Origin of the sequence: Streptomyces vinaceus (genome assembly GCF_008704935.1) — a bacterium.
GTDB classification, from domain to species: domain Bacteria; phylum Actinomycetota; class Actinomycetes; order Streptomycetales; family Streptomycetaceae; genus Streptomyces; species Streptomyces vinaceus.
Map to the genome: position 1 here is coordinate 3,390,001 of NZ_CP023692.1, position 224,949 is coordinate 3,614,949.

General features: G+C 71.9%; 209 protein-coding genes, 2 tRNA genes and 4 pseudogenes (1 of these 215 only partly in view). 92 read left to right on the top strand and 123 right to left on the bottom strand.

Annotated features, from left to right (window positions below; genetic code table 11):
- Positions 1-545 precede the first annotated feature (545 nt).
- Positions 546-1,544, top strand: coding sequence for a tryptophan--tRNA ligase (trpS, locus tag CP980_RS15050; RefSeq protein WP_150528370.1), 999 nt, complete (start codon positions 546-548; stop codon positions 1,542-1,544).
- 84 nt (positions 1,545-1,628) lie between these two features.
- Here trpS and proC read toward each other — a convergent pair whose 3' ends face one another.
- From proC to CP980_RS15075, 5 genes are all read right to left on the bottom strand, one after another.
- On the bottom strand, positions 1,629-2,438 hold the full coding sequence (proC, locus tag CP980_RS15055) for a pyrroline-5-carboxylate reductase (protein WP_053688690.1): 810 nt from the start codon (positions 2,436-2,438) through the stop codon (positions 1,629-1,631).
- A gap of 100 nt (positions 2,439-2,538) precedes the next feature.
- Positions 2,539-3,276, bottom strand: coding sequence for an ABC transporter permease (locus tag CP980_RS15060; protein WP_123513240.1), 738 nt, complete (start codon positions 3,274-3,276; stop codon positions 2,539-2,541).
- The gene (locus tag CP980_RS15065) at positions 3,273-4,100 is read right to left on the bottom strand and encodes an ABC transporter ATP-binding protein (RefSeq protein WP_150528371.1); all 828 of its coding nucleotides are present in this window, start codon (positions 4,098-4,100) and stop codon (positions 3,273-3,275) included. Before CP980_RS15065 ends, CP980_RS15060 begins: the two co-directional genes overlap by 4 nt.
- A gap of 75 nt (positions 4,101-4,175) precedes the next feature.
- Positions 4,176-4,694 carry a hypothetical protein gene (locus CP980_RS15070; protein ID WP_132758547.1) on the bottom strand — a complete coding sequence of 173 codons (519 nt, stop codon included), beginning with the start codon at positions 4,692-4,694 and terminating at the stop codon, positions 4,176-4,178.
- Positions 4,695-4,782: 88 nt separating this feature from the next.
- Positions 4,783-5,085 (bottom strand): SH3 domain-containing protein, encoded by a 303-nt coding sequence (locus tag CP980_RS15075; protein WP_132758545.1) that lies wholly within the window; start codon positions 5,083-5,085, stop codon positions 4,783-4,785.
- 109 nt (positions 5,086-5,194) lie between these two features.
- On the opposite strand from CP980_RS15075, the gene CP980_RS15080 reads away from it, so the two are divergent.
- Complete coding sequence (locus CP980_RS15080; protein WP_244328233.1) at positions 5,195-7,354, top strand: serine/threonine-protein kinase; 2,160 nt, start codon at positions 5,195-5,197, stop codon at positions 7,352-7,354.
- Between the two features lie 120 nt (positions 7,355-7,474).
- Here the strand turns inward: CP980_RS15080 and ilvD are convergent, their stop codons facing one another.
- The 4 genes from ilvD to CP980_RS15100 form a co-directional block, all read right to left on the bottom strand.
- On the bottom strand, positions 7,475-9,328 hold the full coding sequence (ilvD, locus tag CP980_RS15085) for a dihydroxy-acid dehydratase (protein ID WP_099890135.1): 1,854 nt from the start codon (positions 9,326-9,328) through the stop codon (positions 7,475-7,477).
- Positions 9,329-9,497: 169 nt separating this feature from the next.
- On the bottom strand, positions 9,498-10,115 hold the full coding sequence (locus tag CP980_RS15090; RefSeq protein ID WP_132758543.1) for a TetR/AcrR family transcriptional regulator: 618 nt from the start codon (positions 10,113-10,115) through the stop codon (positions 9,498-9,500).
- Complete coding sequence (locus tag CP980_RS15095) at positions 10,112-10,948, bottom strand: sugar phosphate isomerase/epimerase family protein (protein WP_099890137.1); 837 nt, start codon at positions 10,946-10,948, stop codon at positions 10,112-10,114. Before CP980_RS15095 ends, CP980_RS15090 begins: the two co-directional genes overlap by 4 nt.
- Positions 10,949-11,119: 171 nt before the next feature.
- Positions 11,120-12,049 (bottom strand): Ppx/GppA family phosphatase, encoded by a 930-nt coding sequence (locus CP980_RS15100; protein ID WP_132758526.1) that lies wholly within the window; start codon positions 12,047-12,049, stop codon positions 11,120-11,122.
- 63 nt (positions 12,050-12,112) lie between these two features.
- On the opposite strand from CP980_RS15100, the gene CP980_RS15105 reads away from it, so the two are divergent.
- Positions 12,113-12,964 carry a DUF3109 family protein gene (locus CP980_RS15105; protein ID WP_150528372.1) on the top strand — a complete coding sequence of 284 codons (852 nt, stop codon included), beginning with the start codon at positions 12,113-12,115 and terminating at the stop codon, positions 12,962-12,964.
- Positions 12,965-13,006: 42 nt separating this feature from the next.
- Here CP980_RS15105 and CP980_RS15110 read toward each other — a convergent pair whose 3' ends face one another.
- On the bottom strand, positions 13,007-14,836 hold the full coding sequence (locus tag CP980_RS15110) for a BACON domain-containing protein (protein WP_150528373.1): 1,830 nt from the start codon (positions 14,834-14,836) through the stop codon (positions 13,007-13,009).
- A 198-nt stretch (positions 14,837-15,034) separates the two neighbouring features.
- Here CP980_RS15110 and radA point away from each other — a divergent pair, with 198 nt between their 5' ends.
- Entirely contained in the window at positions 15,035-16,438 is a 1,404-nt protein-coding gene (gene radA / locus CP980_RS15115) for a DNA repair protein RadA (RefSeq protein WP_132758520.1), read from the top strand.
- A 153-nt stretch (positions 16,439-16,591) separates the two neighbouring features.
- Positions 16,592-17,716 (top strand): DNA integrity scanning diadenylate cyclase DisA, encoded by a 1,125-nt coding sequence (disA, locus tag CP980_RS15120; RefSeq protein WP_030158457.1) that lies wholly within the window; start codon positions 16,592-16,594, stop codon positions 17,714-17,716.
- A 64-nt stretch (positions 17,717-17,780) separates the two neighbouring features.
- On the opposite strand, the gene CP980_RS15125 is transcribed toward disA, so the two are convergent.
- Positions 17,781-18,569, bottom strand: a complete 789-nt coding sequence (locus tag CP980_RS15125; RefSeq protein ID WP_308439417.1) for a hypothetical protein — start codon at positions 18,567-18,569, stop codon at positions 17,781-17,783.
- Between the two features lie 169 nt (positions 18,570-18,738).
- Here CP980_RS15125 and CP980_RS15130 point away from each other — a divergent pair, with 169 nt between their 5' ends.
- From CP980_RS15130 to CP980_RS15160, 7 genes and pseudogenes are all read left to right on the top strand, one after another.
- Positions 18,739-19,353 (top strand): phosphatase PAP2 family protein, encoded by a 615-nt coding sequence (locus tag CP980_RS15130; RefSeq protein WP_132758516.1) that lies wholly within the window; start codon positions 18,739-18,741, stop codon positions 19,351-19,353.
- A 22-nt stretch (positions 19,354-19,375) separates the two neighbouring features.
- Positions 19,376-20,284: pseudogene (locus tag CP980_RS15135) on the top strand (HhH-GPD family protein); the annotation flags it as partial.
- Positions 20,285-20,581: 297 nt separating this feature from the next.
- Positions 20,582-21,154, top strand: coding sequence for a SigE family RNA polymerase sigma factor (locus CP980_RS15140; protein WP_048478496.1), 573 nt, complete (start codon positions 20,582-20,584; stop codon positions 21,152-21,154).
- Positions 21,155-21,192: 38 nt separating this feature from the next.
- Entirely contained in the window at positions 21,193-21,831 is a 639-nt protein-coding gene (locus CP980_RS15145) for a hypothetical protein (RefSeq protein WP_132758514.1), read from the top strand.
- A gap of 19 nt (positions 21,832-21,850) precedes the next feature.
- Complete coding sequence (gene cseB, locus CP980_RS15150; protein WP_150528375.1) at positions 21,851-22,564, top strand: two-component system response regulator CseB; 714 nt, start codon at positions 21,851-21,853, stop codon at positions 22,562-22,564.
- A complete protein-coding gene (gene cseC, locus CP980_RS15155) occupies positions 22,561-23,874 on the top strand; it encodes a two-component system sensor histidine kinase CseC (RefSeq protein ID WP_132758512.1) in 1,314 nt (437 codons plus the stop codon). The genes cseB and cseC overlap by 4 nt, the downstream gene beginning before the upstream one ends.
- 98 nt (positions 23,875-23,972) lie before the next feature.
- Entirely contained in the window at positions 23,973-25,148 is a 1,176-nt protein-coding gene (locus CP980_RS15160; protein ID WP_150528376.1) for a LamG-like jellyroll fold domain-containing protein, read from the top strand.
- Positions 25,149-25,152: 4 nt separating this feature from the next.
- Here the strand turns inward: CP980_RS15160 and CP980_RS15165 are convergent, their stop codons facing one another.
- Positions 25,153-25,803, bottom strand: a complete 651-nt coding sequence (locus CP980_RS15165; RefSeq protein ID WP_150528377.1) for a M23 family metallopeptidase — start codon at positions 25,801-25,803, stop codon at positions 25,153-25,155.
- 377 nt (positions 25,804-26,180) lie between these two features.
- Between CP980_RS15165 and CP980_RS35125 the strand changes: the two genes are divergently transcribed.
- Together CP980_RS35125 and CP980_RS15170 are read left to right on the top strand one after the other, a co-directional pair.
- Positions 26,181-26,414, top strand: a complete 234-nt coding sequence (locus CP980_RS35125) for a hypothetical protein (protein WP_167535836.1) — start codon at positions 26,181-26,183, stop codon at positions 26,412-26,414.
- Positions 26,402-27,514, top strand: a complete 1,113-nt coding sequence (locus CP980_RS15170; RefSeq protein WP_167535837.1) for an MFS transporter — start codon at positions 26,402-26,404, stop codon at positions 27,512-27,514. Before CP980_RS35125 ends, CP980_RS15170 begins: the two co-directional genes overlap by 13 nt.
- 83 nt (positions 27,515-27,597) lie before the next feature.
- On the opposite strand, the gene CP980_RS15175 is transcribed toward CP980_RS15170, so the two are convergent.
- The gene (locus tag CP980_RS15175) at positions 27,598-30,123 is read right to left on the bottom strand and encodes an ATP-dependent Clp protease ATP-binding subunit (RefSeq protein ID WP_030158472.1); all 2,526 of its coding nucleotides are present in this window, start codon (positions 30,121-30,123) and stop codon (positions 27,598-27,600) included.
- Between the two features lie 450 nt (positions 30,124-30,573).
- Between CP980_RS15175 and CP980_RS15185 the strand changes: the two genes are divergently transcribed.
- Positions 30,574-31,218 (top strand): SCO3374 family protein, encoded by a 645-nt coding sequence (locus CP980_RS15185; RefSeq protein WP_150528379.1) that lies wholly within the window; start codon positions 30,574-30,576, stop codon positions 31,216-31,218.
- Here the strand turns inward: CP980_RS15185 and CP980_RS15190 are convergent.
- From CP980_RS15190 to CP980_RS15215, 7 genes are all read right to left on the bottom strand, one after another.
- Positions 31,200-31,535: a histone-like nucleoid-structuring protein Lsr2 gene (locus tag CP980_RS15190; protein ID WP_048478489.1), complete on the bottom strand. Its 336-nt coding sequence runs from the start codon at positions 31,533-31,535 to the stop codon at positions 31,200-31,202. The two genes, CP980_RS15185 and CP980_RS15190, sit on opposite strands and share 19 nt — an antisense overlap.
- Before the next feature lie 165 nt (positions 31,536-31,700).
- Positions 31,701-32,231, bottom strand: a complete 531-nt coding sequence (locus CP980_RS15195) for an amino-acid N-acetyltransferase (protein ID WP_132758504.1) — start codon at positions 32,229-32,231, stop codon at positions 31,701-31,703.
- A 9-nt stretch (positions 32,232-32,240) separates the two neighbouring features.
- The gene (locus CP980_RS15200; RefSeq protein ID WP_132758502.1) at positions 32,241-32,744 is read right to left on the bottom strand and encodes a BlaI/MecI/CopY family transcriptional regulator; all 504 of its coding nucleotides are present in this window, start codon (positions 32,742-32,744) and stop codon (positions 32,241-32,243) included.
- Between the two features lie 153 nt (positions 32,745-32,897).
- On the bottom strand, positions 32,898-33,071 hold the full coding sequence (locus CP980_RS35130) for a hypothetical protein (protein WP_165937327.1): 174 nt from the start codon (positions 33,069-33,071) through the stop codon (positions 32,898-32,900).
- Positions 33,072-33,085: 14 nt separating this feature from the next.
- The gene (locus CP980_RS15205) at positions 33,086-33,748 is read right to left on the bottom strand and encodes a hypothetical protein (RefSeq protein WP_150530232.1); all 663 of its coding nucleotides are present in this window, start codon (positions 33,746-33,748) and stop codon (positions 33,086-33,088) included.
- A 95-nt stretch (positions 33,749-33,843) separates the two neighbouring features.
- The gene (locus CP980_RS15210; protein WP_132758500.1) at positions 33,844-34,029 is read right to left on the bottom strand and encodes a DUF397 domain-containing protein; all 186 of its coding nucleotides are present in this window, start codon (positions 34,027-34,029) and stop codon (positions 33,844-33,846) included.
- Positions 34,030-34,198: 169 nt separating this feature from the next.
- Entirely contained in the window at positions 34,199-35,320 is a 1,122-nt protein-coding gene (locus CP980_RS15215; RefSeq protein WP_150528380.1) for a threonine aldolase family protein, read from the bottom strand.
- Positions 35,321-35,417: 97 nt separating this feature from the next.
- Here CP980_RS15215 and CP980_RS15220 point away from each other — a divergent pair, with 97 nt between their 5' ends.
- The 6 genes from CP980_RS15220 to CP980_RS15245 all read left to right on the top strand — a co-directional run bounded on the left by CP980_RS15220 (position 35,418) and on the right by CP980_RS15245 (position 41,788).
- Complete coding sequence (locus tag CP980_RS15220; RefSeq protein WP_132758496.1) at positions 35,418-36,323, top strand: Rossmann-like and DUF2520 domain-containing protein; 906 nt, start codon at positions 35,418-35,420, stop codon at positions 36,321-36,323.
- A complete protein-coding gene (gene panC, locus CP980_RS15225; protein ID WP_189999089.1) occupies positions 36,320-37,321 on the top strand; it encodes a pantoate--beta-alanine ligase in 1,002 nt (333 codons plus the stop codon). Before CP980_RS15220 ends, panC begins: the two co-directional genes overlap by 4 nt.
- On the top strand, positions 37,318-39,057 hold the full coding sequence (locus CP980_RS15230) for an L-aspartate oxidase (protein ID WP_132758494.1): 1,740 nt from the start codon (positions 37,318-37,320) through the stop codon (positions 39,055-39,057). Before panC ends, CP980_RS15230 begins: the two co-directional genes overlap by 4 nt.
- Positions 39,058-39,095: 38 nt before the next feature.
- Entirely contained in the window at positions 39,096-40,052 is a 957-nt protein-coding gene (nadC, locus tag CP980_RS15235) for a carboxylating nicotinate-nucleotide diphosphorylase (RefSeq protein WP_189999096.1), read from the top strand.
- Positions 40,052-40,861 carry a type III pantothenate kinase gene (locus tag CP980_RS15240; RefSeq protein WP_099890160.1) on the top strand — a complete coding sequence of 270 codons (810 nt, stop codon included), beginning with the start codon at positions 40,052-40,054 and terminating at the stop codon, positions 40,859-40,861. Before nadC ends, CP980_RS15240 begins: the two co-directional genes overlap by 1 nt.
- A gap of 192 nt (positions 40,862-41,053) precedes the next feature.
- Positions 41,054-41,788 (top strand): GntR family transcriptional regulator, encoded by a 735-nt coding sequence (locus CP980_RS15245; RefSeq protein WP_150528381.1) that lies wholly within the window; start codon positions 41,054-41,056, stop codon positions 41,786-41,788.
- Between the two features lie 30 nt (positions 41,789-41,818).
- On the opposite strand, the gene CP980_RS15250 is transcribed toward CP980_RS15245, so the two are convergent.
- Positions 41,819-42,028 carry a hypothetical protein gene (locus CP980_RS15250; protein WP_150528382.1) on the bottom strand — a complete coding sequence of 70 codons (210 nt, stop codon included), beginning with the start codon at positions 42,026-42,028 and terminating at the stop codon, positions 41,819-41,821.
- A 108-nt stretch (positions 42,029-42,136) separates the two neighbouring features.
- Here CP980_RS15250 and CP980_RS15255 point away from each other — a divergent pair, with 108 nt between their 5' ends.
- Both CP980_RS15255 and CP980_RS15260 read left to right on the top strand, forming a co-directional pair.
- Entirely contained in the window at positions 42,137-43,258 is a 1,122-nt protein-coding gene (locus CP980_RS15255) for a DUF5937 family protein (protein WP_099890163.1), read from the top strand.
- A gap of 139 nt (positions 43,259-43,397) precedes the next feature.
- Positions 43,398-44,951 carry a M28 family metallopeptidase gene (locus tag CP980_RS15260; protein WP_150528383.1) on the top strand — a complete coding sequence of 518 codons (1,554 nt, stop codon included), beginning with the start codon at positions 43,398-43,400 and terminating at the stop codon, positions 44,949-44,951.
- Between the two features lie 61 nt (positions 44,952-45,012).
- Here CP980_RS15260 and CP980_RS15265 read toward each other — a convergent pair whose 3' ends face one another.
- The gene (locus CP980_RS15265; protein WP_150528384.1) at positions 45,013-46,008 is read right to left on the bottom strand and encodes an SAM-dependent methyltransferase; all 996 of its coding nucleotides are present in this window, start codon (positions 46,006-46,008) and stop codon (positions 45,013-45,015) included.
- 107 nt (positions 46,009-46,115) lie between these two features.
- On the opposite strand from CP980_RS15265, the gene CP980_RS15270 reads away from it, so the two are divergent.
- Both CP980_RS15270 and CP980_RS15275 read left to right on the top strand, forming a co-directional pair.
- Entirely contained in the window at positions 46,116-47,318 is a 1,203-nt protein-coding gene (locus tag CP980_RS15270) for a sensor histidine kinase (RefSeq protein WP_150528385.1), read from the top strand.
- Positions 47,319-47,335: 17 nt separating this feature from the next.
- A complete protein-coding gene (locus CP980_RS15275; RefSeq protein WP_132758482.1) occupies positions 47,336-48,004 on the top strand; it encodes a response regulator in 669 nt (222 codons plus the stop codon).
- A gap of 38 nt (positions 48,005-48,042) precedes the next feature.
- On the opposite strand, the gene CP980_RS15280 is transcribed toward CP980_RS15275, so the two are convergent.
- Positions 48,043-49,359, bottom strand: coding sequence for a PH domain-containing protein (locus CP980_RS15280; RefSeq protein ID WP_150530234.1), 1,317 nt, complete (start codon positions 49,357-49,359; stop codon positions 48,043-48,045).
- A 62-nt stretch (positions 49,360-49,421) separates the two neighbouring features.
- Positions 49,422-49,913, bottom strand: a complete 492-nt coding sequence (locus CP980_RS15290; protein WP_150528386.1) for a PH domain-containing protein — start codon at positions 49,911-49,913, stop codon at positions 49,422-49,424.
- Between the two features lie 31 nt (positions 49,914-49,944).
- On the opposite strand from CP980_RS15290, the gene CP980_RS15295 reads away from it, so the two are divergent.
- From CP980_RS15295 to CP980_RS15305, 3 genes are read left to right on the top strand one after another with little or no spacing between them, the layout of a single operon-like run.
- On the top strand, positions 49,945-51,087 hold the full coding sequence (locus tag CP980_RS15295; RefSeq protein ID WP_053691355.1) for an NADH-quinone oxidoreductase subunit D: 1,143 nt from the start codon (positions 49,945-49,947) through the stop codon (positions 51,085-51,087).
- Positions 51,088-51,141: 54 nt separating this feature from the next.
- A complete protein-coding gene (locus tag CP980_RS15300; RefSeq protein ID WP_132758476.1) occupies positions 51,142-51,987 on the top strand; it encodes an arylamine N-acetyltransferase family protein in 846 nt (281 codons plus the stop codon).
- A 54-nt stretch (positions 51,988-52,041) separates the two neighbouring features.
- Positions 52,042-52,257: a hypothetical protein gene (locus CP980_RS15305; RefSeq protein WP_150528387.1), complete on the top strand. Its 216-nt coding sequence runs from the start codon at positions 52,042-52,044 to the stop codon at positions 52,255-52,257.
- Between the two features lie 3 nt (positions 52,258-52,260).
- Here CP980_RS15305 and CP980_RS15310 read toward each other — a convergent pair whose 3' ends face one another.
- The 4 genes from CP980_RS15310 to CP980_RS15325 all read right to left on the bottom strand — a co-directional run bounded on the left by CP980_RS15310 (position 52,261) and on the right by CP980_RS15325 (position 55,878).
- Entirely contained in the window at positions 52,261-53,286 is a 1,026-nt protein-coding gene (locus CP980_RS15310) for a hypothetical protein (RefSeq protein WP_150528388.1), read from the bottom strand.
- 101 nt (positions 53,287-53,387) lie between these two features.
- Positions 53,388-54,380: an ABC transporter substrate-binding protein gene (locus CP980_RS15315; RefSeq protein WP_132758472.1), complete on the bottom strand. Its 993-nt coding sequence runs from the start codon at positions 54,378-54,380 to the stop codon at positions 53,388-53,390.
- A gap of 75 nt (positions 54,381-54,455) precedes the next feature.
- Positions 54,456-55,121, bottom strand: a complete 666-nt coding sequence (locus CP980_RS15320; RefSeq protein WP_132758470.1) for an ABC transporter permease — start codon at positions 55,119-55,121, stop codon at positions 54,456-54,458.
- Positions 55,122-55,125: 4 nt separating this feature from the next.
- A complete protein-coding gene (locus tag CP980_RS15325; RefSeq protein WP_132758468.1) occupies positions 55,126-55,878 on the bottom strand; it encodes an ABC transporter permease in 753 nt (250 codons plus the stop codon).
- Positions 55,879-56,031: 153 nt separating this feature from the next.
- Between CP980_RS15325 and CP980_RS15330 the strand changes: the two genes are divergently transcribed.
- Complete coding sequence (locus tag CP980_RS15330; protein ID WP_132758466.1) at positions 56,032-57,015, top strand: ABC transporter ATP-binding protein; 984 nt, start codon at positions 56,032-56,034, stop codon at positions 57,013-57,015.
- A 50-nt stretch (positions 57,016-57,065) separates the two neighbouring features.
- Here the strand turns inward: CP980_RS15330 and CP980_RS15335 are convergent, their stop codons facing one another.
- Positions 57,066-58,175, bottom strand: a complete 1,110-nt coding sequence (locus CP980_RS15335; protein ID WP_132758464.1) for an alpha/beta hydrolase — start codon at positions 58,173-58,175, stop codon at positions 57,066-57,068.
- 152 nt (positions 58,176-58,327) lie between these two features.
- Here CP980_RS15335 and CP980_RS15340 point away from each other — a divergent pair, with 152 nt between their 5' ends.
- From CP980_RS15340 to CP980_RS15365, 6 genes are all read left to right on the top strand, one after another.
- Positions 58,328-60,187: a phosphatidylglycerol lysyltransferase domain-containing protein gene (locus CP980_RS15340; RefSeq protein ID WP_132758462.1), complete on the top strand. Its 1,860-nt coding sequence runs from the start codon at positions 58,328-58,330 to the stop codon at positions 60,185-60,187.
- Between the two features lie 107 nt (positions 60,188-60,294).
- The gene (gene folP / locus CP980_RS15345) at positions 60,295-61,167 is read left to right on the top strand and encodes a dihydropteroate synthase (RefSeq protein ID WP_099890178.1); all 873 of its coding nucleotides are present in this window, start codon (positions 60,295-60,297) and stop codon (positions 61,165-61,167) included.
- A 22-nt stretch (positions 61,168-61,189) separates the two neighbouring features.
- The gene (locus tag CP980_RS15350; RefSeq protein ID WP_099890179.1) at positions 61,190-61,633 is read left to right on the top strand and encodes a nuclear transport factor 2 family protein; all 444 of its coding nucleotides are present in this window, start codon (positions 61,190-61,192) and stop codon (positions 61,631-61,633) included.
- Positions 61,634-61,762: 129 nt separating this feature from the next.
- Positions 61,763-62,122 carry a dihydroneopterin aldolase gene (gene folB, locus CP980_RS15355; RefSeq protein WP_030158540.1) on the top strand — a complete coding sequence of 120 codons (360 nt, stop codon included), beginning with the start codon at positions 61,763-61,765 and terminating at the stop codon, positions 62,120-62,122.
- Positions 62,119-62,727 carry a 2-amino-4-hydroxy-6-hydroxymethyldihydropteridine diphosphokinase gene (gene folK / locus CP980_RS15360; RefSeq protein ID WP_132758460.1) on the top strand — a complete coding sequence of 203 codons (609 nt, stop codon included), beginning with the start codon at positions 62,119-62,121 and terminating at the stop codon, positions 62,725-62,727. The genes folB and folK overlap by 4 nt, the downstream gene beginning before the upstream one ends.
- Positions 62,728-62,796: 69 nt before the next feature.
- The gene (locus CP980_RS15365) at positions 62,797-63,285 is read left to right on the top strand and encodes a DUF3180 domain-containing protein (RefSeq protein ID WP_150528389.1); all 489 of its coding nucleotides are present in this window, start codon (positions 62,797-62,799) and stop codon (positions 63,283-63,285) included.
- Between the two features lie 27 nt (positions 63,286-63,312).
- On the opposite strand, the gene CP980_RS15370 is transcribed toward CP980_RS15365, so the two are convergent.
- From CP980_RS15370 to dacB, 7 genes are all read right to left on the bottom strand, one after another.
- Positions 63,313-63,870 carry a hypothetical protein gene (locus tag CP980_RS15370; protein ID WP_229907382.1) on the bottom strand — a complete coding sequence of 186 codons (558 nt, stop codon included), beginning with the start codon at positions 63,868-63,870 and terminating at the stop codon, positions 63,313-63,315.
- Positions 63,871-64,186: 316 nt separating this feature from the next.
- Complete coding sequence (gene folE / locus CP980_RS15375) at positions 64,187-64,795, bottom strand: GTP cyclohydrolase I FolE (protein WP_099890182.1); 609 nt, start codon at positions 64,793-64,795, stop codon at positions 64,187-64,189.
- A 112-nt stretch (positions 64,796-64,907) separates the two neighbouring features.
- The gene (gene ftsH, locus CP980_RS15380; protein WP_132758456.1) at positions 64,908-66,929 is read right to left on the bottom strand and encodes an ATP-dependent zinc metalloprotease FtsH; all 2,022 of its coding nucleotides are present in this window, start codon (positions 66,927-66,929) and stop codon (positions 64,908-64,910) included.
- A gap of 208 nt (positions 66,930-67,137) precedes the next feature.
- A complete protein-coding gene (gene hpt, locus CP980_RS15385; protein WP_030158549.1) occupies positions 67,138-67,698 on the bottom strand; it encodes a hypoxanthine phosphoribosyltransferase in 561 nt (186 codons plus the stop codon).
- A gap of 65 nt (positions 67,699-67,763) precedes the next feature.
- Complete coding sequence (gene tilS / locus CP980_RS15390; protein ID WP_123513272.1) at positions 67,764-68,825, bottom strand: tRNA lysidine(34) synthetase TilS; 1,062 nt, start codon at positions 68,823-68,825, stop codon at positions 67,764-67,766.
- A 291-nt stretch (positions 68,826-69,116) separates the two neighbouring features.
- Positions 69,117-70,244 carry a zinc-dependent metalloprotease gene (locus tag CP980_RS15395; RefSeq protein WP_150528390.1) on the bottom strand — a complete coding sequence of 376 codons (1,128 nt, stop codon included), beginning with the start codon at positions 70,242-70,244 and terminating at the stop codon, positions 69,117-69,119.
- An 81-nt stretch (positions 70,245-70,325) separates the two neighbouring features.
- Entirely contained in the window at positions 70,326-71,774 is a 1,449-nt protein-coding gene (gene dacB / locus CP980_RS15400) for a D-alanyl-D-alanine carboxypeptidase/D-alanyl-D-alanine-endopeptidase (protein ID WP_483028303.1), read from the bottom strand.
- 163 nt (positions 71,775-71,937) lie between these two features.
- Between dacB and CP980_RS15405 the strand changes: the two genes are divergently transcribed.
- Together CP980_RS15405 and CP980_RS15410 are read left to right on the top strand one after the other, a co-directional pair.
- Positions 71,938-72,432, top strand: a complete 495-nt coding sequence (locus tag CP980_RS15405; protein ID WP_007264878.1) for an inorganic diphosphatase — start codon at positions 71,938-71,940, stop codon at positions 72,430-72,432.
- Between the two features lie 161 nt (positions 72,433-72,593).
- Positions 72,594-74,249, top strand: a complete 1,656-nt coding sequence (locus tag CP980_RS15410) for a threonine/serine exporter family protein (protein ID WP_132758451.1) — start codon at positions 72,594-72,596, stop codon at positions 74,247-74,249.
- A 149-nt stretch (positions 74,250-74,398) separates the two neighbouring features.
- On the opposite strand, the gene CP980_RS15415 is transcribed toward CP980_RS15410, so the two are convergent.
- The 6 genes and pseudogenes from CP980_RS15415 to CP980_RS15440 form a co-directional block, all read right to left on the bottom strand.
- Complete coding sequence (locus tag CP980_RS15415; protein WP_099890188.1) at positions 74,399-75,100, bottom strand: DedA family protein; 702 nt, start codon at positions 75,098-75,100, stop codon at positions 74,399-74,401.
- A gap of 155 nt (positions 75,101-75,255) precedes the next feature.
- Positions 75,256-76,014 carry a MerR family transcriptional regulator gene (locus CP980_RS15420; protein ID WP_150528392.1) on the bottom strand — a complete coding sequence of 253 codons (759 nt, stop codon included), beginning with the start codon at positions 76,012-76,014 and terminating at the stop codon, positions 75,256-75,258.
- 116 nt (positions 76,015-76,130) lie between these two features.
- Positions 76,131-76,643: a DinB family protein gene (locus CP980_RS15425; protein WP_132758446.1), complete on the bottom strand. Its 513-nt coding sequence runs from the start codon at positions 76,641-76,643 to the stop codon at positions 76,131-76,133.
- A 107-nt stretch (positions 76,644-76,750) separates the two neighbouring features.
- Positions 76,751-78,820: pseudogene (gene mrdA / locus CP980_RS15430) on the bottom strand (penicillin-binding protein 2); the annotation flags it as partial.
- A 56-nt stretch (positions 78,821-78,876) separates the two neighbouring features.
- Positions 78,877-80,334, bottom strand: coding sequence for an aldehyde dehydrogenase family protein (locus CP980_RS15435; protein ID WP_099890192.1), 1,458 nt, complete (start codon positions 80,332-80,334; stop codon positions 78,877-78,879).
- Between the two features lie 89 nt (positions 80,335-80,423).
- Positions 80,424-81,302 carry a helix-turn-helix domain-containing protein gene (locus CP980_RS15440; protein WP_180291048.1) on the bottom strand — a complete coding sequence of 293 codons (879 nt, stop codon included), beginning with the start codon at positions 81,300-81,302 and terminating at the stop codon, positions 80,424-80,426.
- Between the two features lie 367 nt (positions 81,303-81,669).
- On the opposite strand from CP980_RS15440, the gene CP980_RS35910 reads away from it, so the two are divergent.
- Positions 81,670-82,260 (top strand): ATP-binding protein, encoded by a 591-nt coding sequence (locus CP980_RS35910; RefSeq protein WP_373312991.1) that lies wholly within the window; start codon positions 81,670-81,672, stop codon positions 82,258-82,260.
- Between the two features lie 142 nt (positions 82,261-82,402).
- Here CP980_RS35910 and CP980_RS15455 read toward each other — a convergent pair whose 3' ends face one another.
- On the bottom strand, positions 82,403-82,639 hold the full coding sequence (locus CP980_RS15455; protein WP_030158576.1) for a DUF397 domain-containing protein: 237 nt from the start codon (positions 82,637-82,639) through the stop codon (positions 82,403-82,405).
- 291 nt (positions 82,640-82,930) lie between these two features.
- On the opposite strand from CP980_RS15455, the gene tatA reads away from it, so the two are divergent.
- Entirely contained in the window at positions 82,931-83,104 is a 174-nt protein-coding gene (tatA, locus tag CP980_RS15460) for a Sec-independent protein translocase subunit TatA (RefSeq protein ID WP_099890195.1), read from the top strand.
- A gap of 64 nt (positions 83,105-83,168) precedes the next feature.
- Here the strand turns inward: tatA and CP980_RS15465 are convergent, their stop codons facing one another.
- Complete coding sequence (locus CP980_RS15465) at positions 83,169-84,338, bottom strand: DUF2786 domain-containing protein (RefSeq protein ID WP_150528394.1); 1,170 nt, start codon at positions 84,336-84,338, stop codon at positions 83,169-83,171.
- A 609-nt stretch (positions 84,339-84,947) separates the two neighbouring features.
- On the opposite strand from CP980_RS15465, the gene CP980_RS15470 reads away from it, so the two are divergent.
- Positions 84,948-86,699: a bifunctional 3'-5' exonuclease/DNA polymerase gene (locus CP980_RS15470; RefSeq protein WP_150528395.1), complete on the top strand. Its 1,752-nt coding sequence runs from the start codon at positions 84,948-84,950 to the stop codon at positions 86,697-86,699.
- Between the two features lie 36 nt (positions 86,700-86,735).
- Here CP980_RS15470 and CP980_RS15475 read toward each other — a convergent pair whose 3' ends face one another.
- The gene (locus tag CP980_RS15475; RefSeq protein WP_150528396.1) at positions 86,736-87,197 is read right to left on the bottom strand and encodes a GNAT family N-acetyltransferase; all 462 of its coding nucleotides are present in this window, start codon (positions 87,195-87,197) and stop codon (positions 86,736-86,738) included.
- Positions 87,198-87,201: 4 nt separating this feature from the next.
- The gene (locus tag CP980_RS15480; protein ID WP_150528397.1) at positions 87,202-88,419 is read right to left on the bottom strand and encodes a serine hydrolase domain-containing protein; all 1,218 of its coding nucleotides are present in this window, start codon (positions 88,417-88,419) and stop codon (positions 87,202-87,204) included.
- A 268-nt stretch (positions 88,420-88,687) separates the two neighbouring features.
- On the opposite strand from CP980_RS15480, the gene CP980_RS15485 reads away from it, so the two are divergent.
- Both CP980_RS15485 and CP980_RS15490 read left to right on the top strand, forming a co-directional pair.
- Positions 88,688-89,125 carry a hypothetical protein gene (locus CP980_RS15485; protein WP_229907384.1) on the top strand — a complete coding sequence of 146 codons (438 nt, stop codon included), beginning with the start codon at positions 88,688-88,690 and terminating at the stop codon, positions 89,123-89,125.
- A gap of 8 nt (positions 89,126-89,133) precedes the next feature.
- Positions 89,134-89,364 (top strand): hypothetical protein, encoded by a 231-nt coding sequence (locus tag CP980_RS15490; protein WP_150528398.1) that lies wholly within the window; start codon positions 89,134-89,136, stop codon positions 89,362-89,364.
- Between the two features lie 70 nt (positions 89,365-89,434).
- Here the strand turns inward: CP980_RS15490 and CP980_RS15495 are convergent, their stop codons facing one another.
- The 6 genes from CP980_RS15495 to CP980_RS15520 all read right to left on the bottom strand — a co-directional run bounded on the left by CP980_RS15495 (position 89,435) and on the right by CP980_RS15520 (position 96,495).
- On the bottom strand, positions 89,435-90,418 hold the full coding sequence (locus CP980_RS15495; protein ID WP_150528399.1) for a hypothetical protein: 984 nt from the start codon (positions 90,416-90,418) through the stop codon (positions 89,435-89,437).
- A 956-nt stretch (positions 90,419-91,374) separates the two neighbouring features.
- A complete protein-coding gene (locus CP980_RS15500) occupies positions 91,375-92,175 on the bottom strand; it encodes an HNH endonuclease (protein ID WP_150528400.1) in 801 nt (266 codons plus the stop codon).
- A gap of 7 nt (positions 92,176-92,182) precedes the next feature.
- A complete protein-coding gene (locus CP980_RS15505) occupies positions 92,183-93,388 on the bottom strand; it encodes a restriction endonuclease (protein WP_229907385.1) in 1,206 nt (401 codons plus the stop codon).
- Between the two features lie 423 nt (positions 93,389-93,811).
- On the bottom strand, positions 93,812-94,801 hold the full coding sequence (locus CP980_RS15510; RefSeq protein WP_150528402.1) for a hypothetical protein: 990 nt from the start codon (positions 94,799-94,801) through the stop codon (positions 93,812-93,814).
- A gap of 255 nt (positions 94,802-95,056) precedes the next feature.
- Positions 95,057-95,710, bottom strand: a complete 654-nt coding sequence (locus tag CP980_RS15515) for a YdcF family protein (protein ID WP_150528403.1) — start codon at positions 95,708-95,710, stop codon at positions 95,057-95,059.
- Complete coding sequence (locus CP980_RS15520) at positions 95,707-96,495, bottom strand: GntR family transcriptional regulator (protein ID WP_150528404.1); 789 nt, start codon at positions 96,493-96,495, stop codon at positions 95,707-95,709. The genes CP980_RS15515 and CP980_RS15520 overlap by 4 nt, the downstream gene beginning before the upstream one ends.
- 461 nt (positions 96,496-96,956) lie before the next feature.
- Between CP980_RS15520 and CP980_RS15525 the strand changes: the two genes are divergently transcribed.
- The 14 genes from CP980_RS15525 (at position 96,957) to CP980_RS15590 (ending at position 107,540) form a co-directional block, all read left to right on the top strand.
- The gene (locus CP980_RS15525; protein WP_150528405.1) at positions 96,957-97,226 is read left to right on the top strand and encodes a DUF6284 family protein; all 270 of its coding nucleotides are present in this window, start codon (positions 96,957-96,959) and stop codon (positions 97,224-97,226) included.
- A complete protein-coding gene (locus tag CP980_RS15530; protein WP_150528406.1) occupies positions 97,223-97,498 on the top strand; it encodes a hypothetical protein in 276 nt (91 codons plus the stop codon). The genes CP980_RS15525 and CP980_RS15530 overlap by 4 nt, the downstream gene beginning before the upstream one ends.
- Positions 97,495-98,346: a DUF2637 domain-containing protein gene (locus CP980_RS15535; protein ID WP_150528407.1), complete on the top strand. Its 852-nt coding sequence runs from the start codon at positions 97,495-97,497 to the stop codon at positions 98,344-98,346. The genes CP980_RS15530 and CP980_RS15535 overlap by 4 nt, the downstream gene beginning before the upstream one ends.
- A complete protein-coding gene (locus CP980_RS15540; RefSeq protein WP_150528408.1) occupies positions 98,343-98,705 on the top strand; it encodes an RRQRL motif-containing zinc-binding protein in 363 nt (120 codons plus the stop codon). Before CP980_RS15535 ends, CP980_RS15540 begins: the two co-directional genes overlap by 4 nt.
- Positions 98,705-99,082: a DUF6251 family protein gene (locus CP980_RS15545; RefSeq protein ID WP_150528409.1), complete on the top strand. Its 378-nt coding sequence runs from the start codon at positions 98,705-98,707 to the stop codon at positions 99,080-99,082. Before CP980_RS15540 ends, CP980_RS15545 begins: the two co-directional genes overlap by 1 nt.
- A gap of 75 nt (positions 99,083-99,157) precedes the next feature.
- On the top strand, positions 99,158-99,388 hold the full coding sequence (locus CP980_RS15550) for a DUF6257 family protein (RefSeq protein ID WP_150528410.1): 231 nt from the start codon (positions 99,158-99,160) through the stop codon (positions 99,386-99,388).
- A 92-nt stretch (positions 99,389-99,480) separates the two neighbouring features.
- Positions 99,481-101,547: a cell division protein FtsK gene (locus CP980_RS15555; RefSeq protein ID WP_150528411.1), complete on the top strand. Its 2,067-nt coding sequence runs from the start codon at positions 99,481-99,483 to the stop codon at positions 101,545-101,547.
- A gap of 150 nt (positions 101,548-101,697) precedes the next feature.
- Positions 101,698-101,943: a hypothetical protein gene (locus CP980_RS15560; protein WP_150528412.1), complete on the top strand. Its 246-nt coding sequence runs from the start codon at positions 101,698-101,700 to the stop codon at positions 101,941-101,943.
- A gap of 161 nt (positions 101,944-102,104) precedes the next feature.
- Positions 102,105-102,293 carry a hypothetical protein gene (locus tag CP980_RS15565; RefSeq protein WP_150528413.1) on the top strand — a complete coding sequence of 63 codons (189 nt, stop codon included), beginning with the start codon at positions 102,105-102,107 and terminating at the stop codon, positions 102,291-102,293.
- Between the two features lie 86 nt (positions 102,294-102,379).
- Positions 102,380-103,063: a DNA cytosine methyltransferase gene (locus CP980_RS15570; RefSeq protein WP_150528414.1), complete on the top strand. Its 684-nt coding sequence runs from the start codon at positions 102,380-102,382 to the stop codon at positions 103,061-103,063.
- The gene (locus CP980_RS15575; protein WP_150528415.1) at positions 103,060-103,908 is read left to right on the top strand and encodes a bifunctional DNA primase/polymerase; all 849 of its coding nucleotides are present in this window, start codon (positions 103,060-103,062) and stop codon (positions 103,906-103,908) included. Before CP980_RS15570 ends, CP980_RS15575 begins: the two co-directional genes overlap by 4 nt.
- Positions 103,909-103,910: 2 nt before the next feature.
- A complete protein-coding gene (locus tag CP980_RS15580; protein WP_150528416.1) occupies positions 103,911-105,386 on the top strand; it encodes an ATP-binding protein in 1,476 nt (491 codons plus the stop codon).
- A gap of 500 nt (positions 105,387-105,886) precedes the next feature.
- Positions 105,887-106,087 (top strand): helix-turn-helix domain-containing protein, encoded by a 201-nt coding sequence (locus CP980_RS15585; protein ID WP_150528417.1) that lies wholly within the window; start codon positions 105,887-105,889, stop codon positions 106,085-106,087.
- Positions 106,088-106,154: 67 nt separating this feature from the next.
- Positions 106,155-107,540, top strand: a complete 1,386-nt coding sequence (locus CP980_RS15590) for a tyrosine-type recombinase/integrase (RefSeq protein ID WP_150528418.1) — start codon at positions 106,155-106,157, stop codon at positions 107,538-107,540.
- Between the two features lie 48 nt (positions 107,541-107,588).
- On the opposite strand, the gene CP980_RS15595 is transcribed toward CP980_RS15590, so the two are convergent.
- From CP980_RS15595 to bldG, 11 genes are all read right to left on the bottom strand, one after another.
- Positions 107,589-107,662 (bottom strand) — tRNA-Thr (locus tag CP980_RS15595).
- Between the two features lie 126 nt (positions 107,663-107,788).
- Entirely contained in the window at positions 107,789-109,354 is a 1,566-nt protein-coding gene (locus CP980_RS15600) for an alpha/beta hydrolase (protein ID WP_150528419.1), read from the bottom strand.
- A 182-nt stretch (positions 109,355-109,536) separates the two neighbouring features.
- Positions 109,537-110,748 carry a DNA polymerase III subunit delta' gene (locus CP980_RS15605; protein WP_099895461.1) on the bottom strand — a complete coding sequence of 404 codons (1,212 nt, stop codon included), beginning with the start codon at positions 110,746-110,748 and terminating at the stop codon, positions 109,537-109,539.
- 115 nt (positions 110,749-110,863) lie between these two features.
- Positions 110,864-114,100, bottom strand: a complete 3,237-nt coding sequence (gene tmk, locus CP980_RS15610; RefSeq protein ID WP_150528420.1) for a dTMP kinase — start codon at positions 114,098-114,100, stop codon at positions 110,864-110,866.
- Between the two features lie 133 nt (positions 114,101-114,233).
- A complete protein-coding gene (topA, locus tag CP980_RS15615) occupies positions 114,234-117,077 on the bottom strand; it encodes a type I DNA topoisomerase (protein ID WP_132758428.1) in 2,844 nt (947 codons plus the stop codon).
- Between the two features lie 361 nt (positions 117,078-117,438).
- On the bottom strand, positions 117,439-117,636 hold the full coding sequence (locus tag CP980_RS15620; RefSeq protein ID WP_132758427.1) for a hypothetical protein: 198 nt from the start codon (positions 117,634-117,636) through the stop codon (positions 117,439-117,441).
- A gap of 181 nt (positions 117,637-117,817) precedes the next feature.
- Complete coding sequence (locus CP980_RS15625) at positions 117,818-119,335, bottom strand: DUF7059 domain-containing protein (RefSeq protein ID WP_132758425.1); 1,518 nt, start codon at positions 119,333-119,335, stop codon at positions 117,818-117,820.
- A 157-nt stretch (positions 119,336-119,492) separates the two neighbouring features.
- The gene (locus tag CP980_RS15630) at positions 119,493-120,059 is read right to left on the bottom strand and encodes a small secreted protein (RefSeq protein WP_099890214.1); all 567 of its coding nucleotides are present in this window, start codon (positions 120,057-120,059) and stop codon (positions 119,493-119,495) included.
- 172 nt (positions 120,060-120,231) lie between these two features.
- On the bottom strand, positions 120,232-122,640 hold the full coding sequence (locus tag CP980_RS15635) for a sodium-translocating pyrophosphatase (protein WP_150528421.1): 2,409 nt from the start codon (positions 122,638-122,640) through the stop codon (positions 120,232-120,234).
- Between the two features lie 609 nt (positions 122,641-123,249).
- A complete protein-coding gene (locus CP980_RS15640) occupies positions 123,250-123,690 on the bottom strand; it encodes an ATP-binding protein (RefSeq protein ID WP_150528422.1) in 441 nt (146 codons plus the stop codon).
- A gap of 119 nt (positions 123,691-123,809) precedes the next feature.
- Positions 123,810-124,151, bottom strand: coding sequence for an anti-sigma factor antagonist BldG (gene bldG / locus CP980_RS15645; protein ID WP_030152678.1), 342 nt, complete (start codon positions 124,149-124,151; stop codon positions 123,810-123,812).
- An 81-nt stretch (positions 124,152-124,232) separates the two neighbouring features.
- On the opposite strand from bldG, the gene CP980_RS15650 reads away from it, so the two are divergent.
- Positions 124,233-126,686, top strand: coding sequence for a DEAD/DEAH box helicase (locus CP980_RS15650; protein ID WP_132758423.1), 2,454 nt, complete (start codon positions 124,233-124,235; stop codon positions 126,684-126,686).
- A gap of 165 nt (positions 126,687-126,851) precedes the next feature.
- Here the strand turns inward: CP980_RS15650 and CP980_RS15655 are convergent.
- The 7 genes and pseudogenes from CP980_RS15655 to ssd all read right to left on the bottom strand — a co-directional run.
- Positions 126,852-127,112 (bottom strand): annotated as a pseudogene (locus CP980_RS15655) (Rv3654c family TadE-like protein); the annotation flags it as partial.
- Positions 127,109-127,486, bottom strand: coding sequence for a TadE family type IV pilus minor pilin (locus CP980_RS15660; protein ID WP_150528423.1), 378 nt, complete (start codon positions 127,484-127,486; stop codon positions 127,109-127,111). The pseudogene CP980_RS15655 and the gene CP980_RS15660, both read right to left, overlap by 4 nt.
- Positions 127,473-127,670 carry a DUF4244 domain-containing protein gene (locus CP980_RS15665; RefSeq protein ID WP_150528424.1) on the bottom strand — a complete coding sequence of 66 codons (198 nt, stop codon included), beginning with the start codon at positions 127,668-127,670 and terminating at the stop codon, positions 127,473-127,475. The genes CP980_RS15660 and CP980_RS15665 overlap by 14 nt, the downstream gene beginning before the upstream one ends.
- A 107-nt stretch (positions 127,671-127,777) precedes the next feature.
- A complete protein-coding gene (locus CP980_RS15670; RefSeq protein ID WP_132758420.1) occupies positions 127,778-128,554 on the bottom strand; it encodes a type II secretion system F family protein in 777 nt (258 codons plus the stop codon).
- Positions 128,554-129,438: a type II secretion system F family protein gene (locus tag CP980_RS15675; RefSeq protein ID WP_167535838.1), complete on the bottom strand. Its 885-nt coding sequence runs from the start codon at positions 129,436-129,438 to the stop codon at positions 128,554-128,556. The genes CP980_RS15670 and CP980_RS15675 overlap by 1 nt, the downstream gene beginning before the upstream one ends.
- The gene (locus tag CP980_RS15680) at positions 129,435-130,583 is read right to left on the bottom strand and encodes a TadA family conjugal transfer-associated ATPase (RefSeq protein ID WP_150528425.1); all 1,149 of its coding nucleotides are present in this window, start codon (positions 130,581-130,583) and stop codon (positions 129,435-129,437) included. Before CP980_RS15680 ends, CP980_RS15675 begins: the two co-directional genes overlap by 4 nt.
- Positions 130,580-131,743 (bottom strand): septum site-determining protein Ssd, encoded by a 1,164-nt coding sequence (gene ssd / locus CP980_RS15685; RefSeq protein WP_229907386.1) that lies wholly within the window; start codon positions 131,741-131,743, stop codon positions 130,580-130,582. Before ssd ends, CP980_RS15680 begins: the two co-directional genes overlap by 4 nt.
- 553 nt (positions 131,744-132,296) lie before the next feature.
- Between ssd and CP980_RS15690 the strand changes: the two genes are divergently transcribed.
- Positions 132,297-133,130, top strand: coding sequence for an HAD family hydrolase (locus CP980_RS15690; RefSeq protein WP_229907393.1), 834 nt, complete (start codon positions 132,297-132,299; stop codon positions 133,128-133,130).
- 442 nt (positions 133,131-133,572) lie between these two features.
- Here CP980_RS15690 and CP980_RS15695 read toward each other — a convergent pair whose 3' ends face one another.
- Complete coding sequence (locus CP980_RS15695) at positions 133,573-134,394, bottom strand: Fic family protein (RefSeq protein WP_132758416.1); 822 nt, start codon at positions 134,392-134,394, stop codon at positions 133,573-133,575.
- 109 nt (positions 134,395-134,503) lie between these two features.
- On the opposite strand from CP980_RS15695, the gene CP980_RS15700 reads away from it, so the two are divergent.
- Positions 134,504-135,583 (top strand): ATP-binding protein, encoded by a 1,080-nt coding sequence (locus tag CP980_RS15700; protein ID WP_229907387.1) that lies wholly within the window; start codon positions 134,504-134,506, stop codon positions 135,581-135,583.
- Here CP980_RS15700 and CP980_RS15705 read toward each other — a convergent pair.
- On the bottom strand, positions 135,537-136,838 hold the full coding sequence (locus CP980_RS15705) for a polysaccharide deacetylase family protein (protein ID WP_150528427.1): 1,302 nt from the start codon (positions 136,836-136,838) through the stop codon (positions 135,537-135,539). The genes CP980_RS15700 and CP980_RS15705 overlap by 47 nt on opposite strands.
- Before the next feature lie 232 nt (positions 136,839-137,070).
- Here CP980_RS15705 and CP980_RS15710 point away from each other — a divergent pair, with 232 nt between their 5' ends.
- From CP980_RS15710 to CP980_RS15730, 5 genes are all read left to right on the top strand, one after another.
- Complete coding sequence (locus CP980_RS15710; RefSeq protein ID WP_150528428.1) at positions 137,071-139,467, top strand: SulP family inorganic anion transporter; 2,397 nt, start codon at positions 137,071-137,073, stop codon at positions 139,465-139,467.
- 212 nt (positions 139,468-139,679) lie between these two features.
- A complete protein-coding gene (gene acs, locus CP980_RS15715; RefSeq protein ID WP_189999091.1) occupies positions 139,680-141,677 on the top strand; it encodes an acetate--CoA ligase in 1,998 nt (665 codons plus the stop codon).
- 208 nt (positions 141,678-141,885) lie between these two features.
- Positions 141,886-143,319 carry a Na+/H+ antiporter NhaA gene (gene nhaA / locus CP980_RS15720; RefSeq protein WP_132758408.1) on the top strand — a complete coding sequence of 478 codons (1,434 nt, stop codon included), beginning with the start codon at positions 141,886-141,888 and terminating at the stop codon, positions 143,317-143,319.
- 101 nt (positions 143,320-143,420) lie between these two features.
- Entirely contained in the window at positions 143,421-143,879 is a 459-nt protein-coding gene (locus CP980_RS15725) for a phage holin family protein (RefSeq protein ID WP_099890244.1), read from the top strand.
- The gene (locus CP980_RS15730) at positions 143,876-144,835 is read left to right on the top strand and encodes an alpha/beta fold hydrolase (protein ID WP_099890246.1); all 960 of its coding nucleotides are present in this window, start codon (positions 143,876-143,878) and stop codon (positions 144,833-144,835) included. Before CP980_RS15725 ends, CP980_RS15730 begins: the two co-directional genes overlap by 4 nt.
- Before the next feature lie 329 nt (positions 144,836-145,164).
- On the opposite strand, the gene CP980_RS15735 is transcribed toward CP980_RS15730, so the two are convergent.
- From CP980_RS15735 to nth, 3 genes are all read right to left on the bottom strand, one after another.
- Positions 145,165-146,367, bottom strand: a complete 1,203-nt coding sequence (locus CP980_RS15735; protein ID WP_132758406.1) for a MarP family serine protease — start codon at positions 146,365-146,367, stop codon at positions 145,165-145,167.
- Positions 146,368-146,380: 13 nt separating this feature from the next.
- On the bottom strand, positions 146,381-147,199 hold the full coding sequence (locus CP980_RS15740; protein WP_132758404.1) for an NUDIX hydrolase: 819 nt from the start codon (positions 147,197-147,199) through the stop codon (positions 146,381-146,383).
- Positions 147,200-147,363: 164 nt separating this feature from the next.
- Positions 147,364-148,131, bottom strand: coding sequence for an endonuclease III (gene nth, locus CP980_RS15745; RefSeq protein ID WP_229907388.1), 768 nt, complete (start codon positions 148,129-148,131; stop codon positions 147,364-147,366).
- 357 nt (positions 148,132-148,488) lie between these two features.
- On the opposite strand from nth, the gene CP980_RS15750 reads away from it, so the two are divergent.
- On the top strand, positions 148,489-149,163 hold the full coding sequence (locus CP980_RS15750) for a Crp/Fnr family transcriptional regulator (RefSeq protein WP_003981529.1): 675 nt from the start codon (positions 148,489-148,491) through the stop codon (positions 149,161-149,163).
- A gap of 99 nt (positions 149,164-149,262) precedes the next feature.
- On the opposite strand, the gene CP980_RS15755 is transcribed toward CP980_RS15750, so the two are convergent.
- The 5 genes from CP980_RS15755 to sp36 form a co-directional block, all read right to left on the bottom strand.
- The gene (locus CP980_RS15755; RefSeq protein ID WP_099890252.1) at positions 149,263-149,553 is read right to left on the bottom strand and encodes a hypothetical protein; all 291 of its coding nucleotides are present in this window, start codon (positions 149,551-149,553) and stop codon (positions 149,263-149,265) included.
- Positions 149,550-150,395, bottom strand: coding sequence for an MBL fold metallo-hydrolase (locus tag CP980_RS15760; RefSeq protein ID WP_132758398.1), 846 nt, complete (start codon positions 150,393-150,395; stop codon positions 149,550-149,552). The genes CP980_RS15755 and CP980_RS15760 overlap by 4 nt, the downstream gene beginning before the upstream one ends.
- A complete protein-coding gene (locus CP980_RS15765) occupies positions 150,392-151,291 on the bottom strand; it encodes an NUDIX hydrolase (RefSeq protein WP_150528429.1) in 900 nt (299 codons plus the stop codon). Before CP980_RS15765 ends, CP980_RS15760 begins: the two co-directional genes overlap by 4 nt.
- Positions 151,292-151,547: 256 nt before the next feature.
- Positions 151,548-152,018: a RidA family protein gene (locus CP980_RS15770; RefSeq protein ID WP_123513323.1), complete on the bottom strand. Its 471-nt coding sequence runs from the start codon at positions 152,016-152,018 to the stop codon at positions 151,548-151,550.
- Positions 152,015-152,176, bottom strand: coding sequence for a Sp36 family protein (gene sp36, locus CP980_RS15775; RefSeq protein ID WP_150528430.1), 162 nt, complete (start codon positions 152,174-152,176; stop codon positions 152,015-152,017). Before sp36 ends, CP980_RS15770 begins: the two co-directional genes overlap by 4 nt.
- Positions 152,177-152,248: 72 nt before the next feature.
- On the opposite strand from sp36, the gene bagA reads away from it, so the two are divergent.
- Both bagA and bagB read left to right on the top strand, forming a co-directional pair.
- The gene (gene bagA / locus CP980_RS15780; protein ID WP_132758394.1) at positions 152,249-153,229 is read left to right on the top strand and encodes an ATPase BagA; all 981 of its coding nucleotides are present in this window, start codon (positions 152,249-152,251) and stop codon (positions 153,227-153,229) included.
- Between the two features lie 35 nt (positions 153,230-153,264).
- Positions 153,265-154,527 (top strand): ATPase BagB, encoded by a 1,263-nt coding sequence (gene bagB, locus CP980_RS15785; protein WP_229907394.1) that lies wholly within the window; start codon positions 153,265-153,267, stop codon positions 154,525-154,527.
- Between the two features lie 19 nt (positions 154,528-154,546).
- Here bagB and CP980_RS15790 read toward each other — a convergent pair whose 3' ends face one another.
- The gene (locus CP980_RS15790; protein ID WP_180291050.1) at positions 154,547-154,906 is read right to left on the bottom strand and encodes a WhiB family transcriptional regulator; all 360 of its coding nucleotides are present in this window, start codon (positions 154,904-154,906) and stop codon (positions 154,547-154,549) included.
- 397 nt (positions 154,907-155,303) lie between these two features.
- Here CP980_RS15790 and CP980_RS15800 point away from each other — a divergent pair, with 397 nt between their 5' ends.
- A complete protein-coding gene (locus CP980_RS15800; RefSeq protein ID WP_132758390.1) occupies positions 155,304-157,592 on the top strand; it encodes a transglycosylase domain-containing protein in 2,289 nt (762 codons plus the stop codon).
- A gap of 117 nt (positions 157,593-157,709) precedes the next feature.
- On the opposite strand, the gene CP980_RS15805 is transcribed toward CP980_RS15800, so the two are convergent.
- A complete protein-coding gene (locus tag CP980_RS15805; RefSeq protein ID WP_099890266.1) occupies positions 157,710-158,171 on the bottom strand; it encodes a GatB/YqeY domain-containing protein in 462 nt (153 codons plus the stop codon).
- A 67-nt stretch (positions 158,172-158,238) separates the two neighbouring features.
- Here CP980_RS15805 and CP980_RS15810 point away from each other — a divergent pair, with 67 nt between their 5' ends.
- On the top strand, positions 158,239-159,177 hold the full coding sequence (locus CP980_RS15810; RefSeq protein WP_132758388.1) for a metallophosphoesterase: 939 nt from the start codon (positions 158,239-158,241) through the stop codon (positions 159,175-159,177).
- Between the two features lie 102 nt (positions 159,178-159,279).
- Positions 159,280-159,353, top strand: a tRNA-Pro gene (locus tag CP980_RS15815).
- A 716-nt stretch (positions 159,354-160,069) separates the two neighbouring features.
- Here the strand turns inward: CP980_RS15815 and CP980_RS15820 are convergent.
- The 4 genes from CP980_RS15820 to CP980_RS35140 all read right to left on the bottom strand — a co-directional run bounded on the left by CP980_RS15820 (position 160,070) and on the right by CP980_RS35140 (position 162,480).
- A complete protein-coding gene (locus tag CP980_RS15820) occupies positions 160,070-160,645 on the bottom strand; it encodes a DUF5956 family protein (protein ID WP_150528431.1) in 576 nt (191 codons plus the stop codon).
- 32 nt (positions 160,646-160,677) lie between these two features.
- Positions 160,678-161,973: a cytosine deaminase gene (gene codA / locus CP980_RS15825; RefSeq protein WP_280116490.1), complete on the bottom strand. Its 1,296-nt coding sequence runs from the start codon at positions 161,971-161,973 to the stop codon at positions 160,678-160,680.
- A gap of 78 nt (positions 161,974-162,051) precedes the next feature.
- A complete protein-coding gene (locus CP980_RS35135) occupies positions 162,052-162,219 on the bottom strand; it encodes a hypothetical protein (protein WP_158734350.1) in 168 nt (55 codons plus the stop codon).
- Between the two features lie 93 nt (positions 162,220-162,312).
- Complete coding sequence (locus CP980_RS35140) at positions 162,313-162,480, bottom strand: hypothetical protein (RefSeq protein ID WP_167535839.1); 168 nt, start codon at positions 162,478-162,480, stop codon at positions 162,313-162,315.
- Positions 162,481-162,588: 108 nt separating this feature from the next.
- Here CP980_RS35140 and CP980_RS15830 point away from each other — a divergent pair, with 108 nt between their 5' ends.
- Both CP980_RS15830 and CP980_RS15835 read left to right on the top strand, forming a co-directional pair.
- Positions 162,589-164,382 (top strand): S9 family peptidase, encoded by a 1,794-nt coding sequence (locus CP980_RS15830; RefSeq protein WP_229907389.1) that lies wholly within the window; start codon positions 162,589-162,591, stop codon positions 164,380-164,382.
- A 67-nt stretch (positions 164,383-164,449) separates the two neighbouring features.
- Complete coding sequence (locus CP980_RS15835) at positions 164,450-165,289, top strand: SURF1 family protein (protein ID WP_132758376.1); 840 nt, start codon at positions 164,450-164,452, stop codon at positions 165,287-165,289.
- Here CP980_RS15835 and CP980_RS15840 read toward each other — a convergent pair.
- From CP980_RS15840 to CP980_RS15870, 7 genes are all read right to left on the bottom strand, one after another.
- The gene (locus tag CP980_RS15840) at positions 165,261-166,352 is read right to left on the bottom strand and encodes a hypothetical protein (protein ID WP_150528433.1); all 1,092 of its coding nucleotides are present in this window, start codon (positions 166,350-166,352) and stop codon (positions 165,261-165,263) included. The genes CP980_RS15835 and CP980_RS15840 overlap by 29 nt on opposite strands.
- Complete coding sequence (locus tag CP980_RS15845; protein WP_165937324.1) at positions 166,349-167,110, bottom strand: SigE family RNA polymerase sigma factor; 762 nt, start codon at positions 167,108-167,110, stop codon at positions 166,349-166,351. Before CP980_RS15845 ends, CP980_RS15840 begins: the two co-directional genes overlap by 4 nt.
- Positions 167,111-167,279: 169 nt before the next feature.
- Positions 167,280-168,356, bottom strand: coding sequence for an aspartate-semialdehyde dehydrogenase (locus CP980_RS15850; protein WP_132758372.1), 1,077 nt, complete (start codon positions 168,354-168,356; stop codon positions 167,280-167,282).
- Positions 168,353-169,627, bottom strand: coding sequence for an aspartate kinase (locus CP980_RS15855; protein ID WP_099890296.1), 1,275 nt, complete (start codon positions 169,625-169,627; stop codon positions 168,353-168,355). Before CP980_RS15855 ends, CP980_RS15850 begins: the two co-directional genes overlap by 4 nt.
- Before the next feature lie 154 nt (positions 169,628-169,781).
- Positions 169,782-170,438 carry a DUF5063 domain-containing protein gene (locus tag CP980_RS15860; protein ID WP_150528434.1) on the bottom strand — a complete coding sequence of 219 codons (657 nt, stop codon included), beginning with the start codon at positions 170,436-170,438 and terminating at the stop codon, positions 169,782-169,784.
- The gene (recR, locus tag CP980_RS15865; RefSeq protein WP_030152816.1) at positions 170,431-171,030 is read right to left on the bottom strand and encodes a recombination mediator RecR; all 600 of its coding nucleotides are present in this window, start codon (positions 171,028-171,030) and stop codon (positions 170,431-170,433) included. The genes CP980_RS15860 and recR overlap by 8 nt, the downstream gene beginning before the upstream one ends.
- A gap of 70 nt (positions 171,031-171,100) precedes the next feature.
- A complete protein-coding gene (locus tag CP980_RS15870) occupies positions 171,101-171,445 on the bottom strand; it encodes a YbaB/EbfC family nucleoid-associated protein (RefSeq protein ID WP_078621772.1) in 345 nt (114 codons plus the stop codon).
- Between the two features lie 268 nt (positions 171,446-171,713).
- On the opposite strand from CP980_RS15870, the gene CP980_RS15875 reads away from it, so the two are divergent.
- Positions 171,714-172,478: an SLATT domain-containing protein gene (locus tag CP980_RS15875; protein WP_132758370.1), complete on the top strand. Its 765-nt coding sequence runs from the start codon at positions 171,714-171,716 to the stop codon at positions 172,476-172,478.
- Between the two features lie 83 nt (positions 172,479-172,561).
- On the opposite strand, the gene CP980_RS15885 is transcribed toward CP980_RS15875, so the two are convergent.
- The 4 genes from CP980_RS15885 to CP980_RS15905 all read right to left on the bottom strand — a co-directional run bounded on the left by CP980_RS15885 (position 172,562) and on the right by CP980_RS15905 (position 178,123).
- A complete protein-coding gene (locus CP980_RS15885) occupies positions 172,562-173,212 on the bottom strand; it encodes a hypothetical protein (RefSeq protein WP_099890302.1) in 651 nt (216 codons plus the stop codon).
- Positions 173,213-173,365: 153 nt separating this feature from the next.
- The gene (locus CP980_RS15890; protein WP_150530238.1) at positions 173,366-175,825 is read right to left on the bottom strand and encodes a glycosyltransferase; all 2,460 of its coding nucleotides are present in this window, start codon (positions 175,823-175,825) and stop codon (positions 173,366-173,368) included.
- Positions 175,826-175,959: 134 nt separating this feature from the next.
- Positions 175,960-176,640 (bottom strand): GntR family transcriptional regulator, encoded by a 681-nt coding sequence (locus tag CP980_RS15900; protein ID WP_099890304.1) that lies wholly within the window; start codon positions 176,638-176,640, stop codon positions 175,960-175,962.
- A 100-nt stretch (positions 176,641-176,740) separates the two neighbouring features.
- Positions 176,741-178,123 carry an aspartate aminotransferase family protein gene (locus tag CP980_RS15905; RefSeq protein WP_132758368.1) on the bottom strand — a complete coding sequence of 461 codons (1,383 nt, stop codon included), beginning with the start codon at positions 178,121-178,123 and terminating at the stop codon, positions 176,741-176,743.
- 182 nt (positions 178,124-178,305) lie between these two features.
- Here CP980_RS15905 and CP980_RS15910 point away from each other — a divergent pair, with 182 nt between their 5' ends.
- Positions 178,306-179,028: a DJ-1/PfpI family protein gene (locus CP980_RS15910; RefSeq protein ID WP_229907390.1), complete on the top strand. Its 723-nt coding sequence runs from the start codon at positions 178,306-178,308 to the stop codon at positions 179,026-179,028.
- Positions 179,021-179,503, top strand: coding sequence for a MarR family winged helix-turn-helix transcriptional regulator (locus CP980_RS15915; RefSeq protein ID WP_132758367.1), 483 nt, complete (start codon positions 179,021-179,023; stop codon positions 179,501-179,503). Before CP980_RS15910 ends, CP980_RS15915 begins: the two co-directional genes overlap by 8 nt.
- Before the next feature lie 69 nt (positions 179,504-179,572).
- On the opposite strand, the gene CP980_RS15920 is transcribed toward CP980_RS15915, so the two are convergent.
- Positions 179,573-180,055, bottom strand: coding sequence for an HIT family protein (locus tag CP980_RS15920; protein ID WP_150528435.1), 483 nt, complete (start codon positions 180,053-180,055; stop codon positions 179,573-179,575).
- A 238-nt stretch (positions 180,056-180,293) separates the two neighbouring features.
- Between CP980_RS15920 and CP980_RS35565 the strand changes: the two genes are divergently transcribed.
- The 6 genes from CP980_RS35565 to CP980_RS15950 all read left to right on the top strand — a co-directional run bounded on the left by CP980_RS35565 (position 180,294) and on the right by CP980_RS15950 (position 186,645).
- Positions 180,294-181,307, top strand: a complete 1,014-nt coding sequence (locus CP980_RS35565; protein ID WP_150528436.1) for an alpha/beta hydrolase — start codon at positions 180,294-180,296, stop codon at positions 181,305-181,307.
- Positions 181,300-182,523 (top strand): acyltransferase family protein, encoded by a 1,224-nt coding sequence (locus tag CP980_RS15930; protein ID WP_150528437.1) that lies wholly within the window; start codon positions 181,300-181,302, stop codon positions 182,521-182,523. Before CP980_RS35565 ends, CP980_RS15930 begins: the two co-directional genes overlap by 8 nt.
- A complete protein-coding gene (locus CP980_RS15935) occupies positions 182,516-183,847 on the top strand; it encodes a sensor histidine kinase (protein ID WP_150528438.1) in 1,332 nt (443 codons plus the stop codon). The genes CP980_RS15930 and CP980_RS15935 overlap by 8 nt, the downstream gene beginning before the upstream one ends.
- Before the next feature lie 9 nt (positions 183,848-183,856).
- Positions 183,857-184,537 carry a response regulator gene (locus CP980_RS15940; RefSeq protein ID WP_150528439.1) on the top strand — a complete coding sequence of 227 codons (681 nt, stop codon included), beginning with the start codon at positions 183,857-183,859 and terminating at the stop codon, positions 184,535-184,537.
- A gap of 87 nt (positions 184,538-184,624) precedes the next feature.
- Entirely contained in the window at positions 184,625-185,989 is a 1,365-nt protein-coding gene (locus tag CP980_RS15945; RefSeq protein ID WP_132758357.1) for a sensor histidine kinase, read from the top strand.
- Positions 185,986-186,645, top strand: coding sequence for a response regulator (locus CP980_RS15950; RefSeq protein WP_132758355.1), 660 nt, complete (start codon positions 185,986-185,988; stop codon positions 186,643-186,645). Before CP980_RS15945 ends, CP980_RS15950 begins: the two co-directional genes overlap by 4 nt.
- 86 nt (positions 186,646-186,731) lie before the next feature.
- Here the strand turns inward: CP980_RS15950 and CP980_RS15955 are convergent, their stop codons facing one another.
- Together CP980_RS15955 and CP980_RS15960 are read right to left on the bottom strand one after the other, a co-directional pair.
- Entirely contained in the window at positions 186,732-187,091 is a 360-nt protein-coding gene (locus tag CP980_RS15955) for a hypothetical protein (RefSeq protein WP_132758354.1), read from the bottom strand.
- Complete coding sequence (locus tag CP980_RS15960; RefSeq protein ID WP_150528440.1) at positions 187,088-187,651, bottom strand: DUF6232 family protein; 564 nt, start codon at positions 187,649-187,651, stop codon at positions 187,088-187,090. The genes CP980_RS15955 and CP980_RS15960 overlap by 4 nt, the downstream gene beginning before the upstream one ends.
- A 230-nt stretch (positions 187,652-187,881) precedes the next feature.
- On the opposite strand from CP980_RS15960, the gene CP980_RS15965 reads away from it, so the two are divergent.
- A complete protein-coding gene (locus CP980_RS15965) occupies positions 187,882-189,078 on the top strand; it encodes a cytochrome P450 (RefSeq protein ID WP_150528441.1) in 1,197 nt (398 codons plus the stop codon).
- Positions 189,079-189,094: 16 nt separating this feature from the next.
- Here CP980_RS15965 and CP980_RS15970 read toward each other — a convergent pair whose 3' ends face one another.
- Positions 189,095-190,669, bottom strand: coding sequence for an ABC transporter permease (locus tag CP980_RS15970; protein WP_150528442.1), 1,575 nt, complete (start codon positions 190,667-190,669; stop codon positions 189,095-189,097).
- Positions 190,666-191,598 (bottom strand): ABC transporter ATP-binding protein, encoded by a 933-nt coding sequence (locus CP980_RS15975; RefSeq protein ID WP_150528443.1) that lies wholly within the window; start codon positions 191,596-191,598, stop codon positions 190,666-190,668. Before CP980_RS15975 ends, CP980_RS15970 begins: the two co-directional genes overlap by 4 nt.
- 75 nt (positions 191,599-191,673) lie before the next feature.
- On the opposite strand from CP980_RS15975, the gene CP980_RS15980 reads away from it, so the two are divergent.
- Complete coding sequence (locus tag CP980_RS15980; protein WP_099895471.1) at positions 191,674-192,177, top strand: GbsR/MarR family transcriptional regulator; 504 nt, start codon at positions 191,674-191,676, stop codon at positions 192,175-192,177.
- A gap of 90 nt (positions 192,178-192,267) precedes the next feature.
- Here the strand turns inward: CP980_RS15980 and CP980_RS15985 are convergent, their stop codons facing one another.
- Positions 192,268-193,077 carry a diacylglycerol kinase catalytic domain-containing protein gene (locus CP980_RS15985; protein ID WP_132758585.1) on the bottom strand — a complete coding sequence of 270 codons (810 nt, stop codon included), beginning with the start codon at positions 193,075-193,077 and terminating at the stop codon, positions 192,268-192,270.
- 184 nt (positions 193,078-193,261) lie between these two features.
- Here CP980_RS15985 and CP980_RS15990 point away from each other — a divergent pair, with 184 nt between their 5' ends.
- Positions 193,262-194,545 carry an adenylosuccinate synthase gene (locus CP980_RS15990; RefSeq protein ID WP_099890334.1) on the top strand — a complete coding sequence of 428 codons (1,284 nt, stop codon included), beginning with the start codon at positions 193,262-193,264 and terminating at the stop codon, positions 194,543-194,545.
- Positions 194,546-194,640: 95 nt separating this feature from the next.
- Here CP980_RS15990 and CP980_RS15995 read toward each other — a convergent pair whose 3' ends face one another.
- The 10 genes from CP980_RS15995 to CP980_RS16040 form a co-directional block, all read right to left on the bottom strand.
- A complete protein-coding gene (locus CP980_RS15995) occupies positions 194,641-195,525 on the bottom strand; it encodes an alpha/beta hydrolase family protein (RefSeq protein WP_150528444.1) in 885 nt (294 codons plus the stop codon).
- Between the two features lie 166 nt (positions 195,526-195,691).
- On the bottom strand, positions 195,692-196,939 hold the full coding sequence (gene kynU / locus CP980_RS16000) for a kynureninase (RefSeq protein ID WP_150528445.1): 1,248 nt from the start codon (positions 196,937-196,939) through the stop codon (positions 195,692-195,694).
- Positions 196,932-197,777, bottom strand: coding sequence for a tryptophan 2,3-dioxygenase family protein (locus CP980_RS16005; protein ID WP_099890339.1), 846 nt, complete (start codon positions 197,775-197,777; stop codon positions 196,932-196,934). The genes kynU and CP980_RS16005 overlap by 8 nt, the downstream gene beginning before the upstream one ends.
- Before the next feature lie 195 nt (positions 197,778-197,972).
- A complete protein-coding gene (locus CP980_RS16010) occupies positions 197,973-198,386 on the bottom strand; it encodes a DUF3151 domain-containing protein (RefSeq protein ID WP_099890341.1) in 414 nt (137 codons plus the stop codon).
- Between the two features lie 101 nt (positions 198,387-198,487).
- Positions 198,488-199,510 (bottom strand): class II fructose-bisphosphate aldolase, encoded by a 1,023-nt coding sequence (gene fbaA / locus CP980_RS16015; protein ID WP_030152875.1) that lies wholly within the window; start codon positions 199,508-199,510, stop codon positions 198,488-198,490.
- 287 nt (positions 199,511-199,797) lie between these two features.
- A complete protein-coding gene (gene pyrE / locus CP980_RS16020) occupies positions 199,798-200,337 on the bottom strand; it encodes an orotate phosphoribosyltransferase (protein ID WP_099890343.1) in 540 nt (179 codons plus the stop codon).
- Between the two features lie 21 nt (positions 200,338-200,358).
- The gene (locus tag CP980_RS16025; RefSeq protein WP_132758342.1) at positions 200,359-201,144 is read right to left on the bottom strand and encodes an aldose epimerase family protein; all 786 of its coding nucleotides are present in this window, start codon (positions 201,142-201,144) and stop codon (positions 200,359-200,361) included.
- Between the two features lie 21 nt (positions 201,145-201,165).
- Entirely contained in the window at positions 201,166-202,086 is a 921-nt protein-coding gene (locus CP980_RS16030) for an SRPBCC family protein (protein WP_150528446.1), read from the bottom strand.
- A 98-nt stretch (positions 202,087-202,184) separates the two neighbouring features.
- Positions 202,185-203,825 carry a polyamine aminopropyltransferase gene (locus CP980_RS16035; protein ID WP_150528447.1) on the bottom strand — a complete coding sequence of 547 codons (1,641 nt, stop codon included), beginning with the start codon at positions 203,823-203,825 and terminating at the stop codon, positions 202,185-202,187.
- A 139-nt stretch (positions 203,826-203,964) separates the two neighbouring features.
- A complete protein-coding gene (locus CP980_RS16040) occupies positions 203,965-204,507 on the bottom strand; it encodes a DUF2617 family protein (RefSeq protein ID WP_132758338.1) in 543 nt (180 codons plus the stop codon).
- A gap of 621 nt (positions 204,508-205,128) precedes the next feature.
- Here CP980_RS16040 and CP980_RS16050 point away from each other — a divergent pair.
- Together CP980_RS16050 and CP980_RS16055 are read left to right on the top strand one after the other, a co-directional pair.
- A complete protein-coding gene (locus CP980_RS16050; RefSeq protein ID WP_132758335.1) occupies positions 205,129-206,319 on the top strand; it encodes a pyridoxal phosphate-dependent aminotransferase in 1,191 nt (396 codons plus the stop codon).
- Positions 206,320-206,452: 133 nt separating this feature from the next.
- Positions 206,453-207,601, top strand: a complete 1,149-nt coding sequence (locus CP980_RS16055) for a hypothetical protein (protein ID WP_229907391.1) — start codon at positions 206,453-206,455, stop codon at positions 207,599-207,601.
- A gap of 10 nt (positions 207,602-207,611) precedes the next feature.
- Here the strand turns inward: CP980_RS16055 and CP980_RS16060 are convergent, their stop codons facing one another.
- The gene (locus tag CP980_RS16060; protein WP_132758333.1) at positions 207,612-208,157 is read right to left on the bottom strand and encodes a YbjN domain-containing protein; all 546 of its coding nucleotides are present in this window, start codon (positions 208,155-208,157) and stop codon (positions 207,612-207,614) included.
- 127 nt (positions 208,158-208,284) lie between these two features.
- Here CP980_RS16060 and CP980_RS16065 point away from each other — a divergent pair, with 127 nt between their 5' ends.
- On the top strand, positions 208,285-208,827 hold the full coding sequence (locus tag CP980_RS16065) for a hypothetical protein (RefSeq protein WP_150528448.1): 543 nt from the start codon (positions 208,285-208,287) through the stop codon (positions 208,825-208,827).
- Positions 208,828-208,873: 46 nt separating this feature from the next.
- Here CP980_RS16065 and clpB read toward each other — a convergent pair whose 3' ends face one another.
- Positions 208,874-211,459, bottom strand: a complete 2,586-nt coding sequence (gene clpB, locus CP980_RS16070) for an ATP-dependent chaperone ClpB (RefSeq protein ID WP_150528449.1) — start codon at positions 211,457-211,459, stop codon at positions 208,874-208,876.
- A 128-nt stretch (positions 211,460-211,587) separates the two neighbouring features.
- On the opposite strand from clpB, the gene CP980_RS16075 reads away from it, so the two are divergent.
- Entirely contained in the window at positions 211,588-212,001 is a 414-nt protein-coding gene (locus tag CP980_RS16075) for a pyridoxamine 5'-phosphate oxidase family protein (RefSeq protein ID WP_132758328.1), read from the top strand.
- 199 nt (positions 212,002-212,200) lie between these two features.
- On the opposite strand, the gene CP980_RS16080 is transcribed toward CP980_RS16075, so the two are convergent.
- Complete coding sequence (locus CP980_RS16080) at positions 212,201-212,515, bottom strand: Rieske (2Fe-2S) protein (protein ID WP_099890367.1); 315 nt, start codon at positions 212,513-212,515, stop codon at positions 212,201-212,203.
- 326 nt (positions 212,516-212,841) lie between these two features.
- Between CP980_RS16080 and CP980_RS16085 the strand changes: the two genes are divergently transcribed.
- On the top strand, positions 212,842-213,855 hold the full coding sequence (locus tag CP980_RS16085; RefSeq protein ID WP_099890372.1) for a helix-turn-helix transcriptional regulator: 1,014 nt from the start codon (positions 212,842-212,844) through the stop codon (positions 213,853-213,855).
- Between the two features lie 84 nt (positions 213,856-213,939).
- Here CP980_RS16085 and CP980_RS16090 read toward each other — a convergent pair whose 3' ends face one another.
- From CP980_RS16090 to dnaK, 4 genes are read right to left on the bottom strand one after another with little or no spacing between them, the layout of a single operon-like run.
- Positions 213,940-214,392: a heat shock protein transcriptional repressor HspR gene (locus CP980_RS16090; protein ID WP_099890374.1), complete on the bottom strand. Its 453-nt coding sequence runs from the start codon at positions 214,390-214,392 to the stop codon at positions 213,940-213,942.
- A 2-nt stretch (positions 214,393-214,394) separates the two neighbouring features.
- A complete protein-coding gene (dnaJ, locus tag CP980_RS16095; RefSeq protein ID WP_132758326.1) occupies positions 214,395-215,579 on the bottom strand; it encodes a molecular chaperone DnaJ in 1,185 nt (394 codons plus the stop codon).
- Positions 215,580-215,618: 39 nt separating this feature from the next.
- On the bottom strand, positions 215,619-216,290 hold the full coding sequence (gene grpE / locus CP980_RS16100; RefSeq protein ID WP_132758324.1) for a nucleotide exchange factor GrpE: 672 nt from the start codon (positions 216,288-216,290) through the stop codon (positions 215,619-215,621).
- Complete coding sequence (gene dnaK, locus CP980_RS16105; RefSeq protein WP_132758322.1) at positions 216,290-218,143, bottom strand: molecular chaperone DnaK; 1,854 nt, start codon at positions 218,141-218,143, stop codon at positions 216,290-216,292. The genes grpE and dnaK overlap by 1 nt, the downstream gene beginning before the upstream one ends.
- Positions 218,144-218,348: 205 nt before the next feature.
- Here dnaK and CP980_RS16110 point away from each other — a divergent pair, with 205 nt between their 5' ends.
- A complete protein-coding gene (locus CP980_RS16110; RefSeq protein ID WP_150528450.1) occupies positions 218,349-218,930 on the top strand; it encodes a sugar transferase in 582 nt (193 codons plus the stop codon).
- A 121-nt stretch (positions 218,931-219,051) separates the two neighbouring features.
- A pseudogene (locus tag CP980_RS16115) lies at positions 219,052-221,301 on the top strand ((Fe-S)-binding protein); the annotation flags it as partial.
- 732 nt (positions 221,302-222,033) lie between these two features.
- Here CP980_RS16115 and CP980_RS16120 read toward each other — a convergent pair.
- Positions 222,034-222,672 carry a hypothetical protein gene (locus CP980_RS16120; RefSeq protein ID WP_150528452.1) on the bottom strand — a complete coding sequence of 213 codons (639 nt, stop codon included), beginning with the start codon at positions 222,670-222,672 and terminating at the stop codon, positions 222,034-222,036.
- Positions 222,673-223,383: 711 nt separating this feature from the next.
- On the opposite strand from CP980_RS16120, the gene CP980_RS16125 reads away from it, so the two are divergent.
- On the top strand, positions 223,384-224,298 hold the full coding sequence (locus CP980_RS16125; protein ID WP_132758316.1) for a Yip1 family protein: 915 nt from the start codon (positions 223,384-223,386) through the stop codon (positions 224,296-224,298).
- Between the two features lie 87 nt (positions 224,299-224,385).
- On the opposite strand, the gene CP980_RS16130 is transcribed toward CP980_RS16125, so the two are convergent.
- Entirely contained in the window at positions 224,386-224,886 is a 501-nt protein-coding gene (locus CP980_RS16130; RefSeq protein ID WP_132758314.1) for a phosphoribosyltransferase, read from the bottom strand.
- Positions 224,883-224,949 carry the final stretch of a dCTP deaminase gene (gene dcd / locus CP980_RS16135; RefSeq protein WP_099890393.1) on the bottom strand. The gene runs 521 nt beyond the window's last position, so 67 of the gene's 588 nt are visible here — the last part of the coding sequence; the start codon falls outside the window, past its right edge — the gene reads right to left on this strand; it ends in the stop codon at positions 224,883-224,885. The genes CP980_RS16130 and dcd overlap by 4 nt, the downstream gene beginning before the upstream one ends.

Genomic DNA, 224,949 nt, shown 5'->3' on the forward strand with positions numbered 1-224,949 from the left:
TTTTCCCTTTCCGGCGATTCCGACTCTATCAGATCCTTTCGGGCCTGACTCCCAGTCAGCGGGTTTCGCTGCTCGGGCTGTTGGGCCCTTGCGGCGAGTGAGACAGTAGCGGATTCCTCGCCCCCGAACCTAATCGGCGACTGTGTTCATTGAACACGGATTCCTCATTCGCAAATACGCATGAAAACAAGACGACATAGTGCGTCGTTCGTTCGAATGTGTAGTGCGGGATGGCTGTCCGGGGACCGACCGGGGTCGGCGCTCACGTCGGACAACTCGAAGAACCTTACGGACGTAGGACATGCGTGTCAACCCCAGGACAGGGGCCACCCCGGAGCGCTAGCCTTGCCCCCATGACTACGCGTGCGCTCACGTCCAGCCTTCGCTGGTGGGCCGCCTGACGGCGGCCGACCCACACGCGAGCACGCACGCGCTCACGGCCGCCGCTTCCGGCGGCCGTTTCTGTTTCTCCCTCCCGGGAGTGGCTCGGTCGCCCGACGCGGCGGTTCCCCCACCGACACCAGCCACGAGCAGGGAGACAGGACATGACGAGGATCTTCAGCGGGATCAAGCCGACCGGGCACCTGACGCTGGGGAACTACCTGGGGGCCCTGCGGCAGTGGGTCGCGGCCGACCAGCGGCCGGACGAGGCGCTGTTCTGCGTCGTCGACCTCCACGCGCTGACCGTCGAGCACGATCCCGCGCGAGTGCGCCGGCTCAGCAGGCAGGTGGCGACGCTGTTCCTCGCGTCCGGGCTCGACCCGGAGAAGTGCACCCTGTTCCTGCAGAGCCACGTGGACGAGCACACCCGTCTGTCGTACGTCCTGGAATGCACCGCCACCGACGGTGAGATGCGCCGGATGATCCAGTACAAGGAGAAGTCCGCGCGGGCCCAGGCGTCCGGGGAGGGCGTGCGGCTGTCGCTCCTGACGTATCCCGTGCTGATGGCCGCCGACATCCTCGCGTACGGGACCGAGGAGGTCCCGGTGGGCGAGGACCAGCGGCAGCACGTGGAGCTGGCCCGGGATCTGGCGGTGCGGTTCAACCAGCGGTACGGGCACACGTTCACGGTGCCGAAGGTGACGCTGCCGAAGGTGGCCGCGCGGGTCATGGACCTTCAGGACCCCACGTCGAAGATGGGGAAGTCCGGCGGGGCGGGGCCCGGGGTGGTGTTCATGCTCGACGAGCCCGCGGTGATCCGTAAGAAGGTCATGCGGGCCGTGACCGACAGCGGGGACGGCGGGGTCGTCTACGACCGGGAGGCGCGGCCGGGGGTCGCGAACCTGCTGGACGTGCTGGGCGCCTGCACCGGCGGGGATCCGGCCGCGCTCGCGGAGCGGTACAGCGGGTACGGGGCGCTCAAGCGGGACGTGGCCGACGCCGTCGTGGAGCTGCTGCGCCCGGTGCAGGAGCGCCATGCCGAGCTGGCGGCCGACCCGGCGGCGGTGGAGAAGGTGCTGCGGGAGGGGGCCGGGCGGGCCCGGGAGCTGGCCCGGCCGGTCGTGGACCGGGCGTACCGGGCCATCGGGCTGCTGGAGCCCTGAGGAGACCCGGGGGCGTACGGGCCCTTCGCTCGCGCGGGGGCCCGTACCGCTCGTGCCGTGCCGTCCCGTTCCGTACGGGCTGCGTCAGCTGTTGCCTGAGGCGAGCTCGCGGCTGCGGTCGCGGGCCGCTTCGAGGGCCGCGATCAGGGCGGCCCGTACGCCGTGCCGTTCGAGCTCGACGATCGCGTTGATGGTGGTGCCGGCCGGGGAGGTGACGGCCTCGCGGAGCTTGACCGGGTGCTCACCGCTGTCGCGGAGCATCACGGCGGCGCCGATGGCGGCCTGCACGATGAGGTCGTGGGCCTGGGCGCGGGGCAGCCCGAGGAGGATGCCGGCGTCGGTCATCGCCTCGACGAGGAAGTAGAAGTAGGCGGGCCCGGAGCCGGAGAGGGCGGTGGCGGCGTCCTGCTGCGACTCGGGGACCCGCAGGGTCTTGCCGACACCGCCGAAGATCTCCTCGGTGTGGGCGAGGTGTGCGGCGGTGGCGTGGCTGCCGGCCGAGATGACGGACATGGCCTCGTCGACGAGGGCGGGGGTGTTCGTCATGACGCGGACGACGGGTGTGCCGGAGGCGAGCCGCTCCTCGAAGAAGGAGGTGGGGATGCCTGCGGCGCCGCTGATGACCAGGCGGTCGGCCGGGACGTGCGGGGCGAGCTCTTCGAGGAGCTTGCCCATGTCCTGCGGCTTGACGGTGAGGATCAGGGTGTCGGCGCGCTTGGCCGCCTCGGCGTTGGAGACGGCCTCGACGCCGTAGCGGGAGCGGAGCTCCTCGGCGCGTTCGGGGCGGCGGGCGGTGACGAGGAGTTTGGAGGCGGGCCAGCCGCCGCGGATCATTCCGCTGAGCAGAGCCTCGCCGATCTTGCCGGTACCGAGGACTGCGACTGTCTGGGTCATGCCCGATTCACCTCGCCGTACTTTCTTGCACGTGTGCTGGCTTCTGCCTCCTCATCCTTTCACTCGTGGGACGGACGGCGGCGGGCTGTCCGCAGTGCGGTCAGGGCGTACGGCGGCGGAGGGTGGCCGCGCCGAGGGCCAGGACGAGCAGCGCGCAGGCGGCGACGATCACGGCGTCGCGGACGAAGTCGGCGGTCATGTCGGTGTGGGTGAGGACCTGGGTCATGCCGTCGACGGCGTACGACATGGGCAGCACGTCCGAGATGCCTTCGAGGACGGGCTGCATGGTGTCGCGCGCCGCGAACAGGCCGCACAGCAGGAGCTGCGGGAAGATCACGGCCGGCATGAACTGGACGGCCTGGAACTCGGACGCGGCGAAGGCGGAGACGAACAGGCCGAGGGCGGTGCCGAGGAGCGCGTCGAGCAGGGCGACCAGCAGGAGCAGCCAGGGTGAGCCGACGACGTCGAGGCCGAGGAGCCAGAGGGCGAGGCCGGTCGCCAGGAGCGACTGGACGACGGCGACGGCTCCGAAGGCGAGGGCGTAGCCGGCGATGAGGTCGCCCTTGCCCAGCGGCATGGCGAGGAGGCGTTCGAGGGTGCCGGAGGTGCGCTCGCGCAGGGTGGCGATCGAGGTCACCAGGAACATGGTGATGAGCGGGAAGATCCCGAGCAGGGACGCGCCGATGCTGTCGAACGTGCGGGCGTTGCCGTCGAAGACGAAGCGCAGCAGCGTCAGCATCAGTACGGGGACGAGCAGCATCAGCGCGATGGAGCGCGGGTCGTGGCGCAGCTGGCGCAGGACGCGGGCCGCGGTGGCGGCGGTGCGGGCGGCGTTCATCGGGTGGCCTCGGCCTTCGCTTCGGTGTTGGCCTGGTCGACGAGGCGCAGGAAGCCCTCTTCGACGGTGGCGGAGTGCGTACGGCTGCGCAGGGCGTCGGGGGTGTCCTGGGCGAGGATGCGGCCCTCGCGCATGAGGAGCAGGTCGTGGCAGCGCTCGGCCTCGTCCATGACGTGGGAGGAGACGAGGATCGTGGCGCCGCGGGTGGCGGCGATGTCGTGGAAGAGGTTCCACAAGTCGCGGCGCAGGACGGGGTCGAGGCCGACGGTGGGCTCGTCGAGCACGAGGAGCTCGGGGGTGCCGAGGAGTGCGACGGCGAGGGAGACGCGGCTGCGCTGGCCGCCGGAGAGGTTGCCGGCGAGGGCGCCGGCCCGGCTGGTGAGGTCGACGTCGGCGATGGCGCGGGTGACGGCGTCGCGGCGGCGGTCGGCCGCGGCGCGGCCCGGTTCGAGGACGGCGGCGAAGTAGTCGAGGTTCTGGCGGACGGTGAGGTCGTCGTAGACCGAGGGGGCCTGGGTGACGTAGCCGATGCGGCTGCGGAGTTCGGGGTGGCCGGCGGGGCGGCCGAGGACGTCGAGGGTGCCGGTGACGTGGGCCTGGGTGCCGACGACGGAGCGCATGAGGGTGGATTTGCCGCAGCCGGAGGGGCCGAGGAGTCCGGTGATGCGGCCGCGGGGGACGTCGAAGGCGATGGAGTCGATGACGGTGCGGGGGTTGCGGCCGGTGCCGCGGCGGACGGTGAGCCCGTGGGCGTGGACGGCGGGCGCGGCGGGCACGGGGTGCGGGGTGGACTCCTCGGGCGGCGCCTGCGGGTTATTCATCATGTGATGAATAATGCTCCTGGCTGTGCCGGGGCGTCAACAGGAAGGCCCGGCTTCGGCTTCGGAGGGGGACGCGCGCTACTTCTTGCGCTTGGGGCGGCGCGCGGCCGGGTTGCCCGTACGGGCGCTGCGGCGGCGGGCGAACTCGGCGGTGGCGCGCTCGTACTCGGCGCGGCGGAGCTTCTCACCGGGGGCCTCGGCGAAGCAGCGCAGGAAGTACGCGATGAGGGAGCCGATGAAACCGATCGTCTTCAGGCCCTTGAGCGCGGCCTCGTCGGAGGACGGGGCGGGGCGGCGGCTGAAGGAGTCCCAGGTCTTGACGAAGGCGATGGCGCTGGCGATCGCGAAGAGGACGACGACGGAGATGCTGAGGAACGGGCCGACATTGCCGATCTCCAGGCCCTCGTAGGAGAGGCGGAGCAGCACGGCCGCGGCGACGGCGGTGACGATGGAGCCGGCGCCGACGGCGACGCGGCGCAGGGCGTAGCCGCCGTCGTGGTCCACCCAGGTGGTGCCGAAGAACCGGATCGGCTCGGGCTCGGGCCCGGCGGGGGCCGGCGCGGCGGGGGTCTGGTCTCGCTGGTCGTCGTCGCTCACAGCAGCGATTATCCCCCGCCGGGCCGCCCGGGCCCCGGCCGTCCCACATGGCAGACGGGCGGCCTCGGCGGCCTCGGCCGTGAGGGGCTCAGCCGCAGCGGGTGGCGACGTAGCCGTCGCTGCCCGTCTTCACGTACGCGTCGGAGACGAAGCGGCCGTTGCCGATGCAGTCCCAGATGTCCGACGTGCCGTACGGGCCCGAGACGGTCGTGCCGTCACACTGGCAGCGGATCCCGACGCTCGCGCCGTACGGCAGGACGTCGATGACCGAGTAGTTGGTGCCCGGGCCGCTGCGGACGTTCACGCGGTAGCCCGGAGCGACCGGGAACGTCGGGAATCCCGAGCCGTCGGCGAGGCTCTGGACTTGGCTGGAATCGTTCTCCACAGACATGTTGAAATCTCCCCCCATGGGTGTTGCGGTGCGCAACTCGCGCAGGGTAGCAGGACCCTTGGAGATTCGTACGGCCCATCGACTAGGCTCCGGCGGGGGTGGTTGAGCGGTGCATTCGCTGCGCGCGGGCTACGTGGGCTTTCCGGAGTACGCCGGGCAGTACCGGCTGGAATCGGTGCTCGGCTCCGGCGGAATGGGCGTCGTCCACCTGGCCACCTCCGGCTCGGGGCTGAAACTCGCCGTCAAGATCGTGCATGCCGAGCATGCGGTCGATCCGGAGTTCCGGGCCCGGTTCCGGCAGGAGGTCGCCGCCGCCCGGCGGGTGAGCGGGGCGTTCACCGCGCCCGTCGTGGACGCCGACCCGGATGCCGAACGGCCTTGGATGGCCACCTTGTTCATCGACGCCCCGACCCTGGCCGAGCGCGTACGGGAGCGGGTGCTGGACCCCGTCGAGCTGGCCAGGCTCGCCGCCGGGCTGGCCGAGGCCCTGCGGGACATCCACCGGGCGGGCGTGGTCCACCGGGACCTGAAGCCCAGCAACGTGCTGATGGCCCCGGACGGGGTGCGGGTCATCGACTTCGGCATCTCCCGGCCCGCCGACAGCGATCTGCGCACCGAGACGGGCAAGCTGATCGGGACGCCGCCGTACATGGCGCCGGAGCAGTTCCAGCGGCCGCGCGAGGTGGGGTCGGCGGCGGACGTGTTCGCGCTGGGTGCCGTACTCGTCCACGCGGCCACGGGGCACGGGCCGTTCGACTCCGACAGCCACTACCTGGTGGCGTACCAGGTCGTGCACGCCGAGCCGGATCTGAGCGGGCTGCCGGAGAAGCTCGTACCGCTGGTGGCGCGGTGCCTGGCGAAGGAGCCGGCGGACCGGCCCACCGCGGAGGAGCTGATCGGGCAGATGCGGGCCCTGGCGTACCCGACCGCCGAGGACACGCAGACGTTCGTCCCGCAGCCGCGGCCGCGCCCGGCGGACGGGCCCGGGGACGGGCCGGGGGGGGACCCCACGCACCGGCGGGAGCGGATCGCCGTCGAGCCCGGCGACGCCGCGGGCGAGGCCGGCGACGCCCGCCGGAGGCGGCGCAGGGCGCGGGTGACGGTGGCGGTGGCGGCCGGGGTGCTGCTGGCGGGCGGGTCGCTGGGCGGGTACCTGGGCTTCGGGGCGGACGGCTCCGGACTGCCGGGGCAGATCGCGGCGAAGGCGGACGCGGCCCCGGCGAAGCCGTTCGTACCGTGGGCGGCCACGCTGGGCGAGCCGGGGGCGGGCAACCGTACCGGCTCGTGCTCCTGGGGCGAGGCGGGGGCGCTGTACTGCGCGGGGCCGGGAGTGGCGGTGGCGCGGCTCGACCCGGAGAACGGGTCGGTGGTGTGGTCGGTGAAGGCGGCCGCCGCGGCGGCGCGGAGTTCGGCGGACGGTGCGCCGCTGCACGCGGGCGGCGTGGTGCTCGTGGCCGCGCCGGGCAGCGGGACGCCCCGGGCGCTGGATCCGGGTACGGGCGCCGAGCGCTGGCAGCGGAAGCTGCCGGAGGGCGCCCAGACGGTGGCGGCGGGCGGGCAGGTGCTGCTCGCGGCGCCGGACGGGAACGTGACCGCGCTCGACGCGGCGAGCGGGACCGTGCGGTGGTCGAAGCCGGTGGGCGGGGTGGGCTCGGTGTGGTGGGGCGCAGGCGCGGGCGCGTACGTCTCGACGCCGGACGGCGGGGGCGGGAACTCGCAGCTGGCGGAGGTGGATCCGGCGACCGGGGCGGTGCGCTGGCAGCTGCGGACGGCGGGGCGGCTGCGGCCGGTCGGGGCCGCGCGGGGTGCGGTGTACCTGCTGGACGGCGATGCGGAGGCCAAGACGGGGACGGTGGTGCGGGTGGACTCCGCGACGCGGTCCGTGTGGAAGGTGCGGCTGTCGGCTCCGCTGTACGACGCGCAGGCGGCGGTGGGCGCGGACGGCGTGGTGTACGCCGTGGGTGCCTCGGGCGGGCTGGTCGCGGTGGGCGCCGAGAGGGAGCAGTGGCGGCTGGAGACGGGTCTCGCCGTGGCCTCGCGGCCGGTGCCGGCGGACGGCCGGGTCCACGTGTCGGCGCCGGACGGGCGGCTGCTCGCGGTCGACGCCGGGAGCGGGCGCCTCGTGGGGCAGACGCGGCCGCGGATGGGCGGCGGCCGCGACGGCTTCGCGGCCGCCCTGCCGCCCCCGGTGGCCGCGGCCGGCCGCGTCTACGGAACGTCCCCGGACGGCGCGGTCTTCGCTGTGGCGGGGGACCCGGCGGCCTGGTAGCGCGGGGCCGGCCCCCGGGCGTCCGCCCCGCCGGCGGAACCGGGCGGGGCGGGCACCCGGGCCGCGTCCCCGCGGGGAAGCGGGGCCGCGGCCCGAGGTCGGCCCGAGGGCGGCCCGAGGTCAGACGCCCAGCTTGCTCACGTCGCGGACCGCGCCCTTGTCGGCGCTCGTCGCCATCGCCGCGTACGCGCGCAGCGCTGCCGAGACCTTGCGCTCGCGGTTCTTCGGGGCGTAGACGCCGCCGAGCGCCGCGTGGCGGGCGGCCAGCGTGGCCTCGTCCACCAGCAGTTCGATCGAGCGGTTCGGGATGTCGATCCGGATGCGGTCGCCGTCCTCGACGACGGCGATGTCGCCGCCCGAGGCCGCCTCCGGCGAGGCGTGGCCGATGGACAGGCCGGAGGTGCCGCCGGAGAAGCGGCCGTCCGTGACCAGCGCGCAGACCTTGCCGAGCCCGCGCCCCTTCAGGAACGAAGTCGGGTAGAGCATCTCCTGCATGCCGGGGCCGCCGCGCGGGCCCTCGTACCGGATGACGACGACGTCGCCCGCCTTGATCTCCTTGCGGAGGATCTTGTCGACCGCCTCGTCCTGCGATTCGCAGACGACCGCCGGGCCCTCGAAGGTCCAGATCGACTCGTCGACGCCCGCCGTCTTCACGACGCAGCCGTCCACCGCGATGTTGCCGCGCAGGACCGCCAGCCCGCCGTCCTTGGAGTACGCGTGCTGCACCGACCGGATGCAGCCGCCCTCCGCGTCCAGGTCGAGGGTGTCCCAGCGCTCGGACTGCGAGAAGGCGGTGGCGGAGCGCACGCAGCCGGGGGCCGCGTGCCACAGCTCCATGGCCGTCTCGGAGGCCGTGCCGCTGCGCGCGTCCCACTTCGCCAGCCAGTCCTCCAGGTTGTCCGAGTGGACCGTCGTGACGTCCTTGTTCAGGAGCCCGCCGCGGTGCAGCTCGCCGAGGATGGCGGGGATGCCGCCGGCCCGGTGGACGTCCTCCATGTAGTACGTGCCGCCGGGCGCCACGTTCGGCGCGACCTTGGCCAGGCACGGCACCCGCTTGGACACCTCGTCGATGTCGGTGAGGTCGTACTCCAGGCCCGCCTCCTGGGCGGCGGCGAGCAGGTGCAGGATCGTGTTGGTCGAGCCGCCCATGGCGATGTCGAGGGCCATGGCGTTCTCGAAGGCCTGGCGGGTCGCGATCGAGCGCGGCAGGACCGAGTGGTCGTCCTGCTCGTAGTACCGCTTGGTGATCTCGACGACCGTCCGGCCGGCGTCCTCGTACAGGGCGCGGCGGGCGGTGTGCGTGGCGAGGACCGAGCCGTTGCCGGGGAGCGCGAGCCCGATGGCCTCGGCGAGGCAGTTCATGGAGTTGGCGGTGAACATGCCGCTGCACGACCCACAGGTCGGACAGGCGTTCTCCTCGATGCGCAGGACGTCCTCGTCGGAGACGTTCTCGTTGGAGGCGTCGACCATGGCGTCGATCAGGTCCAGCTTGCGGACGGTGCCGTCGACGAGGACGGCCTGGCCGGCCTCCATCGGGCCGCCGGAGACGAACACGACGGGGATGTTGAGGCGCATGGCGGCCATCAGCATGCCGGGCGTGATCTTGTCGCAGTTGGAGATGCAGATCAGCGCGTCGGCGCAGTGCGCCTCGACCATGTACTCCACGCTGTCCGCGATCAGGTCGCGGGAGGGCAGGGAGTACAGCATGCCGCCGTGGCCCATGGCGATGCCGTCGTCGACGGCGATGGTGTTGAACTCGCGCGGGATCGCGCCGGCGGCGCGGATGGCGTCGGAGACGATCCGGCCGACGGGGGCCAGGTGGGTGTGGCCGGGGACGAACTCGGTGAAGGAGTTCGCGACCGCGATGATCGGCTTCCCGATGTCCGCGCTCGCTACGCCCGACGCACGCATAAGGGCGCGTGCGCCCGCCATGTTGCGGCCGTGGGTGACGGTGCGGGACCTCAGCTCGGGCATCGGGTTCACTCCCCATGAGTGCGGTGGCGTTCGCACGCCTGCCGCGACTGTGCATGACTGTGGATATGGCTCGGTTACGAGGCTACGCTCCCGGCCCGCGATGCGGACAACTTGTCCGCATGGCGGGACGAAGGGCTCATTCCTCGGTCATTGCTCGGTCATTCCTCGGTCATTCCTCGGTGAGATAACGCTGAAGGGTGGGCGCGACCAGGACGACGATGTCCTCCGGGTCCGCGGACGCGAGGGGCTCGACCTGGACCACGTACCGCAGGAGCGCGATGCCGATCATGTGGGAGGCGGCGAGCTCGGCGCGGAAGGTGGGGTCGGGGACGTCCAGGTCGGCCGCGACCCGCTCCAGGACCCGGCGCAGGACCAGCCGGCGCAGCACCGCCGCCGCGGCCTCGTGGGTGAGGGCGGAGCGGACGACGGCGAGCATGGGCGCACGGGTGACCGGGTTCTCCCAGATACCCAGGAAATAGCGGGCCAGCCGCTCCCCGATGCCCTCGGGGCCCTCCCCCACGATCGCGGGGACGACGAGGGCGGGCTCCATCGTGACCTCGATGGCGGCGGCGAAGAGGTCGTCCTTGCTGCCGAAGTAGTGGTGGACCAGGGCCGGGTCCACGCCGGCGACCTTCGCGATGCCGCGTACGGACGTCTTGTCGTACCCGCGCTCCGCGAACACCTCGCGGGCCGCGAGCCGGATGCGCTCCTGGGTGCCGGGACCCGCTTCGGCCTCGTCCTGGCGGGGCCGGCCGGGGCCGCGGCGCGGCTTGGCGGGTTCCGTCACGGGCGCGGGGTCCTGACCGGGGAGCCGGTGGGACGGGTCGCGAGGTGCAGGCGGGTGAAGGCCAGCGCCTCGGCGAGGTCGGCCTCCCGCTCCGCGGAGGACATCGCGCGGCGGGTGTTGACCTCGATGACGACGTGCCCGTCGAAGGAGACCCGGGCGAGCCGCTCCAGCAGCTCGGCGCACGGCTGCGTCCCCCGCCCCGGAACCAGGTGCTCGTCCTTCGCCGACCCGTTCCCGTCGGCGAGGTGTACGTGCGCGAGCCGGTCCCCCATGCGGTCGATCATGGCGGTGGCGTCGGTCCGCGCGGTCGCCGTGTGCGAGAGATCGACGGTGAAATGCCGGTAGTCGTCCTTGGTGACGTCCCACTCGGGGGCGTACGCGAGCATCTCGCGGTCCCGGTAGCGCCAGGGGTACATGTTCTCGACGGCGAACCGGACGTCGGTCTCGTCGGCCATCCGCCAGATCCCGGTGACGAAGTCCTTCGCGTACTGGCGCTGCCAGCGGAACGGCGGGTGCACGACGACGGTGGAGGCCCCCAGCCGCTCGGCGGCGGACTGCGCCCGCTGGAGCTTGGTCCAGGGGTCGGTGGACCACACGCGCTGCGTGATGAGCAGACACGGCGCGTGCACGGCGAGGATCGGCACCCCGTACTGGTCGGACAGCCGCCGCAGGGCGTCGACGTCCTGGCTGACCGGATCCGTCCAGACCATCACCTCGACGCCGTCGTAGCCGAGGCGCGCGGCGATCTCGAAAGCGGTCGCCGTCGACTCCGGGTAGACGGAGGCGGTGGAAAGGGCGACTTTCGCAGTCGGGATCCGAACGGGTTCTGCCACGGGGACAGGGTACGGGCCCCGGCCCCGAAGGACCGTGACGCCCACCACGCCGCCCCTCGCCCTTCGCTGACCGTATGAGTTCTGGCGGCCGTCAGTCTCGCCCCCGAGGGGCGGGTGGGCGGCCGCCGCCGGGCGGTGGAGGCCCTGCCCGGCCGCAGGCCCCGTACCGCGTCAGGTCGGCAGGTGGTCCAGGCGGCGGAGGATCACGCCTTCCCTCAGGGCCCAGGGGCAGATTTCGAGTTCGTCCACGCCGAAGAGGTCCATCGCGCCCTCCGCGACCAGTGCTCCCGCCAGGAGCTGCGAGGCGCGGCCCTCCGAGACGCCCGGCAGGGCGGAGCGCTGGGCCGTGGTCATCGCCGCCAGGCGCGGCACCCACTCCTCCAGCGACTTGCGGGTCAGGTCCCGCTGGACGTACAGGCCGTCCGCCGAGCGGGCCGCGCCCGCGATGCGGGCCAGCTGGCGGAACGTCTTCGACGTCGCCACCACGTGGTCCGGTGCTCCGAAGCGGCTGAACTCCCCGACCGTACGGGCGATCTGGGCCCGCGCGTGCCTGCGCAGGGCCCGTACGTCCGCCGCGTCCGGAGGATCGCCCGGCAGCCAGCCCTTGGTGAGGCGGCCGGCGCCCAGCGGCAGCGAGACCGCGGCGTCCGGGTCCTCGTCGATGCCGTACGCGATCTCCAGCGAGCCCCCGCCGATGTCGAGGACCAGCAGCTTGCCCGCGGACCAGCCGAACCAGCGCCGGGCGGCCAGGAACGTCAGCCGCGCCTCGTCCTCACCGCTCAGGATCGGCAGGTCGACGCCGGTCTCGGCCAGCACCCTGGCCAGGACCTCGTCCGCGTTCGTGGCCTCCCGCACGGCGCTGGTCGCGAAGGGGACGACGTCCTCGCAGCCCTTGTCCTCGGCGGCCTGCGCCGCCCCGCCGATCACCGAGACGAGGCGCTCTATGCCCTCCGGCGTGACCGCTCCGCGCTCGTCGAGCAGCTCCGCGAGCCGCAATTCCACCTTGTGCGAGTGCGCCGGCTGCGGGCGCGCGCCGGGGTGCGCGTCCACCACCAGCAGATGGATCGTGTTCGAACCCACATCGAGGACACCGAGTCTCATACGAGGAAACGCTACTGTGCGGCTGGAGTATGGGTGAGGTAAGGGGCCCTTAGGCTTGGGTTTGTGCCAAATACGAAGAAGGCCAACAAGTCCAACAAGCCCGATAAGGCGAAGAAGGCCAAGGCTTCCGCCCAGGCCTCCGTCGCCGCCCCACGCGACGACGAGAAGGGGCTCGACTTCCCCCGGGCCTGGGTGGAGTTCCCCGATCCCGCCGACGCCGAGCAGGTCTTCCGCTGCGACCTGACCTGGCTGACCTCCCGCTGGACGTGCATCTTCGGCAGCGGCTGCCAGGGCATCCAGGCCGGGCGGGCCTCCGACGGCTGCTGCACCCTCGGCGCGCACTTCTCGGACGAGGACGACGAGAAGCGGGTCGCCGAGCACGTGGCGCGGCTGACCCCCGAGCTGTGGCAGTTCCACGACGTCGGCAGCGAGACCGGCTGGACGCAGAACGACGACGACGGGGAGAAGCAGACCCGCCGCTGGGAGGGCGCCTGCATCTTCCTCAACCGGCCCGGTTTCCCCGCCGGGGCGGGCTGCTCGCTGCACATCCTGGCCCTCAGGGGCTGCCAGGAGCCGCTGGAGACCAAGCCCGACGTGTGCTGGCAGCTGCCGATCCGCCGGACGTACGAGTGGATCGACCGGCCCGACGACACCCGCGTGCTCCAGGTGTCGATCGGCGAGTACGACCGGCGCGGCTGGGGCCCGGGCGGGCACGACCTGCACTGGTGGTGCACGTCGGCGACGTCCGCGCACGGCGCCGGCGACCCGGTGTACGTGTCGTACCGCGCCGAGCTGACCGAGCTGATGGGCAAGGAGGGGTACGAGGCCCTCGTGAAGCTCTGCGAGGCGCGGCTGTCCTCGCTGCTGCCGATGGCTCCGCACCCCGCCGACCCGGCCGGCCCGGCCACCCCGTAGGCGAAGGGCCCACGAAGGGCCCACGGAGGGGTCGCGAAGGGGCTACGACGGCCCCGGCCCGCCAGGATCCGCCGGCGGGCCAACCGTTCCTCCTGGTTCTCCCGGTCCGGCTGACGCGCTCGCCGTCGGGGTCGGGGTCGGCGTGGGCGTCGGTGTGGGGGTCGGCTCCGGGGTGTCCGTCGGCTTCGGCGTGGGCGTCGGGCTCGGCGTCGGCGTGGGGTCCCCCGGCTCCGGCGGGGGCGTGGGCGCCGGGCGGCCGCGGCCGTGGATGGAGATCACGGCGCCGCCCGGCTCCACCCCGATCCGGGCGGACCAGGCGCCGACCGGCTGCGCCTCGGTGTCGATGGTGATCCACACGGTGACCGACTCCCCCGGCTCCAGCGTCCCCGCGCTCCGGCTCGCCCGCAGCCACGGAGCGTCCGACCACAGCTGCCAGTCCACCGGGGCCCCGCCGGAAGCGGTGAGCGTGAGCATGGTGGTGCCCCGGTGCGAGGAGGCGGCGACGGCGAGCCGCCCGGGGTTCCCCGGCCGGCCGTCGGGGGCGGCGGGCGCGCCGGTACTGATCACCTCGACGGACACGTCCGAGCCGTCCGGGTCGGCTGCGCCCCGGCCGAAGCCGGGCTCGCCCGTCGTGTGCGCGGTGTTGCCGGCGTTCTCGTACGCGCGCAGCGGGCGGCCGTCCTCCCGCAGGGCCGGGAGCTCGGACTCGCTCGCGGAGATCCGGGTGGATTCCGAACCGACGGGCTCACCGGTCTCCGGGGCGCCGCGGTACGCCGCCCACAGCGCGATCACCGGGGCCGCGACCACGGTGGCCACGACGGTCGTCGTCACGGCCCGGGCCCGCAGCCGGTCGCGGCGGGCCGCGCGGTCGCGGGGGTCCATCGGGAAGCCGGTGCGGTCGAAGCGCGGCCCGGGGCGGCGGCCGCGGCGGCCGCCGGAGCGGACCATGGCCGCGCGGACGGCGGTGCGCGGGGCGGGGACCAGCGGGAGGGCCGCGTCGATGCCGCCGGTGCCGGGCCAGGGGGCGGCGGCGTCGACGCGTTCGGCGACGCGGCGGCAGCGCGGGCAGTCGTCGACGTGGCGAACGAGCTCGGCGCGCAGGGTGGTGGACAGCAGCACCTGCCCGTCCCCGTCACCGGTGAGCCGGGACACGGAGGGGCAGCCGCCGGTCTCGACGACGGCGAGGGCGGCGCGGGTCCGCTCCACCTCGCAGGCGGCGCCGGCCAGCAGCTCCCGGGCGAGGGCGGGGGGCGTACCGAGGACGGCGGCGAGCTCGGGCACGCCGAGGCGGTGGCGGACGGCGAGTTCGAGGGCCTCGCGCTGCGCGGGGGTGGTCCCGGCGGCCTCGGGCCAGGCGAGGCGGGCCAGCTCGGTGCGCCGGTACGCGGTCACGTCCAGGGAGCCGGGGCCGGGGCCGGGGCCCGCTCCGGATCCGGTGGCGGTGGCGGAACGGTACTCCTGCGGCGCGCGTTCGGCATCCGTGCGCTCCGGCGCGCGCCGGGCGGAATGCGCTCCCTGCCGGCTCCGCCGGTGCTCGGCCAGCCTCCGCAGGCAGCCCCAGCGGGCGAGGGCGTACAGCCAGGCCCGCCGGTCGCCCTCGTCGGGACAGCGGCCGGGGTGGCGCTCGGCGACCGCGAGGACCTCGGCGAGCACGTCGGTGGCGGCGTCGTGGTCGCACAGGACCGACAGGCAATAGGTGAACAGGCCGTCCAGGTACGGCTCGTGCCGGAACGGGGGCGGCGGGGACGGCTGTTCCCCCCCGGAACCCCCGGGGGCCTCGGGAGGTTCAGGGGGGCCCGCGGGGGGCGTGCGCCCGTGCGCCCGGTGTGCGCCGGTGCGCGGGGCGGGGCTTTCCTGATTGCTGCTGTTCACCCTGGCGAAGGTAGGCGGCACGCCGCTGACGGCCGTGAAGCCTTCAGCTGTTTTAGCCCTTACGGGTGAACAGATCGAAGGTGTGCTGACTGCGGCCCTGACGCCGGGCACACGTACGCGGCTCCGGGCCACCGCTCCGGGACGGCTCCGGGACGCGGCCCGGTCCCGCTGTCACAGGCGCCGGATACGGTGGGCCGCATGGCTGCCCGTACATCTCGTTCATCCGCCAAGGACCGGCCGTCCTACCGCTGCTCCGAGTGCGGGTACACGACCGCGAAATGGCTCGGCCGGTGCCCCGAGTGCCAGGCCTGGGGCACCGTCGAGGAGATGGGCGGCGCGCCCGCCGTACGGACCACCGCCGCCGGCCGGGTCTCCGCGCCCGCGCTCCCCATCGCCCAGGTCGACGGCCGGACCGCGACCGCCCGCAGCACCGGCGTCGACGAACTGGACCGGGTCCTCGGCGGCGGGCTCGTGCCCGGCGCCGTCGTCCTGCTGGCCGGCGAACCGGGCGTCGGGAAGTCCACGCTGCTGCTCGACGTCGCGGCGAAGGCGGCCAGCGAGGCGCACCGCACCCTCTACGTCACGGGCGAGGAGTCGGCGAGCCAGGTGCGGCTGCGGGCCGACCGGATCAACGCGCTCAACGACCACCTCTTCCTCGCCGCCGAGACCGATCTGTCCGCCGTACTGGGCCACCTCGACGCCGTGAAGCCCTCGCTGCTGATCCTGGACTCCGTACAGACCGTCGCCTCCCCCGAGATCGACGGCGCGCCCGGCGGCATGGCCCAGGTCCGCGAGGTGGCCGGGGCGCTGATCCGCGCCTCCAAGGAGCGCGGGATGGCCACGCTGCTGGTCGGCCACGTGACGAAGGACGGGGCGATCGCCGGCCCCCGACTGCTGGAGCACCTCGTCGACGTCGTCCTCAGCTTCGAGGGCGACCGGCACGCGCGCCTGCGCCTCGTGCGCGGGGTGAAGAACCGGTACGGAGCCACCGACGAGGTCGGCTGCTTCGAACTGCACGACGAGGGGATCACCGGCCTCGCCGACCCGAGCGGGCTGTTCCTGACCCGGCGCGCGGAGGCCGTCCCCGGCACCTGCCTGACGGTGACCCTGGAGGGCAAGCGCCCGCTGGTCGCCGAAGTGCAGGCGCTGACCGTGGACTCGCAGATCCCCTCGCCCCGGCGGACCACCTCGGGCCTGGAGACCTCGCGCGTCTCGATGATGCTGGCGGTGCTGGAGCAGCGCGGCCGGATCACCGCGCTCGGCAAGCGCGACATCTACTCCGCCACCGTGGGCGGGGTGAAGCTGACCGAGCCGGCCGCCGACCTGGCCATCGCGCTCGCGCTGGCCTCGGCGGCGAGCGACGTCCCGCTGCCGAAGAACCTCGTGGCGATCGGCGAGGTCGGTCTCGCGGGAGAGGTGCGGCGGGTGACGGGCGTACAGCGGCGGCTCGCCGAGGCGCACCGGCTCGGCTTCACGCACGCGCTGGTGCCGGGCGATCCGGGGAAGGTGCCGGCCGGGATGAAGGTGATCGAGGTCGCGGACATGGGGGACGCCCTGCGGGTGCTGCCGCGCGGGCGTTCGCGGGCGGCGGCCAAGGAGTAGCCGCTGGTGGCGGGGGGTACGAGGGGGCCCGTCCGGGGTCCCTCGGGGGCGCACCTGGCCAAGCCACGGCGGGCGCGCAGCGCGCGCCGGTAGACTTTGTGCTGGTCCGCCCGGCCGTACGCAGGCGGCGCAACCCGCGACCGGAGGAGTGCAGTGGCAGCCAAGGACGGGGCAGCAGCACCCGGGAAGTCCGGCGCGAGCTCCAAGCACGACGCGCTGATGCGCGCCTCGCTGAGTGCGGTCGCCCCCGGTCAGCCCCTGCGCGACGGCCTGGAGCGGATCGTCCGCGGCAATACGGGCGGTCTGATCGTCCTGGGCATGGACAAGGCCGTCGAGGCGATGTGCACGGGCGGCTTCGTCCTGGACGTGGAGTTCACCGCGACCCGGCTGCGCGAGCTGTGCAAGCTCGACGGCGCGCTGATCCTCGACAAGGACCTGACCAAGATCCTGCGGGCCGGCGTCCAGCTGGTGCCGGACGCGTCGATCCCTACGGAGGAGACGGGCACGCGGCACCGGACCGCGGACCGGGTCTCCAAGCAGTGCGGGTTCCCCGTCGTCTCGGTCTCGCAGTCGATGCGGCTGATCGCGCTGTACGTGGACGGGGAGCGGCGGGTCCTGGAGGAGTCCGGGGCGATCCTGTCGCGGGCGAACCAGGCGCTGGCGACGCTGGAGCGGTACAAGCTCCGCCTGGACGAGGTCGCCGGGACGCTGTCCGCGCTGGAGATCGAGGACCTGGTCACGGTGCGCGACGTGACGGCGGTCGCGCAGCGGCTGGAAATGGTCCGCCGCATTGCCACGGAAATCGCTGAATACGTGGTCGAGCTGGGCACGGACGGACGACTCCTGTCACTCCAGCTGGACGAGCTGACGGTCGGGATCGAGCAGGAGCGGGAGCTGGTGATCCGGGACTACGTTCCGGAGCCCACCGCGAAGCGCTCGCGCACGGTCGAGGAAGCGCTGCCGGCGCTGGACGCGCTGACGCATCCGGAGCTGCTGGAGCTGGCGATCGTGGCGCGGGCGCTGGGGTACACGGGCTCGCCCGAGACGCTGGACTCGGCGGTGTCCCCGCGGGGTTACCGGCTGCTGGCGAAGGTGCCGCGGCTGCCGGGGGCCATCATCGAGCGGCTGGTCGAGCACTTCGGCGGCCTGCAGAAGCTGCTGGCCGCGTCGGTGGACGACCTCCAGGCCGTGGACGGCGTCGGCGAGGCCCGCGCCCGGAGCGTCCGCGAGGGCCTCTCCCGCCTCGCGGAGTCCTCGATCCTCGAACGGTACGTCTGATCCTTCCGACGCGGCCCTCGCACGGCTCGGCGACGCCCAGCCAAGGTCCGGGTCCGAGCCCGGCTCAGTCCTGCTTCAGGACGAACGAGGTCCGGGCGACCGGCATGCCCGGGGACTTGACCTCCACCACGTACGTGTCCGGGACCGCGGCCCCCGCCGGAGGCGTCTGGCACTGGTCGGGGGCGCTGAACTTCCGGTCCCATTCCAGCGATTGCTTCGTCTCGCCCTGCGCCGGGACCCGGAAGAACGCGTTGCCCGCGCCCGACGGGCAGTCCGCCGAGGACCAGACCGCCTTGCTCGTGCTCGCCTGAAGGATGGTCAGGACAGCCTGCTTCGGGCCGAGATCGACCTTGCAGGTCGTGCCGGAGACATTGCGCGCGACCAGTTCGAGGCGGGGCTTCTCGCTCGTCTCGTACTCGTTCTTCACGCTCTTGACCTCCCACTGCAGCCCGCCCGGGGCGCAGGTGGGCAAGGGCGAGTCCGCCGGGACCTGGGGTGCGCCGCCGCCCGTGGCGCCGCTTGCGCCGCTGCCGCCGGCGCCGGCGACACCGCCCGAAGCGGAACCGGTGCCCGGAGTGCCGCCCGGCTCACCGTTCTTGCCCGCGCCGCCGCCCGACTCCGCGCGTCCGCCCGGTGCCTGACTGATCGCCGGGCCCGTCCCCGCGGGTCCGGGGGTGATCGAGGTGACCGGCTTCGGCGCCTTGTCGCCGCCCTTGCCGTTCGTACTCGACCTGCCACCACCGGAGGTGACGGTCCATACGGCGAGCAGCGCGAGGAGCGCGACGACGGACGCCAGCACAGCCCTCCGTCGCCAGTAGATGGAGGAGGGGAGCGGCCCGACCGGATTGCGCATAGATCCCACGGACGGAACTTTACGAGAGTCCGCGGCCCGATCCGCGCCCCACATGCCGCGCAACCGGCTTGTTTTGCCGATGATCATCCTGCGGACCGACCTCTGACCGTCGAGAATCGGCCAAGAGCCCGACGCCGGAATTGATCGGCTTTGAGTACGGTCGGTGAGCATGGACTCCTCCGGCCTCTACCGCGCCATCACCGATTCCGCCCGTTCCGCGCCCGGCTGGGCGCAGTCGGCGTTCGAGGTCTGGACGGAGTACGGGCTCCTGCTCTTCGGTCTGCTCTTCATAGCCGTGTGGTGGCGGGCCCGCGGTCAGGCGGGCCCGCGGGCCGTCGCCCTCGCCGTCGCCGCGCCGCTCGCCACCGCCCTCGCGTACGTCGCCTCCGAGCTCGTGAAGTCCGCCGTGGACGAGGAACGGCCCTGTCGGGCGGTCGCCGGGGCCGCCGCCCCGCTCCTCGCCTGCCCGGCCCCGGGCGACTGGTCGTTCCCCAGCAACCACTCCGCCATCGCGGGCGCCGCCGCCGTCGCGCTGGCCCTCGCCGTACGCCGTCTCGCGCTCGCGGCCGTCCCGCTCGCCGTGCTGATGGCCTTCTCCCGGGTCTTCGTCGGCGTCCACTACCCGCACGACGTCCTGGCCGGCCTGCTGCTCGGCGGGGCGCTCGCCGCGCTCGCCGTCCCGGCCCTGACCGGGCCGATCAGTACGATGACCGCCGCCATGCGGGCGAGCGGGGGGCGCGCCGCTGTCTGGTTCACCGGCCCGGGCCCCGCGCGCCGGCCCTGAAACGTGCCAGGATGCCGTTGCCATGACTGCATCCACCAGCCCTTCCCCCCAGACGTCCTCCGACGCGTCCCACGCGCTGCACTCACCGGTCATCGCCTGGTTCGAGGAGCACGCCCGCGACCTTCCCTGGCGCCGCCCCGAGGCCGGCCCCTGGGGGGTCATGGTCAGCGAGTTCATGCTCCAGCAGACCCCCGTCAGCCGGGTCCTGCCGGTGTACGAGCAGTGGCTCGCCCGCTGGCCCCGCCCCGCCGACCTGGCCGCCGAGGCCCCCGGCGAGGCCGTGCGCGCCTGGGGGCGGCTCGGCTACCCGCGGCGGGCCCTGCGCCTGCACGGCGCGGCCGTCGCGATAACGGAGCGGCACGGGGGCGACGTACCGCGGGAGCACGCGCAGCTGCTCGCGCTGCCCGGCATCGGCGAGTACACGGCGGCGGCCGTGGCCTCCTTCGCGTACGGGCAGCGGCACGCCGTACTGGACACCAACGTGCGGCGGGTCTTCGCCCGCACCACGACGGGCGTCGAGTACCCGCCGAACGCCACCACGGCGGCCGAGCGGCGCCTGGCCCGGGCGCTGCTGCCCGAGGACGAGGAGACGGCGGCCCGCTGGGCGGCGGCCTCGATGGAGCTCGGCGCCCTGGTGTGCACCGCGAAGTCCCCGGACTGCGCCCGCTGCCCGGTGGCCGGGCTGTGCGCGTGGCGCCTGGCCGGGAAGCCGGCCCACGACGGGCCGCCGCGGCGCGGGCAGACGTACGCGGGGACCGACCGGCAGGTGCGCGGCAAGCTCCTCGCGGTGCTGCGCGACGCGGTCGGGCCGGTTCCGCAGGCCGTCCTCGACACGGTCTGGGACGAGCCGGTGCAGCGGGCCCGGGCACTGGACGGGCTGGTCTCCGACGGACTGGTCGAGCCGCTCGCGGCGGGGATGTACCGGCTGCCGCAGGGAACCCCCGTTCCTACCCCCGTGAGCACCGCCGAAACCGCCTCCGCAACGACGGCTTCGACCACCCCCACCAGCCCCGACGCGAGCACTCCGGCGAGTCCCGCCACAAGCTGAGCCCGAGATTCCGTTTATCTCGGCGAAACCCCAGCTCACGGCTCTGTTACACAACCTATGGGTGTCCGTGCGCCCACCGAAGGCTGGCTCGCACAGGGCCGTGACAACCCCTCCGTACCTTCGAATCCGTAAGGCGAGAGGCAACGGACGAGCGGTTGCACGGGACGGAGGCGGTCTGAGATGGCGCACGGCGAGGTACTCGGATTCGAGGAGTACGTACGCACTCGGCAGGACGCGCTCCTGCGCAGTGCCCGGCGCCTGGTTCCGGACCCCACCGACGCGCAGGACCTCCTCCAGACGGCCCTGGTGCGCACGTACGGCCGCTGGGACGGCATCGCCGACAAGTCCCTCGCCGACGCCTACATGCGCCGCGTCATGATCAACACCCGTACCGAGTGGTGGCGCGCCCGCAAACTCGAAGAGGTCCCCACCGAGCAGCTCCCGGACGCCTCCGTCGAGGACGGCTCCGACCAGCGCGCCGACCGCGCCCTGCTGATGGACATCCTCAAGGTGCTCGCGCCCAAGCAGCGCAGCGTGGTCGTGCTGCGGCACTGGGAGCAGATGAGCACCGAGGAGACCGCCGCCGCGCTCGGGATGTCTGCGGGTACTGTGAAGAGCACCCTGCACCGCGCACTGGCCCGCCTCCGGCAGGAACTGGAGAGCCGGGACCTGGACATGCGCGCGCTGGAGCGCGGTGACCACCGCGGTGACCACACCATCCGGTACGAGGGGCGTGAGCGGTGCGCGGCCTGAACGGCCAATGCCTGAGGGGCAGAAGTTCGCTGGTGCTGATGTCGGCGGGGACGGTCGTCCTCGTCGGCACCGTGCTGTTCGCGGCCGGTTGCAGCGCCGGCGGGACCGGTCTGCGCGACGGCGGGCCCGCACAGACCGACCCCGTGTCCAAGACCAGCTCGCCGACGGCCACCCCGCCCGACCACGCCCCGGCCACGACCGGCGCGTCGGGCAAGCCCTCCAAGAAGGTCGACCCGGTCGCGCTGCTCAAGGCGGACCCCAAGGTCAGCGCCGAGGTCAAGCGGGACCTCAAGCCCTGCACGGGCAAGGACTACCCGATCGACGTGAGCTACGGGAAGGTCACCGGGAACGCGGTCGTCGACATCGTCGTCAACGTGCTGTCCTGCGCCGACGCGCTGGGCCGGGGCTCGTACGTGTACCGGTCGGAGGGCGGGACGTACGAGAATGTCTTCTCGGACGAGCAGTCGCCCGTCTACGCCGAGATCGACCGGGGCGACCTGGTCGTCACCAGGCCGGTGTACTCCAAGAGCGACGCGCTCGCGTACCCGTCCGGCGAGGACGTGATCACGTACCGCTGGAACGGGGAGAAGTTCACCGAGCAGGACCGGGTCCACACCGACTACAGCAACATCGACGGCGGGGCCCAGCCCGCCCCCGCCGTCACCCAGAAGAACTAGCAGCGAGCGAGGCTCCCGCATGGCCGAGACCCATGTCCTGTTCGTGGAGGACGACGACGTCATCCGTGAGGCCACGACCCTGGCGCTAGAACGCGACGGGGTCGTGGTCACGGCCATGCCCGACGGCCTCTCCGGACTGGAGTCCTTCCGGGCCGACCGCCCGGACATCGCCCTGCTCGACGTGATGGTGCCCGGCATGGACGGCGTGAGCCTGTGCCGCCGGATCCGCGACGAGTCCACCGTCCCGGTGATCATGCTCTCGGCGCGCGCCGACTCGATCGACGTGGTCCTCGGCCTGGAGGCGGGCGCCGACGACTACGTCACCAAGCCCTTCGACGGCTCGGTCCTCGTCGCCCGCATCCGCGCGGTGCTGCGCCGCTTCGGCCACGCCGGAGGCCCGCAGAACGGCCGGCCCGGCGCGCACGACGAGGACGGCTCCGAGGAGCGCGGGGTGCTGGCCTTCGGCGACCTGGAGGTCGACACCGAGGGCATGGAGGTCCGCAAGGCCGGCGCCCCGGTGGCGCTGACGCCGACCGAGATGCGGCTGCTCCTGGAATTCTCCTCCGCGCCCGGCACCGTCCTCTCGCGCGACCGCCTGCTGGAGCGGGTCTGGGACTACGACTGGGGCGGTGACACCCGCGTCGTGGACGTCCACGTCCAGCGGCTGCGCACCAAGATCGGACAGGACCGCATCGAAACGGTCCGAGGATTCGGATACAAGCTGAAGGCATGAGGCGCTTCACCCTCCGTACGGGGATCCGCTGGAAGATCACGCTCGCCATCGCCGCCGTCGGCGCGCTCGTCGCCGTGGCACTGAGCCTGGTCGTGCACAGTGCTGCCCGCGTGTCGATGCTGGAGAGCGCGCGCGAGGCCCAGCTGGCGAACGTGAACGTCATCGCCCGCTTCGTCGAGGCCGGGCGCAAGCCGCTCCTCGGGGCGAAGGTCAACGACCCCGAACTGCCCGCCCCGCTGCGCGAGAAGGCGCGGTCGGGGCGGCGCGGTACGTACATCCAGGAGTCGAGGAAGAACGTGCCCGTGGTGTGGGCCGCGGTGCCGCTCGGGAACGGGCAGGTGCTGTCGCTGCACAGCGAGTTCACGGAGAGCGCCAACATGGTGCGCGACCTGGACCGGGCCCTGGTCGTCGGGTCGATCTCCGTCGTGGTCGCGGGCGCCGCGCTCGGTGTGCTCATCGGCGGGCAGATCTCGCGCCGGCTGCGCAAGGCCGCGGCCGCCGCGCAGCGGGTGGCGCACGGGGATCCCGACGTACGGGTGCGGGACGCGGTCGGGGGCGTCGTACGGGACGAGACCGACGACCTCGCGCGGGCCGTGGACGCCATGGCGGACGCCCTCCAGCAGCGGCTGGAGGCCGAGCGCCGGGTGACCGCCGATATCGCGCACGAGCTGCGCACCCCCGTGACGGGCCTGCTCACGGCGGCGGAGCTGCTGCCTCCGGGGCGGCCGGCGGAGCTGGTGCGCGACCGGGCGCAGGCGATGCGGGCGCTGGTCGAGGACGTGCTGGAGGTGGCCCGGCTGGACAGCGCGTCCGAGCGGGCGGAGCTTCAGGACGTGGCGCTGGGCGAGTTCGTGAGCCGGCGGGTGACCGCGCTGATGCCGGAGGCCTCGGTACGGGTGGTGGCGGACGAGATCGTCAGCACCGACCCGCGGCGGCTGGAGCGGATCCTGGGCAACCTGCTGGCCAATGCCTCGCGGTACGGGCAGCCGCCGGTCCAGGTCGACATCGAGGGCCGGGTCGTACGGGTCCGGGACCACGGTCCGGGCTTCCCCGAGGCGCTGCTGCGCGAGGGGCCGAGCCGGTTCCGCACCGGGTCCACGGACCGGGCGGGTGTCGGGCACGGGCTGGGGCTGACGATCGCGGAGGGGCAGGCGCGGGTGCTGGGCGCCCGGCTGACGTTCCGCAACGTGGCGGCTCCCGGCGGCGCGGACCGCGAGGGCGCGGCGGCGGGCGCGGTGGCGGTGCTGTGGCTGCCGGAGCAGGCGCCGACGGCGACCGGCAGCTTCCCGGTCGTCAAGCTGTCGCAGTAGGGGCGCCGGGGCGGTCCGCGGCCGGCTCGGCCGCCGCGGCGCGATCCGACCGGGACCGGGCCGTACCCGCGCGCGGACCGGTGTTTTAGCATCCCTGGATGACCGACGGTACGAATCCCCCCAGCAGCCCGCAGCCCCAGCCCACCCCGGGGAACGGGGGCTACGGGTTCCCGCCGGCCCCGCCGACCTCCGCGTCCGGCTACGGCTACCCGCCCGGCGCTCCGGCCCAGGACGGCGGCGGTGGCTTCGGCCCGGCTCCGCAGCAGTGGGCCCAGGGGCTCCCGGACATGGGCGCGCCGACGCCGCCGGGTGCTCCGGGCGGTCCCGGCTTCCCCGGCGCCCCGGGGCCGTTCGCCCCGCAGCCGGACCAGCCGGACTGGGAGGCCATGGCGGACCGTTCGGCGGCCGAGAGGCGCAAGAAGCGGCTGTGGACGATCGGCGGTGCGGTGACGGTACTGGCGCTGCTCGCCGGAGGCGGAACGTTCCTGCTGATGAGCGGGGACGACGGCGGCAAGAACGAGGCGGTGGACGACAAGGCGTCCCCGTCCGTGTCGGCCTCGCCCTCGCCCAGCGGGTCGAAGAGCAAGGCGCCCGTCGACAACACCCCGACCGTCAAGGACGACCCGACCCAGATCCGGGACCGCAGCGGAAAGGCCCCGCTGAAGATGGGCCCCGACGCCGGGGTCTTCCCGATCGACAAGCGCTTCGAGGTCCGTACGAAGGGCAACGAGAACTCGTACGCCGAGTCCGAGAAGCGCGTGGTGGACACGGCCAAGAGCTTCACCGTCTCGGCCCGCGTCTGGAACCGGGCGCCGAAGGGGCGCCAGATCGCCGTCAGCCAGGGCAACGAGAAGTCCTTCTCGTTCGAGCTGGGCCTGGACCAGGTGAACGGCAAGCCCGCCTGGGTCTTCCGCGTCCAGACCGGCGACCAGGGGGCCGAGGCGACCGCCGTGACCGTCAGCGGCGAGAGCCCGAAGATGGAGAAGACGTTCTCCACCGTGACCGGGACCTACGACGCCGAGCGCAAGCAGATCGCCCTCTACGTGAACGGGAAGAAGACCGGCGAGGCTCCCGTCCCGGGGGTCTTCCAGGCGCCGGGCCCGCTGGAGCTGGCCCGCTCCCGCCACGAGGACAAGTGGACCGCGCCGTGGAACGGGGCGATGGAGAGCGTGCAGACGTACGCCTCGGTGCTGTCGCCCGCCCAGATCGACACCCTCAGGCCGGGCCGGGTCGACGCGAAGTCGAAGCCGACCGGCTCCTGGCTCCTGTACTGACGCGTCAGACGGTGACGCCGGCGTTGCGCAGGAAGGAGACCGGGTTCACGGCCGAGCCGTAGTTCGGGGTGGTGCGGATCTCGAAGTGGAGGTGCGGGCCACTGGAGTTGCCGGTGTTGCCGGACAGCGCGATCTGCGAGCCCTTGGCGACCTTCTGGCCGATCCGGACCTGGATCTTCGAGAGGTGCGCGTACTGCGAGTACGTGTTGTTCGCGTGCTTGATCACGATGGCGTTGCCGTACGCCGGGCCGTCGCCGCCGCCGTTGGGGCCGGCCTTGACGATCGTGCCGGCGGAGGCGGCCTTGACCGGGGTGCCGACGGGGCAGGCGAAGTCCTGGCCCGAGTGCTTGTGGGACCACATGGTGCCGCCCTTGCCGAAGGTCGCGGAGAGCGTGTAGCGCGCGACCGGCTTCTGCCAGGCGACGACGGCCTTGGCGGCGGTGGCCTTGGCGGCGGCCGCGTTGGCGGCGGCGGCCACGGAGGCCTGGGCCTTGGCCTGGGCGGCGACCAGCGCGGCGGTGCCGGTCAGGGTGGTCTCCGGAGCCGTGTCGGCGAAGGCGGCGGTCGTCCCGGCCCCGAGAGCCAGCGCCGCACCGAGAGCGGTGGCGCCGACGGCGATACGGGTACGACGGGTGATGCTGCGCTTCGCGGACATAGGAGGACCTCCGGGCCGGGGACAAGGGACGCTTCGGGCAAGAAGCCACCCGGCACGCTGGTGAGCGGATGCCGGGCTTGCCCACCCTTGGTAACCCGTGCCCCGCGGTATCCCCAAACCTCCCGATTACTACCGGGGCTCGTAGGCCGTGGGCGTGTGACGCAACCGGTTGACCCCGCCCCGACTGGCCCGAAGCCCCGCCCCGACAGGGGCAAAACGGACATCACGCCTACGAGACGCCCTAGTAGGTCCGTTTTGCCCTGTGCGGCTTGTCACCGGCGCGGCACCTTCGCCGCCCCCCGAGGACCGAAACCCCCGCAACCGTCCGGACCCCGCGGCTACCCTTGCGCGCCGTGGATCATCGAAGAGGCACCCGTATGGAACCCGCCGCGGTCGCCCGGCCCGGCCGCGCGTTCGCACTGCTGCAGGCGGCCGGCTTCTGCGGGAGCATGGCCACCCGCTGCCTGGAGATCGCGGTCGCCTGGTGGGTCCTGGACCGGACGGGGGACGACGCGCTCCTCGGCCTGGTGCTCGGCGTGGGCGTCGCCGCCGACGTGTTCTCCGCGGAGCCCTGGGCTGGGTCGGCGATCGTCTCCCCGTGCGGCGCGTGATCGTCTGCTGCTTCGCCGGGTCGGCGGCCGTGAGCGGCCTCCTGGCGGGCCTGGCGTTCGCGGGCGTCCACCACCTGGCGCTGGTTCTGACCGGGGTGGCCCTGCTCGGCGTGGGCCTGGGGGTTCGCGAACCCCTGCTGACGTCCGCCGTCCGCGCGGTGGTGGACACGACCGCGGTCGCCGGCGCGGTGCGCGTGCGCAGCGCGATGGCCTCCCTGTCCTCCTTCTCCGGCCCCATCGTCGCGGGCGCCCTCGTCGGCCCCCTCGGCTACTCGGCCGTCCTGGCGCTGTCCTGCGCCGTCGTCACGGTGTGCGCCGCGCTGACGGCGGCGCTCCCGATGCCCGCGGCCCCCGCACGCCCCCGGGAGCGGGCCGCGGTGGGCGCGGCCTCCTGGGCGGCCGACGCCGCGGCCGGGTTCCGGGCCATCAGGGGTGTCGTGCCGGAGTGGCGGCTGGCCCTGCTGGCCATGGCGGTGGACTTCGCGCTGTTCCCCGTCTTCGCCGTGGTCGTGCCCGCACTCGTCTCCTCCCACCACCCGGGCCGGACCTGGGTCCTGAGCATCGTCGAATCGGCCTTCGCCGTCGGCATGATCCTGGGGAGCGCCCTCGTCGTCGGGTGGAGCAACCGCGCGGTGGGTCGGCGCCGCACCGTGCCGTACGGGTTCGCGGCCCTCGGCGCGGGCTTCGTCGGGACCGGCGCCGCCGTCGCCCTGACCGGCCCCGGCGCACCGCTCGTGTTCACCGCCGTGGCGTCCCTGCTGCTCATGGTCTCCGGGGCGGGGCTGTGCATGGTGACCGTGAACACCGGCACGGTACGGCTGCTGGCCACGCCCTCGGAATTCCGCAACAGGATGGTCGCCGCGGCGTCCTTCCTGTCGGGGATCGTGATGCCCCTGGGCTCCCTGGCCGGCGGTCTGATCTCCCGTACGTCGGGTGAATGGCTCGCGCTCACCGCCCTCGGCGGGGTCATCTGCCTGTGCGCCGGCATCGCCCGCGCGGACCGGTCGCTCACCCGGTTCCTGGCCATGCCCGACGAGGAGCTCGACGAGGCCTACCTCCGCGAGTTCCCGTCCGCCTTCGGCGGGGCGGCCGTGCGGTAGGCCTCCGCCGCGGCACGGCAAAGGGGCGGCCCCGGAACCGTGTGGTTCCGGGGCCGCCCCTCGTTACAGCCGACCCTTGCGGGTCACGCGCCCTTCGACAGGTCCGGGCCGGAGCCCGTGGCCTCGATCGGGGGGAGGTCGGGCAGGGCCGACTTCTCCTCGCCGCGGAAGGTGAACTTGGCGTCTTCGCCGTCGCCCTCCTTGCCCACGACCACGATGTGACCGGGACGCAGCTCGCCGAAGAGGATCTTCTCCGACAGGATGTCCTCGATCTCGCGCTGGATGGTGCGACGCAGCGGGCGGGCACCCAGGATCGGGTCGTAGCCCCGCTTGGCGAGCAGGAGCTTCGCGTCGCCGCTCAGCTCGATGCCCATGTCGCGGTCCTTCAGGCGCTCGTCGACCTTGGCGATCATCAGGTCGACGATCTGGATGATGTCTTCCTGCGAGAGCTGGTGGAAGACGACCGTGTCGTCGACACGGTTCAGGAACTCGGGCCGGAAGTGCTGCTTGAGCTCTTCGTTGACCTTCGCCTTCATCCGGTCGTAACCGGTCTTGACGTCGCCCACGGCGGCGAAGCCGAGGTTGAAGCCCTTCGAGATGTCCCGCGTACCCAGGTTGGTCGTCATGATGATGACCGTGTTCTTGAAGTCCACGACCCGGCCCTGGGAGTCGGTCAGGCGACCGTCCTCCAGGATCTGGAGAAGGGAATTGAAGATATCCGGGTGGGCCTTCTCGACCTCGTCGAAGAGGACGACGGAGAACGGCTTGCGGCGCACCTTCTCGGTGAGCTGGCCGCCCTCTTCGTAGCCCACGTAGCCGGGGGGCGAACCGAAGAGCCGCGAAACCGTGTGCTTCTCGCTGAACTCCGACATGTCGAGGGAGATCAGCGCGTCCTCGTCGCCGAAGAGGAATTCGGCGAGCGTCTTGGAGAGCTCGGTCTTACCGACACCGGACGGACCGGCGAAGATGAACGAGCCACCCGGGCGCTTCGGGTCCTTCAGACCCGCACGGGTACGGCGGATCGCCTGGGAGAGCGCCTTGATGGCGTCCTTCTGGCCGATGACCCGCTTGTGCAGCTCGTCTTCCATGCGGAGCAGTCGCGAGGACTCCTCCTCGGTGAGCTTGAAGACGGGAATGCCGGTCGCGGTCGCGAGGACCTCGGCGATGAGCTCGCCGTCGACCTCGGCGACGACGTCCATGTCGCCGGCCTTCCATTCCTTCTCGCGCTTGGCCTTCGCCGCCAGCAGCTGCTTCTCCTTGTCGCGGAGGGAAGCCGCCTTCTCGAAGTCCTGGGAGTCGATGGCCGACTCCTTGTCGCGGCGCACGCCCGCGATCTTCTCGTCGAACTCGCGGAGGTCCGGCGGCGCGGTCATCCGGCGGATGCGCATCCGGGAGCCGGCCTCGTCGATCAGGTCGATCGCCTTGTCCGGCAGGAAGCGGTCCGAGATGTACCGGTCGGCCAGCGTCGCCGCCTGGACCAGGGCCTCGTCCGTGATGGAGACGCGGTGGTGGGCCTCGTAGCGGTCGCGCAGACCCTTGAGGATCTCGATCGTGTGGGGGAGGGAAGGCTCCGCCACCTGGATCGGCTGGAAGCGGCGCTCAAGGGCCGCGTCCTTCTCAAGGTGCTTGCGGTACTCGTCCAGCGTCGTGGCACCGATGGTCTGGAGCTCACCACGGGCCAGCATGGGCTTGAGGATGCTGGCGGCGTCGATCGCGCCCTCGGCGGCGCCCGCACCCACGAGGGTGTGGAGCTCGTCGATGAACAGGATGATGTCGCCGCGGGTGCGGATCTCCTTGAGCACCTTCTTCAGGCGCTCCTCGAAGTCACCGCGGTAGCGGGAACCCGCGACCAGGGCGCCGAGGTCAAGCGTGTAGAGGTGCTTGTCCTTCAGCGTCTCGGGAACCTCGCCCTTGACGATCGCCTGGGCCAGGCCCTCGACGACGGCGGTCTTGCCGACGCCGGGCTCGCCGATGAGGACCGGGTTGTTCTTGGTACGGCGGGACAGGACCTGCATGACCCGCTCGATCTCCTTCTCGCGCCCGATGACCGGGTCGAGCTTGGATTCGCGGGCGGCCTGCGTGAGATTGCGGCCGAACTGGTCCAGGACGAGGGAGGTCGAGGGGGTGCCCTCGGCCGGGCCGCCGGCCGTGGCCGACTCCTTGCCTCCGCCGGAGTAGCCGGAGAGCAGCTGGATGACCTGCTGCCGGACTCGGTTGAGATCGGCGCCCAGCTTCACCAGGACCTGGGCGGCGACGCCCTCGCCCTCGCGAATGAGGCCGAGCAGGATGTGCTCGGTGCCGATGTAGTTGTGGCCGAGCTGGAGGGCCTCTCGGAGCGAAAGCTCCAGGACCTTCTTCGCCCGCGGGGTGAAGGGGATGTGGCCGGACGGGGCCTGCTGCCCCTGACCGATGATCTCCTCAACCTGCTGGCGAACAGCCTCGAGCGAAATCCCGAGGCTCTCCAGGGCCTTAGCGGCGACACCCTCACCCTCGTGGATCAAGCCCAGGAGGATGTGCTCGGTGCCGATGTAGTTGTGGTTGAGCATCCGGGCTTCTTCCTGAGCCAGGACGACAACCCGCCGCGCGCGGTCGGTGAACCTCTCGAACATCGTTTATCGCTCCTCAGAGCGGTCGGGCAGTTCGGGGTCGGTCCCCGCCCTGTCCTTCCGCATGCTAGTCCCGCGGGGCGGGACAGCTCATTCCAACTGCCGACATCCGTCCGCGATCACCCCCACGTCAGTGGGGAAAACCGGCTTCAACAGCCGACAACTGCTCCAACCCGATGGTGCGAGACGATGTTCCCGCAGGCCAGGCAGATACCCGTCACACGTGTACGCCGATGGCGAACGGAACCCGCCCAAATCAGCGTGTCGCCCCGATCCACTAGGAATGTCTTACCCGTAAGGACTGACACTCCATGCCGGTGGCACCGGTTCCCTCCGCTACGGGCGAACACGATTGCGTCCCGAATGTGGGACTCCACCTCGACGGATGTTTACGTTCCGCATTGAGACCGGCGCACTGCGTAACTCCGGTGGCGCTCCGGAGTTGCTCCGGTCATGGCCGTCACCGTTCCACCGCCCCGCGTCGCGCCCGAGGATCCACCCGCGGATCCGTACCTGGACGCGTACGCGTCCTGGTACGCGGAAGTGCTCGGCTGGCCGGTCGCGCAGGGGCCGCCGGCGGAGCTGGTCACCGGGGTGCGGTTCGACGTGCTGGAGGTGCCCGCCGACGCCGGGGAGCGGCTGCTGCGCCGGCCGCTCGGCACGGGTCCGGTGGCGCTCGCCGGGCGCAGGATGCGGTTCCTGGTGGCCGCGGGGAGCGCGGACGAGCTGGACGGGCTGCTGGACTGGCTGGAGTGGGGCGGGGTCGCCCTGGACCTCACCGCGCTGGGCGCCGGCGGCCGGATCTCGGCCCCGGTCCCGCCGGGACACCCCGGGGGAAGTCCCCGGGGAGCCGCCGTGTGGCTGCGGCCCCCCGAGCAGGGGTGTGAGGCACTGCTGCCTTCCCTGCCCGGTCCTGGGCAGGGCGCCGGTCCCCGGCACGGTGGTGCCGGGCCCGATCTCGTACGCCTGGTCGCCGCCGCCGCGACGGAATGCCACCGGGCGCACCTGTGGCGGCGTACACCCCCGCGGAGCGCCGTGGCCGGGCCCCGGGCGGGCCGGCCGGATCAGACCCTGGCGGGTCAGGCCCGGTTCTCGTAGGCCTCGCGGATCTCCTGCGGAACGCGCCCGCGGTCGTTGACGCTCATGCCCTGGGCCTTGGCCCACGCGCGGATCTCGGCGGTGTCCGGGTTTCCGGACGCCGCGGCCGTACGGGTCTTGGCGCGACCGCCCGAGGCACGGCCACCGGTGCGGCGGGCGCCCTTCACGTAGTCGGCGAGCGCGGAGCGCAGCTTCTCCGCGTTGGCGGTGGTGAGGTCGATCTCGTAGGTCTTGCCATCCAGAGCGAACGTCACGGTCTCGTCCGCCTCGCCACCGTCGAGGTCGTCGACAAGAAGGACCTGAACCTTCTGTGCCACCGGGATTTCCTTTCATCGAAAAGCAGTACGCGGAAAGGAAACCGCTTTTCCGTGGAAAACACAAACCCCCGGGGAGAGGTTCGAGACCGCAACGCGGCGGGAAACGTGCGCGATTCGGACATAGGCCACAGGTGCGCGGAGCACGGGAAAAGCCGCCGTGATCGTTCAGAGGTGCAGAAGCATCCGACTGTTGCCCAAGGTGTTCGGCTTCACTCGTTCGAGACCGAGGAACTCGGCGACACCCTCGTCATAGGAACGCAGGAGCTCCATGTAGACATCGGTCTCGACCGGGGTCTCCCCGATCTCGACGAAGCCGTGCTTCGCGAAGAAGTCCACTTCGAAGGTGAGGCAGAAAACCTTGGCGACACCGAGCGTGCGCGCGGTGTCCAACAACTGCCGCAGCAGCTGATGCCCGACTCCGGCGCCCTTCAAGTCGCGGTCGACCGCCAGAGTGCGGACTTCCGCCAGGTCTTCCCACATGACGTGGAGAGCGCCGCAGCCGACGACCTGCCCGTCCGGGTCGCGTTCCGCGACCCAGAACTCCTGGATGTCCTCGTAAAGGACGACCGGGGCTTTGTCGAGGAGGATCCGCTGCTGCACGTACTGGTCGAGGAGGCGTCGCAGAGCGGGAACATCGCCGGTGCGGGCACGGCGGATCGTCACTGTTTTTGCGTGTTCAGCGGAAAACTCACCCATGCCCGGACGCTATCGCCCGGGCTCGGCCCCGCGCTCGGCGGAGTCCTCTTCGGCGGGAGGGGGTTCGGCGGAAGGGGCCGCGGGCGGGGCGGCGGAAGGGGCGACAGGTGGCCGGCCCGCGGACTCGGCGGGCGGCTCGGCGGCCGTCCCGTCGTCGTACCCGACGATGCGGAAGGCGTCGCGCAAGGCGTCGCGCTGTTCGGCGGACATCATGCCGAAGAAGGCCACGAGGGCGGCGGCGGGGTTGTCGCTCGTCGACCAGGCTTCGTTCATCAGTGCGGCCGAGTAGGCGGCGCGGGTGGAGACCGCCGTATATCGATAGGCCCGGCCTTCGGCTTCCCGGCGGACCCAGCCCTTCTGATGGAGATTGTCCATAACCGTCATGACGGTGGTGTACGCGATGGACCGTTCCTGCTGGAGGTCTTCCAGAACTTCACGAACAGTGACCGGGCGGTTCCACTGCCACACCCGCGTCATGACCGCGTCTTCGAGTTCTCCCAAGGGGCGAGGCACAACAGCACGATAGTGTGGAATGTGCGGAATTGCCCGGCTATTCGGAGCGCAACTCGCCGCAAGAATGCGGGGGCGCAGCGTTACCGGGGAGGGCGCGCCGAACCGGCGCGCGGAACCGGCGCGCGCGGGGTCACGCGGGGAAGGCCGGGCGGACTAGTTGCCGGGCCGGGTCTGCTGAGCGGCCTCGGCGCGGGCGATCACGGCGTCGACGGCCGCGTCTTCCTTGGCCTTGTTGGCGCCGCCCTGGCTCTTCACGATCGTCACGACGAGCGCGATGAAGAAGCCGGCCATCACTACGGGGGGCACGAGCGCGGAAACGTAGTCCATGCCCCCAAGCGTAGCTACCCGGCGGCGAGCCCGGCCTCGGGGGGCGGGGTCGGCTTGCGGCGCGGCGGGAACACCTCGCCGGGGGTCGGGATGGGCCGCTCGGACGGGCGCTCGGGGCGCGGCGGCTCCTTGGGGGCCGGTGCGGGCCGGGCGGGCTCTTCCTTGCCGTCCTTGCCGCCCTTGCCGTCCTTGCCGCCCGCGTCGCCCCTCCCGTCCAGGGCGCCCCGGACGTCCCGGCGCTCCCTCGTGTCCTTGCCCCCGGACAGGGCCAGCAGCCGGGTCCGGGGCGGCGGGGCGGTGGAGAGCCGCCTGCGTACGGAGCGCTCGGCGATGCCCTGGCAGCGCTCCAGCACCGCCGCCGCGACCGGGTTGGCCCGCAGGGCGCGCAGCGCGGCCAGGTCGTCGGGGACGGGCTCGTACCCCGCCGCCAGGGCGTCCTGGAGCAGCTCCAGGTAGCCGGAGAGGCTGCCGGGCAGGGCCCCGCGGTAGCGGGCGAGGTCGGCGAGGAGGAACTCTCTGAGCCGCCCCGCCTCCTGGACCGCTTCGTCCACCGACTGCGCGAGGCGCAGACAGTCCTGGACCTCGGGGGTCGTCAGGGGGGCGGGGGCCGTGGAGGACTGGAGGGCGTGGGCGAGCGTTCGCCTGAGCACGTGCAGCTCGGCGGCGCTGAACGCCATGCCGCCGCGGGATCCGTAGGGCGTGGGCATGGGCCGAAGATACGCGCTAATCGGACAAAATCCCCTCAGCGGCATGATTTCGGGCGCGCCGATGGCTACCCGTCCGCCTTGACGGCGTCAAGGAAGTCGGCCCAGGCGGACTGGGTGGTGGCCAGAACCAGGTGCGCCGGGTCGGCCCGGTCGGCCACCCGGACCAGGTGGCCGGGGGCGGCGGAGACGTAGACGCAGGCGTCTCCTTCGCCGCAGTACGTGGACTTCTGCCAGGCGGGGTGAGCGGTCATGGTGTCTCCTCCGGGGGACGGCTCCGTTGCTTTCCCGTGGAGGGAAGGTAACCGGGAGGGGGCGCCGGACCGATGACTTCGGCGGAAATCGGTGCGTCGCCGTTGCAGGGGCGGGACCATTCGCGGATCTGCGGGGCGGGGCCGACGCCGGGGCGGGCCCCGCGTCCCGTCAGGGGTGGAGGCGGGCGGTGAAGGCCCCGACCGCCTCCTCCACGTCCTGCGGGGTCCACTCCAGGCCCGGGGCCGTGACCGTCAGCTCCGTCATCGAGACGCCCGGCGCCGCCGCCGGCGACCAGCGGTGGAAGAGGACCGTGCCGGTCTCCTCCGCCGTGCGGACCCCCGCCTCCGTCAGCCGGTCGGCCTCGTACGGCAGCCAGAGCTGGAACTGGTGCGTGTGCGGGGTCTGCGGGTTGATCCGGAACCACGGGACCGGCCCGTCGGCCAGCGCCCCGCCCAGCGCCGCGGCCACCCTGCGCGCCTGGGCCACGTACGAGGGCAGGCGCGGGAGCTCCCGGTCCAGCCCGGCCAGCGCGGACAGGGCCTGCGGGAACTGGCGGAAGACCTGGCCCCCGTACCGGTGGCGCCAGACCCGCGCCTCCGCGACCAGGGAGGAGGAGCCCGCCAGGGCGGCGCCGCTGAGCCCGCCGAGGGACTTGTAGAACGAGACGTACACGGAGTCCGCGAGCCCCGCGATCTCCTCCAGCGGCCTCCCGAAGTGCACCGTCGCCTCCCACAGCCGGGCCCCGTCGAAGTGGACCACCGCGTCCCGCTCGCGGGCCGCGCCGACGAGCGCCTCCAGCTCCTCCCAGGTGGGCAGGAGGAAGCCCGCCTCGCGCAGCGGGAGCTCCAGCATCAGCGTGCCGAAGGGCTCCGCCAGATCCGCGACCTCCTCCGCCGTGGGCTGGCGCGGGTCCTTCGTCGGGTGCACCGTGCGCAGGCCCGAGACCAGCGACAGCGCCCCGCCCTCCCACATCTCCGGATGGCTCATCGGGTGCAGGGCGACCACCGGGTTCCCGGTCCGCCCGGCCCAGCAGCGCAGCGCGATCTGCTGGGCCATCGTCCCGGACGGGAAGAACGCCGCGTCCTCGGTCCCCAGCAGCTGCGCCACCCTCTCTTCGAGCCGGGTCACCACCCCGTCGCCGTACACGTCGGCCGGCTCGTCGGGGTCCGGTGCGGCCAGCCCCGCCAGCAGCTCCCCGACCGTCGCCTCGCGCAGGCTGCGCGTGAGCGTCCGCCGCGCCGTACGCCCCGCCGCCACCAGCCGCTTCGTCAGATCCTCGTCACCCGTCATGCCCCGATCATCGCCGACCGGCCAACACGCCCAGGGGCTAGCATGGCGGCGTATCGTCCGGTACCCCCCGCGGACTGGAACGGAAGGCCTTCCCCGCGTGAATTCATCCCAGCAACCGCGCCCCGCCCGGCTCACCGTGGGCGTCGTCGGCGCAGGCCGGGTCGGCCCCGCGCTGGCCCGTGCGCTCCAGCAGACCGGGCACCGGCCGGTCGCCGTCTCCGGCGTCTCCGACGTCTCGCGCAGGCGCGCCGCGCGGATGCTGCCCGACGTGCCGCTCGTACCGCCCGCGCAGGTGCTGGAGCTGGCCGACCTGGTGCTGCTGACCGTGCCCGACGACGCGCTGCCGGCGCTCGTCGAGGGGCTCGCCGAGACCGGGGCGGTCCGGCCCGGGCAGCTCCTCGTCCACACCTCCGGGCGGTACGGGACCGCCGTCCTGGACCCGGCCCGGCGGGCGGGCGCGCTGCCGCTGGCCCTGCACCCCGCGATGACCTTCACCGGCACCGAGGTGGACGTGCAGCGCCTGGCCGGCTGCTCGTTCGGCGTGACGGCCCCCGAGGAGCTGCGGCTCGCGGCCGAGGCCCTGGTCATCGAGATGGGCGGGGAGCCCGAGTGGATCGCGGAGGAGAACCGTCCGCTCTACCACGCGGCCCTCGCCCTCGGCGCGAACCACCTGGTCACCCTGGTCGCCCAGTCCATGGAGCTGCTGGCCAAGGCCGGGGTCGAGCACCCCGATCGGATGCTCGGCCCGCTGCTCGGCGCCGCCCTCGACAACGCCCTGCGCTCGGGAGACGCCGCGCTGACCGGCCCGGTGGCCCGCGGGGACGCCGGCACGGTCGCCGCGCACGTGGCGGAGCTGCGCAGGCACGCGCCCGCCTCGGTCGCCGGGTACCTGGCCATGGCCCGGACGACGGCCGACCGGGCCCTCGCGCACGGCCTCCTCAAGCCCGAACTCGCCGAGGACCTCCTGGGCGTGCTCGCCGATCCCGAGGGTGGGGACCAGTGACCGAGCTGCTGCTGATCGACACCGCCGAGGAGCTGCACAAGCTCCCGCGCGCCGCCGAGGGCCCCCGGGCCGTCGTCATGACCATGGGCGCCCTCCACGAGGGCCACGCCACCCTCATCCGTTCGGCCCGCGAGCGGGCCGGGCGGACGGGCCAGGTCGTGGTCACCGTCTTCGTGAACCCGCTGCAGTTCGGGGCGAACGAGGACCTCGACCGCTACCCCCGCACCCTCGACGCCGACCTGGAGATCGCCCGCGCGGCAGGCGCCGACGCCGTGTTCGCCCCGGCCGTCGACGAGGTCTACCCCGGCGGCGACCCCCAGGTGCGGGTCAGCGCCGGCCCGATGGGCGAGCGCCTCGAAGGGGCCACCCGGCCCGGCCACTTCGACGGCATGCTGACGGTCGTCGCCAAGCTGCTCCACCTCACCCGCCCCGACCTGGCCCTCTTCGGCCAGAAGGACGCGCAGCAACTGGCCCTGATCCGGCGGATGGTGACCGACCTGAACTTCCCCGTCGAGGTGGTCGGCGTACCGACCGTCCGCGAGGAGGACGGGCTCGCGCTGTCCTCCCGCAACCGGTACCTGTCCCCCCAGGAGCGGCGCACCGCCCTGGCCCTGTCCCGCGCCCTGTTCGCCGGGCAGGACCGGCTCGCCGCGCAGGCCGCGCTGCGGGCCCGCGCCGAGGCCTCCCCCACCAGCGACGAGCGGGCCACCGCCCTGGCCCGGCTCGGCGAGATCCGCTGCGCCGCCGACGCGCACGCCGTGTCCGCCGCGGGCACCGGGCTGCCGGACGCCGTACGGGCCGCCGCCCGGCACGTCCTGGAGGAGGCGGGCCGGCACGATCCGCCGCTGGTGCTGGACTACCTGGCGCTGGTGGATCCGCAGGACTTCACCGACGTCCGCCCCGAATTCACCGGGCAGGCGGTCCTGGCCGTCGCCGCCAAGGTGGGGACGACCCGGCTGATCGACAACATCCCATTGGAGTTCGGAGCACACACGTGAGCACCCCAGGCACAGGCACAGGCACCGCCGGTACCGGCATACGGCTGCACGCCAACGCCCCCGGCTGGGCCCTCGACGCCGACGTCGTGGTCGTCGGCTCCGGCGTCGCCGGCCTGACCGCCGCACTGCGCTGCGCCGCCGCGGGCCGCCGTACGGTCGTGGTCACCAAGGCCCGCCTCGACGACGGCTCCACGCGCTGGGCCCAGGGCGGGATCGCCGCGGCCCTCGGCGAGGGCGACACCCCCGAGCAGCACCTGGACGACACGCTGGTCGCGGGCGCCGGGCTGTGCGACGAGGCCGCCGTACGGCTGCTGGTGACCGAGGGGCCGGACGCCGTGCGCAGGCTCATGGCCACCGGGGCCGTCTTCGACACCTCCGCCGAGACCGGCGAGATAGAGCTGACCCGCGAGGGCGGCCACCACCGCCGCCGGATCGCGCACGCGGGCGGCGACGCCACCGGCGCCGAGATCTCCCGCGCGCTGGTCGAAGCCGTCCAGCGAGCGGGCATCCGTACGGTCGAGAACGCGCTCGTGCTGGACCTGCTCCAGGACGCCGAGGGCCGTACGGCCGGGGTCACCCTGCACGTCATGGGCGAGGGACAGCACGACGGCGTCGGCGCCGTCCACGCCCCCGCCGTGATCCTCGCGACCGGAGGCATGGGCCAGGTCTTCTCGGCCACCACCAACCCGTCGGTGTCCACCGGCGACGGGGTCGCGCTCGCGCTGCGGGCCGGGGCCGAGGTCTCCGACCTGGAGTTCGTCCAGTTCCACCCGACCGTGCTCTTCCTCGGACCGGACGCCGAGGGCCAGCAGCCGCTGGTCTCGGAGGCGGTCCGCGGCGAGGGCGCGTACCTGGTCGACGCCGACGGCGTCCGCTTCATGCAGGGGCAGCACGAGCTGGCCGAGCTGGCCCCCCGCGACATCGTCGCCAAGGGCATCATGCGCCGCATGCAGGAGCAGGGCGCGCAGCACATGTACCTGGACGCCCGGCACTTCGGCGCACGGATGTGGGAGCAGCGCTTCCCCACCATCCTGGCCGCCTGCCGCTCCCACGGCATCGACCCGGTGACCGAGCCGATCCCGGTGGCGCCCGCCGCGCACTACGCCTCCGGCGGCGTACGCACCGACCTGCACGGCCGCACCACCGTCCCCGGCCTCTACGCCTGCGGCGAGGTGGCCTGCACCGGCGTGCACGGCGCGAACCGGCTCGCCTCCAACTCCCTGCTGGAGGGGCTCGTCTTCGCCGAGCGGATCGCCGCCGACATCGCCGGCGCAGCGCCCGCCGGCAGCGGCCCCGGCATCCCGGTCCCCGCGAGCGGCCCGCTCCAGCCCGCCGAGGCACGGTACGAGGTCCAGCGCATCATGACGGACGGGGCGGGCGTGCTGCGCTCCGCCGAGTCCCTGCGCGCGGCGGCCGCCGCCCTGGAGGACCTGTACGCGACGGCCCTCACGGCGCTGGAGACGGACGGCAAGACCGCCGTGCCCGGCGTCGAGACCTGGGAGGCCACGAACCTGCTGTGCGTGGCCCGCGTCCTGGTCGCCGCGGCCCTGCGCCGCGAGGAGACCCGCGGCTGCCACTGGCGCGAGGACCACCCCGACCGCGACGACGCCGCCTGGCGCCGCCACCTCGTCGTCCGGCTGTCCGCCACCGAGAGGCGGGCCCTGGTCGTCACCCCCACCGACTCCGCGGGCTTTCCGTCCGTACAGCACCCCCTGAGCCAGGAGCAGTCATCGTGAGCACCGAACAGCACGAGCACGACCACGAGCACGCGGAGCTGCCGCTCCTCGACCAGTCCGCGGGCGGCGGCTGCGGCGACGACTGCGCGTGCGGCGACGGCGAGGAGAGCGGCCTGGACCCGGCGCTCGCCCAGCTGCTCGCCGACGCGGGCCTGGACCCCGTCGAGGTCGAGGACATCGCCCACATGGCGATCTCCGAGGACCTGGACGGCGGGGTCGACGTGACCACCGTGGCCACCGTCCCCGAAGAGGCCGTCGCGTACGCCGACTTCACGGCGCGCGAGGCGGGCACGGTCGCCGGCCTGCGCGTGGCCGAGGCCGTCCTGTCGGTCGTCTGCGAGGACGAGTTCGAGGTCGAGCGGCACGTCGAGGACGGCGACCGGGTCAAGCCCGGCCAGGTGCTGCTGACGGTCAGGGCCCGTACCCGGGACCTGCTCACCGGCGAGCGCAGCGCGCTGAACCTGCTCTGCCTGATGTCGGGCATCGCGACGGCGACGCGGGGGTGGGCCGACGAGCTGGAGGGCACCAAGGCGAAGGTCCGCGACACCCGCAAGACGACGCCGGGCCTGCGCTCCCTGGAGAAGTACGCGGTGCGCTGCGGCGGCGGCGTCAACCACCGCATGTCCCTGTCGGACGCGGCGCTGGTCAAGGACAACCACGTGATCGCGGCGGGCGGTGTCGCGGAGGCCTTCCAGGCGGTGCGCGAGCAGTTCCCCGACCTGCCGATCGAGGTCGAGGTGGACACCCTGCACCAGGTCCGCGAGGCACTGGACGCGGGCGCGGACCTGATCCTGCTGGACAACTTCACGCCGATCGAGACCGAGGAGGCCGTGGCCCTGGTCGCCGGCCGCGCGGTGCTGGAGTCCTCGGGCCGGCTGACGCTGGCCAATGCCCGCGCGTACGCGGAGACGGGCGTGGACTACCTGGCGGTCGGCGGGCTGACGCACTCCTCCCCGATCCTGGACATCGGCCTGGACCTGCGCGAGGAGCGGTAATGCTGCTGACCATCGACGTCGGCAACACCCACACCGTCCTCGGCCTGTTCGACGGCGAGGAGATCGTCGAACACTGGCGCATCTCCACCGACCCGCGGCGCACGGCCGACGAGATGGCCGTCCTGATGCAGGGCCTGATGGGCATGCACCCGATGCTCGGCAGCGAGCTCGGCGACGGCATCCACGGCATCGCGATCTGCTCGACCGTCCCGTCGGTGCTGCACGAGCTGCGCGAGGTGACCCGCCGCTACTACGGCGACGTCCCCGCGGTGCTCGTCGAGCCCGGCATCAAGACGGGCGTGCCGATCCTGATGGACAACCCCAAGGAGGTCGGCGCGGACCGCATCATCAACGCGGTCGCCGCCGTCGAGCTCTACGGCGGCCCGGCGATCGTGGTCGACTTCGGTACGGCGACCACCTTCGACGCGGTCTCCGCGAAGGGCGAGTACGTGGGCGGCGTGATCGCCCCGGGCATCGAGATCTCGATGGAGGCCCTCGGCGTACGGGGCGCGCAGCTGCGCAAGATCGAGCTGGCGCGGCCGCGCAACGTCATCGGCAAGTCCACGGTCGAGGCCATGCAGTCGGGCGTGGTCTACGGGTTCGCCGGGCAGGTCGACGGGGTCGTCACCCGCATGGCCAAGGAGCTGGCCGGGCCGCACGGCGACCCGGGCGACGTCCGGGTGATCGCCACGGGCGGGCTGGCGCCGATGGTCCTCGGCGAGTCCTCGGTCATCGACGACCACGAGCCGTGGCTGACGCTGATCGGGCTGCGCCTGGTCTACGAGCGCAACGCGCCGAACTTCGACTGAGGGCGGTCCGGCCTCCGGCCCCTCCGCCCGCCCCCCGCCCGTCCGCCCGTCTGTGCGCCCGTCGTCGCCGTCGGCGGGCGGGCGTGCGGGCGGGGTGTGGTGCTCGTCTCACTCCCCGCCGTTCCGAAGACCCGGGTCCGACCTGATGAATTAGCTTGAGGTCAACTCCTCGACAGGCACAGGACGGCTCATATGGCCCGTGACACGGCGTACTTGAAGGTGGCCGACGCGCTGCGGGCGCGGATCGGGGCCGGGGAGTGGCCCGCCGGCGCCAAGCTGCCGTCGCGCTCCCGCTTCGCCGCGGAGTACGGGGTCGGGCAGAGCGTCACGCAGCGCGCACTGGAGTTGCTGATCATCGAGGGGCTCCTGGAGGGCCGCGCCGGCTCGGGCACCTACCGGAGCGCGCCGCGCGAGCGGCTGCGGACGGTCCGCTCCCGGCGGCGCCGGTCCGGGCCGGCCCGGACCGGCCTGACGTGGGAATCGCACTCCACGGCCCGTACTCCGGCGCCCGAGCGGATCGCGCGGCGGCTCGCCGTCGCGCCGGGCGACCCGTGCGTGCACACCACGTACGAGTTCGTGGCCGAGGGCAGGCCGGTGGAGATCTGCGAGTCCTGGGAGCCGATGGCGCTCACGGGCGGCACCCCGGTCGTGCTGCCGGAGGCCGGTCCGTTCAAGGGCGCCGGGGTCATCGAGCGGATGCGCTCGATCGGCGTGCTGGTCGCCTCGGCGCTGGAGGTCCCCCGCCCGGCGCGCGCCAACCGGGCGCAGGCAGGGCTGCTCGGCATCGGCGTCGGCGAGCTGATCACCGAGATCGAGCGGACGTACTACGCGGTGGACGGCCGGGCCGTGGAGACCGCCGACATCCTGGTCGCGGACCGGCGCTCGGAGATCGCGTACGAGATCGACTTCCACCCCGGGGACCGCTGACCGGCCCGCTCCGTCCCCCGCGCTACCGGGCTACCGGGCTCCGTGGGGGTGGGCCAGCCGGCGCAGCGCGGCCCGCCAGGGGTGGCGGGCCTCGCGGCCGTCGAGGACGGCCTGGAACTGGGCGTACGTACGGGCCGAGCGCAGGACGGCGACGTCGTCCCGGCCGGGCGGCGGGGGCATCGGCTCGCCCAGCCGGGACGCCCGCCAGGTGTCGATGAGGTACTGCTCGATCGCTGTCATGTCTCCACCCTGAACCCACTCGGCCCACCCCGCACGACGATTGACGCCCCTCGTCAATCGATCCGTGTCATGCCTGGTCACAGCCCCGGAACAGGTCAGAATGGAGCGATGAGCGTCACCATCGACATCGCCGGGCTCCCCGCGGGGCGCATCCGTTTCGCGCCCTCCCCGCTCTCCGAGCTCTGCATGGCGCTGCACGCCCTCTCGCAGCCCGCCCACCACCCGGGCCTGGCCTCCTGGACCACCGCCACCGCGGCCGCGCTCGACCCGTGCCTCGCGGACCGGCTGCTGGAGGCCGAGTTCATGTGGCGCAGCTCGTTCTCCGACATCTTCATGGCCTTCGCGGGCATCCCCGGCGGCAGCGGGCTGCCCGCCGCGACCCTGGCCGAGGAGCTCGACGTACTGGACCGCATGGACGACGAGCGGTTCGCGATGGCCGCGCTGGAGCACTGCTGGCTGGCGCTCTACAACGAGGGCGGCGGACCCTCCCCGCTGAAGGACCCGCTGGCCAGGGCCAAGGCACTGGAGACGGCCGCCGCGCGCGGTCCGCGCCAGCTGGAGTTCTCGCTGCGGCTGCTGGACGACACGGCCTCGGTGCGGGTGTGGCTGCGGCGGCTCCTGGAGGAGTGCGACGAGGCGTTCTTCGCGCAGACCTGGCGGCGGATCGAGCCGCAGCAGAGCGCGGACGCCCGGCACAAGACGGAGGTCCTGCGCCGCAAGGGGCTGGCGGCGACGCTGCACGAGGTGTCGAGCGCGCTGAGCGTCGACGCGGCCGCCACCACCATCACCGTCGACAAGATGGTGCACGGCTCCGCCACCGCGACGGACCCCGAGATAGGCCCCGGCCTGGTCTTCGTACCGACGAACTTCGGCTGGCCGCACCTGCTGGTGCTGCACGCGCCCGGCTGGGTGCCGGTGGTCCACTATCCGATCCGCTCCCCCGAACTGCCCGAGCCGGGCTCGGTGGAGCTGCTCCAGCGGCGGATGGAGGCGCTGGCGCATCCGATGCGGATGATGCTGTGCCGGAGCCTGGCGCGCGCCCCGTACACGACGAGCGAGCTCGCGACCGTGCACGGGATCACCGCGCCGGAGGTCTCGCGGCACCTGTCGGCGCTGAAGAAGGCGGGCCTGCTGCACACCTGGCGCCAAGGGCGTTACGTCCACCACCAGTTGGACCTGAAGGTCGTCGCCCGGATCGGCTCGGAGTTCATCGAGGGCATCCTGCGCTGACGGACCCGCGGAGGTCGTCACCCGGATTCGGCGAAACCTCTGGCGAGACCGGCCCCGCCGTCTATACCGTGCGTCCACCGCGCACCACCGACGCCCGACCACCCGTCTGTCTGCTCGTACTTGTCGTGGAAGGACCTTCATGCCCTCACGCCGTATAGCCGCAGCAACCGCCGCCCTGGCCGCCGCGGCCCTCGTCTCCCCGCTGGTGCTCGCCGGCCCCGCCGGTGCCACCGGCAGCCCGCAGAGCGATGCCGCGCGGGGTGACGCGCTGGCCCGGAAGCTGGTCAAGGACTCGACCGGCAAGGGCGCCAACAACCACCTGAAGGTCTTTCAGGCGATCGCCGACTACAACAAGGGCACGCGCGTGGCCGGTTCCAAGGGCCACGTGCAGTCCGCGCAGTACGTCGAGGCCGTGATGCGGGCGGCCGGCTACAAGGTCTCGAAGAACGAGTTCGACTTCGTGTACGTCGAGACGATCGCCGAGACGCTCAAGGTCAACGGTGCGGGCGGGCGCGACGTCCCGATCAAGCTGATGACGTACACGGCGAGCGGCCCGGAGGGCGGCGTGACCGCGCAGATCGCCCTCGCGCCGGTGGACGCGGACGGTACGAACGGCTGCGAGCCCGGCGACTTCGCCGCGGGCGCCTTCACCGGCAAGATCGCGCTGATCAAGCGGGGCGGCTGCACCTTCGCGGTCAAGCAGGCCAACGCGGCGGCGGCCGGGGCGGTCGGCGCGGTCATCTACAACAACACCGAGGGAGCCCTCAACGGCACCCTGGGCGCCGCGGACGCGGGCAAGGTACCGACCGGCGGCCTCTCGCAGGCCGAGGGCGAGAGGCTGGCCGCCGAGGCGAAGGCCGGTCCGGTCGAGGTCACCCTCGACATCCGCGAGTTCCGGGAGAACCGCAAGACGTACAACGTCATCGCGGAGACGCGCGGCGGCGACGAGAACAACACCGTCTTCCTCGGCGCGCACCTCGACTCGGTGGCGGCGGGCCCGGGCATCAACGACAACGGATCGGGCTCGGCCGGCATCCTGCAGGTCGCGCAGCGCCTCGCGAGCAGCCAGACCAAGATCAAGAACAAGGTCAAGTTCGCGTGGTGGTCGGCCGAGGAGTTCGGGCTGCTGGGTTCCGAGGCCTACGTCGGCGGGCTGACGGACGCGCAGAAGAAGCAGATCCGGCTGTACCTGAACTTCGACATGATCGCCTCGCCGAACGCGGCGTACTTCGTCTACGACGGTGACGACTCGGACAAGGTCGGCTCGGGCCCGGGTCCGGAGGGCTCGGCGCAGCTGGAGAAGGGCATCACCGACTTCCTCGACGCCCAGAAGATCCCGCACGAGGGGTCGGACTTCACGGGCCGCTCGGACTACGGCCCGTTCATCGAGGCCGGCATCCCCTCGGGCGGTACGGACACGGGCGCCGAGGGCATCAAGACGGCCGCGCAGGCGGCGAAGTTCGGGGGCCGGGCCGGGATCGCGTACGACGTGAACTACCACGGCAAGGGCGACGACATCACGAACATCGACCAGAAGGCCCTCGACATCAACGTGGACGTGATCGCGAACGCGGTCGGCCATTACGCCTACGACCTGGCCCCGCTGTCGAAGCCGGTCCCCCCGGCCCCGACCACGGGCGCCGGTACCGGCGGGGGCCTGCGCCCGGGCCACGACCACGAGCTCGCGCAGTAGCCGACGGCCGCGAGCCGAGGGCCGCGCCGCGCGGGATCCGCTCCCCGCGCGTCGCGGCCGGTCAGGCCGGCCAGGGGGCGACGCCCACCGGCTGGACCAGCCAGGCGAAGTCCCCCAGACCGCCGCGGGCGGTCAGTTCCGCCGCCTCGCCGGCCGAGGCCAGGGCGCGCACGTAGGCCGCGGGGTCGCTCGACGCCAGGGCCAGCGGGGGCCGGGCCCCCGAGACCCCGAGCAGGGCCAGCGCCTCGCGCTGCGCGAGCAGCGCCGCCCCCTCCCCCGCGCAGGCGTCCAGCGCCACATGGGCCGTCACGTCGCAGCTGCCGTCGGGCACCGGCGCCACCTCCCGGCCGGCCCGGAACCCGGTCAGGGTCCCGTACGGGGGCCGGGCCTCACGGGTGTGTGCGTAGTCCACCGCCACCGCCAGGCCCCGTGAGACCGAGCGCACGGCGGCCGCCCACGCCTCGTCCCGCCCCCGCCCGATCTCCGCCCGGCCGGGCCCCGGCCACCACCGCTCCAGCCAGGCCCGGTCCGCCGCCGACACGGCCGGCCCGCGGGTCTCCGTACCCTCCCGGTCGACCAGTACGTAGTGCCCGTCCTCCGCCACGTCCAGCGGTACGTTGTCCAGCCACTCGTTCGCGAACAGCAGCCCCCGCGCGTCCTGCGGCGGCCGCGCCACCCACCGGATCCGTCCGTCCAGATCCGCCGGCCGCTCCGCCCGCTCCACGGCCCACGCCCGCACCCGCCCCGCGACCTCCGCCGGCAGCGCGCCCAGCACCCCGGTCAGCAGCTCCCCCCGCCCGGCCCCGACGTCGACCAGGTCCAGCTCCGCCGGATGCCCCAGCTCCGCGTCCACCCACCGCAGCAGCCGGGCCACGGCCCCCGCGTACAGCGGCGAGGCGTGCACCGACGTGCGGAAGTGCCCGGCCGGCCCCGGCCCGCCCGGCCGTACGTAGAACCCGTCCGGCCCGTACAGCGCGGTCTCCATCGCCGTCCGCCACCGGACCGGAACGGCATCCGGAACCGGATCCGGAGCCCCGACTTCTCCCTCAGTCCTCATCCCCGAAAGATTAAGCTCGCCCTCCACCTTGGGGAGTACGCCCCCGTCGCCCGGATCGCACCTGTGGTTGACTCCAGCACCTATCTCCTTTGCCTACTCTGGGTTACGTGCAGCGCCTCTACGACTTCCTCCGCAGACACCCGACGGGCGTCGACAGCTTCTGGGCTGTCCTCCTGGTCGGGCTCGGGCTGCTGCAAGTCGCCGAAGACAGTTTCAACAGCACGGCCGCGCGCCTGATCGCCGTCCCCTCGGTGCTCGCGATGGGCGTCGTGGTGGCCCTGCGCCGCAAGTGGACGCAGCAGATGTTCTGGCTCGCCGTCGGCGTCGGCGTCTACAAGCTGGTCACCCACACCGAGTTGATCAACTCCGACCTCGCGATGCTGATCATCCTGTACACGGTGGCCGCCTCGGCCGAGATCCCGCGCTGGCCGTCCCGTACGGCCCTCGCCATCGGGCTGGCCGCCGCCCCGGCGTACGTGCTGGCCTTCCGCGCGGACCAGCTCGACACCTCCGAGAACATCCTGACGGCGGTCTTCGCCGTCGTCCCCTTCGCCCTCGCCTGGGTGCTCGGCGACTCCCTGCGCACCCGCCGGGCCTACTACGCCCAGCTCGTCGAGCGCAACCAGCGCCTGGAGAAGGAGCGCGAGGCGCAGGCCAAGGTGGCCGTCGCCGCCGAGCGCGCCCGCATCGCCCGCGAACTGCACGACGTCGTCGCGCACAACGTCTCGGTGATGGTGGTCCAGGCCGACGGCGCCGCGTACGTGATGGACGTGGCCCCGGAGCAGGCCAAGGAGGCCCTCCAGACCATCTCCGGCACCGGCCGCCAGGCCCTGGCGGAGATGCGCCGGCTGCTCGGCGTGCTGCGCACCGGGGAGCCCCAGGAGTCCGAGGACTACGTGCCCCAGCCCGACGTGGAGCAGATCGAGGTCCTCGTCGAGCAGGTCCGGGCGGCCGGGCTCACGGTGGACTTCGAGGTCGAGGGCGCCCCGCGCCGACTGCCCACGGGCGTCGAGCTCACCGCGTACCGGATCGTGCAGGAGGCGCTGACCAACACCCGCAAGCACGGCGGACCGGACGCCAAGGCGAGCGTCCGGCTGGTCTACTTCGACGACGGGCTCGGCCTGCTGGTCGAGGACGACGGCCGGGGGGCGGCCCACGAGCTGTACGAGGACGGCGGCGCCGACGGCGCCGGGCACGGGCTGATCGGCATGCGCGAGCGGATCGGCATGGTCGGCGGCACCCTGGACGCGGGCCCGCGTCCGGGCGGCGGCTTCCGGATCAGCGCACTTCTCCCGCTCAAGAAGAAATGACGAGGTCGAGGTAACTGATGTCCATCCGAGTGATGCTGGTCGACGACCAGGTGCTGCTGCGCACGGGCTTCCGCATGGTGCTCGCGGCCCAGCCGGACATGGAGGTCGTCGCCGAGGCCGGCGACGGCCTGGAGGCGCTGGAGGTGCTGCGGTCCACGAAGGTGGACGTGGTGCTGATGGACGTCCGGATGCCGAAGCTCGACGGGGTCGAGGCCACGCGCCGGATCTGCGAGCGCGACGAACACCCCGACGTGATCATCCTGACCACCTTCGACCTGGACGAGTACGCCTTCTCCGGGCTGAAGGCGGGCGCGAGCGGGTTCATGCTGAAGGACGTGCCGCCCGCGGAGCTGCTGGCCGCGATCCGCTCGGTGCACAGCGGTGACGCGGTGGTCGCCCCGTCCACGACCCGGCGCCTGCTGGACCGCTTCGCGCCGATGCTGCCCACGAGCACCCAGGAGCCGCAGAACAAGGAGATCGAGCGGCTGACCGAGCGCGAGCGCGAGGTCATGCTGCTGGTGGCCCAGGGCCTGTCGAACGGTGAGATCGCCGCCCGCCTGGTCCTCTCCGAGGCCACGGTCAAGACGCACGTGGGCCGCATCCTGACCAAGCTGAACCTGCGCGACCGCGTCCAGGTCGTCGTCCTCGCGTACGAGACGGGCCTGGTCCGCGCCGGCGGCGCGTAGCGGGGCTCCGGCTCACCCCGTCCCCGTCCCCGTCCCCGTCAGCCGGTCATCCAGCGGTCCGGGCGGGCGTCCGCGCGGGAGGTGCGGGAGCGGGCGGCCTGGGCGTCCAGCAGCTCGGCGGCCCCGGCCGCCGGGCGCAGCCGGGCCGTCACCGTGGCGTCGGCCCCGGTGTCCAGGTGGACGTCGGCGAGGCCGTGCACCCGCGCCCAGGGGCCCTGGGTGAGCCGGACGCTCTGCACCTTGGCGTGCGGGACGATCTCCGTACGGCGGCACAGCAGCCCCTTGCGGGCGGCGAACACGTCCGCGGAGACGGCCAGGGCGTAGCCCCGCCACCACACCGGTACCACCCACCGCGATCCGGCCTTCGGGGAGGGGCCGAAGGCGAGTGCGGCCAGGTCCGCGCCCGGCAGCACGCGGGCGACGACCGCCTGGGCGGCTTCCCGCGAGGCCACGGGGACCAGCACCCCGTTCTTCGAGCCGGCCACCGCCAGCTCCACGCGCACCCAGCCCCGGCGCCGCCACAGCAGCGGCTCCACGATCCGTACGGTCTGCACCCGCCCCGGGGGCACCGTCTCGTGGGCCCGGTCCAGCAGCCCGTGGTCGAGGCGCAGCCCGTCGGGGGACTCGGCGACCCGCCAGTCGAACTCGCCCAGGAAGCGGCCGACCGTGCCCGACCAGAGCCCGCCCAGCATCGGCAGCATGGTCGCGATCGTCGCCCAGTGGTTCCCGCTGAACCACCACACGGCCACGGGCACGCCGATCCCGGCGGCCAGCGCCCCCCAGGCAGGGAGCGTGAGCAAGAGCGACACCACCAGGTCCCGGGGGGCGACGCGCAGCAGCTCCCGCTGCGGCGCCTCACCGAGCGAGACGGCCTCTGCGGGCGCGAAACCGGCCGCCCGGGCCAGCAGCTCGGCGCGCAGCGCGACGGCCTCGCGCTCTTCGAGGAAGGCGAGCTCGTCCTTGTCCTCGGTGCCGATCACGTCGAGCCGCAGCTTGGCCACCCCGGCGACCCGGGCCAGCAGCGGGCGGGTCACGTCGATGGCCTGGATGCGGTCGAGGCGGATGTGCGCGGTACGCCGGAAGAGCAGCCCGCTGCGGATGCGCAGCTCGGTGTCGGTGACGGCGTAGTGGGTGAACCACCAGCTCAGGAACCCGTACACGCCGAAGACCACGACGAGGGCGGCGAGCACGAGGACGCGCAGGGTCACGGAGAGCCCGCTCGCCCACCGCTGGACCTGGTCGGCCTGCTGGACGGCCACACCGACGGTGGCGCCGATCGGCACCCAGGCCCGGCGCAGCGGCGTGAGCAGGTGCAGCCGGCGCTCTACGGCGGGCGCGGCGAGCGCGGCGGGCATGGCGGGGGCGGGGGTGGCGGGCAGGGCGGGGGTGGCGGCCGGTCCGGCGGCCGGTTCGGTGGTCACAGACCCGCCGACCTTGCCTCGCCGAGCTCCGTCAGCCGGTCCCGCAGCCGCTGCGCCTCGTCCGGGGCGAGCCCCGGAATCTTGGCGTCCGTGGCCGCGGCCGCCGTGTGCAGCTGTACGGAGGCCAGCCCGAAGCGCCGCTCCAGCGGCCCCGAGGTCACCTCGACCAGCTGCATGCGCCCGTACGGGACCACGGTCTGCGCCCGCCACAGCACGCCCCGGCTGATCAGCAGGTCGTCGGCGCGCTCCGCGTACCGCCAGGACCGCCAGTTGCGGCCCAGCAGCACCCAGCCCCAGACCAGGGCGAGCAGCCATATCGCCCCCGCGGCCGCCCACGCCGGGCCGGCCGCCCATCCCAGCAGCAGCGCCGTCCCGGCGGCGAGCGGCACCGCCCACGTCACCAGCAGCAGCCGGCGCAGCCTGAGCAGCCCGCCGGGGAGCCCCACCCACTCGGCACGGCCCGTCCCACCCGATGTCCCCGTTTCCATGGGTTCAGCGTAGGGCTGCGACAATGCGGCCATGACGGAGACCACGGTCGGCATCGGCGGAGCGGCGGAGAGCACCGACATGGTGCTCAACATCGGACCCCAGCACCCTTCCACGCACGGCGTGCTGCGCCTGCGCCTCGTCCTGGACGGCGAGCGGATCGTCAGCGCCGAACCGGTCGTCGGCTACATGCACCGCGGCGCCGAGAAGCTCTTCGAGGCGCGCGACTACCGGCAGATCGTGATGCTCGCCAACCGCCACGACTGGCTGTCCGCGTTCTCCAACGAGCTCGGCGTGGTCATGGCCGTCGAGCGGATGCTCGGCATGGAGGTCCCCGAGCGGGCCGTGTGGATGCGGACCCTGCTCGCCGAGCTGAACCGGGTGCTGAACCACCTGATGTTCCTCGGCTCGTACCCCCTCGAACTGGGCGGTATCACCCCGATCTTCCACGCGTTCCGCGAGCGCGAGGAGCTCCAGGCCGTCATGGAGGAGATCTCCGGCGGCCGCATGCACTACATGTTCAACCGCGTCGGCGGCCTCAAGGAGGACCTCCCCGCGGGCTGGCTCGGCCGGGCGCGCGCCGCCATCGCCGACGTCCGCACCCGCATGGACGTCTACGACAAGCTGGTCCACGGCAACGAGATCTTCCGCGGCCGCACCCGCGGGGTCGGCGTGCTCTCCGCCGAAGCGGTGCACGCGTACGGGGTCTCCGGCCCGATCGCCCGCGCCTCCGGCGTCGACTTCGACCTGCGCCGCGACGAGCCCTACCTGGCGTACGGGGAGCTCCAGGACGTCCTGAAGGTGGTCACCCGCACCGAGGGCGACTGCCTGGCCCGCTTCGAGTGCCTGCTGGACCAGACGCACAACGCGCTCGACCTGGCCGTGGCCTGCCTGGACCGGATGGCCGAGCTGCCGCCCGGGCCGATCAACCAGCGCCTGCCCAAGGTGCTGAAGGCGCCCGAGGGGGCCACGTACGCCTGGACCGAGAACCCCCTCGGCATCAACGGCTACTACCTCGTCTCCAAGGGCGAGAAGACCCCGTACCGGCTGAAGCTGCGCTCCGCCTCGTACAACAACATCCAGGCGCTGTCGGTGCTGCTGCCGGGACAGCTGGTCGCGGACATGGTGGCGATCCTGGGCTCGCTGTTCTTCGTCGTGGGAGACATCGACAAGTGATAAGTGGCGGGAACTCCCGCGACTGAGCGGGCGTTCCCTGCTTAGGGTGCGGGCATGACCCCTGGCCTGTTCGAGGGCTACCTGCGGCGGCTCGGCTTCGCGCGTCCGCCCCGGCCCACCGCGGAGGCGCTGTTCGCGCTCCAGCGCGCCCACGTCGAGCGCGTCCCGTACGAGAACCTCGACATCCAGCTCGGCCGGCCGCCCGGCATCGATCCCGAGCTGTCCGCACGCCGCATCGCGGCCGGGCGCGGCGGGTACTGCTTCCACCTCAACGGCGCCTTCGCTCTGCTCCTGGAGCACCTCGGCTTCGACGTGACCCGCCATCTGGCCGGCGTCCTCGTCGCGGCGGAGCGCGAGCGCCTCGACGTCAACGGCGACCACCTCGCGCTGACGGTCCGCGCCGGCGGCGAGGAGTACTTCGTCGACGCCGGGCTGGGCGACGGCCCGTACGAGCCGCTTCCGCTGCGCGCCGGAACGCACCGGCAGGGGGAGTTCACGTACGGGCTCGGTCCGCTGGAGGGGGAGCTGCCCGGCTGGCGGTACGTCTACGACGAGGGCCCCTGCCCGGTGGTCAACATCCTCTCGGCGCCGGCGCGGACGGCCGACTTCGAGACCACGCACCGGCGGCTGTCGACCGCGCCGGACTCGGGCTTCGTACGGACCCTGGCCCTGCTGCGGCGCGACGCGCACGGCACCGACGCGCTGCGCGGCCGGGTGCTGACCCGGACCGAACCGGGCAAGCCGACGACCGAGCGGATCCTGAACACGCCGGGCGAGTTCTGGGCGGTGGTCGGCGGGGTCTTCCGGCGGGAGCTCGACGACCTGTCCCCGGCGGACCGCGCGGGACTCTGGGACCGGGTCTGCGCGGCCCACGCGTCGTGGTTGGCCGCCCGGCGCTGACGTCCGGCGTTGATGTCCGGCGCCGATGTCGGTACGGGGGTGCAGACTTGGGGCATGTCCCTCTCCCCCCGACGGGCCTGCCCCGCATGCGGGCGCGACTGCGCCGTGACCGCCGGCCGGATCGCCCGCCACGACCCTCCCGCCGGCCGCGTCCGGGCCGATCTGGTCTCCTGCCCCGGCTTCCGGGCCCGCGTGGTGCTGGGCGCCTCGGCGCCGACCCTGGACGGCTTCGTCCTGCCGCCCCTGCCGGGCCAGCTCCCGCTGTTCTGAGGGCTAGGAGATCGCGGTGCGCAGGCGGACGACGTCGATCGGCTCCGTCTCGTCGTGGGCCGTCAGGTCGATGACCTGGCCCACCGCGCGCTGTTCGGGCGTGGGCTGCTTGAAGCCCTGTTCCTTGACCGGCTGCTCGCCCGCGGCCGGCTCCGCCTGCGCGGATTCCGCCTGGTGCACCGCGAGGGCCTCGGCGCCGACCACGTCGGCCAGGTCCTCGTTCTGCACCGATTCGATCACCGCACGGGCCTGGGCCGCGGTCTTGGTGCCGAAGAAGTCGAAGCCGCCCTCGACGCGGGAGGCCGAGCGGCGCGCGACCGAGTACGGGGCCACCGCGGCCGCCGGGCGGCGCGCCGGGACCGCGCCCGTACGGCCGTGCGCGGATTCCGCTGCCACCGGCCCGGCGGCCTCGGTCTTGCCGGACGCCTTCGCCTTCGCCTCCGCCTTGCGGACGAGGGCCGCCATGGCGGCGTTGGCCCGGGCGTAGCCCACGCTGGTGGGCGCGCCGCTCGACGTGCGTTCCTCGGTCACCGCCGGCAGCTCCTTCGGCGCCGCCGGGGAGGCCGGGGCCGCCGAGGCCTCGATGGCGAGCAGGCGGCGGCCCTCCAGGGCGCTGGCCCGCTCGGTCTCCGCGGTGGCGTACCGGCGCAGCAGCGCGGCGTGCTCGCCGCGCAGCCCGGCGAGTTCGACCCGCTTGGCCCGCAGCTTCGCGTCCAGCTTGGCGCGCAGCGCCCGGGCCTCTTCGAGGTCGGACTCCAGCTCGGCTATCCGCTCCTCGGTCTTCCACTCGTCCTTGACCCGCTCGCGCGCGAGTTCGGCCACGCGGCGGCCGGCCGCGCGGTCCCAGGCGCGCATGAGGACGGCGCCGGACACGCCCGCCGCCCCCGCGAGGGCCACGAGCAGGCGCAGGGGCAAGGGTTCCGCGAGCAGCCAGGCCGCGGCCGCACTGGCGACGGAGACTCCGGCCACGGTCGTCGGCGTGAGCAGCCGGTGCAGGGGTTCGGGATTGCGGTGGCGTCCACGGGGCATGGCCTGAAATTTACAGGGCGTGGGGGTCCAGTGGGGTAACTGCCCGGCAATCTGTGGCCGGGCAGTTACCCGTCATTTCTCCACCAAACCCGTAACTACTCCTACTTCGTGAGGCCCTTCGCCTTCAGATAGGCCTTCGCCGCATCCGCCGGCTTCTCGCGCTGGGCGTCCACCTGCTTGTTCAACTCGACGAGGTCCGCGGTCGTGAGGACCTTGGTCAGCTTGTCGAGGGCGGCCGCGATCTCCGGGGATCCCGCGTCCTTGGCGTTGACCACCGGCAGGACGTTGTCGGCGTTCTGGAGCTTCTTGTCGTCCTCCAGCAGCACCAGCCCGAAGGTGTCGAGGGTGGCGTCGGTGGTCGTGGTGAGCGCCAGCTGGTCGACACCGTCCTTGACCGCCTGCTTGGCCTGCGGGGTGCCCACGCCCTTCGGGTCAATACCGGAAACATCGATTCCGTACGTCTTCTTCAAGCCCGGCGCGCAGAAGGGCCGTACGGCGCATTCGTCACCCGCCGCGATCTTCACCTTCAGCCCCGACTTGCCAAGATCGGAAAGCGTCTTCAGGTTGTTCTTCTGGGCGAATTCCTTCGACACCGCGAAGGCGTTCTGGTCGACCGCCGGGCCCGCCGGCAGCGCCTTCAGGCCGAGCGGCGCCGCCAGCTTCTCCAGCCCCGCGACCGTCGCCGCCACGTCGCTCGACGCGACCGGCTTCTCCTCCGGTGCCTTCGGACCGTTCACCTTGGCGTTGAGGAACTCCGCGAGGGTGGCCGCGTACTCCGGGACGACGTCGATCTCGCCCTTCTCCAGCGAGGGCTCGTACAGCTCGCGGTTGTTCACCGTGGTGATCGACGTGCTGTAGCCCGCGTCCTTGAGGACCTGCGCGTACAGCTCCGCCAGCACGTTGGACTCCGTGAACCCCGCCGCGCCGATCACGATCTTGCCCTTGGCGGAACCGGAACCGGAGTCGGAGGGCGCGGAGGCTCCCGACCCGGCGTCCTTGCTCTTCTCCAGGCTGTCGCCGCCGCACGCGGCGAGGGAGGCGGTCAGGGCCGCCGCCCCCAGTACGGCGCCGAGGACGCGCGTGGACTTGCTCATCTTGTGCTCCTCCAAGGGAGTGGGAACGACCAACGAACGGGGAAGGCCCGCGGCGACGGGCGCGCGGCCGGCGGGTCAGCGCGCCGCCGGGCGCGGGAACAGCCGGTCCGCCGCCACCAGGGCGCCCTCGACCAGCAGGGCCAGCGCCGCCACCAGCAGCGCCCCCGCGAAGACCTGCGGGGTGTTGTACGTGTTGAAACCGGCGGTGATGATCCGGCCGAGGCCGCCCTGCCCGACCATGGCCGCGATCGTGGCCGTCGCGATCACCTGGACGGCGCCCGAACGCAGCCCGGTCATCACCAGCTCGCGCGCGAGCGGCAGTTCCACCCGCCAGAACAGCTGCCCGCCGGACATGCCCATGCCCCGGGCGGCCTCCACCACCGAGCGGTCCACCTCGCGCATACCCACGTACGCGTTGGTCAGCAGCGGCGGTACGGCGAAGAGCACGAGCGCGGCGACGGTGGGCAGATAGCCCGCGCTGCGCAGCGGCGAGACCATGAACAGGGCCAGCACCGCGAAGACGGGGACGGCCCGCCCGATGTTGGAGACGTTGATCGCGAGCGCCCCGCCCTTGCCGATGTGGCCGAGCCACAGGCCGATCGGCAGGGCCAGCGCGCAGGCGATGGCGAGGGAGATCCCGCTGACGTAGACGTGCTCGCCCAGCCGGTGCCACACCCCGTTCTCCCCGGACCAGTTGGCCCCGTCCGCCAGCCAGTCCCAGGCCTGTCCCAGCACGCCCATCGCCTCAGGCCCCCTTCGTCGGAGTCGTCGCGGCGGGCGCAGCGGGCTCGGCGGGCACCGGCTTCGCCCGCCGGGCCGCCCGCGGCGCGCGCGTCGCCCGCGTCCACGGCGTGAGGAGCCGCTGTACGCCGAGCAGGGCCAGGTCCGCCACCAGGGCGAGCAGCACGCACAGCACGGACGCCGTGAGCACCTGGGCCTTGAAGGAGCTGTTGACCGCCGGGGCGATGAGGTTGCCCAGACCGCCCTTGCCGACGATGGAGCCGACCGTGGTCAGCGCCACCGTAGACACCGTGGCGATCCGCACCCCGGCGAGCAGCGCGGGCAGCGCCAGCGGCAGTTCGACCTGCCACAGCAGCCGCCCCGGCCCGTACCCCATCCCGCGCGCCGCCTCCCGCACCTCTTCGGGGACCGCCTCCAGCCCGGCCATGGCGTTGCGCACCAGGATGGTCAGCGAGTACAGCACCAGCCCGGTCACCACGAGTGAGGCCGACAGCCCGAAGAGGGGCAGCAGCAGCGAGAACATGGCGAGCGAGGGGACCGTGTAGAGCAGGGTGGTCAGGCCCAGCACGGGCGCGGCCCAGCGCCGGCCGCGGCGGGCCAGCAGGGCCAGCGGGAGGGACACGACGAGGCCGATGACGACCGACACCCCCGTGATCCAGACATGTTGGACCGTGGCGTCGGTGAGCTCCTGGGAGCGGGACGTGACGTAGTCCCAGCAGATCCAGTCGTTCGCCACCAGGCAGTTCTGCCCGGCCATGCCCTCACCCCCTGCCGCCACTGCGTACACCCGTCCGAACGGGCCCGGTCACAAGCGACCATAACCCCCGGGGCCGACAATGGCCGGAAACCTTCGCAGCGGGGTAATACTCCCGTCACAAACAACCCGCGGGGTGTGGGGGAGGATGGGCATGTGATCCGATTCGAGCATGTGACCAAGCGCTACCCCGACGGGACCACGGCCGTCGAGGACCTGTCCTTCGAGGTGGCGGAGGGTGAGCTGGTCACGCTCGTGGGCCCGTCCGGCTGCGGCAAGACGACCACGATGAAGATGGTCAACCGGCTCATCGAGCCGACCTCCGGCCGGATCCTGCTCGGCGGCGAGGACATCGCGAGCGCCGACCCCGTCGAACTGCGCCGGCACATCGGGTACGTCATCCAGCAGGTCGGGCTGTTCCCGCACAAGACGGTGCTGGAGAACACCGCGACCGTCCCGCAGCTGATCGGCACCCCGAAGGCCACGGCACGCGCCCGGGCCGCCGAGCTCCTCGAACTGGTCGGGCTGGACCCGGCCGTGTACGGGGGCCGGTACCCGGAGCAGCTGTCCGGCGGGCAGCGCCAGCGCGTCGGCGTCGCGCGGGCCTTGGCGGCCGACCCGCCGGTGCTGCTGATGGACGAGCCGTTCGGGGCGGTGGACCCGGTGGTCCGCGAGCGCCTCCAGAACGAGTTCCTGGCGCTCCAGCGGACGGTGCGCAAGACGATCCTGCTGGTCACGCACGACCTGGAGGAGGCGATCCGGCTCGGCGACCGCATCGCCGTCTACGGCACGGGCACCATCGAGCAGTTCGCCCGCCCGGCCGCGGTACTGGCCTCGCCCGCTACGGAGTACGTGGCCTCCTTCGTCGGCGCGGACCGGGGCCTGAAGCGGCTCGCGGTCACCCCGGTGGAGCGGGCCGACCTGGAGCGGGCCGACCCGGCGCGGGCGGCCGGGGACGGGAAAGCCCCCACCGCCGACGTGGCGCTGGGGGCGAGTCTGCGCGAGGCGCTCGCGCTGCTGCTGCAGGAGGACTCCGGCCGGATCGGGGTCACGGACCCGGACTCCGGTGAGCTGGTCGGCGTACTGACCCCGGAGGGGGTGCACCGGGCACTGCGCCGGGCCCAGCTGCAAGAGGCGTAAGGCAGGGGCGCAGGACAGGGGCGCGGCCCCGGGCCCTGAGCGGGCCGGGGTCAGGCCTGGATGCGGTTGCTCATCCACACCAGCATCGGCGGGATCTCGCGGCGCCAGGTGTTGAAGTTGTGGCCGCCGCTGTCGAGGATGATCGAGGAGACCCGGTCCGGGCCCTTGACCAGCTTGATGAACTTCTTGGTGTCGTCGAGGTTGGGCTCGCCCGTCTCGCTGCTGGTGACCAGGAACGACGTACCGGTCGGCTTCTTGTGCTCGATGCTGTGCAGGACGTCCGCGCGCTTCTTCAGCTTGTCGTCGCCCTGGAACAGGTTGCCGGTGGTCGCGTCGTTCGCCGCGTCGTAGTACGCGGACAGACCCGCGGCGGCGCCGAAGGTCTGCGGGTAGTGCGCGGCGATCTTCAGGGCGCAGTAGCCGCCCGTCGAGTTCCCGATGAAGCCCATGTTCTGCGGCTTCTTGCCGACCCGGAAGGTCGCCTGGATGGCCTGCGGCAGGTCCTCGGCGAAGAAGGTCTCCGTCTGCGGTCCGCCGGGTATGTCCACGCACTCGGTGTCACGCGGCGGCGCGACGGTCGGACGCAGCATCACCAGGATCATCGGCTTCATCTTGCCCGCCTTGGCCTGCTTGAAGGCCGTCATCGGGTAGTTCAGCCCTTTGATCAGGTTCTCGGCGGTGCCCGGGTAGCCCGTCAGCACGATGGAGGCCGGAAAGTTCTGCTCCTTGTGCTGCGGCTGGAAGTACTCCGGCGGCAGCCACACGTAGCCCGGGCTCGTTATTTTCGACTTCTGCCCGGTTATGGCAACCTTCAGGATCTGTCCGCCGACCTGGGGCTGGGCCCCGCCCGGCACGTCGAGCTTCTGCTTGTCGACGACCTTGATGTCCTTGCTGCTCATGGAGTGGTCCACGACCTTGCCGACAGACGTCTGCTGGCCGAACAGGTCCGCCCACGAACCGTAGAAGGAGAAGGACTTGTTCGCCGCCAGGCCCACGGCCGAGAACAGCGCCAGCTGGGTCGCGAGCAGGAGCCCGACCCGGCCGAGCAGCGCACGCCAGGTGCGGCCCGAGAGCCGGGGCCAGAACCACACCGTGGCTGCGAACAGCAGCACACCGGCGATGATGGCCAGCGCCAGAACCGTATTACTGGTGAGACCCATGAGCAGTCAGTCGACTTTCTGATGGCAGGACTAGTTTTTCTCGGCGGAAGAGTGAACCCGCTCGACCCCGATGTCGTCCTAGTGGACGCACCACACTCCGGAGGCTGTCGCGGCCTTCGGCCACATGATCTCTCGCGGAGCAACGGGAAGCGATGTCTAGCAGGATAGATGGCGATAAGTCGGGACAGGTTCCGAAGCAGGTCCGCCGAATCTTCCGCGGCCCACGACCGGAGTCGGTGCCCGGGCTGGTAGGTACGGCCGTCATGATCGTCGGCCTTCTGGACATCGCGGCGGGAGTGTTCCCGCGGTTCCGGCACAGCCGGATCCACGCGGTCACCGAGGTGCTGCCCGGTTCGCTGGGCCCGTTCGCGGCCGCCCTCGCCATCAGTGCGGGCGTTCTGCTCCTCCTGCTCGCCCACGGCCTCAAGCGCCGCAAGCGCCGTGCCTGGCGGGCCACCGTCGTCCTGCTCCCGGCCGGTGCCGCCGCGCAGTTCATGTACCGGCACTCCGTCATCAGCGTCGTCCTCGCGGCGGTGCTCCTGGGGCTCATCGTGCGCCACCAGGGTGAATTCAAGGCGCTGCCGGACCCGCGCAGCCGCTGGAAGGCGCTCGCCAACTTCGTGCTGATGAGCGCCGGCTCCATCGGCCTGGGTCTGGTCATCGTCAACTCGCACCCGGGCCGCGTCGTCGGCCATCCGGGTATTTACGAGCAGATCAGCCACGTCGTGTACGGGCTCTTCGGCATGGAGGGGCCGGTCGACTACTCCGGCAGGGTCTCCTGGACCGTGGGCTACTCGCTCGGCGCCCTCGGCATGCTGACCGCGCTCACCACCATCTACCTGGCCTTCCGCCCCGAGCACCCGGCCGCCCGGCTCACCGCCGACGACGAGACGAAGCTGCGCGAGCTGCTCGCCAAGCACGGCGGCCGCGACTCGCTGGGCCACTTCGCCCTCCGCCGCGACAAGGCCGTCGTCTTCTCCCCCAGCGGCAAGGCCGCCGTCACCTACCGCGTCGTCTCCGGCGTGATGCTCGCCTCCGGCGACCCCATCGGCGACGTCGAGGCCTGGCCCGGCGCCATCGAGCGGTTCATGGAGGAGGCCAAGGCCCACTCCTGGACCCCGGCCGTCATGGGCTGCAGCGAGACGGGCGGCGAGGTCTGGACGCGCGAGACCGGCCTGGACGCCCTGGAGCTCGGCGACGAGGCGATCGTCGACGTCAAAGACTTCTCCCTCTCCGGGCGGGCGATGCGCAACGTCCGCCAGATGGTGAAGCGCATCGAGCGCAACGGCTACACCACCAAGGTCCGCCGCGTCAGCGAGCTGACCGACGAGGAGCTGGAGCAGGTACGGGGCGCCGCCGAGGCCTGGCGCGGCACCGACACCGAGCGCGGCTTCTCCATGGCCCTGGGCCGCGTCGGCGACCCGGGCGACGGGGACTGCTACATCGCCACCGCCCACCGCGTCGAGGAGGGCGACACCAGCCCGTTCGGCGACCTCAAGGCCGTCCTGCACTTCGTCCCGTGGGGCAAGGACGGCATGTCGCTGGAGCTCATGCGCCGCGACCGCGCCGCCGACCCCGGCATGAACGAGCTGCTGATCGTCGCCTCCCTGGAGGCCTCGCCCTCGCTGGGCATCGAGAAGGTCTCCCTGAACTTCGCGATGTTCCGCTCGGCCCTCGCCCGCGGCGAGAAGATCGGCGCCGGCCCGGTGCTGCGGATGTGGCGCAGCCTGCTGGTGTTCCTGTCCCGCTGGTTCCAGATCGAGTCGCTGTACAAGTTCAACGCGAAGTTCAAGCCGCGCTGGGAGCCCCGCTTCGTGGTCTTCCGCACCACCCGCGACCTGCCCCGCATCGGCTTCGCCGCGATGCAGGCCGAAGGGTTCGTCACGCTGGCCCTGCCCCGGCTCTTCGCCAGCCGGCGCCGCCCCAAGCCGGTCCGCACCTGCGCCCACACCCACCCGAGCGCCCCGGTCCCGGCCCAGGCCAAGGCGGAGCGCGAAGTCCAGGTCGCCTGATCCCGGACCGCCCCGCACCGGAGCCCGGCCCGCCGCACGCACGGCGGGCCGGGCTCCGCCGTTTCCCGCGTTCCGCCCGGCCAGGGACCCGGCCCTACCCTGGAGCCATGAACATCAAGCGCGGGGCCGCCGGCAGGGGCCGGGTCGCAGGCCTGCCGGAATGGGACCGCTGCGGGGTCATGGGCGTCGTCAACGTCACCCCCGACTCCTTCTCCGACGGGGGCCGCTGGTTCGACACCACCGCCGCCGTCAAGCGCGGCCTCGACCTCGTCGCCCAGGGCGCCGACCTCGTCGACGTCGGCGGCGAATCCACCCGCCCCGGCGCCACCCGCGTCGACGAGGAGGAGGAGCTGCGCCGCGTCGTCCCCGTGGTGCGCGGCCTGGCCTCCGAAGGGGTCACCGTCTCCGTCGACACCATGCGCGCCTCCGTCGCCGCCCGGGCCGTGGCCGCGGGCGCCACGCTGGTCAACGACGTCAGCGGCGGCCTCGCCGACCCCGGCATGATCCCGGCCGTCGCCGCCGCCGAGGTGCCGTTCGTGGTGATGCACTGGCGCGGCTTCAGCGACGGCATGAACAAGCTCGCCGTGTACGAGGACGTCGTCGCCGAGGTCACCGCCGAGCTGCGGACCCGCATCGACGCCGTCGTGGCCGGCGGGATCGCCCCCGAGCGGCTCCTCGTCGACCCCGGCCTCGGCTTCGCGAAGATGGCCGAGCACGACCTGGCCCTGGTCGCCCACCTCCCCGAGTTGCGCGCCCTCGGCTTCCCGCTGCTGGTCGCCGCCTCGCGGAAGCGTTTCCTCGGCCGGATCCTGGCCGGCGCCGCCGACGCCTCCCCGCCGCCCGCCCGCGAGCGGGACGCGGCCACCGCCGCCGTCTCCGCCATCGCCGCCCACCAGGGCGCCTGGGCCGTACGGGTCCACGAGGTACGGGCGACCGCCGACGCGGTTCGGGTGGCCCGCGCCGTGGAAGGAGCGCTGTGACCATCGAACGAGAAGGAGCACGGTGAGCAGAACCGACATCGAAGCGGTCGACGAGGTCAACACGGCCTTCTACGAGGCCATGGAGCGGGGGGACTTCGACGCACTGTCGGCGCTCTGGCTTGAGGACGAGATCTCCTGCGTGCACCCGGGCTGGCCGGTGCTCTCCGGCCGCGGCGAGGTGCTGCGCTCGTACGCGCTGATCATGTCCCACACCGACTACATCCAGTTCTTCCTCACCGATACGAAAGTCGCCGTCATAGGTGACACCGCACTGGTGACGTGTACGGAGAACATCCTCAGCGGCGGCCCCGCCGAGGACGGCGGAGAGCTCGGCCCGCTCGTCGGCCAGCTGGTCGTCGCCACGAATGTGTTCCGACGCACATCGCAGGGGTGGCGACTGTGGTCCCACCACGGTTCTCCCGTGCTCACCGACTCCGACGAGGACGAGGAAGAGGACTCCGCCTGACCCCACCGGCGGGAGCCGGGGTCTTTCGCAGGTAAATTCGAAGACGGACGACGCCGACCGCACTCGGCGCAGGCCATGGATCCGGGGAGTCCCGGACCGGAAGCACCTACGAAAGCAGGAGTGATTCGCGTGGATCGTGTCGCGCTGCGCGGCCTCAAGGCTCGCGGGCACCACGGCGTCTTCCCCCGGGAACGCGAGGAAGGCCAGACCTTCATCGTCGACCTCGTGCTGCACATCGACACCCGCCCCGCGGCGGCCGACGACGACCTGGCGAAGACCGTGCACTACGGGGTCGTCGCCGAGGAGGTCGTCGACGTGGTCCAGGGAGAGCCCGTCGACCTGATCGAGACCCTCGCCGAGCGGATCGCCCAGCAGTGCCTCAAGCACGAAGCGGTGGCACAGGTGGAGGTCGTCGTCCACAAACCGGACGCCCCCATCACCGTCCCCTTCGACGACGTGACCATCACGATCACCCGGAGCCGCGTGTGAACAACGGACTGAACGCCCCGAGCGACCCCACCGTCCAGCCGGTGCCCGCATCCGTCGTCCAGACGGTGGACGCGGCCGACACCACCCTCTCCAACCCCAAGTGGGCCGTCATCGCGCTCGGGTCGAACCTCGGCAACCGCCTGGAGACCCTCCAGGGCGCCATCGACGCCCTCGGGGACACCCCCGGCCTGCGGGTCAAGGCCGTCTCCCCCGTCTACGAGACCGAGCCGTGGGGCGTCGAGCCCGGCTCGCAGCCCTCGTACCTCAACGCGGTCATCGCCCTGAAGACGACCCTGCCGCCGTCCTCCCTGCTGGAGCGCGGCCACGCCATCGAGGAGGCCTTCGACCGCGTCCGCGAGGAGCGCTGGGGCCCGCGCACGATCGACGTCGACATCGTGTCGTACGCCGACGTGGTCTCGGACGACCCGGTCCTCACCCTCCCGCACCCGCGGGCGCACGAGCGGGCCTTCGTCCTGGCCCCGTGGAACGACATCGACCCCGAGGCGCAGATCCCGGGCCGCGGCCCCGTCGGCGCGCTGCTGGCCGGAATCGGCCTGGCGGGCGTCACGCCGCGCCCGGACCTGGAACTCCGCCTGCCCGAGTAGTCGTTAACCTGTGGCTGGGAGCCGGGGAACGTCCACGAGTCCGCGGCGCGGAAAGCGGGGAACGGGCACGTGAAGCAACTGAGGCCGGCGGTCCTGGCGGGGATCTTCGTCGTCGCCGGGGTGCTGTCCTGGGCGGGCGCCCGGCTGTGGAACGCGTACGGGACCCTGCCGGGCGTCCCGCTCGCCGCGCCCATCGTGCTGGGCGCCATCGCGGTCGTCCTGCTGGCCACGGCCCTCTCGCTGCGCGCCCGCCTCAAGGCGCAGCGCGAGCGCAGGCCGGGCGCCAAGGGCGTGGAGCCGCTGATGGCGGCCCGCGCCGTCGTCTTCGGCCAGGCCAGCGCCCTCGTCGCGGCCCTCGTGGCGGGCATGTACGGCGGCGTGGGCGTCTTCCTGCTGATGGACTCCCTCGACGTCCCGGCCCGCCGCGACCAGACCTGGTACGCGGGCTTCGCGGTCCTGGCGGGCGCGGCCGTCATCGCCGCCGCCCTCTTCCTGGAGCACGTCCTCAAACTCCCGGAAGACGACGACACGACCCCCCAAGCCCCCTCCCGCGCCTGAACCCCCCGACGAGCGGGGAGGGCGCACCTAGTCCGCCGCCCGTACGGAGTGACCGTTCACCAGGAAACTGGGATAGGGCTCCAGCCCGAAGCTGTAGAGAGTGAAGGGCTTGGCCCCCGTGGCGGTCCGCGGCAGCACCGCGCGAACCTCCGCAGTACCCGACTCGACGAGGTGGATCGGATGCGTTTCGGGCACGAACGTGCCGCGACGCTCCCACTGATCGGTGATGAGCAGCTGTGAGACCTTGCCCCGGGGCAGCGGCGTGAACCGTGCGCCAATGATCACCGCGAGTTCGGCGAGAAACGGAACGTTCGCGCTCGCGATGGTGCGTGCCTGCCATCGCTTGAGCCTGTACCCGTCCCCGTCCGCGTAGCCGTCGAGGAACCCGTTGAAGGTCTCAAGGTCCCTCAGTACGACCCGGGGGAACCCCTGCCTCATGTGGTGGGCATCGCCACCGACGTACTGCCGCATCAGATCGGCGAGGAAGGAGGAGACCACCCGCACGCGAAAACCCGGAAGGTCACGCCGGAGGAAGCCTGACGGCCGGGTAACCGGCTCCAGACGGGCTGGCAGGCCCGTCGCCACGGTGAGGCTCGACGCGTACCGGCTCGCCCTCGGCGCCGTCCAGCAACTGGTCCGGAGCCACTGTGATCGTCAGTCGGTCCGTCACGACGTCCACGACGTCACGTGCCTTGACGGCCGTCACCCAGACGACAGCGGTTTTGACCGTTCGGTCACCGTCGAGGGCCCACAAGGTGTGCCCAGGCGCAACGCTGCGCGCCTGGACACGGCCGCCGGCAGTGTTCACCAATTGCCTGCTCGGCAGCCCCGCCATCCTGGTCCCCCGATCAGAGTGAAATGCGTCTGATCGGGACGTTAGAGGACGGCACCGACAATCCGGCTAGCGGGCGATGATGAGGCTCATGGCCTCACTCCGGGTCGCGGGGTCACGGAGCTGGCCGCGGACCGCCGACGTGGTGGTCTTCGCACCCGGCTTGCGGATGCCGCGCACCGACATGCACATGTGCTCGGCCTCGATCACGACGATCGCGCCGCGCGCTTCGAGTATCCGCATCAGCGAGTCGGCTATCTGCGTGGTGAGTCGTTCCTGCACCTGCGGGCGCCGGGCGTAGACCTCGACCAGCCGCGCCAGCTTCGACAGCCCGGTGATCTTGCCGGATTCAGCCGGGATGTAGCCCACGTGCGCCACACCGTGGAACGGCAGGAGGTGATGTTCGCACAAACTGACGATTTCGATGTCCTTCACCAGGACCATCTCGTCGTGTCCGAGGTCGAAGGTCGTCGTCAGCACGTCTTCCGGCTCCTGCCGCAAGCCGGCCAGGATCTCCCTGTACGCCCGGGCCACGCGGGCCGGGGTTTCCAGGAGGCCTTCGCGGTCCGGGTCCTCGCCGACCGCGATCAGGAGCTCGCGGACCGCCGCCTGGGCGCGCTTCTCGTCGAACTCGCCGATCGTGCCCTCGTCACCGGTCAGGGTCACTGGGTCGGTCATCTCTTCCTCGTTCCTGTGTGCACTGGCGCCTCACGGGCACACAAAAGTGCCGCGCCCCCCAGGCTAGAACCTGGGGGGCGCGGCATCCATTCCGGGACGGTCCGGCCGAGGGCTACTCGGCGCGGTCCTCCGGCGCGGGGTCCTTCTCCACGGACACGGCGGGCGTGCCCGTCGAGACACCGTTCGCCGAGTTCGTCAGCTGAAGCTCCTTGGGAGAGAGCACCGGCGGGCGGGTCGACGGGGTGCGGTGCGAGGAACCGGTCCACGCCGGGCGGGCCGGGCGCTTCACGATCGTCGAGAAGATCTCGGCGATCTCCTCCTTGCCCAGCGTCTCCTTCTCAAGGAGGGCAAGGACCAGGTTGTCGAGGACGTCGCGGTTCTCGACCAGGATCTCCCAGGCCTCGTTGTGCGCCGTCTCGATGAGCTTCTTGACCTCTTCGTCGACGAGCGCCGCGACCTCTTCCGAGTAGTCCCGCGGGTGCGACATCTCGCGGCCCAGGAACGGCTCGGTGTTGTCCCCGCCGAACTTGATCGCGCCGAGGCGCTCGGTCATGCCGTACTGGGTCACCATCGCGCGGGCCGTCGCCGTGGCCTTCTCGATGTCGTTCGCCGCGCCGGTCGTCGGGTCGTGGAAGACCAGCTCCTCGGCCGCGCGCCCGCCCAGCATGTACGCCAGCTGGTCGAGCATCTCGTTGCGCGTGGTCGAGTACTTGTCCTCGTCGGGCAGGACCATGGTGTAGCCCAGGGCCCGGCCGCGGGACAGGATCGTGATCTTGTGGACCGGGTCGGAGTTCGGGGAGGCCGCCGCGACCAGGGCGTGACCGCCCTCGTGGTACGCGGTGATCTTCTTTTCCCGGTCCGACATGATCCGGGTCCGCTTCTGCGGGCCCGCCACGACGCGGTCGATGGCCTCGTCGAGCATGTGGTTGTCGATCAGCTTGCGGTCCGAGCGGGCGGTGAGGAGCGCCGCCTCGTTCAGGACGTTGGACAGATCGGCACCGGTGAAGCCGGGGGTGCGGCGGGCGACGGCCGAGAGGTCGACGTCCGGAGCGACCGGCTTGCCCTTCTGGTGGACCTTGAGGATCTCCAGACGACCCTGCATGTCCGGACGGTCGACCGCGATCTGCCGGTCGAAGCGGCCCGGGCGCAGCAGCGCCGGGTCGAGGATGTCCGGGCGGTTCGTGGCGGCGATCAGGATGACGCCGCCCTTCACGTCGAAGCCGTCCATCTCGACGAGCAGCTGGTTCAGGGTCTGCTCGCGCTCGTCGTGGCCGCCGCCGAGACCCGCACCGCGGTGCCGGCCGACGGCGTCGATCTCGTCGACGAAGACGATCGCCGGTGCGTTGGCCTTGGCCTGCTCGAACAGGTCGCGGACACGCGAGGCGCCGACACCGACGAACATCTCGACGAAGTCGGAACCGGAGATCGAGTAGAACGGGACGCCGGCCTCGCCCGCGACGGCGCGGGCCAGCAGGGTCTTGCCGGTGCCGGGCGGGCCGTACAGCAGCACACCCTTGGGGATCTTGGCCCCGACGGCCTGGAACTTGGCCGGCTCCTGCAGGAACTCCTTGATCTCGTGGAGTTCCTCGACGGCCTCGTCCGAGCCCGCGACGTCGGCGAACGTCGTCTTCGGGGTGTCCTTGGTGATGAGCTTGGCCTTGGACTTCCCGAAGTTCATCACCCGGGAGCCGCCGCCCTGCATCTGATTCATCAGGAACAGGAAGACGACGACGATGAGGACGAAGGGCAGCAGGGAGAGCAGCACGCTGAGGAACGGGCTGGTCTTGTCCGGAGAGACGGTGTACCCGTCCGGGATCTGACCGGCTTCGAACTTGGTCTGGAGGTTCTGGGCGAGCTGGACGCCCTGGTCTCCGATGTAGTTGGCCTGGAACTTGGTGCCGTCGTTGTCGCCGAGCTTCTGGTCCTTCTTCAGCTCGATCTTGATCATCTGGCTGTCACCGGTGGTGAGCTTGGCGCTCTCCACCTGGCCACTGTTGATCGCCTTGATGACCTCGCTGGTCTCCACCGACTTGTAGCCGCCGCCGGAGCCGACGACGTTCATCAACACGACCACGGCGAGGACGGCCAGCACGATCCACATGACCGGCCCACGGAAGTATCGCTTCACGTCCATCCATACGGGGCGCCAGGCGCCCCGTCCCTCCTGCCCGTAGGTAAATGCTGCTGTGAGTAAAGACTGTTCTTCGGAATGTACCCCTGTATTGTCACCCGCGGCCTCGTGGGACGGCTGACAGAACTGCTTTCCCCTGCTCCAACGCCAGGAATCGTTCCAGGGTTCCCCTGAGCGGGCCCCGGTCCGGGGCCCGGTCGCGATCCGGGCGTCAGCCGCCGTAGACGTGCGGGGCGAGCGTGCCGACGAACGGCAGGTTGCGGTACTTCTCCGCGTAGTCGAGGCCGTAGCCCACGACGAACTCGTTCGGGATGTCGAAGCCGACCCACTTCACGTCGATCGCGACCTTCGCGGCGTCGGGCTTGCGCAGCAGCGTGACGACCTCCAGGGAGGCCGGCTGGCGGGAGCCCAGGTTCGACAGCAGCCACGACAGCGTCAGGCCCGAGTCGATGATGTCCTCGACGATCAGGACGTGCTTGTCCTTGATGTCGGTGTCCAGGTCCTTGAGGATCCGGACCACACCCGAGGACTGGGTCCCGGCGCCGTACGAGGACACCGCCATCCAGTCCATGGTGAGCGGGGTGGACAAGGCGCGCGCCAGGTCCGCCATCACCATCACGGCGCCCTTGAGCACACCGACGATGAGCAGGTCCTTGCCCGCGTACTCCGCGTCGATCTTCGCGGCCAGCTCGGCCAGCTTCGCGTCGATCTCTTCCTTGGTGATGAGCACCGACTGGAGGTCGCTGCCCATGTCCTTCTCGTCCACCCGCATCACTTTCGTTTGCGGCCGGGGCTCCGGGGGTGCCCCCGGAGGACTCAGCCGTGTTTCAGCACCAATCAGCCCTGCCGGATGACAAGTCTGCCACCCTGCCGCTGGGCCTCGACCCGGCCGGGCAGGTTGATCGCGCCCTGGCCCCGCCATCCGGTGATGAGCCGGTCCACTTCCTCGATGTGGCGGGCGAAGAGGGAGCCCGCCGGGGAACCGGCGGCCACCACGGCCCGGCGCAGCACGCGGCGGCGGACGGCCGGGGGCAGGGCGTACAGCTTGGCGCACTCCAGCTTGCCGTCCTCGTCCCGTACGCCGGTCTCGGCCTCCGCGGCCCAGGAGTCGAGGGCGTCGGCGTCGTCGCGGGACAGCTGGGCGGTGCGGGCCAGCGCCTCGACGACTCCCTTGCCCAGCGCCTTCTCCAGGGCGGGCAGTCCCTCGTGGCGGAGCCGGGAGCGGGTGTACGCGGGGTCGATGTTGTGCGGGTCGTCCCAGACCGGCAGGGACTGGACCATGCAGGCCTTGCGGGCGGTCTGCCGGTCGATCTGGAGGAAGGGGCGGCGGTAGCGGTGGCTGCGGCCCGGGCCGCCCGAGACCTCCGCCATGCCGGACAGGGAGCGGATGCCGGAGCCGCGGGCGAGGCCCAGCAGGACGGTTTCGGCTTGATCGTCCCGGGTGTGGCCGAGCAGCACGGCGGCGGCGCCCAGGCGGTCTGCGGCCTCGTCCAAGGCGGCGTAGCGGGCGTCGCGCGCCGCGGCCTCGGGTCCGCCGTCGCGCCCGACGCGCACGGAGACGGACTCCACCGGGTCGAGGCGGAGCGCGGTCATGCGGGTGACGACCTCGGCGGCTCGCAGGTCGGAGCCGGCCTGGAGGCCGTGGTCGACGGTGATGCCGCCGGCCCGGATGCCCAGCTTGGGCGCCTCGAAGGCCAGGGCCGAGGCGAGGGCCATGGAGTCGGCGCCGCCGGAGCAGGCGACGAGTACGAGTGGCGGGGTGGCGGCCGCCGCGGCGGGTGTCCCCCCGGACGGGGTCGGGGAGTGGCCGGCTGGACGGTCGGTGAGGTCGGTGAGGACGTCGTGGAGTACGCGGCGGACCGCCAGGCGTATCGCCGCGACCGCAGGATGGGGACCCATGTCCGGTGCCCTTCGGTGGAGTTCGGATGCCTCGAAGGCTGGGGGTGTGGTGCTGGAACGGCTGCTGTTCGGTGCTGTTCGACGCTGCCCGGTGCCCCGGCCCCCGTGAGGAGCCCCCCGCTGGGAGCCCCCGCGAGATGAGGGTTGTCACTCAGAGTGCGTCGATGGTGACAGAACCGAGCCGTTCCCTGAGCATCGCACGCCCTTCCACGCCCCACGGTCCCTCGGACGGGTGACGCTTCTTCCCCCAGTGAGACATGTTTACGCCCCCTGAGTCACTCCCCTTCGCTCCTATTCGCCCTTGCGGTGCACCCGCGCGACCCACTCCGCCGGCTTGGCGATCTCCGCCTTCGTCGGCAGTGTGTTCGGCGAGGTCCAGACCCGGTTGAAGCCGTCCATGCCGACCTGGCCGACGACGGCCCGTACGAAGCGCTCGCCGTCGCGGTACTGGCGCAGCTTGGCATCGAGCCCCAGCAGCTTGCGCAGCGCGGCGTCGAGGCGGCCCGCGCCGCTGGCCCGGCGCTGCTGGAACTTCTCGCGGATCTCGGCGACCGAGGGCACCACGGCGGGGCCCACGCCGTCCATGACGTAGTCGGCGTGGCCCTCCAGCAGGGACATGACGGCGGTCAGGCGTCCGAGCACCTCGCGCTGCTCGGGGGTCTGGACGAGCTCGACCAGGGAGCGGCCCTCGTCGTCCTGCTCGGAGGCGGGGCGGGCGCCGGCGAAGGACTGGGCGGCCTCGCGCAGCCGCTCCAGGATGGTCGCCGGGTCCACCTCGGTGGCGCCGAGGAACGTCTGGATCTCGCCCTCCAGGTGGTCGCGGAGCCAGGGGACGGCCGTGAACTGCGTACGGTGCGTCTCCTCGTGCAGGCAGACCCAGAGCCGGAAGTCGTGCGGGCGCACGTCCAGCTCGCGCTCGACGTGGACGATGTTCGGGGCGACGAGCAGCAGCCGGCCGCCGCCCGGTACCGAGCCCGGCAGATCGCGTCCGGCCGGGGCGAAGGTCTCGTACTGGCCGAGCACGCGGGAGGCCAGGAAGCTGAGCAGCATCCCCAGCTCGACGCCGGTGACCTTGCCGCCGACGGCGCCGAGGACGGCGCCTCCGGGGGCGCCGGCCCGCCGGTCCTGCATCTTGCCGAGCAGCGGGCCGAGGAGCTCGCGGAAGCCGGCCACGTTGGCCCGGACCCAGCCGGCCCGGTCGACGACGAGGACGGGGGTGTCGGGGACGGTGATCCCCTCCGGGATCATCCGGGTGAACTCGCGGACGTGGCGTTCGGAGGTCTTCGCATGCCCGCGCAGCTCCGCCACCACGGCGCGGGCCTCGTCGCGGCTGACCTCGGGACCCGGCCGCACCAGCCGGGTCGCGGTCGCCACCGCGAGATTCCAGTCGACCATCTCGGCACCACCGATGCTCGTCATGCGTCAACGGTACGTGGACCGGCGCCGCGGCGGAGCCCCTCGGAGGCGGTGGGAGGCGGCGGGGAGGCGGCCGAACGAGCGCTAGGAGGCGCGGGCGACGGCCGCCGCGAGCTTGTCCAGCCCCTTCTCGGCGGCCCCGGGGTCGGGGGCGTTCGCGGTCAGGAACGCGAAGGCGAGCAGTCGCCCGGAGGAGTCGACGACCGTCCCGGCGAGGGAGTTCACGCCGGTCAGGGTGCCCGTCTTGGCCCGTACGAGTCCGGCCGCCGGGGAGGTGCCGGCGTTGCGTGCGCGCAGGGTTCCGGTGAAGCCGGCGACGGGCAGTCCGGTGAGCACGGGCCGCAGCTCCGGCCGCTGCGGGTCGGCGGCCTTGGCCAGGAGTCCGGCGAGCAGCCCGGTGCTGATCCTGTCGGCGCGGCCCAGGCCGCTGCCGTCGGCGAAGCGGGAGCCGGCGGTGTCCACGCCGAGGGCGGCGAGCCGGGCGGTGACGGCCTTCTCGGCGCCTTCGAAGCTGGCGGGCTGCCCGGAGGCGAGGGCGGTCTGGCGGGCGAGGACCTCGGCGATGTCGTTGTCGCTGTTGGTCAGCATCCGCTCGACGAGCCCGGCGAGCGGGGTGGAGAGGGTGGTGGCGAGCGGCTGGGCCCCGGCGGGCGCCTTGGCCGGGGCCGGCTCGGCGGTGACCTTGACCCCGCGTTCCCCCAGCAGCGCCGCGAAGGAGCGGGCGGTCTCCTTGGCGGGGTCCTCGACGCGGTCGACGGGCCCGGAGGTGGACTCGTCGGGGCGGCCCTCGTCGGCCGCGAGGGCGGTGACCGGCGCGATGTTGGGGTTCTCGCCGATCGGGTGGCGGGCGGGGCCGGTGAAGAGGGTGTCGTCGTAGCCGAGGCGCACGGAGTCGGTGCCCGCGGCCTTGAGGGCCTGGGCGGTGTCGGCGGCGAGGGCGAGCAGGCTGCCTCCGGACCCGGCGGGGCTCTTCTTCCTGGCGGTGAGGGAGGGGTCCCCGCCGCCGACCAGGACGATCTCCCCGGGGCCGGCTCCGGGGGTCACGGTGGTCCGGATCCGGTGCTCGGGGCCGAGCGCGGAGAGCGCCGCCACCGCGGTGGCGATCTTGGTGGTGGAGGCGGGGGTCATGGGCTCGCGCGCCCCGGACTCGAAGAGCACCCCGCCGGTGGCGGTGTCGATCACGGAGGCCGTACGGACGCTGCCGAGCGCGGGGTCGGCCAGCAGGGGCCGCAGCACCTCGGCCAGCCGCCCGGCGTCGGCGGCCGCGACCCCGCTGCCGGTCGCGCGCGGGGCGCCCGGGCCGATCCCGGAGAGGACCCCGGGGGCGCTGGGCGCGGCCTGCGGCAGGAGCCCGCCGGCGCGGTCGCCGCCGTGATCTGCGCCACCCGTGAGGCCCCGGGAGGCGGCCCTGTCCCGCTCGGCCTTACGCTGGCCGGAGTCCCAAGGACCGGCCGCGGCCACCGCGGCCACCGACAGGGCGAGGCCGGCGACGGCCGACACCGCGATGAGCTGCCACGTCTTGACGTATGGCACCTCGGACCAGCCCCTTTCGCGATCACACATATGCGTGAGGGACACTTAACCACTGCGTCTTGCCGCGAGCATGGCACCCCACCCGGCAGGGCCGGGGGTGCCCGCGTGCAGATGGACCAATTGCAGTCTCGAAGCAATGAAGCTGATCATGGAGGAGCAGGACGTGGAGTTCGACGTCACCATCGAGATCCCCAAGGGTTCGCGGAACAAGTACGAGGTGGACCACGAGACCGGCCGGATCCGTCTGGACCGTCGCCTCTTCACCTCCACCAGCTACCCGGCGGACTACGGCTTCGTCGAGAACACCCTCGGCGAGGACGGCGACCCGCTGGACGCCCTCGTCATCCTGGACGAGCCCACCTTCCCGGGCTGCCTGATCAAGTGCCGCGCGATCGGCATGTTCAACATGACCGACGAGGCGGGCGGCGACGCCAAGCTCCTCTGCGTACCGGCCTCGGACCCGCGCGTGGAGCACCTGCGCGACATCCACCACGTGTCGGAGTTCGACCGCCTGGAGATCCAGCACTTCTTCGAGGTCTACAAGGACCTGGAGCCGGGCAAGTCGGTCGAGGGCGCGAACTGGGTCGGCCGCGCCGAGGCCGAGGCCGAGATCGAGGCCTCCTTCAAGCGCCTTGAGGCCCAGGGCGGCCACCACTGAGTCCTCTGCCCCCGCTGAGTCCGCTCGGCAGGTGACAGGCTCGAACGCGACGGGCGGTACCCCCTTCACCGAGGGGGTGCCGCCCGTTCGTCGTCTGGTTTCGCCGAGGACGAAACGGTTCCGCATACTGATAGCCGGGCTGGTCGGGGACTGGAGGACGTGTGGCGGAGGGCGAGGGATCCGGGGGTACGGAGGACCGGAAGCCGAAATCCGACGAGGCGCGCAGCGCCTTCGCCCCGCCCGCCGGTATCGAGCCCGAACCGGTCGACGAGGACCAGCCGACCTCGGAGTTCGCCGTGCCGGAAGGGGTTCCGGAACCGAACGCCGAGCCCGCGCCCGAGGGCTCCGCCTTCGCTCCCCCGGCCACGTACAGCGCCCAGCACTCCCCGCCCGCCTACACCCCCGGCGCGGGGTTCCCCGTCTCCCTGATGAAGGAATCCCCCTGGCAGGACCGCATGCGCACGATGCTGCGCATGCCGGTCGACGTCCGGCCCGTCCCGGAGGCCGTGCAGAAGCACGCCGAGTCCGGACCCGCCGTGGGCCGCGTGCTCGACCTCACCCTGCGCATCGGCGAGCTGCTGCTCGCGGGCGGCGAGGGCGCCGAGGACGTGGAGGCGGCGATGTTCGCGGTGGCCCGCTCGTACGGGCTCGACCGCTGCGAGCCCACGGTCACCTTCACGCTGCTGTCGATCACCCACCAGCCCTCGCTCGTCGACGACCCGGTCTCGGCGAGCCGGACCGTACGCCGCCGGGGCACCGACTACACCCGGCTGGCCGCCGTCTACCAGCTGGTGGACGACATCAGCGCGCACGAGTTCGAGCTCTCGCTGGAGGAGGCCTACCGGCGCCTCGCCGAGATCCGGCGCAACCGGCACCCGTACCCCTCCTGGGTCCTGACCGCCGCCGCCGGGCTGCTCGCCGGGGCCGCCTCCACCCTGGTCGGCGGTGGCGTGCTCGTGTTCTTCGCTGCCGCGATCGGGGCGATGCTCGGCGACCGGTTCGCCTGGCTGTGCGCCGGGCGCGGGCTGCCGGAGTTCTACCAGTTCGTGGTCGCCGCGATGCCGCCGGCCGCCATCGGCGTGGCCCTGAAGCTGGGCGAGATCGACGTACGCGCCTCCGCGGTCATCACCGGCGGGCTGTTCGCGCTGCTGCCCGGGCGGGCCCTGGTCGCGGCGGTGCAGGACGGTCTGACCGGTTTCTACATCACCGCCTCGGCCCGGCTGCTGGAGGTCATGTACCTCTTCATCGGCATCATCATGGGCGTGCTGGTCGTGCTGTACCTCGGGCTCCAGCTGGGTTCCTCACCGAAGCCGGAGGAGGTCCTCCAGATCACCCAGCGGCCGCTGATCCAGATCGCGGCCTCGATGGTGCTGGTGTTCACGTTCGCGATCCTGCTCCAGCAGGAACGTTCCACCGTGTGGATCGTGACGCTGAACGGCGGGGTCGCCTGGGTGACCTTCGGGGCCCTGCACTACGCGGGCGGGATCCCGCCCGTACCCTCCACGGCCATCGCCGCCGGACTGGTCGGCCTCTTCGGCCAGCTCTTCTCGCGCTACCGCTTCGCCTCGGCCCTGCCGTACACGACGGCGGCCATCGGCCCGCTGCTGCCGGGCTCGGCGACGTACTACGGGCTGCTGCTGATCGCCGAGAACCGGCTGAACGAGGGCCTCGGCTCGCTGGTGAACGCCGCCGCCATCGCCCTGGCCATCGCGATCGGGGTCAACCTGGGGTCGGAGACCTCGCGGCTGTTCATGCGGATCCCGGGCGCCGCGAGCGCCGCCAAGCGGCGCGCGGCCAAGCGGACCCGCGGGTTCTAGCGGGTTCCGGGGATCTAGCGGGTTCCGGGGCCCTTCCCGGTCCTGCCGGGGCTCCGGCCCGTACGCGCGAAAGCCCCGGCGACCCTCTCGGGTCCCGGGGCTTTCGGACGTTGCGGTGACGGGCCGGCGACGGGCCGCCCGTACGGGGCTCAGCGCTTGGCGTGGCGGCCGCTGCGCCGACCCGGGGCCTGCGGGTCCTCGTCTCCCACGCGCTGCCCGCCGGAGGCGGCCTGCGCCTTCTTCTCCTTGCGGGACTTCAGCACCTCGAAGACCACCGGGATGACGGAGATCAGGACGATGCCGATGAAGATCGGCTCGACGTTCTTCTTGATGACCTCGAACTGGCCAAGCTGGTAGCCCAGGACCGTGACGCCCGCGCCCCACAGGACGCCGCCGATGACGTTGAACGTCAGGAAGGTGCGGTACTTCATCGCCGTCGCGCCCGCGACCATCGGCGCGAAGGTGCGGATGATCGGCACGAAGCGCGCGAGCACGATGGCCTTGGGGCCGTGCTTCTCCATGAAGTCGTGCGCCGAGTCGAGGTTCTCGCGCTTGAAGAGCTTGGAGTTCGGCTTGTTGAAGAGCTTGGGGCCGAAGACCTTGCCGATCATGTAACCGACCTGGTCGCCGATGATCGCGGCGACCGAGATCAGGGTGCAGACCAGCCACAGCGGCTGCTTGATGGTGCCGCTCGCGGTGAACAGGCCCGCCGTGAACAGCAGCGAGTCCCCGGGCAGGAAGGCGAAGAGTCCCGACTCCGCGAAAACGATGACCAGGATGCCGATCAGACCGAATTGCCCGATCAGGTAGTCCGGGGACAGCCACTCTGGGCCGAGCGCAAGCGTGTACACGAGTTCCGGGCTCTCCTGGATCGGGGTATCGCGAGTATCGCGGCGGGGCGTCCGAGGGGGGCTTCGGACAGGACTGCGGTTTCAATTATCAACGCACAAGACCCCCTCCCGGTTCCAGGTACCGGGAGGGGGCCGTGCGGGGAACATCCGGAGATCTAGACGCTGCGGACGGCGTTCGCGAGGATCGCGTCCCGTACGAACACCGCCAGGCCGGTCCGGATCTTGTCGTAGTAGGCGGTGAAGCGCTCGTCCGCGACGTACATCTCGCCCAGGCACGTGTGCATCTCGTGCGAGCAGGGGTAGCAGTTGCGGTCGATCCAGCCCCGGTGCTCCTCGGCCACGTCCATGGCCTCCTCGGAGTCCGCGGCCACACCGGATTCCAGCAGCGCGGCGAACCGACGGTTGATCCCGTCCGCCTCGTCCTGGAAGCGCTGCCAGTCCTCCTTGGTGTAGGCGGCCGAGCGGCGCGCGGACTCCTTGTACGCGTCCGTGTCGCCCCAGCGCCGGTGCGCCTCGTCCGCGTACTGGTCGGGGTCGAAGTCCCCGAAGACCTCGAACTTCTCCTCGGGCGTGAGGTTGATGCCCATTCTCTGTGCCTCCATGGCGTGCTCCACGGCCTCGGCCATCTGCTGGAGCCGGGCGATCCGGTCGGACAGGAGGGCGTGCTGCCGGCGCAGGTGCTCCCTCGGGTTCGACTCCGGATCGTCCAGCAGGACCGCGACCTCTTCGAGCGGGAAGCCGAGCTCCCGGTAGAACAGGATCCGCTGCAGCCGGTCGAGATCGGCGTCGTCGTAACGCCGGTGACCCGCGCCGCTGCGGCTGCTCGGGGAGAGCAGGCCGATCTCGTCGTAGTGGTGCAGCGCGCGCACCGTCACTCCGGCGAATCCGGCGACCTGTCCCACGGAGTAGCTCATCTTTTCCGCTCCTCTGGTCGGTACGCCCTTCACTGTGGGTCCTCACGCCACGTGAGGTGCAAGCCCGCCGCGGAAGTAGCGGCCGGCCGGGGCCCGGGAGCCGGCCGGCCCCCGGCCTACCCCATGGCCTTGGTGCCGTCCAGGGACTCCCGGATGACGTCCGCGTGGCCCGCGTGGCGGGCGAACTCCTCGACCAGGTGCAGCAGCATCCAGCGCATCGAGACCTTGGCGTTCTCCGGGAACCACGGCGCCGGCGGCAGCGGGAAGGTCTCGTCCAGGCTCGGCAGCTCCCGTACGAAGGCCGCCAGCTCGGCCGTGACCCCGTCCCAGAAGGCCTGGACCGACTCGATGGACTCGTCCCCGACCAGCCGGAAGGCGTCGGCCCAGGCCTCCGGGCTCTGCTCGGTCTCGCCCGCCCGCCCCTGCGCCAGGCGCAGCCAGGTCAGCTCGACCCCGGCGACGTGCTTGACCAGGCCGGACAGCGACAGCTCGCTGGCGCTCGGCCGGCTCGCGGCCTGCTCCGCGGTCAGCCCCGCCAGCGATTCGCGGATCGCCGTGCGCTGGGATTCGACGAAGAGCAGGAGCGTGCCACGCTCGTCGCCCGGGACCTCTTCGGAGATGTGAGCCATTCCAACCGCCTCTTTCGTGGGTCTTCCCGCTGACAAGGACCACGTTACGAAGGGTTGCGGTCAGTTTCTGTCCTCGATCCGGCCCGGGTGTCGGGCTAGTTTCCGACACCTTCCGGGCGGATCGCCGGCAGCTCCGACTGCGGCTTGGGGAGCAGGGCCTTGGACAGGTCCTGGTTGCCCTTCTCGTCGAGCCCGTACATCGCCTCGTAGATGTTGCGGACCGCCGGCCCCGACGCCCCGGAGCCCGTACCGCCCTGGGAGATGGTCATGACGATCGCGTAGTCCTCGGTGTACGAGGCGAACCAGGAGGTGGTCTGCTTGCCCTGGACCTCGGCCGTACCCGTCTTGGCGTGCATCGGGATCTGCTTCTGCGGCCAGCCGCCGAAGCGCCAGGCCGCGCTGCCCGTGGTGGCCACGGAGGCGAGCGCGCCGTCGATGTCGTCGCGCAGCTCCTCGTCCATCGGCAGCCGCCCCTGCTCCTTCGGCGCGATCTCCTTGACCGAGGTGCCGTCGGCGCTGACGATCGCCTTGCCGATGCTCGGCTGGTGCATCATGCCGCCGTTGGCGATGCCCGCGTAGATCGACGCCATCTGGATCGGGGTGACGAGGGTGTCGCCCTGGCCGATCGAGTAGTTGATCGCGTCGCCCTCGCGCAGCTGGTTGCCCTGGCGGCAGTTCTCGTACGCGATCTTCTCGGCGTACGAGCCGTCCTTCTTGCCGTCCCGGCACCAGGCGGCCTTGTTAGCCTCGAAGAAGTCCTTCTTCCACTGGCGGTCGGGGACCCGGCCGTTCACCTCGTTCGGCAGGTCGATGCCGGTCGCCTTGCCCAGCCCGAACTGGTGGGCCGTCTTGTAGAACCAGTCGCTCGGGTCCTTCTTGGGGTTGATCCCGCCGTCCTTCTTCCACTCCTTGTCCGCGATGCCGTAGTAGACGGTGTCGCAGGAGACTTCGAGGGCCCGGCCGATGGTGATGTCGCCGTAGCCCTGCGATTCGAAGTTGGTGAAGGTCTGGCTGCCGACCGAGTACGAGCTCGGGCAGCCGTACCGCCCGTTGAAGGGGTACCCGGCGTTCACCGCGGCGGTCGAGGAGACCACCTTGAAGATCGAGCCGGGGGCCGCCTGGCCCTGGATCGCCCGGTTGAGCAGCGGGTAGTTGGACTCCTTGTCGGTGAGGGACGCGTAGTCCTTCGCGGAGATGCCGCCGACCCACGCGTTCGGGTCGTAGGTCGGGTTGGAGGCCATCGCGACGATCCGGCCGGTCTTGGCCTCCATCACGACGACCGCGCCCGAGTCCGCCTCGTAGTTCTTGTGCGTGATCTTGTCGTACGTCTTGCGGGCCTCGACCATCGCGTTGTTCAGCTCGCGCTCGGCGACCGCCTGCACCCGCGAGTCGATCGAGGTGACGACGTTGGAGCCGGGCGTCGGCTTGTCGGCCTGCGCCTGCCCGATGACCCGCCCGAGATTGTCCACCTCGTAGCGGGTGACGCCCGCCTTGCCGCGCAGTTCCTTGTCGTACGTGCGCTCCAGACCGGAGCGGCCCACCTGGTCGGAGCGCAGGTACGGGGAGTCGGTCTTCTTGGCCTTGGTGATCTCCGCGTCGGTGACGGGCGAGAGGTAGCCGAGGACCTGCGAGGTGTTGGCACCGTCGGGTCCGGCGTAGCGCCGCAGGGCGGTCGGCTCCGCGGTGATGCCCGGGAACTGCTCGGCGTGCTCCCTTATCTCCAGTACCTGGTCCGTGGTCGCCTCGTCGGTGACGGGGATCGGCTGGTACGGGGAGCCGTTCCAGCACGGCTTGGGCGTTTTGGCGTCGCACAGCCGGACGCCGTTGACCACGTCGTCCGGGTTGAGGCCGAGGACCCCGGCGAGCCGGGTCAGGACGGCCTTGCCCCGGTCCTTCATCTTGGTGAGGTCGGTACGGCTGGCGGAGACGACCATGCGCGTCTCGTTGTCGGCGAGGGGCACCCCGCGGGAGTCCAGGATCGAGCCGCGCACGGCGGGCTGGACGACCTGCTGGGTGTGGTTGTTCTTCGCCTCGTCGGTGTACTCCTGGCCGTTGCGCACCTGGAGGTACCAGAGGCGCCCGCCCAGCGTGAGCAGCAGGGAGAAGACGACCACCTGGATGACGACCAGGCGGTTCTGGACCCGGGGCGTGCGCCCCGTCTCCGGAATGTTGCTCAACTCAGGTCTCCCCCGGAACGCGGCCCGCCTCTGACTCGCCCGAGTCTAGAACGACGTCAGAACGGGAAGGTGGTGCGCCCGTGCTGGACCGAGATCCACTTCTGGGTGGTGAAGGCCTCGATCGTGGCGTCGCCGTTCAGCCGGCCCAGCCCCGAGGCCTTCTCCCCGCCGAACGCGGCGAGGGGCTCGTCCCCGATCGTCGAGTCGTTGACGTGGATCATCCCGGTCTCGATCCGCTGCGCGAACCGCACGCCGCGCTCCACGTCCCGGGTGTGGACGGCGCCGCTGAGCCCGTAGGGGGTCGCGTTGGTCAGGCGTACGGCCTCGTCCTCGCCGTCGAAGACCACCAGCAGGGCCACCGGGCCGAAGATCTCCTGGCCGAGCAGCGGGGAGTCCTCGGGGAGGCCGGCCAGGACGGTCGGTTCGACCAGGTTGCCGCGCGTAGATCCGCGGACGAGGGCCTTCGCCCCCGATTCGACGGCCTGGTCGACGAGCGCGGTCAGCGCGTCGGCCTGGAAGGAGTTGATCAGCGGGCCGATGTGGGTGTCGGCGTCGTGCGGGTCGCCGGTCTTCAGGCCCCGCACGCGGGTGGTGAACTTCTCGGTGAACTCCTCGGCGACCGAGGCGTCCACGAGGATGCGGTTGGCGGCCATGCAGACCTGGCCCTGGTACACGAAGCGGCTGAACACGGCGGCGTCCACCGCGTAGTCGAGGTCGGCGTCGTCGAGGACGACGAGCGCGCTGTTGCCGCTGAGCTCCAGGACGGTCCGCTTGAAGTGGCGGGCGGCGACCGAGCCCACGTGCCGGCCGACCCGGTCGGACCCGGCGAAGGAGATGACCTTCGGGACGGGGTGGGTCAGGAGCGCGTCGCCTATCTCGGCGATGTCGGTGACCAGCACGTTGAGGAGTCCGGCCGGCAGGCCCGCGTCCTCGAAGACCTTGGCGATGACCCCGCCGCCGACCACGGGTGCGTTCTGGTTCGGCTTGATCACCACCGCGTTGCCCAGCGCCAGGGCCGGGGCGACCGACTTCATGGTGACCAGGAACGGGAAGTTGAAGGGGCTGATCACGGTGACGACGCCGACCGGGAGCCGCTGGACCCGGTTCTCCTTGCCGTCGACCGGGGAGGCGAGGATCCGGCCCTCGGGGCGGATGGCCAGCTGGATCGACTCGCGGATGAACTCCTTGGCGAGGTGGACCTCGTACTCGGCCTTGGGACGGGTCCCGCCGAGCTCGTCGATCATCGCCTCGATGATCTCCTTCTCGCGCTCCTCGGTGATGCGCAGGGCGCGTTCCAGGACGGCGCGTCTGGCGTACGGGCTGGTGGCGGCCCACTCTCTCTGGGCGCGCTCGGCGCCGCGGTAGGCCTGGTCCACCTGCTCGACGGTGGCCACGGTGATGGCCGCGAGCTTCTCCCCGTTGTACGGGTTGACGTCGATGATGTCCCACGAACCGGTGCCGGCCAGCCATTCGCCGTCGATGTACTGGTGAGCCAGGTCGTCGAATATGGACATGCCATCCCTTACTGCGAGCGCGCACCCGTGCGCTGCACCGGAGACCGATCGGTCATCATGCACTGATCAGACGTCATACTACGTGCGAATCAAGACAGTTGGAGCAGACCGCGGAGAAGATCCCGCGTCCGGTCGGGGTCGGGGCAGTCGGCCTGGAGCCGCTCCATGGCCCGTTCGTACTGCCCCACTTCCTCGTCCTTGTCCAGGTAGAGGGCGCTGGTGAGCTGTTCCAGATAGACGATGTCCTGGAGATCGGACTCCGGGAAGCGCAGCAGGGTGAAGGCTCCGCTCTCGCCCGCGTGGCCGCCGAAGGAGAAGGGCATCACCTGGAGCTGCACGTTGGGCCGCTGGGAGACCTCGATGAGGTGCTCCAGCTGGCCGCGCATGACGTCGCGGTCGCCGTACGGGCGGCGCAGCGCGGCCTCGTCGAGGACGGCGTGGAAGACGGGCGCGGTCTCGGAGACGAGCACCTTCTGGCGCTCCAGGCGCAGCGCGACGCGCCGGTCGATCTCGGCCTTGGTGGCGCCGGGCATGCCGCGGCTGACGACGGCCTGGGCGTACGCCTCGGTCTGCAACAGGCCGTGGACGAACTGGACTTCGTAGATCCGGATGAGCGAGGCCGCGCCCTCCAGGCCGATGTACGTCTGGAACCACCCGGGCAGCACGTCGCCGTAGCTGTGCCACCAGCCGGCCGCGTTCGCCTCGCGGACGAGTCCCAGCAGGGATTCCCGCTCCGCGCCGTCCGTGACTCCGTAGAGCGTGAGGAGGTCCTCCACGTCCCTTGCCTTGAAGCTCACCCTTCCCAACTCCAAGCGGCTGATCTTCGATTCGGATGCGCGGATCGAGTAGCCGGCCGCCTCACGGGTGATGCCGCGGGATTCTCGGAGTCGCCTGAGCTGAGAGCCCAGGAGGATGCGGCGCACCACAGAACCGCTTGCTTCTGCGGTCACTAGTCCAGCCCTCCCCATCGCCATGTGTACGCGTGGTCTGCGCGTGATGTGCGTCGCCGGGGCCCCCGAACCCCAGGCCCCGCAGTCTGCCACCAAAACGCATCGGTCCGTACTCGTTCTGTAACGGAATCCCGCCTGCCGCAAAAGAAGTCCGTAAGTATGCGTAGGAAGAAATGAGCAAGAACCATCACGGGAGTGGACAGGTCCGGCGCGTGCACGTGCATCTGCCCTTGCATCCAGCTTCTGCATTCGGAACGATGGTGCCGCGCACCTGCGTGCTCTTTCGCGCCGGCGCCGGACCCACCCCGCAGTTCTTTCTGGACGGAGCGCGCCGCTCCGCCCGCGAATCCCGGGAGTGCCTCGCATGGGGACGAATGGATCGACCATGCTCGAGCCGTTACGGCAGGGGCTGCCCCCGGTCGACCCCACGGCTGTCTCCGGGTCCGCTTCCTGCGCTCTGCCCGCACGCTTCGAGGCGGTGCGGGGCGCCCGTTCCTTCACCCGGTCGACCTTGTCGCAGTGGGGCCTCGACGAGCGCTTCGACGACGTGGCCCTCGTGGTCTCCGAACTCGTCACGAACGCGCTGCGCCACGCCCTGCCGGGGGACGCCGGGGCGGGCGGCGGCACGGGAACGGCGTCGGGGGCGGGCGCGGGACCGGGCTTGGGTGCGGGGCCGGGCGCGGGATCGGGCGCGGGATCGGGCTCGGGCACGGGCACGGGCTCGGGCGAGCCGGAACCGACGGTACGGCTGCACCTGATGCGGTGGAGCACCCGCCTGGTGTGCGCGGTACGGGATCCCAGCGAGGACCGGCCCGGCGGGTCGTTCGCGCCGGAGCGAACCCAGGAGAACTGCGACCTGGAGTCGGGGCGCGGGCTGTTCCTCGTGGACGCCTACAGCGACAGCTGGGGCTGGCATCCGCTCGCGGGCCGGCTGACCGGCAAGGTGGTCTGGGCGCTGTTCATGCTGCACGAGTAGGGCGGCGGGGGCCCGGGGACACCAGCGGAACCGTCCACGAATGACGAAAACTGGCCGGGGTTGATCATTGCGATCAGTCCCGGCCAGTGCACGTGCATGGCTTGATCAGCGCGCTGTTCCTCCGGCCGTCCCTACCGGCCGATCAGGCGATCAGGTGGTCGAACTCGCCGTCCTTGACGCCCAGCAGCAGCGCCTCTATCTCGGCCGGCGTGTAGACGAGCGCCGGCCCGTCCGGGAAGCGCGAGTTGCGCACGGCGACAGCGCCACCCGGCAGCTTGGCGAACTCCACACAGGAACCTTGCGAGTTGCTGTGTCTGCTCTTCTGCCAGGTCACTCCGTCGAGTTCTGCAGCTGCCATCCCGTTGTACGCGTGGTCCACAGGAAGCCCCCGATAGTGCAGATGTCAACTGCACCGGATCATAGCTGTGTTCATAAGCGCCTGCATGGGCAGATGCACGTGCACGCGGAGGGTGCCGCCCTGATCACTGTCAGGGAAGAACTCGGGTGGATCAGGGGCGAATCAGACCCTTATAAAGCCTGGATCAAGCTCCGACCAGGGCCGGGCACCGAACCGCCCTTCAGGTCTTCTTCAGATTTGTCCGTACGCGAACGGCCCTGTTCGATGGTCGGGACCGCACCGGAATTCCCGTCACCCGTAGGGGGAACGCGCATGCTCCGCAATGCCCTTGAGCCCTGGCACCTGATCCTGCTCCTCGTGGTCTGCGTGCTGGTCTTCGGCTCGAAGAAACTGCCCGACATGGCCCGCTCGGTGGGCCGGTCGATGCGCATCCTGAAATCGGAGACGCAGGCCCTGCGCGGCGAGGGCGACGCGGGACGGCAGTGACAGCAGAGATAGCAGAGGCGGCTGTGACTACGGGGACGACGGGGACGCCAGGGCTGGACGCGCCCTAACGCGGAAGGGGCGGCCGCCTGGTGGCCATGTGGGCCCGGTCGGCGGCGGCGGTGCCGTCCTCCCAGCCCGCGTGGTCGGTGGCACCGCGCAGCCGGGTGGTGGTGGTCCGGGGGAACATCTCCTCGGCACGGGAGGTGACGGCGACGTCGCGGGCCACCAGCGCGGGCAGGTTGTCGGGGGCCTCGGCTGCGGTGTGCTCGGCGGTCTCGGCGAGACGCTGGCCGAGGCGGCTGGCGTACGCGAGCAGGAAGGACTGCCGGAAGGTCTTGGTCCGCTTGCGCCCGCCGGAACGCTGGGCGGCCTCGGCGCGGGTCATGGCGGCCGTGCCCTGCACGAGCAGCGACGTGTAGAGGAGCTCGACCGCCTCCAGGTCGCTCTCGAACCCCACCACGGTGGAGAACTCGAAGGCGCTGTTCCACACGGCCCGGCACCGGTTGGCGGTGGCGACGGCGTCCAGCAGCACGGCCTTGGCCTCCTCGTACGGGGCCTCGACCCCGATCCGGCAGGCGGCGGGCACCTGGGCGGGCCCCTTGCCGCTCGCCGCGAGCAGCGCCTCGTCGACGGTGTGCCGGGCCATCAGCTCCTGCGCCTTGGCGCTGAGCGCCTCCGCCTCCTCCGGGAAGTTGGTCGCCTCGGCCTTGGCGAGCAGGGCCCGGATGCGGCCGAGCATGCGGGGCTCGATGTGCGCGTGCTCCAGGGCATCGCCGACGGGGTCCCCGGGCAGCGGCCCGACGGCCTCGACGGAAGGCAGCCGGATCAGCAGCCGGAACACTTCGAGCACGGCCGTGGCGAGGCTGAACCGGTCGCTCTTCTCTCGCCGCACGAGGGCTTCCCCGTAGGCCCCGTCCTCTTCCCACCACACCTCGGCGTCGGTCCACCGTTCGGGCAGCCGGGCGTACCGGCGCGCCTCGGCGGCGATCAGGTCCCGGGTGATCCGCACATGCCGTTCGCCGAGATCCCGCCCGACCAGGCGGAGCACGTCGGCGGGCTGCCACCCCCGCTCCCAGGCCTGCCGTACGTACGCCTCCCCGCGCCCGAGCAGCTCCCGCCCGACCCCGCCCCACTGCCGGCCGTCCCCGACGAGCACCGAAGCCCCGGCGTCCAGCCCGGCATCGCCCTCGCCGTACAGCGCGGCCTCACAGGCCCGATCGACAATCTCTCTCACCACCCCAGCTTGTCACGCCCCCACCCACCCCCTCAGCCCACCCGATCGCCGACCCGGCAAGGCACAGAACCCGGGCCCCGCCCCCTCCCACCCCACCCGCCGACGGTTCCGGGCGGCCCCTGGCCCCGTCCAGCCCCGCCGAAGCCTGAGCCCCAGGCGCCCGAGACCGCAGCCCCCAACGGCGCCGGGGCCGAAGCCCCCAACCGCGCCCGGGGCCAGAGCCCCCAACCGCGCCCGGAGCCAGAGCCCCCCACCGCGCCCGGAGCCGAGGCCCCCAACGAGGCCCGGGGCCGGAGTCCCCAACGGCGCCCAGGGCCGAAGCCCCCAACGGAGCCCGGAGCCGAAGCCCCCAACGGGGCCGGGGGCGGAGCCCTTGACGGGGCCCAGGGCCGGAGTCCCCAACGCGGCTCGGAGCCGGAGCCCCAACGGGGCCCAGGGCCGAAGTCCCCGACGGGGCTCGGAGCCGAAGCCCCCAACGGGTCCGGGCGGAGCCCGGTGAACGGGAGAAGGGCGGGGCGGGGAGAAGGCACCGCGCAGCGGATCCGACACCCACCCGCCCCGCGGCCTCGGCACACCCCACTGTCAGCCCCCGGTGGGACACTCGCACCCATGAGCGACCGCACCCCCCACTGGGCCCTGGCCGAAGCCCCCGACGGCCTCTGGCACGCGGCGCCGCTCACCCCCGCCACCCCCACCGGCCCCCGCACCGGCACCGCCACCGGCACCGGCCCCGACGCCCCCGCCACCACCACCCCCCTCACCCCCCTCACCTTCAAAGACCCCGCCGAAGCGATCCGCTCCGCCCCCGCCCCCACCCGCTGGATCTGGCGCAGCACGGCCGCCGTCTATCCCCGCCTGCTCGCCGCAGGCGCCCGCGTGGAGCGCTGCCACGACATCGAAGACACCGAGCTCCTCCTCCTCGCCCACGAAGGCCGCTCCGGCGAACCCCGCTCGGCCGCCGCCGCCTGGGCCCGCCTCACCGGCGCCCCCGTACCCCCCGACCCCCCGCAGCCGCACCGCACCACCACCCCCACCGCCCAGGACTCCCTCTTCGACCCCCGGCCCGCCTCCGTCCCCCTCCCCCTCGACGCCCTCGTCGCCATCCACCGCGACCAGGCGAAGCGCACCGACGCCACCGCCCACCCCGACCGCATGCGCCTGCTCACCACCTCCGAGTCGGCCGCCTTCCTCGTCGCCGCCGAAATGCAGCGCGCCGGCCTCCCCTGGCGCGCCGACGTCCACCGCGCCCTGCTCACCGAGCTCCTCGGCGAGCGCTACGCCGGCGGCGGCGAACCCCGCCGCCTCGCCGAGCTGGCCGAGGAGGTCTCCGCCGCGTTCGGCCGCCGCGTACGCCCCGACCTGCCCGCCGACGTCATCAAGGCCTTCGCCGAGGCCGGGATCCGGCTCAAGTCCACCCGCCGCTGGGAGATCCAGGAGCTCGACCACCCCGCCGTCGAGCCCCTCATCGCGTACAAGAAGCTGTACCGGATCTACACGGCCCACGGCTGGAGCTGGCTCCAGGACTGGGTGCGCGACGGCCGCTTCCGCGCCGAGTTCGTCCCCGGCGGCACCCTCACCGGCCGCTGGGTCACCAACGGCGGCGGCGCCCTCCAGATCCCGAAGGTGATCCGCAGGGCCGTCGTCGCCGACCCCGGCTGGCGGCTCGTCGTCGCCGACGCCGACCAGATGGAGCCCCGCGTCCTGGCCGCGATCTCCCGCGACCCCGCCTTCATGGAGGTCGCCGGGCGCCCCGAGGACCTCTACACGGCCATCTCCCGCCAGGGCTTCTCCGGCGACCGGGACATGGCCAAACTGGCCGTGCTCGGCGCCGTGTACGGGCAGACCTCCGGCGACGGCCTGAAGAACCTGGCCGCGCTGCGCCGCCGCTTCCCGCAGGCCGTGGCGTACGTGGACGACGCCGCCAGAGCCGGCGAGGAGGGCCGCCTCGTACGGACCTGGCTCGGCCGGACCTGCCCGCCGCCGGTCGGCGCCGACGAGGACGGCGAAGCCGGCATCCCACAGGACCGGGAGGACGGCTGGACGCCGAGCTACGCCTCCACCAACACCCGGGCCCGCGGCCGGTTCACCCGTAACTTCGTCGTCCAGGGCAGCGCCGCCGACTGGGCCCTGCTGCTCCTCGCGGCCCTCCGCCAGGCCATCGCGGCCGCCGGGATGCGGGCCGAGCTGGTGTTCTTCCAGCACGACGAGGTGATCGTGCACTGCCCGGCCGAGGAGGCCGAAGCGGTCGCCGAGGCGATCCGTACCGCCGGCGACCGCGCCGGCCGCATCGCCTTCGGCGACACCCCGGTCCGCTTCCCCTTCACGACGGCGATCGTGGAGTGCTACGCGGACGCCAAATGAACGGGGTCAAGTGAACAGGGTCAAGCGGGGCACGGCCTACCCGAGGGGGTGGAAGTAGACGTGGAACGCGTCCCGCTCGAAGCCCTCCGCCTCGTACAGCCCCTGCGCGACGTGGTTGTCGTACGCCGTCTCCAGCTGGACCCCCGACACCCCGGCCTCCCGCGCCCGGCGCAGCACCTCGCGCAGCAGCGCGCGCCCGGCGCCGGTGCGGCGGCCGGACGGGTCGACGTACAGGTCGCTCAGGATCCACATCGGTCGCATCGCCAGCGAGGAGAACGTCCGGTAGACCTGCGCGAACCCGACCGTCCCGGCTCCCGGCACGTCCGCGAGCAGCACCAGCGACTCACCGTCCCGGATCCGCTGCGCGAGGTACTCCCTCGGCGCGTCCGGGTCCTCGACCTTCACCTCGTAGAAGTCGAGGTACCCCCGGAACAGCGCACCCGCGACGTCGAGATCGCTGTGACCGGCAACGCGCAACACCACACCCTGATCGCTCATTACCTCAGTGTGCGGTAACGGACTGGGCGGGCAGGGTGAAGACGTGTTCCGGAGTGACGACCTTGGTGATCGCCTCACCGAAGAGGGTGCTGGGCTCGGAACCCTCGTACGCGATGTCCGTGTTCAGCATCACCGCCAGCGTGGCTTTCGCCTCCGGCAGGTACACGGCCAGCGCCTGGTAGCCGGGCAGGGAGCCGTTGTGGCCGATCCAGCCCTGGACGTTGAATATGCCCAGGCCGTAGCCGGTGCCGGGCAGCGCCTCGACGACCTTCAGGCGCTCGGCCTGGGTGGCGGGCTTCAGCAGCGTGCCCGTGGCCATGACCTTCGTCCAGGTCTTCAGGTCCTCCAGGTCGGAGATCATCGCTCCGGCGGCCCAGCCCCAGGACGGGTTCCAGTCGGCCGCGTCCTCGGTCTTCCCGGAGGCGGTCTGGTCCGTGTAGCCCTGTGAGTGCGGCTTCGGGAACTCCGCGCCGACGGGGAAGAGCGTGTGGTGCAGCCCGGCCGGGCGGACGACCTTCTCGTTGATGTAGTCGTTGAGCCGCTGCCCGCTCTGCTTCTCGACCACCAGCCCCAGCAGGATCAGGTTGGTGTTGCAGTAGTAGAACTTGGCTCCGGGCTGGAAGAGCACGGGGTGCTTGAAGGAGTAGTCGAGCAACTCCTGCGGCGTGAAGGGCCGTCGGGGATCGCTCGTGAGGGCCTTGAAGAAGCCCTCGTCCTCGGAGTAGTTGAACAGCCCGCTCCGCATGTCGGCGAGCTGGCGCAGCGTGATCCGGTCGCCGTTGGGCACGCCGGCCACGTACGTACCGATGGGGTCGTCCAGCTTGACCTTGCCCTGGTCGACGAGTTGGAGCAGGGCGGTCACGGTGAAGGTCTTGGTCACGCTGCCGATGCGCATGTTCATGTCCGTACGGATCGGTGCGCCGGTCGCCTTGTCGGCGACGCCGAAGGACCGCACGTACGAACCCTTGCCGGGAGCGGACAGCGACACCATGACCCCGGGTATCTTCGCCTCGCTCATCACCTTCAGCACGGCATCGTCCAACTGCCTTGCCACGGCGGGCGTGAGCTGCGGAAACTCCTGATCGGCGGCGACGGTGGCCGCGGCCACGGTCCCGGTCCCGGCCGACGTCTCGAACGCGTACCCCGCCCCGACGCCGAGCGGCACCACGACCAGCCCGACAGCGGCCACCCCCACCGCCGCCCTACGCAACCGTGCAGACATGCCGCCCTCCAACCACGCGCAGCCAGGTCCAGCCTCCCCAACGTATCCCCACCCCCACCCCCCAGCGACTCGGCGCCCCAGCCCCCAACAGCCGGTCACCCTTCGTCACGCGTGCATCCAGAAACAGGTCAGCACCCCCACCATTGATCACTCTTAGTAGTGGACCGCCTTCCCCGCCGGAACCCCATGCGTACAAAACGAGTTCCGTTCTGTACGGATACTCCGCCGGAAGAGGACACACAGGGGCAACCGTCTCGCCGCACGCATCATGGCCGCTGTCGCCACGACAGGAGCGATCGCCGTCTTACCCCCGGCGGAGGCCCACGCCGGCGGCATCGGCTCCACCCCCGTGGCCACCTTCGACTACCAGGTCGGAGGAGTCACGATGAAGGTCCCCACGGGCTGCATGTTCACCCACATCATCCGGGGCGAGGGCAAGACCATCACGTACCAGAACGCGGGAGTCGACTGCGGCTTCGTCGGGGCCCTCAACGCCGGCTTCTGCAACTGGCGCATCGACTTCACCTACGCGGACACCGACAACAAGACCTACCGCACCTCCCGCGGCAAGACCCACACCGAGTGCAAGATCAACCCGATGCGGGACCACGCACCCCAGAAACTCCCCCGGTACGGCAAGGCGTGTGCGCAGATCTACGTCAACGGCGTACGGCGGGCCGGCCAGTGCCACCACATCACGAAGTGAGCCGCGCAATGAGCCCCGAGACCACGCCAGAGGACCCGGCCCTGGAGGCCACTCTCCGCCGCGCCGGAATCGTCGCCTTCCTCGCCGGCGCCGCCGCCACCTTCGCCTTCTTCGCCTTCTTCCCGGGCCTGCCCCACGTCATCGACTGGGGCGCGATCATCGCCGCCCTGGCCATCGGCACCCTCTCCCGCTGGGCCTGCCGCACCCATCTCCGGAAGCACCACGCCCACCCGGACTGAGCCTCGGCCCGGCTCCTGCCCTCCCGCCCGAGCGGAGCACGGAAGGGCAGGAGCCGAGCAGGCGAGCGGACTATCGGCCCGTCACAACGAACTCGGTCCCCGGAAGCGCCGAACCGACCGGACTCTCGGCCCACTTGGCCAGCAGCTCCGGGTCCTGACCGAGCTGTTCCAGCAGACCGGTGATCTCCTCGGCACGCGGCGACGCGGGCAGCGCGCACCGCAGGACGGTGCGGCCCGTCGCACTGCCGTACTCCTCGTCTGGGTCGTCCTGTTCCCAACGGCCGATCTCGATGTCCCAGGCATCGGCGCCGGCTTCACTGGGGTTCGGGGCACAGATCGACAGGTAAAGCCCCTCCGAATCGCCCGGCTCGACGAAGATCTCGGGATAGTCGAAATGCAGTAGACCGTGGACGCCGGAACAGCGCTCGTAGGCGGTGGCCAACACCCGCAGGTCCGCGACGGCCTTCTCACGTTCCTCGGGGGTGATCCCCTCTTCGAGGCGGTTCAGTCGCTCGCGGGTCTCCGCGCTCAGGACGTCCGCGCCGCCGTCGTACGTCACGAACGGGTGGCCGAAGTCCCAGTAGCGCCGGTCCTCCACCTCGGGGAGGTCTTCCCCCTCCTCGTACTCGGCGAGCGCCTCACGCAACTGGCGTGCCTCCGTCTCCAGTTCCGCACCGATCGCGATCCGGATCGGCTCGGGCACGGCGGCCAGAGCGCCTTCCAGGTCGATCAGCGCCTGATGGAGCTTCAGACAGGCGTACTCGTACCACAAGCTGTGCGCGCCGCTCAGAAGACCGGCGCGCGAAGCCGGGTCGGTCAGCGCGGCGAAGTGCTTCGTCGGATAGCTGCCCACACCGCGTTCCCTGAGGTCATGGATGCTCACGGGGACGGTGGCGAGGGCGGAGATCCGGTTGAGCGCGTCGATGATCGGCGCAGCCAGGGCTGCGTCACCGACGCTCGTCACCGTCGACGACACGACGCCGCCGCCGGCCTCCTGGTAGGTCGCGAGAATCTGCGTTTTCCCACGGCTCGCGTGCCGGGAGTAAACGGTCATGAGCACACCTCTCGGCCACCGGGCAAGAAGGCACGGTGGTCACGGAAGAAGAAGGAAGGGGATGCGAGGCGGTGGCGAGGGCGCGTTCCGACGCTCCGTGCCTCGAAGAGACCGGCGGTGGCCCAGGTCTCGTCCCGGGCTCCTTGCCTGCCCTCACCCTAGATGCGCGGCATCGGGAGCGGCAACCAGAAGTCCGGCTCCGAGTGCGCGGCGGCTCGCCCGCCCGGACCGGCACGGTGGGCGCCGAATCGGAGCAAAGCAAAAGCCCCAGGTCACGGCGAGTGAGTCCTGGGGCTTCTACAGAGCCGCCTTCGGGATTCGAACCCGAGACCTACGCATTACGAGTTGTCCGATCTTGGTCCGGGGGCGTCCGCGAGCGTCTGCGGAGTCGGCTCCGGGCCCGGTCACGAGGGTTGTCAAGCCACGGTGGACATGAGCGGACAGCCCCGGAACGGGTGGCAAGCGAGACCGCAACTGAGACCGCGCCGCCCTCGTCCCCTTCGGTAACAACGCCTTCAGCGTTGCCCGTCGACAGCCCCTAGCGGCTACGACCTACAAGGGCTTCTGATAGACCTCAGGCATCGGGTGCCCCGTACCTGCGCTCCACTTGCGCCACTGGTGCCGCTGGGCGTTGTACTCCGTGTCAGCCTTGATGTCGCCGCCACGAGACTTGGCGCCGCAGTCGCAACGCCAGTGCCAATTGGTCTCGTTCTGGGACCAGTCGTACCCGGAGTCTGAGGTGGTCTCTGACTGCGCCGCAGCATCCTGGAGCGTACGCCGAATGATCAACGCCCCGGCCACGACCACTGCGGCCGTCGCGCGACCGGCCCACCTTGGAATCCCCATGCGCCGAACCGTAACGCCTCGCTGCTCTCTACACGCAGAATGCCTCGGAACCGGTCCGAGGCCCCCGCGTCCTGCTGCAACCGTGCTGCGACCCATGTACGGCCTGGTGGTCAGCCGGTCTCGCCAAGGCGCTCGGCCAACTTCCCGGTAACTCGGTCACGGTCTGGCGCAGCCAGCCGACGTGCGCGGTCGTACGCCTGGTCCACGCGGGACCGCGGACGCTCGCCCTTCCGCATCCAGTCGAGAAGCTCCCCTGCTTCTTTGGCGGTGAGGCGCTTGAGCCCAGCCAGGACTTCGTCCAGCTGTTCCGGGTCGGGGACCTCATCACGCATGGTCTCGTTGCAGCGGGAGCACTCAGTACGCCAGTTGCTGAGATCGTCCCGGGCCCCCCGAGACTTCAGCCGTTCCTGCGGAACGAGATGACCGATGGTGAGCCGGACCCGCTCCCCGTCCTCGTAGTACGTGTCGTCGGGCCCCAGCCCACAGATCCTGCACCGCGAACCATCCTGATCCATGACCAGGCGGCGGATGCGGGCGCTGGGCGCGAACTTCTTGTACTTCTCCCTCTCACCGGGCAGCCAGATCCGTCCGCCCTTGGCCTTGAGCCGGTACTCGTCCTGAGCCAGGGTGCTGTCGGTCCGCTGGGAGGGGATGCTCCAGTCGCATTTGCGGAGTTCTCGCAGGCGCCGGTTGAGGTGCTCGGCGTTGTCGGCGATATCCGGCCCCAGGGCAGCACGCAGTTCTCGCATCGTGAACGTGTCGCCCAGGCTCTTGTTGAACCACAGCCAGGCGGCGAGACGCTTCTCCTGGCCGAAGGGCTTCGCCTTTGTGCCGGGCTGGATGGTGAGATCCCACCACGGCGCCCCGTCGGGTGCTCGGGTCTCGTCGTATTCACTGGTCTCCACAGGCATATGCCAACTATCTGACACGTGAAGGATCTTGCGCAGCGGTTTGACTGAGTCTCTGTTCCGGACCGGCCTGAGTTACAGGGAAGCTCCGTTGCAGCCAGTCCCGCACCGCCGCGGGGGTGGTCCTGCCGTGCTGGCGGAGCGCGTCCGTGATGTCGCGCCCGCAGACAAGGGCGATCGGATGCCCGTCTTCGTGTACCTCGCTCTGGACCTGCTGGTTGAAGTGCGAGGTAGTGACGAGCACTCCGAAGTTCCGGTGCCTGATTCGGGAGATGAGCCGGGAGACTTCTCGGACCCCAACACTGTTGCCCGGCCCGTAGCACTTGGCCTCCAGGGCGAAGTCGATGCTGACGGGAGCTGCCGGCGGCCCAAGGACGTACGAACCGACGGCATCGCGGCCACCGTCACGGCTGGGGCGTGTCACGTCCACCGTCCCGGTGGCCGGCGCAATCAGACGCCAGATAGCCACGGCACAGGCCTCGAACTCTGTTTCGCGCCCGCGGAAGTACTCCCGGATTTCCGACAGCATGGCTGCGCCGGCCGGATCGTCGGGCAGCTGCTGAGCTGTCGAGCGTATGACCGTCGTAGCGGGGGTCAGCAACGGCCGGTAGACACGGCTTGCGACCCAGGTCCGCCAGGCTTCCGGACAGTCGCCGCCGAGAGGATCGCCACCCGCCAGCAGGTGGCGAATCCAGGTCCGCGGGACACAGGCTTCGGCCAGTACCGTGAAGCGGGCACGGTAGTTCTGGAACCGGCGGGTGCCAGTTGCCCGCCAGATAGCGGAGAGTTCATCGTCCGGCGCCAGCGTCGGCCCGCCAGGAGCTAGCAGCCCGCGGAAACGGACACTCCGGCCAGGCGCAGCCTTCTCGAAGAGCAGGAACGGTGGTACGCCGCTGGCCCGTTGTTGTGCGGTGCCGTGTGAGAGCTCGAAGGCATCGCGCAGCAGCACGTTGCCCTTGCGCGGCGTCTCGTGAAGGGCCCTGCCCGGGGTCCGGTTGTCGCCGTAGTACGTGAAGGTTCCGGTCTCCACATCCAGGTGATCCGGCCAGTCCACAGCCCCGCCACTGGTGTACAGCACAACCAGGCGGACGCTCCCCTGTGCCGGAGACCCGGCGTAGCGAAATCCTCCCTGATTCCCGGTACCGGGAATGAGCTTGCTGACGGGGTCATCGCCAGAGTGCCCAAAGGTCCCACCGGCGTAGACCGCGTCAATCACCAGGTCAGCGTCGCCAAGGTGCTCGAACTGGGTACTCGGCTCGGCTGAGCGAGTCGCAGGGATCATGGTGTACGTCTATCAAACGCCGCGACCGAACGCGGATGATCCCCCATAATGCATCCCGAGTCAGCATCGCGCATTACGAGTTGTCCGATCCTGGTCCACTGGCCTCCACAGACGTCCCCGGCTACCGGAAGTCTCCTGCTCGCAGTACGTCTCGAACGTCAGAGGACACCTGCACACCGCACCGGACACCCCCATATGAGCCCAGGACTGAGACCTGTGTACCGCCGAGTCGCGGCCGACGAGCAGTGGACCAGCCTTCTCAGCTGCGCCGTCTCGCCACAAAAGCGGAGCACGTCAAAGATCCGTGCGGCCTTAGTAGAAGGTGGTTTAAACCTCTGAGGGGGGCAGCGAGGCCGGTTACATGCCTATCGGTGACACCCTGTTCACACCTTCACCGACTGTTGCGGCAGCGACGGCCTCGCTCCGGAGGTGCCAGCTCACTATCGTCGTCTGCCCAGGAGTAACGCGCTCCCACTTCGCCTTTCGGAAGGATGGATTCGCCGGAGATTCCGGAAGCCGCTGCGGATACGTCCACTCACTGGCACCTTCGGATGGATGCAAGCAGATGATCGACATCTCTCCTAGGGCGTTACCAGTAACCTCCAGCTCGAATGTCTTTTCAAATCTGGAATGCATGAGCGGTATAAAATCTACTGCCCTGCGATACATGCATGTCTCTCTGTCGAAATCGAACCATTTTCCCTGATCGATCTTGCGGCCAGGCGCTTTATCGCTCAGCAGCCGGCTCTGGTCCAGGCGCAACCGGGATCCATCTGGGTGGGTATAGGATCGCAGGGCTTCACGCCCCTCATTTACAGAGATGTCGCTCTCGGGACAGTGCAATCCGTAATGCAGGTACTCGGTCTGCTTACGGTTTCCGCGCGAATGGGTCGAGGTCAACGCCCAAAGGTCTTTTCCGAACAGAAATCCTCCCTTGGATACACACTTACCCCTCCCCGCGAAGGTTATGGTTACCCGGAGGCAGTCCTTGTTGGCGCCCTCCCATTCGAAGCGAAGCACCCATTTTGCGACGTCAAAATATATGGGCTCCTGTGCCAGACTCCGAACGGCGACACGCAGGTCCTCAGGTTGACTGGGGTGAAAGAAGCCAAAGATCTGACCTATCGCGGTTTCCACCCCCAAGCCCACAGAATCACTCTGCATTTTCTGGTTGAGATACAGGTGTCCAGCTGCCAGCAAAAGGAGTGCAACACCGAACGCCTCTCCTACCGCCATCAACACCGCGTGTGATTCTCCTGCGGGAAACGCGAAGGCGGCCAAGCAGTAAGCAGTCGCCGCAATTACAGCGAAGCCCGCTATGACGACCCGCCCGGGATTCCTCTTCAAGACACCCAATTCCTTTGCCGGTGCTCCAGTCACATTGGGCGCCGGTTCAGGTGTCGTCTCACTTCGGGACATCATTCGCCTCCTACACGTGCAGGACGCTGTATACCTAGCTTGACATTCGTGGGAGAATCGGCAACCTAAGCAAACAAGGGATGCTGATCCGCGCAGGTCGGTGTCCTGCAAGGTTAAGGTCGAGATCAAAACTGACTTCCTAGCACTCGACCGCCTGAGGTCGGATCGCTACCGCGGTACCGCTCATCGGTCCGCTACGAGCCGACTGGCGAAACCTTCGGAGCAGAGACGCTCGTAGGCTGCATACACGGCGGGTGGAGTGGCTTGGTGGGTCATGAACCCCTGCTGCGGGTAGATGAGTAGCCGCTGCTGTGCACCGACGAGCATGTCGAAGACCAGCCGAGGGTCCTGGATCGAATCCACGTACTCCGCGAGCGTCATCGGCGCGGATGCGCTGACGACCTCCACCTCCGGCCATACCTTGCGGGCCGTCGCATAGGCTCGCCGCTCCTCGTACGGCTTGCTGACTAGGAGCACCGACTCGATGTGAACACCCTTGTCTGCAAGCAGTGATCGGGAAAAGCGGATGTTCTCGCCGGTGTTCCGCGCCTCCGGCTCCACGAGGATGGCAGAGTCTGGGACGCCCAGCTCCAGGGCCCGCTCGCGGTAGTGCTCCGCCTCACCGCGGGGCATCCGCTCGCGGGTCGTTCGGCTTGTGGCGCCGGTGAACACGATCAGCGGTGCCATGCCGCGCGTGTAGAGGTCAGCCGCGACCTCAGCGACGCCAAGGTCGTGGCTCCCAAGCCCGATGGCCACAGAGCAAGGGCGCAGCTCGTGGTGCATCTGCTGGTACTCCCAGAGCTGTTCGGCGTCGGCCCAGTTCTGCGCAGAAATCACGGCGTTGCCTCTCGCGCCGAGTCAGGGACCTTGAAGTCGTACGCCCACGCGAAGCGAGTGGCCGCGTGCAGGCCGATGGCGAACTCAACGACGGCGCCGTCCGCCGTGTAGGTGGTGCGGTGGAGTTCAACGACCCACTCGCCGGGCGCGAGCTGAAGCAATGTCGACTCGTCCGGCGTCGCGACCCTGGCGAACAGTTCCTCGCGCATGTGGTCGATCTCGTAACCCGCGTCGTACAGAACGCGGAATCCGCCGCCGCGGCCGGCGGGGCCCGGGCTGGGGTCTACGAGGCGCGTCCCCTCGACATGTTCAGGCCGGTAGTAGCTGGTCAGGGTGTGTGTCGGCTGGTCGCCTTCCTTCACGAGCCTGGCCCGCGCGTACACCTCAGCCCCCTCAGGAAGCCCGTGGGCCGCAGCCACCAGCGGGGGCGCGGGCACACGGCTGACGCTCTGCGTCTGCTCGCCACGCTTGTACGAACGGCCAGACGCGACGCGGTCGGCAATGAACGCGACCTCGTCCCCGTCGCGCCACTTCGCCTTGTCATACCGAGCGATGCCGAGCCGTTTCAGCGGCGCTCGCTCGCGCACGACCGTTCCATGCCCACGCGAGGACGTCACCAGACCCTCGGCTTCGAGCGCCTTATACGCCGCGTGAACCGTGGACTTGGAGCCCTCGCCCGCGTCCACCAGGTCCCGGATATGCGGTAGCTGCTGGCCAGGGGCGTAGTCGCCGCTTCGGATGCGCTCGGCAAGCTTGTCCGCCAGCTCTCGCCACTTCGGTGCCACGCGAACTCCTTTCGACGCAGCCAGTGAAACACAGTCCCAGGACTGTTGACAGTCCTGGGACTGTGCGTCCATAGTCATCCACAGAAGTTCGCAGTCCTAGGACAGCGAACCGGGGAGGGCCTTCTTTGGGCTGCTCTCGGCGCCCGGAGAGCCGGTGAGACGGCTCGAAGGAAGCGGTTGTGATTTGAGAACTCAACAGTGGACCGAGGTATCCGCCCCCCTCTGAGAGGGCGGCGTACACGGGTTCTGTTCCCGCGTACGGATCAGCGCCACCCAACCTCTCCGCCGCCTGATCGCGCGGCGGCCGGTTGCCTCCTCTGCCCGTCTGGCGCTTCGGCGCTGTACGGGCGGGGTTGAGGGGAGCCGGAGATTCTCCTGCTTCACCCCAACGCAGTGCAGCCCCCGGCGTTCCCGCGCCGGGGGCTGCTGAGTCCCGTTCCTCTCTCGAAGGAGCAAGACCCATGAAGTCCATCGCTGCACTTCACGACGTTGTTACCCCGTGGTCCGACGGTCTGGAGCCGTCGGACGCGGAGCTGGACGCGGTCGAGACCGAGATGCCCCTGGTCCTGGCCGAGGTCGAGTTGCTGGACGCGCTGATCGCGCTGCTGGACCGACCCGCGTCCGAGTTCGGCGCCCGCCGCATCCGGCGGGCCCGCAACCGGGTCCTGGCGGTCCGGCGGGAGCTGGCCAACCGCACCGCCGGCACCACGGTGTCGGGGGACGCGGCATGAACGAGCGCACTGTGAAGGCTGGCTACGCCGATCTGCTGGCCGCGATCGTGGACGCGCTGGACGTGCCCTTGCCGTCGCTGGCCGAAGCCGACGAGCGGACCTACTACCGGCTGCTGGAACGCCGCGCGAGCGACGTGCGGGTCGTCGTGGCGGTGAACCTCTCCCACAGTCGGGGCCCGTGGCTGGCCGCGAGTGAGATCCGCCGGCGGACCGCCGAGAGGCCCGTCACCTACAGCCCGTTCGAGTTCACGACGAGCGAGGCAGACCGGTGAACCGCAAGGCGAAAGCCGCGCTGGTCTGCGCGCTGGTCGTCGTGGTCGCCATGGCCTTCCGGGTCTCCTGGAACGCGCTGCGGGACATCGCGAAAGCCATCGGAGCCGACGACGTCGCGGCGACCCTGTATCCGTTCGTGGTCGACGGCCTGATGGCGCTGGCACTCGTTGCCGCCCTCGTGCTCGTTGGGACGGACCGGAGGTTCGCCCTGCGGGTGCTGGCCGGATACACGCTCGCGTCGCTGGTTCTGAACTACGTTCACGGACTCCTGCCGGAGCTGCACGGCGAGTCGATCGGCTGGAGTCGACTGGCCGACGGGAACCTGACGAACTGGGCGCTGGTGCTGCTGGCGACGTCGCTTCCGGTCGGGTCGATCTACTTCGGGTCCGATCTCGTCGCGAAGGTGCTCCACCACCGCCCCCCGATCGAACCAAATGTGCAGGAATCGACGCAGACCGATGTAAATCGGTCGATGGATGAGCTGGGCGAACCGGTAGTCGAAGAGGGTCCCGACCCGGCCGCCTTCGAACCGGTTCCGGTCGATGTGGTCGACGTGGTGGTCGACCCGGTCGAGGTTCGGGTGCCGGTCGCCGCCGCCGAGGTGGTCCGGCCGCGGCGGGCGACCGGTCGAGTGCCCGAGGTTGCCCGATCGGCCCGACCGGTCCGCACTCCGGAGGAGCTTCTCGCGGAGGCCCGCTCGATCACTGAGGCGTGGTCGATTGAGGATCTGACGGGCGAGCGGATCCGCAAGGCGCTGCGTACCTCTCCGGCTAAGGCCCGGATGCTGCGGGAGACGTTGAAGGCCGAACGCGCCGCGAACGCCACCGCTGAGGCGGTGGCCGGATGACCCTCTGCCTCGACCCGACCGGCGCCCGGTACGGGATACCGACCTTCCCGTGGCGACTGGCGCCGGACGGGCTCGCCACCCGGCGCCAGTTACGGGCCCTGGGCTTGCGGCCCGGGGGTCAGGACATCGCCGGGCAGGTGCTCCGCCCGCGCTACCGGCGTGGCCCGCTCGCCGCGTTCCTGTACCGCGTCGACCGGGCCAAGCCCGTCCGCCCGATGACCCCCGCCAAGCAGGCCGCGCTCGTCAAGGCCAACGCGGCCCGCCGTACCTGCCCCGTCTGCCGGCTCGATGCCGGATACGTCATCCCGGCCTCGCTCGGCATGTGCGTCCCGTGCGCCTACCCAGAAGGGAACCCCTGATGGAGCACCTACCCGACCTCCCCCGCGTCGTCCAGCTCCCGGACGGCACTCACGTCTACGCCACCCCGGACCAGCTTCCGGCCGCCTTCCAGCAGCCGCAGGTCGTCCATCAGCACATCCACCAGGCCGCACCTGACCGGACCGTGCAGCGCCTGGCACTCGGGTCCGGGGTCGGGGCCGGGGCGGTCGCGGCCGGCGTGTACTTCGGGCCGCTGCTGGTCGGTGTGCTGACCGCGATCGCCGCGAACATCGCGCTTCTGGCCTTCCTGGCTCTGATCCTCGCCTGGGGTATCCACACGGTCGTGAAGTCGGCCGGAAGCTCCGAGGGCGCCGCTGCTGTGAAGAACGCGCGCAGGCTCGCCCGTCGCAGCCGCTGACGGCTGCCCGATCCACCCGCCTCGTCGCGGGTGGTGAGGGGAGCCGGACAGACCGGCCCCGGAGGGAGTTCCGTGATGGCGAAAGACCCGAAGTTCACCGCAGGTGAGACCGCCAAGCTGACCTGGCTCGTCGCCCGGATGGCCAAGCGCGGGATCGCCGGAGAGAACGTCTACCAGGGCGACCTGGAGCGCAAGTTCGAGCGGATCATCGACGGCGCCCGCGAACGCGAGGAGCGCCAGGCTGCCGAGGCGGCCGAAGCGGAGAAGGCCGCGCGCAAGGCGAAGGCCAAGGCCGCGCGGAAGTAGCGGTGCCCCGGGGCGGCCGTCCCGGCCAAGGAAACGAGGCCGCCCCGGGCCCTACCCACCCCCGCCAGTCAGCGAGAGCAGGAGTCCACAGCATGACCGATGCCCCGATCACTCACCTGCGGGCCGTCCCGGACGACGACGTCGAGTCGGAGCTCCCCAAGATGGTCGACAACCCGAACCTGCCCGATCCCAAGGTCCGCAGCGAGAAGCGCAAGCCGGTCCTGGCCGGGTGGCTGACCAACCGGCGGGACTTCGCCGCCACCGCCCGTCACGCCGCCGCGAACCTCGGCTACGCCGCCCTCTTCCACGGCGTCCGCCTGCCCGTCTACGCCGCCCGGCTCGGCATCCGCTCCCCGCGGGGCGCCTGCCGGTTCATCGCCTCGACCAACCGGTGGGTGTGGGACCGCGAGGCCGCCCCCTTGCGGGACTTCGCCGTCCGCACCGAGGACGTCGACGAGTACATGCGCCTGGCCAAGCTGCGGCAGGGACGTATCCGGCTGCGCGGCCTGGTCACCTTGGTCGCCGCCGTGTTCGGCCTCGGCTTCGCCCTGTGGCTGTACGTCCTGGCCCCCGTCTACCTGTACGCGTTCGCCGCCGGCGGGGTCCTCCTGCTGGGGCTGGCCGGGCAGCAGCCCGACGCCCCGGTCATCGGCCCGGCCGTCCTGAAGACCGAGCTGCAGAAGATGACCGGCTCGATCGTGCTGCGCGGGCTGGACAGCATCGGCAACGCGAAGATCTCCGCCGCCATCAAGAAGGGCGGCGACATGAACGGTCTGCGCTTCACCTCGGAGATCGTGCGGGACGGGCCCGGCTACCGCGCCGACCTGGACCTTCCGTACGGGGTGACGCCCGAGGACATCATGGAGGCCCGCAAGCCGCTCGCCTCCGGCCTGCGCCGCAAGGTCGGCTGCGTCTGGCCGTCTCCGGACCCGACCGAGCACGAGGGACGACTTGTCCTGTGGGTCGGGGACAAGCCGATGAACGAGACCACCAAACCCGCCTGGCCCCTGCTGAAGTCGGGGCAGGTGGACCTGTTCAAGCCCGTTGTGTTCGGCAACGACCAGCGCATGCGGGACGTCTCGGTGACCCTCATGTTCGCCGCGGTCGTCGTCGGCTCCATCCCCCGCATGGGCAAGACGTTCCTGATGCGGCTGCTCCTGCTCATTGCCGCGCTCGACCCGCGCGCCGAGATCCACGCGTTCGACTTCAAGGGCACCGGCGACTTCTCCGCCCTGGAACCGGTCTGCCACCGCTACCGGGCCGGTGAGGAAGACGAGGACATCGAGTACGTCGTCCAGGCCCTGCGCGAACTCAAGGACGAACTGCGCCGCCGGGCCAAGGTCATCAAGTCCCTGCCCCGCTCGCGGTGCCCGGAGTCGAAGGTCACCCCCGAACTCGCCTCCGACAAGACCCTCGGGCTCCACCCGATCGTCGTCGGCCTGGACGAGTGCCAGGTGCCGTTCGAGCACGAGAAGTACGGCCAGGAGATCGAGGACATCTGCACCGACATCACCAAGCGCGGCCCCGCCCTCGGCATGGTCGGCATGTTCGGCACCCAGCGCCCCGACGCCAAGTCCCTGCCCACCGGGATCAGTGCGAACGCGGTCCTCAGGTTCGCGCTCAAGGTCATGGGGCAGCCCGCCAACGACATGATCCTGGGCACCTCGATGTACAAGGCGGGGTACCGGGCCACGATGTTTTCCCGCTCCGACCGCGGCATCTGCTGGATGGCCGGCGAGGGAGACGACCCCCGCATCGTCGCCTCCGCGTTCGTCGACGCGGTCGCCGCCGAACAGGTCGTCGCCCGCGCCCGGAAGATGCGCGACGAGTACGGCAACGTCACCGGCCACGCCATCGGCAAGGGCCCCGAGACCACCGCCGGCGTCGACATCCTCACCGACGTCCTCACCGTCATCCCGGCCGACGAGGACGCGGTGTGGTGCGAGCGGATCGCCACCCGCCTCACCGGCCTGCGCCCCGACGCGTACGCGGGGTGGAAGGGCGAGAACGTCACCGCCGCCCTCAAGCCCTGGGGCATCAAGCCCGGCCAGGTCTGGGGCCAGGACGAGGCCGGTGAGGGCAAGAACCGGCGCGGCATCAAGCGCGCCGACATCACCACCGCCATCACACGCCGTGACGCCGACAGGGCCGCCGCCTGACCCTAGGACCGGTGCTAGACCTAGCAGGCGCCGCTGCTAGGTCTAGCACCCCCGCTAGCACCCCATCAGGCCCCTGAGCTGGGAACTAGCGTCTAGCGGCCCACCTGCGACAAGCCCCGGAAAACCGCCCCAGTCATGGGAAGGACCCGCATGCTCATCGCTAGCACCACCCTCATCCTCGCCACCCTCGCCGGTTACACACTGTTGTGCATGGCCAGTCCCTTCGGGACCTGCCGCAAGTGCGAGGGCGCCGGCGCCAAACTCACCATCAACCGCGCCGGGAAGATCAAGCGGGTCAAGCCCTGCCGCCGCTGCAAGGGCCACGGCAAGCGCCTGCGGATCGGGCGCCGCCTGCACAACCACAGCCGCGAACTCCACCGCGCCGGCACCCGCTGACCCCTGACAGCACAAAGCCGGTGGCCGCCCGCCATCAGACGGGCCCCGCTCCAGTGGAGGAGCTAGGCGGACGCGGCCACCGGCACCACCCCGGGCCTGTCACCACCCGGGGCCCGTGAAGCCTCCCAGCCACCCCATGCGCCGTCAAAGGAGATACCGGCATGGCCATCACCATCTCGCTCGTCGCGTTCTTCGGACTCGTCCTGTACTTCCTCCTGCGCAACGGATCCCTCGGATACGGCGGCGCCTTCACCGCCGCCGCCTTCGGGTTCTTCCTCGCCTCTACCGGCGCCGCCGGTCCCATCAACCAGATGGCCACCGCGATCGTCCAGGCCATCCCCAACCTCTGACCCAGAAACAGAAGGGCGGCCCCCGTCTCGGCAAAGTCTGGGGCCGCCCTCATCCAGCACGTTCCACTGAACTGGAGGACTCCAGCATGACCCACCCCACCGACATCCGGCGAGAGCACCGGCCCCTGTTACTGGACGCGTTCTGCTGCCAGGGCGGCGCCGGCATGGGCTACCACCGGGCCGGATTCGAGGTGACCGGCGTCGACAAGGACCCGCAGCCCCGCTACCCCCTCGGCTTCCACCAGGGCGACGCTATCGACTTCATCCAGCAGTTCGGCGCCAGCTTCGACTTCATCCACGCCTCTCCGCCCTGCCAGCACGACACCGACTGCCAGCGCATCCAGGGCAACACCCACCCCGACCTCATCGCCCCCACCCGCGAAGCCCTCAACGCCACTGGCCGCCCGTGGGTGATGGAGAACGTCCGCGGCGCCGCCCACAAGCTGCGTGAGCCGGTCATGCTCTGCGGGGCGATGTTCGGCCTGCGCACTTACCGGCACCGGTACTTCGAGACCGGCGGCGGATTCACCCTCACCCCGCCACCGCACCCGACCCACACGGTCCCGCAGGCGAAGATGGGCCGCCCCGTCCCAGAGGGCTGGTACGGCCAGTTCGTCGGCAACTTCTCCGGCGTCCCCCACGCCCGACAGGTCATGGACGTCCCCTGGATGAACCGCGAGGGCATCCGCGAGTGCATCCCCCCGGCCTACACCCAGTGGATCGGCGCCCAGGCCGCCGCACACCTCAACGCTGTGGCGGTGGCCGCATGAACACCACGACCGGGCCCCTGAGCAACGCGCTCCAGCTGGCCGAGCGGGGCCTGCCGGTGATGCCGCTTCGGGAGGGCAAGGGCCCCATGGGCAACTGCCTCGCCTGCCGGAAGAACGTCTGCGGCGGCCGGCCGAACATGAAGACCCCAGGCCCCTGCACGTGCCCGGCGCCCTGCCACGCCTGGGCCGCCGCCACCACCGACCCGACCATCCTCACCTCACCCGCGTGGGCCCCGGCCTGGCGGCAGGCCGCGGCCGTCGCCTACCACCCCGGGGGCGCCGGACTCACCGTCGTCGACCTCGACAACCCGGCCGCGGTCACGTGGGCCCGCCAGACCCTCCCCCCGACCAAGACCGTGGCGACCACCCGGGGTGAGCACTGGATCTACCGGGGCACCATGCGCTCAGTCAACGGCGTCCGTCCCGGTGTGGACATCAAGTCCACGATGGCTTACGCCCGGTGGCGTGGTCCCGGTACCGGGACGGTGCAGCCGCTGCCCGACGTCGTGCGCGCGCTGGCCGTGAAGGAACCCACCACGGTCCGGCAGGTGCCTCGCTTGGTCACGGTGCCCGCGCCGGCCGGGGGCGGGGAGTGCAGCCACCGCTCCCCGGCCTATCTGGAGCGTGGCATCGCCATGGCGGAGCAGCGGATCAAGGAGGCCCCGGACAACATCCACAGGACCGTGTACCGGACCTTCCTCGCCGTGCTGTCCGCCCACGGCCGTTGCGGCTGTCTCACCGAGGCGCACATCAAGCGCCTGTTCACCGCCGCGCAGGCCAAGGGCGAGTCCCTGCGGCACTGCGAGGACGCGTGGACCAACGCCCGAACGAAGCTGGGACTGTAGCCATGCCCGAGGACGAGAAGACTCCCGCCCGCGAGATCATCACCGACTACGCACAGGCCCACTTCCGGTACTTCCGCACCGCCGACGGGACCGTGTACGCGCAGAGGAACGGCCACCCCGTTGCCCGCCCGATCCGCTCCCAGGGTACGACCGGCAGTCACCGGCAGGAACTCATGGTTGGTCTCTTCAAGGACGGGCTCGGCGTGTTCAACGGCACCGCGCTCAAGGAGGCGCTGGACTTGATCGAAGCACTCGCGCTCAGCCAGGCCGTGCAGCCCGTCCACATCCGCGTCGCTCCGGGATACGACGGGTCGACCTGGCTTGACCTGGGCCGCAACGACGGCCAGTCCGTCCGCATCCACCCCAAAGGCTGGGACATCCTCACCCCCGACCCGCAGGAAGTGTGCTGGCGGCGCACCCAACTCACCGGAGAGCTCCCCCTGCCGGCCAAGGACACCGACGGCAAAGGCATCGACGCTCTGCTGCGGCTGTGCAACTTCGCCAACGCCGAAACCGAGTGCCTGGCCCTCGCCTGGCTCATCGGCTGCCTCGGACCGTCCGTACCGGTCCCCGCACCGTTCCTCACCGGCCCCCAGGGCGCGGGGAAGTCGACCGGCGGACGGATGCTGGTGCGGATCATCGAAGGCATGAGCGGCGACCTGCGCCGCGCCCCCAAGGACGAAGAGAACCTGATCGCGGCCGTCGCCGCCGGATGGGTCACCGCCCTGGACAACCTCTCCCACCTGCCCCCCGATCTGTCGGACGCGATGTGCTGCATCGTCACGGGCGCCGAGAACGTCAAACGCGCCCTGTTCACCGACGGGGACGTGGTCCGCTCCCGCTACCGCCGGCCGCTCCTGCTGACCGGTATCGACGTGGGCGTCATCCGGCCCGACCTCGCCGAAAGGCTCCTGCCGCTACGCCTGGAGCGCCCGAGCGTGCGGCGGACCGAGGCGGAACTGTGGGTGGAGTACGCGGACGTCCTGCCCGTCATCCTCGGCTCCCTGCTCGACCTCACCGTCACCGTCCGCGCCGCGCAGGCGGACATCCCCACCGACCTGCGCATGGCCGACTTCGCCCACCTGTGCGCCCAGCTCGACGCGGCCACCGGCCTCGGCGCGCTCAACGCCTACCGGGCCGCCCTGGACGACCTCAACGACGACGTGATCGAAGGAGACCTGCTCGCCCAAACCGTCCTCAAGCGCGCCGCCGGCACCGCCCCGGGCGAGGAAGTCCGGATGACCTCAACGGAATGGCTGCACGCCCTTACCCAGCTCTACACCGGCGAAGACTGCCGCCCCCTGCCCAAGGGCTGGCCCACCACCGGCAAGGTCTTCTCCGACCGCCTCAAGCGGCTACAGCCCACCCTCGCCGCCCGCGGCGTCCTCGTCGACTGGGGCCGCACCAAAACCGCCCGGTACATCGAGATGACCCGTACCGCCGCCCCAGCACCGGAGCAGCCGGACCCGATGTTCTGACCCGCGCGCCACGACCGGCACCGCACAAGCAAGAGGAGCACCCGGCCCCGGGCGAGGCGTGCTCCTCTTGCCGTTCCGGCGGCTTGCCGCCGCCGCAAGGGACGCGCCGCGCAGCGGCCCCCTCTTCACGCTCGAAGGCACACCGCACCACAACAGAAACCACCCCTCTCTTTTTCCTAAGAGAAGAGACGCTGCGTCACCCACGTCACCACACGCCACAAAACAGCCTCTGACGTGCGCATACAGGGGTGACGCAGACGCCAACGGCTGCGTCACCACACGTCACCCGCGTCACCGCCCTACGTCACCCGGTGACGCTGACGCAGGCCGATGACACACGGCCCAACCACCGCGTCACCGAAAACCGCAGGTCAGGCGGCCGGATGACGTGAGTGACGTGGTGACGCAGAAACCAGCACCTCGGACAGCCCAGCTACCGCAGGCCGCTCTTTCACTAACGGGGCAGAGCCCCGACATCCGATCGCCGTGGAGGCACTTCGATGAGCACCGCAGCCATTTCCGTCGCCCCCGTCCTCTGCACGGTCGAGTTGGCGGCCGAGTTGCTTTCGCTCGGCCGCTCCACCATCTACGAGCTGATGGCCTCTGGCGAGCTGCCGTTCGTCAAGGTCGGCCGCGCCCGCCGTATCCGCCGGACCGATATCGACGCGTTCGCCGCCCAGCTCCGGCCCCAGTCCGTCTGATCTCACGCCACAACACCGCAGGCGGCCCCGGGAAGTCCCCGGGGCCGCCTTCCGCATGGAGGAGCACATGAGTCCCCGCAAGCCGAACATGGAGTCGTCCATCTACCTGGGCAGTGACGGGTGGTGGCACGGCCGAGTCACGATGGGCGTGAAGCCGGCCGGCGGCCCCGACCGCCGGCACCGCCGGGCCAAAACGGAGACCGCGGTCACGAAGAAGGTGCGCGAGCTGGAGAAGCTGCGCGACGAGGGACGGGCCACAAAGGCTGGACGGAAGCCGACCGTCGCTGAGTGGATGGACACGTACCTGACCACGATCGCGAGCTTGAAGCTCAAGCCGCGGTCGCTGGACGACTACTGGTCGAAGACCCGCAACGACATCATCCCGGGCGTCGGGAAGCACCGCCTGGACAAGCTCGCGCCGGAACACCTGGAGGTGATGTACGCGGCCATGTTGGAGGAGGGGCACGCCCCTTCGCACGTGGTCAAGGTGCACCGGATCCTCTCCCGCGCCCTGAAAATCGCCCACCGTCGCCGGATCATCAGCGAGAACGTCGCCACGCTCGTGGACCCCCCGTCCGTGGACGAGACGGAGGCGAACCCGTTCTCGCGGGAGGAGTCGAAGGCATTCCTGGCGGCCGCCGCCAAGCGCCCGACGTTCATGCGGTGGGCCATCGGGGTCGGCATGGGCTTCCGGCAGGGCGAGGCTCTGGGCCTCCGCTGGCCCTATGTCGACCTGGAGCAGGGGTTGTTCCACCCTGCGTGGCAGCTCCAGCGCCTCACCTGGAGGCACGGTTGCAAGGACGCACACGCCTGCGGGGCCCGGCTGCACCGGTTCGACCCGTGCCCGCCCGACTGCGCGGCCCACAAGGGCTACAGGCGCGGCTGTCCGCAGCCCTGCCCCAAGACCTGCCGCCGGCACGCCAGCACCTGCCCCGACCGAAAGGGCGGGGGACTCGCCTTCACCCGACCCAAGACGAAGAAGAGCCAGAATCCAGTCCCGATCCCGCCGCCCTTCCTGCCGTACCTCTTGGAGCACAAGGCGAAGCAGGATGAGCAGCGGCAAGCCGCGGGTGACCTCTGGGAGGAATGCGGCGCGGTCTTCACCCGGCCGGACGGCCGGCCGCTCGACCCGCGTGCCGACTGGGAGGAGTTCAAGGAGCTGCTGGAGGAAGCCGGGATCAGTGACCGACGCCAGCACGACGGGAGCCGCCACACGGCGGGCACGATCCTGAACGAGCTGGGCGTGGACATGCCCACGATCATGGAGATCCTCCGGCACACCCAGATCAGCCAGACCCGGCGCTACGTCAAGGGCCGATCAGAGCTCTCGCGGGAGGCAATGCGCCGCATGGGCGAGGCGTTCATGCCGGGCCCCAATCCGCCGTCTGAGACCAGAACTGAGACCGAGAGCACACGAGCGGCCCGCGCGCGGAGGCGGCGCAAGATCCGGTAAATAGCAAAAGCCCCAGGTCACGGCGAGTGAGTCCTGGGGCTTCCACAGAGCCGCCTTCGGGATTCGAACCCGAGACCTACGCATTACGAGTGCGTTGCTCTGGCCAACTGAGCTAAGGCGGCACCGCTGGGTAGACAAGTGTTCCCTTGGAAAGGAGCTCTCATCAGCAGCGGCGCCAAGTCTACAGGCTCGAACGGGGTGCCCCGAACCGCATTGCGCAGGGGGTGGACATACCTCTCATATCGGCCTCACGTGCACTTCTTGCCGTCCTTCGGCGCGGTGCCCTCCAGGAGGTACGTGTTGATCGCCGTGTCGATGCAGGAGCTGCCGCGGCCGTAGGCCGTGTGGCCGTCGCCGTCGTACGTGAGCAGGACGCCCGAGTCGAGCTGCTGCGCCAGGGCCTGGGCCCACTTGTACGGGGTCGCCGGGTCGCGGACCGTGCCGACCACCACGATCGGCGGGGCGCCCTTCGCGGCCAGGGCGCCGGCCTCGCCGGTGGCCTTGACCGGCCAGTACGTGCAGTTCAGCGAGGCCCAGGCCAGGCCCGCGCCGAAGACCGGGGAGGCCTTCTCGAAGGAGGGCAGGGCCGCGTCGACCGCCTCCGGGCCGGCGAAGGCGGGCGGCTGGTCGAGGCAGTTCACGGCGGCGTTCGCGAACATCAGGTTCGCGTACTTCCCGTCCGGCTCGCGCTCGTAGTAGCTGTCGGCGAGAGCGAGCAGGCCGGACCCGTCGCCGTTCATCGCCGACGCCAGCGCCTCGCGCAGCTGCGGCCACGCGCTCTCGTCGTACAGCGCCGCGATCACCCCGGTCGTGGCGAGGGACTCGCCCAGCGGGCGGGCCGGATCGCCGCTGGGCACCGGCTGGGCGTCGACCTTGCGGAAGAACTCCTGGAGCTGCTCCGCCACCGCCTCCGGGCTGCCCTTGCCGAGCGGGCAGTCGGACTGCTTCACGCAGTCCTTGGCGAAGGAGCGCAGCGCCGTCTCGAAGCCGCCGGTCTGGTCCCGGTTCATTTCGAGCGCCGGACGGGAGGGGTCCATCGCGCCGTCCAGGACGAGCCGGCCGACGCGGCCGGGGAAGAGGTTCGCGTACGTCGCCCCGAGGAGGGTCCCGTACGAGGCGCCGACGTACGTCAGCTTCTCGTCCCCCAGCACCGCGCGCAGCATGTCCATGTCGCGGGCCGCCTCGACGGTGGAGACGTGCGGCAGGATCCGCTGCGAGCGCGCCTTGCACCCGGCGGCGAACTCCTTGAACGCGGTCACCAGCTCGGCCCGCTCCGCCGCGTTGTCCGGCGTCTGGTCCACCTGCGTGAACTTGTCCATCTCCGGTCCGGTCAGGCACTGCACCGGACTGCTGCGGTCCACCCCGCGCGGGTCGAAGGAGACCATGTCGTACTGGGCGCGGACGGGGGCCGGATAGCCGATGCCCGCGTACGCCTGGAGGTAGCCGATCCCGGAACCGCCCGGGCCGCCCGGGTTGACCACGAGCGAGCCCAGCCGCTTGCCCGGCCCGGTGGCCTGGCGGCGGGCCACCGCGATGTCCACGTCCTGCCCGGATTCGGGGTGCGCGTAGTCCAGCGGGGCCTTCATCGTGGCGCACTGGAACCCGGGGACACCGCAGTCGCGCCAGTTCAGCTTCTGCCCGTAGTACGAGCGCAGCGCGGCCGGGACCGCGTCCGGGGCCGCCAACCGCGCGGCGCTCCCGGAGGAGGCGGCCGCCCGTGGGCCCCCCGACCCGGCCGAGGTGCACCCGGAGAGCAGCAGCCCGGCGGCTGCGATCACGGTTCCGGTGGTACGCAGCAGGCGACTGGTGTCCATCCTCGGAGCCTACGGCCTGCGTGGCGCCCCGGCCGGGCGGGCGCACGCCGACCGGCCTACGGCCGCCCGGGGGCCCTCCGCAGGCCCGCCCGGGGTCCGCACCGAGTCCGCGCCGACCGGCCCGGCCCCGCCGGATCGCTCGTACGGGTGAGGCGGTCAACGCGGGCGGGGCGCCCGGGCGCTCAGCCCGCGCGCAGGGACATCGTCATCGCCTCGACCGCGAGGAGCGGGGCCACGTTGCGGTCCAGGGCGTCGCGGCAGGCGATGATCGCCTCGATCCGGCGCAGGGTGCGCTCCGGTCCGGACGCGCGGGCGATCCGTTCGAGGTCGCCCCGTATCTCCTCGTTCGCGATCGCCAGCGAGGAGCCGAGCTGGAGGGCCAGCACGTCCCGGTAGAAGCCGGTGAGGTCGGTCAGCGCGAGGTCGAGGGTGTCGCGCTGGGTACGGGTGCGGCGGCGCTTCTGCCGGTCTTCGAGCTCCTTCATCACGCCCGCCGTGCCGCGCGGCATCCGGCCGCCCGTGCCGGCTCCGGCGCCGAGCGCGGCGCGCAGGTCCTCGGTCTCCTTCGTGTCGACGTCCTCCGCGACCTGCTTGGCGTCCTCGGCGGCGGCGTCGACCAGCTCCTGGGCGGCCTTGAGGCATCCACCCACGTCGTCGATGCGGAGCGGGAGCTTCAGCACGGCGGCCCGCCGGGTCCGGGCGGACTCGTCGGTGGCGAGCCGGCGGGCCCGGTCGATGTGCCCCTGCGTCGCGCGCGCGGCGGCCGCGGCGACGGCGGGCTCGATCCCGTCGCGCCGGACCAGCACGTCGGCGACGGCGGAGACGGGCGGGGTGCGCAGGGTCAGGTGGCGGCAGCGGGAGCGGATCGTGGGCAGCACGTCCTCCAGGGAGGGCGCGCAGAGCAGCCACACGGTCCGCGGAGCGGGCTCCTCCACGGCCTTGAGGAGCACGTTGCCCGCGCCCTCGGTCAGCCGGTCGGCGTCCTCCAGAACGATGACCTGCCAGCGGCCCACGGCCGGGGAGAGCTGCGCCCGGCGGACCAGGTCGCGCGTCTCCTTCACGCCGATGGACAGCAGGTCCGTCCGGACGATCTCCACATCGGCGTGCGTGCCGACCAGGGTGGTGTGGCAGCCGTCGCAGAACCCGCAGCCCGGCTCGCCGCCGAGGGCGCGGTCGGGGCTGGTGCACTGGAGGGCGGCCGCGAAGGCCCGGGCGGCGGTGGCCCGCCCCGAGCCGGGCGGGCCGGTGAACAGCCAGGCGTGGGTCATCTTGGACGCGGCGGGGTGTGCGGTCCCGGCCTCGACGGCGGTGACCAGGGCGTCGGCGTCGCGGGCGGCAGCGGCCAGCTGCGCCTGCACCCGCTCCTGTCCCACCAGGTCGTCCCATACGGGCATCGCGCCCACCGCCCTTTCGCCGGCCGTCGTCGCCCTCGGCGCCGTCCGTACCGCTCGTACCGCTCGTCCTGCCCCTGCCCGCCCCCAGTGTGGCGTGCGCCACTGACAATCCCCGTCAGCGGCGGCGCGGGCCGCCTTCCTCGCCCTCGTCCTCCCGGCGCGGGCCGAGCAGCTCGTCCGCGAGGGTCGGCAGGTCGTCCAGCGGGGTTTCCTCGGCCCAGGCGGGCCGCGGCCGGCTCGGCCGGCCCCCCGACCGGTCCTCTTCGCCCTGCCCGGCCGGGCGGCCGTCGGCGCCGAAGACCGGTAGCTCACGGGTGGCGTCCTCGCCGGCGTCCCGGAAGATGCCCGGCGGCACCCGGTCGGCCGGGCTCTCCTCCGGACGCCGGGCCGTCGGCCGCGTGGCGGACCGCGCCGGTCCTGACGGGGTCCGACCGGCCGGAGGGGTCGTACGGGACGGCCGTACGGGCGGCAGGACCGCCGTCTCGTCGGCCGGACCGGACGGGGGGACGGCGGGCAGGACCGAGGTCTCCGCCGCCGGGTCGATCTTCGGCACCGGGACCGTCTGCGTCACGTCGTCCGGCTGGACGACCCGCTTGACCATCGGGGTCTCCACCGTCACGGCGTCGTCCGGCAGCGGCTCCTTGGTCATGGGCACCTTGGGCGCAGGAGCCGCGGGGGCCGCGGGAGCCGGAGCAGCCGGTTCCGGAGCAGGCGCGGGAGCCGCAGCGGCCTGCGCCGAAGCCGCCGCGGCCTTCGCCGCCGCCGCTGCCGCCGAGGCCTCCGCCAGCCGGCGCGCCTCCTCGGCCCTCAGCAGGGCCTCCTCGGCCCGCCGCTGCTTCTCCAGCCGCCGTTCCTCGGCCTCGGCGCGCAGCCGGGCCTCCTCCTCGGCCTGCCTGCGCAGCCGCTCCTGCTCCGCCGCGCGGGCCTTCTCCTCGGCCTCGGCGCGCAGCCGCTCGGCCTCGGCCCGGGCCCGGGCCTCCTCCTCGGCGCGCAGCCGCTCCTCCTCCGCCCTGCGGGCGGCCTCGGCCTCGGCCTTGATCCGGGCGGCCTCCGCCTCGGCCTTCAGCCGGGCTTCCTCCTCGGCGCGCAGCCGCTCTTCCTCCGCCTTGCGCGCCGCCTCTTCCTCGGCCCTGCGCCGGGCGACCTCCTCGGCCTTGCGCCGGGCCTCGGCCTGAGCCGCCACCTCGGCCTCCGACAGCGGAAGCATCCGGTCCAGGCGGTGGCGCACGACGGTGGTGACGGACTCCGGGTCCTGGCCCGCGTCGACCACCAGGTAGCGCCCGGGGTCGGCCGCGGCCAGCGTCAGGAACCCGGCCCGCACCCGCTGGTGGAACTCGGCCGGCTCCGACTCCAGCCGGTCCGGGGCCTCCGTGAACCGCTCCCGCGCCGTCTCCGGCGACACGTCGAGCAGCACGGTCAGGTTCGGTACGAGCCCGTCGGTGGCCCAGCGCGAGATCCGGGCGATCTCGGTCGGGGACAGGTCGCGCCCGGCGCCCTGGTAGGCGACCGAGGAGTCGATGTAGCGGTCGGAGATGACGACCGCGCCGCGCTCCAGGGCCGGCCGTACGACGGTGTCCACGTGCTCCGCGCGGTCGGCGGCGTACAGCAGCGCCTCGGCGCGGTTCGACAGCCCGGCCGAGGAGACGTCGAGCAGGATGGAGCGGAGCCGCTTGCCGACCGGGGTGGCCCCCGGCTCCCGGGTCACGACGACCTCGTGGCCCTTGCCCCGTATCCAGTCGGCCAGCGCCTGGACCTGGGTGGACTTGCCGGCGCCGTCGCCGCCCTCCAGGGCGATGAAGAACCCGGCGTCGGACGCCGCCTGCACCGGCTCCCCGCCCCGCAGCGCCTCGCGCAGGTCACGGCGGAGCGGTACGCCGCTGCGGTCGTCGGCCTTGGTGAGCACCACGACGGCGACGGGCAGCAGCAGGGCGCCGACCAGCATCAGGGTGAAGGCGGCTCCGCCGTGCGCGAAGACGACGTCCCCGGAGGCCAGCCGGTGCGGGCCGATCGCCGCGGCCAGGACGGGGGCAAGGACGGCTCCCGTGCCCACGGCCACGCGTACGACGGCCTGGAGGTGCTCGGTGACCCGGGCCCGGCGGAACTCCTCGGTCTCCTGGTCGAGCAGGGTGTGCCCGGTGTTGGCGGCCACGCCCGCGGCGGTGCCGGCGAGCAGCGACAGGAACAGCACGGTCGCGGTGTCCGGCACCAGCCCGGTCAGCAGCAGCGCGATGCCGGCCACCGCGATGGCCAGGGCCAGCAGCCGGCGCCGGGACAGCGCGGGCAGCACCTTGCCGGCCTGGGTGGCGCGGATGCCGATCCCGGTGCCGCCGAGCAGCGCCAGGACGAGCAGGGAGAAGGTGGCGGGGCCGCCGCCCAGGTCGAAGGCGTGCAGCACGGCCACGGCCGCGGCACTGGCCACGGCTCCGGCGACGGCGGCGCAGGCCAGGACGAGCAGCGGAATGGCCCCCGTACGCCCCTTCTCCGGCCGGTCCCCCGCCTTGGGGGCGCGCAGGCCCTCCAGCGGGGAACGCGGGCGCGGGGTCTTCGCCGCGGGCAGCACGAGCGGGAGCAGCAGCGAGACCGACGCCGCGAAGAGGCCTGCGGCCACGTACGAACCCAGGGCGGCCTGGTTCTCAGCGAACCAGTCCACGCCGAGGCCGAGGGCCTTGCCGACCAGGGTCGCGGCGAGCAGCACGGCGGCGGCCGCGGGCAGCGCGGCGAAGGAGGTACGCAGGTTCAGCCGGCGCAGCGCGTCGAGGTGGTCCGGCAGCGGGCGTACGGTCGCGCCCTCCGGCGGCGGCGAGGGCAGCAGGGCGGGAGCCGCGCTGTCCTTGGCCAGGGTCCACAGCCGCTCGGCGACGCCGGCGACGAAGACGGTGGCCAGCAGCGCGGTCAGCGCGTGGGCCGCGATCCAGTCGAGCCAGAGCGGGGCGACGACGAACAGGCCGAGCCGGATCCCGTCGGCGCCGATCATCGTCCAGCGGCGGTCCAGTCTGCCGCCGGCCTCCTTCGGGGCGAGGAGCCCCGCCAGCGGACCGAGCAGGACGGCGCCGAAGATGAGGGTGGCGAGGATCCGGACCCCGAAGACGGCGGCGATGGTGAGGGCCCAGCCCTGGTAGCCGCTGCCGAAGGTCTCTTCGGAGACGGCGCTCTGGAAGGCCAGCAGCACCAGCACCAGCAGGGCGAGGGCGTCTCCGATGCCGCTGACCAGCTGGGCGCTCCACAGCCGGCGCAGCCTGGGGGTGCGCAGCAGGGCGCGCACCGCGCGCTCGCGGGAATCCGCGGCGAGGGCTTCGTCGTAGGCGGGGTTGGCGGGGGCGGTCACGACCGTTGGCTGCTCGGCTCGCGTCATCCGCCCAGCCTATCCGCTGTGCTCGGCAGCTGCGGAGCCCTGTGGACAACCATCCGCTGTGACCCCGGCCCCACCGCCGCGCGGAGCGAAAAACCCCGGGCCCGTGCGCTTCGCACGGGCCCGGGGGTGGTGGTCAGTCGTCCGACGACGGGGCGGCCGCGGCCGCCTTCTTGGCGACCGTCTTCTTCGCGGCGGTCTTCGTCGCCGTCGTCTTCGCCGCCGTCTTCTTCGCGGCGGTCTTCTTGGCCGTCGTCGTCTTCTTCGCCGCGGCCTTGGTCGCCGTGGCCTTCTTCGCGGGCGCCTTCTTGGCCGGGGCCTTCTTCGCCGTCTTCTTGGCCGGGCCCTTCGCGCGCTTCTCCGCCAGCAGCTCGTAGCCGCGCTCCGGCGTGATCGTTTCGACGTCGTCGTCCCGCCGCAGCGTCGCGTTCGTCTCGCCGTCCGTCACGTACGGCCCGAAGCGGCCGTCCTTGACGACCACCGGCTTCTCGCTGACCGGGTCGGTGCCCAGCTCCTTCAGCGGCGGCTTCGCCGCGGCGCGCCCGCGCTGCTTCGGCTGGGCGTAGATGGCGAGGGCCTCGTCGAGGGTGATCGAGAACAGCTGGTCCTCGGTCTCCAGCGACCGCGAGTCCGTGCCCTTCTTCAGGTACGGGCCGTAGCGGCCGTTCTGGGCCGTGATCTCCACGCCCTCGGCGTCCGCGCCCACCACGCGCGGCAGGGACATCAGCTTCAGCGCCTCGTCCAGCGTGACCGTGTCGAGGCTCATCGACTTGAAGAGCGAGGCCGTGCGCGGCTTCACCGCGTTCTTGCCCGTCTTCGGCGTGCCCTCCGGCAGGATCTCCGTCACGTACGGCCCGTAACGACCGTCCTTCGCGACGATTTCGTTCCCGCTCACCGGGTCCTTGCCCAGCTCGAACTCGCCACTCGGCTTCGCGAAGAGCTCCTCCGCGTACTCGGTCGTCAGCTCGTCCGGCGCCAGGTCGTCGGGCACGTCGGCCCGCTGGTGGCCCTCCGCGTCCTTCTCGCCGCGCTCGACGTACGGCCCGTAGCGGCCGACGCGCAGCACGATGCCCTCGCCGACCGGGAAGGAGGAGATCTCCCGGGCGTCGATCGCGCCGAGGTCCGTGACCAGCTCCTTCAGGCCGCCGAGGTGGTCGCCGTCGGCCGGTACGACCTCGGACGCGTCCTCGGAGCCGAAGTAGAAGCGCTTCAGCCACGGCACGGACTGTGCCTCGCCCCGCGCGATGCGGTCGAGGTCGTCCTCCATCTTGGCCGTGAAGTCGTAGTCGACGAGCCGCCCGAAGTGCGTCTCCAGCAGGTTGACCACGGCGAACGACAGGAAGGACGGCACGAGCGCCGTGCCCTTCTTGAAGACGTACCCGCGGTCCAGGATCGTGCCGATGATCGACGCGTACGTCGACGGGCGGCCGATCTCCCGCTCTTCCAGCTCCTTGACCAGCGAAGCCTCGGTGTAGCGGGCCGGCGGCTTGGTCGAGTGGCCGTCCGCCGTGATCTCCTCGGCCGACAGCGCGTCGCCCTCGGCGACCTGCGGCAGCCGCTTCTCGCGGTCGTCGAGCTCGGCGTTCGGGTCGTCCGCGCCCTCGACGTACGCCTTCATGAAGCCGTGGAAGGTGATCGTCTTGCCGGAGGCGGTGAACTCGGCGTCCCGGCCGTCCGACGCGCGGCCACCGATCCTGACGGTGACCGAGTTGCCGACCGCGTCCTTCATCTGGGAGGCGACGGTCCGCTTCCAGATGAGCTCGTACAGGCGGAACTGGTCGCCGGTCAGACCCGTCTCGGCCGGGGTGCGGAAACGATCACCCGAAGGGCGAATCGCCTCGTGCGCCTCTTGCGCGTTCTTGACCTTGCCCGCGTAGACGCGCGGCTTCTCCGGCAGGTAGTCGGCCCCGTAGAGCTGCGTGACCTGCGCCCGCGCCGCCGACACCGCGGTGTCGGAGAGCGTGGTGGAGTCCGTACGCATGTAGGTGATGAAGCCGTTCTCGTACAGCTTCTGCGCCACCTGCATCGTCGCCTTCGCGCCGAAGCCCAGCTTGCGCGAGGCCTCCTGCTGGAGCGTCGTCGTACGGAAGGGGGCGTACGGGGAGCGGCGGTACGGCTTGGACTCGACCGAGCGGACGGCGAACGAGGTGTCCGCCAGCGCGGCGGCCAGCGCCCGCGCGTTCGCCTCGTCGAGGTGCAGCACCTCGCTCTTGAGCTGCCCGTTCGAGCCGAAGTCACGGCCCTGCGCGACGCGCTTGCCGTCCACCGTGTTCAGGCGGGCGACCAGGGTCGAGGGGTCGGAGGCGTCACCGGCGCGGCCGGTGGAGAAGGTTCCGGTCAGGTCCCAGTACTCGGCGGAACGGAAGGCGATGCGCTCGCGCTCCCGCTCGACGACGAGGCGGGTGGCCACCGACTGGACGCGGCCGGCCGACAGGCGCGGCATGACCTTCTTCCACAGGACCGGCGAGACCTCGTAGCCGTAGAGGCGGTCGAGGATGCGCCGGGTCTCCTGGGCGTCGACCATGCGCTGGTTCAGCTCGCGCGGGTTGGCGACGGCGTCGCGGATCGCGTCCTTGGTGATCTCGTGGAAGACCATCCGGTGGACGGGGACCTTGGGCTTGAGCACTTCCTGCAGGTGCCACGCGATGGCTTCGCCCTCGCGGTCCTCATCGGTGGCGAGGAAGAGTTCGTCGGACTCGGCCAGCAGCTCCTTGAGCTTCCTGACCTGCGCCTTCTTGTCGGCGTTGACGACGTAGATCGGCTGGAAGTCGTGTTCGACGTCCACGCCGAGACGGCGGACCTCGCCCGTGTACTTGTCGGGGACCTCGGCGGCGCCGTTCGGGAGGTCGCGAATGTGCCCGACGCTCGCCTCGACGACGTATCCCGGGCCGAGGTAGCCCTTGATCGTCTTCGCCTTGGCAGGGGACTCGACGATGACGAGTCGGCGGCCGCCCTTTGCGGTCTCGCTAGTCGGGGACAACTTGGCTCTTCTCTCCGGTCGGCACTCGGTCGCGGTACGGCGACGCTGCGGAGTGTGACGGTACAACCCGCCCCCGTGTCAAACGGCGGAAGCCCGCAACGGCCACTCGAACGGTAACCCGACAAGTGCCATTTCTGCCGCCCGGATACCGCGCCGGACCCGTAGCGATCACCGGGCCGGGTGGCCAGGGGGCCGTCTGGCCCCGCCCCCGCACCCCGTCCGGCGCCCCGTTCACGACGCGGATCCGAGCGGGTCGGCGCGCCGCCCGCGGCGCCGGTGACCAGGCTCCGGTCAGGCCCGTGATCTGGCTCCGGTCAAGCCCGTGACCAGGCTCCGGTCAGGCCCCTGACCGGGCCCGTGATCACCGTCGCAGGAGGCACCACACACCGAGCGCCAGGCAGGTCCCGGCGGCGAGCAGTACCAGCGGTACGGCCACGGCGGGGCGCACACCCTCGGCCACCGGCGCCCGGCGCGCCGCGCACGCCCCCGTCCAGCCCAGCAGACCCGTTCCGAACAGCAGGAACACGCCCGCCGCGAAGATCCCCGGACCACCCTCCATGGCCGTTCCCCTTACTCCCGCCTGCCCCGGGGCCGCTCGGGGACCCCGTACGGATCCCCCCCCGATCCCCGTCGGCCGGGACTCGGACGCGCCCTGGGCGGAAGTCTGCCGACCGCCGCGGGGCGGGTCGTGAACCCCCGGTTACCCGACGGTTTCGGCCACGCCCTCCGGGGCCGCCGGATCAGCCCTCGGCCGGCTCCAGGAACCCCTGCTCGACCAGGACGCGGATCGCCTCCGGAGTCCGGTCGCGCAACACCACCGGATCCTCCTGCACCAGGTGCGCGATCGCGTCCAGGATCCGGCCCGCCGTGAGTGAGCCGTCGCACACTCCCGCGAAGCCCGCCCCGACCGTGTCGACCTTGGTCGCCCGCCGCATCCCGCGGTTCTGCCGCAGCACCACGTGCTCCGGATCCTCCGCGCCCGGCGCGCCGACCTGCTCCTGGACGACCTCCGCCGCCAGCACGAAGCGGGCCTCCAGCAGGGCCGCGTCATCGTGGTCGCGCAGGTAGTCCTGACGGGCGAAGTGGGCCACGACGGCGTCGCCGAGCGGCTGTTCCACCGAGTGCGGCCACTCCTCGACCACGATCGACGGCTCCGCCGCGTCGCTGCGCCGCAGGGTGATCCAGCCGAAGCCGACGGCCTTGGTCTTGCGCGCCTCGAACTCGTCCAGCCAGTCCTCGTACCGCCGCGCGTACTCGGCGGGGTCGGTGCGGTGGTCGCCCGCGTCGCGCAGCCACAGCTCGGCGTACTGCGTGACGTCCTGTACGTCACGCTGCACGATCCACGCGTCGCAGCCGCGCGGCACCCAGGCGCGGACCCGGTCGTGCCAGTCCTCGCCGTCCACGTGCTGCCAGTTGCCGAGGAACTGCGCGTACCCGCCCGGGTTGAGGTGCGTGCCGGCCTCCTGAACGAGGGTCCGGCACAGGTCGTCGCCGCCCATCCCGCCGTCGCGGTACGTCAGCCGCGCGCCGGGGGAGATCACGAACGGCGGGTTCGACACGATCAGGTCGTACGTGGCCTCGCCGACCGGCTCGAAGAGCGAGCCCTGGAGCAGCTCGGCCTCCTGGGCGCCGGACAGGGCCAGGGTCAGCCGGGTGAAGTCCAGGGCCCGGGGGTTGACGTCCGTCGCGGTGACCCGGGTGGCGTGCTGTGCGGCGTGCAGGGCCTGGATGCCGGAGCCGGTGCCGAGGTCGAGGGCGCTGGCGACCGGGGTGCGGACGGTGATCCCGGCCAGGGTGGTGGAGGCTCCGCCGACGCCGAGGACCACGCCCTCCTCCCGGCTGCCGATCCCGCCGGCCCCGCCGACGGCGCAGCCGAGGTCGGAGACGATGAACCAGTCCTCCCCGTCGGGACCGCCGTACGGGCGCACGTCGACGGTGGCGTACACCGCGTCCCCGCCGTCGGCGGCCTCCTCCCGGCGCAGCCAGCCGTCGGCCAGCGCGGCGTCGAGGGGCAGGGCCCGGGCCACGTTCACGTACGGCTCCGGCTGCTGGAGCAGGAACAGCCGGACCAGGCTCGCGAGCGGGCCGTCGCTGCCGCGCGTGGCGCGCAGGGCGGGGACCGTCTCGCTGCGGGCCAGCGCGGCGTAGGCGGGGGCGCCGAGCAGGTCGAGCAGGCCGTCGGCGGTGAAGCCGGCGGCGAGCAGGGCCGTGCGGAGCTCGGCGGCGCGGTCGGGCGAGGGGAGACTGGTGGTACTCACCGGTCCATTGTGTCGGCTGCCGCCCCCGATGCGTATGCCGCGCGGCCGGTGACGCCTGCGACGCATGGGCCGGGGCGGCCGGATTCCTCGGAACCCGGCCGCCCCGGCCCTCGTACGGACGTGTCGCGTACGGCCGTGTCGCGTACGGCCGGCCCGCTCACTTCGGCGATGCCGACGGCGCCGCTACCTGGCAGCCCTTCTGGCCGTTCATCGCCTTGTCCAGGCCGCCCGCCTTGAGCGTGTTGAGCGCGTTCTTGCCGCCCTGGGTGGCCTGGTCGAGTCCGCCGGCCACCTCCTTGAGGCCCTCGGCGAACTTCGTCTGGTCCTTCGCGTCCAGGGCTTCCATCTTCGTCTTCAGGTCGGCGTATCCCTTGGAGGACTCCTCGAAGCCCTTGATCGCCGTCGCCTGCGTCGTCTGACCGTCCTTGACCGGCGGAACCCCCGCCCCCTGCAGGGCGGTTCCCATCGCCTTGTACGACGCCGACATGGTCCCGAACGCAGCCGAGTCGGTCGTCTGCACCTCTTCGGGCTTGCTGCTCTCGGTCGCCACCCGCTTGATGTCCGCGTTGGCGGTCTCGATCTTCTTCAGCTCGGGCTGCCACTTGTCGCAGACCTTCTTGGCCCAGGCGTTGGCCTTCTCGTCCCCGTCGTCGCCGCCGCAACCGGACAGCACGAGCATCAGTACCGCACCGCCGGACACCGCGGCCGCAAACTTCTTGTTCACCGGATTGGTCCCTTCGAAGGCTCTCGGCCCGGAAGATACACGCCCGCCATCCGGGCACGCGGAAAGGCGGACGGACGGCGCGTCAGTCCGCGCCGCCCGTCCGCCGTTCGGGCCTATCTCCGAGTCCTCGGGCCGGCCGGCCCGCAAGGCCCTTCGAGGGTCTCCCCCCAGGTCAGGAAACCACCGCGGGATCGGCCTGCTGGGCCGTCCGCTCGGCGGGCGCACCCTCGCCCTCGGTGTCGTCCCCGACCGCGATGCCGCGGCGCTTGGAGATGTAGACCGCGCCGATGATGACGGCGATGGCTAGGGCGGCGACGATCGCGCGCACGGTCGCGCTCGTGTCGGGTCCGTAGCTGAACTGCACGACCGCCGGGGCGATCAGCAGCGCCACCAGGTTCATGACCTTGAGCAGCGGGTTGATCGCGGGACCCGCGGTGTCCTTGAACGGGTCGCCGACCGTGTCGCCGATGACGGTCGCGGCGTGGGCCTCGCTGCCCTTGCCACCGTGGTGGCCGTCCTCGACGAGCTTCTTCGCGTTGTCCCACGCGCCACCGGAGTTGGCGAGGAAGACCGCCATCAGGGTGCCGGTGCCGATGGCACCCGCGAGGAACGAGCCGAGCGCGCCGACGCCGAGCGAGAACCCGACCGCGATCGGGGTGAGGACCGCGAGCAGCCCGGGCGTGGCGAGCTCGCGCAGCGCGTCCTTGGTGCAGATGTCCACGACGCGCCCGTACTCGGGCTTCTCGGAGTAGTCCATGATCCCGGGGTGCTCGCGGAACTGGCGGCGCACCTCGTAGACGACGGCGCCCGCGGAGCGGGAGACGGCGTTGATGGCGAGGCCGGAGAACAGGAACACGACCGCCGCGCCCAGGATCAGGCCGACCAGGTTGTTGGGCTGGGCGATGTCCAGGCTGAGGTTCATCTCCCCGGCCTTGGCACCGACTTCCTTGACCGCGTTGGCGATGGCATCGCTGTACGAGCCGAACAGCGCGGCCGCGGCCAGCACGGCGGTGGCGATCGCGATGCCCTTGGTGATGGCCTTGGTGGTGTTGCCGACGGCGTCCAGGTCGGTCAGGACCTGCGCACCGGCGCCCTCGACGTCGCCGGACATCTCGGCGATGCCCTGGGCGTTGTCGGAGACGGGCCCGAAGGTGTCCATGGCGACGATGACGCCGACGGTGGTGAGCAGGCCGGTGCCGGCCAGGGCCACCGCGAAGAGCGCGAGCATGATCGACGTGCCGCCGAGCAGGAACGCCCCGTACACGCCGAGGCCGATGAGCAGCGCCGTGTAGACGGCGGACTCCAGGCCGATGGAGATGCCGGCGAGGACGACGGTGGCCGCGCCGGTCAGGGAGGACTTGCCGATGTCCCGGACGGGACGGCGGTTGGTCTCGGTGAAGTAGCCGGTCAGCTGCTGGATCAGGGCCGCGAGCACGATGCCGATGGCGACGGCGACGAGGGCCAGGATGCGCGGGTCGCCCTCGTGGTTGGTGATCGTGGCGTTCTCGACGCCGATGAGGTCCTTGTAGCTGGACGGCAGGTAGACGAAGACGGCGATCGCGACCAGGACCATCGAGATCACGGCGGAGATGAAGAAGCCGCGGTTGATGGCGGTCATTCCGCTGCGGTCGGAACGGCGCGGGGAGACCGCGAAGATGCCGATCATGGCGGTGATCACGCCGATCGCGGGGACGATCAGCGGGAAGGCGAGGCCGAGGTCGCCGAAGGCGGCCTTGCCGAGGATCAGCGCGGCCACGAGGGTGACGGCGTACGACTCGAAGAGGTCGGCCGCCATACCGGCGCAGTCGCCGACGTTGTCGCCCACATTGTCGGCGATGGTCGCGGCATTGCGCGGGTCGTCCTCCGGAATGCCCTGCTCGACCTTGCCGACCAGGTCGGCGCCGACGTCGGCGGCCTTGGTGAAGATGCCGCCGCCGACGCGCATGAACATCGCGATCAGGGCGGCGCCGAGCCCGAAGCCCTCCAGGACCTTGGGGGCGTCGGCGGCGTAGACCAGGACGACGCAGGAGGCGCCGAGCAGGCCGAGGCCGACGGTGAACATGCCGACGACGCCGCCGGTGCGGAAGGCGATCCGCATGGCCTTGTGCGAGACGTCGGTGAGGTCCTTGGCGGGCTCGCCCTCGGCGGGGGTGGCCTCGCGCGCGGCGGCGGCGACGCGCACGTTGGCGCGGACCGCGAGCCGCATGCCGATGTAGCCGGTGGCCGCCGAGAAGAGGGCGCCCACGAGGAAGAAGGCGGAACGTCCCGCCCGCTGGGTCCAGTCGTCGGCGGGGAGCAGGAAGAGCAGGAAGAACACGACGACGGCGAAGATCCCGAGGGTGCGCAGCTGCCGGCCGAGGTAGGCGTTGGCGCCTTCCTGGACGGCGGCCGCGATTTTCTTCATGTTGTCGGTTCCCTCGTCGGCGGCGAGCACCTGGCGGACCAGGATCTGCGCGACGACGAGTGCGGCGAGTGCCACGGCCGCGATCACCATGACGATGACCCGATTGTCATCGGTGAGTACGGCGGCTGCCAGATCGGAGTTTCCGACCGGCGCGTTGGGGGTGAAGAGCCCCGTCATTCGTCCTCCTTGACGTGATGAGCTCAAGATGTGGACGGATTGTAGGGAGCTCTTCCCGATCAAAACAGTGCGCGGGAAACGGAATTGGCCTGCTCTTGCTCCTCAGCAATAGATCGCGTCACTCCATTACCCTCGAAAGAGGTAATGGGGCAAAGGCATTGACGCCTGATCGTCGATCTAGAAAATGCCGTAGGGGTATGAAAAAAGGCCCTGCTCAGCAGGGCCTTTGTGAAGATCGGAAGAATCTCCGGACTATGGGATTTGTGAGCCCGGCGGGACGGACCGGACCGGCGGAGCCGCCGGGAACGCCGGGGCACAAGGGGTGCCGGAACCGGCGAAGCGCCGGGGCCAAGGGCGTCGCGACGGACGGGAGCACCGGGCCGAACGGGGCGTCGGCGCCGGGGGGCGGCGAGGCGTCGCGGCTGACAGGAGCGCCGGGGGCCGACGGGAGCACCGGGGTCGACCGGGCGTCGGGCCCTGCGGGAGCACCGGGCCGGTGAGGCGTCGGGACCTGCGGGAGCGCCAGGGGGCGGCGAGGCATCGGCGTCGACAGGATCGCCGGAGGCCGACGAAGGCGCCGGGGCCTACGGGGGCCGGGGTACTGCGGGACTACGGGCGGTCCGGCGCGCCGGACACGGGCCAGCTCATCCGGATGGTCCCGCCCGCCTCCCCGCTCGTCACCTCGACGTCGTCGACGAGCCCGCTGATCACTGCGAGGCCCATCTCGTCCTCGGTCTCGGTGCCCGGGTCCAGGGTGGCGTCGATGCCGGAAACGGCGCCCTCCGGCCCGCCCGCCGGTCCGGGCACCTCGTCGCCGACCTCGATGGAGAACAGCTTCTCCTCCTCGGTCAGAACCACCCGGACGGGCGCGGTCAGCCCGTTGCTGAGATGCAGACCGACGGCGCGCGAGCAGGCCTCACCCACGGCGAGGCGGACCTCGTCGAGCACGGCTTCGTCCACGCCGGCCCGGCGCGCCACGGCGGCCGCGACGAGGCGGGCCGTCCGGACGTGTTCGGGCTGGGCGCTGAAGCGCAGTTCAACGGTGGCCATGCGCGTCCCCCTCGGACTACGGGCGTGCCTTACAGAGGCCCGGACCGCTGCCGGCCCGCGCCCCCGCTCCTCTTCGGCTCCCCCCGCGGCGCCTCACGGCGCCCCGGAGGGTGAAGCCGTCAGTCGGTGGCTGCGACGGCGTCTTCCACGGTCGTGTGGATCGGGAACACCTTCGTCAGGCCGGTGATGCGGAAAATCTTCAGGATGCGCTCCTGGTTGCACACCAGACGCAGCGAGCCCTCGTGCGCACGGACGCGCTTGAGACCTCCCACCAGCACACCAAGCCCGGTGGAGTCGAGGAAGTCCACTCGCTCCATGTCGACGACCAGGTGGTAGCTGCCGTCGTTCACCAACTCGACCAACTGCTCGCGCAGCTTGGGCGCGGTATACACATCAATCTCGCCACCGACCTCCACGACCGTACGGTCGCCGACAGTGCGAGTCGACAGGGACAGGTCCACGGATCCTCCAGCACCTTGCTATCGAGCGGCGCCCCCCAGGGGCCTCCCCACCCGTAGGTAGGGGAGGGATTGGCTGCCGCGATGGCATTCAATCACTTACCGGCAGGCGCGCACGACGCCTTCGGACCATTGTCCCGCACGCCGGTGACACACTCGGTTCCAATGGCCAATACTCACCGTCCCGGTCGGCCCACGGCACCCGGGGACCCTCGACCCACTCCCGGCACGGTCCTGGACCGGCTCTCACGGGGGCCTTCTAGAGCTGCGCGCATCACCCATACGGAGCACTTGCCCCCTCGGGAGGGCCGTCATGCAGTGTGGCCCGACCGCATCCGAACGGATGTCGTAGCCGCTATCCAGGCCGCGGGCATCGAACATCCGTGGGAACACCAGGCCGCGGCCGCCGAGCACGCCCTGGACGGCGAGTCGGTGGTCGTGGCCACCGGCACCGCCTCCGGCAAGTCGCTGGCCTATCTGGCGCCCGTCCTCTCGGCCCTCGCGGACGGAGCCGAGGCCCCGAACGGGCGGGGCGCGACCGCCCTCTACCTGGCCCCGACCAAGGCCCTGGCGGCCGACCAGCGGCGCGCCGTACGGGAACTGGCGGCGCCCCTCGGCAACGCGGTCCGGCCCGCCGTCTACGACGGCGACACGCCGGTCGAGGAACGCGAATGGGTGCGCCAGTACGCGAACTACGTGCTCACCAACCCCGACATGCTGCACCGGGGGATCCTGCCCGCCCACCCCCGCTGGGCCTCCTTCCTGCGCGCGCTGCGCTACGTGGTCATCGACGAGTGCCATACCTACCGGGGCGTATTCGGCTCCCACGTGGCCCAGGTCCTGCGCCGCCTGCGGCGGCTGTGCGCCCGCTACGGCGCCGATCCGGTCTTCCTGCTGGCCTCGGCCACCGCGAGCGACCCGGCGGCCGCCGCGTCCCGGCTGACGGGCGTGCCGGTCCTGGAGGTGGCCGACGACGCCTCCCCGCGCGGCGAGGTCGTCTTCGCCCTGTGGGAGCCGCCGCTGACCGAGCTGCGGGGCGAGAAGGGCGCCCCGGTGCGCCGCACCGCCACCGCGGAGACCGCCGACCTGCTGACCGACCTGGTCGTCCAGGGGGTCCGTACGGTCGCCTTCGTCCGCTCCCGGCGCGGGGCGGAGCTGATCTCGGTGATCGCCCAGGAGCGGCTGGCCGAGGTCGACCGGTCCCTGCCCCGGCGCGTCGCCGCCTATCGGGGCGGCTACCTGCCGGAGGAGCGCCGGGCTCTGGAGCGGGCCCTGCACTCCGGCGAGCTGCTCGGCCTGGCCGCCACCACCGCCTTGGAGCTGGGCGTGGACGTCTCGGGCCTGGACGCCGTCCTGATCACCGGGTACCCGGGCACCCGGGCCTCCCTGTGGCAGCAGGCGGGCCGGGCCGGGCGCTCGGGCCAGGGCGCCCTGGCCGTGCTGATCGCCCGGGACGACCCCCTGGACACGTATCTGGTGCACCATCCGGAGGCCCTGTTCCGCCGTCCGGTGGAGGCCACCGTGCTGGATCCGGACAACCCGTACGTCCTGGCCCCGCACCTGTGCGCGGCCGCCGCCGAGCTCCCGCTGACGGAGGCGGACCTCGCCCTGTTCGGCCCGGCGGCCGCGGAGCTGGTCCCGCAGCTGGAGGCAGCCAAACTGCTGCGCCGCCGCGCGGCGGGCTGGCACTGGACCCGCCGGGAGCGGGCCTCGGACCTGACCGACATCCGCGGCGAGGGCGGCCGCCCGGTGCAGATCGTCGAGGCGGCCACGGGGCGCCTGCTGGGCACGGTCGACGAGTCGGCGGCCCACACCGCCGTCCACGACGGGGCCGTCCACCTCCACCAGGGCCGCACCTATCTGGTGAAGCACCTGGACCTGGAGGATTCGGTCGCGCTGGTCGAGGAGTCCAGCCCGCCGTTCTCGACCACCGCGCGCGACACCACCTCCATCTCCGTCCTGGAGACCGAGACCGAGATCCCCTGGGGCCCGGCCCGGCTCTGCTTCGGTTCGGTCGAGGTGACCAACCAGGTCGTCTCGTACCTGCGCCGCAAACTGATCACCGGCGAGGTGCTCGGCGAGGCCAAGCTGGACCTGCCGCCCCGCACCCTGCGCACCAGGGCCGTGTGGTGGACCGTGACCGAGGACCAGCTCGACGAGGCCCGGATCAATCCGGAGATCCTCGGCGGCGCCCTGCACGCCGCCGAGCACGCCTCCATCGGCCTGCTCCCGCTGTTCGCCACCTGCGACCGCTGGGACATCGGCGGGGTCTCCGTCCCGCTGCATCCCGACACGCTCCTGCCGACCGTGTTCGTCTACGACGGCCACCCCGGCGGGGCCGGTTTCGCGGAGCGGGCCTTCCACACGGCCCGCGCCTGGCTCACGGCCACCCGCGACGCCATCGCCGCCTGCGAATGCGAGGCCGGCTGCCCGTCCTGCATCCAGTCCCCCAAGTGCGGCAACGGCAACGACCCCCTCCACAAGCGCGGCGCGATCCGCCTCCTCACCCGGCTCCTGGCCGAGGCTCCGCCCGCCTGACGCCCGTACGGGAGCCCCAGGCCGGCCGGGGCCGGACCGCCGCTCCGCCCGGCCGGGGCCGGCCCGGCTCGTTCGGGCCCCGGGCCGGTCGCGGCCGGCCAGGGGCGGGCCCGCCCGGGCACTGATCGTCGGGGCGAAGGGGCCCGTCGCGGGGCGGGCCGCCACCTCGACGACCTCGCCCCGGACGGTGCAGGCGGCCACCACCGCGCCTTGGGCCCCGGCGACCCGGCGCGCCGCGGCGCAGGCGGGCTCCGGACCGTGGGCCCAGGTCACGGCCGCCGCGAGGGCCGCCAGGTCGGCAGTGGCCGCCGCACGGTGCCGGGCCACCACGGCCTGGCCCAGCAGCAGAACCCCGCCGAACACCGCCCCGAGCACCGTCGCCACCAGCGCCGCCCACACCGTCGCCGAACCCCGGTCCCGGCTCATGACGGCGGCCCCACGCTGTCCTCGGCCAGGGCCACCGCCTGAGCGCCGAGCCGCACCGGCAGCCCGCCCGGACCCGGCGCCGGCGCCGAGACCCGGACCCGCCACAGGTCGCCCTCCCGCTCCAGCCCCACTTGCGCCCCCGGCGGGGCGGCGGCCCGGGCCGCCGCCTCCGCCACGCCGGGCGGCTCCGAGCGGGCCGCCGCCCGGGCCCCGACCCGGGCCGCGTCCACGCACCGGATCTGCGCGGCCGCCGCCATCAGCGCCCACACCAGCAGCGCCGCGAAGAGCACCAGCGCGGGAATCACCAGAGCGGCCTCGGCCGTCACGTATCCCCGGTCACCCGGCCCCCGGCGTTTCTCCTCAGAACGGCACATCGAGCGCCTTCCCGATGGTCGACTGAAGTGCCGTGGAGACCACGTCACTCGTCACCACCTTGTACAGAACGGCCGCGAATGCACACGCGGCGATCGTGCCCATGGCGTATTCGGAAGTGGACATGCCCGCGTCGGTCGCACGACCGCTCAGCGCCGACCGCAGACGGGTCCAGATGATCCTCATGACAACCTCCTGTTGATTCGGGTTTCTTGACGTGATCTCAGTGGTGATCCGAGTGGTGTTTCAGGCGCTCGGTTGAGAGCCGAGTTGCCAGAGATTCCGCTGTGACTTCAGTGGGAGGAGAGAAGGCCGGATGCCATTCCGATCACCACCGGGGCCACTCCGACCGCGAGAAACGCGGGGAGGAAACACAGGCCCACGGGAGCGGTGACGAGCACGGCCGCCCGCTGCGCGCGGGCGCCGGCCTGCCGGGCCCGGTCCTCGCGCAGGGCCGTCGCGAGGCGGGAGACCGGCTCGGCGGCCGGGGCCCCCGTCCGGGCGGCCCGCTCCAGGCATTCCGCGAGCGCCCGGGCGCCCGGTATCTGCGCCAGCCTCCCCCACGCGGCGCCGGGTTCGCCGCCGAGCCGCAGCTCCGCCCCGGCCAGTGCCAGCCGCTCGCCGACCGGGCCGCCCAGCGACTCGCCCACCACCTCCGCGGCCTCCACCGGCGCCGCGCCCGCCGCCAGACAGGCGGCCAACAGATCGGCCGCGAACGGCAGCTGCCGCTCCGCCTCCCGCGGATCCACCCCGGCCGGCGGCCGCGCCCGCCGAAGCCAGCGCCGGACCCCGATCGCCGCCCCGCAGCCGGCCAGCGCCCCCGGCCACCCGCCGACCAGCACCCAGGCCGCCAGCAGCGCCCCCGCCGGACCGGCCCACGCCGTCACCACCGCCCGCGTCCCGGACCCGAACACCGGCGCCCGCCGCGCCGGTCCCGCCGACAGCAGCACCGCGGCCCTGCGCCGGACCGCCCGCGCCCGGATCCGCGCGACCACGGCCGAAGCCGTGCACAGCGCCACGGCCGCGAGGCACAACGCCGTCCCCAGCCTGTGGATCACGAAGGCGCCCATCACCGCTCCCCCGCCCGTACGATCCGCCGGCACCACAGCAGCCCCAGCGCCTCCAGCACCCCGCCCGCCAGCAGGCAGCCCCACCCGACCGGGGTGTGCAGCAGCACGCGGAGCGGATCCGCCCCGAGCCCGGTGCCCATCAGCAGGCCGACCAGCGGCAGCAGGGCCAGCACCACCGTCGTCGACCTGGCCCCCGCCAACTGCGCCCGCAGGGACTCCTGCCGGTCCCGCTCGGCCCGCAACGCCCCCTCCAGCCGGTCCAGTCCGGCAGCGAGCCCGGCGCCCCCGTCCACCGCGATCGACCAGCAGGCGGCCATCCCGGCCAGCCCTTCCGCGCCGGGCTCCCGCGAGGCCAGCCGCAACGCCGCGGGGACGTCTCCGCCGAACGCCGCGGCCGCCAGGACCGCCGCCTCCGCCGGGCCCGGACCGCCCGGGCCCGCCGCCGTCCGCCGTATCGCCGCCGTCAGCGCCTGCCCGGGCTGGGCCCCCGCCCGCAGCTCGCCCACCACCGCGCCGCACAGCGCGATCACCCCGGCGGCCCGGGCCCCCCGCTCCCGCTCCCGCCGGCGGACCCGCAGCCACCGCCGCACCAGCGGCACCGCCGCAGCACCCGCCACCAGCGGGATCACCGAGCCGCCCAGCAGCGCGACCACGAGCCCGGCCCCGAGGCAGGACCACTCCCGCCACCGAGCGGCCCGTACCCGCACCGCGACGACCAGCCGCTCCCAGTTCGCCGGGCTGTGGGGCACCACGGCCCCGCCCCCGGCCAGCACCACCCGGGCCCGCCGGGAGACCCGGTCTCCCCCGGCCAGCGCCCAGGCGGCCGTCCCCGCGCAGAGCACCCCGGCGAACAGCGGCACCGGCACCGCGGCCGCCCCGCTCACCGCGCACCCCGCAGCAGGGGACGCAGCCGCTCCCAGCCCGGCTCCCGGACGAAGCCCCGGGCGGACCAGCGCAGTGCCGGTACGGTCACCACCAGCCCGGCGGCGTCCCGCTCCAGCACGTGCACCTCGGCCACCCGGCGGCGCCCCGCCCGGTCCCGGACCAGATGGACCACGAGGGCCAGCGCGGCCGCCAACTGGCTGTGCAGGGCGGCCCGGTCGAGCCCCGCGGAGCTCCCCAGCGCCTCCAGCCGGGCCGGCACGTGCGCGGCGGCGTTCGCATGGACCGTGCCGCACCCGCCTTCGTGACCCGTGTTCAAAGCAGCCAGCAGATCGGCCACTTCGGCTCCCCGGACCTCGCCGACGACCAGCCGGTCCGGGCGCATCCGCAGCGCCTGCCGGACCAGGTCCGCCAGGGTCACCAGGCCCGCCCCCTCCTGGTTGGCCGGCCGGGTCTCCAGCCGCACCACATGCGGATGGTCGGGGCGCAGTTCGGCCGAATCCTCGGCCAGGACGATCCGCTCGCCGGGGCCGACCAGCCCCAACAGGGCGCTGAGCAGGGTGGTCTTGCCGGTGCCGGTCCCACCGGAGACGAGGAAGGACAGCCGGGCCTCGACCATGTCCCCCAGGAGGCGCTGTCCGCCGGGCGGCAGCGTTCCCGCCTCGACCAGCTCGTCGAGCGTGAACGCCCGCGGCCGCACCACCCGCAGCGACAGGCAGGCCGAGCCGACCGCCACCGGTGGCAGCACGGCGTGCAAGCGGGTGCCGTCCGGCATCCGGGCGTCCACCCAGGGCCGGGCGTCGTCCAGGCGCCGGCCCGCGACGGCGGCCAGTCGCTGGGCGAGCCTGCGCACGGCATCGGCGTCGGCGAAGGTCACCCCGGTCAGCTCCAGCCCGCCGCCGCGGTCCACCCACACCCGGTCCGGGGCTGCCACCAGGACATCGGTGACCTCCGGGTCGGCGAGCAGCGCCTCCAGCGGGCCGGCGCCGACCAGTTCGGACCGTAACTCGGCTGCCACCCCCAGCACTTCCGCATCACCCAGCAGCCGGCCCTGGGCCCGCAGGGCCGCCGCCACCCGGGCCGGGGTCGGCTCCGCCCCGCTCTCGGCGAGCCGCTGACGCACCGCGTCCAGGAGCACGGCGCTCATGCCGCCACCCCCTGGGCGGGGCCGAGCGCCCGCCGCCAGAAGCCGTCGCAGAACCGGGCCAGCGCTCCCCGCCCCTGCCCGCCCGGCGGTTCCCCCTCGGCGACCCGCCCCGGGAGCCCCACCTCGACCGGCACCTCCCCGGCCAGCGGCACCCCCAGCAGCCCGGCCACCGCCTCGGCGTCGAGCCCGCCCGGACAGCGGCCCCGTACGACCACGCGGACGTCCCGGGCCACCATCCGCACCCCGGCTGCGACCCGCCCGGCGGCGGCCACCGCCCGCAGCTCGCCCGGCACCACCATCAGCACCAGGTCGAGCTGGGCCAGCGCCTCGGCCACGGCTTCGTCCACCCGCCGGGGCAGGTCGACCACCACCACCCCGCCCCTGCGGCGCGCGGCGGCCAGCACCGAGCGCATCGCGGCGGGCGGCACCACCACCCGGTCCCCGCGGTCCCAGCTGAGCACCCGCAATGCGTGCAGCTCCGGCAGGGACTCCTCCAGCGCGCCGGCGCCCACCCGGCCCCGCGAGCCCGCGAAATCCGGCCAGCGCAGCCCCTCGGCGCTCTCGCCACCGAGCAGTACGTCCATTCCGCCGCCGAGCGGGTCGCCGTCGATGAGGATGGTCCGCTCCCCGGCGCGGGCGGCCCGCAGGGCCAGGGCGCACGCGAGGGTGGAGGCCCCGGCCCCGCCGCTGCCGCCGATCACCCCGACGGCGAGGGCGGGTTTCCCGGCCCCTTCCACCACATCGGCGATGCGGTCGACGAGCCTGCTCTCGGCATCGGGGAGCCGGAGCACCTCCTCGGCGCCGATCTCCACCGCCCGCTGCCACACGAGGGGGTCGTCCAGGTCCCGGCCGACGAGCAGCACGCCGGCTCGGCGCGGAGCTCCGCGCACCCGGCGGGCGGCATCGTCCCCGACGAGCACCAGCGGCGCGGACTCCCATCCGACGCCCCCGCCCGCCTCCGGGCCGGTTCCGGAACCGCTTTCGCCCCTTCCGCCGCCACCGCCACTTCCGCCTCCGCTTTGCTCGGGCACCGCATGGTGCACATGCGGTTCAGCGCCGGCGGCCGCGCACAGCCGCAGCAGATCGTCGAGCAGCAGCGGGTCCTCGGTGATGATCAGCGGTCGACCGCCACCGGGCGCCGCCCCTCCCGGAGTGCCCAATGGCCTGATTCCGACCACTTCCGCGCGCTCGTGCACTTCACACGACTTCGATCCAGCCACGATCTCCGCCCCCTTCTCACTGCAAATCCCAGCACCGCGGACTTCGCGGCCGGAATCACCGTGGGGCCATCCGGAAAAAGAAGTGGATCTTGCTCGAAAACTGTGGACAACTCACACCCTGTGAATAACTCCATCACCCCCCACAGGTGAGTTCCAGAGCGCGGCGGAACCACTACGCAGCGTTACGAGCCTGGAGGGGTGGGGGCCTTCGCCGCGCAGGGCCCGCCGAGGAAGGAGGGCCGCAGGAATGGTCACTTGGGGCCGAAGGCAGGGACGCGAACCGCGTCCGGACATGCGACGACCCCCGCCGGGGGGGAGAGCGGGGGTCGTCCCCACGGTCCGACTCGGGGGGGGAGGAGCCAGACCGGGTTAGCACGGTCGCGAACGATCCGTGACTTCCATGGTGTACCCGAGAGCCTTCTTAGGCAAACCCACGCGCCACACCTTACGCCGAATGGTGGGCGCATATGCTCGGGGCGTGGAAATCCAGCCCTTGCCGCACTCGTCGCCCCGCACCGCAGCGTTCTTCGACCTGGACAAGACGGTCATTGCGAAGTCAAGCACTCTGACGTTCAGCAAGTCCTTCTACCAGGGCGGCCTCATCAACCGCCGTGCCGTGCTGCGCACCGCCTACACCCAGTTCATCTACCTGGTCGGCGGAGCCGACCACGATCAGATGGAACGGATGCGTGAGTACCTGTCCTCCCTCTGCAAGGGGTGGAACGTCCAGCAGGTGCGGGAGATCGTCGCGGAGACCCTGCACGACCTGATCGACCCACTGATCTACGACGAGGCCGCGTCCCTGATCGAGGCCCACCACACGGCCGGCCGCGACGTGGTGATCGTGTCGACGTCCGGCGCGGAAGTCGTCGAGCCGATCGGCGAGATGCTCGGCGCCGACCGGGTCGTCGCGACGCGCATGGTCATCGGCGAGGACGGCTGCTTCACGGGCGAGATCGGGTACTACGCGTACGGACCGACCAAGGCCGAAGCGGTGCGGGAGCTCGCGGAGTCCGAGGGGTACGACCTCGCCCGGTGCTACGCGTACAGCGACTCGGTGACGGACATTCCGATGCTGGAGGCGGTCGGGCACCCGCACGCCGTCAATCCCGACCGGGCGTTGCGGCGCGAGGCGGTGGCGCGGGAGTGGCCGGTGCTGGTGTTCAACCGGCCGGTGCGGCTGAAGCAGCGGCTTCCGGGGCTGTCGATGCCGGCGCGGCCGGCGCTGGTGGCCGCGGCGGCGGTGGGTGCGGCGGCGGCCACCGCCGGGCTGGTCTGGTACGTCAGTCGGCGACGGGCGAGCGCATTGGCCGCCGCCTCCGCCTGACCGCCGCCTCTGCGGACCCCCTGACCTGCCGGAATACAGGCTGTCCGGTTCGCCCCGCCGTGTCCGGGAAAGTAAAAAAATTAGGCAGGGGTTCCGCTTGTCAGCGAAGCGGAGTACAAAGGAGTCAACGGCCCGCGAGACCAAAGAACATCCGAGAGGATCATCTTTAAAACGCAGTAAGGCCCACGGACCGAAGCATGAACGCCGAGCACCCACGCGACGTCGACCCGTCGATTACGGGCCAGCCGCACCAGGTGACGGGCAAAGATCCCGGCCTGATGGGCAACCATCGAGGACGCTTGGTAACTGGGCGTAAATGCCAGCGGCGACACCAAGGCAAGACGGTGTCGCCGCAACCCTGTGTCCAGGGCCTTTACCGTTCAGCTCCTCACGGTTAAGGCCTTCACGGTCCGGGCCTTCACGGTTCAGGCCGTTACGCCGCTTACGCCGCCCCCCGCTGCAGCGCCTCGCATACCGCCGTCGACTCGCGCACACCCAGCTCGATGGCCCGGCCGCAGTGCGCGATCCAGGCGGCCATCCCCTCCGCGGTCCCCGAGAGGTAACCCTCGAACGCCGCCAGGTACGCCTCGCGGCCCTGCTCCGCGTGTCCGACCTCCGCCGGGCAGATCGCCTTCGGGTCCAGACCGCTGTTGATCAGCACGATCCGCTCGGCCGCCCGCGCGACCAGCCCGTTGTACGAGCCGAACGGACGCAGCGCCAGCAGCTCGCCGTGCACCACCGCCGACGTGATCAGTGCCGGGGCCGAGCCGCCCGCGATGATCAGCCGGGACAGGCCGTCCAGCCGGCCGGCCACCTCGTCCGCACCCGGCAGCGGCGCGGTGACGAAGGGTTCGTCCACCGGCTCGCCCGCCAGCCGCGGGCGGCCCACCACATCACCCTCGGCCGTCGACCCCGACGCCACCAGGTGCAGACGCGCCAGCACCCGCAGCGGCGACTGCCGCCAGATGCTCAGCAGCTGCCCGGCCTCCGCCGTCAGGCGCAACGCCGCGCCCACCGTGCGCGCCTGCTCCTCCGCCCCGAAGTCGGTGCGGCGGCGCACCTCCTCCAGCGCCCAGTCCGCCCCGGACAGCGCCGCGCTCCCGCGCGCGCCGCGCAGCGCGGCCTCCGAGGTGATCTCCCCGCTGCGCCGGCGCATGACCCGGTGCCCGTAGACCCGGTCCACGGCCTTGCGTACGGAATCCACGGACTCGGCGACGCCCGGGAGGGAGCCCAGGGCGGCCAGCGGGTCAGAAGCGCTACTCATAAGTAGGGAGCCTACGCACTGCGGGTCCTTAGCACCGACCCCTCCTTGGAGTGGTCTTCTTCACTTACAAGCACCACACAAAGCGACAGCCCCACTACTCTTGGTGAACATGAAGATCGCTTTCGTGGGAAAGGGCGGCAGCGGCAAGACGACCCTGTCCTCCCTCTTCATCCGCCACCTCGCAGCCAATGAAGCACCTGTCGTCGCGGTGGACGCCGACATCAACCAGCACCTCGGCGCGGCCCTCGGGCTCGCCGAGGAGGAGGCCGCCGCGCTGCCCGCCCTGGGCGCGCACCTGCCCCTGATCAAGGAGTACCTGCGGGGAGCCAACCCGCGCATCGCGTCCGCCGACACGATGATCAAGACCACCCCGCCCGGCGCCGGATCGCGCCTGCTGCGGGTCACCGAGGACAACCCGGTGTACGAGGCCTGCGCGCGCACGCTGCTGCTGGACGGGGAGCCCGTACGGCTGATGGCCACCGGACCGTTCACCGAGTCGGACCTCGGGGTCGCCTGCTACCACTCCAAGGTCGGCGCGGTGGAGCTCTGCCTCAACCACCTGGTCGACGGCCCGGACGAGTACGTGGTCGTCGACATGACCGCCGGCTCCGACTCCTTCGCCTCGGGCATGTTCACCCGCTTCGACATGACCTTCCTGGTCGCGGAGCCCACCCGCAAGGGCATCTCCGTCTACCGCCAGTACAAGGAGTACGCACGGGACTTCGGGATCGCGCTCAAGGTCATCGGCAACAAGGTGCAGGGCACGGACGACATCGAGTTCCTCCAGGACGAGGTCGGCGAGGACCTGCTCGTCACCGTCGGGCACTCCGACTGGGTGCGGGCGATGGAGAAGGGCCGTCCGGCGGCGTTCGAGCTGCTCGAAGCGAGCAACCGGCTGGCCCTCCAGGCCCTCCAGGACGCGGCCGACGACTCGTACGCCGACCGCGACTGGGAGCGGTACACCGCGCAGATGGTCCACTTCCACCTGCGGAACGCGGAGAGCTGGGGCAACGCCAAGACCGGGGCCGACCTGGCTGCCCAGGTCGACCCCGATTTCGTTCTGCGGGAGAGCCCGGACTCCCCTGACCTGGGGTCCCCTGGCCCGGACTCCCCTGACCTGGAGTCCCCTGACCCCGAGTGCCTTACTCCTCTCCCGACTCCTCTTCGGCCGGCTCCGCAGCCGGCTTGACCGCGGTGGCGGCCGGCTTCGCCGCCGGCCCCGCCGTCAGGAACTTCGTCCAGCCCTCCTTGGGCGCCTCGCCGACGTCGAGGCCGCGCATCCACTCCAGTACCTTCGGGTCCTGGGCGTCCAGCCAGTCGACCAGCTCACGGAACGGCACGCAGCGGACCTCCTTCTGCGTGCACATCGACTCGATCGAGTCCTCGACGGCCTTCATGTAGGTGCCGCCGTTCCAGGACTCGAAGTGGTTGCCGATGATCAGCGGCGCGCGGTTGCCCGCGTAGACCCGGTCGAAGGCCTGCTGGAGCCCCTCGCGCATCTGCTCGCCCCAGTACGCGTGCTGCGAGGGGTCGCCCTGGGTGGTCGTACCGGACTGGTTGACCAGGTAGTTGTAGTCCATGCTCAGGGTGTCGAAGGCGCGGCCCGGCATGGGCACCAGCTGGAGCGGAACGTCCCAGAGCCCGTCCGTCTTCTTCGGCCAGATCTGCTTGCTGATGCCGCTGGAGTCGTAGCGGAAGCCCATGTCCTTGGCGGCCAGCATGAAGTTCTTCTGGCCTTCGAGGCAGGGGGTGCGGGCGCCGATGAGCTCCTTGTCGTAGTCGAACGGGAGCGGGTCCATGCCCTTGAGGTCCGGCGTGTTGGTCTTCCAACTCTTGACGAACGACTTGGCCTGGTTGATCTCGCTCTTCCACTCCGGCACGGACCAGGTGCCGACGCCGCCGTCGGGGCCGCAGAAGTGGCCGTTGAAGTGGGTTCCGATCTCGTTGCCTTCGAGCCAGGCCCCGCGGACCTGGGCGGCCGTGTCCTTGATGCCCTGGACATCGCCGAAGCCGATGTCGGAGCGGCCGGACTCGTGCTGCGGGGCCGTATAGAGGGAACGTTTTTCCTCGGGGAGCATGTAGACGCCGCTGAGGAAGTACGTCATCCGGGCGTTGTACTTCTTGCCGACCTCGCGGAAGTGCGAGAAGAGCTTCTGGCTGTCCTCGCCGGCCCCGTCCCACGAGAACACCACGAACTGCGGCGGTTTCTCGCCGGGCTTCAGCTTCTGCGGCTTCCGCACGTTCGGCTGCGCACCGGTGTACGCGGTCGAGCCGTCGCCGATGAGCCGGTTCACGCTGCCGGGGGCGGCCTCCGGGGCGGGGCCCTTCTTGGCGTTCGGCCCGCCGGCCGGCTTGGCGGGCCCCGAGGTGCTGCACCCGGCGACGCCCAGCACCAGCGCCGTGGCGACCAGGCCGCCGGCGATCTTCTTCGTGGCGGCGATCATCCGTCCACCTCTCCTCGCAGTTCCATCGCGGGTCTTCCGCGCCGCAACGTCCCATGCGGTCCGCCGTGAAGATGATGTGACAAGCCGTACAAAATGCTTAATCACTCCTGGGCGCTAATTGCTAGGCCATTTGCCCCCATTCCCTATCGCGTTCCTTTACTCTCCATTACCTTTCATTTACTGAGTGTTGAGACTCCCGCCGCTTCACCCCTCCGCAGAGGAGACGGGACCTATGACAGCCACCTCCCCCACGGCCGACCACGCACCGAAGAAGGCCGACCGCGCGCCGAACAAGGGCCACCGTGCCGATCTCCACGCCGACCTGTCCGCCTCCCTGACCGTGTTCCTGATCGCCCTGCCGCTCTCCCTCGGCATCGCGCTCGCCACCGGCGCCCCGCTCCAGGCGGGCCTGGTGGCCGCGGCCGTCGGCGGGATGGTGGCCGGGCGGCTGGGCGGTACTCCCCTCCTCGTGAGCGGACCCGCGACCGGACTGACCGTCGTCACCGCCGAGTTGATCCAGCACTACGGATGGCGCACCACCTGCGCCATCACGGTGCTGGCGGGCTGCTGCCAGCTGGGCCTCGCCGCGCTGCGCACCGCGAGGTCGGCGCTCATGGTCAGCCCGGCCATCGTCCACGGCATGCTCGCGGGCGTCGGCGTCACGATCGCGCTGGCCCAGCTGCACATCGTCCTCGGCGGCACCCCGCAGAGCTCCGCCGTCGCCAACGTCCTGGGGCTGCCCGGCCAGCTGGCGAACCTGCAGCCGGCCGCGGTCGGCGTCAGCGCCCTGACCCTGGTCGTCCTGCTCGGCTGGCCGCGGCTGCCCGGGCGGGTCGGGCTCGCGCTGCGCAAGGTGCCGGCCGCGCTCGCCGCCGTCGCCACGGCCACGGCGTTCGCCGCGCTGACCGGGCTCAGCCTGCCCCGGGTGGACCTGCCGTCCTGGCGCAGCCACGCCCTGCCCGAGCTGCCGGAGGGGCCCGTCCTCGGCATCCTGGCCGCGGTCCTGACGGTCACCCTGGTCGGCAGCGTGGAGTCCCTGCTGTCCGCGATCGCCACCGACAAGCTGATCGCCTCGCAGCGCCGTACGGGCAACCGCCCGCCGCGAGCCGACCTCGACCGCGAACTGCGCGGACAGGGCGCGGCGAACGTGCTCTCCGGCCTGCTGGGCGGGCTGCCGATCGCGGGCGGGGCCGTCCGCAGCGTGGCCAACGTCAAGTCCGGGGCCGTCAGCCGCCGGTCGGTCATGCTGCACGGGCTGTGGATCCTGCTCGCCGCCGCCCTCCTCGTCCCGGTCCTCGACCTGATCCCGCTCGCCGCGCTGGCCGCCCTGGTGATGGCGCTGGGCGTGCAGATGGTGAACGCGACGCATCTGCGTACCGTCACCCGGCACCGGGAGATCGCGGTGTACGTGGCGACGATCGCGGCCGTGGTGCTCGGCGGGGTCCTGGAGGGGGCCGCCATCGGCATCGCGGTGGCCGTCGCGATCGCCCTGCACCGGCTGGCCCGGACCCGGATCACCGTGGAGGTGCAGGACGGGGTCCACCGGGTGTGGGCGCGCGGGCAGTTGACCTTCCTCTCGGTGCCGCGGCTGAGCCGGGTACTGAACCAGATCCCGCCCGGCGGGCGCGCGGTGGTGGAGCTGGACGGCTCGTTCATGGACCACGCGGCGTACGAGACGCTCCAGGACTGGCAGCACGCCCATCTGGTGCACGGCGGCTCGCTGGAGGTCACCGGCCGCTCCACCACCCGGATGAGCGGGCCGGACCGGGCCGGCCATCGCGGCGGGCACCAGTGCTGCCGCCCCTGGACCCCGTGGATGAACCACTGCGACCACCGGCCGGCGGCCGAGCCCGTCATCCCCGGCGCGGCCGCGGCTCCCGACGCGATGGAGCCCGTGGAGGCACCCGCACCGCCCCCGGCCCCGCGGCGGCGCCGCGGCGCCGGCCAACTGGCCAGCGGGATCAGCGCCTTCCAGCGGGACACCGCGCCGCACGTCCGCGAGGAACTGGCCCGGCTGGCCCGGGAGGGGCAGCGGCCCTCGCAGCTCTTCCTGACCTGCGCGGACTCCCGACTGGTGACCAGCATGATCACCGCCAGCGGGCCCGGCGACCTGTTCACCGTCCGCAACGTCGGCAATCTGGTCCCCCTGCCGGGCGCCGAGGCCACGGACGACTCGGTCGCGGCGGCCATCGAGTACGCGGTGGACGTGCTCAAGGTGGACAGCATCACGGTGTGCGGGCACTCGGGCTGCGGGGCCATGCAGGCGCTGCTGAACTCCACGCCCGGGGCCCCGATGACCCCGCTGCGCCGGTGGCTGCGGCACGGACTGCCCAGCCTGGAGCGGATGGCCAGCCGCCACCACCCCTGGGCCCGGATCGCCGGCCGGCTCCCGGCCGACGCGGTGGAGCAGCTGTGCCTGACCAACGTGGTGCAGCAGCTGGAGCACCTGCGGGCGCACGAATCGGTCGCCCGGCGGCTCGCGGAGGGCACGCTGGAACTGCACGGGATGTACTTCCACGTGGGCGAGGCGCAGGCGTACCTGCTGTCGGAGGGCGAGGACTTCTTCGACTGCCGCGTCTTCGACAGCGTCGGGCACCAGGCCCCGGAGCACGTCGGGCAGCATGCCTGAAAGATGACCGGATGATGACCGAATCGCCGTCCCCGGCAGATCCGGATCATGGACGCGAACGAACCGGTAACCTCCGGTATCCGTGTCACACAGTGGCCCCTTCCCGCACCCTGCAGCGGGAAGGGGCCACTCTGCACGTCCGCCCGTCCGTGATATAGGTCTAAACCAATTTTCGGCTACCCCTTGTCACCAGGGCCTCTGACTGATGAGCTATGCCCGGGGACACAACGGACACCCTGGGAAAGGGAGATGTCGTGAGCAACGAAAGCCTGGCCAACCTGTTGAAGGAGGAGCGCCGATTCGCTCCTCCCGCCGACCTGGCCGCCGCCGCCAACGTGACAGGGGCTGCGTACGCACAGGCCGACGCGGACCGGCTGGGCTTCTGGGCCGAGCAGGCCCGTCGCCTGACCTGGGACACCGAGCCGACCGAGACGCTCGACTGGACCAACCCGCCCTTCGCCAAGTGGTTCGCGGACGGCAAGCTGAACGTGGCGTACAACTGCGTGGACCGCCACGTAGAGGCCGGCAACGGCGACCGCGTCGCCATCCACTTCGAGGGCGAGCCGGGCGACAGCCGCGCGATCACCTACGCCGAGCTCAAGGACGAGGTCTCCAAGGCCGCCAACGCCCTGACCGAGCTCGGCGTCCAGGCCGGCGACCGGGTCGCGGTCTACCTGCCGATGATCCCCGAGGCCGTCGTCGCGATGCTCGCGTGCGCCCGCGTCGGCGCCGCCCACTCGGTCGTCTTCGGCGGCTTCTCCGCCGACGCCGTGGCCTCCCGCATCCAGGACGCCGACGCCAAGCTGGTCATCACCGCCGACGGCGGCTACCGCCGCGGCAAGCCCAGCGCCCTCAAGCCCGCCATCGACGAGGCCGTCGCCAAGTGCCCGCAGGTCGAGCACGTGCTCGTCGTACGGCGCACCGGCCAGGACACGGCGTTCACCGAGGGCCGCGACGTCTGGTGGGACGAGATCGTCGGACGCCAGTCCGCCGAGCACACCCCTCAGGCCTTCGACGCCGAGCACCCGCTGTTCATCCTGTACACCTCGGGGACCACCGGTAAGCCCAAGGGCATCCTGCACACCTCCGGCGGCTACCTCACGCAGGCCGCGTACACGCACCACGCCGTCTTCGACCTCAAGCCGGAGAGCGACGTCTACTGGTGCACCGCCGACATCGGCTGGGTGACCGGGCACTCCTACATCGTCTACGGACCCCTCGCCAACGGCGCCACCCAGGTCATGTACGAGGGCACGCCGGACACCCCGCACCAGGGCCGGTTCTGGGAGGTCGTGCAGAAGTACGGCGTCACCATCCTCTACACCGCGCCCACGGCGATCCGCACCTTCATGAAGTGGGGCGACGACATCCCCGCGAAGTTCGACCTGTCCAGCCTGCGCGTGCTGGGCTCGGTCGGCGAGCCGATCAACCCCGAGGCCTGGATCTGGTACCGCAAGCACATCGGCGGCGACCGCTGCCCGATCGTGGACACCTGGTGGCAGACCGAGACCGGCGCGATGATGATCTCCCCGCTGCCCGGCGTCACCGAGACGAAGCCCGGCTCCGCCCAGCGCGCGCTGCCGGGCATCGGAGCCACCGTCGTCGACGACGAGGGCCACGAGGTCCCGAACGGCGGAGGCGGCTACCTGGTCCTCACCGAGCCGTGGCCGTCGATGCTGCGCACCATCTGGGGCGACGACCAGCGGTTCGTCGACACCTACTGGTCCCGCTTCGAAGGCCGCTACTTCGCGGGCGACGGCGCCAAGAAGGACGACGACGGCGACATCTGGCTGCTGGGCCGCGTCGACGACGTGATGCTGGTTTCCGGCCACAACATCTCGACCACCGAGGTGGAGTCGGCGCTCGTCTCGCACCCGTCGGTCGCCGAGGCCGCCGTGGTCGGCGCCAAGGACGAGACCACGGGCCAGGCCATCGTGGCCTTCGTGATCCTGCGCGGCAGCGCCTCCGAGACCGACACTCTGGTCGGCGAGCTGCGGAGCCACGTGGGCGCCACGCTGGGCCCGATCGCCAAGCCGAAGCGGATCGTTCCGGTCCAGGAGCTCCCGAAGACCCGCTCGGGCAAGATCATGCGGCGTCTGCTGCGCGATGTCGCCGAGGACCGCGCGGTCGGCGACGTCACGACGCTGGCCGATTCCTCGGTCATGGACCTCATCCAGAGCAAGCTGCCGTCCGCCTCCAGCGAGGACTAGGCACCGGCTTCACCGACTGGGTGAAAGGGGCATCCGGCGCGTCGCGCCGGATGCCCCTTTCACGCATAAAGTGATGATCGCCGGATACGTCCTCGCGCCACCCTGTAAAATATGCGAAGCGTAAAAATGCAAGTCCACAGGGTGCGCCGGGAAGTCTGGTCGGCAATGAGCTTCGCCATGCCGTCCAACCCACCCGGAGGTGTCCCCCGTGGCCGCGCCCAGCCCCACCGACCGCCACAGCCGCAAGTTCCTCGGGATGCTGTCGCTGCCCGAGCGGCGCTTCGTGGCCGACGCCCTGCGCGCCGAGACCGTCGGTGGCGTGCTCCTGCTCGCGGCCGCCATCGCCGCCCTCCTGTGGGCGAACATCCCGGCCCTCTCCGCCAGCTACGCCGACGTCAGCGGCTTCCACATCGGCCCCGCCTCCCTCGGCCTGGACCTCTCGCTCCAGCACTGGGCGGCCGACGGACTGCTCGCGATCTTCTTCTTCGTCGCCGGCATCGAGCTCAAGCGCGAACTCGTCGCGGGCGACCTGCGCGACCCCAAGGCGGCCGCCCTCCCGGTCATCGCCGCCGTCTGCGGCATGGCCGTGCCCGCGCTGGTCTACGTACTGGTCAACACCATCGGCGGCGGTTCGATGGACGGCTGGGCGGTCCCGACCGCCACCGACATCGCCTTCGCCCTCGCCGTCCTGGCCGTCATCGGCACCTCGCTGCCGTCCGCCCTGCGCGCCTTCCTGCTGACCCTCGCCGTCGTCGACGACCTCTTCGCCATCATGATCATCGCGGTGTTCTTCACCAGCGAGATCGACTTCCTGGCCCTCGGCGGAGCGGTCCTCGGCCTGGTCGTCTTCTGGTTCCTGCTCCGCAAGGGCGTCCGCGGCTGGTACGTCTACGTTCCGCTCGCCCTGGTCATCTGGGGCCTGATGTACAACAGCGGGGTCCACGCCACCATCGCCGGCGTCGCCATGGGCCTGATGCTCCGCTGCACCCGCAAGGAGGGTGAGCACACCTCCCCCGGCGAGCACATCGAGCACCTCGTACGGCCCATCTCGGCCGGCCTCGCCGTCCCGCTCTTCGCACTGTTCTCGGCCGGGGTCTCCCTCTCCGACGACGCCATCGCGCAGGTCTTCACCCGGCCCGAGACCCTGGGCGTGGTCCTCGGCCTGGTCGTCGGCAAGGCCGTCGGCATCTTCGGCGGCACCTGGCTGGCCGCCCGCTTCACCAGAGCCTCGCTCAACGACGACTTGGCCTGGCCCGACGTACTCGCGGTGGCCTCCCTCGCCGGCATCGGCTTCACCGTCTCCCTCCTCATCGGCGAACTCGCCTTCACCGAAGACCAGACGCTCACCGACGAGGTGAAGGCCGCCGTCCTGTTCGGCTCCCTCATCGCGGCCGTCGTCGCGAGCGTCCTGCTCAAGCTGCGCAACCGCACGTACCAGGCCCTCACCGAGAACGAGGAGCGCGACGAGGACCTCGACGGCATCCCGGACATCTACGAGCAGGACAAGCCGGAGTACCACCTGCGGATGGCGAAGATCTACGAGGCGAAGGCCGCGGAGCACCGCCGCAGGGCCGAGGCGGCCACGGCCGCCGCGCTCGAAGCGGCCACCGGGTCCAGCGCCGAGCGCGACCGTCCGGCATGATCTGAACTGACGCCGTGACGGGCGCGGTGACGGGCGCAGGACAGGCGCCGCCGCGCGGGGCGTCGACAGCAGACGACGGCAGATGACAGAGGGAGAGAGCGATGAGCGCAGTGGACCAAGGGGCGCAGGGAGCCGAGCGCACACTCGGCCAGCTGGTCGCCTCGGCCACCGCCGAGATGTCCGCCCTGGTGCACGACGAGATCGCCCTCGCCAAGGCGGAGATCCGCCAGGACGTCAAGCGCGTGGGCATCGGCGGCACCGCCATCGGGATCGCAGGCGTGTTCGCCCTGTTCTCCCTGCCCGTGCTGAGCTTCGCGGCGGCGTACGGGATCCACAACCTCGGGCTCGGGCTGGCCTGGTCCTTCCTCATCGTCGGCGTGGCGTTCCTGCTGCTCGCGGGCCTGCTGGCGCTGATCGCCGTATCGAAGTTCAAGAAGGTCAAGCCGCCGGAGAAGACCATCGCGTCCGTCAAGCAGACCGCGGCGGTCGTCGGGACCGTCAAGCCGCATCCGCGGTCGGTGAGTGACCAGGCCGTGGGTGTGGCACGCTCGTCCTCATGACAGCGCCCTCACCGGAGTCCAGCACTCCGCCCACCGCCGCGACGGCGGTCAGGATCGACGTGCCCGGCGGGCGAGCGGTGACCCACCGGGACGTCGCGGCCAACGGGGCCCGGTTCCACGTCGCCGAGATGGGCGACGGGCCGCTGGTGCTGCTGCTGCACGGCTTCCCGCAGTTCTGGTGGACGTGGCGGCACCAGCTGACCGCCCTCGCCGACGCCGGGTACCGGGCGGTCGCCATGGACCTGCGCGGAGTGGGCGGCAGCGACCGCACCCCCCGCGGCTACGACCCGGCGAACCTGGCGCTCGACATCACCGGGGTCGTACGGTCCCTCGGCGAGCCCGACGCCGCCCTCGTGGGGCACGACCTCGGCGGCTACCTCGCCTGGACCGCGGCCGTGATGCGGCCCAAGCTGGTGCGCCGGCTCGTGGTCTCCTCGATGCCGCACCCGCGGCGCTGGCGCTCGGCGATGCTGTCCGACTTCGGCCAGACCCGCGCCAGTTCGCACATCTGGGGCTTCCAGCGGCCGTTCGTTCCGGAGCGGCAGCTCGTCGCCGACGACGGGGCGCTCGTGGCCGAGCTGATCCGGGACTGGTCCGGCCCGCTGCCGCCCGCGGCGGAGGACCTCGACGTGTACCGGCGGGCCATGTGCATCCCGTCCACCGCGCACTGCTCGATCGAGCCGTACCGCTGGATGATGCGGTCGATGGCCCGGCCCGACGGGCTCCAGTTCAACCGCCGGATGAAGCGGCCGGTGCGCGTACCGACGCTGCACCTGCACGGTTCGCTCGACCCGGTGATGCGCACCCGCAGCGCGGCCGGCTCCGGGGAGTACGTCGAAGCCCCGTACCGGTGGCGCCTGTTCGACGGGCTCGGGCACTTCCCCCACGAGGAGGATCCCGCCGCCTTCTCGACCGAGCTGGTGAACTGGCTGAAGGACCCCGAGCCGGACCGCTGATCCGACGGGGTCTCAGCTGACCGGCCGTCAGTACGACGGTCCGACGAGCATTCAATTGCCCGGCGCATAGGCCAATTGGCCGCCCCGGGAGGGGTTACGGACCTTGGGGCCCGGGCACAGCTCGTTGTATGGGCTGGACGCACGACTACGGTGACACCGCACGCGAACACCGCCCGGCAGCGACGCCGGGCACGCACGGGAGGACGGGCCGGGACGGCCACGACCCCCGACTCGGGATTCCGCGCATCCTGCGCCGCCGGGCCCGGTGGGTCTCGGCGCGCCTGCGGCATCCACGGACGTAGCGGGAGCCGCGCCCCGTTCCGTACGGATCAGAGGGCGCAGCCCTGGCTGTCGACCCGCCGGTCGGAAATCTTCCCGATCCGGATGTCGTCGCGGACCTCGTCCGCCGTCAGCGCGTAGCCGGTGTTCGGGTCGTCGAGCGACTTCGCGAAGACGACCCCGTACACCTTGCCGTCGGGCGTCAGCAGCGGCCCGCCGGAGTTGCCCTGGCGGACGGTCGCGTACAGCGAGTAGACGTCCCGGCGGACGGTGCCGCGGTGGTAGATGTCCGGGCCGTTGGCGTTGATCCGGCCGCGGACGCGCGCCGCGCGGACGTCGTACGCGCCGTTCTCCGGGAAGCCGGCGACGATCGCGTCGCTGCCGCTCGACGCGTCCTTGTCGGTGAACTCCAGCGCGGGCGCCTTCAGCTTGGGCACGTCCAGGACGGCGATGTCGCGCTCCCAGTCGTAGAGCACGACCTTGCCGTCGTAGAGCTTGCCCTCGCCGCCGATCTGCACGGTCGGCTCGCCGACCCCGCCGACGACATGCGCGTTGGTCATCACCTTGCCGGGCGCGAAGACGAAACCGGTCCCCTCCAGGACCTTGCTGCAACTCGGCGCGGTACCGACGACCTTCACGATCGAGCGCTTGGCCGCCTCGGCGACGGGGCTGCGGGCGAGCGCCGGGTCGGGGGCCTTCACCTCGGTGATCGGCTCGTTCGAGAACGGGCTGAAGACCTGCGGGAAGCCGCTGCGCGCGAGGGTGGAGCTGAAGTCCGAGAACCAGGTGTTGGCCTGCGCGGGCAGCACCCGCGAGACGCCGAGCAGCACCTTGGAGTTGCGGACTTCCTTGCCCAGGGTGGGGAGTGAGGTCCCGGCGAGGGCCGAGCCGATCAGCCATGCCACCAGCAGCATCGCGACGACGTTGACCAGGGCGCCGCCGGTCGCGTCGAGGGCGCGCGCCGGCGACCACGTGATGTGGCGGCGCAGGCGGTTGCCCAGATGGGTGGTGAAGGCCTGCCCGATCGAGGCACAGACGATGATCACCACGACGGCGATGACCACGACCGTGGTCGAGACCTGGGTGCCGTTGTCGGTCACCCGGTCCCATATCAGGGGGAGCAGGGACACGGCGATGAGACCACCGCCGAGGAAGCCGATCACCGACAGGATGCCGACGACGAACCCCTGGCGGTAGCCGACGATCGCGAACCACACGGCGGCGACCAGCAACAGGATGTCCAGCACGTTCACGAGGGTCACCGTCTCATGCGCGCCAGTCGAGCGGGACCTGCCTCGATCGGTCCCAGGGGCGCTCCCATCCCGCGAAATGCAGGATCCGGTCGATCACTCCGGCGGTAAAACCCCAGACCAGAGCCGATTCGACGGTAAAGGCGGGGCCCAGGTGACCCTTCGGATGGACGGCCATGACCCGATGATCGGGATCCGTGAGATCGGCCACGGGAACCGTGAAGACGCGGGCGGTCTCGGCCGGGTCCACGACGCCGACGGGGCTGGGATCGCGCCACCAGCCGAGCACCGGGGTCACGACGAACTCGCTGACCGGGATGTACAGGCGCGGCAGGACGCCGAAGATCTGGACGCCGGAGGGATCCAGCCCGGTCTCCTCCTCGGCCTCGCGCAGGGCGGCGCGCAGCGGGCCTGTGGTGTGCGGATCGCCGTCCTCCGGGTCGAGGGCGCCGCCAGGGAACGAGGGCTGGCCGGGGTGCGAGCGCAGGGTTCCGGCGCGCTCCATGAGCAGCAGCTCGGGGCCGCGCGGGCCCTCGCCGAAGAGGACCAGCACGGCGGACTGGCGGCCGCGGCCGTCCTCGGGCGGCAGGAACCGGCTCAGTTGGGTCGGCCGGACCGTTCGCACGGCCTCGACGACGGGATCGAGCCACCGGGGCAGGCCCTGGCTGCTCACGCGCAGAGCGCCCGGGTCCTCGCCCGGGTCCTCGTACGGGGTCTGGAACCGGTTCTCGTACGGCGTCTCGAACCGGGCCTCGTACGGGGCCTGCGGCCCTCCGTGCTGCGGCGGCGCGGCCGCCTGGGCCACACCGCTCTCGTCCCGCGCTCCGCGCGTCATAGGCACCCCTGCTCCCTGCCGTCGCCGACACCGTCGCCGTCCCGATACGGGGACAACGCGGCCCCGGGCCGGATTCGTTCCTCCGCGGGCCGCCGTGTGGGGGCGGCCCGCGGCCGTGCTGCGTACTCCGTGCCGCGCCGCGTGCTCTGCGCCGTGCTCCGCGCTCAGGAGCCGGCCGGGGCCTCCGGCGCGGACCCCAGCGGCGGGGCCGGGAGCCCCGGGTAGTCCGGCGGCGGGCTCAGACGCTGGCCGGGCTGGCCGCCCTTCTCGTACTTGAGCAGCTTCTTCGCCTTCTCCGGGTCCGTCTCGCCCTCCCCGTACGCCGGGCACAGCGGGGCGATCGGGCAGGCGCCGCAGGCGGGCTTGCGGGAGTGGCAGATCCGGCGGCCGTGGAAGACGACGCGGTGCGAGAGCATCGTCCACTCGCTCTTCGGGAAGATCGCGCAGATCTCCGCCTCGACCTTCTCCGGGTCCTCCTGCTCGGTCCACTTCCAGCGCCGCACCAGCCGGCCGAAGTGGGTGTCCACGGTGATCCCCGGGACACCGAACGCATTGCCGAGGACCACGTTGGCGGTCTTGCGGCCGACCCCCGGCAGCTTCACCAGGTCCTCGATCCGGCCCGGCACGTTCCCCCCGAAGTCGTCCCGCAGGGCCTGCGAGAGGCCGAGGAGGGAGCGCGCCTTCGCCCGGAAGAACCCGGTCGGCCGGATGATCTCCTCCAGCTCCTCCGGCACGGCAGCGGCCATGTCCTCGGGCGTCGGATAGGCGGCGAACAGGGCCGGGGTCGTCTGGTTCACGCGCAGGTCGGTGGTCTGCGCGGAGAGGACCGTGGCGACCAGGAGCTCGAAGGGATTCCGGAAGTCGAGCTCGGGGTGGGCGTACGGATAGATCTCGGCCAGCTCGCGGTTGATGCGGCGGGCCCGGCGCACCATCGCCAGATGCGATTCCGGTTTCTTGGCCGAACCTTTGCCCTGAGGGCTCGGCAGGGCCGTCCGGGGCTTCCGTGGCGTCTTCTCGGGGGCTTGTTCGCCCACAGCTGAATTGGGCCCGCCCGTCACTCCCGCGGACCCCTTGGCCTGTGCTCTCACCGGCTTATTGGACACCCGGCCAGCCTAAGGCCGGGCGCTGACACCCGCCTGGACCTCAGGTAACACCACCCTGATTGGTCTCTCACCGCACAGCACACGCGTACGTCCGGCATCCTTGGTAGTGATTGATCGCACTGTTTGAGCCGTCCGGCAAAATGGGGGACCAGGTCCCCTGAGCTGGTCGACATAGGAGAGAGACTCGTGGACGACGTTCTGCGGCGCGCCCCGCTCTTCGCGGCGCTCGATGATGAGCAGGCCGCGGAGCTCCGCGCCTCCATGGGCGAGGTGACCCTCGCACGCGGTGACGCCCTGTTCCACGAGGGCGACCCCGGTGACCGGCTGTATGTCGTGACCGAGGGCAAGGTGAAGCTCCACCGCACCTCCCCCGACGGCCGCGAGAACATGCTGGCCGTCCTCGGCCCCGGTGAGCTGATCGGCGAGCTGTCGCTGTTCGACCCGGGCCCGCGCACCGCCACCGCCACCGCCCTGACCGAGGTCAAGCTGCTCGGCCTCGGCCACGGCGACCTCCAGCCGTGGCTCAACGCCCGGCCCGAGGTCGCGACCGCGCTGCTGCGCGCGGTGGCCCGGCGCCTGCGCAAGACCAACGACCAGATGTCCGACCTGGTCTTCTCCGATGTGCCGGGCCGCGTGGCCCGCGCCCTCCTGGACCTGTCGCGCCGCTTCGGCGTGCAGTCCGAGGAAGGCATCCACGTCGTGCACGACCTGACGCAGGAAGAGCTGGCCCAGCTGGTCGGCGCCTCCCGCGAGACGGTCAACAAGGCCCTCGCCGACTTCGCGGGCCGCGGCTGGCTCCGCCTGGAGGCCCGCGCCGTGATCCTGCTGGACGTCGAGCGGCTGGCGAAGCGCTCGCGCTGAGCCCGTACCGGATGTGCGTGGAGGGGTCCTGCCCGGTCGGGCGGGGCCCCTTCCGCGTCCGCGGCGGGGAGGGCGGAACCCTTTCGGCGCAAGCGGCGCTCAGACGTCCGTCAGGGCCTCGACCGCCTGCTTCGCCTCCAGCAGATCCGCCCCCGTGACACGCCGGTAGACCTTGATGGCCTCGATCGTGCGGCCGTCGCGCACGAGCGCCCGTACCTCGTCCAGCCCGGCCGGCTCCGGCTCCTCGATGCCGAAGTGGTCCAGGACCAGGCCCAGGCGCCTCTCCAGCCGCTCCGAGCGCCGCTCCAGGGCCTTCATGCGCAGGGTCACCGTCGAGGTGATCCACGCGGCCGTGGCGATCAGCGCGAGCAGCAGGAACAGCGTGGTCATTCGGGGCCCCCCGGGATCAGTCCGTGATCTTGAAGGTACTCCAGCTGCGCTCGTACGGACCATTCCGCGGCCGGCCACAGCGAGCGGTCCACGTCCGCGTAGACGTGGGCGACGACCGCCTCGGGGGTCGTGTACCCGTCCTCCACGGCGGTCTCGACCTGGGCGAGCCGGTGCGCGCGGTGGGCCAGGTAGAACTCGACCGCGCCCTGGGCGTCGTCCAGGACCGGCCCGTGGCCCGGGAGCACCGTGTGCACGCCGTCGTCGACCGTCAGCGAGCGCAGCCGGCGCAGGGAGGCCAGGTAGTCGCCGAGCCGGCCGTCGGGGTGGGCCACGACGGTGGTGCCGCGGCCGAGGATCGTGTCGCCGGTCAGGACCGCGCGGTCGGCGGGCAGGTGGAAGCAGAGCGAGTCGGCGGTGTGGCCCGGGGTCGGGACCACGCGCAGCTCCAGGCCGCCGGTGCGGATCACGTCCCCGGCGCCGAGCCCCTCGTCCCCGAGGCGCAGCGCGGGGTCCAGGGCGCGGACCTTGGTACGGGTGAGCTCGGCGAACCGGCCAGCGCCCTCGGCGTGGTCGGGGTGGCCGTGCGTGAGGAGGGTCAGCGCGATCCGCTGGCCGGCCCGCTCGGCGGTCTCGATGACCGCGCGCAGGTGGGCCTCGTCCAGGGGGCCCGGATCGATGACGACGGCTTCCGCGGAACCGGGCTCCGAGACGAGCCAGGTGTTGGTGCCGTCCAGGGTCATCGCCGAGGCGTTGGGGGCCAGGATGTTGACCGCGCGGGCGGTGGCGCGCCCTGAGGTAACGATTCCTCGGGGCTGTCCGGGCAGGGCGCTCGCACTGGTCACGGGGTGCCTCCGGGGCGGACGTGCTTGGTGAACTCGTCGTGGCCGGGCCAGCTGAGCACCAGCTCCCCGTTCTCCAGCGCGGCCTGCGCCAGTACGGGCGCCAGGTCCTGGTCGGCCGCCGCGGCGAGGGCCTCCGCCGCGCTCCCGTACGGCTCCAGCGAACGCAGCGTCGAGATGGTGGGCGGCATCATCAGCAGCTCGCCCTTGTCGTAGCCGGCGGCGGCGTCCGCGGGGCGGATCCAGACGGTCCGGTCGGCCTCGGTGGAGGCGTTGCGGGTGCGCTGGCCCTCCGGGAGGGCGGCGACGAAGAACCAGGTGTCGTAACGGCGGGGCTCGAACTCCGGGGTGATCCAGCGGGCCCAGGCGCCGAGCAGATCGGAGCGCAGCAGCAGGCCGCGGCGGTCGAGGAACTCGGCGAACGAGAGCTCGCGGGCGACGAGGGCCGCCCGGTCGGCCTCCCAGTCCTCGCCGGTGGTGTCGCCGACGACCGTGTCGGGGGACTCCCCCGCGAGCAGGACGCCGGCCTCCTCGAAGGTCTCGCGGACGGCGCCGCAGACGATCGCCTGGGCGCTGCGCGGATCGGTGGCGAGGCGGGCGGCCCAGGCCTCCCGGTCCGGACCGGCCCAGCCCACGAGGTGGTCCTCGTCGCGGGGATCGACCCCGCCCCCGGGGTAGGCGTACGCGCCGCCCGCGAAGGCCATGGAGGTCTTGCGGCGCAGCATGTGCACGGCGGGTCCTGCGGGGGTGTCGCGGAGCAGCATGACGGTGGCGGCGCGGCGGGGTTCCACCGGGACGAGGGACCCGTCCATGAGCGCGCGGATCCGGTCCGGCCACTCCGGCGGGTACCACTGGCCTCCGGCGGGGGGCTGCTGCTGACCGTGCTGACCATTCGGCATGTCGGGATGCTACGGGTATCCGGCCCGATGTTCGAGGGCTCCCCCGGGCGGGCCGGGGCGGGTGTCGGTCCGGGCGGCAGAGGACGCCGGTCACGGCGACGGGACGCGAACGGCCCCGGCGGGCCGCCGGACGGAGTCCGGTGCAGCGGCGCGGAGCCGGTGCGGCCCGCCGGGGCCGGAGCGCGCGAGTGGCGCGTGAAGAGGGGGTACGACGCGTCAGGAAGCGGTACGGCGCGTCGAGAAGAGGTACGACGCGTCAGGAAGCGGAGACCTCGACCTGGAGCTCGACCTCGACCGGGGCGTCCAGCGGGAGCACCGCCACGCCGACCGCGCTGCGGGCGTGGACGCCCTTGTCGCCGAGCACCTCACCGAGCAGCTCGCTCGCGCCGTTCAGCACGCCGGGCTGGCCCGTGAAGTCCGGGGCCGAGGCCACGAAGCCGACGACCTTCACGACGCGCTCGATCTTGTCGAGGTCGCCGATCACGGACTTGACCGCCGCCAGGGCGTTCAGCGCGCAGACCGCGGCCAGCTTCTTGGCCTCCTCCGCGGAGACCTCCGCCCCGACCTTGCCGGTCGTCGGCAGGCTGCCGCTGACCATCGGGAGCTGCCCCGCGGTGAACACGTACGCGCCCGACCGCACGGCCGGCTGGTAGGCGGCCAGCGGCGGGACGACGTCCGGCAGGGTCAGGCCGAGCTCGGCCAGCTTCGCCTCGACAGCGCCGCTCATACCTTCTCCCGCTTGAGGTAGGCCACGAGCTGCTCGGGGTTGTTGGGGCCGGGCACGACCTGGACGAGCTCCCAGCCGTCCTCGCCCCAGGTGTCCAGGATCTGCTTGGTGGCGTGGACCAGCAGCGGGACCGTCGCGTATTCGAACTTCTTGGTCATGGGGGCGAGCGTAACGCGTGACACCGAGGGCTCATGCGCAGCCCGAGGGGCGAGTGGTTAGGCTCAGACGCTGTGAGCAGGCTCCAGGTGGTCAGCGGCAAGGGCGGAACCGGAAAGACCACGGTCGCCGCGGCACTCGCGCTCGCCCTCGCGCGCGAGGGCAGACGGACGCTGCTGGTCGAGGTCGAGGGCAGGCAGGGGATCGCGCAGCTCTTCGGAGCGGAGGCGCTCCCGTACGAGGAGCGCAAGATCGCCGTCGCCTCGGGCGGCGGGGAGGTCTTCGCGCTGGCCATCGACGCCGAGCGGGCGCTCCTGGACTACCTCCAGATGTTCTACAAACTGGGCTCCGCCGGCCGCGCCCTGAAGAAGCTCGGCGCCATCGACTTCGCGACGACCATCGCGCCGGGGCTACGGGACGTGCTGCTGACCGGCAAGGCGTGCGAGGCCGTCCGGCGCAAGGACAAGGCCGGGCGTTACGTCTACGACCACGTGATCATGGACGCGCCGCCGACCGGGCGGATCACCCGCTTCCTGAACGTCAACGACGAGGTGGCGGGGCTGGCCCGGTTCGGGCCGATCCACAACCAGGCACAGGCCGTCATGAAGGTGCTCAAGTCCCCCGAGACGGCCGTCCACCTGGTCACGCTGCTGGAGGAGATGCCCGTCCAGGAGACCGCCGACGGGATCGCGGAGCTGGAGGAGGCCGGACTGCCCGTGGGGCGGGTCGTCGTCAACATGGTGCGGCCGCACCATCTGGACGAGGACACCCTGCGCGCCGCCGCCGGCGAGCGCCGGGCGGACGTGGCCAAGGCGCTGTCCCGGGCGGGCCTGGGCGGCGCCCGCCGCGGCGGGGTCGCGGAGCGGCTGGTGGACCCGCTGCTCGCGCAGGCCGCCGAGCACGCGAGCCGGGTGGAGCTGGAGCGCGCGCAGCGCACCGTACTGGAGCAGCTGGACGTGGCGACGTACGAACTCCCCCTGCTCGGCGCGGGAATGGATCTGGCCGGGCTCTACGAGCTGGCCTCGGAACTGCGGAAGCAGGCGGGCGAGGAATGACCGAGGCCACGACGGGAACGAAGACCGGCGCCCGCATGGACGCGGCCCGCATGGACGCCGCCCCGCGGCTGCCCGTGGACCGGCTGCTGGACGACCCCGGGACGCGGATCATCGTCTGCTGCGGAGCGGGCGGGGTCGGCAAGACCACGACCGCCGCGGCCCTGGGCGTACGGGCGGCCGAGCGCGGGCGGAAGGTGGTCGTGCTGACCATCGACCCGGCGCGCCGGCTCGCCCAGTCGATGGGGATCGACTCCCTGGACAACACCCCGCGCCGGGTGAAGGGGGTCGACGGCGCGGACGGCGGTGAACTGCACGCCATGATGCTGGACATGAAGCGGACCTTCGACGAGATCGTCGAGGGGCACGCGGACTCCGAGCGGGCCGAGGCCATCCTCGCCAACCCCTTCTACCAGTCGCTGTCGGCCGGCTTCGCGGGCACGCAGGAGTACATGGCGATGGAGAAGCTGGGCCAGCTGCGGGCCCGCGAGGACTGGGACCTGATCGTCGTGGACACCCCGCCGAGCCGGTCCGCGCTGGACTTCCTCGACGCGCCGAAGCGGCTGGGGTCCTTCCTGGACGGGAAGTTCATCCGGGTGCTGATGGCTCCGGCGAAGGTGGGCGGCCGGGCGGGGATGAAGTTCCTCAACGTCGGCATGTCCCTGATGACCGGCACGCTGAGCAAGCTGATGGGCGCCTCGCTGCTGAAGGACGTGCAGACGTTCGTGGCGGCGATGGACACGATGTTCGGCGGTTTCCGCACGCGCGCGGACGCGACGTTCCGGCTCCTCCAGGCTCCCGGTACGGCCTTCCTGGTGGTCGCGGCGCCCGAGCCGGACGCGCTGCGGGAGGCGGCGTACTTCGTGGAGCGGCTGGCCGCGGAGAAGATGCCGCTGGCCGGGCTCGTACTGAACCGGGTGCACGTCAGCGGGGCCGACCAGCTGTCCGCGGAGCGGGCGTTGGCCGCCGCAGAGAATCTTGAAGAAGGCGGCATTGTCGATCAGGAGTCCGGGAATGCTGGACTTCGTGACTCGGCCGCGGAGGCCGACGCGACGGGAGCCGGGGCCGCGGAGAGCGGCGCGGACGCCGACGTGGACGAGATCACCGCTGGACTGCTGCGTCTGCACGCCGAGCGGATGCAGGTGATCGCACGTGAACAGCGCACACGCGATCGTTTCACCTCACTGCACCCCGAGGTGGCGGTGGCCGAAGTGGCCGCCCTGCCCGGCGATGTGCACGACCTCGCCGGGCTGCGGGCCATCGGAGAGCGACTCGCGGCCGGGGTGCCGGCCGGAGCGTAGGCGTTCGTACGGCGGCGGCCTACCCGGCTGCCGCGTACGTCTCGTACGGGACGTCGAGGTCCGCCATGTCCGCATCGACATCCACGGTGAGGATGCCCGTACTGCGCTCGTACTCCGTGCGGGCGGTTTCGAGCAGCCGTCGCCACGAGGTGACGGTGGGACGCCTGCGCAGCAGTGCGCGACGCTCCCGCTCGGTCATTCCGCCCCATACTCCGAACTCGACACGATTGTCGAGCGCGTCGGCCAGGCACTCGGTCCGCACCGGACATCCGGTGCACACCGCCTTGGCCCTGTTCTGTGCCGCTCCTTGAACGAACAGTTCATCCGGATCGGTAGTGCGGCAGGCTGCCTGCGCACTCCAGTCGGTAACCCAGCCCATCCCGGCGCCGTCCTCTCCCGAATCGAGGCTCCCCCACGGCGGTAGCGGCATATTCACCGCTGCCAGTTGAGGACGTTACGGAAGGTGGGCACGGCGCAACACCCCCGACGGGCCCAATCTTGAATGGTCCGAACGGACTATGGGTAAGCGGCAGATCACCCGACGGAGTGATCCGGCGACATGCCCGACCATTCCGGCAATTCGGGTGGAATCGGCGGACCACGGACGAGCGACCGTCAGAGTGAGGGGCGAGATTCGGACGTAAGTCCACCCCATTCGGGAAGGGTGAAAATCAAGCCGAGGGGTTGATGTCGCACCGGACTGCTGTGACAGTTGAGGACAGCTTAGGCCAAGGCATTCGCGCGTGTCCGGCGAATGAGAACGTAGGCTGCCCTCCATGGGAAAGAAGCGCTCGGGCGCCGGGCTCACGGGGCCGCAGCAGGCCGCCAAGTTCCTCGGGGTGTCCGTTCTCTCCGGAGTTGTGCTGGCCGGCATCGCCATCCCGGGCGCAGGCGCCCTGGGACTCGCCGCCAAGGGGACGGTCGAGGGATTCGACGAGATCCCGGCCAATCTCAAGACGCCGCCGCTGAGTCAGCGCACGACGATTCTGGACGCCGAGGGTGGCTTGATCGCCACGGTCTATTCACGGGACCGGCAGGTGGTGCCGCTCACGGCCATCTCCCCGTACATGCAGAAGGCGATCGTCGCGATCGAGGACTCGCGTTTCTACGAGCACGGCGCGATCGACGCGAAGGGCATCCTGCGCGCGGTGAACCGCAACGCGCAGGAAGGCGGAGCCGCGCAGGGCGCCTCGACGCTGACCCAGCAGTACGTGAAGAACGTGTTCGTCGAAGAAGCCGGTGACGACGAGACCAAGGTGCGCGAGGCCCAGGAGAAGAGCCTCGGCCGCAAGATCCGCGAGCTGAAGTACTCGATCCAGGTCGAGGAGGAGCTCGGGAAGAAGAAGATCCTTGAGAACTACCTCAACATCACGTACTTCGGCCAGCAGGCGTACGGAATCGAATCCGCCGCCCAGCGTTACTTCAGCAAGCCGGCCAAGGACCTGACCCTGGACGAGTCGGCGCTGCTGGCGGGCGTGGTGCAGTCGCCGAGCCGGTTCGACCCGGTGAACGACGCGCAGGAGGCGATGAAGCGCCGCAACGTCGTCCTCCAGCGGATGGCCGACATGAAGGACATCTCGCAGGCCGAGGCGGACGAGGCGAAGAAGAAGCCGGTGACGCTGAAGGTGACGCGGCCGAAGAACGGCTGCATCACCGCGGTCAAGGGCGCGGGCTTCTTCTGCGACTACGTGCGCAACACGTTCCTGACCGACCCTGTCTTCGGCAAGACCCGCGAGGAGCGGGCGAAGCTCTGGAACCAGGGCGGCCTGACCGTACGGACGACGCTGGACCCGCAGTCGCAGGAGTCCGTCAACGAGTCGATCAAGGACCACGTCAACCAGGACGACAAGGTCGCCACCGCCGTCACCCTGGTGCAGCCGGGCACGGGTCGGGTCCTCGCGATGGGCCAGTCCAAGCCGTACGGCTTCGGGAAGAACGAGACGCAGATCAACTTCTCGGTCGACAAGCGGATGGGCGGATCGAACTTCGGCTTCCCGACCGGTTCGACCTTCAAGCCGTTCGTCGCGGCCGCGGCCCTGGAGAAGGGCGTGCCGGCGGGCAAGACGTACGCCTCCCCGCACGACATGGAGTACCCGAGCCCGGTGCAGACCTGCGGCGACAAGCCCTGGGTCAACACCTCGCACGACCGGGTGGAGAACGAGTCGGAGTCCGAGCGCGGCCCGTACGGCATGCAGGAGGCCATGGCCAAGTCGGTCAACACGTACTTCGTGGAGATGATCTCCGAGAACGGGCTCTGCCCCGTGACCGACATGACCACGAAGCTCGGCGTGATCCCGGCCGACGGGACGAAGCTGCCGGAGGTCCCGGCCATCGCGCTCGGCACCGAGGGCATGTCCCCGCTGACCATGGCGAACGCGTACGCGACCTTCGCCAACCGCGGCGTGTACTGCACCCCCGTCGCGCTGGAGTCCATCACGGACGCCCACGGCAAGGCGCTGGCCGTGCCGAAGTCGCAGTGCGACCGCGTGATGAGCGAGAAGACCGCCGACACCGTCAACACGCTGCTGCTCGGCGTGATCGACTCCGGTACGGGTACGGCCGCGGGCCTGACCGACCGGCAGAACGCGGGCAAGACCGGCACCACCGACAGCCGCTACAACGCCTGGTTCGTCGGGTACACGCCGAACATGGCGGGCGCGACGTGGGTCGGCTCGGGCGGCGCCAAGCAGGTGTCGATGGAGAACATCACCATCGGTGGCCAGTACTACGACAAGGTCTACGGCGGCGGGCTGCCCGGCCCGATCTGGAAGCAGGCGGTCTCGGGCGCGCTGGACGGCCGCGAGGCGCCGAACTTCGTCACGGTCGGCCTCGGGCCCGACACCGGGGCGCCGACCGGCGGCGGCCGGCCCACCAACCCGACGCCGAACAAGCCGGGGAAGCCCGGCAAGCCGGGCGGCGACAACAAGCCCGGAGGCCGCCCCGGAGGCCAGACGGCGGCCGGAGCCACGGGCGGCGCCGCGGCCGGCCCGACCGGGGGCGCGACGGGCGGCGACACGCCGACCGACCCGTTCCCCGGCGGCATCATCGGCGGCCTGGAGGACTGACCGCCGGCAGCTGACGAGAAGGGCCCCGCCCGCGCGACGCGCGGACGGGGCCTCTCTTTTTCTTCGGCGTACTCCTACGCGAGTGCTTCTAGACGAGTGCCTCTAGGCGAGGTGCTTCTAGGCGAGGTGCTTCTTGACGGCGGCGGCGACGCGGCCGCCCTCCGCCAGACCGGCCACCTTCGGGTTCACGATCTTCATGACGGCACCCATGGCCCGCGGCCCCTCGGCACCCGCGGCCTTGGCCTCCTCGACGGCCTGCGCCACGATCGCGCCGAGCTCCTCGTCGCTGAGCTGCTTGGGCAGGTAGGTGTCGAGGAACTCGCCCTCCGCCGTCTCGCGCGCGGCCTGCTCGGGACGACCGCCCTGCGCGAAGGCCTCCGCGGCCTCGCGGCGCTTCTTCGCCTCCTTGGCGATCACCTTGAGGACCTCGTCGTCGGAGAGCACGCGTGCCTCCTTGCCCGCGACCTCCTCCTTGGTGATGGCGGCGAGGGTCAGGCGCAGCGTGGACGAGTGCAGCTCGTCGCGCGCCCTGATGGCGGTGGTGAGGTCTTCCTGGAGCTTGGCCTTGAGCGTGGTCATGACTGGAGTCTGCCAGGTGGAGGGGCAGTGGCGCCCGCCGGTTTTGCGCGTCTGCGACGATGGGGCCATGCGTGCGCGTTACGGAGTACCCCTGAAGGTCACGGCGTCGATCGCGGCGGTGGGGGCCGCCGGTGTCGCCTATGCCGCCGGTTTCGAGGCGCGGTCGTTCCGGCTGCGCCGGATCACCGTGCCGGTGCTCCCCGCCGGGATGCGGCCGCTGCGCGTGCTCCAGGTCTCCGACATCCACATGGTCGGCGGGCAGCACAAGAAGCGCGCCTGGCTCCAGTCGCTGGCCGGCCTGCGCCCGGACTTCGTGGTGAACACGGGCGACAACCTCTCCGACACGGAGGGCGTGCCGGAGGTGCTGGACGCCTTGGGCCCCCTGATGTCCTTCCCCGGGGTGTACGTCTTCGGCTCGAACGACTACTACGGGCCGCGGCTGCGCAATCCCGGGCGCTACCTGATCGAGAAGGTCCAGGGCCGGCACGGGCTGAACGGCAACAAGCCGGTCGTCGGCGCCGTGCACAACCCGTGGGAGGAGATGCGGGACGCCTTCGACGCGGCGGGCTGGGTGAACCTCACCAACACGCGCGGCCGCCTGAAACTGCCCGGCCTGGAGCTGGCCTTCACCGGCCTCGACGACCCGCACATCAAGCGGGACCGGTACGAACGGGTCGCGGGCGGTCCGGAGCCGGACGCCGACTTCTCGATGGCCGTCGTGCACGCCCCGTACCTGCGGGTCCTGGAGTCCTTCACGGCCGACCGCTACCCGCTGATCCTGGCGGGGCACACACACGGCGGGCAGCTGTGCATCCCCTTCTACGGGGCGCTCGTCACCAACTGCGACCTGGACACGGAGCGGGTGAAGGGGCTCTCGACGCACGAGGCGGACGGGCACCGCGCCTACCTCCACGTCTCGGCGGGCTGCGGCACGAACCGCTACACCCCGGTCCGCTTCGCCTGCCCCCCGGAAGCCACCCTGCTGACGCTGACCCCGAAGGCGTAGGCCACCCGGCGCCCCCCTCGCGAAAACCGGATTTCGTCTCCGGCCGAGGGTCCGCTAAAGTAATCGATGTCGCCAGGACAGCAACTGCTGCAAGGCGACGATCGGGGTGTAGCGCAGCTTGGCAGCGCGCTTCGTTCGGGACGAAGAGGTCGTGGGTTCAAATCCCGCCACCCCGACAGTTGAGTACAAGGCCAGAGGCCCTTCCCTTCGGGGGAGGGCCTCTGGTTTTTTGTGACTCTCGGGGAGAGGTGTTCTGACCGACGTGGTCATCGCCCATGTCAGCGATCTGTATCTGGACCTCTCGGAGCGCCCCACGCGGCGCGCAGGCCGCTATGAACCACCTGCGCGACATGCCCGGGCCCGTCGATGCCGTCTTGGTATCGGGGGACATCGCCGACCGTGCGACGGCGGACGAGTGCGCGCAACCCTGCGAGCTGTTCGACTGCTGGTGCTGCCCGGCGACCATGACCGGCGGGGGCCGTTGCGTACGGGGCTGGTCGGTGCGGAGTCGGACGGCGGGGAGGTGAACCGGGTCGTCCGCCTGGCCGGGGCCGTCTTCCTGCTGTGCGGTTCGACGGTCCCGGGCAGCGACGAGGGGCTGCTCAGCGCCGCCGAGGGCGGGGAGCTGCCCGCCTGCACACCTCGCACGTGGACCGGGTCCCGCAGTTTGGCGAGGAGCGGCAGGCCGGGGCGCTGCTGTGCGGGCACGCGCACGCCGCCGCGCGCCACGGCGTTCGCGGGGCGGCCGCTGCTCGGGGCGGCCGGGGTGGTCTCGACCGTGCCGCTGCCCTTCGAGGGCCGGGCCGCCGTGGACCACGGACTCCCGCCGGCGGTCGGCGGCGGCTGGGGATGCGCTGCCGGGCGCTGGGTCCTTCTCCGTTCGTCGCGTCGGTTACGTGGCCGGCCCGGACTCGGCCGCCAGCGCCGCGAGTTCGGTGCGGACCAGTGCGAGGAAGTCGGCCGAGGGCGTGGCCTCCACCCCGCGTTCCCGCGCCGCCTCCCGCAGGCGGTCGAGGACCGCGCCGACCGTGGGGAGGGAGCCGGGCGGGCGCAGCAGCCACAGGCGGCCCGGCGGCCGGGGCGGGAGGCCGAGGGCCCTCAGGACCTCCTCGTCCTCCCGGTCGAGGTCGCGCAGATCGGGGTCGTCGAGCGGGGCGGCCTCCACGTCGGTGACGTGCCCGTGGCCGTCCAGCCGGGTCTCAACCGCCCAGTGGGTGGACCGGTCCGGGATCCAGGTCCGGTACGCCGGCGGCCACACGTAGGGGAGGAACGCCCACAGCGTTTCGCCGGGCGCGGGCTCCCAGCCGAGCACCTCCAGCTCCCGGACCTCGGGCAGCCGGTCCGGCTCCTGCTCGCTGCGGCCGGAGCGGCGCAGCGCGAGCGGGTGCGGTGTTCCGCCCTCGTCCCACGAGCCCCATGAGCCCCACGAACCCCACGCGTCGAACGAGTCCACCGAGTCCCTCGCCATGCGCGCAGGCTACCGCCGCGGCGGCCCCCGGCCTACGACCGGCGGAAGTCCACCTCGGACGGCGGCTCCCCCGGCCAGTTCAGCCGGGTCGGCGCCGGCGGCGTCTCGGCGAGTACGGTCCCCCGCGCGACCACGTACCGCGGCCGGACCTGGCGGCGTACCGCCTCGGCCGGGGTCTCGGCCGGGAGCAGCACGAAAGAGGCGGGCGCGCCCTCGGCGATCCCGTACTCCGCCTCCGTCAGGCCCAGCACCCGCGCCGCGCGCCCGGTCACCATCTCGAAGGCCACCGGGATCTCGTCCGCCCCCGTGAGCTGGGCGGCGTACAGCCCGACGAGGGCGGTCTGGAGCGGGTTCGCGGTGCCGAGGGCGTTCCACGGGTCCATCACGTCGTCGTGGCCGAAGGCCACGTTCACCCCCGCCGCCAGCATCTCCTTGACCTGGGTGAGCCCGCGCCGCTTCGGGTAGTCGTCGAAGCGGCCCTGGAGGTTGAGGTTCGCGAACGGGTTGGAGACCAGGTTGATCCCGGAACGGGACAGCAGCCGCCGGAGTTTGAAGCTGTACGCGCCGCCGTAGGAGCCCATCGCCGTCGTGTGCGAGGCCGTCGCCCGCTCCCGCAGCCCCGTGCGCAGCGCCAGCGCGGCCAGCACCTCCACGAACCGGGACTGCTCGTCGTCGATCTCGTCGCAGTGGGCGTCCACGCGCAGCCCGTGCTCCTCGGCCACGGCGAAGGCGATCCCGAGCGAGGCGACCCCGTCCTCGCGGGTGTCCTCGAAGTGCGGGATCGCCCCGACGACGTCGGCGCCGCGCGCCACCGCCTCGCGCAGCAGTGCCTCGCCGCCGGGGAAGGAGACGATGCCCTCCTGCGGGAACGCGACGATCTGCAGGGTCATGAACTCCCGGACCCGGTCGCGGACCTCCAGCAGCGCGTCCAGCGCGGTGAGCCCCGGGTCGGTGACGTCGCAGTGCGTGCGTACGTGCAGCACGCCGTGGGCCGCCTGCCAGCGCAGCACCTGCTCCGCCCGCGCGATCACGTCCTCCCGGGTCAGGGTGCGTTTGCGCTCGCTCCAGCAGGCGATGCCCTCCCACAGCGTCCCGGAGGCGTTCGGGCGCGGCTCCCCGGCGGTCAGGGCGGTGTCCAGGTGGATGTGCGGCTCGACGAAGGGGGCGGTGAGCAGACCGCCGTGCGCCTCGATCAGCACGCCGGTGGCCGGCGGCTCCTTCTGGTCGTCGTACGGGACCACCCGCGCGATGCGCCCGTCCTCGGCGACCTCCACGTCGGAGAGTCCTTCGGTGTGGAGCAGCCGGGCGCCCCGGACGATCATCCGCATGCGGCCACCCTACGACCGTGGCCCGCGGTTTCCGGGGAAACCGCGGGCCACGACGCCTGCACCGCGTGCGTGCCGGGCTCAGCCCCGCTTGGCCTGAGCCTTCTGCTGCATGCCCCGCGTCTTCGCGGAGACGGACTGCACGTCTCTGACCGCCGCCTTCGCGCGTGCCTCGGCCGCCGTGTTCTTCGCCCGCTCCCGCTCGCGCTCCGCGGCCTGTGACGTGCCGGCCCGAGCCTTCTTGGCCATGATCGCTCCTCCTCGGGACACATCGGGACGCACCGGAGGGCCTACGCCCTCCACTGTCCCTCCGTTGGCGGGAGGCGGCATCCGGAGCGAGGGTCAGCCGCGCCCGCCCTTGCGGCGCTGCTGCTCGCGCATCCGGTCTTCCTGCATGGCCATCGTCTGCGCCTCGCGCACGTCCTCGACCAGCATCGCCGGCTTGTTCGACATCCCGGATTCGGACGACCGACGGTCCTCGTGAGTCTGTTCCTTGCGCTGCTTCGCCATGATCACTCCTCACTGGAACTGGAAAACGGCTGGGTGGGACCCCGCCCACGCTGCCTCCTCCCGCCCGCCACGACCATTCGACAGCGCCAATCGGGTTACATGGGGGACATGACTGACAACACGGCCGCACCTGACTGGGAGAAGCGCTTCCGGGCGCCGCGCGTCGGGCTGCCCGACTGGGCCGAGGACGCTCCGGACCGCTCGCTCTTCGTCTCGAACGCCACCGGGACGTACGAGCTCTACGCCTGGGACCGGGCCACCGGCAGCCAGCGGCAGGCCACCGACCGGCCCAACGGGACCACGGACGGGACCCTCTCCCCCGACGGGGAGTGGATCTGGTGGTTCTCCGACACCGACGGCGACGAGTTCGGCACCTGGGTGCGCCAGCCGTTCGCGGGCGGCCCCGACGTGCCGGCCACCCCCGGGCTGGAGCCCTCGTACCCCGCCGGGCTCGCCATCGGGCGCGACGGGACCTCCGTGGTCGGCCGCTCCACCGACGAGGACGGGACCACCATCCACGTGGTGCGGCCGGACGGCGCGGAGCCCGTGGTGATCTACCGGCACCGCGAGTCGGCCGGCGTCGGCGACCTCTCCCACGACGGGACGCTGATCGCGATCGAGCACACCGAGCACGGCGACGCCATGCACTCGGCGCTGCGCGTGGTCACCCTCGACGGGGCCACCGTCGCCGAGCTCGACGACTCCCGGAACGGGACGGTGGAGCTCGGCCTGGAGGTGCTCGGCTTCGCACCGGTCGCCGGGGACACCCGGCTGCTGGTCGGCCACCAGCGGCGCGGCCGCTGGGAGCCGATGGTCTGGGACGTGGCCACCGGGTCCGAGGAGGACCTGGCGATCGACCTGCCGGGCGACGTCAGCGCCGAGTGGTACCCGGACGGCTCCGCGCTGCTGATCGCGCACAGCTACGAGGCCCGCAGCGAGCTGTGGCGCTACGACCTGGCCGCGCGGGAGCTCGCCAAGGTCGACACCCCGCCCGGCACCGTCTCCGGCGCGAGCGCCCGGCCCGACGGCACGGTGGAGTACCTGTGGTCCTCGGCGGCCGAGCCCTCGGCCGTACGGTCCACCGCGGGCGGGATCGTCCTGGACCCGCCCGGCTTCCGGGCGCCCGGCTCGGTGCCGGTGGAGGACGTGTGGGTGGAGGGCCCCGGCGGGCGGATCCACGCGCTGGCGCAGCGGCCGCAGGGGCACGGCGACGGCCCCTTCCCGACGGTCTTCGAGGTGCACGGCGGACCGACCTGGCACGACAGCGACGCCTTCGCGGCGGCCCCGGCAGCCTGGCTGGACCACGGTTTCGCGGTGGTCCGGGTCAACTACCGCGGTTCGACCGGCTACGGCCGCGCGTGGACCGACGCCCTCAAGCACCGCGTCGGCCTGATCGAGCTGGAGGACATCGCGGCGGTCCGGGAGTGGGCGGTGGCCTCCGGCCTCGCCGACCCGGCGCGCCTGGTGCTCTCGGGCGGGTCCTGGGGCGGCTACCTGACCCTGCTGGGGCTCGGCACGCAGCCCGAGGCCTGGGCCGTGGGTCTGGCCGCCGTACCGGTCGCCGACTACGTGACGGCGTACCACGACGAGATGGAGGCGCTGAAGTCCCTGGACCGCACCCTCTTCGGCGGTACGCCGGAGGAGGTCCCGGACCGCTTCGAGGCTTCCTCGCCGCTCACCTACGTGGACGCGGTGAAGGCACCGGTCCACATCGCGGCGGGCGTCAACGACCCGCGCTGCCCGATCCGCCAGATCGAGAACTACGTGGAACGGCTGGCGGCGCGCGGGGCGGTGCACGAGGTGTACCGCTACGACGCCGGGCACGGCTCGCTTGTCGTGGAGGAGCGGATCAAGCAGGTCCGGATGGAGCTGGAGTTCGTACGCGAGCACCTGCCGCGGTAAGGCGTGCCGGGCCCGTGGCGGTGGCCCCGGCCCCGGTGATCCGGTGCACCCCCCGTACGGTGGTGGGGTGCACCGGTTTCTCCTGACCCCGCGCTGGTGGGGGATCAACGTCTTCGTCGCGCTCGCCGTCCCCGTCTGCCTGTTCATGGGGACCTGGCAGCTCGGCCGGTTCGAGGACCGCGTCGACAGCCACAAGGAGGCGAGCGCCGGACGGCCCGCCGCCGAGGCCGCCGCGCCGCTGGAGTCGCTGCTCCCGGTGGACAAGAAGACCTCCGGACGCCTCGCCTCCGCATCCGGCGAGTACGCCGAGCAGCTGCTCGTCCCCGAGCGCCGGCTCGACGGCAGGAGCGGGTTCTACGTGCTGAACCTGCTGAGGACCGACTCCGGAAAGGCCGTCCCCGTGGTCCGGGGCTGGCTGCCGGGCCCCGCGGACGCCTCGAAGGCCCCGGCCGCGCCGACCGGGCGGGTCGAGGTGACGGGCGCGCTCCAGGCCTCCGAGAGCTCCACCAGCAAGGGCGTGCACGCCGAGGGCGGGCTGCCCGCCGGCCAGCTCGGGGTGATCGGGGCGGCCTCGCTGGTCAACCTCGTGCCGTACGGGCTCTACGACGCCTGGCTGACGGTGCAGACCCCGGCGGACGGGCTGACCCCGGTGCCGGCCCAGGCGCCGAGCAACACCGGGCTGGACCTGAAGGCCTTCCAGAACCTCGGCTACACCGGCGAGTGGTTCGTCTTCGCCGCGTTCGTGCTGTTCATGTGGTTCCGGCTCTACCGCCGCGAGGTGGAGACCCTGCGCGACGCCGAGGCGGGGCTGCTGCCGGAGCCCGCCGCGGCCGAAGCGGCGACGCCCGCCGCCTCCACGGCCGCGGACCCGGCCGCCGCTACGGCTTCGGCGCGTCCAGCGGAATGACGCCCGTCCGGTAGACCGTCCCCCCGCAGGCCGCGGGGATCGTCGTCTGCGTGGTCGGGGCACCCGGCGGCGTCGTGTGCGGCGTGTGCGTCACCTCCACGCCGGTCGGCTCCGGGGACTTTCCGGTGCCGTCCGGGTCCGAGCCCGCGGCACGGGCCCCGGCGTCCTGCCCGCTCTCCGGGGCTCCCACGGGGGGCTTGGGGGCGGGGTCGGGCGTGGCCGCCGGGCAGGACTGCGCCGAGGGCACCCACGCGAAGCGGACCTCGTACGCCGTGTTCGGCTGGAGCACGAGCAGGGCCGCCTCCGCCGACGGGTCGGGCAGGCCGGCCGCCGGATCCCCCGCCGTGTGGCCGACCACGGTGACCCCCGAGGACCGGCCGGGCCCCGACACGGAGGCCGCCGTCACGGTGTCCGGGCCGATGACCGTGCAGCCGCGCACCGAGACGTTGGTGACCTTGAAACTGCCGTACACCTTGCCGTCGGCCTCCGGGGACCGGGCGCTGCCCTGCACCCCGAGCTGCTCGGCACTGCACTCGGGTGCGCTGGGCGCCGCCACCACGGGGGGCTGGGGGCCGGTGCCGGCCGAGGCCCCCGCCGTCGCGCCCGCGGTGTCCGGGCCGGTGGTGGTGGTGCCGGTCGGGGCTCCGCCCTCCTGCGCGTCCTGCTGCGCGCCGGCGCCGCCCGTCTCCGCGCCCTTGCCGGCGGCCTTGCCGGCCTGGGGCCGGTCGCCCTCGCCGTCCTGGTGCGGATCGGAGGTGCCGCCGCCGGCCGCCGTCCCGGGCTGCTCGCCGTGGCCGGCCATCGCCGAGTGGCCGGCGCCGTCGCCCTCGCCGCCGGTGATGTGCAGGTGCAGGGCCGCCGGGATGGCCGTGCCCGCGAGCAGCACGGCCACCGCCGCCCCGACGAGGGCCTGCCGCTTGCGGGCCTTGCGTACGGGGACGGCGTACCGCAGCCGCTCCAGCGCGTCCCCGGAGGGCTCCAGGCCCTCGACGGCTCCGTGCAGCAGGCTCCGCAGGGCCTGTTCCTCGCCCGCGCCGCCCGGCGGGGTGTGGTCGTCCATCATGACTGCGCAGCCTCCATCGCCACCCGCAGCGCGGCAATGCCCCGCGATCCGTACGCCTTGACCGAGCCGAGCGAGACGCCGAGCGTCTCGGCGACCTGGGCCTCCGTCATGTCCGCGAAGTACCGCAGCACCAGCACCTCGCGCTGACGCCGCTGGAGTCCGCGCATCGCCTTGATGAGATCGTCCCGTTCCAGCTGGTCGTACGCGCCCTCCTCGGCGCTGGCCATGTCCGGCATCGGCTTCGAGAGCAGCTTGAGGCCGAGGATGCGGCGGCGCAGCGCGGAGCGCGAGAGGTTGACGACGGTCTGGCGCAGATACGCCAGTGTCTTGTCCCGATCGCGAACCCGGTTGCGGGCCGAGTGGACGCGGATGAACGCCTCCTGGACGACGTCCTCGCAGGAGGCGGTGTCGTCGAGGAGGAGCGCGGCCAGGCCGAGCAGGGAGCGGTAGTGGGCCTGGTAGGTCTCGGTGAGGTGGTCGACCGTGGTACCGGCGACGACGACCGGCTCGGCGGCGTCGGCGGCGGGCGCGGTGGACGCCTCCTGCCCCTTCCCCGCGGCCTCCGCGCTATCGCGGGGCGCGGGCACGCGGCCGCCCCGGGTCGGTACGGCGGAGGGCACGGCGATCGACGCCGCCGCCGGCGGAACGGGAAGGATCACCGGGAACCCGCCGGGCGCGGGCGCGCGGGAAGGCCTGAGCGGCACACCGAGTGCGCTGCGCGCCGGTACGACGGCGAAGTCGAGAAGTGCCTCTGCCACGCCAGTTGGACACGCGTCCCCCCACCAGGGTTGTACGCGTGAGGACGCCTCACCAGCAAAATTCCCATGGCCCTCATGCGTACTCGCTCTTCCTGACCGCCCCGTCCGTCCAGGCGGCAGTCAGGCCATCACCTTGATCAAGGGATCAGCACTGATCCTACAAAGTGAATTACGCGAATTCACCAGCGATCAGTTCCGCGATCTGAGTGGCATTCAGGGCGGCCCCGTTGCGGAGATTGTCGGCGCAGACGAAGAACTCCAGGGAGCTTGGATCGTCGAGCGAGGCCCGCAGCCGTCCCACCCACGCCGGATCGGTCCCCGCGGCGTCCACCGGAGTGGGGAACTCCCCGGCCGCCGGATCGTCCACCACGACCACGCCGGGCGCGGCCTCCAGGACCTCCCGGGCGTGCGAGGCGTCCACCTCGGCCTCGAACCGCGCCCGTACGCTCAGCGAGTGCCCGGTCAGCACGGGCACCTGTACGCAGGTCACCGCCACCGGGAGCGCGTCCAGGTGCAGGACCCGGCGTACTTGCGCCCGTACGGCCAGCTCGTGCGAGGACCAGCCGCCTCCCCGCAGCTCACCGGACCACGGCACCACGTTCAGCGCGAGCGGGGCCGCGAAGGGACCCGCGTCCTCGCCGACGGCCCGGCGCACGTCCCCGGTCTGCTCCCCCAGGGAGGTCCCCGCGACCAGCGACAGCTGGCGGCGCAGCGTCTCGGTGCCGGCCCGCCCGGCCGCGCTGGCGGCCTGGTACGAGGAGACGGTCAGGTCCGCCAGCCCGTACTCGGCGTGCAGCGCGCCCAGGGCCGCGATCATCGCGGCGGTGACACAGTCCGGGCCCGCGACGATGCCGCGCGGGCGCTCCCGTACGGCCCGGGCGTTGACCTCGGGCACCACCAGCGGCACCTCGGGGTCCTCCCGGAAGGCCGCGGACTGGTCGACGGCGACGGCCCCGCGCATGACGACCACCGGCGCCCAGCGGGCCGACACCTCGGCCGGGGTCAGGAACAGCACCACATCGCCCTGCCCGATGCCCTCGAAGGCGTCCTCGGTGAGGGCGAGCACCTCGCACTCCCGCCCGCGCACGGACAGCACGCGGCCGGCCGAGCGCCCGGAGGCGATCAGCCGTATGTCGCCCCAGACGTCCGCCCGCTGGGACAGGATCTGGAGCACGACGGAGCCGACCGCTCCGGTCGCCCCGACCACGGCGAGCGCCGGAGCCGGGGTCGACCGGGTCTCGGTCATCGTCCGGTGCCTCCGTAAACGACGGCCTCGTCGCTGTCGGAGTCGAGGCCGAAGGCCGTGTGCACGGCGCGCACGGCCTCGTTGACGTCGTCCTGGCGGGTCACGACCGAGATGCGGATCTCGGAGGTCGAGATCAGCTCGATGTTCACGCCCGCGTCGGACAGCGCCTGGAAGAACGAGGCGGTGACGCCCGGGTTCGTCTTCATGCCGGCGCCGACCAGGGAGATCTTGCCGATCTGGTCGTCGTAGCGCAGCGAGTCGAAGCCGATCTGGCCCTTCGCCTTCTCCAGGGCGTCGATGGCCTTGTGGCCCTCGGCCTTGGGAAGGGTGAAGGAGATGTCCGTCAGGCCCGTGGACGCGGCGGACACGTTCTGCACGATCATGTCGATGTTGATCTCGGCGTCCGCGATGGCGCGGAAGATCGCCGCGGCCTCGCCCGGCTTGTCCGGTACGCCGACGACCGTGATCTTGGCTTCGGAGACGTCGTGAGCGACTCCGGAGATGATGGCGTGCTCCACCTGCGCGTCCCCTTGCGGATTCTCGTTGCTGACCCAGGTGCCCGGCAGTCCGGAGAAGGACGAGCGGACGTGGATCGGGATGTTGTAGCGGCGCGCGTACTCGACGCAGCGGTGCAGCAGCACCTTGGAACCGGAGGCCGCGAGCTCCAGCATGTCCTCGGAGGAGATCCAGTCGATCTTCCGGGCCTTCTTCACGACGCGGGGGTCCGCGGTGAAGACGCCGTCGACGTCGGTGTAGATCTCGCAGACCTCGGCGTCCAGCGCCGCGGCGAGCGCGACGGCGGTCGTGTCCGAGCCGCCGCGGCCGAGGGTGGTGATGTCCTTGGAGTCCGCCGACACGCCCTGGAAGCCGGCGACGATGGCGATGTTGCCCTCGTCCAGCGCGGTGCGGATACGGCCCGGCGTGACATCGATGATGCGCGCTTTGTTGTGGACCGAGTCGGTGATGACGCCTGCCTGGCTGCCGGTGAACGACTGGGCCTCGTGGCCCAGGTTTTTGATCGCCATGGCCAGCAGGGCCATGGAGATCCGCTCTCCGGCGGTCAGCAGCATGTCGAATTCGCGCCCGGCAGGCATCGGGGATACCTGCTCGGCGAGATCGATCAGCTCGTCCGTCGTGTCGCCCATCGCGGAAACCACGACGACCACCTGGTGGCCGTTCTTCTTGGCATCCACGATCCGCTTGGCGACGCGCTTGATGCCCTCGGCATCGGCTACGGAGGAGCCTCCGTACTTCTGCACGACAAGGCCCACGTGCGCTCCTCGCTCAGTCCGTCTCATTGCTGGTGCAGTGTAACGAGCGACCGCGATCCGACCGCTTCGTACCGCATCATGAGACGAACGGACCGGGTCCGGGGTTCCCCGCCCGGGTGGCCCGTATGACCGGATCGCCCGCTTTTCCGGCTGCCTACTTCCGCGGAAGACCCAGCCGCGCACCGATTTCCTCGGCCATCACCCGTCCGGCCTGCTCGGCGAGGTCGTCCTCGGCGAGGTCCTCGTCGGTGTCCAGGCCGTCCAGGGCCTCCAGCGGCTGGTCCAGCCGTACGTGGGCGATCAGCGACTGGAGGGCGCGCAGCGTCGCCGAGGCCGTCGGACCCCAGTTGGTGAAGTACGAGAACTGCCACCACCACAGCGCCTCGGTGGTCCGGCCCGCCTGGTGGTGGATGAGCCCGTGCCGCAGGTCCGCCACCACGTCGGCGAGGTCGTCCGAGATCCGGTGCGCGACCGGTGCCTTGCGCGGCTCGTACGGGTCGAAGACCTCGGAGTAGACGTCGACCGGCTCCAGCATGATCGCGAACCGCTCGCGCAGCTCGTCCACGTCCGGCTCCGGGCCCAGGTCGGGCTCGTACCGCTCGTCGGGCAGGACGTCCTGGTACGCGCCCAGCCGGCCGCCCGCCAGCAGCAGCTGGGACACCTCCAGGAGGAGGAAGGGGACCGCGCTGTCCGGGTCCTCGCCCTTGGCCACCTCGGTGACCGCGACGATGAAGGATTCGATCTGGTCCGCGATCGAAGCCGCGAAGTCGTCCGGATCCACTCCCAGGGCGTGCAGCATTGCGTCAGACATCGAGAAGTCGCCTTCCTTCAAAGGCCCGCCCCAGCGTGACCTCGTCCGCGTACTCCAGGTCTCCCCCGACGGGGAGCCCGCTGGCCAGGCGGGTGACCTTCAGGCCCATGGGCTTGATCATGCGGGCGAGGTAGGTGGCGGTCGCCTCGCCCTCCAGGTTCGGGTCGGTGGCGAGGATCAGCTCGGTCACCTCTCCGTCCGCGAGGCGCGCGAGCAGCTCGCGGATGCGCAGGTCGTCCGGGCCGACGCCCTCGATCGGGCTGATCGCGCCGCCGAGGACGTGGTACCGGCCCCGGAACTCGCGGGTCCGCTCGATCGCGACGACGTCCTTCGGCTCCTCCACCACGCAGATGACCGTGGTGTCGCGGCGCGGGTCGCGGCAGATGTTGCACCGCTCCTCCTGGGCCACGTTCCCGCACACCGCGCAGAACCGGACCTTGTCCTTGACCTCCAGCAGCGCGTGCGCGAGGCGGCGGACGTCGGTGGGCTCGGCCTGCAGGATGTGGAAGGCGATCCGCTGCGCGCTCTTGGGCCCGACGCCGGGCAGCCTGCCCAGTTCGTCGATCAGGTCCTGGACCACGCCTTCGTACACGGACTGCCTTCTTTCGTTCTGCGGTATCGGCTATGGGGTAGGGGTTCGGGGTCCGATGCCGGACCCCGGGCTAGAACGGGAGGCCGGGGATGCCGCTGCCGCCGCCCAGGCCCTGGGCCAGCGGGCCGAGCTTCTCCTGCTGGAGCGCCTGGGCGTTCTCGTTGGCCGCCTGGACCGCCGCGACGACCAGGTCGGCGAGGGTTTCGGTGTCCGCCGGGTCCACGGCCTTCGGGTCGATCACCAGCGCGCGCAGCTCACCGGAACCGGTGACGGTCGCCTTCACCAGACCACCGCCGGCCTGGCCCTCTACCTCGGCCTGCGCGAGCGCCTCCTGGGCCGCGGCGAGATCCTGCTGCATCTTCTGGGCCTGCTGGAGCAGCTGCTGCATGTTGGGCTGGCCACCACCGGGAATCACAGGTCACTCACTCCGTCGTTGTCGGTCCAAGACTGGGGCAGCTTGGTCAATCCGAGCCTACGTGCTCCCCGGGCGGCGCGCCCTACGCCGTGAGGACCAACTCTTTCGAGTGAGAGACGGGGCGTGCGCGTACCTGATGGAGACCTCCTTGCAGGCGGAAAACCGGGGATTCGTCGCCCACGGGCCGCCATTCGAAGGTAGGAAGAGCATGCGCATCATTGCGCACACGCGCACCACCACACGTCAGCGCAGGCAGAGGGAGTGCCGGGTGAGCCAGCCGGAGATGCAGCCCGAGGGGCCACCCCGGGATCCCCGGGAACCCCAGGACTCCCGGGAGGAGGGCAGCGGACCGATGGCGGCGGGCGATCTGACCGGCGGACCGTTCCCCCTCGGGGACTGGGGCGAGCCGGCCGAGCGGCTGGACGAGCTCTACCGGCGGGTCGAGGCCGATGCGCTGCGCACCGCGGAGTGGTATCTGTCCGACCGGGCGTGGAAGCGCCGGGGCGCCCGGGTGCTGCGGGTCGGGGCGGCCGCGGGTGCGGTGGCCGGGGCCGCGATGCCGCTGCTGGAGCTGACGGGGTCCGCGCCGGGGGTCGCCTCGTACGGCTACCTCTCGCTGCTCCTGGCCGCCGCCTGCCTGGCCTGCGACCGGTTCTTCGGCCTGACCTCGGGCTGGATGCGGGACGTGGCGACGGCGCAGGCGGTGCAGCGCCGCCTGCAGACCTTGCAGTTCGACTGGGCCTCGGAGAACGTGCGGGAGGTCCTGGGGCCCACGGAAGGTACGGCGAGCGAGGCCGCGGAGCGGTGCCTGACCGTGCTGCGCCGCTTCTCCGAGGACGTGACGGAGCTGGTGCGCTCCGAGACCGCGGAGTGGATGGTGGAGTTCTCCTCGGGGCCGGCGCCGCTGGTGATGCAGTCGCTCGGCGCCCCCTCGTCGCGGGCCGAGGCGGGTCTCCCGCCGACCCGCTTCCCCCTCCCGCCGGGCACCCGCCCCAACATGCCGCGCCAGCGGCCGCCGGAGCAGCCCCGCTGAGGCCGGTGCCGGTGTGCGAGGGGTCGGCGGGGGAGACCCGCCCCCGACCCCGCACCCGGCCCCGGCACCGGCCCCGGCCCCGGTCAGCTGAAGATGATCATCGAGCCTTGGCCGAGGCTCCGGGTCGCGGCCGCGTGCAGCCCCAGCCACACGTGCCGCTCCCGCGCGAAGGGGCTCTCGTCGTACGGGATCGGCCCCGCGGGCTCCTCCAGGGACGTGGGCCGTCCCGGCGCCGCCGGCGCCCCCGGCGGGTTCCCCGGGTCGATCCCGATCGCCGGCGCCACCACCATCAGCTCGCGCAGCAGCCCCTGCGCGGAGCCCAGCGGCCCGCCCCCGGCCAGCAGCTCCTCGTTGGCCAGCGGGGCCGCGAAGTCCACGGGCACGTACGCCCCGGCGTGGTCGTAGTGCCACACCAGGTGCGATTGCTGCGCCGTCGACTCGAACATCTCCAGCAGCTGCTCGTAGTCCCCGCCCAGCTCGTCCACCGGCGTCACCGGCAGGCCGCAGATCTGCAGCAGGTAGGCCCGCCGCAGGAAGTGCAGGGCGTCGTAGTCGAAGCCGGCGACGGGGGCGACGTCCCCGCTCAGGCCCGGCATGTACGCGAACACGGGCACCGACGGCAGGCCCGCCTCGCCCAGCGCCTTGTCGTACGAGGCGATCTCTTCCGCGAACGGGTTGTCGGGGCTGTGGCACAGCACGTCGACAAGGGGGACCAGCCACAGGTCACAGGCCACGCGGGCTCCGATCAGTCGATGTCGCCGATCCGGCCAGCGTAGTGCGCCGAACACCCTCCGCGAAGGGCTGCGCAGAACCTGGGGCCGAACCCTCGGCCGACCCGGGGCGGCACATGGGCCCCCACCAGGCGCGACGCGTGCCGCAGCCGCCCGCTACACCTGCCCCGGACCCACCCTCCAGACCCAGACGTCCTCGACCTTCTGCGGCTCGCGCCCCAGCAGCTCGCTGATCATGTCCCGCAGCTCGATGCCCCGGTCCTGGAACGGCAGCACGACCGCCCCCGCCTTCCAGAACTCCAGGTCGCGGCGGGCCTGGTCCCGCCACTGCGGGGTGATCTCCGGCGGCTGCTGCCCGTACCGGACGTCCCGCAGGAGGTTCGACAGGTGGCGCGGGGTGGCCCCGTAGATGCCGATCCGGTCGGGACCCCACGGGCCGTTGAAGTAGCCGCCGGCCAGCCGGAAGCCGAAGTCCGCCTCGACCTGCCAGTGCAGCGCGTCCGCCTGGCCCGGGTCGGGCAGCGGTACCGGAACGAGTGCTTCGCCGTCCTTGACGTAGCCCTTCCAGGCGCCCGAGGTGATGAACGCCGGCACCGGTGCCCGCTCGCGTACGGCCAGCGGCAGGGGCAGCACCGGGATCAGCGCCGCCGCCACCGCGAGCAGGCCGAGCGTGCGCAGCTCGCGCGTGCGCATCCGTACGATCCGGTCCAGCGCGAGAGCGAGCAGCACGCCCAGGACGGGAGCGCACACCATCGCCACGCGCCCCTCGATCACCGACTCGAACAGCGGCAGCTTCACCATCAGCCGCCAGGGCCCCGGCAGCACGACGTCCGTACGCGGGACCGGCACCCAGGGCCCGAGGGACAGCGCCAGCGCCACGCCCCCGGTGATCGCGAGCGCGCGGACCAGCCTGCGGCGCCACATCCACACGCAGACGGCCGCGCCGAGCGCCAGTAGCGGCCAGCCGTAGAAGGCGTTCTGCTCGGTGGTGTTCAGCGAGAGCCGCCCGGCCGTCTCGGCGTCGCCGAAGAGCGAGCGGGCCGCGTACTCGACCAGGGCGCGCGGGCTGTTGCCGGCGTTGTCGCCGTGCAGCACCGAGTGGTAGCTCTGCGGGCCGAAGAACTGCCAGTACAGCGGGTAGATCAGCAGCGGTACGCAGACGCCCGCGGCGATGACCAGACCGAGGCCCAGCGGCCGCGCGGCCGCGAGCGCGCGCCGCCGGTCGACCAGCAGGTACGCCAGCGAGAAGACCAGCATGCCGAGCGCGGCGATGAGCAGCGGCTCCTCGCCGAGGAAGATCTGGTACGTCGCGAACAGGCCGAGCAGGACCCCGTCGCGGACGATGTTCCTGCCCTCGCACAGGCGCAGGGCCCGGTCGATGATCAGCGGGAGCATGAAGAGCACGACGAAGTTCGGGTGGCCGTTGGCGTGCGAGACCATCGGCGGCGCGAAGGCGGCGAGCGCCCCGCCCGCGGCGGCGGCCCAGCGGCTCTGCACGAGGCGGCGGCGGATCAGCCAGTACCAGGTCCAGGCGCTGGCGGCCATGCCGAGCGTCAGGACGAGCGCGAAGGTGACCGTCTCCCCGAACAGGAGCGTGACCGGGATCAGGGGGACGGTCAGGCCCAGCATGGTGGCGTTGGCCATCAGGTTCACGCCGTCGGGCATGCCCTGGGCCGTGGTGAAGAGCGGGTTGCGCAGGTGGGTGATGTTGTCGGTGGCTACGCCGACGAACCACTCCCACTGGTTCTGGTCCTGGAGCGCGTCCGCGAGGTAGCGGCCGTCGAGGTCCGCCCACAGGCCGTGGAAGACGTACGCGGAGAGGGCGAGGAAGACGGCGGCGACGGCGAGGCCGCCCGCGTTCAGGCGGAAGAGCTCGGCGAGGGCGCGGCGCCGGTCGCCAGGGGCCGTGGTGCGGCGGGGGCCGGGGCGGGGGCCGGGGCCGGCGGGCGGCTTCGGGGTACGGGTACGGGTGCGGGTACGGCTCACCGGTACCTCGGCGACGTGCCAGCCCTGGCGGCGCACCCAGCGCAGCACCTCGGCGTCGACGGCCGGGCCGTCGAGGACGGAGGCGCCGAAGGCGGCCCGTGCCCGGTCGCCGTCGAAGAGGGCGAAACCGCAGGTGTCGGCGCGGAAGCCCGGAATCCCGGGGATGCCCAGGGCGCGGACCAGGCGGTTCCCCGACCGGCCGAGGGCGGCGGTCGCGCGCTCGCCCCCGCCGCCGTCGATTTCGCTGCCGCTCCCGCTCCCGCTGCCCGGGGCCGCTTGGCCGAGGGCCTGCTCCAGGTGCTCCAGCTCGGCCGGCGGCGTCCTGAGCCCGGCGTCGGCGAGCAGCACCCGCTCCCCGGCACAGCCGAGCACTCCGGCGCGCAGCGCGGCGCCCTTGCCGCGGTGGTGCGGGGAGCGGATCAGCCGGATCCGGGGCTCGTCCGCGGCCGCGGCCTCGACGAGGGCGGCGGTGTCGTCGGTGGAGGCGTCGTCGGCGACGACGAGCTCCCAGTCGCCGGGGCCGCTGCCGAGGCGGGCGTCGAGGTGGGCGCGGAAGGCGTCGAGCGTCGGGCCGATGCGGTGCGCGTCGTCGTGGGTGGGGATGACGACGGAGAGCCGGACGGCGCCCAGCCAGGCGGGGGCGGCCGCGGCCGCTGCGGGGTCGGTGGTGCGGGGCGTGCCGGTCGCGCCGCTGGTGTGGGTCGTGCCGCTCGTGTCGGTCGTGCCGCTCTTGTCGGTCGTGCCGCTCTTGTCGGTCGTGTCGGTCACGCGCCGACCGCCTTCAGGCCCGCGGCCCAGTCCAGGGCGCGCTGGTTGTACGCGTGCACGAGGGCGCGTACCTCGTCGGCGTCGGCCCGTGTCACCGCTTCCACCAGCTCGTTGTGGCCGGACCACAGCCCGGTGTGCAGATCGGGGGCCGCCTTCAGGTGCGGGACGGCGAAGACCCAGCACTGCACGCGGATGCGGTGCAGGAAATCCGAGATGTACGTGTTGCCGACCAGCCCGCTCAGCTCCCTCCAGAAGCGCAGGTCGTAACCGATCAGCACTTCGAGGGAACCGCTCTGCGCGGCCCTGCACGCCTCTTCGGCACGACGGCGCACCGACACCAGCATTTCGCCGGAGCCGGGCGCGGTGCCGCGCTCGACGAGCCGCCGGAAGATCCCGTCCACTATGAGCGTACGGGCCTCGATCATGCCCCGGTAGTCGTCCACGGAGAAGACGCGCACGCGAAAGCCCCGGTGCTGCACCGATTCGAGCAGTCCCTGGGCGGAGAGGTCGACGAGCGCCTCGCGTACGGGGGTCGCGGAGACCTCGTACTTGTCGGCGATCTGCTTGACGGTGAACTCGGTGCCCGGTGGCAGGCGTCCCGCCAGCACCTCGTCACGCAGCGCGTCCGCGATCTGCTGGCGAAGTGTGTTGCGGGTGACAGCGCCGCTGCCTGGCATAGGGGTCCGTCTCCTTGAGTGAGGTTTCGGACACCTTAGGCCAGGCAGCGAGGCTGAAACCGATCGAACGGTGGTGGCTTTCGTCTCGGCCGACGGGCGGTCAGGCGGACGTGGTGTGGCGGTCCGCGACCGTCAGCGCCTCGTCCAGCAGGGCCAGGCCCTCCTTGGCCTCCGCCTCGGTGATGTTGCAGGGCGGGACGACGTGCGTCCGGTTCATGTTCACGAAGGGCCACAGGCCGGAGGCCTTGCAGGCCGCCGCGAACTCGGCCATCGGCGCGTTGTCGGCCCCGGCCGCGTTGTACGGGACGAGCGGCTCGCGCGTCTCCTTGTCCCGTACGAGCTCCAGCGCCCAGAAGGCGCCGAGGCCGCGGACCTCGCCGACCGACGGGTGGCGCTCGGCGATCTCGGTGAGCGCCGGGCCGATCACGTTCGCGCCCAGGTGGGCGGCGTGCTCGACGACGCCCTCCTCCTCCATGGTGTTGATCGTCGCCACGGCGGCGGCGCAGGCCAGCGGGTGGCCGGAGTACGTCAGGCCACCGGGGTAGGGACGGGTGGCGAAGGTCTCGGCGATGGCGGCCGAGATGGCGACGCCGCCGAGCGGCACGTACCCGCTGTTCACGCCCTTGGCGAAGGTGATCAGGTCGGGGGTGACGTCCCAGTGCTGGGCGGCGAACCACTTGCCGGTGCGGCCGAAGCCGGACATGACCTCGTCGAGGACGAAGACGATGCCGTGGCGGTCGCAGAGCTCGCGCACGCCCGCGAGGTAACCGGCCGGCGGGGTCATGATCCCGGCGGTGCCCGGCACGCTCTCCAGGATGATCGCGGCGATGGTCGCCGGGCCCTCGAAGGCGATGGTGTCGGCGAGGTGCGCGAGGGCGCGCTCGCACTCCTCGGCCTCGGTGGTGGCGTGGAACGGCGAGCGGTAGAGGAACGGGCCCCAGAAGTGGACGACGCCGGCGGCCGCGGTGTCGGAGGGCCAGCGGCGCGGGTCGCCGGTCAGGTTGATCGCGGCGGCGGTGGCCCCGTGGTACGAGCGGTACGTGGAGAGCACCTTCTGCCGGCCCGTGTGCAGACGGGCCATGCGGACGGCGTTCTCGACGGCCTCGGCGCCGCCGTTGGTGAAGAAGACCTTGTCCAGGTCGCCCGGGGTCCGCTCGGCGATGAGGCGTGCGGCCTCGGAGCGGACGTCGACGGCGAAGCCGGGCGCGAGGGTGCAGAGCCGCGCGGCCTGCTCCTGGATCGCGGCGACGACCTTGGGGTGCTGGTGGCCGATGTTGGTGTTCACCAGCTGGGAGGCGAAGTCGAGGTAGCGGTGGCCGTCGTAGTCCCAGAAGTACGACCCCTCGGCTCCGGCGACGGCGAGCGGGTCGATCAGGGCCTGGGCGGACCAGGAGTGGAAGACGTGGGCGCGGTCGGCGGCCTTGACGGCCGCGCCGGTGGCCGCGAGGTCTGCGGGGTTGCCCGTGGTGACGTGAGGGGTCATGCGGCCACGCTAAGAGTGCCCAGGTGGGAGGGGATATCGGCGGACTGTCTGCGGGTGGGTGCCGGGTCTCGGCAGTCTGTCGGCAGCTGGTGGGGAAGCGGGGTGCTTGTCGATCGATTGACAGCAGACTGTCGAACTGACAGCCTGCTGTCATAGGGGGAGGGAAACGGACGCTCGGAAGCATGGAAGAGGCGATGACGATGACCGGGACGACCACTCCCACCACCCGCACCTCCCCGACCTCCCAGACATCCTTGACCTCCCCGACCTCCCCGACCTCTCCGACCTCTCCCCGGCCGGTGCACCTCGCGGTCTACGACACGTACGCGGACTGGGAGACCGGCCACACCACCGCGCACCTCACCCAGCGCGGCTACCCGGTCCGTACGGTCGGCCCGGCCGCCGGAGCGCCGGTCACCACCATGGGCGGCGTTCGCATCCAGCCCGACCTGGCCCTCGCCGACCTCGCGCCCGGGGACTCCTCCCTCCTCATCCTGACCGGCGCCTCGCTCTGGGACTCCGGCGACGAGCTGGCCCCTTTCGCGGTGAAGGCGCGCGAGTTCCTGGCGGCAGGAGTCCCGGTCGCGGCGATCTGCGGAGCCACGGCCGGCCTGGCCCGGGAAGGGCTGCTCGATGCGTACGCCCACACCAGCGCGGCCGCCGCGTACCTGGCGCGCCAGCCGGGGTACGCGGGCGCCGGGCGGTACGTCGAAGCCGACGCGGTGACGGACGGCGACCTGATCACGGCGGGCCCGACGGAACCGGTCGCCTTCGCCCGGGAGGTCTTCGCCCGGCTGGACGTCTACGGGCCGGAGGTCCTGGACGCGTGGTACCGCCTGTTCCACGACTCGGACGCCAGCGCGTTCCCCGTGCTGATGGCGGCGGCGGAGCGCGGCGATGCCTGACGCCCCGTCCGCTCTGCTGAGCCGTACCGCGCTCGGGGTGTTCGGCCTGAACGGCCGGTTCCTCGCGATCTCTGAGGAACTGGCCAGGCCGGCCGGGCTGACCGCGGCGTGGTGGCAGGTGCTGGGCGCGGTGCTCCAGGAGCCCCTGCCGGTGGCGGGGATCGCCCGGGTCATGGGCATCACGCGGCAGAGCGTCCAGCGCATCGCGGACCTGCTGGCGGCCAAGGGCCTCGCGGAGTACGTCCCGAACCCGGCGCACCGGCGCGCGAAGCTGCTCCGTCCGACGCAGGAGGGGCGTGCCGCCGTCGCCCGCATCACCCCGGCCCACGCCGTACTGGCCACCCGGCTCGCGGAGGAGCTGGGCGAGGCGGCCTTCGCGGAGACGGTCGAGGTCCTGGACCGCCTCACGAAGGCGTTGGACGCGCTGCGGGGCGCCGGGGTCGACGGGGCTGCCGGAGCCCCGGAGTCGGACTGACCTGCGCGCGGAGAGGAGGCCGGTGGGGTGCGGTGCGGGCGCCCGGCGCGGTGCGGGTGCCCGGCGCGGCTACTGGGCTCCTAGCCGGTCCAGTTCCTCCCCGATGGCGGTGCGCAGGCCGTCATGCCGGGGGCCCAGCTCGTGGCGGGCCCCCCGCCAGTACTCCTCCTGCTCGTACCGCCACACCGGCACGCGGACCAGCTCGGGGGGCTCCCAGTCGTAGCGGGGCCAGATGTGGGCGTGCAGGTACGGGTCGGTGTTGCCGAGGATCTCGATGTTCACCCGCCGGAAGGCCGGATCGAGCCGCCGGCAGGCCCGTTCGACGGCCTCGGCGAGCCGCTCCATGTCACTGAGGTACGCCGTCCTGCGCGCCCGCGGCAGGTCCGAGAGCCGGGTCACTGACGGGTCGTCGGTCAGCAGTACGGCGTACCCGGGGAGGAACTGCCGGTCACCGATCACGGCGAAGCCCTGGTCGAGGCGGCGCAGCACGGTCGGGTTCTCGCCCCGGTGCGCGCTGCCTATGCGGTCTTTGCGCCAGTCGGTGTTGGTCATGGCGGGACCTTAGGGGACGGCCTTGCCGTCCACCCCCGGGATGCATCCCCGGGGCGGCGTCGCGGAGTTGGCCGCCTGCTTCGGACGTGGCTCTCAGGTCTGCCCTGTCATACCTGAGAGCCACGTCGGAAGGGGGCTCTGCAGCGGGACGCCGACGATGCCCCTCAATTCCTAACTTCGGAACCGGAGAAGACGCGAGCCAGCGCCTCCGGACCGAGCGAAGGAAATGGGACCCGCCATGACCCGCGCCGCAGGACGCCCCGATGGACGCCTCGAAGAACGCAGCGCCGGCCGCACGGCCGGACGGCACCGCGGCCGCCTGCGGCGCACCCTGCTGGCCGGGCTGGTCGCCGCGGCCGTCGTGCTGCCGGTGTCCGCCGCCGCCTCCCCCGACGTCCCCGCCCCGGCCCCGGCCGTGCTCGCCGAACAGACCGCGCTCCCGGACCGGTACGCGGCCAACCGCGCCGGCCTCGCGGAGGCGGCCCGCATGGCGCGGGAGGCCGGCCGCACGGGCCGCGCGGCGAAGCTGGAGGCCATGGAGGCGGGCGGCACCGCCCGGTTCCTCGCCTTCGACGGCCGCGGCAGGGGCCGGGCGGTCGAGGTGCTCGGCGATCTGGAGCGCGCCGACCGGGTCGCCGTCCTGGTGCCCGGCTCCGACACCACGCTGGACACCTATCAGCGGTTCCGCGCCGGGGCCGTCGCCCTGCAGCAGCGCCTCCTGGCAGCCGGGCATCCCCGCTCGGCCGTGGTCGCCTGGCTCGGGTACGACACCCCGGGCACGGTCAGCCCGACCGTGCTGACCGCCGACCGGGCGGATGTGGCCGCCGCCGAACTGGGCCCCTTCCTCGACCGGTTGGGGCGGGCGGCGGCGCCCGGAGCCCAGCTCTCCCTGCTCTGCCACTCGTACGGGAGCGTGGTCTGCGCCCGGACCGCCACGGGCCCCGCAGTCACGGACATGGCCCTGTTCGGCAGCCCGGGCACCGGCGCCGGCTCCGCCGCCGAGCTGCCGACCGGGGCCCGGATCTGGGCCGGGCGCGGCGGGGCCGACTGGATCGGCCACGTGCCCCATGTCCGCCTCGGCGGGATGGGCTTCGGCACCGATCCCGTCGACCGGGCCTTCGGGGCCCGGGCGTTCCCGGCCGGCGCCGGCGGGCACAGCGACTACCTCAAGCCCGGCACCGCGTCCCTCGACAGCCTGGCCCGCATCGTCCTCGGCATCGACCCGACCGACCCGGAGGTCCCCCGTGTCTGAGCTCCGCTCCCGCTGGTCCGTCCTCGCGGACCGCATCGACTCCGGGACACCCGCCGACCGGGACCGGGCCGTGGACGCCCTGCGGGCCTTCGCCATCCTCGGCGTGGTGCTGGGCCACTGGCTGGTGACCGCCCTGACCACCGCCGACGGCGGCCTGGGCACCACCAGTCCGCTGGCCCACCTGCCCTGGCTGGCACCGGTGTCCTGGGTGTTCCAGACCCTGGCCGTGTTCTTCCTGGTCGGCGGTCATGTCGCCGCCCGCGGCCACGCCTCGGCGCGCGAGCGCGGGGTCCCGTACGGGGTGTGGGTCGGGCAGCGGCTGTCGCGGCTGTTCCGGCCGGTCGCCGCGGTGCTCGCCCTGTGGGCCGTGGCGGCGGCCGGGATGCTGCTCGGCGGGGCCGAGCCGGACACCGTCCGGACCCTGCTGAAGCTCGTCCTCTCCCCGCTCTGGTTCCTCCTCGTCTTCGCCGTGCTCACCGCGGCCACACCGCTCGTGGCGCGGCTCGCTCCGCAGTGGCCGCTGGCCGTGGTGGCGGGTGTGGACCTGTGGCGGTTCGGCTTCGGCGGTCCGGAGTGGATCGGCTGGGTCAATGTGGCCGCGGGCTGGCTCGTCCCCTACACCCTGGGCGCCGCCTGGTCCCGCGGAAGGTTCGCCGGGCGCACCGCGGCCGCCCTGCTGCTGGGCGGGGGCGCCGCCGCCACCGCCGGGCTCGTCCTGTGGGGCGGGTATCCGGCCTCCATGGTCGGCGTTCCCGGGGCCCCGATATCGAATCTGAACCCGCCGACGCTGGCCGCGGTCGCGTTCGGACTGGCCCAGTGCGGGCTGGCCCTGCTGCTCCGCGGGCCGTTGGAGCGGGCCATGCGCCGGCCCCGGGCCTGGGCGAAGGTCGCGCTGATGAACCTGTCCGCGATGACCATCTTCCTGTGGCACCAGACCGCGATGATGGCCGTCACCGCCCTGGGGCTGCTGGCCCCCGTCGATCTGCCGGGGCTGCACACCGTGCCCGACTCCCCGTGGTGGATAGCCGCCCGGCTGCTGTGGCTGCCGGTGTTCGCCGCCGCGCTGGGCGTCTGCTGGGCCGCGTTCCGTACGTACGAGCAGGCCGGGCGGCCGGAGCGGGGCAAGTCCCCCCGGACGGCTCCCCGGACCTCCACCGGCTCCGGGGCCCCGGGCCGTGCCCCGCGGGCAGCCGAAGAGGTGACGGCCCATGCCTAGGGTGGACGACGTGAACGAGCAGAGCGGACCGCCCGCCGTGGAAGCGGACTTCGGCACGACCCCCGCGCCCCGGGCCGGGCTCCGGCGGCCCTTGGCCCTCGATCTGCTCACCATCGAGCGCGATCCGCTCCCCCGGATGTCGCGGCCGCGCTGGCTGGCCCGGCTGCCGCACGCGGTGGTCGTCTACGCCGCCGTCTTCTTCGGGTTCCTCACCACGGAGCAGATGAGCGACCACTACAACGACCAGGGCGGCATCCCGCTGGTGGCGGCGCTCCTGACGGGCGCGTCCATCGCGCTCGCGATGTTCCGCCCGATCGCCGGCTGGTGGCTCGGCCTGCTGGCGGCGGCCGTGGTCGCCTGGTCGATCCACGACGGCGTCGGCCACGGCCAGACCTGGCCCTGGATGCCGTCGGGGATCATCGCGTTCGCGCCAGTCCTGCTACTGGTGGCCCTGCGCGTGCCGCCCCGGGTGACCGTCGCCGCCGTCGCCGTCCCCGTCGCCCTGACCGGGCTGGCCGAGCTGCTCTTGAAACCGGAGCACAGCCAGACCAGTGTCCTGGCCGCGCTCCTCCTGTTCGGCTTCGTCGGACTCCTCGGGTACGCCCTGCGGGCCACCCGCCTGGCCCGCGGCAAGCTCGTCGAGCAGGAGACGATCACCGAGGAGGAACGGGCCCGCCGCACCCTGCTGGAGGAACGCAGCCGCATCGCCCGCGAGTTGCACGACGTCGTCGCCCACCACATGTCCGTGATCTCGATCCAGGCGCAGGTCGCCCCGCACCTGGTGGACAACCCCTCCGAGGAGCTCAAGGAGAACCTGGCGGGCATCCGCGAGAACGCGCTGGAGGCCCTGACGGAACTGCGCCGCGTACTGGGCGTGCTCCGCTCCGAGCAGCCGGACGATCCGGCGAACCCGCACCATCCGCAGCCCACCCTCTCCGAACTGGACGGCCTCGTGGACAACGTGCGCGGCGCGGGTCTGGCCGTCACCACCGAGATCGCGGGCGTGCAGCGGTCCCTCGCCCCGGGCGTCGAGCTCACCGCGTACCGGATCGTGCAGGAGGCGCTGAGCAACTGTCTGCGCCACGCGCCCGGATCGCGGGTGGAGGTCGGCATCGCGTACGGGCCGCGCGAGCTGCACCTGTGCATCGCCAACACCGCGCCGACCCGGCCGGCGCCGCCCTCGCACGGGGCCGGGCACGGTCTGCTCGGGATGCGGGAGCGGGCGGGCATGCTGGGGGGCGAGCTCGCCGCCGGTCCCCGCCCGGGCGGCGGGTACGAGGTGAGCGCCGTGCTCCCGATGGACCCCGAGACGAAGAAGGACTGACGAGGACGCATGAGCACTCCGGCCGCACCGATCAAAGTGATGATCGCCGACGACCAGATGATGGTCCGGCAGGGCTTCACCGTCCTCCTCAACGCCCAGCCCGACATCGAGGTCGTCGGCCAGGCCGTGGACGGGGCGGACGCGCTGGCGAAGGTCGCCGCACTGGCACCGGACGTGGTCCTGATGGACATCCGCATGCCCGGGATGGGCGGCATCGAGGCCACCTCCGTCCTCACCGGCGCGCCCGGCTCCACCGTCAAGGTGCTCGTGCTGACCACCTTCGACCTCGACGAGTACGTGTACGAGGCGTTGCGCGCCGGGGCTTCGGGGTTCCTGCTGAAGGACGCGTCGGCCGACCAGCTCGCGGAGGCGGTGCGGGTGGTGGCGGCCGGTGACGCGCTGCTCTCGCCGAACATCACCAAGCGGCTGATCACGGAGTTCTCCCGGATGGGGGCCCCGCGGGCGCCGTCGAGGGCGCGGATCGACGAGCTGACGGAGCGGGAGACCGAGGTGCTGTCGCTGATCGCGCAGGGGCTGTCCAACGCGGAGATCGCCGCGCACCTGGTGGTGGCCGAGCAGACCGTGAAGACGCACGTGGGGCGGATCCTGGTGAAGCTGGGCCTGCGGGACCGGACCCAGGCCGCGGTGTTCGCGTACGAGACGGGTCTGGTCCGTCCGACGGGCTACTGAGTGCCCCGGGTAGTACCTGAGAGGGAGGCCGGGATATCCCCTTCAGCGGCGACGCGGACGAGGGGGCGGCCGACCTACGGTGTGGGTATGAGCGAGACGACCTCCCGGGCGAATCCCCGGACACCCGAGTTCCGGATGGCCTCCGGCCTGTTCCAGAGCCTGCGCCGGGATCTGATCACGGACGCCTTCGCCTACCGGCCGCTGGCGCCGATGCGCACCGACGGGCCGGTGGTGCGGCGGCTGCCCGCGCGGATACGGCCGTACATGGCGTATCTGCCGCATGCGGTCGTCGGGTTCGTCGCGTTGTTCGTGGTGATGCTGACGTCCACGACCAGCGGGGAGTACGTCGTACCGAGCAGCTCCCTCGTGATGGGGCTGGTCGCGGCCACGCCGGTGCTGATGACCCTGATGCGGCCCGTGGGCGCGTTCTGGGCGGCCATCGCCGCCACCGGGGCGCTCGCGGTGGTCGGCTCCGGCATGAACGACGTGTGGCCCTGGACGCCGGGTGCCTTCGTCTCCTACCTCGCCACGGTGACCTTCGCCGCGATGCGGACCAGGCCCCGGGCGGCGGGCTGGATGTGGCTGATCACCCTCGGGGTCGGGATCGGGGTACCGGTCGTGCTCGGCCGGGGGGAGCCGGTCGAGGTCATGCCGATGGCCTTCCTGCTGGCGGTGTCGCTGCTGGTGGTGACGGTCCGCAACATACGCAGGGAAGCGGAGGAGGTAGTCAGCGCGCAGCAGGAGGTCACGGCCGTCGAGCGGGACCGGCGGACGCTGCTGGAGGAGCGGACGACGATCGCGCGGGAGCTGCATGACGTGGTGGCCCACCACATGTCGGTGGTGGCGATCCAGGCGGAGGCCGCGCCGTACCGGGTGAAGAACCCGCCGCCGGAGCTGGAGGCGGCGTTCGCCACCATCCGGGAGAACGCGGTGGCGGCGCTGACGGAGCTGCGCCGGGTGCTGGGTGTGGTGCGCTCCGCGGACTACGAGGCGCCGGACGCCCCCCAGCCGACCCTGGCCTCGCTGGACGGGCTGCTGGCCAATGTGCGGGAGGCCGGGCTGGGCGTGGAGAAGACGGTGACGGGTGCGGTGCGGGAGCTGCCGCCGGGGGTGGAGCTGTCGGCGTACCGGATCATCCAGGAGGCGCTGAGCAACACCCTGCGCCATGCGCCGGGGGCGGCGGCCTCGGTCGAGGTCTCGTACGTACTGGGCGGGTTGGGGATACGGGTGGTCAACGCGGCGGCGACCGGGGACGTGCGGCCGTCGCCGGGCGCCGGGCACGGGATCACCGGGATGCGGGAGCGGGTGGCCATGCTGGAAGGTGAGATGACGGCGGGGGTGACCGAGGCGGGCGGGTACGAGGTGGCGGTGTTCATACCCGTGCGCGGCCGGCAGGGCGGGGCGCAGGACGAGGCGCCGGGGCAGGCGCAGGGATCGGGGCAGTCGGCATGACGATCAAGGTGCTGATCGTCGACGACCAGATGATGGTCCGGGAGGGCTTCTCCGTCCTGCTGAACGCGATGGACGGCATCGAGGTGGTCGGCGAGGCGGTGGACGGGCGTGAGGCCATCGCCAAGGTGGCCGCGCTGCGGCCGGACGTGGTGCTGATGGACATCCGGATGCCCGTGATGAACGGGCTGGAGGCGACGCGGGAGATCGTGGCCTCGGACACGGACGCCAAGGTGCTGGTCCTGACGACCTTCGACCTCGACGAGTACGTGTACCAGGCCCTGCGGGCCGGGGCCTCCGGGTTCCTGCTGAAAGACGCCTCGGCCCGGCAGCTGGCCGAAGGGGTGCGGGTGGTGGCCTCCGGTGAGGCACTGTTGGCGCCGACGGTCACCAAGCGGCTGATCCTGGAGTTCTCGAAGCTGTCGACCCCGCCGAAGCCGGCGGATCCGGCGGGGATAGGGGAGTTGACCGAGCGGGAGACGGAGGTACTGGTGCTGATCGCGCAGGGGCTCTCCAACGCGGAGATAGCGGACCGGCTCATCGTCGCGGAGTCCACGATCAAGACGCACGTGAGCCGGATCCTGGTGAAACTGGGCCTGCGCGACCGCACCCAGGCCGCGGTGTTCGCGTACGAGACCCGACTGGTGACCCCGGCCTAGCGGGGCCGGCGACACCCCGGCGCGGCGACTCCCCGGAGCGCGGGGGAGCCGGCGCCCCCGGAGCGCGGGGGCCGGCGGCCGCCCTTCTATGCGGCGAGGAGTTCCAGGACGGCCCGTACGGCGTCGAGGACGGGCTGGCCGAGCGCGCCGGCCGTGGCGGCGATGCCCGCGACGGCCATCAGGGCCCGGTGCCGCTCCTCCGGCGGAACCGCGTCGGAGTCGGCCGCCAGGGCCGGGAGCGCGTCGTCGAGGGACCGCGCGGTCAGCGGGGACACCTGCTCGCGCAGCTCCGCCAGCAGGACGACCAGCTCGCGGACGGCTTCCGCCAGGGCCGGATCGGCCGGGCGGACGGACGCGGGATCCGGGCCGTGGTTGACCATGCCGGTGTTGTGCGTGCCGCCGTGCATGTTGACGGTCCGGCCGAAGTAGTAGCTGTCCCCGCTCATGCGGATGTCATCCCCACGTTGTTGGAGCCGCCGTACATGTTCACGGCGTCGCCGAAGTAGTAGTTCCTCGGGTTGCTGATCGTCAGCCTCTCCACTCGGACGCGGAGTTCGGCGTCAGGGTTCTCGATCGCATGGGCGATCTGCTGGACGAGCCGGTTCAGGTGGCCGCTCTCCCCGGTGACCAGTGCGGTCGACTGCCCGTTCGACTCGACGGCCAGCACGAAAGGGGAGGGCGCGGTCAGTACCCGCAGCCAGTCCACGATGAAATAGAGCAGTCCGGCCGCGACGGCGAACCAGACGAACCGCGTCAAGCTTTCGAGGGTCTCGCGCTCCCGGCTGAAGATGTTCGCCGTACCCGCCAACAGCGTGAACCCCAGACCGGTCAGCAACGCGACCGCCGAGCGCTTCAGGAAGGCCAGCGTGGCTTCCTTGCGGCGCGGATGCAGGACGAACGTGTAGACGCGGGCCACGTTCTGGAGCGGGTAGACCGCCCCGCCCACCCACAACAGCCGTCTGGTGACGGTCAGATCCAGACTGGCCGGCAGCCCGGCCGAGGTCATCGGAGGCGGCCCCGGCGGTTGCTGCGGGACCGGCGGCGCGGACTGTGGCGGCGAGGCCGGCGGCCGGTGCCATGGCCTCTGCGGCTGCTGAGGCGCAGGTGGCTCTGTCGCTTCCATACATCCCCCTGAGATGGAACCGCATCGGAACGGAGCCCCATGAGAGCCTTCGCCGCGCGGGCCCCGCAAGGGGAGTTCCGGCCGTGCGCCGGGCGGTCTTCTACAGTGAAGGGATGGGCTTTGATCCGTGGGACGCCGCGTTCGTCGCCGATCCTTACCCCGCCTACCGCGAGCTGCGGGAGCAGGGACGGGCACTGTGGTGGGAGGCCACCGGGCAGTGGCTCGTACCGCACTACGCCGACGTGAGCGCGCTGCTGCGCGACCGCCGGCTCGGCCGGACCTACCTGCACCGCTTCTCGCACGAGGAGTTCGGCCGCCAGGCCCCGCCCCCGGGGCACGAGCCCTTCCACGTCCTCAACGACAACGGCCTGCTGGACCTGGAGGATCCCGCCCACGCCCGCGTACGGCGGCTGGTGTCCAAGGCGTTCACCCCGCGCACCGTGGAACAGCTGGCGCCCGCCGTGGACCGGATGGCCCGGGAGCTGGTCGGGCAACTCCTCGCCGACGGGGGCGGGGACCTGCTCACCGTCGTCGCCGAGCCGCTGCCCGTGGCGGTGATCGCCGAGCTGCTCGGGGTCCCGGAGTCGGACCGGGCCCTGCTGCGCCCCTGGTCGGCCGACATCTGCGGGATGTACGAGCTCCGCCCGGACGAGGAGACCGCGCGGCGGGCGGTCCGGGCGAGCGTGGAGTTCAGCGCCTACCTGCGCGAGCTGATCGCGGAGCGGCGCAAGGAGCCCGGCGAGGATTTGATCTCCGGTCTGATCGCCGCCCACGATGACGAGGGACGGCTCAGCGAGCAGGAGATGATCTCCACCTGCGTCCTCCTGCTCAACGCGGGCCACGAGGCCACCGTGAACACCACCGTCAACGGCTGGTGGGCCCTCTTCCGCCACCCCGAGCAGCTCGCTTCGCTGAATTCCGAAAAGTTGTCCACAGCTGTGGATGAACTGATGCGCTACGACACACCCCTCCAGCTGTTCGAGCGCTGGGTGCTCGACGACATCCGGGTCGGCGACACCCTCATCCCGCGCGGAGCCGAGGTCGCGCTGCTCTTCGGGTCCGCGAACCGGGACCCCGCCCGGTTCGAGCGGCCCGACGTCCTGGACCTCGTACGGGCCGACAATCCGCACCTCAGCTTCGGCGCGGGGATCCACTACTGCCTGGGCGCTCCGCTCGCGCGGCGGGAGCTGACCGCCTCCTTCGGCGCGCTGCTGGCAGACGGAGTCCCGCCCCTGAAGCTCGTACGGGAGCCTCGGTGGCGGGACGGGTACGTCATCCGCGGTCTGGACGAACTGCTCGTGGAGTTCTGACCGTTCGGGGCGTGGACTACGCGGCCAGGTCTCGGCGGCGCAGTGCCGTCAGGCCGGCCGCCAGCAGGCCCGCCGCCAGCGCGGTCAGCACCAGCAGCGGGGCCCAGGGCGGGGCCTCGGCACCCGGCAGCTTGGGCAGGTGGGCGAAGGGAGAGAGGTTCAGGACGGCCTGCGGGAGGTTCAGCGCCGGGCCGATCCACCCCAGCGTCAGGGCGCCCCCGGCCACCGCCCAGGCGGCCACCGCGTACCGCGGGGCGGCGCCGTACAGGAGGGCCGCGAGGGCCCCGATCACCCAAACCGCCGGGAGCTGCGCGAGCGTCGCGCCCACCGCCGCCCCCACCCCCTCGCCGTGCCCGATCCCCAGGCCCAGACCGGCCAGCAGCAGGATCAGCGCAGAGCCGCCGAATGCCACCGCCAGATGGCCGCCGGCCCAGCGCAGCCGGCCGACCGCGTTCGCGAGCAGCGGCTCGGCGCGCTGCCCCGACTCCTCGCCGCTCAGCCGCAGCACCGCCGAGACGATGTACAGGGCGGCGATCATGCCGAGCATCCCGGCCATCGTCGCGAGGAAGGCGTCCGCGATCCCGCTCCGCCCGCCCATCCGCTCGATGATCTCGCGGGTCCGCTCGTTGTCGCCGACCAGCTGCGTGGCCCCGTCCGTCATCGCGCCGAAGACCACCCCGGCCGCCAGGAACGCCAGGCTCCACCCGAGCAGGCCGCCCCGCTGGAGCCGCCAGGCCAGCGCCCCCGCGCTGCCGAGCCGGCCCTGCGCGGGACCCGGCCGGGCCGGCAGGAAGCCCATGCCCACGTCGCGCCGCCCGGCCAGCGCGTACGCCGCCGCGACCTGCACCGCCACGGCCGCCGCGAACAGGCCGAACACCCACCGGCGTTCGCCCGCGAAGGCCCGTACGTGCTCAAGCCAGCCCAGCGGCGACACCCACGTCATCGCGCTCGCTCCCCCGGCGCTCCCGGCGTCCCCGGCGGCGCGCAGCACGAAGGCCGCGCCGATCAGTGCGCCCGCGAGCCCCTTCGCGAGCCGGGCGCTCTCGGTGAGCTGCGCCGCGACGGCGGCCAGGGCCGCGAAGAGCGTTCCGGTGGCGCCGATGCCGAGCCCGAGGGCCGCCGCGCCGCCCGCCCCGCGCCCGGCGAGCCCGGCCGTCACCAGGAGCGCGGCCAGGCCGTTGGCCAGCAGGGCCGCGAGCAGGGCGGCCGTCAGCGGCGCCCGGCGGCCCACCATGGCGGCGGAGAGCATCTCCTGACGGCCCGTCTCCTCCTCTTCCCGGGTGTGCCGGACCACGATGACCAGGCTCATGATCCCTGCGAGCACCCCGGCGAAGATCCCGCCGCGCCACGCGGTCAGGGCGCCGATGGAGTCACCGAAGGCCGGCCCGTACAGGGCGCGCAGCGAGCCGTTCGCGTCCATCGTCGCGAGCAGCCGGGCCCGCTCGGCGGCGCTCCCGTACACCGACTCCAGCGAGGCGGGCAGGCTGAGCACCAGCGTTGTCACGACCATGATCCAGACCGGCATCATCACGCGGTCGCGGCGCAGCGCGAGGCGCAGCAGCGTCCCGGTGCCGGCCAGTTGGTTCCTCATCGCGACACGCCCGCCTTCACGTCGCCGCCGACGCCACCCCCGTGGACGTCGTCCGCGTAGTGCCGCAGGAAGAGCTCCTCCAGCGTGGGCGGCGTCGAGGTCAGCGACCGCACCCCCGAGTCGGCGAGCGAGCGCAGTACGGCGTCCAGCTTGTCCGTGTCGGCCTGGAGGCGGATCTTCAGCCCCCGCACCTCCACGTCGTGCACGCCGGGCAGGTGCGCGATCCCGTTCGGCGGGCCGGCGAGCTCGGCGCTGATCGACGTACGCGTCAGGTGGCGCAGGTCGGCCAGCGTGCCCGTCTCCACCGTGCGGCCCTTGCGGATGATGCTGACCCGGTCGCAGAGGGTCTCAACCTCGCTCAGGATGTGCGAACTGAGCAGCACGGTCCGCCCGGCGGCGCGCGCCTCGGCGACGCAGCCCTGGAAGACCCCCTCCATCAGCGGGTCCAGTCCGGAGGTGGGCTCGTCGAGGATGAGCAGCTCGGCGTCGGAGGAGAAGGCGGCGACGAGCGCGACCTTCTGCCAGTTGCCCTTGGAGTACGTCCGCCCCTTCTTGGTGGGGTCCAGCTCGAACCGCTCGATCAGCTCGGCGCGCCGGGCCCGGTCCAGGCCTCCGCGCAGCCGCCCGTAGAGGTCGATGACCTCGCCGCCGGAGAGGTTGCGCCACAGGGTGACGTCGCCGGGGACGTAGGCGACGCGGCGGTGCAGTTCCACGGCGTCGGCCCAGGGGTCGCCGCCGAGCAGCTCGGCGGTTCCGGAGTCGGCGCGCAGCAGGCCCAGCAGGACGCGGATGGCGGTCGACTTGCCGGAGCCGTTGGGGCCGAGGAAGCCGTGGACCTCGCCGGTGGCGACCGAGAGGTCGAGACCGTCCAGTGCGCGGGTGCGGCCGAACGCCTTGTGGAGTCCGGCGACCCTGATTGCCTTCGTCATGATTCTGAACGTACGCTACTTTCACAAACTTGTGAAGCTCGGGAAACATATAAAGTCGGGAGGGTGGCGGACGACATGAACACGCAGGCACCTGACGTACGGAGCGACGAGGCGGCGGTCTCCCGCTTCGTGGAGCGCTTCGCAGCGCAGCTGACCGAGGCGGGGATGCAGCGGATGGCCTCGCGGGTCTTCGCGCAGCTGCTCGCGAGCGACAGCGGGTCGATGACCTCGGCGGAGCTGAGCGAGGCGCTCCAGATCAGCCCGGCGGCGGTGTCGGGGGCCGTGGCCTACCTGACGCAGGTGACCATGGTCAGCCGGGAGCGGGAGCCGGGCTCCCGCCGGGACCGCTACGTCCTGCACAACGAGCTCTGGTACGAGACCTTCACCCGGCGCGACCAGGTGCTGGCCCTCTTCGAGAAGACCCTGCGCGACGGCGCGGCCGGGGTCGGCACGGACACCCCGGCGGGCACGCGCATGGCGGAGACGGCCGCGTTCTTCGCGTTCCTGCAGGGCGAGATGCACGCGATGATGGACCGCTGGCGGGCCCACCGCGCCACCCTGGACCTGCCGAACCCGTAGCCCGCACCGCCGCCCGTCCCACCCGCCCGCACCGGCTCCCGGCAGCCCGGCGAGCCGCTGCCCCCGCCGAGCCGCCACCTCGCCGAGCCGCTACCCCCGCGGCAGCGTCAGCGACCACGCCCCCGGCCGGAGCGTCCACGTACGGCGCCGGACCGGGCCCGCCACCAGCGAGTCCGCCCGGTAGCGGAAGTCCGGGCCCGACACCGTCACCGAGGCCGCCCGCACCCGCAGCGAGGAGCCGCCCGCCAGCCGCAGCGTCACCTCCGCCACCCCGCCGGAGGACGGCACCGCCGCCATCCGCAGGTCCTCCACCACCCGGTCCACGTCCACCAGCAGCTGACCGTCCGCCTCCACCCGCAGCCGGTGCCCCACCCTGGGCCCCGCCGGGACCAGCGTGCGCACCAGCGAGCGGTACGCGCTCCACACCGACGGCCCCGAGGGCCTCGCCGCCGCCCGGACGGGCGGAATCCGCAGGTCCCCGAGGACCACCCCGTCGCTGTCGTCCACCAGCAGGTCCCGCGTCCGTACGGCCCCGTCCAGCACCGCCCGCGCCGCCGCCACCGCCGACAGCGGGACACCCAGCGAGCGCGCCAGTCCCAGCGACCCCACCTGCCCCACCGGAATCAGCGAAACGGCGCCGCTCCCGAGCCCGCGCTCCCGGTGCAGCAGCCCCACGGCCCGGACCAGCGCCCGGTCGTCGCCCACGATCACCGGCTGACGATGACCCCGGCGGGCGAGGGCCCGCGCAAACTCCTCCTGCGAGTCCGGGAGGCAGATTTTCGCCGCGGCTCCCGCCGACAGAACATCCTTCGCGATCCGCACGGACTCGCCGTCAAGACGGCGGGCGACCGGGTCGACGAGCACGAGCAGGCCGCCTACCGGCGCGCCCGCATGGCTCATGGTGGGCTCTGGAGCCGACACCTCGGTCCTTCCTCGGGTAGCATCTTTGTGCAAGAGGCCCTTGCGCTATTGCGCCAGGGCCTTCGTCTATTCCGGGGTACCGGTCCGACGGCTCAGCCTGCGGTGTACATCGTCGTACGCCCCCTGACCTTGGACATGCCCCATCCGGAAGAGGTGTACGCCTGTGCCCGCTCTTGTGCTGCTCGGAGCTCAGTGGGGTGACGAGGGCAAGGGAAAGGCCACCGACCTGCTCGGTGGATCCGTTGACTATGTGGTGCGCTACCAGGGTGGCAACAACGCCGGCCACACGGTCGTCGTAGGCGACCAGAAGTACGCGCTGCACCTTCTCCCTTCCGGCATCCTCTCCCCCGGATGCACCCCGGTCATCGGCAACGGCGTCGTCGTCGACCCGGCCGTCCTGCTCTCCGAGCTGCGCGGCCTGAACGAGCGCGGCATCGACACCTCCAAGCTGCTCATCAGCGGCAACGCGCACCTGATCACGCCGTACAACGTCACCCTCGACAAGGTCGGCGAGCGCTTCCTCGGCAAGCGCAAGATCGGTACGACCGGCCGCGGCATCGGCCCGACGTACGCGGACAAGATCAACCGCATCGGCATCCGCGTCCAGGACCTGTACGACGAGTCGATCCTCACCCAGAAGGTCGAAGCGGCGCTGGAGGGCAAGAACCAGCTCCTCGCGAAGCTGTACAACCGCCGCGCGATCGACGTCGCCCAGATCGTCGAGGAGATGCTCCAGTACGCGGAGCAGATCAAGCCGTACGTCGCCGACACCACCCTGATCCTCAACAACGCGCTCGACGAGGACAAGGTCGTGCTCTTCGAGGGCGGCCAGGGCACCCTGCTCGACGTCGACCACGGCACCTACCCCTTCGTCACCTCCTCGAACCCGACTGCGGGCGGCGCCTGCACCGGCACCGGCGTGGGCCCGACGAAGATCAGCCGCGTCATCGGCATCCTGAAGGCGTACACGACCCGCGTCGGCGCCGGCCCGTTCCCGACCGAGCTCTTCGACCAGGACGGCGAGGACCTGCGCCGCATCGGCGGCGAGCGCGGCGTCACCACCGGCCGCGACCGCCGCTGCGGCTGGTTCGACGCGCCGATCGCCCGTTACGCCACCCGCGTGAACGGTCTGACGGACTTCTTCCTCACCAAGCTGGACGTGCTGACCGGCTGGGAGCAGATCCCGGTCTGCGTCGCGTACGAGATCGACGGCAAGCGCGTCGAGGAGCTCCCTTACTCGCAGACGGACTTCCACCACGCGAAGCCGATCTACGAAAACCTGCCCGGCTGGTCCGAGGACATCACCAAGGCCAAGACGTTCTCGGACCTCCCGAAGAACGCCCAGGCGTACGTGAAGGCCCTGGAGGAGATGTCGGGCGCCCCGATCTCCGCGATCGGCGTCGGCCCCGGCCGCACCGAGACGATCGAGATCAACTCGTTCCTCTAGGACCCACCGCGCGAAAGGGGCGGTGCGCCGCGCGGCGCACCGCCCCTTTCGCGTGCCCGGACCGGCGCCCCGGACCAACGGCGGCGGGCAGGGCCCTACCAGGCGAGCTGCGAGATCTCCTCGGCCACCACCGCGCAGGCGTCGGCCGCGGGGTCGATGAGCGGGAAGTGACCGACCCCGTCCAGCAGGGTCAGGCCCACGGTCTCCCCGGCTTTGGCGGCCGCGGCCACGTAGGACTCCGCCACCGAGGCCGGGACCACGATGTCCTCCCGGCCGTGGACCACGGCCGTCGCGATCCCGGTCGGCAGCAGCGCCGCCGGGTCCGCGAACGGCAGGCGCCGCGCCCACTGTCCGGCGCCGCCCAGCAGCTGCGCGGACGCGCCCCCGCACACGCCCAGCTCCTGCGCGGCCTCGAAGTCCGCGATGGGGGCCAGCGCCACCACGCCGCGCAGCGCCGGCGGCGCGGGCAGCCGCCAGGCGGCCGGGGACCCGGGCGGCAGGACGTGCCGGGCCGAGGCCCACAGCGCGAGGTGGCCGCCGGCGGAGTGGCCGGTGAGGACGGTACGGCGCGGGTCGGCCTGGGGGAGGTGGGCGGCGGCGAGCCCCGGGAGGGCGTCCATCGCGGCCGCGACGTCGTCGAAGGTCTCGGGCCAGCGGCCGGCCACATGGCCCTCGGCGCTCTGGTGCGGCAGGGAACTACCGCGCCGGTACTCGACGTTGGCGACGGCGAAACCCCGGCGGGCCAGGAAGTCCGCGAGCGGGGTGACGTGGTGGCGGTCGTACGGGGCCCGCCAGGCGCCGCCGTGCAGGAGCGCGACCAGCGGGGCCGCGCCCGCGGCGGCCTCCCCGCGCGGCGCGTAGAAGTCGATCACCTGGTCGGGATGGTCCCCGTACGCCCCGGTCGCGTCCGGGGCGACCGGCGGATGGGCGAAGGCCGAGGCGGCCTCGGCGGCGTCCCGTTCGACTGCGGGGTCCGTCATCGGCTCGACCTCTCGGTAACGCGTGGGACTGGTGTTCCGGCAGAGCGGGACCGTATCAGGCCGGAACAGGAGCGTCGGCGGGGGGCGCGGAGCCATGGCCGGGATGTGCGGGGGCGGACGGAGCCGAAGCCCCGCCCGCCCGTTGCCGTGACGTTTCGCCCCTACATCACCCGAAAATGTGACCCAGTGTCCGGGCCGCACGCTCCGCGTCGGCGAATCCGACGTAGAGCGGGGTGAAACCGAAGCGCAGGACGTCGGGGGCGCGGAAGTCCCCGATGACACCGCGGGAGATCAGGTCGTCCATGACCGCGCGGGCGTCCTCGGTGCGCAGCGAGACCTGGCTGCCGCGCTGCTCGTGCTCGGCCGGGGTGACCGACTCGACCTTGCCGGCCGGGACGTACGCGGCCACGCACTCCAGGAAGAAGTCGGTCAGGGCGAGGGACTTGGCCCGTACGGCTTCCACCGAGACCCCGTCCCAGGCGTCGAGCGCCGCTTCCAGGGCCAGCATGGACAGGATGTCCGGGGTGCCGACCCGGCCGCGGACCGCGCCGGCCGCCGGGGTGTAGTCCGGGGTCATGGCGAAGGGCTCCGCGTGACCGTTCCAGCCGGGCAGCGGGGAGTCGAAGGCCCCCTGGTGGCGTGCGGCGATGTAGAGGTACGCCGGGGAACCGGGGCCGCCGTTCAGGTACTTGTACGTACAGCCGACCGCGAGGTCGACGCCGTGCTCGTCGAGGCCGACGGGCAGGGCGCCGGCCGAGTGGCACAGGTCCCACACGGTCACGGCCCCGGCGGCGCGGGCCGCCGCGGTGAGGGCCGGCAGGTCGTGGAGGCGGCCGCCGCGGTAGTCGACGTGGTTGAGGAGGACGACGGCGGTGTCCTCGTCCATCGCCGCGGCCGCGCCGGAGGGGTCGACCGGTACGACGGTCAGGCCGGTCATCCGGGCGGCGGACTCGGCGATGTAGCCGTCGGTGGGGAAGGTGGAGGCGTCGACCAGCATCCGCGTGCGGCCCGGGCGGGCCAGGCGGGCCGCACCGACCAGGGCCTTGAACAGGTTGACGCTGGTGGAGTCGCCGACGACCGTCTGGCCGGGGGCGGCGCCGATGAGCGGGGACAGCTTGTCGCCGATCCGCTCGGGGGCGGTCCACCAGGTCCCGCTGGACCAGGACTGGATGAGCTCCGTGCCCCACTCGTGGGTGATGACCTGGGCGATGCGGGCCGCGACGCCGGTGGGCAGCGCTCCCAGGGAGTTGCCGTCCAGGTAGACGACCCCGTCGGGGAGGGTGAAGCGGTCGCGGAGCTTGCCGAGTTCGTCGGCGGTGTCCAGGGCCGCGGCGCGGGCCGCGAGGTCCGATGGGTGGTTCGCCGCGAGGTTCGCCGGGCGGTTCTCCACGTGGTTCGCGTTCGCGTCAGACATGGCTGCGCGCCGTCCAGAGCTCCGGGAACACGTTCTTCGTGGCGCGCTTCTCCAGCCAGGTCACGCCGGCCGAGCCGCCCGTGCCGGTCTTGGCGCCCATCGCGCGGCGGGTGGCGACCAGGTGGTCGTTGCGCCAGCGCCAGACGAGCTCCGCGACGTCCGTGAGGACCTCGCCGAGTCGGTGCAGGTCGTGCTGGGCTTCGGGGTCCTCGTACAGGGAGGTCCAGACGGCCTCGACCTCGGGCGAGGGCTCGTACCGCCGGGAGAGGTCGCGCTCCAGGACGGCCTCGGGGACGGGCAGGCCGCGGCGGGCCAGCAGGCGCAGGACCTCGTCGTACAGGCTGGGCTCCTGGAGGGCCTTCTCCAGCTCCGCGTGGACGCGCGGGGCGCCGCGGTGCGGGACGAGCATCGAGGCCGACTTCTCGCCGAGCAGGAACTCCATGCGGCGGTACATCGCCGACTGGAAGCCCGAGCCCTCGCCGAGGGCGGCGCGGTAGGCGTTGAACTGGCCCGGGGTGAGCTGGGCGAGCGGGCGCCAGGAGGCGTTGAGGGCCTCCAGTTCGCGCAGGGACCGCTTCAGCGCATCCATCGCGACGGGGATGCTGTCCTCGCGGAGGGCCTTCGCGGCCGTCTCCCATTCGTGGACGATGACCGTGAACCACAACTCCATGACCTGGGTCGTCACCAGGAAGACCATCTCGCCCGGGTCGTCCGAGCGCAGGTGCTGGAGGTGGGTGAGGACGTCCGCCTGGACGTAGTCCTCGTACGGGGTCGTGCCGGCGAAGTCGAGGTTCGGGGTGTCCGAACCGGCTCCGGAGGCATCAAGGGTGTTCGACATCGCTGTCTCCTCGACACGTGCTTCCGGGTAGCGGTCCGCCCCTTCCGATGGGTGAGTGGAGCCCCGGTCCCCTGCTCGCATCATAGGACCGGTTGCCGGGCTCCCTCTATTGGGGTGTGACCGGCGTCACAGGTGTTTTTCGGACAGTACGGCATGCCGGGGCCCCGCGCACGGGGCCCCGGCCGTCCGGATGGCTCAGGCGCCGAGCACGTCGGCGGCCGTCTCGGAGGAGTCGCGCAGGAAGGTCGAGCAGCGCTCGTACTCCTCCTTCTCGCCGATCGCCCCGGCCGCGCGGGAGAGGGCGTACAGGGCGCGCAGGAAGCCGCGGTTCGGCTCGTGCTCCCACGGCACCGGGCCGTGGCCCTTCCAGCCCGCGCGACGCAGGGCGTCGAGACCGCGGTGATAGCCCGTACGGGCGTACGCGTACGACTCGACGGTGCGGCCGGCGTCGAACGCCTCGTCGGCGAGGACCGCCCAGGCGAGGGAGGAGGTCGGGTGCGCGGCGGCCACCTCGACGGCGGGGGTACCCGCGGCGATGGCCTCGCGGCCGGGCTCGTCGGGGAGGTGGGTGGGGGCGGGGCCCCCGAGCAGGTTCTGGTGAATGGACATGCCCCAAGTCTGGGGTATCGGGCTCCCCTCACGTCGAAGGGCCCGGTCCGCCGTCGCGAGACGGCGTACCGGGCCCTTCGGTTCGCACGGGGTGGCGGGTGCTACTTCAGCTTCGTGCCCGTCGAACGCAGGTTCGCGCACGCCTCGGTGACGCGCTTGGCCATGCTCGCCTCGGCGAGCTTGCCCCAGGTGCGCGGGTCGTAGGTCGACTTCTTGCCGACCTCGCCGTCGACCTTCAGGACACCGTCGTAGTTGCGGAACATGTGGTCCGCGACCGGGCGGGTGAAGGCGTACTGGGTGTCGGTGTCGAGGTTCATCTTCACGACGCCGTTCTCCAGCGCGGTGGCGATCTCCTGCTCGGAGGAGCCGGAGCCGCCGTGGAAGACGAAGTCGAACGGGCTGGTCTTGCCGTACTTCTCGCCGACGCCCTGCTGAAGGTCCTTCAGCAGCTCGGGACGCAGGACGACGTTGCCCGGCTTGTAGACGCCGTGCACGTTGCCGAAGGAGGCGGCCAGCAGGTAGCGGCCCTTCTCGCCCAGGCCCAGGGCCTCGGCGGTACGGATCGCGTCGTCGACGGTCGTGTACAGCTCGTCGTTGATCTCGTGGGTGACGCCGTCCTCCTCGCCGCCGGTCGGGGTGATCTCGACCTCAAGGATGATCTTCGCGGCGGCGGCCTTGGCGAGCAGCTCCTGGCCGATGGCCAGGTTGTCGGCCAGGGTCTCGGCGGAGCCGTCCCACATGTGCGACTGGAAGAGCGGGTTCAGACCACGGGCCACGCGCTCGGCGGAGACCTCAAGGAGGGGGCGGACGTAGCCGTCCAGCTTGTCCTTGGGGCAGTGGTCCGTGTGCAGCGCGACGGTGACGTCGTACTTCGCGGCGACGATGTGCGCGAACTCGGCCAGGGCGACGGCGCCGGTGACCATGTCCTTCTTGTACTGGCCACCCAGGAACTCCGCACCACCGGTGGAGATCTGGATGATGCCGTCGCTCTCGGCCTCCGCGAAGCCGCGCAGTGCAGCGTGCAGGGTCTGGGTCGAGGTCACGTTGATCGCCGGGTAGGCAAACTTGCCTGCCTTCGCCCGGTCGAGCATCTCGTTGTAGACCTCGGGGGTTGCGATGGGCATCTGTCCGCTCCTTGGATGTGCGGGGAGTGTGCGATTGCTGGCCCTGACCTGGGGGCGACGTAACCGTCGGGCTCATCTTTCCAGACTCAGCGCGACACTCCACCCGTGCCGGGTGGACCGTTTCACGTGAAACATTCCGCCCGGCCGGGAAAGAGCAGGTCAGGACCTGTGCCAGGAGTGCCGGGGACCTAAGTCACCAGTTCTCCGGGGGTCAGCATGCGAGACCGAACAAGATCAAATACGACCGGGCGGGATCGGCCCCGGCGCACGATCGTCCGGCTGCGGGATCAGCCCAGGTCGAGATCGGCCAGCCGGTAGCCGGTGAGGTACGGCAGGCCCGCCTCGGCGATGGCGTCCGCGGCGCCGCGGTCCACGATCGTGGCGACGGCGACGACCTCGCCGCCGGCCTCGCGGACGGCCTCGACGGCGGTCAGCGGGGAGCCGCCGGTGGTCGAGGTGTCCTCGACCACCAGGCAGCGCTTGCCCTTCACGTCGGTGCCCTCGATACGGCGCTGCATGCCGTGGGCCTTCTGCGCCTTGCGGACGACGAACGCGTCGAGGCGGCCGCCGCGGGCGGCGGAGGCGTGGAGCATCGAGGTCGCGACCGGGTCGGCGCCCAGCGTCAGACCGCCGACGCAGTCGAACTCCAGGTCCGCGGTGAGGTCGAGCATGACCTGACCGACCATCGGGGCGGCCTCGCCGTCCAGGGTGATGCGGCGGAGGTCGATGTAGTAGTCGGCCTCCTTGCCGGAGGAGAGGATCACCTTGCCGTGCACGACGGCCTTGTCCTTGATCTGCTGCAGAAGCGCATCACGTACGTCAGTCATGACCCCGAGCTTAATTGCGCGCTACGCGAGCCGGCGCCAGGTCCACGTCGTGGAGATCTCCAGCGGGTCGACCGGCGTGACCAGGCGCGGGAGGCTGTTCAGGCCGTTCGGCGGACCGGACTGGGGCTCCACGCAGATGGCTTCGGGCTGCTCGTCGTAGATGACCACCCACTCCTCGCGGCTGCGGACCGTGAGCTCCAGCACGCCGGGCCAGGTGAGGGTGACGTCCACACCGTTCGGCATGCCGAAGCAGTCGTCCCAGGGGCCGGGCTTCGGCTCGACGCGGTGCCCGGTGGGGATGTGGTCGGCGTCCCGCTCCTCCTGCCACTCGGCCTGGAAGTCGAGCCGGGCGTCCTCGCCCGTACCGAGGTTGCGGCGGAACCAGGGGTGCCAGCCGGCCTGGGCCGGGAAGGAGTCGCCGTACGTCTCGACGCCCATGGAGAGCGTCAGGCTCTCGGCGGTCAGCTCGACCGTCTGCGTGACCCGCCCGGCCCAGGGCCACGGGTCGGTGAGGTCGTGGACGAACGCCGCGTCGCCGTCACCGTGGCGGACCTTGCGCCACGGGTGATCGCGGCCGAAGCCGTGGATGGCGTGCGGGGGGTGGTTGAGCGGGAGCTGGTGGAGGACGCCGCCGTCCCGGAACCGCCCGTTCGCGGTCCGCCCGCACCACGGCACCATGGGGAAGGCGCCGAAGTGCTCCCCCTGGCGCAGCAGCTCCGTGCCGTCGATGCGCAGGCTGCTGATCCGGCAGCCGTTCTCCTGGTCGACGGTCACCTCGGCGCCGCCCGCGCTCAGTTGCGTACTCATGTGCCCGACTCTAACGACGGGTCAGCGGCGGCGGCGCAGGGCTCGGCCGACGACGACCGCCGAGGCCAGCGCGAGGGCGGCGGCCGGGGCGATCCAGCGCAGGCTCGCGCCGGCGCCGGAGGACGTGGGGGCCGGGACCGGGGCGTACCGGCCGCGCGGGGGCGCGTGGTCGACCTCCTCCGCGCTGCGGCCGATCATGGTACGGCGGGCGTGGGCCGCCTCGGCGGGAGGCTGTGCGGCGGCGGCGAACTCGTCGACGTCCCCGATGTCGCCGATCTCCCCGATCCGGTCGAGCTCGGGGAGGCCCTCGAAGTCCCCGTCCATGAAGGGCTCCAGGGACGGGGGCGGCACCTCCGTGTCGAAGACGGACGCCGTCACCTCGTCGGTGACCCCGTCGTCCTCCCCGTCCTGACCGTCCCGACCGTCCCGACCGTCCCGACCGGCCTCGGCCTCCGCGGCTTCCTCGGCCTCCTCCGCCTCCGCGATGACGTCGGTCACCGGCTCCCCCGCCGCGACGGCCAGCGCCACGAGCTGCTCGGCGGCCCGGTCCAGGAGCCGGCGCACGGCGGCGGCGGTGGCCTCCGGCGGGAAGGCGGCGGCGCGCCCGTCGGCGCTGCCCTCGGCGGTGAACTCCAGCCGGGTCCCGTCGCCGGCCGGGGTCAGCAGCAGTCCGAGGGCCAGCTTGACGGCGCCGCTGCCCCGGATCTCCGTGCCCTCGCCGGTCACGGTGAAGCGGCCTCGATCCCGCTCGGCGACGGTCAGGGCGCCGCGGTAGGTGACGGTGTGCCCGCCGACCCGGAGTTTGAGGCGGCCCGACACGGGCCCGGACGCCGCGTCGGCGTCCTGCTGGAGACCGGGTACGCAGCGGGCCACCCGGGCGGGATCGCGCAGCACGGCGCGGAGGTCGTCTGCCGGTACCGGAACGAACACCTGATGCTCCATGTGGTCGAGCCTACCGAGGGGAGGCCCCTTCGTACCCGGTCCGGCGCTCACGAATGGCCGGTGCTTGTGAATCGTCGGTGCTCGTGAATCGTCAGTGTTTACGAATACCTCGGGTGCGGCAGCGTCGACGGCGGCAGGCCCGCCACCCGGGTCCGCTCCGCATCGCGCGCGGCGTCGTGCAGGGACTGCGTGGACAGCGAGCGCGGCCACGACGCGTCCGGGTCGACGCGCAGCTCGGGGATCCGCTCCCGGCCGGCCAGGACGAAGCCCCAGTCCTGCGCCGGCGCGTCGGAGGTGCCGGGGGTGCGGTCGGGGCCGGCGGCGAAGCCGGAGAGCCGGCCGCCCGCGCTGTAGGGCGCGGTGCGCAGGCCGGCCGCGCGCAGGGTGGCCTCGACCGTCCAGTACGTACGGGGGCGCGTGGCCAGCGGTCCCGCATGCACGGCCAGGCGCCCGCCGGGGCTCAGGGCCCGCGCGGCGAGCCCGTAGAACTCCTGCGAGTACAGCTTCGTGCTGGGGGTGATGCCCGGGTCGGGGAGGTCGGAGACGATGACGTCGTACCGCTCCCGGGCGGCGGGCCCGCGCAGCCAGCGGAAGGCGTCCTGCGTGACGACCACGAGGCGCGGGTCCTCGTACGCCCGGCCGTTGAGCGCGGACAGCATCGGGTCGGTGCGGGCGAGCCGGACCACGCCGGGGTCGAGCTCGACGACGGTGACGGAGGTGACGTCGCGGTAGCGCAGCACCTCGCGGGCGGCGAGCCCGTCGCCGCCTCCGAGGACCAGGACCCGGGCGTGCGGGCCGGTCATCGCGGGGTGCACGAGGGCCTCGTGGTAGCGGTACTCGTCGTAGCCGCTGACCCGCAGCCGGCCGTCGAGGAACAGGTCGAGGGAGCGCGGGGAGCCGGTGGCAGGACCGGTCAGGACGAGTTCCTGGACCCCGGTCTGCCGGGCGACGCGGACCTCGCCGCCGTAGACGGCGCGGCGGGCGACCCGTTCGAAGTCGGCGGCGAGGACGGTCGCGCAGGCGAGGACGGCGAGCACGGTGAGGTGCGCGCCGATCAGCAGCCAGCGGGAGCGGCGGCTCAGGTCGCGGCGGAAGAGCCACAGGACCAGGCCCGCGCCGACGACCGCGTTGACGGTGCCGGTCAGCATGGCGCCGGTCAGCTGGCCCAGCAGCGGCAGCAGCAGGAACGGGAAGGCGAGCCCGCCGACGAGGGCTCCCACGTAGTCGGCGGCGAACAGGTCGGCGACCGCGCCGCCCGCGTCCTGTCTGCGGATGCGCTGGATGAGGACCATCAGCAGCGGGATCTCGGCGCCGATGAGCACGCCGATCGCGAAGGAGAAGGCCACGAGCGCGGGCCGCGATTCGCCGAGCCAGGCGAAGCTGGCGTACAGCGCCATCGCGGAGAGCCCGCCCAGCAGCGCGAGGCCCGCCTCGATGGCGGCGAATCCGAAGGCGGGCCGTCTGCGCAACCGTTTGGCCAGCAGGGAGCCGACTCCCATCGCGAAGACCATGACGGACAGCACGACGGACGCCTGCGTGACGGAGTCGCCGATGAGGTAGGAGCCGAGGGCGAGCAGCTCCAGCTCGTACACGAGACCGCAGGCGGCGCAGACGAACACGGTGGCCAGGACGAGGAGTCGGCCGGTCCGGGGCCGTACGGGCAGGGCGGCCGGGAGGGTCGCCACGCCCCCCGGCTCCGGAGCCGGGAGCACCCGGCGCGGGACGGAACGGTCGATCATGCAGCGAACCGTACGTCACCACACACTCACATCCCGTCACCCACATGGGTGCAAGTGGCTCACCGTTCCAGCCGGTCGGCGTAACCGTGTGGGGACGCCCACGGCGTCCGCGCCCCGGAAGGACCGGCCCGCTCCCGCGCTACCGTGCGGCGGACTCCAGGGCTCCGGTGGGTGCGCCCGTCCGCACGCCGACCCTCGTACGAGTGGCCACCAACTGGCCTTCCTGCGGGTACGCGTGCCAGGTCCGCCAGCGCACCTGCCCCTCGTGGCGCTGCGCGAGCATGGCGGTGAAGGCGTACGGGCTGCCGGGAAAGGTTCCGGCCAATCCGTTCGGGTGATCCGCGACCAGCGCCAGCAGCTCCTGGGCCCGCCCCGCGAAGGAGCCCTGCGACAGGTTCTCCACCCGCGCGGCGAACTCGTACTCCCAGTCACCCATCCGCTTGGCCACCCCGAGCGGCAGCGGCGTACGGCTGCCGGGCATACAGGCGACCGTCTCCGAGCAGAGCACCCCGCCCTCCTCCAGGAGCACCTGGTGGGAGGCGCCCAGGAGGCGCAACTCCAGCTTCGCACCCGCCAGTTCGAGATTCAGTACGGCCAGGGCGGGCAGCCGGTCACGACCCAGGGCCCAGGCCAGATCGGCGGCACGCGTGTCGGTGTAGGTGGTCTGGAGGGTCGTGAGCATGAGTCGGCTCCGCAAACGCGCGAGGGAGAGGGGCCGGGGCCCGCCAGCGGTGGTCAACGGGTGGGGGGACACCGGCACGGGTCCACAGGAAGTCCAGGGAGGTCCGAGGACTGGTCTACTCAACCGAGGGAATCATGAAAGGCACGGCACTCACAGCGTTTTTACCCAACTTGATTGGGTTTACATCCCCCCGGGGGCTACACAGTTCACGTGTTCAACCCCGTCCGTCACGCGCGCCTGACGACAGCCGCCCCGGGTCAGCTGGAACCGCAGCCTCCGCCGCCGCAGGAGGACGAGGATCCGCCACAGGACGAGGAGGAACCGCAGGAGGAGCCGCCGCCCCCGCACCCGCCGGAGGAATCGCCCCCGCCTGCCCACCACGAGGACCCGGAACCCGAACCGGAGCCGGATCCGGAGCCCGAATCGGCGCCGGTCCACGCCCGGACCACCTTCCGGACCAGCCCCACGAACAACACCACGACCAGCGCGGCGAAAATCCAACCGACGACAGACATGAGCCCAACCCCCGTTCAGCGCCCGGTCCCCCGGGTGTGAGGGGGAGATGCCCGCGGGCCACCTCGGCCAAAGCACACTTGAGCAAGTCCAGAGGTTCCCCCCAGGATGGCGCCCATGAGCGCACCCGTGGGCGGCACCCGCCCCCTCCTGAACCGCCGCCTGGCCTCCTTCGGCACGACGATCTTCGCGGAGATGTCGGCCCTGGCCGCCCGCACCGGGTCGATCAACCTCGGCCAGGGCTTCCCCGACACGGACGGCCCCGCCGAGATCGCCGAAGCCGCCTCCCGCGCCGTCCTGACGGGCCTGGGCAACCAGTACCCGCCGGGCCCCGGCATCCCGGAGCTGCGCTCGGCGATCGCCGAGCACCAGCAGCGGTTCTACGGGCTCCCGTACGACCCCGACACGGAGGTCCTGGTCACCGCCGGCGCGACGGAGGCCATCGCCGCCTCCCTGCTCGCCCTGCTCGAACCGGGCGACGAGGTCATCGCCCTGGAGCCGTACTACGACTCGTACGCGGCCTGCATCGCGATGGCCGGCGCCACCCGCGTCCCGGTCACCCTGCGCCCCCACGCCGGCGCGTTCGCCCTCGACCTCGACGAACTGCGCGCCGCCGTCACCCCGCGCACGCGCCTGCTCCTGCTGAACACCCCGCACAACCCGACGGGCACCGTCCTGACCCCGGCCGAGCTCACGGCGATCGCGGAACTCGCGGTCGACCGCGACCTGCTCGTCGTCACCGACGAGGTCTACGAGCACCTCGTCTTCGAGGGCGCGCACCTGCCGCTCGCCTCCCTGCCCGGCATGCGCGAGCGCACGGTCACCATCTCCAGCAGCGGGAAGACCTTCTCCTTCACGGGCTGGAAGGTCGGCTGGGTCACCGCCCCGCCCGAGCTCGTCTCGGCGGTCCGCTCCGCGAAGCAGTTCCTGACGTACGTCTCCTCGGGTCCCTTCCAGTACGCCATCGCCGAGGCCCTGCGGCTGCCCGACGACTACTACGAGGGCTTCCGCGCCGACCTCGCCGCCAAGCGCGGCATCCTCGCCGACGGCCTCGCGGCGGCGGGCTTCGAGGTCTTCCGCCCCCGGGGCACGTACTTCATCACCACGGACATCACCCCGCTCGGCGAGAAGGACGGGCTCGCGTTCTGCCGCGCCCTCCCCGAGCGCTGCGGGGTCGTCGCCATCCCCAACCAGGTCTTCTACGACGACCGGGCCGCGGGCGCCACCCAGGTCCGCTGGGCCTTCTGCAAGAAGACCGAGGTCCTCGAAGAGGCCGCGGCCCGGCTGCGGCGGCTCTGACGCCGCCGGTGGTCCGAGTTCACCGGAGGTTCCGAGGGGATTCACACCCGCCGGAACGCGCTGAGCTTTAGGGTGCCCGAGGCCCTCCTCGTCCGGACGGGCGTCCACACGCAGCGCGGGAAAGACGGGGTTCATGACGGCGACGGGCAGTGCGTCGGTTTCCGTACGGCCGCAGGAACTCCGGACCGGCAGGGTGCCCGCGCCCCTCGTCGCCCTCGGGGTGTTCGCCGCCGTCCGGATCGGCGGGGCGGCGGTGCTCGCCGTGGGGGCGTGGTGGGCCGGGCGGAGCCCCGTGCGGGTGCTCGGGTACTCCTGGGACTCCGTCTGGTACCTCGGCCTCGCCGTGCACGGCTACGGCCGCACCCAGATGTGGGCCGGGACCGGGCTGATCCAGAGCGACTACGCCTTCTTCCCCCTCTACCCGCTGCTCGTACGGATGGCCGGAGGCACGCCCTGGGCCGGTCTGCTGGTGGCGTGGACCGCCGCCGCGGTCGCCGCCGTCGGCGTCTACCGGGTCGGGGAGCTGGTGCTCGGACGGCGCGTCGGGGTGCTGCTCGTGGCGCTGTGGGCGGCGACCCCGCACTCCGTGGTGCTGACCCTCGCGTACACCGAGCCGCTGCTGGCCGCGCTGGCGGCCTGGGCCCTGTACGCCGTGCTGCGCCGGCGCTGGCTGTGGGCCGCGGGCCTGGCGGTACTGGCCGGGCTGACCCGCCCGACCGGCATCGCCGTCGCCGCCGCCGTCAGCGCCGTGGCGCTGCACGCGCTGCTCGTCCGCAGGTCCCGCGCGCCCGAGGTGTGGGCGGCCGCGCTGCTGGCCCCGGCGGGCTGGGCCGCGTACGTCCTCGCCGTGGGGATACGCACCGGGGAGCCGGCCGGGTACTTCACCGTGCAGCGGCACTGGGGCTCCCGCTTCGACTTCGGCTCGTACACGACCGACAGCATCTGGCGGGTGCTGACCGGCGGGCACGTGCCCCTCGCCACCGTCATGACCGTGGCGCTCCTGGCCGTCGCCGGATTCCTGGCGGTGCTCCTGCTGCTGGACCGGATGCCCCCGGCGCTGCTCGTGTACACCGCCGTCCTGCTGCTGATCACCTACGGCGGGGCCGGTTACTTCGAGTCGAAGCCGCGTTTCCTGCTGCCCGCGTTCCCGCTGCTCATGCCGGTCGCGGCCGCAATGGCGCGAGCCCGGCCGCGCTCCGCGGTCATGGTGACCGCGGGGCTGGCCGGGCTCTCGTACGGCTACGGGCTGTACCTGTTGCTGGTCGCCCGCGTACCGCTGTGACCGGGGACGACTACTGGTCGTCGCCTTCCTTGTCGTCACCGTCGCCGTCGGTGGAGTCGATCTCCTTCTCCAGTCCGAGCTGCTCCACGAGCCACTTGTCGAACTCGATGGAGGCACGGACCCAGCTGACCGTGGACGAGACGAAGTGCTCCAGGCTGACGCCGGTGCCGATCAGCATCTGCGCCTCGCCGATCAGGCGGACGGAGCCGTCGTCGTGCGTGTGGCTGTAGACCTTCGGCCACAGGGTGCGGCGGTTCCAGTCGTCGATCGACTCAAGGAGCGCGGGCTTCTCCTCGATCGCGTGCGGACGGTCGTAGAAGGTCCGCACCGAGAAGACCTGCTGCTCCTCCTCGCCGCGGAACATGAAGTACGTCCGGAACTCCTCCCACGGCGCCGCGAGGTCACCCTCGTCGTCGACGACGTACTTGAGCTCCATCTGCTCCAGCAGCTGCTTGACCAGATCCTGGTCGGGGACGACGGGGCCCGCCGGTCCTGTGGCCTGCGGATCGGGCTGCTGCCCTCCGAAGTTCGGAATCGAGGCCGGGTCGATGCTCACCGTGATTTCCCTTCGTGCGGATGATGTCATCCTCCCCCATGGCTCCCACCCCCTGTCCACCCCCGCACGTACGATCCGCGCAGGGCGGACAGCTGTAAGCCGCCGATAAGGGGAACCGGGGGCACGTATGACGGGACGCAGCGGAACCAGCGGCACGGCGCGGCCCGCGATGGCGCGGCCCGCGGTCGCGGTGCCGGCCGCGCTGCTGGCCCTTTCCGCCACCATCGCCGGCGCGGCGTGGCTGTGGCCGGCCCCGGAGGGCCGGGCCGACGCCCCTCACGGCTCCGGGGGGCCCGGGAGCCGCACGCGGGCCGACTGCGCGCAGGCCCTGTGGTACGCCCGGGGGAGTCTTCCGGAGGGGGCCCGGAAGGAGCGGTGCGAGCGGACCGACGCGCCGGGCACCACCCTGAGCGGATCGTTCCGGATCCGCCGCGAGGGGCTGGACGCGTGGCTGGCCGCCGCCTTCCCGCAGGCGCGGGAGCACGGGCGGACCCAGCGGCCGGCGCTCTGCCCGAAGCCGGGGCCGGGGTACGACCCGGAGGCCGGGGACCGGTGCCTGAGCGTCGAGCACCCCGACGCCCTGCCGGGGCGGGCGAAGCGGGTGGAGATCAGCGCCGAGCAGCAGGTGGGGTACGACGTCCTGATCCGGTTCGTCGCCCGCGAGGGGTGAGAGCCCGGTCCGCGGCCGGCCCGGCCGGCCGCGGACCGGACCCCGCCTACAGGGCCTTGCCCACGATCAGGTCCTCGCCGGCCACGTCCACCCGGACGGTGTCGCCGTCGCGGACCTCGCCCGCGAGGATCTCCTTGGCCAGGCGGTCGCCGATCGCCGTCTGGATGAGGCGGCGCAGCGGGCGGGCGCCGTACGCCGGGTCGTTGCCCTTGTCGGCCAGCCAGGCCAGGGCCTCGGGGGTGACGTCCAGGGTCAGGCGGCGCTCCGCGAGGCGCCTGGCGAGCCCGGCGATCTGGAGCTCGGCGATCCGCGCCAGCTCCGGCGCGCTCAGCGCGGAGAAGACCACCAGGTCGTCCAGGCGGTTGAGGAACTCCGGCTTGAAGCTGGCCCGGACCACATCCAGGACCCTGGCCTTCTTGTCCTCCGTGGAGGTGGCCGGATCCATCAGGAACTGGCTGCCCAGGTTCGAGGTCAGGATCAGGATCGTGTTGCGGAAGTCCACGGTGCGGCCCTGGCCGTCCGTGAGGCGTCCGTCGTCCAGGACCTGGAGCAGGATGTCGAAGACCTCGGGATGGGCCTTCTCGACCTCGTCCAGGAGCACCACGGAGTACGGGCGGCGCCGGACGGCCTCGGTCAGCTGGCCGCCCTCCTCGTAGCCGACGTAGCCGGGAGGGGCGCCGACCAGGCGGGCCACGGAGTGCTTCTCGGAGTACTCCGACATGTCGATGCGGACCATCGCCCGCTCGTCGTCGAAGAGGAAGTCGGCGAGGGCCTTGGCGAGCTCCGTCTTGCCCACGCCCGTCGGGCCCAGGAAGAGGAAGGAGCCGGTCGGGCGGTCCGGGTCGGCGATACCGGCCCGGGTGCGGCGTACGGCGTCCGACACGGCCCGTACGGCCTCGCCCTGGCCGATCAGGCGGCGGCCCAGCTCGTCCTCCATGCGGAGCAGCTTCTGGGTCTCGCCTTCCAGGAGCCGGCCGGCCGGGATGCCGGTCCAGGCGCCCACCACGTCCGCGATGTCGTCGGGGCCGACCTCGTCCTTGACCATGGTGTCCTTGGAGGCTTCTTCCTCCTCCTCGGTGGCCTCCGCCAGCTCGCGCTCCAGGGTCGGGATCTCCCCGTAGAGCAGCTTGGAGGCGGTGTCGAAGTCCCCGTCGCGCTGGGCGCGCTCGGCCTGCCCGCGCAGGTCGTCCAGGCGCTCCTTGAGCTCGCCGACGCGGTTGAGGGACTGCTTCTCCTTCTCCCAGCGGGCGGTCAGGCCCCGCAGGTCCTCCTCCTTGTCGGCGAGGTCCTTGCGGATCTTCTCCAGCCGCTCGATCGAGGCCGGGTCGGACTCGTTCTTCAGCGCCAGCTCCTCCATGCGCAGGCGGTCGACCGAGCGCTGCAGCTCGTCGATCTCCAGCGGCGAGGAGTCGATCTCCATGCGCAGGCGGGACGCGGCCTCGTCGACCAGGTCGATGGCCTTGTCGGGCAGGAAGCGGGAGGTGATGTAGCGGTCGGAGAGGGTGGCGGCGGCCACCAGCGCGCTGTCGTTGATGACGACCTTGTGGTGGGCCTCGTAGCGGCCCTTGAGGCCGCGCAGGATCGCGATGGTGTCCTCGACGGACGGCTCGGCGACCAGCACCTGCTGGAAGCGCCGCTCCAGCGCCGGGTCCTTCTCGATGCGCTCGCGGTACTCGTCCAGGGTGGTCGCGCCGACCATGCGCAGCTCGCCGCGGGCCAGCATGGGCTTGAGCATGTTGCCCGCGTCCATCGAGGAGTCCCCGCCGGCGCCCGCGCCGACGACCGTGTGCAGCTCGTCGATGAAGGTGATGATCTGGCCCTCGCTGGACTTGATCTCCGCCAGGACCGTCTTCAGCCGCTCCTCGAACTCGCCGCGGTACTTGGCGCCCGCGACCATCGCGCCCAGGTCCAGGGAGACCAGCCGCTTGTTCTTCAGGGACTCGGGGACGTCGCCCTTGACGATGCGCTGCGCGAGCCCCTCGACGACGGCCGTCTTGCCGACGCCGGGCTCGCCGATGAGCACCGGGTTGTTCTTCGTACGGCGCGACAGGACCTGGACGACGCGCCGGATCTCCTGGTCGCGGCCGATGACCGGGTCGAGCTTGCCCTCGCGGGCCGCCGCCGTGAAGTCCGTACCGAACTTTTCGAGGGCCTTGTACTGACCCTCGGGGTCGGGGGTGGTCACCCGCCGTCCTCCTCGTGCGTTCTCGAAGGCGTCCAGCAGCTTCTTCGCCGTCGCGCCGTGGGTGGAAAGGACCTCACCGGCCGCGCCGCCCTTGGCGGCGATCGCGATGAGGAGGTGTTCGGTGGAGAGGTACTCGTCGCCGAGCTTGCCGGCCTCCTGGTCGGCCTCGGCGAGGACGGCGAGCAGCTCGCGGGTGGGCTGCGGGGGCGCGACCGTGGAGCCCGTGACGCTGGGCAGGGCGGCCAGCAGCCGCTCGGCGCCGTTCCTGACCGCCGCCTGGTCGGCCTCGGTGGCCGCGAGGAGGTCGGTGATGTTCTCGTTGTCCTCGCCGGCCAGCAGGGCCAGCAGCAGGTGCGCCGGGGTCAGATCCGCGTGGCCGTCCTTCACGGCGCGGCTGGTCGCCGCGTTGAGGGCGTCCCGGCTCTTGTTGGTCAGCTCGGCATCCACGTGCGACTTCTCCTCTCAGACAGGTCGGACACAGGGCGGGAATCCCGCCCTTTGAGTATGGCAGCGTCCGCAAAGTTGAGTCTATTCCACTCAAGGGCGGATTCGGTGCCCTCCCGTACCCTCGGGCCATGGCTCTTGACGTACTCAACCCGACGCCCGAGTACCTCGCCTTCTGGCGGGAGCGGCACGTCTGCACGCTGACCACCCCGCGCCCCGACGGGACCCCGCACGTGGTGCCGGTGGGCGTCACGTACGACCCGGAGGCCGGTCTGGCCCGGGTGATCAGCAACAAGCACAGCAAGAAGATCCGCAACGTGCTGGCGGCGCAGGGGAAGCAGGCGGGCCCGGCGCGGGTCGCGGTGTGCCAGATGGCGGGGCGCCGCTGGGCCACCCTGGAGGGGCACGCGGTCGTCCGTACGGACGAGGCCTCGGTCGCCGAGGCCGTGGCGCGCTACGCGGAGCGCTACGGGCGGACGCCCTCGCCCAATCCGGACCGGGTCGTCCTGGAGATCACCCTCGACCGGGCGATGGGCCGGGCCTGAGCCCAGGCCGGACCTGAACCCGGCCGGACCTGAACCCGGCCGGACCGGGCACGGCTCCGCGGAACGGTTCAGGTTTCACCTTTGTCCGGTTCAAGCACTGGACGCGGACATCACAACGGCGCCATCGTGGTCAGGTCCACGATGGCGCCGTTGTGTGGGGGAAGCACCTGGAGCGATCTGCGACGACGGGGGAATCGCTTCAGGCACTGCGGGGGGTGGCGGTGGTGATGTCGGGTTCGAAGAGCTGGTGGTCGCGCTGATCAAGGTTGACGAAGACCATTCCGTAGCGCACCTCGCAGCGGACGGGCTGCGGCGCGCCGCGGGGGCGGCGCAGGCATCGGTACGCCCGGACGTCCTCGTCCTCCTCGCGCGTGATGACGATGGGCTGTCCGAACAGGGTGACCATCAGCGAGTCGCCAATGTGGGGGATGGCGGTGGCGAGGTCGATGAACTGCCAGCCGGAGCGGTAGGCAGAGGCCATTTCACGACGGAAACCGCGGTCGTCGGGGGTCATGCCGCGCTCTCCACGCCAACGGCGCCGGCTCCGGCGTCCGCGGGGGTCGAGCGCCACCCGCTGTCCAACGGTGCCGCGCGCCATCCGCTGTCCTCCAGCGGCGCCGCCTGGAGGCCTGCGGCACCCCCTTCAGCGCCCCCCAGGGTGACCCCGGCAAGTCCCAGACCGGCCACAGCCGAGAAGATGACGGTGGCAAGCGCCGAGCGAAGCATTCTCTTGTTCATGGTCGGCTTCGTCCTCACTTGATGAAATCCTCTCCCCCGCCTGTCAGACGATGGCTCATTCAGGCACGTCGCTGCCACAGGGACGATGCATCATGTTCTTGCATGTTCAGGACCCTGGGGGGTGGAGATTTGACAACAAACAGAACAAAAGCGACACATCCCCACTCGGTCACCGAGCTGTGCAGCGAGGGGGCACGGCTCTACACGAGCGCGCTGCGCACGGGACGTATCGCACGTGGGGACGTCAAAACGGCGCCCTGCCTGCTCGATCTGGCGTTGTTGCAGCCAGATCCTGATGACGCTAATTCCCTCCGTCCGGTTCCACCGGCGGTGGCACTCGCACAGCGGCTGCATCCGATCGAACGCGAGATCCGGGACAGGCGGCGCGATTCGCTCGAACTGTCCGAGGCATTCGAACCGTTTCTCGCCATCAGCGCCCAGAGTCCGGCGAGCACCCACGCCATCACCGTGCTCGAAGGCTTCGACCCCATCAACGCCGCCCTCAACCTCGCCACGGCCGAGTGCCACACCGAGATGCTCACCATCCAGCCCGGCGGCGCCCGCCCCAGCCTGGAACTCACCGAGGCACTGGAGCGCGACCAGCCGCTGACCGACCGCGGTGTCCGGATCCGGACCCTGTACCAGCACACCGTCCGCCACAGCCGCGGCACGCTCGCGTACGTCGACCTCCTCAAGGCCGGCAAGGTCGAGGTGCGCACGCTGGAGGAGCTCTTCGAGCGCCTCATCATCTTCGACCGGACCGTCGCCTTCATCCCGGCCAGCGACGACCGCCAGGTCGCCCTGGAGCTGCGCCACCCGGGGCTGGTGGACTACCTCATCAAGGTGTTCGAGCAGCTCTGGCACCGCGCCGTGCCGCTCCAGGAGGAAGTGACGTACCAGCACACCCGCGGCGGCATCTCGGGCGTGCAGCGCACCATCGCGCAGCTCCTCGTCGAGGGGCACGTGGACGAGGCCATCGCCCGCCGGCTGGGCATGAACGTACGGACCTGCCGGGCGCACATCGCGAAGCTGGCCAGCACCCTCGGCAGCGGCAGCAGGGCCCAGCTCGGCTTCCTCATCGCCCGCTCGGGGATCCTGGAGGACGAGGGCGACTGAACCGCCCGGCCGAAAACGAGCGGTGAAGACGAGAGGGCCCCGCCCGGCATCCCGGACGGGGCCCATACGCGTACGAGGACGGCGTCAGTCGCCCTGGCGCTTCTGCGTGGGGCGCCAGACGACCAGGGCGTTGCCCGCCACCGGCGGCTGGTACTTGACCAGATCCCGCCGGTACGAGGCGTGCACCTGGGCCTCGCGCTGCTGGAGCACGGCCGCCGCGCCGTCCACCGCGGCCGAGAGCTCGGCCACGCGCTGCTGGAGGGCTGCGACCTGGTTCTCCAGCTCGATGATCCGCTTGATCCCGGCCAGGTTGATGCCCTCGTCCTGGGACAGCGCCTGCACGGTGCGGAGCAGTTCGATGTCGCGGGCCGAGTAGCGCCGGCCGCGGCCGGCCGTGCGGTCCGGGGAGACCAGGCCGAGCCGGTCGTACTGGCGCAGGGTCTGCGGATGCAGGCCCGAGAGCTGGGCGGCCACCGAGATGACGTAGACGGGAGTGTCGTCGTTGAGCTGGTAGTGGCTCCTGCGGCGGCCGTCCATGATCATGCTCCCTTCGCGGACTCGAACAGCGCGGCGCGCGGGTCCTCCGACTCCGTCGCGTCGCGGTACATCTCCAGCGCCTCGCGGGCCTTGTCCGACAGCTCGGCCGGCACCGCGACCTCCACCGTCACCAGCAGGTCCCCGCGGGTGCCGTCCTTGCGGACCGCCCCCTTGCCGCGGGCCCGCATCGTGCGGCCGCTGGGGGTGCCCGGCGGCAGCTTCAGCGTCACCGAGGGGCCGTTCAGGGTCGGGACCTTGATCTCGGCGCCCAGGGCGGCCTCGGCGATCGTCACCGGGACGGTGACCGTCAGGTTGTCGTCCTTGCGGCCGAACACCGGGTGGCTGCCGACGTGGACGACCACGTACAGATCGCCGGCGGGGCCGCCGCGCTCGCCCGGGGCGCCCTTGCCGCGCAGCCGGATCCGCTGGCCGTCGGAGACGCCCGGCGGGATGCGGACCTGCATGGTGCGGGAGGACTTGGCCCGCCCGCTGCCCTTGCAGACGTCGCAGGGCGTCTCCGCGATCAGGCCGCGGCCCTTGCAGTCGGCACAGGGATCGGTCAGCGAGAAGCCGCCTCCGCTGCCCCGGGACACCTGGCCGGTGCCGACGCAGGTCGGGCAGACGCGGGGCGTGCCGTTCTTGTCGCCGGTGCCCGAACAGGCCTTGCAGGGCGCCTGGGAGGACATACGGAGCGGGACCGTGGCCCCGTCCACCGCCTCCGTGAAGGAGAGGGTGACCTCCGATTCGATGTCCTGGCCGCGGCGCGGCTGGACGCGCGTGCCGGCGCCCGCCCCGCCGCGGTTGAACAGACCGCCGAAGACGTCGCCCAGACCGCCGCCCCCGAAGCCGCCCGCGCCGCCGGCACCCTGCTGGGTGCCGCCGAACAGGTCGCCCAGGTCGAAGTTGAACGAACCGCCGCCCCCGCCGGGACCGGGGCGGAAGCCACCGTTCCCGAACAGGGCGCGGGCCTCGTCGTACTCCTTGCGCTTCTTGGCGTCGCCGAGGATGTCGTTGGCCTCGGAGATCTCCTTGAAGCGCTCCTCCGCCGAGGCGTCGCCCTTGTTGGCGTCCGGGTGGAACTCGCGCGCGAGCTTCCGGTACGCCTTCTTGATCTCGGCCTCGGTGGCGTCCTTCGGGACACCGAGGACCTTGTAGTAGTCCTTCTCGACGAAGTCCTTCGTGCTCATCCCCGGTGTCCCTCCTCTCGTACCGCTACTGATTCAACGTCAGCCCTTGTCGGGGGCATCCGTGTCCTTGTCCGAAGGCGCGTCGGCCTCGGCCGACTCGGACTTGGGGGCCGCGCCCGGCTGGGGCTCGGCCACCGCGACCCGCGCGGGGCGGATCGTACGCTCGCCGATCCGGTACCCCGGCTGCAGGATCGCCACGCAGGTCGTCTCGGTGACGTCCGGCGCGTACGAGTGCATCAGGGCCTCGTGGATCGTCGGGTCGAAGGGCTCGCCCTCCTTGCCGAACTGCTGCAGACCCATCTTGGCCGCGGCGGTCTCCAGCGATTCGGCCACCGACTTGAAGCCGCCGACCAGCTCGCCATGGTCCCGCGCCCGGCCGATGTCGTCCAGCGTCGGGAGCAGCTCCGTCAGGAGGGACGCGACCGCGATCTCCTTGACGGCGATGCGGTCCCGCTCGACCCGGCGGCGGTAGTTCTGGTACTCCGCCTGGAGCCGCTGGAGGTCCGCGGTGCGCTCGCCGAGCGCCGTACGGGCCTGGTCCAGCTGCGCCAGCAGAGCCGTCTCCTGCGCGGACGGTGCTCCGGAGTCCCCGGCCGGGGCCGCGGCCTCCTCCTCGGAGGAAGCTGCGGCCTTCGGCTCGGCGGCGTCGTCAGGCGTGGCGCCGGTGGGGACTTCGGGCTTCTCCTCGAAACCCGGGGTCTCCTCCGACATCAGGCAGCGCCGCCCTTCGGCTTGTCCTCGTCCACGATCTCGGCGTCGACGACGTCGTCGGCGGCGTCCGCGGCACCGGCCTGGCCGGCCTCACCGGCACCGGCCGCGCCCTGGGCGGCCTGCGCGTCGGCGTAGATGGCCTGGCCGAGCTTCTGGCTGACCGCGGCGAGCTTCTCGGTCGCGGTACGGATCTCGGCGGTGTCCTCGCCCTTGAGCTTTTCCTTCAGCTCGGTGACGGCGGCCTCGACCTCGGTCTTGACCTCGGCCGGGACCTTGTCCTCGTTGTCCTTGAGGAACTTCTCCGTCTGGTAGACGAGCTGCTCGCCCTGGTTGCGGGACTCGGCCGCCTCCTTGCGGCGCAGGTCCTCGTCCGCGTACTGCTCCGCCTCCTGGCGCATGCGGTCGACCTCGTCCTTGCCGAGCGAAGAGCCGCCGGTGACGGTCATCTTCTGCTCCTTGCCCGTGCCGAGGTCCTTGGCCGTGACGTGCATGATGCCGTTCGCGTCGATGTCGAAGGAGACCTCGATCTGCGGGACGCCACGCGGGGCCGGCGGCAGGCCGGTCAGCTCGAACATGCCGAGCTTCTTGTTGTACGCCGCGATCTCGCGCTCACCCTGGTAGACCTGGATCTGCACGGACGGCTGGTTGTCCTCGGCCGTCGTGAAGATCTCGGAACGCTTGGTCGGGATCGTGGTGTTGCGCTCGATGAGCTTGGTCATGATGCCGCCCTTGGTCTCGATGCCGAGGGACAGCGGGGTCACGTCGAGGAGCAGGACGTCCTTGACCTCACCCTTGAGGACACCGGCCTGGAGGGTGGCGCCGATGGCGACGACCTCGTCCGGGTTGACGCCCTTGTTCGCGTCCTGACCGCCGGTCAGCTCCTTGACGAGCTCGGCGACGGCCGGCATGCGGGTGGAGCCGCCGACCAGGACCACGTGGTCGATCTCGGACAGCTGGATGCCGGCGTCCTTGATGACGTTGTGGAACGGGGTCTTGCAGCGGTCCAGAAGGTCCGCGGTCAGCTGCTGGAACTGGGCGCGGGTGAGCTTCTCGTCCAGGTGCAGCGGGCCCTCGGCGGAAGCCGTGATGTAGGGCAGGTTGATCGTGGTCTCCGTGGAGGAGGACAGCTCGATCTTCGCCTTCTCGGCGGCCTCGCGCAGGCGCTGGAGCGCCATCTTGTCCTTGGAGAGGTCCACGCCGTGGCCGTTGGCGAACTGCTTCACCAGGTAGTCGACGACGCGCTGGTCCCAGTCGTCACCACCGAGGTGGTTGTCACCGTTGGTGGCCTTGACCTCGACGACGCCGTCGCCGATCTCCAGGAGCGACACGTCGAAGGTGCCGCCACCGAGGTCGAAGACGAGAATGGTCTGGTCGTCCTTGTCGAGGCCGTACGCCAGGGCGGCGGCGGTCGGCTCGTTGACAATGCGCAGGACGTTCAGGCCCGCGATCTCGCCGGCCTCCTTCGTCGCCTGGCGCTCGGAGTCGTTGAAGTAGGCCGGGACGGTGATGACCGCGTCCGTGACCTTCTCGCCCAGGTACGCCTCGGCGTCGCGCTTCAGCTTCTGCAGGATGAAGGCGCTCATCTGCTGCGGGTTGAAGTCCTTGCCATCCAGGTTGATCTTCCAGTCAGTGCCCATGTGGCGCTTGACGGAGCGGATGGTGCGGTCCACGTTCGTGACCGCCTGTCGCTTGGCGACCTCGCCGACGAGGACCTCGCCGTTCTTGGCGAAGGCGACGACGGACGGCGTGGTCCTGGCGCCCTCGGCGTTGGTGATGACGGTGGGCTCGCCGCCTTCGAGAACGCTGACGACGGAGTTAGTGGTGCCCAGGTCGATGCCGACCGCACGTGCCATTTTGGTTTCCTCCAGCTGACTTGAGTGGAACAGACTCAACCATGCCCCATCACCGCGCGGACGTCAACAGAGGTGAGTGTGGTCGGCTCAACTTTTATCCCGGGCTAACGCTCACAGGGGCCTCCCCGGGGCCGAGCGGGGGATGCTGGGCCCGGCCGCTGCGCGGCTCCCGGCGGCCGCCCGGGGCGCAGGGCAGGGTGCCCCCATGCCGCTGCCGCCGCTCACGCTCCCCCCGATCCGGCACCTCGTACGACCCCCCGCGAGCCCGCGCCCGTCGGCGCGCCGGGCGCAGCTGCCGGACCTCTCGGCGAAGCGGGTGGTCGACCTCATCGGGGCCACCGCGCTGGGCGCCCTGTCCGTGGTGCCGCTGCTGGCCGTGGCGGCCCTGCTGTACGCGACCCAGGGCGGGCGGGTCTTCGTACGGGAGCCGGCGGCGGGGCGCGGCGGGCGGCCGTTCCTGACCTGGCGGCTGCGTACGGACGCGGCGGGGCGGCTGGGAGCGGCCCTGGAGCGGTACGCCCTGGACGGGGTGCCGCAGCTGCTGAACGTGCTGCGCGGCGAGATGTCGCTGGTCGGGCCGCGCGCGGAGCCGCGTACGGACCGGGCCGACCGGCTCCTCGTACGCCCCGGAATGACGGGTTTGTGGCAGGTCAGCGCGCGGTCCGACCTCCCCTGGGAGGAGATGGCGCTCCTGGACCGGCACTATGTGGAGAGCCATTGGCTGGGGATGGATCTCGCGATCCTGGCTCAGACCCCTCGGGCGGCCTGTCGGCACAGGCGCGCCTGAGGCATGCCTGAGCGACACAGATCACCGCTCGCTCACCTACATTGCGGCGCGGGAAATGGGTAACCTCAACCCTTGACTTCATAAGTTACCGCTTAGTAAGTGCCGCCCGAGGAGCCCTTCCATGCAACTCGCCGCGATCATCGTGTCGCTGGTCATCACGGTGGTGGCCGTCGCGCTGTTCGGCCGTGCCACCGTGCAGATCTACCGCTTCGTGCGGCTCGGCCAGCCAGTGCCCGCGGGCACCCGCACCGGCGACCCCACGCAGCGCACCATCACCCTGGTCAAGGAGTTCCTCGGCCACACCCGCATGAACCGCTGGGGGATCGTCGGCTTCGCGCACTGGTTCGTGGCGGTGGGCTTCTTCTCGCTGCTGCTGACGATCGTCAACGCCTTCGGCCAGCTCTTCCAGGCCGACTGGCTGATCCCGATCATCGGCGACTGGCTGCCGTACGAGATCTTCACCGAGTTCCTCGGCCTGATGACAGTCCTCGGCATCGTGACCCTGATCGTGATCCGCCAGCTCAGCCGGCCGGGCGCGGCGGGCCGCAAGTCCCGCTTCGCGGGTTCCAAGACGGGCCAGGCGTACTTCGTCGAGGCCGTCATCCTGATCGTCGGCGTCTGCATCATGACGCTGCGCGCGCTGGAGGGCGTCCAGCACGGCGTCGACGGCTGGGAGCCGGGCTTCTTCGCCTCGTACCCGCTGATCGCCGCGTTCGACGGGCTGGACCTGGGCACGATCCAGTACCTGACGTACTTCTTCGCCGCGCTCAAGATCGTCACGTCCTTCACCTGGATGATCACGGTCTCGCTCAACACCAACATGGGTGTCGCCTGGCACCGCTTCCTCGGCTTCCCGAACATCTGGTTCAAGCGGAACGCGGACGGCTCGACGGCCCTGGGCGCGCTGCAGCCGATGACGAGCGGCGGCAAGGAGATCGACTTCGAGGAGCCGGGCGAGGACGACGTCTTCGGCGTCTCCCAGGTCGAGCAGTTCTCCTGGAAGGGCATCCTCGACTTCTCCACCTGCACGGAGTGCGGCCGCTGCCAGTCGCAGTGCCCCGCGTGGAACACGGGCAAGCCGCTGTCCCCGAAGCTCCTGATCATGTCGCTGCGCGACCACGCCCACGCCAAGGCCCCGTACCTGCTGGCAGGTGGCGGCAAGACCATGGAGGGCGAGGAGAAGGCGACCGCGGAGCAGCTGAAGGACGTTCCGGCGGCGGCGCTGGCCGAGGCCGAGCGCCCGCTGATCGGCACCGCCGAGGAGAACGGCGTCATCGACCCGGACGTGCTGTGGTCCTGCACCACGTGCGGCGCGTGCGTCGAGCAGTGCCCGGTCGACATCGAGCACATCGACCACATCGTCGACATGCGCCGCTACCAGGTGATGATCGAGAGCGCGTTCCCGTCGGAGGCGGGCACGATGCTCAAGAACCTGGAGAAGAAGGGCAACCCCTGGGGTCTGGCCAAGAAGCAGCGCGTGGAGTGGACCAAGGAGGTCGACTTCGAGGTCCCGATCGTCGGCAAGGACGCCGAGGACCTCTCGGAGTACGACTACCTGTACTGGGTCGGCTGCGCGGGCGCCCTGGAAGACCGCGCGAAGAAGACCACGAAGGCCTTCGCCGAGCTGCTGAACATCGCGGGCGTCAAGTTCGCGATCATGGGCGGCGACGAGAAGTGCACCGGTGACTCCCCGCGCCGCCTGGGCAACGAGCCGCTGTTCCAGCAGCTCGCCCAGGAGAACGTGGCGATGCTGAACATGGCGTTCGGCGAGGACGACGACGACCCGGAGACGAAGAAGCCGAAGTCGGCGAAGCGCATCGTCTCGACGTGCCCGCACTGCTTCAACACGATCGCGAACGAGTACCCGCAGCTGGGCGGCGAGTACGAGGTCATCCACCACACGCAGCTGCTCCAGCACCTGATCGACGAGGGCCGGCTGCTGCCGGTGACGCCGGTGGACGGGCTGATCACGTACCACGACCCGTGCTACCTGGGCCGGCACAACAAGGTCTACACGCCGCCGCGCGAGATCATGTCGGCCGTGCCGGGCCTGCGGCAGCAGGAGATGCACCGCCACAAGGAGCGGGGCTTCTGCTGCGGCGCCGGTGGCGCGCGGATGTGGATGGAAGAGCGCATCGGCAAGCGCATCAACAACGAGCGCGTGGACGAGGCGCTGTCCCTGAACCCGGACATCGTCTCGACGGCCTGCCCGTTCTGCCTGGTCATGCTGACGGACTCGGTGAACGGCAAGAAGAACGACGGCCAGGCGAAGGAATCCGTCCAGGTCGTGGACGTGGCGCAGCTCCTCCTGGAGTCGGTGAAGGCCCCGGCCCCGACGGAGGCCGAACTGGCGGCGCAGGCGGAGGCCGAGGCCGAGGCCCTGGCGGCGGAGGAAGCGGCGGCCGCGGAGGCTGCGGCAAAGGCGGAGGCTGCGGCCAAGGCCGAGGCGGAGGCCAAGGCGAAGGCGGAAGCAGAGGCCGAAGCAGTGGCCAAGGCCGAGACCAAGCCCGATGCCGAGCCGGAAGCGGCGTCGGAGGCAGCCTCTGACGAGGCCGAGGCCGAGGCGGACGCGGACACGGAGGTGGCGCCGGAGGCGACCGCCGCGGCTGCGCCCGCTGCCGAGACCGAGGCGAAGGCCGAGGCCGAGGCCGAGCCGGAGGCGTCCGCCACCACGCCCGAGGCGAAGGCCGAGCCGGAAGCGGCGTCGGCAGGAGCCACCGCGGCCGAGGCCCAGGCCGAGACCACCGCCGAGGCCGAAACGGACGCGGAGGTGGCCGCCGCGGCTGCGGCCGCTGCCGAGGCCGAGCCGGAGGCATCCGCCACCGCGGGCGAGGCGAAGGCCGAGCCGGAGGCTGCGGCGGACGCCGGGTCCGAGGCGAAGCCGGAGGCCAAGGCCTAGCCGAAGGCGCCCGGCGGGCACGGCGACAGCCCGCAACGTAACGCCGTACGGCCGGCCCCCTGCTCAGGGGGCCGGCCGTACGGCGTTACGGGGTCCGGGGTCCGGGGGCGGAGCCCCCGGTTTCGGGAAGGGGCGGGGCGGGGGAAAGGCCCGCGCAGCGGCACACCGCAGCGGCCCACCCCGGCCCCCACCCGACGCGGCCCGTCAGGACCGGCCGGCCCGCCCCCGCTTCAGCAGGGCGAAGCCCAGCCCCGCCGCCCCCGCGGCAGCCATCCCGCCGCCCGCGGCGACCAGCATCGGGGTGTCACCCTTCGAGGTCCCGGAACCGGCATCGGCCCCCTCCGCCCCGGCCTTCACGCCGCCCTGCGGCACGACACGGTCCGTCCCCTCCACCCGGTCCACCCGGTCCGCCGCAGGCTTCACGGCCTTCGAGGCCCCCGGGCGCTCGGCCGCGTACTTCTCGATCAGCTTCCCGTCGAACCCGTACACCCAGCTGCTCCCCCCGCCCTTCCCGTCGATGACGACGAACTTCACGCGCTTCCCGTCCTGGACGATCCGGTAAGTCCAGCCGTCGTTCTGCGCGCTGGGGTGCTTCAGGTCGACCGTCCCGAGCAGGTTCCCGTTCGGCACGGAGATCTCGACGCGCTTGCCGCGCGGCCCGTCGACCAGCTTCGCGATCCGCCCGTCCGGCATGGTGACCCGTACCGAGGTCTCCTTCTTGAGCTGGTGCTTCGGCTTCTCGACGGGCTCGTGCTTCTCCAGCGGCTTCGGCCGCGGCTTCGGCTTCTGCTCTCCCTCCACCCACGAGGTCACGGTCCCGTTCGGCCGCAGCACTACGTGCATGCCGTTGTTCTGCCCGTACGCGGGGTTGCCGCCCTTGCTGACCAGCGTGTCCAGCTTCGTCGACCCGGAGAAGACCTCGGCCCTCGAAGTGGCCCGCGCCGATCTTGTAGACCTTGGCGATCGAGCCGTCCGCGAGCTTGACCGTGGTCACGAAGGCCCGCTCTGCCGTCGGCGCGGTCGGGTCCACTTGCGGGACGGACGGGTCGACGGCCGGCTCGGTGACGGGCTTGTCCTCCCCCACCGGCTTGCCCTCCCCCACGGGCCGCTCCTTGGCGGGCTCCTCCTTGACCGGCTCCTCCTTGACCGGCTGCTCGACCCCCGGCAGAACCTCCGCCTCAGGGCCGGTCGGCGAGTCCGCGAACGCTGATCCGACCGGGAGGGCCAGTACGGCGGCCGCGCCCGTGAAGACTGCGGCGGTACGAAGGGTGGTGCGGCGGGTGCTGCGCATGTGGAGGCTCTTCTCGTACTCGTGGCTCGTAACTCGTAACGCGTGACGTACGCCCCGGAGGCGACACACCCGAAGCTACGGACCCGATATCTACGTATTCCGTCGAAGATGTAACGAACCCCCGCAGACTCCCCACCAACCAGGTAAACCACGCAAATCCGCCCATTAGGGATCCCCTAGGGGATGTCACAGCTCAGCCGCAAAGGGCCCTTATTCCGGCAGCCCGCCCACCACGGCTCCCGGGACCAGGTACGTTCGATCACGTGGCTGGATTCAGGATCGGACGCGGCCGGGACAACAACCGCGCTCCCCAACAACCCCCGCGGCAGCAGCCGTACGGACAGCAGCAGCAACCGCAGCAGGCGCCGTACGGTCAACAGCCCTACCCTCCCCAGCAGCAGTGGCCTCAGCAGCCCGCCGCCGGAGGCCACGGCGAGCCCGAGTACTTCGACCCGCACGAGCAGCAGCCGTACGGACGGCAGCAACCCCCTTACGGCCAGGGCGGCCAGGGCGGCCACGGCGGCGGCTCGTACGCGAACGACAACCCGGGGCACACCCAGGTCTTCGCCTACGGCGAGGACCCCTACAGCCAGGGCGCGACGTACCACGCGGGCGCCGCGGCGGCCGCACCGGCGGGCCCGCGGCTGCCGTGGAAGGAACTCCTGCGCGGCATCGTGATGCGGCCGGGGCCGACGTTCCTGCAGATGCGCGACTACGCCGTCTGGGGCCCGGCGCTGATCGTGACCTTCCTCTACGGCCTGCTCGCGGTCTTCGGCCTCGACGACGCCCGTGAGGACGTCATGAAGGCCACCCTCCCCAACGCCGTCCCGATCGTCCTCAGCGCCGGCGTGGCCTTCGTCATCTGCGGCCTGATCCTGGGCGCGGTCACGCACACCCTGGCCCGCCAGCTGGGAGGCGACGGCGCATGGCAGCCGACCGTGGGCCTGTCGATGCTGGTCATGTCCATCACGGACGCGCCGCGACTGCTCTTCGCCGTGTTCCTGGGCGGGGACAACATGTTCGTGCAGGTGCTGGGCTGGGCCACGTGGGTGGCGGCCGGTGCCCTGTTCACCTCGCTCGTCAGCAAGTCGCACGACCTGCCGTGGCCGAAGGCCCTGGGCGCGTCCGCGATCCAGCTGGTCGCACTGCTGTCGATCATCAAGCTGGGCACGCTGTAGGACCCGCGCACCACGCACCACGAGGGAGGGCCCCGGCGCACGACGCGCCGGGGCCCTCCCTCGTACTCACCCGTACTCACTCACCTGTCAGGCGTCGAGAACCTGACCCTCACGCTTCACGACGGGCGGCTCGACCGACCACGGGAAGTTGATCCACTCGTCGGTCTTCTTCCACACGTACTCGCACTTCACGAGCGAGTGCGACTTCTCGTAGATCACGGCGGAACGGACCTCGGCGACGTGGCCCAGGCAGAAGTCGTGGACGAGCTTCAGCGTCTTGCCGGTGTCGGCCACGTCATCGGCGATGAGGACCTTCTTGTTCGTGAAGTCGATCGCCTCGGGCACGGGCGCCAGCATGACCGGCATTTCCAACGTGGTCCCGACACCCGTGTAGAACTCGACGTTCACCAGGTGGATGTTCTTGCAGTCGAGCGCGTACGCCAGACCGCCGGCGACGAAGACGCCGCCCCGGGCGATGCTGAGGATGATGTCGGGCTCGTAGCCGTCATCGGCGATGGTCTGCGCGAGCTCGCGCACCGCCCGCCCGAATCCCTCGTAGTTCAGGTTCTCTCGTACGACGCCGCTCATGCCTCGTGCCTCACCTGGGTGCGGTGGAAGTTCTGGAAGGAGCGCGAGGCCGTGGGGCCGCGC

Bases quoted from the DNA above. Each gene is read 5' to 3' on its own strand.
- tilS (WP_123513272.1), bottom strand. From the start codon at position 68,825: ATGGGTCCCCATCCTGCGGTCGCGGCGATACGCCTGGCGGTCCGCCGC.
- CP980_RS15305 (WP_150528387.1), top strand. From the start codon at position 52,042: ATGTCCCTCTCCCCCCGACGGGCCTGCCCCGCATGCGGGCGCGACTGC.
- CP980_RS15955 (WP_132758354.1), bottom strand. From the start codon at position 187,091: ATGAGCGGGGACAGCTACTACTTCGGCCGGACCGTCAACATGCACGGC.
- CP980_RS15975 (WP_150528443.1), bottom strand. From the start codon at position 191,598: ATGACGAAGGCAATCAGGGTCGCCGGACTCCACAAGGCGTTCGGCCGC.
- CP980_RS15300 (WP_132758476.1), top strand. From the start codon at position 51,142: ATGACCCCTGGCCTGTTCGAGGGCTACCTGCGGCGGCTCGGCTTCGCG.
- CP980_RS15325 (WP_132758468.1), bottom strand. From the start codon at position 55,878: ATGGCCGGGCAGAACTGCCTGGTGGCGAACGACTGGATCTGCTGGGAC.
- CP980_RS35135 (WP_158734350.1), bottom strand. From the start codon at position 162,219: ATGGCCAAGAAGGCTCGGGCCGGCACGTCACAGGCCGCGGAGCGCGAG.
- CP980_RS16085 (WP_099890372.1), top strand. From the start codon at position 212,842: ATGTTCAGGACCCTGGGGGGTGGAGATTTGACAACAAACAGAACAAAA.
- CP980_RS15980 (WP_099895471.1), top strand. From the start codon at position 191,674: ATGAACACGCAGGCACCTGACGTACGGAGCGACGAGGCGGCGGTCTCC.
- CP980_RS15425 (WP_132758446.1), bottom strand. From the start codon at position 76,643: ATGGCTCACATCTCCGAAGAGGTCCCGGGCGACGAGCGTGGCACGCTC.
- CP980_RS35140 (WP_167535839.1), bottom strand. From the start codon at position 162,480: ATGGCGAAGCAGCGCAAGGAACAGACTCACGAGGACCGTCGGTCGTCC.
- CP980_RS15195 (WP_132758504.1), bottom strand. From the start codon at position 32,231: ATGGGTGAGTTTTCCGCTGAACACGCAAAAACAGTGACGATCCGCCGT.
- nth (WP_229907388.1), bottom strand. From the start codon at position 148,131: ATGGTGCGCCGGGCCCGCCGCATCAACCGCGAGCTGGCCGAGATCTAT.
- CP980_RS15210 (WP_132758500.1), bottom strand. From the start codon at position 34,029: ATGACCGCTCACCCCGCCTGGCAGAAGTCCACGTACTGCGGCGAAGGA.
- CP980_RS15065 (WP_150528371.1), bottom strand. From the start codon at position 4,100: ATGATGAATAACCCGCAGGCGCCGCCCGAGGAGTCCACCCCGCACCCC.
- CP980_RS15805 (WP_099890266.1), bottom strand. From the start codon at position 158,171: ATGACCACGCTCAAGGCCAAGCTCCAGGAAGACCTCACCACCGCCATC.
- CP980_RS16080 (WP_099890367.1), bottom strand. From the start codon at position 212,515: ATGACCCCCGACGACCGCGGTTTCCGTCGTGAAATGGCCTCTGCCTAC.
- CP980_RS15530 (WP_150528406.1), top strand. From the start codon at position 97,223: ATGAACGAGCGCACTGTGAAGGCTGGCTACGCCGATCTGCTGGCCGCG.
- CP980_RS15495 (WP_150528399.1), bottom strand. From the start codon at position 90,418: ATGACCGTTTACTCCCGGCACGCGAGCCGTGGGAAAACGCAGATTCTC.
- CP980_RS15255 (WP_099890163.1), top strand. From the start codon at position 42,137: ATGAGCGTCACCATCGACATCGCCGGGCTCCCCGCGGGGCGCATCCGT.
- CP980_RS16040 (WP_132758338.1), bottom strand. From the start codon at position 204,507: ATGCTCACGACCCTCCAGACCACCTACACCGACACGCGTGCCGCCGAT.
- CP980_RS15575 (WP_150528415.1), top strand. From the start codon at position 103,060: ATGAACACCACGACCGGGCCCCTGAGCAACGCGCTCCAGCTGGCCGAG.
- CP980_RS16030 (WP_150528446.1), bottom strand. From the start codon at position 202,086: ATGGAGCATCAGGTGTTCGTTCCGGTACCGGCAGACGACCTCCGCGCC.
- CP980_RS15395 (WP_150528390.1), bottom strand. From the start codon at position 70,244: ATGACGAGCATCGGTGGTGCCGAGATGGTCGACTGGAATCTCGCGGTG.
- CP980_RS15490 (WP_150528398.1), top strand. From the start codon at position 89,134: ATGAGCCCCGAGACCACGCCAGAGGACCCGGCCCTGGAGGCCACTCTC.
- folP (WP_099890178.1), top strand. From the start codon at position 60,295: ATGAACATCAAGCGCGGGGCCGCCGGCAGGGGCCGGGTCGCAGGCCTG.
- CP980_RS15340 (WP_132758462.1), top strand. From the start codon at position 58,328: ATGTCTAGCAGGATAGATGGCGATAAGTCGGGACAGGTTCCGAAGCAG.
- CP980_RS35130 (WP_165937327.1), bottom strand. From the start codon at position 33,071: ATGGACTACGTTTCCGCGCTCGTGCCCCCCGTAGTGATGGCCGGCTTC.
- tatA (WP_099890195.1), top strand. From the start codon at position 82,931: ATGCTCCGCAATGCCCTTGAGCCCTGGCACCTGATCCTGCTCCTCGTG.
- radA (WP_132758520.1), top strand. From the start codon at position 15,035: ATGGCTGCCCGTACATCTCGTTCATCCGCCAAGGACCGGCCGTCCTAC.
- CP980_RS15480 (WP_150528397.1), bottom strand. From the start codon at position 88,419: ATGTCTGCACGGTTGCGTAGGGCGGCGGTGGGGGTGGCCGCTGTCGGG.
- acs (WP_189999091.1), top strand. From the start codon at position 139,680: ATGCCCGGGGACACAACGGACACCCTGGGAAAGGGAGATGTCGTGAGC.
- CP980_RS16120 (WP_150528452.1), bottom strand. From the start codon at position 222,672: ATGCACGTAGTGCTGCGGCCGAACGGGACCGTGACCTCGTGGGTGGAG.
- CP980_RS15905 (WP_132758368.1), bottom strand. From the start codon at position 178,123: ATGACCCCTCACGTCACCACGGGCAACCCCGCAGACCTCGCGGCCACC.
- CP980_RS15185 (WP_150528379.1), top strand. From the start codon at position 30,574: ATGGCCGTCACCGTTCCACCGCCCCGCGTCGCGCCCGAGGATCCACCC.
- CP980_RS15485 (WP_229907384.1), top strand. From the start codon at position 88,688: ATGGCCGCTGTCGCCACGACAGGAGCGATCGCCGTCTTACCCCCGGCG.
- CP980_RS15140 (WP_048478496.1), top strand. From the start codon at position 20,582: ATGGCGCACGGCGAGGTACTCGGATTCGAGGAGTACGTACGCACTCGG.
- CP980_RS15585 (WP_150528417.1), top strand. From the start codon at position 105,887: ATGAGCACCGCAGCCATTTCCGTCGCCCCCGTCCTCTGCACGGTCGAG.
- CP980_RS15740 (WP_132758404.1), bottom strand. From the start codon at position 147,199: ATGACGCGCGGAGCGCGGGACGAGAGCGGTGTGGCCCAGGCGGCCGCG.
- CP980_RS15650 (WP_132758423.1), top strand. From the start codon at position 124,233: ATGGCATTCAATCACTTACCGGCAGGCGCGCACGACGCCTTCGGACCA.
- codA (WP_280116490.1), bottom strand. From the start codon at position 161,973: ATGCGGATGATCGTCCGGGGCGCCCGGCTGCTCCACACCGAAGGACTC.
- CP980_RS15245 (WP_150528381.1), top strand. From the start codon at position 41,054: ATGGCCCGTGACACGGCGTACTTGAAGGTGGCCGACGCGCTGCGGGCG.
- CP980_RS15540 (WP_150528408.1), top strand. From the start codon at position 98,343: ATGACCCTCTGCCTCGACCCGACCGGCGCCCGGTACGGGATACCGACC.
- CP980_RS15320 (WP_132758470.1), bottom strand. From the start codon at position 55,121: ATGGGCGTGCTGGGACAGGCCTGGGACTGGCTGGCGGACGGGGCCAAC.
- CP980_RS15275 (WP_132758482.1), top strand. From the start codon at position 47,336: ATGTCCATCCGAGTGATGCTGGTCGACGACCAGGTGCTGCTGCGCACG.
- CP980_RS15970 (WP_150528442.1), bottom strand. From the start codon at position 190,669: ATGAGGAACCAACTGGCCGGCACCGGGACGCTGCTGCGCCTCGCGCTG.
- CP980_RS15525 (WP_150528405.1), top strand. From the start codon at position 96,957: ATGAAGTCCATCGCTGCACTTCACGACGTTGTTACCCCGTGGTCCGAC.
- CP980_RS15295 (WP_053691355.1), top strand. From the start codon at position 49,945: ATGACGGAGACCACGGTCGGCATCGGCGGAGCGGCGGAGAGCACCGAC.
- CP980_RS16130 (WP_132758314.1), bottom strand. From the start codon at position 224,886: ATGAGCGGCGTCGTACGAGAGAACCTGAACTACGAGGGATTCGGGCGG.
- CP980_RS15640 (WP_150528422.1), bottom strand. From the start codon at position 123,690: ATGGCCACCGTTGAACTGCGCTTCAGCGCCCAGCCCGAACACGTCCGG.
- CP980_RS15125 (WP_308439417.1), bottom strand. From the start codon at position 18,569: ATGCGCAATCCGGTCGGGCCGCTCCCCTCCTCCATCTACTGGCGACGG.
- CP980_RS15145 (WP_132758514.1), top strand. From the start codon at position 21,193: ATGTCGGCGGGGACGGTCGTCCTCGTCGGCACCGTGCTGTTCGCGGCC.
- CP980_RS15470 (WP_150528395.1), top strand. From the start codon at position 84,948: ATGAGCGACCGCACCCCCCACTGGGCCCTGGCCGAAGCCCCCGACGGC.
- CP980_RS15850 (WP_132758372.1), bottom strand. From the start codon at position 168,356: ATGACCGAGACCCGGTCGACCCCGGCTCCGGCGCTCGCCGTGGTCGGG.
- CP980_RS15290 (WP_150528386.1), bottom strand. From the start codon at position 49,913: ATGGAAACGGGGACATCGGGTGGGACGGGCCGTGCCGAGTGGGTGGGG.
- CP980_RS15810 (WP_132758388.1), top strand. From the start codon at position 158,239: ATGCGTGCGCGTTACGGAGTACCCCTGAAGGTCACGGCGTCGATCGCG.
- trpS (WP_150528370.1), top strand. From the start codon at position 546: ATGACGAGGATCTTCAGCGGGATCAAGCCGACCGGGCACCTGACGCTG.
- bagB (WP_229907394.1), top strand. From the start codon at position 153,265: ATGGACGCGGCCCGCATGGACGCCGCCCCGCGGCTGCCCGTGGACCGG.
- CP980_RS16010 (WP_099890341.1), bottom strand. From the start codon at position 198,386: ATGTCCATTCACCAGAACCTGCTCGGGGGCCCCGCCCCCACCCACCTC.
- CP980_RS15915 (WP_132758367.1), top strand. From the start codon at position 179,021: ATGCCTGACGCCCCGTCCGCTCTGCTGAGCCGTACCGCGCTCGGGGTG.
- CP980_RS15260 (WP_150528383.1), top strand. From the start codon at position 43,398: ATGCCCTCACGCCGTATAGCCGCAGCAACCGCCGCCCTGGCCGCCGCG.
- CP980_RS15500 (WP_150528400.1), bottom strand. From the start codon at position 92,175: ATGCCTGTGGAGACCAGTGAATACGACGAGACCCGAGCACCCGACGGG.
- CP980_RS15280 (WP_150530234.1), bottom strand. From the start codon at position 49,359: ATGCCCGCCGCGCTCGCCGCGCCCGCCGTAGAGCGCCGGCTGCACCTG.
- CP980_RS15800 (WP_132758390.1), top strand. From the start codon at position 155,304: ATGGGAAAGAAGCGCTCGGGCGCCGGGCTCACGGGGCCGCAGCAGGCC.
- CP980_RS35125 (WP_167535836.1), top strand. From the start codon at position 26,181: ATGGAACCCGCCGCGGTCGCCCGGCCCGGCCGCGCGTTCGCACTGCTG.
- CP980_RS15580 (WP_150528416.1), top strand. From the start codon at position 103,911: ATGCCCGAGGACGAGAAGACTCCCGCCCGCGAGATCATCACCGACTAC.
- CP980_RS15570 (WP_150528414.1), top strand. From the start codon at position 102,380: ATGACCCACCCCACCGACATCCGGCGAGAGCACCGGCCCCTGTTACTG.
- CP980_RS15710 (WP_150528428.1), top strand. From the start codon at position 137,071: ATGACAGCCACCTCCCCCACGGCCGACCACGCACCGAAGAAGGCCGAC.
- CP980_RS15555 (WP_150528411.1), top strand. From the start codon at position 99,481: ATGACCGATGCCCCGATCACTCACCTGCGGGCCGTCCCGGACGACGAC.
- kynU (WP_150528445.1), bottom strand. From the start codon at position 196,939: ATGTCTGACGCGAACGCGAACCACGTGGAGAACCGCCCGGCGAACCTC.
- CP980_RS15695 (WP_132758416.1), bottom strand. From the start codon at position 134,394: ATGAGTAGCGCTTCTGACCCGCTGGCCGCCCTGGGCTCCCTCCCGGGC.
- CP980_RS15765 (WP_150528429.1), bottom strand. From the start codon at position 151,291: ATGCCGAATGGTCAGCACGGTCAGCAGCAGCCCCCCGCCGGAGGCCAG.
- CP980_RS15075 (WP_132758545.1), bottom strand. From the start codon at position 5,085: ATGTCTGTGGAGAACGATTCCAGCCAAGTCCAGAGCCTCGCCGACGGC.
- fbaA (WP_030152875.1), bottom strand. From the start codon at position 199,510: ATGCCCATCGCAACCCCCGAGGTCTACAACGAGATGCTCGACCGGGCG.
- CP980_RS15240 (WP_099890160.1), top strand. From the start codon at position 40,052: ATGCTGCTGACCATCGACGTCGGCAACACCCACACCGTCCTCGGCCTG.
- CP980_RS15335 (WP_132758464.1), bottom strand. From the start codon at position 58,175: ATGGGTCTCACCAGTAATACGGTTCTGGCGCTGGCCATCATCGCCGGT.
- CP980_RS15705 (WP_150528427.1), bottom strand. From the start codon at position 136,838: ATGATCGCCGCCACGAAGAAGATCGCCGGCGGCCTGGTCGCCACGGCG.
- CP980_RS15440 (WP_180291048.1), bottom strand. From the start codon at position 81,302: ATGGGGAGGGCTGGACTAGTGACCGCAGAAGCAAGCGGTTCTGTGGTG.
- CP980_RS15940 (WP_150528439.1), top strand. From the start codon at position 183,857: ATGAGCACTCCGGCCGCACCGATCAAAGTGATGATCGCCGACGACCAG.
- CP980_RS15900 (WP_099890304.1), bottom strand. From the start codon at position 176,640: ATGCCAGGCAGCGGCGCTGTCACCCGCAACACACTTCGCCAGCAGATC.
- cseB (WP_150528375.1), top strand. From the start codon at position 21,851: ATGGCCGAGACCCATGTCCTGTTCGTGGAGGACGACGACGTCATCCGT.
- CP980_RS15995 (WP_150528444.1), bottom strand. From the start codon at position 195,525: ATGACGGACCCCGCAGTCGAACGGGACGCCGCCGAGGCCGCCTCGGCC.
- CP980_RS16110 (WP_150528450.1), top strand. From the start codon at position 218,349: ATGCCGCTGCCGCCGCTCACGCTCCCCCCGATCCGGCACCTCGTACGA.
- CP980_RS15910 (WP_229907390.1), top strand. From the start codon at position 178,306: ATGGAAGAGGCGATGACGATGACCGGGACGACCACTCCCACCACCCGC.
- dnaK (WP_132758322.1), bottom strand. From the start codon at position 218,143: ATGGCACGTGCGGTCGGCATCGACCTGGGCACCACTAACTCCGTCGTC.
- CP980_RS15160 (WP_150528376.1), top strand. From the start codon at position 23,973: ATGACCGACGGTACGAATCCCCCCAGCAGCCCGCAGCCCCAGCCCACC.
- CP980_RS15620 (WP_132758427.1), bottom strand. From the start codon at position 117,636: ATGGAGGGTGGTCCGGGGATCTTCGCGGCGGGCGTGTTCCTGCTGTTC.
- CP980_RS15770 (WP_123513323.1), bottom strand. From the start codon at position 152,018: ATGAGCGGCGCTGTCGAGGCGAAGCTGGCCGAGCTCGGCCTGACCCTG.
- CP980_RS16035 (WP_150528447.1), bottom strand. From the start codon at position 203,825: ATGATCGACCGTTCCGTCCCGCGCCGGGTGCTCCCGGCTCCGGAGCCG.
- CP980_RS15100 (WP_132758526.1), bottom strand. From the start codon at position 12,049: ATGAGACTCGGTGTCCTCGATGTGGGTTCGAACACGATCCATCTGCTG.
- hpt (WP_030158549.1), bottom strand. From the start codon at position 67,698: ATGCGGGTGGACGAGAAGGACATGGGCAGCGACCTCCAGTCGGTGCTC.
- ftsH (WP_132758456.1), bottom strand. From the start codon at position 66,929: ATGGACGTGAAGCGATACTTCCGTGGGCCGGTCATGTGGATCGTGCTG.
- CP980_RS15560 (WP_150528412.1), top strand. From the start codon at position 101,698: ATGCTCATCGCTAGCACCACCCTCATCCTCGCCACCCTCGCCGGTTAC.
- CP980_RS16025 (WP_132758342.1), bottom strand. From the start codon at position 201,144: ATGAGTACGCAACTGAGCGCGGGCGGCGCCGAGGTGACCGTCGACCAG.
- ilvD (WP_099890135.1), bottom strand. From the start codon at position 9,328: ATGCCCGAGCTGAGGTCCCGCACCGTCACCCACGGCCGCAACATGGCG.
- CP980_RS16075 (WP_132758328.1), top strand. From the start codon at position 211,588: ATGGCTCTTGACGTACTCAACCCGACGCCCGAGTACCTCGCCTTCTGG.
- CP980_RS15820 (WP_150528431.1), bottom strand. From the start codon at position 160,645: ATGGCGAGGGACTCGGTGGACTCGTTCGACGCGTGGGGTTCGTGGGGC.
- CP980_RS15605 (WP_099895461.1), bottom strand. From the start codon at position 110,748: ATGCCCGTATGGGACGACCTGGTGGGACAGGAGCGGGTGCAGGCGCAG.
- CP980_RS15435 (WP_099890192.1), bottom strand. From the start codon at position 80,334: ATGTCCATATTCGACGACCTGGCTCACCAGTACATCGACGGCGAATGG.
- sp36 (WP_150528430.1), bottom strand. From the start codon at position 152,176: ATGACCAAGAAGTTCGAATACGCGACGGTCCCGCTGCTGGTCCACGCC.
- folE (WP_099890182.1), bottom strand. From the start codon at position 64,795: ATGACCGACCCAGTGACCCTGACCGGTGACGAGGGCACGATCGGCGAG.
- CP980_RS15945 (WP_132758357.1), top strand. From the start codon at position 184,625: ATGAGCGAGACGACCTCCCGGGCGAATCCCCGGACACCCGAGTTCCGG.
- grpE (WP_132758324.1), bottom strand. From the start codon at position 216,290: ATGTCGGAGGAGACCCCGGGTTTCGAGGAGAAGCCCGAAGTCCCCACC.
- CP980_RS16065 (WP_150528448.1), top strand. From the start codon at position 208,285: ATGACGGGACGCAGCGGAACCAGCGGCACGGCGCGGCCCGCGATGGCG.
- CP980_RS15935 (WP_150528438.1), top strand. From the start codon at position 182,516: ATGCCTAGGGTGGACGACGTGAACGAGCAGAGCGGACCGCCCGCCGTG.
- CP980_RS15130 (WP_132758516.1), top strand. From the start codon at position 18,739: ATGGACTCCTCCGGCCTCTACCGCGCCATCACCGATTCCGCCCGTTCC.
- CP980_RS15635 (WP_150528421.1), bottom strand. From the start codon at position 122,640: ATGACGGGGCTCTTCACCCCCAACGCGCCGGTCGGAAACTCCGATCTG.
- CP980_RS16005 (WP_099890339.1), bottom strand. From the start codon at position 197,777: ATGTCGAACACCCTTGATGCCTCCGGAGCCGGTTCGGACACCCCGAAC.
- tmk (WP_150528420.1), bottom strand. From the start codon at position 114,100: ATGACGCGAGCCGAGCAGCCAACGGTCGTGACCGCCCCCGCCAACCCC.
- CP980_RS15960 (WP_150528440.1), bottom strand. From the start codon at position 187,651: ATGACCTCGGCCGGGCTGCCGGCCAGTCTGGATCTGACCGTCACCAGA.
- CP980_RS15060 (WP_123513240.1), bottom strand. From the start codon at position 3,276: ATGAACGCCGCCCGCACCGCCGCCACCGCGGCCCGCGTCCTGCGCCAG.
- CP980_RS15840 (WP_150528433.1), bottom strand. From the start codon at position 166,352: ATGATGGACGACCACACCCCGCCGGGCGGCGCGGGCGAGGAACAGGCC.
- CP980_RS15660 (WP_150528423.1), bottom strand. From the start codon at position 127,486: ATGTGCCGTTCTGAGGAGAAACGCCGGGGGCCGGGTGACCGGGGATAC.
- CP980_RS15680 (WP_150528425.1), bottom strand. From the start codon at position 130,583: ATGAGCGCCGTGCTCCTGGACGCGGTGCGTCAGCGGCTCGCCGAGAGC.
- CP980_RS15475 (WP_150528396.1), bottom strand. From the start codon at position 87,197: ATGAGCGATCAGGGTGTGGTGTTGCGCGTTGCCGGTCACAGCGATCTC.
- dnaJ (WP_132758326.1), bottom strand. From the start codon at position 215,579: ATGAGCACGAAGGACTTCGTCGAGAAGGACTACTACAAGGTCCTCGGT.
- CP980_RS16055 (WP_229907391.1), top strand. From the start codon at position 206,453: ATGACGGCGACGGGCAGTGCGTCGGTTTCCGTACGGCCGCAGGAACTC.
- CP980_RS15920 (WP_150528435.1), bottom strand. From the start codon at position 180,055: ATGACCAACACCGACTGGCGCAAAGACCGCATAGGCAGCGCGCACCGG.
- CP980_RS15590 (WP_150528418.1), top strand. From the start codon at position 106,155: ATGAGTCCCCGCAAGCCGAACATGGAGTCGTCCATCTACCTGGGCAGT.
- proC (WP_053688690.1), bottom strand. From the start codon at position 2,438: ATGACCCAGACAGTCGCAGTCCTCGGTACCGGCAAGATCGGCGAGGCT.
- CP980_RS15250 (WP_150528382.1), bottom strand. From the start codon at position 42,028: ATGACAGCGATCGAGCAGTACCTCATCGACACCTGGCGGGCGTCCCGG.
- CP980_RS15665 (WP_150528424.1), bottom strand. From the start codon at position 127,670: ATGAGGATCATCTGGACCCGTCTGCGGTCGGCGCTGAGCGGTCGTGCG.
- CP980_RS15315 (WP_132758472.1), bottom strand. From the start codon at position 54,380: ATGAGCAAGTCCACGCGCGTCCTCGGCGCCGTACTGGGGGCGGCGGCC.
- CP980_RS15985 (WP_132758585.1), bottom strand. From the start codon at position 193,077: ATGAGCCATGCGGGCGCGCCGGTAGGCGGCCTGCTCGTGCTCGTCGAC.
- CP980_RS15265 (WP_150528384.1), bottom strand. From the start codon at position 46,008: ATGAGGACTGAGGGAGAAGTCGGGGCTCCGGATCCGGTTCCGGATGCC.
- CP980_RS15670 (WP_132758420.1), bottom strand. From the start codon at position 128,554: ATGGGCGCCTTCGTGATCCACAGGCTGGGGACGGCGTTGTGCCTCGCG.
- CP980_RS15205 (WP_150530232.1), bottom strand. From the start codon at position 33,748: ATGGCGTTCAGCGCCGCCGAGCTGCACGTGCTCAGGCGAACGCTCGCC.
- CP980_RS15420 (WP_150528392.1), bottom strand. From the start codon at position 76,014: ATGAGCTACTCCGTGGGACAGGTCGCCGGATTCGCCGGAGTGACGGTG.
- CP980_RS15215 (WP_150528380.1), bottom strand. From the start codon at position 35,320: ATGACGGGTGACGAGGATCTGACGAAGCGGCTGGTGGCGGCGGGGCGT.
- cseC (WP_132758512.1), top strand. From the start codon at position 22,561: ATGAGGCGCTTCACCCTCCGTACGGGGATCCGCTGGAAGATCACGCTC.
- CP980_RS15950 (WP_132758355.1), top strand. From the start codon at position 185,986: ATGACGATCAAGGTGCTGATCGTCGACGACCAGATGATGGTCCGGGAG.
- CP980_RS15860 (WP_150528434.1), bottom strand. From the start codon at position 170,438: ATGTCTGACGCAATGCTGCACGCCCTGGGAGTGGATCCGGACGACTTC.
- CP980_RS35910 (WP_373312991.1), top strand. From the start codon at position 81,670: ATGCTCGAGCCGTTACGGCAGGGGCTGCCCCCGGTCGACCCCACGGCT.
- pyrE (WP_099890343.1), bottom strand. From the start codon at position 200,337: ATGACTGACGTACGTGATGCGCTTCTGCAGCAGATCAAGGACAAGGCC.
- CP980_RS15730 (WP_099890246.1), top strand. From the start codon at position 143,876: ATGACAGCGCCCTCACCGGAGTCCAGCACTCCGCCCACCGCCGCGACG.
- CP980_RS15725 (WP_099890244.1), top strand. From the start codon at position 143,421: ATGAGCGCAGTGGACCAAGGGGCGCAGGGAGCCGAGCGCACACTCGGC.
- CP980_RS15755 (WP_099890252.1), bottom strand. From the start codon at position 149,553: ATGACCACGCTGTTCCTGCTGCTCGCGCTGATCGCCACGGCCGCGTGG.
- CP980_RS15965 (WP_150528441.1), top strand. From the start codon at position 187,882: ATGGGCTTTGATCCGTGGGACGCCGCGTTCGTCGCCGATCCTTACCCC.
- CP980_RS15545 (WP_150528409.1), top strand. From the start codon at position 98,705: ATGGAGCACCTACCCGACCTCCCCCGCGTCGTCCAGCTCCCGGACGGC.
- CP980_RS15565 (WP_150528413.1), top strand. From the start codon at position 102,105: ATGGCCATCACCATCTCGCTCGTCGCGTTCTTCGGACTCGTCCTGTAC.
- CP980_RS16090 (WP_099890374.1), bottom strand. From the start codon at position 214,392: ATGGACGGCCGCCGCAGGAGCCACTACCAGCTCAACGACGACACTCCC.
- CP980_RS15165 (WP_150528377.1), bottom strand. From the start codon at position 25,803: ATGTCCGCGAAGCGCAGCATCACCCGTCGTACCCGTATCGCCGTCGGC.
- CP980_RS15830 (WP_229907389.1), top strand. From the start codon at position 162,589: ATGACTGACAACACGGCCGCACCTGACTGGGAGAAGCGCTTCCGGGCG.
- CP980_RS15310 (WP_150528388.1), bottom strand. From the start codon at position 53,286: ATGCCCCGTGGACGCCACCGCAATCCCGAACCCCTGCACCGGCTGCTC.
- CP980_RS15700 (WP_229907387.1), top strand. From the start codon at position 134,504: ATGAAGATCGCTTTCGTGGGAAAGGGCGGCAGCGGCAAGACGACCCTG.
- CP980_RS15790 (WP_180291050.1), bottom strand. From the start codon at position 154,906: ATGGGCTGGGTTACCGACTGGAGTGCGCAGGCAGCCTGCCGCACTACC.
- CP980_RS15600 (WP_150528419.1), bottom strand. From the start codon at position 109,354: ATGGACACCAGTCGCCTGCTGCGTACCACCGGAACCGTGATCGCAGCC.
- CP980_RS15175 (WP_030158472.1), bottom strand. From the start codon at position 30,123: ATGTTCGAGAGGTTCACCGACCGCGCGCGGCGGGTTGTCGTCCTGGCT.
- CP980_RS35565 (WP_150528436.1), top strand. From the start codon at position 180,294: ATGACCCGCGCCGCAGGACGCCCCGATGGACGCCTCGAAGAACGCAGC.
- CP980_RS15550 (WP_150528410.1), top strand. From the start codon at position 99,158: ATGGCGAAAGACCCGAAGTTCACCGCAGGTGAGACCGCCAAGCTGACC.
- CP980_RS16050 (WP_132758335.1), top strand. From the start codon at position 205,129: ATGGCGCCCATGAGCGCACCCGTGGGCGGCACCCGCCCCCTCCTGAAC.